This window comes from Paenibacillus sp. JDR-2, from assembly GCF_000023585.1.
Classification (GTDB): domain Bacteria; phylum Bacillota; class Bacilli; order Paenibacillales; family Paenibacillaceae; genus Pristimantibacillus.
Genome location: NC_012914.1, coordinates 1,831,543 through 2,062,228, shown reverse-complemented (window position 1 = coordinate 2,062,228; position 230,686 = coordinate 1,831,543). Strand labels below are relative to the sequence as shown.

General features: G+C 48.4%; 211 protein-coding genes, 1 tRNA gene and 2 pseudogenes (1 of these 214 cut by a window edge). 30 read left to right on the top strand and 184 right to left on the bottom strand.

All coding sequences use genetic code 11. The features are described 5' to 3' along the window. Together PJDR2_RS09005 and PJDR2_RS09000 are read right to left on the bottom strand one after the other, a co-directional pair. Positions 1–600: the beginning of an AraC family transcriptional regulator gene (locus tag PJDR2_RS09005; RefSeq protein WP_015843355.1), read on the bottom strand. It extends 1,668 nt beyond the left edge of the window; 600 of the gene's 2,268 nt are visible here — the first part of the coding sequence; its start codon is at positions 598–600; its stop codon lies off the left edge, out of view. A 236-nt stretch (positions 601–836) separates the two neighbouring features. Further along, on the bottom strand, positions 837–2,894 hold the full coding sequence (locus tag PJDR2_RS09000; protein WP_015843354.1) for a beta-galactosidase: 2,058 nt from the start codon (positions 2,892–2,894) through the stop codon (positions 837–839). A gap of 117 nt (positions 2,895–3,011) precedes the next feature. Between PJDR2_RS09000 and PJDR2_RS08995 the strand changes: the two genes are divergently transcribed. Together PJDR2_RS08995 and PJDR2_RS08990 are read left to right on the top strand one after the other, a co-directional pair. Next, the gene (locus PJDR2_RS08995; protein WP_015843353.1) at positions 3,012–3,839 is read left to right on the top strand and encodes a helix-turn-helix domain-containing protein; all 828 of its coding nucleotides are present in this window, start codon (positions 3,012–3,014) and stop codon (positions 3,837–3,839) included. Between the two features lie 18 nt (positions 3,840–3,857). Next, on the top strand, positions 3,858–4,727 hold the full coding sequence (locus tag PJDR2_RS08990; RefSeq protein WP_015843352.1) for a helix-turn-helix transcriptional regulator: 870 nt from the start codon (positions 3,858–3,860) through the stop codon (positions 4,725–4,727). A 46-nt stretch (positions 4,728–4,773) separates the two neighbouring features. Here PJDR2_RS08990 and PJDR2_RS08985 read toward each other — a convergent pair whose 3' ends face one another. The 5 genes from PJDR2_RS08985 to isdG form a co-directional block, all read right to left on the bottom strand. Continuing rightward, entirely contained in the window at positions 4,774–6,303 is a 1,530-nt protein-coding gene (locus PJDR2_RS08985) for a glycoside hydrolase family 31 protein (RefSeq protein ID WP_015843351.1), read from the bottom strand. Between the two features lie 111 nt (positions 6,304–6,414). Next, entirely contained in the window at positions 6,415–7,794 is a 1,380-nt protein-coding gene (locus PJDR2_RS08980; RefSeq protein ID WP_015843350.1) for a sensor histidine kinase, read from the bottom strand. Next, positions 7,791–8,468 (bottom strand): response regulator transcription factor, encoded by a 678-nt coding sequence (locus tag PJDR2_RS08975; protein WP_015843349.1) that lies wholly within the window; start codon positions 8,466–8,468, stop codon positions 7,791–7,793. Before PJDR2_RS08975 ends, PJDR2_RS08980 begins: the two co-directional genes overlap by 4 nt. A 46-nt stretch (positions 8,469–8,514) precedes the next feature. Further along, a complete protein-coding gene (gene isdC, locus PJDR2_RS32395; RefSeq protein WP_265525119.1) occupies positions 8,515–9,522 on the bottom strand; it encodes a heme uptake protein IsdC in 1,008 nt (335 codons plus the stop codon). Positions 9,523–9,765: 243 nt separating this feature from the next. Next, on the bottom strand, positions 9,766–10,044 hold the full coding sequence (isdG, locus tag PJDR2_RS08965; protein WP_015843347.1) for a heme oxygenase: 279 nt from the start codon (positions 10,042–10,044) through the stop codon (positions 9,766–9,768). A 412-nt stretch (positions 10,045–10,456) separates the two neighbouring features. On the opposite strand from isdG, the gene PJDR2_RS08960 reads away from it, so the two are divergent. Both PJDR2_RS08960 and PJDR2_RS31840 read left to right on the top strand, forming a co-directional pair. Continuing rightward, the gene (locus PJDR2_RS08960; protein WP_015843346.1) at positions 10,457–10,831 is read left to right on the top strand and encodes a hypothetical protein; all 375 of its coding nucleotides are present in this window, start codon (positions 10,457–10,459) and stop codon (positions 10,829–10,831) included. 105 nt (positions 10,832–10,936) lie between these two features. Continuing rightward, the gene (locus PJDR2_RS31840) at positions 10,937–14,386 is read left to right on the top strand and encodes an NEAT domain-containing protein (protein WP_015843345.1); all 3,450 of its coding nucleotides are present in this window, start codon (positions 10,937–10,939) and stop codon (positions 14,384–14,386) included. Positions 14,387–14,413: 27 nt separating this feature from the next. Here PJDR2_RS31840 and PJDR2_RS08950 read toward each other — a convergent pair whose 3' ends face one another. The 12 genes from PJDR2_RS08950 to PJDR2_RS08895 form a co-directional block, all read right to left on the bottom strand. After that, complete coding sequence (locus tag PJDR2_RS08950; RefSeq protein WP_015843344.1) at positions 14,414–14,908, bottom strand: VanZ family protein; 495 nt, start codon at positions 14,906–14,908, stop codon at positions 14,414–14,416. A 102-nt stretch (positions 14,909–15,010) separates the two neighbouring features. Continuing rightward, positions 15,011–16,093: a Gfo/Idh/MocA family protein gene (locus PJDR2_RS08945; protein ID WP_041613382.1), complete on the bottom strand. Its 1,083-nt coding sequence runs from the start codon at positions 16,091–16,093 to the stop codon at positions 15,011–15,013. Between the two features lie 130 nt (positions 16,094–16,223). Continuing rightward, on the bottom strand, positions 16,224–17,144 hold the full coding sequence (locus tag PJDR2_RS08940) for a LacI family DNA-binding transcriptional regulator (RefSeq protein WP_322597432.1): 921 nt from the start codon (positions 17,142–17,144) through the stop codon (positions 16,224–16,226). Positions 17,145–17,360: 216 nt separating this feature from the next. After that, positions 17,361–18,032 (bottom strand): MgtC/SapB family protein, encoded by a 672-nt coding sequence (locus PJDR2_RS08935; RefSeq protein ID WP_041613381.1) that lies wholly within the window; start codon positions 18,030–18,032, stop codon positions 17,361–17,363. Positions 18,033–18,067: 35 nt separating this feature from the next. Next, a complete protein-coding gene (locus PJDR2_RS08930) occupies positions 18,068–20,305 on the bottom strand; it encodes a glycoside hydrolase family 88/105 protein (RefSeq protein ID WP_015843341.1) in 2,238 nt (745 codons plus the stop codon). After that, positions 20,302–22,068: a hypothetical protein gene (locus PJDR2_RS08925; RefSeq protein WP_015843340.1), complete on the bottom strand. Its 1,767-nt coding sequence runs from the start codon at positions 22,066–22,068 to the stop codon at positions 20,302–20,304. The genes PJDR2_RS08930 and PJDR2_RS08925 overlap by 4 nt, the downstream gene beginning before the upstream one ends. Beyond that, positions 22,065–22,757 carry a hypothetical protein gene (locus PJDR2_RS08920; RefSeq protein ID WP_015843339.1) on the bottom strand — a complete coding sequence of 231 codons (693 nt, stop codon included), beginning with the start codon at positions 22,755–22,757 and terminating at the stop codon, positions 22,065–22,067. The genes PJDR2_RS08925 and PJDR2_RS08920 overlap by 4 nt, the downstream gene beginning before the upstream one ends. Before the next feature lie 3 nt (positions 22,758–22,760). Next, the gene (locus tag PJDR2_RS08915) at positions 22,761–23,711 is read right to left on the bottom strand and encodes a sugar phosphate isomerase/epimerase family protein (protein WP_015843338.1); all 951 of its coding nucleotides are present in this window, start codon (positions 23,709–23,711) and stop codon (positions 22,761–22,763) included. A 45-nt stretch (positions 23,712–23,756) separates the two neighbouring features. After that, positions 23,757–24,632, bottom strand: a complete 876-nt coding sequence (locus PJDR2_RS08910) for a carbohydrate ABC transporter permease (RefSeq protein ID WP_015843337.1) — start codon at positions 24,630–24,632, stop codon at positions 23,757–23,759. Positions 24,633–24,668: 36 nt separating this feature from the next. Next, positions 24,669–25,571 carry an ABC transporter permease gene (locus PJDR2_RS08905; protein WP_041614151.1) on the bottom strand — a complete coding sequence of 301 codons (903 nt, stop codon included), beginning with the start codon at positions 25,569–25,571 and terminating at the stop codon, positions 24,669–24,671. 93 nt (positions 25,572–25,664) lie between these two features. Next, positions 25,665–27,281: an extracellular solute-binding protein gene (locus PJDR2_RS08900; protein ID WP_015843335.1), complete on the bottom strand. Its 1,617-nt coding sequence runs from the start codon at positions 27,279–27,281 to the stop codon at positions 25,665–25,667. A gap of 348 nt (positions 27,282–27,629) precedes the next feature. Beyond that, positions 27,630–29,921, bottom strand: coding sequence for a helix-turn-helix domain-containing protein (locus PJDR2_RS08895; protein WP_015843334.1), 2,292 nt, complete (start codon positions 29,919–29,921; stop codon positions 27,630–27,632). A gap of 462 nt (positions 29,922–30,383) precedes the next feature. Between PJDR2_RS08895 and katG the strand changes: the two genes are divergently transcribed. Together katG and PJDR2_RS08885 are read left to right on the top strand one after the other, a co-directional pair. Next, positions 30,384–32,570: a catalase/peroxidase HPI gene (katG, locus tag PJDR2_RS08890; RefSeq protein WP_015843333.1), complete on the top strand. Its 2,187-nt coding sequence runs from the start codon at positions 30,384–30,386 to the stop codon at positions 32,568–32,570. Positions 32,571–32,790: 220 nt separating this feature from the next. Beyond that, a complete protein-coding gene (locus PJDR2_RS08885) occupies positions 32,791–34,248 on the top strand; it encodes a family 43 glycosylhydrolase (RefSeq protein ID WP_015843332.1) in 1,458 nt (485 codons plus the stop codon). A 50-nt stretch (positions 34,249–34,298) separates the two neighbouring features. Here the strand turns inward: PJDR2_RS08885 and PJDR2_RS08880 are convergent, their stop codons facing one another. Then, positions 34,299–35,258 carry a helix-turn-helix transcriptional regulator gene (locus PJDR2_RS08880; protein ID WP_015843331.1) on the bottom strand — a complete coding sequence of 320 codons (960 nt, stop codon included), beginning with the start codon at positions 35,256–35,258 and terminating at the stop codon, positions 34,299–34,301. Positions 35,259–35,395: 137 nt separating this feature from the next. On the opposite strand from PJDR2_RS08880, the gene PJDR2_RS08875 reads away from it, so the two are divergent. After that, a complete protein-coding gene (locus PJDR2_RS08875; protein ID WP_015843330.1) occupies positions 35,396–36,307 on the top strand; it encodes an SDR family oxidoreductase in 912 nt (303 codons plus the stop codon). Positions 36,308–36,410: 103 nt separating this feature from the next. Here the strand turns inward: PJDR2_RS08875 and PJDR2_RS08870 are convergent, their stop codons facing one another. The 13 genes from PJDR2_RS08870 to PJDR2_RS08815 form a co-directional block, all read right to left on the bottom strand. Next, entirely contained in the window at positions 36,411–37,754 is a 1,344-nt protein-coding gene (locus tag PJDR2_RS08870) for an LLM class flavin-dependent oxidoreductase (RefSeq protein WP_015843329.1), read from the bottom strand. Positions 37,755–37,794: 40 nt separating this feature from the next. Then, positions 37,795–38,814 (bottom strand): ABC transporter substrate-binding protein, encoded by a 1,020-nt coding sequence (locus PJDR2_RS08865; protein WP_015843328.1) that lies wholly within the window; start codon positions 38,812–38,814, stop codon positions 37,795–37,797. Between the two features lie 26 nt (positions 38,815–38,840). After that, on the bottom strand, positions 38,841–40,187 hold the full coding sequence (locus tag PJDR2_RS08860) for an LLM class flavin-dependent oxidoreductase (RefSeq protein WP_015843327.1): 1,347 nt from the start codon (positions 40,185–40,187) through the stop codon (positions 38,841–38,843). Between the two features lie 60 nt (positions 40,188–40,247). Further along, on the bottom strand, positions 40,248–41,066 hold the full coding sequence (locus PJDR2_RS08855) for an ABC transporter permease (RefSeq protein ID WP_015843326.1): 819 nt from the start codon (positions 41,064–41,066) through the stop codon (positions 40,248–40,250). Between the two features lie 26 nt (positions 41,067–41,092). Then, a complete protein-coding gene (locus PJDR2_RS08850) occupies positions 41,093–41,902 on the bottom strand; it encodes an ABC transporter ATP-binding protein (RefSeq protein WP_015843325.1) in 810 nt (269 codons plus the stop codon). Positions 41,903–42,206: 304 nt separating this feature from the next. Further along, on the bottom strand, positions 42,207–43,205 hold the full coding sequence (locus tag PJDR2_RS08845) for a type I glyceraldehyde-3-phosphate dehydrogenase (protein WP_015843324.1): 999 nt from the start codon (positions 43,203–43,205) through the stop codon (positions 42,207–42,209). A gap of 65 nt (positions 43,206–43,270) precedes the next feature. Further along, a complete protein-coding gene (locus tag PJDR2_RS08840) occupies positions 43,271–44,227 on the bottom strand; it encodes an alpha/beta hydrolase (RefSeq protein WP_015843323.1) in 957 nt (318 codons plus the stop codon). 264 nt (positions 44,228–44,491) lie between these two features. Then, positions 44,492–44,860, bottom strand: coding sequence for a DoxX family protein (locus tag PJDR2_RS08835; RefSeq protein ID WP_015843322.1), 369 nt, complete (start codon positions 44,858–44,860; stop codon positions 44,492–44,494). 189 nt (positions 44,861–45,049) lie between these two features. Continuing rightward, the gene (locus tag PJDR2_RS32390; protein WP_317979077.1) at positions 45,050–45,229 is read right to left on the bottom strand and encodes a YjfB family protein; all 180 of its coding nucleotides are present in this window, start codon (positions 45,227–45,229) and stop codon (positions 45,050–45,052) included. 57 nt (positions 45,230–45,286) lie between these two features. Then, positions 45,287–46,399: a GerAB/ArcD/ProY family transporter gene (locus PJDR2_RS08830; RefSeq protein ID WP_015843320.1), complete on the bottom strand. Its 1,113-nt coding sequence runs from the start codon at positions 46,397–46,399 to the stop codon at positions 45,287–45,289. A 7-nt stretch (positions 46,400–46,406) separates the two neighbouring features. Then, positions 46,407–47,498: a Ger(x)C family spore germination protein gene (locus PJDR2_RS08825; RefSeq protein ID WP_015843319.1), complete on the bottom strand. Its 1,092-nt coding sequence runs from the start codon at positions 47,496–47,498 to the stop codon at positions 46,407–46,409. A 14-nt stretch (positions 47,499–47,512) separates the two neighbouring features. After that, a complete protein-coding gene (locus tag PJDR2_RS08820; protein ID WP_015843318.1) occupies positions 47,513–49,006 on the bottom strand; it encodes a spore germination protein in 1,494 nt (497 codons plus the stop codon). Positions 49,007–49,163: 157 nt separating this feature from the next. Further along, positions 49,164–50,063 carry a LysR family transcriptional regulator gene (locus PJDR2_RS08815; protein ID WP_041613380.1) on the bottom strand — a complete coding sequence of 300 codons (900 nt, stop codon included), beginning with the start codon at positions 50,061–50,063 and terminating at the stop codon, positions 49,164–49,166. Between the two features lie 152 nt (positions 50,064–50,215). Between PJDR2_RS08815 and gdhA the strand changes: the two genes are divergently transcribed. After that, complete coding sequence (gdhA, locus tag PJDR2_RS08810) at positions 50,216–51,595, top strand: NADP-specific glutamate dehydrogenase (protein ID WP_015843316.1); 1,380 nt, start codon at positions 50,216–50,218, stop codon at positions 51,593–51,595. A gap of 84 nt (positions 51,596–51,679) precedes the next feature. Here gdhA and PJDR2_RS08805 read toward each other — a convergent pair whose 3' ends face one another. The 16 genes from PJDR2_RS08805 to PJDR2_RS08730 all read right to left on the bottom strand — a co-directional run bounded on the left by PJDR2_RS08805 (position 51,680) and on the right by PJDR2_RS08730 (position 67,437). Further along, entirely contained in the window at positions 51,680–53,209 is a 1,530-nt protein-coding gene (locus tag PJDR2_RS08805) for a sulfatase (protein WP_015843315.1), read from the bottom strand. Positions 53,210–53,351: 142 nt separating this feature from the next. After that, entirely contained in the window at positions 53,352–53,606 is a 255-nt protein-coding gene (locus tag PJDR2_RS08800; RefSeq protein WP_015843314.1) for a hypothetical protein, read from the bottom strand. A 174-nt stretch (positions 53,607–53,780) separates the two neighbouring features. Continuing rightward, positions 53,781–54,077: a hypothetical protein gene (locus PJDR2_RS08795; RefSeq protein ID WP_083778081.1), complete on the bottom strand. Its 297-nt coding sequence runs from the start codon at positions 54,075–54,077 to the stop codon at positions 53,781–53,783. 122 nt (positions 54,078–54,199) lie between these two features. After that, positions 54,200–54,979, bottom strand: coding sequence for a hypothetical protein (locus PJDR2_RS08790; protein WP_015843312.1), 780 nt, complete (start codon positions 54,977–54,979; stop codon positions 54,200–54,202). Between the two features lie 56 nt (positions 54,980–55,035). Beyond that, positions 55,036–55,518 (bottom strand): anti-sigma factor family protein, encoded by a 483-nt coding sequence (locus PJDR2_RS08785; protein ID WP_015843311.1) that lies wholly within the window; start codon positions 55,516–55,518, stop codon positions 55,036–55,038. 2 nt (positions 55,519–55,520) lie between these two features. Beyond that, the gene (locus PJDR2_RS08780; RefSeq protein ID WP_041613378.1) at positions 55,521–56,054 is read right to left on the bottom strand and encodes an RNA polymerase sigma factor; all 534 of its coding nucleotides are present in this window, start codon (positions 56,052–56,054) and stop codon (positions 55,521–55,523) included. A gap of 41 nt (positions 56,055–56,095) precedes the next feature. Further along, the gene (locus PJDR2_RS08775) at positions 56,096–57,346 is read right to left on the bottom strand and encodes a VTT domain-containing protein (RefSeq protein WP_265525175.1); all 1,251 of its coding nucleotides are present in this window, start codon (positions 57,344–57,346) and stop codon (positions 56,096–56,098) included. 84 nt (positions 57,347–57,430) lie between these two features. Beyond that, complete coding sequence (locus PJDR2_RS08770; RefSeq protein WP_015843309.1) at positions 57,431–60,547, bottom strand: efflux RND transporter permease subunit; 3,117 nt, start codon at positions 60,545–60,547, stop codon at positions 57,431–57,433. A 159-nt stretch (positions 60,548–60,706) separates the two neighbouring features. Beyond that, positions 60,707–61,204 (bottom strand): hypothetical protein, encoded by a 498-nt coding sequence (locus PJDR2_RS08765; protein ID WP_015843308.1) that lies wholly within the window; start codon positions 61,202–61,204, stop codon positions 60,707–60,709. Beyond that, positions 61,201–61,812: a DedA family protein gene (locus tag PJDR2_RS08760; protein WP_015843307.1), complete on the bottom strand. Its 612-nt coding sequence runs from the start codon at positions 61,810–61,812 to the stop codon at positions 61,201–61,203. Before PJDR2_RS08760 ends, PJDR2_RS08765 begins: the two co-directional genes overlap by 4 nt. 38 nt (positions 61,813–61,850) lie before the next feature. Further along, the gene (locus PJDR2_RS08755; RefSeq protein ID WP_015843306.1) at positions 61,851–62,687 is read right to left on the bottom strand and encodes an undecaprenyl-diphosphate phosphatase; all 837 of its coding nucleotides are present in this window, start codon (positions 62,685–62,687) and stop codon (positions 61,851–61,853) included. Positions 62,688–62,840: 153 nt separating this feature from the next. Further along, positions 62,841–63,530: a response regulator transcription factor gene (locus PJDR2_RS08750; protein ID WP_015843305.1), complete on the bottom strand. Its 690-nt coding sequence runs from the start codon at positions 63,528–63,530 to the stop codon at positions 62,841–62,843. After that, positions 63,527–65,002, bottom strand: coding sequence for a sensor histidine kinase (locus PJDR2_RS08745; protein ID WP_015843304.1), 1,476 nt, complete (start codon positions 65,000–65,002; stop codon positions 63,527–63,529). The genes PJDR2_RS08750 and PJDR2_RS08745 overlap by 4 nt, the downstream gene beginning before the upstream one ends. A 103-nt stretch (positions 65,003–65,105) precedes the next feature. Continuing rightward, positions 65,106–65,564, bottom strand: a complete 459-nt coding sequence (locus tag PJDR2_RS08740) for an HAD family hydrolase (protein ID WP_015843303.1) — start codon at positions 65,562–65,564, stop codon at positions 65,106–65,108. Positions 65,565–65,641: 77 nt separating this feature from the next. Further along, a complete protein-coding gene (locus tag PJDR2_RS08735; protein WP_015843302.1) occupies positions 65,642–66,592 on the bottom strand; it encodes a LacI family DNA-binding transcriptional regulator in 951 nt (316 codons plus the stop codon). A gap of 128 nt (positions 66,593–66,720) precedes the next feature. Next, positions 66,721–67,437 (bottom strand): 3-ketoacyl-ACP reductase, encoded by a 717-nt coding sequence (locus tag PJDR2_RS08730; RefSeq protein WP_015843301.1) that lies wholly within the window; start codon positions 67,435–67,437, stop codon positions 66,721–66,723. 407 nt (positions 67,438–67,844) lie between these two features. Between PJDR2_RS08730 and PJDR2_RS32385 the strand changes: the two genes are divergently transcribed. Further along, positions 67,845–68,243: a DUF3862 domain-containing protein gene (locus tag PJDR2_RS32385; RefSeq protein WP_015843300.1), complete on the top strand. Its 399-nt coding sequence runs from the start codon at positions 67,845–67,847 to the stop codon at positions 68,241–68,243. Positions 68,244–68,309: 66 nt separating this feature from the next. Here PJDR2_RS32385 and PJDR2_RS08720 read toward each other — a convergent pair whose 3' ends face one another. Then, positions 68,310–69,143 carry an oxidoreductase gene (locus tag PJDR2_RS08720; RefSeq protein WP_015843299.1) on the bottom strand — a complete coding sequence of 278 codons (834 nt, stop codon included), beginning with the start codon at positions 69,141–69,143 and terminating at the stop codon, positions 68,310–68,312. Positions 69,144–69,300: 157 nt separating this feature from the next. Here PJDR2_RS08720 and PJDR2_RS08715 point away from each other — a divergent pair, with 157 nt between their 5' ends. After that, positions 69,301–69,723 (top strand): MerR family transcriptional regulator, encoded by a 423-nt coding sequence (locus tag PJDR2_RS08715; protein ID WP_015843298.1) that lies wholly within the window; start codon positions 69,301–69,303, stop codon positions 69,721–69,723. Between the two features lie 33 nt (positions 69,724–69,756). Here the strand turns inward: PJDR2_RS08715 and PJDR2_RS08710 are convergent, their stop codons facing one another. The 13 genes from PJDR2_RS08710 to PJDR2_RS08650 all read right to left on the bottom strand — a co-directional run bounded on the left by PJDR2_RS08710 (position 69,757) and on the right by PJDR2_RS08650 (position 89,194). After that, positions 69,757–70,653 (bottom strand): family 43 glycosylhydrolase, encoded by an 897-nt coding sequence (locus PJDR2_RS08710; RefSeq protein WP_015843297.1) that lies wholly within the window; start codon positions 70,651–70,653, stop codon positions 69,757–69,759. Between the two features lie 11 nt (positions 70,654–70,664). Beyond that, positions 70,665–72,287 (bottom strand): extracellular solute-binding protein, encoded by a 1,623-nt coding sequence (locus PJDR2_RS08705; protein ID WP_015843296.1) that lies wholly within the window; start codon positions 72,285–72,287, stop codon positions 70,665–70,667. 32 nt (positions 72,288–72,319) lie between these two features. Further along, on the bottom strand, positions 72,320–73,195 hold the full coding sequence (locus tag PJDR2_RS08700) for a carbohydrate ABC transporter permease (RefSeq protein WP_015843295.1): 876 nt from the start codon (positions 73,193–73,195) through the stop codon (positions 72,320–72,322). 13 nt (positions 73,196–73,208) lie between these two features. Then, positions 73,209–74,114 (bottom strand): ABC transporter permease, encoded by a 906-nt coding sequence (locus PJDR2_RS08695; protein ID WP_015843294.1) that lies wholly within the window; start codon positions 74,112–74,114, stop codon positions 73,209–73,211. A 205-nt stretch (positions 74,115–74,319) separates the two neighbouring features. Then, positions 74,320–76,560 (bottom strand): helix-turn-helix domain-containing protein, encoded by a 2,241-nt coding sequence (locus PJDR2_RS08690; RefSeq protein ID WP_015843293.1) that lies wholly within the window; start codon positions 76,558–76,560, stop codon positions 74,320–74,322. 228 nt (positions 76,561–76,788) lie between these two features. After that, complete coding sequence (locus PJDR2_RS08685) at positions 76,789–78,012, bottom strand: MFS transporter (protein WP_015843292.1); 1,224 nt, start codon at positions 78,010–78,012, stop codon at positions 76,789–76,791. A 3-nt stretch (positions 78,013–78,015) separates the two neighbouring features. After that, on the bottom strand, positions 78,016–81,147 hold the full coding sequence (locus tag PJDR2_RS08680) for a glycoside hydrolase family 2 TIM barrel-domain containing protein (protein WP_015843291.1): 3,132 nt from the start codon (positions 81,145–81,147) through the stop codon (positions 78,016–78,018). 34 nt (positions 81,148–81,181) lie between these two features. Beyond that, the gene (locus tag PJDR2_RS08675; protein ID WP_015843290.1) at positions 81,182–81,991 is read right to left on the bottom strand and encodes a carbohydrate ABC transporter permease; all 810 of its coding nucleotides are present in this window, start codon (positions 81,989–81,991) and stop codon (positions 81,182–81,184) included. Next, positions 81,988–82,977, bottom strand: coding sequence for a carbohydrate ABC transporter permease (locus tag PJDR2_RS08670; RefSeq protein WP_015843289.1), 990 nt, complete (start codon positions 82,975–82,977; stop codon positions 81,988–81,990). The genes PJDR2_RS08675 and PJDR2_RS08670 overlap by 4 nt, the downstream gene beginning before the upstream one ends. A 29-nt stretch (positions 82,978–83,006) precedes the next feature. Beyond that, positions 83,007–84,287, bottom strand: a complete 1,281-nt coding sequence (locus PJDR2_RS08665; RefSeq protein ID WP_015843288.1) for an ABC transporter substrate-binding protein — start codon at positions 84,285–84,287, stop codon at positions 83,007–83,009. Positions 84,288–84,405: 118 nt separating this feature from the next. Further along, positions 84,406–85,623 carry a response regulator gene (locus PJDR2_RS08660; protein ID WP_015843287.1) on the bottom strand — a complete coding sequence of 406 codons (1,218 nt, stop codon included), beginning with the start codon at positions 85,621–85,623 and terminating at the stop codon, positions 84,406–84,408. Further along, positions 85,601–87,346 carry a sensor histidine kinase gene (locus PJDR2_RS08655; RefSeq protein ID WP_015843286.1) on the bottom strand — a complete coding sequence of 582 codons (1,746 nt, stop codon included), beginning with the start codon at positions 87,344–87,346 and terminating at the stop codon, positions 85,601–85,603. The genes PJDR2_RS08660 and PJDR2_RS08655 overlap by 23 nt, the downstream gene beginning before the upstream one ends. Positions 87,347–87,490: 144 nt before the next feature. Further along, entirely contained in the window at positions 87,491–89,194 is a 1,704-nt protein-coding gene (locus PJDR2_RS08650) for an amylo-alpha-1,6-glucosidase (protein ID WP_041614144.1), read from the bottom strand. Positions 89,195–89,414: 220 nt separating this feature from the next. Here PJDR2_RS08650 and PJDR2_RS08645 point away from each other — a divergent pair, with 220 nt between their 5' ends. Beyond that, positions 89,415–89,624 carry an H-type small acid-soluble spore protein gene (locus PJDR2_RS08645; protein ID WP_015843284.1) on the top strand — a complete coding sequence of 70 codons (210 nt, stop codon included), beginning with the start codon at positions 89,415–89,417 and terminating at the stop codon, positions 89,622–89,624. A gap of 66 nt (positions 89,625–89,690) precedes the next feature. Here the strand turns inward: PJDR2_RS08645 and PJDR2_RS08640 are convergent, their stop codons facing one another. The 6 genes from PJDR2_RS08640 to PJDR2_RS08615 form a co-directional block, all read right to left on the bottom strand. After that, entirely contained in the window at positions 89,691–92,291 is a 2,601-nt protein-coding gene (locus PJDR2_RS08640) for a LuxR C-terminal-related transcriptional regulator (protein ID WP_015843283.1), read from the bottom strand. Between the two features lie 224 nt (positions 92,292–92,515). Then, positions 92,516–94,894, bottom strand: coding sequence for a glycoside hydrolase family 31 protein (locus PJDR2_RS08635; RefSeq protein WP_041613376.1), 2,379 nt, complete (start codon positions 94,892–94,894; stop codon positions 92,516–92,518). Between the two features lie 5 nt (positions 94,895–94,899). Beyond that, complete coding sequence (locus tag PJDR2_RS08630) at positions 94,900–96,783, bottom strand: hypothetical protein (RefSeq protein ID WP_015843281.1); 1,884 nt, start codon at positions 96,781–96,783, stop codon at positions 94,900–94,902. A 28-nt stretch (positions 96,784–96,811) separates the two neighbouring features. Next, positions 96,812–98,458: a sugar ABC transporter periplasmic protein gene (locus PJDR2_RS08625; RefSeq protein WP_015843280.1), complete on the bottom strand. Its 1,647-nt coding sequence runs from the start codon at positions 98,456–98,458 to the stop codon at positions 96,812–96,814. A 93-nt stretch (positions 98,459–98,551) separates the two neighbouring features. Then, entirely contained in the window at positions 98,552–99,439 is an 888-nt protein-coding gene (locus PJDR2_RS08620) for a carbohydrate ABC transporter permease (protein ID WP_015843279.1), read from the bottom strand. Between the two features lie 10 nt (positions 99,440–99,449). Next, on the bottom strand, positions 99,450–100,331 hold the full coding sequence (locus PJDR2_RS08615) for an ABC transporter permease (RefSeq protein WP_265525118.1): 882 nt from the start codon (positions 100,329–100,331) through the stop codon (positions 99,450–99,452). Positions 100,332–100,637: 306 nt separating this feature from the next. Between PJDR2_RS08615 and PJDR2_RS08610 the strand changes: the two genes are divergently transcribed. Together PJDR2_RS08610 and PJDR2_RS08605 are read left to right on the top strand one after the other, a co-directional pair. Continuing rightward, positions 100,638–102,380, top strand: coding sequence for a sensor histidine kinase (locus PJDR2_RS08610; RefSeq protein ID WP_015843277.1), 1,743 nt, complete (start codon positions 100,638–100,640; stop codon positions 102,378–102,380). Next, on the top strand, positions 102,367–103,095 hold the full coding sequence (locus PJDR2_RS08605; protein ID WP_265525174.1) for a response regulator transcription factor: 729 nt from the start codon (positions 102,367–102,369) through the stop codon (positions 103,093–103,095). Before PJDR2_RS08610 ends, PJDR2_RS08605 begins: the two co-directional genes overlap by 14 nt. A gap of 323 nt (positions 103,096–103,418) precedes the next feature. Here the strand turns inward: PJDR2_RS08605 and PJDR2_RS08600 are convergent, their stop codons facing one another. The 5 genes from PJDR2_RS08600 to PJDR2_RS08580 all read right to left on the bottom strand — a co-directional run bounded on the left by PJDR2_RS08600 (position 103,419) and on the right by PJDR2_RS08580 (position 114,854). After that, on the bottom strand, positions 103,419–104,291 hold the full coding sequence (locus tag PJDR2_RS08600; protein WP_015843275.1) for a carbohydrate ABC transporter permease: 873 nt from the start codon (positions 104,289–104,291) through the stop codon (positions 103,419–103,421). Next, positions 104,288–105,067: a carbohydrate ABC transporter permease gene (locus PJDR2_RS08595; protein ID WP_265525117.1), complete on the bottom strand. Its 780-nt coding sequence runs from the start codon at positions 105,065–105,067 to the stop codon at positions 104,288–104,290. The genes PJDR2_RS08600 and PJDR2_RS08595 overlap by 4 nt, the downstream gene beginning before the upstream one ends. A gap of 216 nt (positions 105,068–105,283) precedes the next feature. Further along, a complete protein-coding gene (locus PJDR2_RS08590; protein WP_015843273.1) occupies positions 105,284–106,705 on the bottom strand; it encodes an ABC transporter substrate-binding protein in 1,422 nt (473 codons plus the stop codon). A 416-nt stretch (positions 106,706–107,121) separates the two neighbouring features. After that, positions 107,122–108,132 (bottom strand): S-layer homology domain-containing protein, encoded by a 1,011-nt coding sequence (locus PJDR2_RS08585; protein WP_015843272.1) that lies wholly within the window; start codon positions 108,130–108,132, stop codon positions 107,122–107,124. Positions 108,133–108,206: 74 nt separating this feature from the next. After that, positions 108,207–114,854, bottom strand: coding sequence for a DUF5695 domain-containing protein (locus tag PJDR2_RS08580; RefSeq protein ID WP_015843271.1), 6,648 nt, complete (start codon positions 114,852–114,854; stop codon positions 108,207–108,209). Positions 114,855–115,305: 451 nt separating this feature from the next. Between PJDR2_RS08580 and PJDR2_RS08575 the strand changes: the two genes are divergently transcribed. After that, complete coding sequence (locus PJDR2_RS08575) at positions 115,306–116,205, top strand: AraC family transcriptional regulator (protein ID WP_041613375.1); 900 nt, start codon at positions 115,306–115,308, stop codon at positions 116,203–116,205. A 59-nt stretch (positions 116,206–116,264) separates the two neighbouring features. Here PJDR2_RS08575 and PJDR2_RS08570 read toward each other — a convergent pair whose 3' ends face one another. The 3 genes from PJDR2_RS08570 to PJDR2_RS08560 form a co-directional block, all read right to left on the bottom strand. Further along, positions 116,265–118,694: a hypothetical protein gene (locus PJDR2_RS08570; protein ID WP_015843269.1), complete on the bottom strand. Its 2,430-nt coding sequence runs from the start codon at positions 118,692–118,694 to the stop codon at positions 116,265–116,267. 265 nt (positions 118,695–118,959) lie between these two features. Further along, entirely contained in the window at positions 118,960–120,006 is a 1,047-nt protein-coding gene (locus PJDR2_RS08565; RefSeq protein ID WP_015843268.1) for a LacI family DNA-binding transcriptional regulator, read from the bottom strand. A gap of 76 nt (positions 120,007–120,082) precedes the next feature. After that, positions 120,083–121,192: a DUF4432 family protein gene (locus PJDR2_RS08560; RefSeq protein WP_015843267.1), complete on the bottom strand. Its 1,110-nt coding sequence runs from the start codon at positions 121,190–121,192 to the stop codon at positions 120,083–120,085. 137 nt (positions 121,193–121,329) lie between these two features. On the opposite strand from PJDR2_RS08560, the gene PJDR2_RS33450 reads away from it, so the two are divergent. Continuing rightward, the gene (locus tag PJDR2_RS33450) at positions 121,330–121,464 is read left to right on the top strand and encodes a hypothetical protein (protein ID WP_265525116.1); all 135 of its coding nucleotides are present in this window, start codon (positions 121,330–121,332) and stop codon (positions 121,462–121,464) included. Next, positions 121,446–121,601 carry a hypothetical protein gene (locus tag PJDR2_RS33830; RefSeq protein WP_265525115.1) on the top strand — a complete coding sequence of 52 codons (156 nt, stop codon included), beginning with the start codon at positions 121,446–121,448 and terminating at the stop codon, positions 121,599–121,601. Before PJDR2_RS33450 ends, PJDR2_RS33830 begins: the two co-directional genes overlap by 19 nt. Before the next feature lie 57 nt (positions 121,602–121,658). Here PJDR2_RS33830 and PJDR2_RS08555 read toward each other — a convergent pair whose 3' ends face one another. After that, the gene (locus PJDR2_RS08555) at positions 121,659–122,888 is read right to left on the bottom strand and encodes a serine hydrolase domain-containing protein (RefSeq protein ID WP_041614140.1); all 1,230 of its coding nucleotides are present in this window, start codon (positions 122,886–122,888) and stop codon (positions 121,659–121,661) included. A 252-nt stretch (positions 122,889–123,140) separates the two neighbouring features. Beyond that, a complete protein-coding gene (locus PJDR2_RS08550; protein ID WP_015843265.1) occupies positions 123,141–123,623 on the bottom strand; it encodes a DUF2975 domain-containing protein in 483 nt (160 codons plus the stop codon). Positions 123,624–123,807: 184 nt separating this feature from the next. On the opposite strand from PJDR2_RS08550, the gene PJDR2_RS08545 reads away from it, so the two are divergent. Then, complete coding sequence (locus PJDR2_RS08545; protein WP_015843264.1) at positions 123,808–125,436, top strand: GMC family oxidoreductase; 1,629 nt, start codon at positions 123,808–123,810, stop codon at positions 125,434–125,436. A 135-nt stretch (positions 125,437–125,571) separates the two neighbouring features. Here the strand turns inward: PJDR2_RS08545 and PJDR2_RS31835 are convergent, their stop codons facing one another. The 3 genes from PJDR2_RS31835 to PJDR2_RS08530 all read right to left on the bottom strand — a co-directional run bounded on the left by PJDR2_RS31835 (position 125,572) and on the right by PJDR2_RS08530 (position 127,670). Then, on the bottom strand, positions 125,572–125,856 hold the full coding sequence (locus PJDR2_RS31835; RefSeq protein ID WP_015843263.1) for a hypothetical protein: 285 nt from the start codon (positions 125,854–125,856) through the stop codon (positions 125,572–125,574). A gap of 132 nt (positions 125,857–125,988) precedes the next feature. After that, positions 125,989–127,170: a Ger(x)C family spore germination protein gene (locus PJDR2_RS08535; RefSeq protein WP_265525114.1), complete on the bottom strand. Its 1,182-nt coding sequence runs from the start codon at positions 127,168–127,170 to the stop codon at positions 125,989–125,991. Positions 127,171–127,400: 230 nt separating this feature from the next. After that, positions 127,401–127,670 carry a hypothetical protein gene (locus PJDR2_RS08530; protein WP_015843261.1) on the bottom strand — a complete coding sequence of 90 codons (270 nt, stop codon included), beginning with the start codon at positions 127,668–127,670 and terminating at the stop codon, positions 127,401–127,403. 275 nt (positions 127,671–127,945) lie between these two features. On the opposite strand from PJDR2_RS08530, the gene PJDR2_RS33100 reads away from it, so the two are divergent. Both PJDR2_RS33100 and PJDR2_RS33825 read left to right on the top strand, forming a co-directional pair. Further along, positions 127,946–128,101, top strand: coding sequence for a hypothetical protein (locus PJDR2_RS33100; RefSeq protein ID WP_015843260.1), 156 nt, complete (start codon positions 127,946–127,948; stop codon positions 128,099–128,101). Between the two features lie 458 nt (positions 128,102–128,559). Beyond that, positions 128,560–128,700 carry a helix-turn-helix domain-containing protein gene (locus tag PJDR2_RS33825; protein ID WP_150106452.1) on the top strand — a complete coding sequence of 47 codons (141 nt, stop codon included), beginning with the start codon at positions 128,560–128,562 and terminating at the stop codon, positions 128,698–128,700. 103 nt (positions 128,701–128,803) lie between these two features. On the opposite strand, the gene PJDR2_RS32870 is transcribed toward PJDR2_RS33825, so the two are convergent. Both PJDR2_RS32870 and PJDR2_RS08520 read right to left on the bottom strand, forming a co-directional pair. Next, entirely contained in the window at positions 128,804–129,265 is a 462-nt protein-coding gene (locus PJDR2_RS32870; protein ID WP_015843259.1) for a hypothetical protein, read from the bottom strand. A 36-nt stretch (positions 129,266–129,301) separates the two neighbouring features. After that, positions 129,302–129,655, bottom strand: coding sequence for a hypothetical protein (locus PJDR2_RS08520; protein ID WP_015843258.1), 354 nt, complete (start codon positions 129,653–129,655; stop codon positions 129,302–129,304). 356 nt (positions 129,656–130,011) lie between these two features. Here PJDR2_RS08520 and PJDR2_RS08515 point away from each other — a divergent pair, with 356 nt between their 5' ends. Next, positions 130,012–130,410 carry a hypothetical protein gene (locus PJDR2_RS08515; RefSeq protein ID WP_015843257.1) on the top strand — a complete coding sequence of 133 codons (399 nt, stop codon included), beginning with the start codon at positions 130,012–130,014 and terminating at the stop codon, positions 130,408–130,410. A 78-nt stretch (positions 130,411–130,488) separates the two neighbouring features. On the opposite strand, the gene PJDR2_RS08510 is transcribed toward PJDR2_RS08515, so the two are convergent. Continuing rightward, a complete protein-coding gene (locus PJDR2_RS08510; protein ID WP_015843256.1) occupies positions 130,489–131,082 on the bottom strand; it encodes a TetR/AcrR family transcriptional regulator in 594 nt (197 codons plus the stop codon). Positions 131,083–131,274: 192 nt separating this feature from the next. Here PJDR2_RS08510 and PJDR2_RS08505 point away from each other — a divergent pair, with 192 nt between their 5' ends. Next, on the top strand, positions 131,275–132,519 hold the full coding sequence (locus PJDR2_RS08505) for an MFS transporter (RefSeq protein WP_015843255.1): 1,245 nt from the start codon (positions 131,275–131,277) through the stop codon (positions 132,517–132,519). Between the two features lie 245 nt (positions 132,520–132,764). On the opposite strand, the gene PJDR2_RS08500 is transcribed toward PJDR2_RS08505, so the two are convergent. The 5 genes from PJDR2_RS08500 to PJDR2_RS08480 form a co-directional block, all read right to left on the bottom strand. Further along, positions 132,765–133,217, bottom strand: coding sequence for a hypothetical protein (locus tag PJDR2_RS08500; protein WP_015843254.1), 453 nt, complete (start codon positions 133,215–133,217; stop codon positions 132,765–132,767). A gap of 47 nt (positions 133,218–133,264) precedes the next feature. Continuing rightward, complete coding sequence (locus PJDR2_RS08495) at positions 133,265–133,915, bottom strand: hypothetical protein (protein ID WP_015843253.1); 651 nt, start codon at positions 133,913–133,915, stop codon at positions 133,265–133,267. A 147-nt stretch (positions 133,916–134,062) separates the two neighbouring features. After that, positions 134,063–135,892 (bottom strand): ABC transporter ATP-binding protein, encoded by a 1,830-nt coding sequence (locus PJDR2_RS08490; protein ID WP_015843252.1) that lies wholly within the window; start codon positions 135,890–135,892, stop codon positions 134,063–134,065. Further along, positions 135,867–137,714, bottom strand: a complete 1,848-nt coding sequence (locus PJDR2_RS08485; protein ID WP_015843251.1) for an ABC transporter ATP-binding protein — start codon at positions 137,712–137,714, stop codon at positions 135,867–135,869. Before PJDR2_RS08485 ends, PJDR2_RS08490 begins: the two co-directional genes overlap by 26 nt. A 377-nt stretch (positions 137,715–138,091) precedes the next feature. Next, on the bottom strand, positions 138,092–138,598 hold the full coding sequence (locus tag PJDR2_RS08480; protein WP_015843250.1) for a MerR family transcriptional regulator: 507 nt from the start codon (positions 138,596–138,598) through the stop codon (positions 138,092–138,094). A gap of 173 nt (positions 138,599–138,771) precedes the next feature. Here PJDR2_RS08480 and PJDR2_RS08475 point away from each other — a divergent pair, with 173 nt between their 5' ends. Beyond that, on the top strand, positions 138,772–139,629 hold the full coding sequence (locus PJDR2_RS08475) for an SDR family NAD(P)-dependent oxidoreductase (protein ID WP_015843249.1): 858 nt from the start codon (positions 138,772–138,774) through the stop codon (positions 139,627–139,629). On the opposite strand, the gene PJDR2_RS33440 is transcribed toward PJDR2_RS08475, so the two are convergent. The 8 genes and pseudogenes from PJDR2_RS33440 to PJDR2_RS08435 form a co-directional block, all read right to left on the bottom strand. Then, entirely contained in the window at positions 139,626–140,096 is a 471-nt protein-coding gene (locus PJDR2_RS33440; protein WP_265525173.1) for a GNAT family N-acetyltransferase, read from the bottom strand. The genes PJDR2_RS08475 and PJDR2_RS33440 overlap by 4 nt on opposite strands. A gap of 66 nt (positions 140,097–140,162) precedes the next feature. Next, positions 140,163–141,167 (bottom strand): annotated as a pseudogene (locus tag PJDR2_RS08465) (phosphotransferase); the annotation flags it as partial. 284 nt (positions 141,168–141,451) lie between these two features. Further along, positions 141,452–142,084: an ABC transporter permease gene (locus PJDR2_RS08460; RefSeq protein WP_015843247.1), complete on the bottom strand. Its 633-nt coding sequence runs from the start codon at positions 142,082–142,084 to the stop codon at positions 141,452–141,454. A 14-nt stretch (positions 142,085–142,098) separates the two neighbouring features. Then, positions 142,099–142,998, bottom strand: a complete 900-nt coding sequence (locus PJDR2_RS08455) for a glycine betaine ABC transporter substrate-binding protein (protein WP_015843246.1) — start codon at positions 142,996–142,998, stop codon at positions 142,099–142,101. A 16-nt stretch (positions 142,999–143,014) separates the two neighbouring features. Then, entirely contained in the window at positions 143,015–143,689 is a 675-nt protein-coding gene (locus PJDR2_RS08450) for an ABC transporter permease (RefSeq protein ID WP_015843245.1), read from the bottom strand. Further along, entirely contained in the window at positions 143,686–144,909 is a 1,224-nt protein-coding gene (locus PJDR2_RS08445) for an ABC transporter ATP-binding protein (protein ID WP_015843244.1), read from the bottom strand. The genes PJDR2_RS08450 and PJDR2_RS08445 overlap by 4 nt, the downstream gene beginning before the upstream one ends. Before the next feature lie 252 nt (positions 144,910–145,161). After that, positions 145,162–146,061, bottom strand: a complete 900-nt coding sequence (locus tag PJDR2_RS08440) for a putative RNA methyltransferase (RefSeq protein WP_015843243.1) — start codon at positions 146,059–146,061, stop codon at positions 145,162–145,164. 329 nt (positions 146,062–146,390) lie between these two features. Then, positions 146,391–146,570 carry a hypothetical protein gene (locus PJDR2_RS08435; protein WP_015843242.1) on the bottom strand — a complete coding sequence of 60 codons (180 nt, stop codon included), beginning with the start codon at positions 146,568–146,570 and terminating at the stop codon, positions 146,391–146,393. A gap of 228 nt (positions 146,571–146,798) precedes the next feature. Here PJDR2_RS08435 and PJDR2_RS08430 point away from each other — a divergent pair, with 228 nt between their 5' ends. Further along, positions 146,799–147,866, top strand: coding sequence for a stalk domain-containing protein (locus tag PJDR2_RS08430; protein ID WP_015843241.1), 1,068 nt, complete (start codon positions 146,799–146,801; stop codon positions 147,864–147,866). Between the two features lie 224 nt (positions 147,867–148,090). Here the strand turns inward: PJDR2_RS08430 and PJDR2_RS08425 are convergent, their stop codons facing one another. The 7 genes and pseudogenes from PJDR2_RS08425 to PJDR2_RS08395 all read right to left on the bottom strand — a co-directional run bounded on the left by PJDR2_RS08425 (position 148,091) and on the right by PJDR2_RS08395 (position 153,498). Beyond that, positions 148,091–148,366 carry a recombinase family protein gene (locus PJDR2_RS08425; protein WP_015843240.1) on the bottom strand — a complete coding sequence of 92 codons (276 nt, stop codon included), beginning with the start codon at positions 148,364–148,366 and terminating at the stop codon, positions 148,091–148,093. 203 nt (positions 148,367–148,569) lie between these two features. After that, positions 148,570–149,559: an aldo/keto reductase gene (locus tag PJDR2_RS08420; RefSeq protein ID WP_015843239.1), complete on the bottom strand. Its 990-nt coding sequence runs from the start codon at positions 149,557–149,559 to the stop codon at positions 148,570–148,572. A gap of 104 nt (positions 149,560–149,663) precedes the next feature. After that, on the bottom strand, positions 149,664–150,482 hold the full coding sequence (locus tag PJDR2_RS08415; RefSeq protein ID WP_015843238.1) for an AraC family transcriptional regulator: 819 nt from the start codon (positions 150,480–150,482) through the stop codon (positions 149,664–149,666). Positions 150,483–150,709: 227 nt separating this feature from the next. Continuing rightward, positions 150,710–151,045, bottom strand: a pseudogene (locus tag PJDR2_RS08410) (OsmC family protein); the annotation flags it as partial. 29 nt (positions 151,046–151,074) lie between these two features. Then, the gene (locus tag PJDR2_RS08405) at positions 151,075–151,965 is read right to left on the bottom strand and encodes a MetQ/NlpA family ABC transporter substrate-binding protein (protein WP_015843237.1); all 891 of its coding nucleotides are present in this window, start codon (positions 151,963–151,965) and stop codon (positions 151,075–151,077) included. An 82-nt stretch (positions 151,966–152,047) separates the two neighbouring features. Continuing rightward, positions 152,048–152,716, bottom strand: coding sequence for a methionine ABC transporter permease (locus PJDR2_RS08400; protein WP_015843236.1), 669 nt, complete (start codon positions 152,714–152,716; stop codon positions 152,048–152,050). Beyond that, positions 152,713–153,498 (bottom strand): methionine ABC transporter ATP-binding protein, encoded by a 786-nt coding sequence (locus PJDR2_RS08395; RefSeq protein ID WP_015843235.1) that lies wholly within the window; start codon positions 153,496–153,498, stop codon positions 152,713–152,715. The genes PJDR2_RS08400 and PJDR2_RS08395 overlap by 4 nt, the downstream gene beginning before the upstream one ends. Before the next feature lie 233 nt (positions 153,499–153,731). Between PJDR2_RS08395 and PJDR2_RS08390 the strand changes: the two genes are divergently transcribed. After that, on the top strand, positions 153,732–155,063 hold the full coding sequence (locus PJDR2_RS08390; RefSeq protein WP_015843234.1) for an LLM class flavin-dependent oxidoreductase: 1,332 nt from the start codon (positions 153,732–153,734) through the stop codon (positions 155,061–155,063). A gap of 80 nt (positions 155,064–155,143) precedes the next feature. Here PJDR2_RS08390 and PJDR2_RS08385 read toward each other — a convergent pair whose 3' ends face one another. The 6 genes from PJDR2_RS08385 to PJDR2_RS08360 all read right to left on the bottom strand — a co-directional run bounded on the left by PJDR2_RS08385 (position 155,144) and on the right by PJDR2_RS08360 (position 164,818). Then, a complete protein-coding gene (locus PJDR2_RS08385) occupies positions 155,144–157,285 on the bottom strand; it encodes a family 16 glycoside hydrolase (protein ID WP_015843233.1) in 2,142 nt (713 codons plus the stop codon). A gap of 235 nt (positions 157,286–157,520) precedes the next feature. Next, a complete protein-coding gene (locus tag PJDR2_RS31830) occupies positions 157,521–159,713 on the bottom strand; it encodes a sialidase family protein (RefSeq protein ID WP_015843232.1) in 2,193 nt (730 codons plus the stop codon). Positions 159,714–159,731: 18 nt separating this feature from the next. Then, the gene (locus PJDR2_RS08375; protein WP_041614130.1) at positions 159,732–160,562 is read right to left on the bottom strand and encodes a carbohydrate ABC transporter permease; all 831 of its coding nucleotides are present in this window, start codon (positions 160,560–160,562) and stop codon (positions 159,732–159,734) included. Between the two features lie 31 nt (positions 160,563–160,593). Continuing rightward, positions 160,594–161,481: a carbohydrate ABC transporter permease gene (locus PJDR2_RS08370; RefSeq protein WP_015843230.1), complete on the bottom strand. Its 888-nt coding sequence runs from the start codon at positions 161,479–161,481 to the stop codon at positions 160,594–160,596. A gap of 81 nt (positions 161,482–161,562) precedes the next feature. Continuing rightward, positions 161,563–162,918: an ABC transporter substrate-binding protein gene (locus tag PJDR2_RS08365; protein ID WP_015843229.1), complete on the bottom strand. Its 1,356-nt coding sequence runs from the start codon at positions 162,916–162,918 to the stop codon at positions 161,563–161,565. A 196-nt stretch (positions 162,919–163,114) separates the two neighbouring features. After that, positions 163,115–164,818, bottom strand: a complete 1,704-nt coding sequence (locus tag PJDR2_RS08360) for a glycoside hydrolase family 2 protein (RefSeq protein WP_150106629.1) — start codon at positions 164,816–164,818, stop codon at positions 163,115–163,117. 276 nt (positions 164,819–165,094) lie between these two features. Here PJDR2_RS08360 and PJDR2_RS08355 point away from each other — a divergent pair, with 276 nt between their 5' ends. Continuing rightward, positions 165,095–166,213 (top strand): GntR family transcriptional regulator, encoded by a 1,119-nt coding sequence (locus tag PJDR2_RS08355; RefSeq protein WP_015843227.1) that lies wholly within the window; start codon positions 165,095–165,097, stop codon positions 166,211–166,213. Positions 166,214–166,277: 64 nt separating this feature from the next. On the opposite strand, the gene PJDR2_RS08350 is transcribed toward PJDR2_RS08355, so the two are convergent. The 6 genes from PJDR2_RS08350 to PJDR2_RS32860 all read right to left on the bottom strand — a co-directional run bounded on the left by PJDR2_RS08350 (position 166,278) and on the right by PJDR2_RS32860 (position 181,008). Further along, positions 166,278–167,462, bottom strand: coding sequence for a sialidase family protein (locus PJDR2_RS08350; RefSeq protein ID WP_015843226.1), 1,185 nt, complete (start codon positions 167,460–167,462; stop codon positions 166,278–166,280). 747 nt (positions 167,463–168,209) lie between these two features. Further along, a protein-coding gene (locus PJDR2_RS32375; protein WP_085982383.1) for an IS1182 family transposase occupies positions 168,210–169,561 on the bottom strand; the annotation gives its coding sequence in 2 pieces (ribosomal slippage) (positions 168,210–168,994 and positions 168,994–169,561; 1,353 coding nt in all). 202 nt (positions 169,562–169,763) lie between these two features. Further along, positions 169,764–176,312, bottom strand: a complete 6,549-nt coding sequence (locus tag PJDR2_RS31825) for an S-layer homology domain-containing protein (RefSeq protein WP_015843225.1) — start codon at positions 176,310–176,312, stop codon at positions 169,764–169,766. A gap of 73 nt (positions 176,313–176,385) precedes the next feature. Next, positions 176,386–177,573 carry a WG repeat-containing protein gene (locus PJDR2_RS08330; protein ID WP_015843224.1) on the bottom strand — a complete coding sequence of 396 codons (1,188 nt, stop codon included), beginning with the start codon at positions 177,571–177,573 and terminating at the stop codon, positions 176,386–176,388. 225 nt (positions 177,574–177,798) lie between these two features. Beyond that, positions 177,799–178,950, bottom strand: coding sequence for a HupE/UreJ family protein (locus PJDR2_RS08325; protein ID WP_041613370.1), 1,152 nt, complete (start codon positions 178,948–178,950; stop codon positions 177,799–177,801). A 375-nt stretch (positions 178,951–179,325) separates the two neighbouring features. Further along, on the bottom strand, positions 179,326–181,008 hold the full coding sequence (locus PJDR2_RS32860) for a recombinase family protein (RefSeq protein ID WP_015843222.1): 1,683 nt from the start codon (positions 181,006–181,008) through the stop codon (positions 179,326–179,328). Positions 181,009–181,126: 118 nt separating this feature from the next. On the opposite strand from PJDR2_RS32860, the gene PJDR2_RS08310 reads away from it, so the two are divergent. After that, positions 181,127–181,201: transfer RNA gene (locus tag PJDR2_RS08310), tRNA-Ala, on the top strand. A gap of 38 nt (positions 181,202–181,239) precedes the next feature. Here PJDR2_RS08310 and PJDR2_RS08305 read toward each other — a convergent pair. The 28 genes from PJDR2_RS08305 to PJDR2_RS08170 all read right to left on the bottom strand — a co-directional run bounded on the left by PJDR2_RS08305 (position 181,240) and on the right by PJDR2_RS08170 (position 199,610). Next, positions 181,240–181,476 carry a hypothetical protein gene (locus PJDR2_RS08305; protein WP_015843221.1) on the bottom strand — a complete coding sequence of 79 codons (237 nt, stop codon included), beginning with the start codon at positions 181,474–181,476 and terminating at the stop codon, positions 181,240–181,242. Positions 181,477–181,491: 15 nt separating this feature from the next. Next, a complete protein-coding gene (locus PJDR2_RS08300) occupies positions 181,492–182,040 on the bottom strand; it encodes a sigma factor-like helix-turn-helix DNA-binding protein (RefSeq protein WP_049790033.1) in 549 nt (182 codons plus the stop codon). Positions 182,041–182,060: 20 nt separating this feature from the next. After that, entirely contained in the window at positions 182,061–182,681 is a 621-nt protein-coding gene (locus PJDR2_RS32855) for a hypothetical protein (RefSeq protein WP_015843219.1), read from the bottom strand. Positions 182,682–182,825: 144 nt separating this feature from the next. Beyond that, complete coding sequence (locus PJDR2_RS08290) at positions 182,826–183,485, bottom strand: 2-methylcitrate dehydratase (protein WP_150106450.1); 660 nt, start codon at positions 183,483–183,485, stop codon at positions 182,826–182,828. Positions 183,486–183,566: 81 nt separating this feature from the next. Then, complete coding sequence (locus PJDR2_RS08285) at positions 183,567–183,995, bottom strand: hypothetical protein (protein WP_015843217.1); 429 nt, start codon at positions 183,993–183,995, stop codon at positions 183,567–183,569. Positions 183,996–184,098: 103 nt separating this feature from the next. Further along, on the bottom strand, positions 184,099–185,175 hold the full coding sequence (locus PJDR2_RS31820; RefSeq protein WP_015843216.1) for a DNA-methyltransferase: 1,077 nt from the start codon (positions 185,173–185,175) through the stop codon (positions 184,099–184,101). A 172-nt stretch (positions 185,176–185,347) separates the two neighbouring features. Beyond that, positions 185,348–187,024 (bottom strand): DNA cytosine methyltransferase, encoded by a 1,677-nt coding sequence (locus tag PJDR2_RS08275; protein ID WP_015843214.1) that lies wholly within the window; start codon positions 187,022–187,024, stop codon positions 185,348–185,350. A gap of 2 nt (positions 187,025–187,026) precedes the next feature. Further along, on the bottom strand, positions 187,027–187,524 hold the full coding sequence (locus PJDR2_RS08270; RefSeq protein WP_015843213.1) for a dUTP diphosphatase: 498 nt from the start codon (positions 187,522–187,524) through the stop codon (positions 187,027–187,029). Then, positions 187,521–188,093, bottom strand: coding sequence for an HNH endonuclease signature motif containing protein (locus tag PJDR2_RS08265; protein ID WP_015843212.1), 573 nt, complete (start codon positions 188,091–188,093; stop codon positions 187,521–187,523). Before PJDR2_RS08265 ends, PJDR2_RS08270 begins: the two co-directional genes overlap by 4 nt. Before the next feature lie 3 nt (positions 188,094–188,096). Then, positions 188,097–188,327 carry a hypothetical protein gene (locus tag PJDR2_RS08260; RefSeq protein ID WP_015843211.1) on the bottom strand — a complete coding sequence of 77 codons (231 nt, stop codon included), beginning with the start codon at positions 188,325–188,327 and terminating at the stop codon, positions 188,097–188,099. 204 nt (positions 188,328–188,531) lie between these two features. Further along, complete coding sequence (locus tag PJDR2_RS33095; protein WP_190276184.1) at positions 188,532–188,705, bottom strand: hypothetical protein; 174 nt, start codon at positions 188,703–188,705, stop codon at positions 188,532–188,534. Positions 188,706–188,783: 78 nt separating this feature from the next. Then, entirely contained in the window at positions 188,784–189,356 is a 573-nt protein-coding gene (locus tag PJDR2_RS08250) for a hypothetical protein (protein WP_015843210.1), read from the bottom strand. Continuing rightward, the gene (locus PJDR2_RS08245) at positions 189,356–189,667 is read right to left on the bottom strand and encodes a LexA family transcriptional repressor (RefSeq protein ID WP_015843209.1); all 312 of its coding nucleotides are present in this window, start codon (positions 189,665–189,667) and stop codon (positions 189,356–189,358) included. The genes PJDR2_RS08250 and PJDR2_RS08245 overlap by 1 nt, the downstream gene beginning before the upstream one ends. A 154-nt stretch (positions 189,668–189,821) precedes the next feature. Then, complete coding sequence (locus tag PJDR2_RS08240) at positions 189,822–190,073, bottom strand: hypothetical protein (RefSeq protein WP_015843208.1); 252 nt, start codon at positions 190,071–190,073, stop codon at positions 189,822–189,824. Between the two features lie 13 nt (positions 190,074–190,086). Continuing rightward, complete coding sequence (dnaB, locus tag PJDR2_RS08235) at positions 190,087–191,442, bottom strand: replicative DNA helicase (protein WP_015843207.1); 1,356 nt, start codon at positions 191,440–191,442, stop codon at positions 190,087–190,089. Continuing rightward, positions 191,423–191,761 carry a hypothetical protein gene (locus PJDR2_RS08230; protein ID WP_041613364.1) on the bottom strand — a complete coding sequence of 113 codons (339 nt, stop codon included), beginning with the start codon at positions 191,759–191,761 and terminating at the stop codon, positions 191,423–191,425. Before PJDR2_RS08230 ends, dnaB begins: the two co-directional genes overlap by 20 nt. Continuing rightward, entirely contained in the window at positions 191,730–192,614 is an 885-nt protein-coding gene (locus tag PJDR2_RS08225; RefSeq protein WP_015843206.1) for a replication protein, read from the bottom strand. The genes PJDR2_RS08230 and PJDR2_RS08225 overlap by 32 nt, the downstream gene beginning before the upstream one ends. A 16-nt stretch (positions 192,615–192,630) precedes the next feature. Further along, positions 192,631–193,206, bottom strand: a complete 576-nt coding sequence (locus PJDR2_RS08220) for a DUF1642 domain-containing protein (RefSeq protein ID WP_015843205.1) — start codon at positions 193,204–193,206, stop codon at positions 192,631–192,633. Continuing rightward, positions 193,207–193,962, bottom strand: a complete 756-nt coding sequence (locus PJDR2_RS08215) for an MBL fold metallo-hydrolase (protein ID WP_015843204.1) — start codon at positions 193,960–193,962, stop codon at positions 193,207–193,209. After that, a complete protein-coding gene (locus tag PJDR2_RS31815; RefSeq protein ID WP_015843203.1) occupies positions 193,950–194,489 on the bottom strand; it encodes an HNH endonuclease in 540 nt (179 codons plus the stop codon). Before PJDR2_RS31815 ends, PJDR2_RS08215 begins: the two co-directional genes overlap by 13 nt. A gap of 3 nt (positions 194,490–194,492) precedes the next feature. Beyond that, positions 194,493–195,392, bottom strand: coding sequence for a RecT family recombinase (locus tag PJDR2_RS08205; protein WP_015843202.1), 900 nt, complete (start codon positions 195,390–195,392; stop codon positions 194,493–194,495). Then, entirely contained in the window at positions 195,382–195,627 is a 246-nt protein-coding gene (locus PJDR2_RS08200) for a hypothetical protein (RefSeq protein WP_015843201.1), read from the bottom strand. The genes PJDR2_RS08205 and PJDR2_RS08200 overlap by 11 nt, the downstream gene beginning before the upstream one ends. Then, positions 195,624–197,168: a hypothetical protein gene (locus PJDR2_RS08195; RefSeq protein WP_015843200.1), complete on the bottom strand. Its 1,545-nt coding sequence runs from the start codon at positions 197,166–197,168 to the stop codon at positions 195,624–195,626. Before PJDR2_RS08195 ends, PJDR2_RS08200 begins: the two co-directional genes overlap by 4 nt. Continuing rightward, positions 197,168–197,773, bottom strand: a complete 606-nt coding sequence (locus tag PJDR2_RS08190; RefSeq protein ID WP_015843199.1) for a hypothetical protein — start codon at positions 197,771–197,773, stop codon at positions 197,168–197,170. Before PJDR2_RS08190 ends, PJDR2_RS08195 begins: the two co-directional genes overlap by 1 nt. Then, positions 197,773–198,036, bottom strand: a complete 264-nt coding sequence (locus PJDR2_RS08185; RefSeq protein ID WP_015843198.1) for a hypothetical protein — start codon at positions 198,034–198,036, stop codon at positions 197,773–197,775. The genes PJDR2_RS08190 and PJDR2_RS08185 overlap by 1 nt, the downstream gene beginning before the upstream one ends. Before the next feature lie 244 nt (positions 198,037–198,280). Further along, positions 198,281–198,724 carry a hypothetical protein gene (locus PJDR2_RS08180; RefSeq protein WP_015843197.1) on the bottom strand — a complete coding sequence of 148 codons (444 nt, stop codon included), beginning with the start codon at positions 198,722–198,724 and terminating at the stop codon, positions 198,281–198,283. 11 nt (positions 198,725–198,735) lie between these two features. Further along, positions 198,736–199,365: a Rha family transcriptional regulator gene (locus PJDR2_RS08175; RefSeq protein WP_015843196.1), complete on the bottom strand. Its 630-nt coding sequence runs from the start codon at positions 199,363–199,365 to the stop codon at positions 198,736–198,738. Positions 199,366–199,397: 32 nt separating this feature from the next. Then, entirely contained in the window at positions 199,398–199,610 is a 213-nt protein-coding gene (locus tag PJDR2_RS08170) for a helix-turn-helix transcriptional regulator (protein WP_015843195.1), read from the bottom strand. Between the two features lie 175 nt (positions 199,611–199,785). Here PJDR2_RS08170 and PJDR2_RS08165 point away from each other — a divergent pair, with 175 nt between their 5' ends. Then, the gene (locus tag PJDR2_RS08165; RefSeq protein ID WP_015843194.1) at positions 199,786–200,433 is read left to right on the top strand and encodes a LexA family protein; all 648 of its coding nucleotides are present in this window, start codon (positions 199,786–199,788) and stop codon (positions 200,431–200,433) included. 34 nt (positions 200,434–200,467) lie between these two features. On the opposite strand, the gene PJDR2_RS08160 is transcribed toward PJDR2_RS08165, so the two are convergent. Continuing rightward, on the bottom strand, positions 200,468–200,692 hold the full coding sequence (locus PJDR2_RS08160) for a hypothetical protein (protein WP_015843193.1): 225 nt from the start codon (positions 200,690–200,692) through the stop codon (positions 200,468–200,470). A 51-nt stretch (positions 200,693–200,743) separates the two neighbouring features. Here PJDR2_RS08160 and PJDR2_RS33820 point away from each other — a divergent pair, with 51 nt between their 5' ends. Then, positions 200,744–200,974 (top strand): helix-turn-helix domain-containing protein, encoded by a 231-nt coding sequence (locus tag PJDR2_RS33820; protein ID WP_015843192.1) that lies wholly within the window; start codon positions 200,744–200,746, stop codon positions 200,972–200,974. A 237-nt stretch (positions 200,975–201,211) separates the two neighbouring features. Here the strand turns inward: PJDR2_RS33820 and PJDR2_RS08150 are convergent, their stop codons facing one another. The 11 genes from PJDR2_RS08150 to PJDR2_RS08095 all read right to left on the bottom strand — a co-directional run bounded on the left by PJDR2_RS08150 (position 201,212) and on the right by PJDR2_RS08095 (position 208,788). Then, complete coding sequence (locus PJDR2_RS08150) at positions 201,212–201,601, bottom strand: hypothetical protein (RefSeq protein ID WP_015843191.1); 390 nt, start codon at positions 201,599–201,601, stop codon at positions 201,212–201,214. 278 nt (positions 201,602–201,879) lie between these two features. Then, positions 201,880–202,077 carry a hypothetical protein gene (locus PJDR2_RS08145; protein ID WP_015843190.1) on the bottom strand — a complete coding sequence of 66 codons (198 nt, stop codon included), beginning with the start codon at positions 202,075–202,077 and terminating at the stop codon, positions 201,880–201,882. Between the two features lie 16 nt (positions 202,078–202,093). Beyond that, positions 202,094–202,606 carry an accessory gene regulator ArgB-like protein gene (locus tag PJDR2_RS08140; RefSeq protein WP_015843189.1) on the bottom strand — a complete coding sequence of 171 codons (513 nt, stop codon included), beginning with the start codon at positions 202,604–202,606 and terminating at the stop codon, positions 202,094–202,096. Beyond that, complete coding sequence (locus tag PJDR2_RS08135) at positions 202,596–203,231, bottom strand: hypothetical protein (RefSeq protein WP_015843188.1); 636 nt, start codon at positions 203,229–203,231, stop codon at positions 202,596–202,598. The genes PJDR2_RS08140 and PJDR2_RS08135 overlap by 11 nt, the downstream gene beginning before the upstream one ends. Before the next feature lie 3 nt (positions 203,232–203,234). Next, positions 203,235–203,444, bottom strand: coding sequence for a helix-turn-helix domain-containing protein (locus PJDR2_RS08130; RefSeq protein ID WP_041613361.1), 210 nt, complete (start codon positions 203,442–203,444; stop codon positions 203,235–203,237). Positions 203,445–203,974: 530 nt separating this feature from the next. Further along, positions 203,975–206,317 carry a hypothetical protein gene (locus PJDR2_RS08120; protein WP_015843187.1) on the bottom strand — a complete coding sequence of 781 codons (2,343 nt, stop codon included), beginning with the start codon at positions 206,315–206,317 and terminating at the stop codon, positions 203,975–203,977. Beyond that, complete coding sequence (locus PJDR2_RS31810) at positions 206,314–207,009, bottom strand: M23 family metallopeptidase (protein WP_049790032.1); 696 nt, start codon at positions 207,007–207,009, stop codon at positions 206,314–206,316. Before PJDR2_RS31810 ends, PJDR2_RS08120 begins: the two co-directional genes overlap by 4 nt. A 1-nt stretch (position 207,010) precedes the next feature. After that, positions 207,011–207,457, bottom strand: coding sequence for a hypothetical protein (locus tag PJDR2_RS08110; RefSeq protein WP_015843186.1), 447 nt, complete (start codon positions 207,455–207,457; stop codon positions 207,011–207,013). A 100-nt stretch (positions 207,458–207,557) separates the two neighbouring features. Further along, positions 207,558–207,770: a hypothetical protein gene (locus PJDR2_RS08105; protein WP_015843185.1), complete on the bottom strand. Its 213-nt coding sequence runs from the start codon at positions 207,768–207,770 to the stop codon at positions 207,558–207,560. A gap of 12 nt (positions 207,771–207,782) precedes the next feature. Then, positions 207,783–207,998, bottom strand: coding sequence for a hypothetical protein (locus tag PJDR2_RS08100; RefSeq protein ID WP_015843184.1), 216 nt, complete (start codon positions 207,996–207,998; stop codon positions 207,783–207,785). Beyond that, on the bottom strand, positions 207,991–208,788 hold the full coding sequence (locus PJDR2_RS08095; protein WP_015843183.1) for a ParM/StbA family protein: 798 nt from the start codon (positions 208,786–208,788) through the stop codon (positions 207,991–207,993). Before PJDR2_RS08095 ends, PJDR2_RS08100 begins: the two co-directional genes overlap by 8 nt. Positions 208,789–209,084: 296 nt before the next feature. Here PJDR2_RS08095 and PJDR2_RS33435 point away from each other — a divergent pair, with 296 nt between their 5' ends. Further along, the gene (locus PJDR2_RS33435; RefSeq protein ID WP_265525113.1) at positions 209,085–209,216 is read left to right on the top strand and encodes a hypothetical protein; all 132 of its coding nucleotides are present in this window, start codon (positions 209,085–209,087) and stop codon (positions 209,214–209,216) included. A gap of 60 nt (positions 209,217–209,276) precedes the next feature. Beyond that, positions 209,277–209,828 carry a hypothetical protein gene (locus tag PJDR2_RS08085; RefSeq protein WP_015843181.1) on the top strand — a complete coding sequence of 184 codons (552 nt, stop codon included), beginning with the start codon at positions 209,277–209,279 and terminating at the stop codon, positions 209,826–209,828. Positions 209,829–209,869: 41 nt separating this feature from the next. Here the strand turns inward: PJDR2_RS08085 and PJDR2_RS08080 are convergent, their stop codons facing one another. The 27 genes from PJDR2_RS08080 to PJDR2_RS07955 all read right to left on the bottom strand — a co-directional run bounded on the left by PJDR2_RS08080 (position 209,870) and on the right by PJDR2_RS07955 (position 230,674). Next, a complete protein-coding gene (locus tag PJDR2_RS08080) occupies positions 209,870–210,679 on the bottom strand; it encodes a GH25 family lysozyme (RefSeq protein ID WP_015843180.1) in 810 nt (269 codons plus the stop codon). Next, positions 210,657–211,127 (bottom strand): phage holin family protein, encoded by a 471-nt coding sequence (locus tag PJDR2_RS08075; RefSeq protein WP_015843179.1) that lies wholly within the window; start codon positions 211,125–211,127, stop codon positions 210,657–210,659. Before PJDR2_RS08075 ends, PJDR2_RS08080 begins: the two co-directional genes overlap by 23 nt. 33 nt (positions 211,128–211,160) lie before the next feature. Beyond that, positions 211,161–211,307, bottom strand: a complete 147-nt coding sequence (locus PJDR2_RS32360) for an XkdX family protein (protein ID WP_015843178.1) — start codon at positions 211,305–211,307, stop codon at positions 211,161–211,163. Next, on the bottom strand, positions 211,308–211,667 hold the full coding sequence (locus PJDR2_RS08070; RefSeq protein ID WP_015843177.1) for a hypothetical protein: 360 nt from the start codon (positions 211,665–211,667) through the stop codon (positions 211,308–211,310). It abuts the gene before it with no gap. Continuing rightward, positions 211,668–214,541, bottom strand: a complete 2,874-nt coding sequence (locus PJDR2_RS08065) for a hypothetical protein (RefSeq protein ID WP_015843176.1) — start codon at positions 214,539–214,541, stop codon at positions 211,668–211,670. It abuts the gene before it with no gap. A gap of 1 nt (position 214,542) precedes the next feature. Beyond that, complete coding sequence (locus tag PJDR2_RS08060) at positions 214,543–214,839, bottom strand: hypothetical protein (RefSeq protein ID WP_015843175.1); 297 nt, start codon at positions 214,837–214,839, stop codon at positions 214,543–214,545. Positions 214,840–214,851: 12 nt separating this feature from the next. Beyond that, positions 214,852–215,073, bottom strand: a complete 222-nt coding sequence (locus tag PJDR2_RS08055; protein ID WP_015843174.1) for a hypothetical protein — start codon at positions 215,071–215,073, stop codon at positions 214,852–214,854. Continuing rightward, on the bottom strand, positions 215,070–215,399 hold the full coding sequence (locus tag PJDR2_RS08050; protein WP_015843173.1) for a hypothetical protein: 330 nt from the start codon (positions 215,397–215,399) through the stop codon (positions 215,070–215,072). The genes PJDR2_RS08055 and PJDR2_RS08050 overlap by 4 nt, the downstream gene beginning before the upstream one ends. A gap of 12 nt (positions 215,400–215,411) precedes the next feature. Next, positions 215,412–215,828 carry a hypothetical protein gene (locus tag PJDR2_RS08045; RefSeq protein WP_015843172.1) on the bottom strand — a complete coding sequence of 139 codons (417 nt, stop codon included), beginning with the start codon at positions 215,826–215,828 and terminating at the stop codon, positions 215,412–215,414. Beyond that, positions 215,828–217,402, bottom strand: a complete 1,575-nt coding sequence (locus tag PJDR2_RS08040) for a hypothetical protein (protein ID WP_015843171.1) — start codon at positions 217,400–217,402, stop codon at positions 215,828–215,830. The genes PJDR2_RS08045 and PJDR2_RS08040 overlap by 1 nt, the downstream gene beginning before the upstream one ends. Before the next feature lie 9 nt (positions 217,403–217,411). Further along, on the bottom strand, positions 217,412–217,774 hold the full coding sequence (locus PJDR2_RS08035; RefSeq protein WP_265525112.1) for a DUF6711 family protein: 363 nt from the start codon (positions 217,772–217,774) through the stop codon (positions 217,412–217,414). A 4-nt stretch (positions 217,775–217,778) separates the two neighbouring features. Further along, entirely contained in the window at positions 217,779–220,385 is a 2,607-nt protein-coding gene (locus PJDR2_RS32355; protein ID WP_015843169.1) for a phage tail protein, read from the bottom strand. Between the two features lie 50 nt (positions 220,386–220,435). Continuing rightward, complete coding sequence (locus PJDR2_RS08025) at positions 220,436–220,717, bottom strand: hypothetical protein (RefSeq protein ID WP_015843168.1); 282 nt, start codon at positions 220,715–220,717, stop codon at positions 220,436–220,438. Between the two features lie 53 nt (positions 220,718–220,770). Continuing rightward, the gene (locus PJDR2_RS08020) at positions 220,771–221,121 is read right to left on the bottom strand and encodes a hypothetical protein (RefSeq protein ID WP_015843167.1); all 351 of its coding nucleotides are present in this window, start codon (positions 221,119–221,121) and stop codon (positions 220,771–220,773) included. Positions 221,122–221,172: 51 nt separating this feature from the next. Beyond that, a complete protein-coding gene (locus tag PJDR2_RS08015) occupies positions 221,173–221,880 on the bottom strand; it encodes a phage tail tube protein (protein ID WP_015843166.1) in 708 nt (235 codons plus the stop codon). Between the two features lie 12 nt (positions 221,881–221,892). Continuing rightward, a complete protein-coding gene (gene gp17, locus PJDR2_RS08010; RefSeq protein ID WP_015843165.1) occupies positions 221,893–222,273 on the bottom strand; it encodes a tail completion protein gp17 in 381 nt (126 codons plus the stop codon). A gap of 7 nt (positions 222,274–222,280) precedes the next feature. Continuing rightward, positions 222,281–222,733 carry an HK97-gp10 family putative phage morphogenesis protein gene (locus PJDR2_RS08005; RefSeq protein WP_015843164.1) on the bottom strand — a complete coding sequence of 151 codons (453 nt, stop codon included), beginning with the start codon at positions 222,731–222,733 and terminating at the stop codon, positions 222,281–222,283. Positions 222,734–222,736: 3 nt separating this feature from the next. Beyond that, complete coding sequence (locus tag PJDR2_RS08000; RefSeq protein ID WP_015843163.1) at positions 222,737–223,048, bottom strand: phage head closure protein; 312 nt, start codon at positions 223,046–223,048, stop codon at positions 222,737–222,739. Continuing rightward, on the bottom strand, positions 223,045–223,326 hold the full coding sequence (locus PJDR2_RS07995; protein WP_041614102.1) for a hypothetical protein: 282 nt from the start codon (positions 223,324–223,326) through the stop codon (positions 223,045–223,047). The genes PJDR2_RS08000 and PJDR2_RS07995 overlap by 4 nt, the downstream gene beginning before the upstream one ends. A gap of 43 nt (positions 223,327–223,369) precedes the next feature. Next, a complete protein-coding gene (locus PJDR2_RS07990; protein WP_015843161.1) occupies positions 223,370–223,978 on the bottom strand; it encodes a hypothetical protein in 609 nt (202 codons plus the stop codon). A 57-nt stretch (positions 223,979–224,035) separates the two neighbouring features. Beyond that, complete coding sequence (locus PJDR2_RS07985; RefSeq protein WP_049790125.1) at positions 224,036–225,238, bottom strand: phage major capsid protein; 1,203 nt, start codon at positions 225,236–225,238, stop codon at positions 224,036–224,038. A gap of 44 nt (positions 225,239–225,282) precedes the next feature. Beyond that, entirely contained in the window at positions 225,283–225,918 is a 636-nt protein-coding gene (locus tag PJDR2_RS07980) for an HK97 family phage prohead protease (protein WP_015843159.1), read from the bottom strand. Further along, positions 225,887–227,116, bottom strand: coding sequence for a phage portal protein (locus PJDR2_RS07975; protein WP_265525170.1), 1,230 nt, complete (start codon positions 227,114–227,116; stop codon positions 225,887–225,889). Before PJDR2_RS07975 ends, PJDR2_RS07980 begins: the two co-directional genes overlap by 32 nt. 427 nt (positions 227,117–227,543) lie before the next feature. Beyond that, on the bottom strand, positions 227,544–229,256 hold the full coding sequence (locus PJDR2_RS07970; RefSeq protein ID WP_015843157.1) for a terminase large subunit: 1,713 nt from the start codon (positions 229,254–229,256) through the stop codon (positions 227,544–227,546). Next, a complete protein-coding gene (locus tag PJDR2_RS07965) occupies positions 229,253–229,663 on the bottom strand; it encodes a hypothetical protein (RefSeq protein WP_015843156.1) in 411 nt (136 codons plus the stop codon). The genes PJDR2_RS07970 and PJDR2_RS07965 overlap by 4 nt, the downstream gene beginning before the upstream one ends. Before the next feature lie 307 nt (positions 229,664–229,970). Then, a complete protein-coding gene (locus PJDR2_RS07960; protein ID WP_015843155.1) occupies positions 229,971–230,285 on the bottom strand; it encodes an HNH endonuclease in 315 nt (104 codons plus the stop codon). After that, entirely contained in the window at positions 230,282–230,674 is a 393-nt protein-coding gene (locus PJDR2_RS07955; RefSeq protein ID WP_015843154.1) for a hypothetical protein, read from the bottom strand. Before PJDR2_RS07955 ends, PJDR2_RS07960 begins: the two co-directional genes overlap by 4 nt. Between the last annotated feature and the right edge of the window lie 12 nt (positions 230,675–230,686).

Sequence of the window (230,686 nt, the reverse complement as noted above, 5' to 3'; positions counted from 1 at the left end):
GGCAATCTGGCTCTCCTTCAAATTCACGACAATCGTTCCCCGCGTAGTCGTTGACAGGCGGTTTAACGGCAAAACATAGGATACGACCTGCATGCCGGACTGCAATTGGCGGGGGTACCAGACGCCACCGATTCCTCTCCTGCCGGCAAGCGCCTTGTCCATCCAATCTACCGGTTCGTAACGGTCCAGCGTTGTAATTCCCCGGTCGGTAGAGACCACGTAATCCGCTTCATCAAGCAGGAAATAAGTAGAGTATACGCCATCCACGCGGTGGTTCAGACTCGCCAGCTCACTTAGTATTCTTAGCGCGCTGGACACATCGCTATAATCCGAATTAAGCGCCGAATACGTCCTGAAGCTGCGGATCCGGTCAAATATATTCGTGCCGGCCAGCTGGACCGCATCCTGCGCTAGATTGCTCAAGGCATTCTCGTTAAGCTCCCTGTTTGCAATAAGCCCTTCAAGCGAGGTGTTCGCAATTGCGCCTTCCGAGTAACCCACGATTTGCGTACCGCTGTACCAGGTCAGAATGGCAGTAGGAATAGCCATGACACAGATCAGAATCAGCATCAGCTGAAGCATCATGGGAAATCGTTTCATCCGCCCGTCCTCCTATCGTTTCTCATAATAGCCTTGGAGTCCCTCTAAGCTGGATTTTTTGTAAGCGCTTTAAATTTGTTATAAAAAAATACCGAACCAACTATCAATCTTGGATAATTATACACTATAAAGAACTGCTGGGTCTATTTCCCTATTTGGATTTTCACTATAAAAATAAGCCAGCCGTAGAAAATGCGGCTGACTTATTTTTGAACCGGAGCATTTACGCCGCAGTTCTATTCCCGATTAACCTTAATGATCTGCACGTCATAGCCTTTAAGCTCTGTTGTGCCGCCTTGAACGCTGGCGCCAGTAAGCAGATCAATCCCGGACTGCTCTCGGAGCGTAACCGTAACGGCATCCGCATTGTGATTAAGCACAAACAGATAATCCTGGCCGTCTTTGGAGCGGATCGTTGTCTCCACGCCTTCCGGCGTGCCGGAAACCAGCGGTTTGATGCCGCGGGAAGCGCATAGCTGAGGCAGCCAGTCCTGCAGGAAGGCTTCTTCCGGACTTGTCGCCAGGTACCAGGCTTCGCCTTCGCCAAACTTGTTAACCGTTAGAGCAGGCATGCCGCGGTAGAAATCATCCCCGTATACGGCCTTTACTTCGGCGCCTTCCGAGTGAATCAGATCGCAGAGCATGCCGCACTCGTATTCCGCCTGAGAGCCAAGCATGTTGTCCGACAGAACAATCCGGTTGCGCTGCGAAGGAAGCAGGGCATCAATCTCTTCCGCCCAGATGCCAAGCAATTTGCGCAGCTTGCCCGGGTAACCGCCGAGCGTTACCAGATCGGTCTCGTTTACGATACCGCTGAAGTAGGTTGTAATAACCGCGCCGCCGGCAGCCGTATAGGCTTCCAGCTTCTCCGCCACGCCATCCTTCACCATGTACATGACCGGCGCGATAACCAGGTCGTAGCCGCTGAGGTCCGCTTCTACGCTGACCACATCGGCCGCAATGCCGGCACGGTATAGCGCATCATAGAATTTATGAGCTTCATTCACGTATTTAAGAGCAATGGACGGACCGCTGGACATCTCAATCGCCCACCAGTTTTCCCAATCGAACAGGATCGCAACCTTTGCTTTCACTCTCGCATCCAGCAAAGTATCTCCCAGCTTCCCGAGCTCCGCGCCAAGCTCCGCGCATTCGCGGAATACGCGGGTATGCTCGTGGCCGACATGCTCGATAACCGCGCCGTGATATTTCTCGCATGCCCCGGTCGAACGGCGAAGCTGGAAGAACAGGATCGTATCCGCTCCGCGCGCAACGGCCTGGTAGCTCCATAAGCGCATAACGCCCGGACGCTTAAGCGAGTTGTACGGCTGCCAGTTCTGCTGGCTTGGCGTCTGCTCCATCAGCATAAACGGCTGGCCGTCCTTCAGGCCTCGCATCAGATCATGCATCATGCCGGTATAGCTGTGCGGCGTATCGAAGCGCGGGTAGTTATCCCAGGATACAACGTCCATGTGCTTCGCCCATTTATGATAATCCAGCTTTTTGAAAGCGCCCATCAGGTTGGTTGTAACCGGAATATCCGGCGTAACCTTCTTGACCGCTTCGTACTCCAGCTTATAGCACTCGAGCAGGCTGTCCGAATGGAAACGCATGTAATCGAGCGACAGACCTTGGAAGTTTGTCTCCGTCCGGCCGTTCGCGCCGTACCATTCCTCGCTGCGGCCGCTTGGCAGAACGATATCTTCAAAGTCGTAGAAAATATGGCCCCAGAATGCCGTATTCCAAGCTTTGTTCACTTCTTCAATCGTTCCGTAACGATCCTTAAGCCATACTCGGAAAGCCGCTTCGCAATTGTCGCAATAGCAGTTGCCCGCGCCGCCGTATTCATTGTTGATATGCCAGATGAGCAGAGCCGGGTGATCTTTGTACCGCTCGGCAAGCTTCTCGGCCATGCGCACCGAATACTTGCGGAAGGTTGGGCTGTTCGGACAGGAGTTATGGCGGCCGCCAAACTTGCGTTTGTTGCCGTTGAAATCGACTTGCAGCACATCCGGATATTTACGGGCCATCCACGCGGGATGCGCTGCCGTGCTTGTAGCCAGACAGACGCCAACGCCGTCCGCATGAAGCTTGTCCATCATCTCGTCGAGCCAGCCGAAATCGTAGGTATCCTCATCAGGCTGGTTTTTTGCCCAGGCAAATACGTTAAGCGTTGCCACATCGATTCCGGAAAGCTTGAACATCCGTAAATCCTCGTCCCAGACTTCCTTCTCCCATTGATCCGGATTATAGTCACCGCCGTACCAGATTTTCGGTTTTTTCGCATTTATCATCTTGTCACACCTCTTCGTATATGATAAAACTGCATTATCTTCTTCTATTGTAAGCCTTCACATTACTGTAACCTATATAAAATTAATGATTTTGCATATAAAAATATGGAGGTTCCAATGATGCGACGAGTCGTTCCCGCCTTCCCTTCGGAACCGCTGCCCTTGCAGCTCGAAACGATTGGCTTTAACCCTGATCAGGAGACCTTGGACAGACCGGAAGGCTATCCCTATTTCCATTGGCTCCAAACCTTGGAAGGTGAAGGCGAATTAACGGTTAGCGGTCAAACCTGGAAAATGAATGAGCGCTCCGGCGTCCTTCTTGCCCCGGGCACGCCACACCGTTACGAGGCCAGAAACGGCTGGTGGCAGACGGGTTATATTACGTTTCGCGGAGGTATGGCTGCCAGTATCGTGCAGTCTATCGGCTGGGGAAGCGCCGAGCGCTTCCAATGGGAGGCCGGCAATGACCGGATTAGCGATCAGCTGTTTAAAATGCTGACCTTTGCCGAATCCGGAAGCGATCCATCCGGCTGGCAGTCGTCGGCCGATTTGTACCAATTCCTGACGCTCCTTCGGACCAATGCCCGAACGGATAACCGCCCGTCCATGTCCAAACGGCTGGAGCGGATTCAGGGGCTGCTGGCCTGGCTGGAACAGCATTTTGCCAACCCTGAGATCGGATTGGCCGACATGGCCGCGCAGCTTGGCATCGGCGAGAGGCAGCTGAACGAAAGATTCCGCGAGCTGTTTGGCCAAACGGCCTATTCGTATCTCATTCAGCTGCGGATCCGGAAAGCGAAGGAATGGCTGCCTTCCCGGCCGGACTGGACCGTGCGCCGCATCGGCGAAGCGGTAGGCTTTCGCGACGCGAGCCATTTCGTCTCCACCTTCCGCCAAAGGGAAGGCATGACGCCGGAAACTTACCGGAAGTTGTATGGACGTTAATATTTAGGAGGGATCCGCATGAACGAACAGGCATCCTTTGCGTTTCGAAATGACGACCCGTCTATTCTGACGCTGGACTCTATCGGCTGGCAGAGCATTCAGAACCCCGATTACAGCTTTACGGGCGATGAACGGCCGGACTTTGGACATGTCATTTTTCAATATACCCTAAACGGTCTAGGCTATATCGAATACGAGCAGCAATGCATACCGCTGCCGAGGGGAACCGGATTTCTCGTCAAAGTTCCTAGTAAACACCGGTACTTTTATAAAAGCGAAGACGAACCCTGGGAGGTGCTTTGGCTCAATCTGAGCGGCGATGAAGCAAGCCGGATCTGGGATCTTGTTATCGCGCAGGAAGGACCGATTATCCGGCGGGATCCGAACTCCCCGATTATTCACGCATTCCGGAAGCTCCTCCGGTCGATTGCCGAAGAGAAGATAACGGATAAATATCAGCTGTCCGCAAAGGTCTATGAATGGATGATCGCTTTGGTGCAGACGAGCAGGGAAGTCAGCCGGGAGATTAGCACAAGCTCCAGCAGCCTTATTCAACGGGCGAAGGATTTTATGAAGCAGCACTATGCGCAGCCGTTAACCTTAGACCAGCTGGCCGAGCATTGCGGTGTCAACAAGTATCATTTATGCCGGTTGTTCCAGAAGTCGGATCAGACTTCGCCGCTCGCTTATTTGCGGGACCGGAGAATGGAGGCTGCCGTCGCTTTGCTTAGAACAACGGAGCTTCCCGTCCAGACGATAGGCGAAATGTGCGGCTTTGAAAATTCAAGCTACTTCGGCAAGGTATTTCGGGAGTATATGTCGATGACCCCCAAAGAATACCGGATGAAAAAGATCGAGTTTCCTTATGACGCCATCTATTACGAATGAAAAAAGGTACAAGCCGTGTTCAGAACACATGCTTGTACCTTTATGGTTATTGACGGCGGTACCAGGGCAGTCTGGACAGCGGCGCTTCGACCCGGGCTTCGCATGGTCCAATGACTTCGCTGCCGTCATCGCCTAGCCAGGTTCCCTCCGGAAATACGATTCCGCGCGACACCGCCCCTTTCTCCAAAACCGGAGCGACTAGAATATGATCCCCTAGCAAAAACTGATCGGTCACCTGTTCGAATCCTCCCTCCGGAAACACGTACGCCATATGCCGCATGATCGGCTCTCCGGTCTCGGCAGCCAGTCTGACCCATTTGGCAATCTCCGCTCCCAATCGGGTATGCAGCCCCGCTGCTTCGATGCAATACTTCAGATGAGTCTCGTCGAGCACCCTCCACGGGGCCGTGGAGAACTGCATCATCGGGAACAGCGCGGAGCACTGCGCATAACGCACAAACAATTCCCCATCCACCTTGAAGTCTGGCCGGATCAGATCCTCATATTGCCCGCCGCCAACCATGTCCGGACAGTTGAACGCATAACCGCTTAATCCTTGCGCAAGCCCGTTCGGAATTAAGGAAGCCAGACCGTCGCCGTCCCAGCTGTGATTCTTGTCGCTAAGACGCTGGACTAGCGGCTGGCCTGCCAGCTTCCAGCATGCGCGATATTCATTAAACGGATAGTGAAGGCCAAGACGTGCCCAAGATTCGCATTGTTCATTTGGCGTTGACGGCCGTGAGCCGACATCCGTCTTCTTATAATATTGAGGGTCTCCGGCATCCAGCTTAAACCCGTCTATCCCGTAAGCTTCCGTTAAATGATCCAATTGCTGCTTAAACCAGCTCACGGCGTCTTCATTGATGCCGTCCAGAATGGCGCTATAGCCGTTCCACCACTGACGGACAACCGGACTTCCGTCAGCCTCCCGAAGCAAATAGCGCTGCTTGTGCAAATAACGGAATACTTCTCCATCCGGACTAATGAACGGACATACCCACAGCAAGACGCGGAAGCCAAGCGAATGCAGCTTGCCGACCATCGCTTGGGGATCGGGAAACCGACCAGGGTGAAACGCAAGCGTACCGTAATCCTCATGCCAATTATCGTCAATCATCATAATTCCCGGCGGAAAACCGTTCGCAACAATGGCCTCCGCATAAGCAAGCACCTTGTCCTGTGTGGGATGATAGCTCATCTCCATCCAGGTGTTGTATTGGGGAACCTGAAAGAACAACAAATCCGGATAAGTGCCGGAAGGAGGGAAATAGGTCTTGGAAGCATGCTGAAACGCATCCCGCAAATGCTTGCCGCTTTCTTCGACTTTAATCGTCCCTTCTATTCCTTCAATAATAAGCTCGTTCCCTTCCAAGGAAAATCGAAAAGGCTCCTCCGACCAGACGGATCTCCCCTTGCTGGAAACAAGCAGGGTATTCGCTTGATTATAACCGGCATCGCCATATAGATCGCGCTGAAAAGCCATACGGCCAAAGGGCATCCGTATACCGTCGGCAACGGCACCGCCCCACCAAAATTCTTCTTTCAATAAAGGAATCTTGATTAATGCAGAGTACATTTCACAGCCTCCTGTACGTAAATCAATGTATTTCTATAACTACATTGATCTTACATCCAGCCGTACAGGACAACAATCTTAAACTATTGCAGCAAACTATAAGGATATTGACTATTCGGGTATACGCACCCTAAACGTCGTCCCCCGTTCAAACCGGCTGTCCGCTTCAATCGTCCCGCCATGGAGCTGGACAATTCTTTGCACTATGGACAAGCCTAGTCCGGTGCTGCCGGAACGGCGGTCTCTGGCACTGTCTCCGCGGTAGAAGCGGTCGTAGATATACGGAAGCTGATCTTCAGGAATACCGTCTCCCGTGTCGCGGACCGTCACTATGCAAGCTCCGTCCTCCTGCTCTGCCGATACATGGATGGAGCGGCCGCCCGGAATATGCTTCACGGCGTTGGACAACAGATTCGTCCACACCTGCATGAGCAAAACTTCGTCTCCGTAGATACGAAGCTTGCCGGGTACGGCAACCCTGATCGCAATTTCCTTCTCCGTCAGCTGCCATTCCAGAAGCTGAACCGCCTGCCGGAGCTGCGGCTTCAGGAGGAAAGGCTGCTTGCCCGGCGAATAACCGGAATGATCCAGCGTCGAGAGCAGCAGCAGCTGGCGGCTTAACGCCGCCAAATGCCGGGTCTCTTGTCCGATGATAGAGGCATAATGACGGATCCGCTCCGCATCGTTGATATCCTGGTGAACCAAAGAATCGGCATAACCTTGTATAGAGGCCAGCGGAGATTGAATCTCATGCGAGACGTTCGCCACGAATTCCTTTTTGGACCGGTCGGAACGCTCCAGCTCGTTGCTCATCGCCCTGAAATGTCTGGCGAGCTGCCCGATCTCATCCTTCCGCTTCACCGGGATTTGAATATTATATTGGCCTTGCGCCACCTTTTTTGTCGCTTCCGTCAGACGAATGATCGGCTGAACCAGATAACGCGCGCTTAACAGAAAATACGGGAAGCTGAGCAGCACGGTCAGAATAAACATAACGAGGAAAAACATCCGCAGTTCATCGAAATGCACACGGCTGTCATGCCGCAGAAATAAGGCGTACCGCTCGGCATCAGCCCGAACGGATACGCCTACGGTATTGCTCAATGCATTGTCGAAGTAACCGGTCTCAAACGCTTTATTCGGATATTCCGCCACGCCATGATAGTTGCCGCCGTTTAATACCCGCTTCTTATCGGCTTCCTTTAAATCCAGCTTCGAGAACGGCCTCCCGAAATATAGGCCGTTACCCGATGCATCATAGACGTAAATTTGATAACCAAGCCTAGCCGAGCTGTTCAAATAATCGCCCATTCCGCCCGGATGCAGACGGATATAGTCCCGGAGCTGTTCGGCCGTCCCCATTAATTTGGCATCGGCATGCGGCTTCTGGGCCCAATGATAATACGCCGTTGCCGCATAATAGCCTAGAAGGGAGCTGAGAGCAATCGAATAAACGATAACAATGAACACTCGGACATACAGCGATCTCATGCGGACGGGACCTCAAGCTTGTAGCCGATGCCTCTTATCGTATGAATAACAAACCCGCGTTCGGTTTCCGGGAACCGTTTGCGGAGCCTTTTAATATGTACGTCAATCGTTCTCTCGTCGCCATTGTAATCCGTTCCCCATATAATGCGGATCAGCTCGTCCCTGGAGAATACCCGCCCCGGATATTCGGCCAGCTGCGCAAGCAGCTCGAATTCCTTGAGCGGGAGCATTTGAACCTCTTCTCCGTCTACGATCTCGTAGTTTTTCCGGTCGATAATAAGCTGATTCAGCCGGATTTTATCGCTGGATGCAAGCGAGTATCGTCGGAACAACGCCTTCACCCGGTACAAAATTTCCGGCAGCTCGAACGGCTTCGTGACATAATCGTCGGTACCGCTCAGGTACCCCTGTTCTTTGTCGCTTAGTTGATCCCGGGCGGTTAGCAGAATAATCGGGATATCGTAGTTTTTTCTCGTAAATTCGCATAAAGTCAATCCGTCTACAATGGGCAGCATAACGTCCAATATGGCAAGATCTACAGGTTGCTTCTCTAGTACGGCAATCGCTTCCAGACCGTTCTGCGCTTCCAGAACGCGATAGCCTTCCCGGGTCAAATAATGACCAAGCAGCGTGCGGGTATTGGAATCATCGTCTGTTATGAGCAATTGTTTCATCGGTTTCTCTCCCGCCTCCCATGCCGGCGTCTATCCTTTTCTTCTATTAACGCGCTTTTCTTCTCCAGATCACCATAACGCCCGCACCTACGATAACGATGCCCGTGATCAGCCACCATACCCAGTTCCCGGAACCGCCGGCATCCTTCTGAACTTCACCCGCCGAGAGAGCCGGCGTATCCTCCTGCGCCGCCGCCGCAAGCTCCGTTCCGCCTGCTTCCCCGCTGCTTGCTTCAGATACCGGATCCGCCGTTCCCGTATTCGCAATTGCGTCCTCTTCGGAAGCCGCGGGCTGTTCCTCAACCGACGTCTCGGCTGAAGCTGCCGGGGACGGAGATGGCGTAGACGTTGTGCTTTCTACGGCTGCCTGCTCTTGACCGGTTCCCTTAGCAGGATCTTCCGTTGGTTTATTCCCGCCTTGGGCAGCCGGCTTGGTTGTCCCCGTAACCACGGTATGATCTTCAGGTAAAGCCGATGCGGAAGGTTTGCTTGACTGCACCGGCTTCTCCGTAGCTGCAGGCGTTGGTGTTGGCGTCATAGTCGGCTTTTCCGTCGGTTTAGCAGATGGAGCTGCCGAAGGCGCCGAATCCGCTTTTTTCACAAGCTTAAAGCTGCTTTCATCAAACGCAAATCGGATCGTATAGTCATGATCGTAGTCGATATCGGCTACCGTTACATGGATCTTTGATGCAATCGGCTTAGTAATATCCGCTGTAAATTCCACAAGCCGCGTGTCCGCTTTTTTATTCGAGCTGATCACCTTCGTATCCACGTATCCGCCGCCGCCCGGCACCTTGAACTGCGTGACCCAGAAGCTGTGATTAATGGTTACCCGGACCGTCGCTTTACCATCCTTGATGACGATAGACGCGGGCTTCTCCCAATAGTCGTTCGCCATGGAGACCGAATCGTTGTCCGCCTGCAAAATAAGATAATCTCCCGTATAAGTCCCGTCCTCCAACCCAGCTGCATGCGCGTTTCCCGTCCATGCAAGCATCCATATGCAAAACGCGGCAATCAAGCCGCTAAGCGCTTTGTTCATTTTCCGTTTCAAACCTGTTCCCGTCCCTTCCGCTCATATTCTCCCATTCTATGTTGATAATGATAATTATTATCACAAACAATCCTACCAATATTTTCTTTTTCCTGTCAACCTTTATTTCCATAAGCTGTATGCCGGATCGATGCATAACAAAAGGGCTTCAGGAGTCTTATACCGACTCTCCAAAGCCCCGTGATCCTAACTATGCGTTTTGAGCTTCTGCCTCCGGCAGCGGATGACGGACGATCTTCACTTCTAGAAGTTGATTTTGTTCGAAATGATATATTCCGGAATTTCCCGGTGCGAGTGGGATTCGCGGAAAGCCTCGCTTCCGGTCCAAGCCTGGAAGTTCTCTTTGCTCTCCCATTTGGTGCTGACCGTTACCTCATCGTATTCCTTCGTATTCTCGGTGAGCATCACTTCAAGACCAAGAAACCCCTTCATGCCTTCTACCTTGCCGATCCGGTCGAAGCGTTCGATAAGCTTCATTCCGTTCCCTTTCGTAATCTGCGATACGTTCGTTACGATAACCATAACGTTTCCCTCCCCCTTATTGTTCACGTGGATTTTACTTCCGCATTGTGAACAGAGCGTGAATTCCAGATTACATTTTCAAAAAACGGAAAACTCGAAAACTTGTAATCTAAAATTCATACTCCGTTCATAATCGGGGTTTAGAATTCGGGGCGTAGTCAAATCTTGGCAATGGAAATAGTGAAACGCTATATTTTTTTTGATTTGTCATTGAGAATGATAATCATTGTCCGAGTATAGCAGTCGACAGTTTCATGTACCATGCCTGCATAAGAAAGGAGCTGAGACCTGCAAATCCAAGGCTTTGAAAGGCATGAAGGAGCAATAATCCTACCAGCTTATCAACTAGATCAACGGAACCTGTTTCATTCCAAGCAATTAAAAAACCATTATAAGAGGAGTGTTTGTACAAATGGCACAAATGTTCAAAAGATCGTTGGTAATGACGTTAATGGCAGTAGTTCTGTTAATGGGAATGGCGGCTTCCGCCTTCGCTTCTTCGGAAAACTATCAATTCAACTATAACGGCAGCTATCATGCCCATTCGAGTTCTTACATTGCAGGTCCAGCCGACGTAGACGGCGGCAACGTTACGATTACGCTGACAGGCAACTACTTCCCGCAAGTTGACGTTGGCGGCGTAGCTTACTACGGCTCCTACAGCTCCGCTACGAACCTGACAACCTTCACATTCCCTGGAAACGCATCGTCAAACATTGATCTTACCCTGTACGTAGTGGCAGGACCGCATAGCACATCGTATAACCTCGAGCTTGAGTGGCTGTAATAACAGCCTAAGGATCGGGCAATAAGCTTGAGCAAAGAAGGAAGCGTTGATTGGCCAGATCAACGCTTCCTATTTGTCAAATTTAAGTATAAGGGAGTAATTCAAGTGACATTATCCATTAGAAGGTCATTGGCAATTGTAATGGCGTTCGCTTTATTTCTGGGCATCCTACATATCCCCCCTGCCTCCGCAGCCTCTTCCGAGCTTCGCAACGGTGAATACGATGTTCCCTTCCGCTATTTGAAAGACGGCTCAACCAGCACTTCGGCTGCCGATGGTTTTATGGTGAAAGACACAGGCAAGCTAATCATTACAAACGGCAAAGCGGTATTTGAACATCAAGTAACAAAGGATAACTATTCTACCTTCGAGTATTTCGGATCGCGTAAATCCGGTGCTGCCAAAGCTTTTATTGCGACAACCAATGGTACGGAAACCGCCACTGGCCTTGATGGTTATACACAGGCTGTCTCCAGAGACGCCGCTTCTCCCAACACTGACAATGTCGTTATTCGATTGGAAATCGAAGACGTTTATTCCGACCAGGATATTGTGATGCATATTAACGACAAACAGAATATTTTTGGCGCTGATTACTATAATCACTGGTATAACGCACAGTTGCAGCTCCAATTAGACGGGATTGACCTTTCTCCTCAACCAGGCGATGGCAATGGCGGGGATGACGTTATTACCGTTGACTCTTTCGGTAAACTCGTGAACACCGCAAACAGTTTGCTTGGAAGTGCCGTTGCAGGTCAAGCGGACGGTCAATATCCGGCAAGCTCGATCGAAGAATTGCAAGCAAAAATTCTTTCAGCAACAACCCTTAAAGACCAAGATGCAGACTATCTCGAAGCAGCTTATAAACTGCTTGATACGGCAATCAAGAAGTTCAAGAATTCTGTCGTTGTGGTCAACAGAGCTTCTCTCTCCAGATGGATTCTAGAAGCCAAAACTTGGCTGGCAACCGATCCTAAAGATTCCGGCTTTGCCGAAAGCGGTATCGCATCTTCTTTAGCATTCGGAGCCGCATACTCCCAAGGAGAATTCCCATCCGAATTCCCAACCTATGAAGCTGTTTCCTACGGCGTGCCTCTTGGCCTTACCGCCAAGGTGCGAAGAGAACTGGCAGCTGCCGAGACGCTGTTCCAGGATCCTGCTGCCACACAAGCTCAAGTCAATGCGATGGTATATGAACAGCTCGCGAAATATAACTGGGAAGATATAGCTGCCCAACAGTATACAAAGAAATCGGAAGTTGAGATTTACGTGCTGGACAATGTTGCGGTAGGAACCAACGTAGAGTCGCAATACGCTTCGGAAATCGGAGATACGGCCGTACTCTTGCAACAGGCAGGTACATACGGAACACTCGCCAATATCACGTTCATTGACAATCCGAATGATTCCATCGTTTTTACCGACAAAGTGATCGCACAGCCCTCCCTTAGCGCCAATACCGGGCTGTATTCCAAAGCCTATTCCGCTACGCCAGCCAAACCGGTAATTTTGAGCAGCAACGATACCGAGAAGGTCTATCAGGCTTACGTAAGAAGCAGCAATGCCAGTTTCCCTCAGACCGACATGCTATGGCAAGGTCTCGCGAAGTTCAAATACCCGGTGACGTTCGCCAACAATACCATTGTTGACATCCCCGGCGTCACGAGAGAAATCTTCATCAGCTTTAATGCCGCCCAGCACAAAGCGCTTTTAGCACTTATCAATGAGGCTCAAGAGCTGCACGACGGTGCTGATGCGGGCAATGATATTGGGCAATATCCGGAAGGCTTTAAAGAAACTTTGCAAGCAGCTATTATCTCCGCTACATCGACAGGGGGATATTTGGCTGCTCCAAGACCTAAGATTTTGTCAGCTGCAAAGGATCTTCAAACCGCAATCGATACATTCAAAGCCGGAGTAACGAGAAATGTAAATTTCTCGGCGGCCCATGCAACGGATGAAGCCTTCTCCAGCGTCGACAGCTACTTCAACAAGCCGGCAAAAGTGGCTTATGTCGATAGCGATACGGTCAAAGTAACCCTCACGATCAATAACAGCAGTTCCGTTCCGGAATTCAAGATTAAATCGGGGGACAGTTACGTAGACGCTTCGGTGATCAGCACAAGTCCGGTAGCCAATACGAGACTGGTATCATTCGAGACGGACAGCCTTGCGTCGCTCGTGGATGCCCAAGTCAAAATCGGAGACGCGACGAAGCAATCGATTCGACTGAATTTCAATAATGTAGATAATACGGCATTGCTGGCCCTTATCGGGGAAGCGCAGACCGCTTATGATAAGGCCGTCGTTGGAACCGGCTCCGGACAATATCCGGCGGCTGCGAAGACGGCTCTGCTGAATGCCTTGACAGCGGCGAACAAAGAGGCCGTTCGTATTCCCGCAGCAAGCGAAGATACGGCTGCCGCTGTTGTGGCCTTGCGGCAAGCTATGGATAAGTTCAAAGAATCGTCTATTACAAGCCCGACGGATCCCGGTACTCCGCCTGCCGGACAGGATCCTAAATATCCGGAGAACGGCAGTTATTATATGAACTTCCGGATTCTGAAGGACGGAACCGATGAGACCTCAATCATGAACACCTACGTCAATACGAGAGCATTAGTGAATGTAAGCTCAGGATCCAAATCCGTTTCCTTTACGCTCAAACAAAGCAAGCAGATCACCGCCGTGAAGCTAAGCGGAAGCAGCGGCTCCGTCTCTAACGAAAGTACAGCCAATAATACGCGCGTCGTGACTTTCCAGCTCTCGAGCTTGTCTTCGAAGGTTAACGGCTGGGTAGACGTCAATTGGCCTGAAATTAACTATGTTCACAATTATGACGTGCAATTCCAGTTTGACGAAAGCTCCGCGGTATTTGCGGGCGCCAATCCCTCCGTCCCCGGCGGCAGCGGAAACGTAGGCGCGCCTCCGGGAATGGGCATGGAAGATACCCCTGATTCGGAAGAGAAACCCGAAGAAGGTACGGAAACCGAGCAGCCGGCGCCGGATGTCAAATTCTCGGATATCAATACCCATTGGGCAAAAGCGAATATCGAAGCGGCTGTTAAGCTTGGTATCGTTAACGGCTTTACCGATGGCAGCTTCCGTCCGGACAACAAGGTCTCGCGAGGGGAGTTTGCGGTTATGATCAGCCGTGCTCTCCAGCTTGAAGGCGAAGATACGGAGACGGTCTTCCAAGACGGAAGCACCATTCCTAATTGGGCAAAATCCCATATCGCCCGCGCGGTAGCCGCCGGTCTTATGCAAGGCTTCGCGGATGATACGTTCCGGATTTCCGAACAGCTCTCCCGAGCGCAACTGGCGGTCATTATCGCAAGAGCCGCCAATCTGAAGCTGGATGACAACGGCTCCGCAAGCTTCAGCGATTCGAAGGATATTCCTGCCTGGGCGAGCAAAGAAGTCGCCGCGGCTGTAGATGCCGGACTGATTCAGGGCAAGGACAACCGCTTTGCTCCCAATGAGACGGCAACACGCGCCGAAGCGGTCACCATGATCATCCGGTTGCTCGATTTTTTTGAAAAGAAAGCTTAAATAACAAGCAAAAAGCCCTCGCGCAAGTTAAACTTGCGCAAGGGCTTTTTCTCTGCGTACGACAAACAGGATCCACCATCCCAGGAGTCCGCCAAAGCCATTAAGAATAAGATCATCGACGTCAAAGCTGCCCATCGAGAAAACAAGCTGCGAGCATTCCAGAGCTAGGCTTAAACCAAACGAAAGCGCGGCTGCTCCAAGAAAGGATATGGAGTCATGCTTCGTCCATAAGCCAACAAGAATTCCGCAAGGCAGGAATATCGCGATATTGCCAAACAGATTTACCTGTTCATGACGCTCCGACAGTCCGTGAAGATTTTGCGAGATCGATTTGAACGGGGTAAAATTAGCCCGCTCCAGACCGTACCGCATATATTCCGGATATTCTAACGTCCAGTGAAGCTTTTGCCATAGAAACGCTATATTAACCGAGCTGAACTTAAACAAGATCACCTTAAGCAAAATATAAAGATAGAATAAAAAAAGAACCGATAGGATGCTGCCTTTTGTGTATTTCATCATAAATGTCCCTGCCCTTCTGTTAAGCCAATTGCCGTTTGCGTTGACTTAATCAGAATAAGACCCATAGTTTAAAAATTAAGCAGGGCAAATCTAAAGTTTTTCTTAATTATTCTCCGACCAGCATTGGGTTTCCGTCATGACCGTTTCGCCCGTTTGCAGGGATTGCTTCATCATTAGCGCCAGATAATGATCCTGGCAGGCTTCCGCCAGGCTATAGAAATCTTCACCGCCGGCAGCATATACCCCCATCTTCTCCAGGCATGCTGCCACCGCAATTTCGTCGTCGGTCAATCGCGCCGGTGCGGTGTTGTTCTTATAGACAGCCTGTTCGCCTAAGTGAAGGCTCTTCAGATAATAGCCTTCCAAATTGCCGTCCAGTCCCGCCTGCTGGCGGGTCATCCGCAGATGGACCGGCGTCAAATGATCAAGCAAGTAGCGGACGTCAAAGTTGTTGATTTCGCCTCGTTCCCCTCTCACAAGCACGCGCGGCGAGCGGATCCAGGAGAAATACTGGTCTCCGGTAAAATCGTAAACGCCGTATTTTCCGCCAAAATCAAACGAAGCCATAACCTGCTCCGATTGCTGTAGTCGACTCTCCGCAGGCGGACCGGAACGGCCCGGACCTTCCATTATCGGCGAAGCGAATGCCGCGGCGCGTATGCTTGCGTTCTCAAAACCAATGCCGAGATAGCGTCGCATCAGACTGATGCCATGATAATCATGAGCGGCCGATACTTGCGCCTGCGTCACCTGGCCAAGCTTGCCGGAGCGGACGATAGCCAGCCTCCCGGCGTGATTAGGCTGAAACGCATATTGCTCGGCAACCTGAATCCGTCCCTTGCCGCCGACCTGCCGGTATAATGCGATAAGATCCTCCAGCTTCTCGGCGGGAGGCGTCTCGCATAACACCGCAACATCGCGGCTGGTCAACTCCAGCATTACGCCTGGAGCAACCTTACGCGGTACGCTGACGACAACAAACGCAAGAGAAACGGCATCCAGCATCGCTTGAATCGTGCGGAACGTCGGCACTCCCCATGCTTGCTCGAATGCTTTGCCTTTCTCCTCATCGCGCACAACTACGCCTGCAACATCAAATCGTTCGGGCAGCGCTTTTGCAATACGCAGAAAAAACTCGCTGCGCCAGCCTCCCCCTACAATGCCAAACCGTACAATGCTCATCATATCCTCCCGTTGCCCCGCAAATTTTACGAATACGCCTTTCTTAACCCAGTATACCAGCTTCAGACAAGCAGCAAAAAGCCCGCGGTCCGAAAGGCTTCCGGACTACGGGCGATTGAGACAAGCTGAACAATCAGCCTGAGTTCTTCTCGCGAAGATGATTATGGACGGAAGCATTATCCGGCACCGCTGCGGACTGCCGGATAGTCAGCGAAGGGGAAAGCACGATCCGTTCACTCTCTTCTCCCGGCTGACTGATCCGGCGGACAAGAAGCTGCACCGCTCTCTGCCCCATCTGTTCAATCGGCTGGGCAACCGTTGTCAGCGGCGGATCCGTGACGGAGGCAAGTACCGTATCGTCAAACCCGATAATCGAGCAATCCTGCGGAATCCGCAGTCCCAACTCCTTGGCCGCGCGGAGTGCGCCAATGGCCAGCAGATCGTTGCAGCAAAAAATCGCCGTCGGGCGGTCTTTCATCTGAAGCAGCTCCCATGCCCTGTCTTTGCCATCCTTGTGGCCGCAGCTGACGACAAACAACGGATCCAGCATCAGTCCCGCCGCTTCGGCGGTCTGCGTGAACCCCCGTACCCGCTCCCTGCTGCTGCTGATCGAGCCTTGCTCGGCCAGAACGGCAAGACGGGTATGGCCAAGCGAGATCAGATGACCGGCCGCGGCAGCCCCTCCCGCATAATCGTCCACAACAACCGTCGGAACCTCTACGGTAGGAAACTCCCTAGCCAGCAGGGCAACCGGAACTCTCCCCTGCAGCAGCGGGTTTAATACGGACAGCTCCTTCAAGCCTGTGCTGATAATAACGCCATCGACGTTTTTTTGCTGCAGCAGAGCGGCATAATGCTCAACCTTCTCGTCCTTGTTATCCGTGCTGCATATAAAGACGCTGTAGCCATGCCGCTGTCCTTCATCCTCAACCGCTCTTGCGATTTCAGCGAAAAAAGGGTTAGAGATGTCCGGCACAAGCAAACCTAATGCATACGTTTTTTTACCGGTAAGCGCGGATGCGATCATGCTTGGCTTATAACCCATGCGCAGCATGATTTGCCTGATCTCTTCCCGGCGCTCCTCGCTGATTTTGCCCTTTCCGTTAATGACAAGGGATACGGTAGCAATGGATACGCCGGCTTTTTAGCTACATCGTATATGTCGCTTTCATCTTTGACGATTCTCCAATCGCGCGAAACATGTTTAAGTCCATTATGCGCGTAAAGGAGAGCGCTTTCAACGTTTATCTGGAATATTTGGAAATTGCTTTTACGAGCTTAAATTTTCGACTTCAACCGACAGCACGTTTTTAAACCGGCGCATTTCCTCGTAGATCGAAGTCGTCGGATACAGCTCTCCGGATGACAGGACAAGCCGGATTTGCATCCGGCCATCCCCGATATCCTTAATCGTTGTATGCTTGATCTGATGATCCGACCGGATGCTTGCCAGCGTACCGTCCAGCTCGGCCGAGCGGTCGAAGGTCAAGCATACCGATACGTCGCGCTCCCGCAGCTTGGATGGGCCAAGCGACCGAACGGCAAGAGGTACGAGGTTAACGGCCAGAATGATAATGCCGGCAGCCGTGAAGGCCTCCTTGTAAAAGCCCGCGCCCGCCGCAATGCCGAGCGCCGAGGCGGACCACACCATCGCGGCCGTTGTCAGGCCGGAGATAACGTCGTTGTTCCGCCGCAGAATGACCCCGGCGCCAATAAAGCCAACTCCGCTTACGATTTGGGCGGCGAGACGCATCGGATCCATATTGGTCATGCCCGGGCGGGCAAGCGAGGAAGCCGCTTCGATGGATACCATCGTAATGAGGCAGCTGGCAACCGAAATGACCATGCTTGTCTTAATGCCAAGCGGCTTATGACGAAGCTGACGGTCTACCCCGATGAGCAGACCAAGGGCTAATGCCGCCCCAAGCTTAATTGCAAACAGCGGTAATCCCCTCCTTCCGAAGCCGCATGAACCCGTTAGTTGTTCCCTGCGCGGTTAAGCTTGCTTACTTCAACTCCGGCAAGCATCATAATGCCAATGCCATGATTGTCATTGACGACGGTACGCAGGTCGTACATATAGTAATCCGGCGAGAAGGAGTATCGCGAGCCGCTGCATACGCCGTGTACGCTGCCCGAACGGTCGATGGCCTTCTCGGTCAGACCTTTCCAGGCTTTTCTTGCTGCGGCTGCGTAATCATGGGCATCGTTATTGTTCAGCCAGCCGAAACGAATACCTCGGGAGAAGGCATAAGCGAACATCGCGGTACAAGAGGCTTCCTCATAGGCTTCCGCCTGGTTCAGAACTTGTCTCCAGAGGCCCGAGCCGCTCTGCAAGCCGGCAACTCCGGCACACATCGCCTTGAAGAAATCGAGCAATGCCTCGCGGTCCGAATGATCCTCCGGCAGACGTTCAAGCAGCTCGGAAAGCGAGAACAGCACCCATCCGTTCCCCCGTCCCCAAGGCACTCTGGTTGCCTGGCCGTATTTGAAATCATAGACATGCGACATAATCCGTTCTTCTTCTATAAAGAGGTAACGGCGGAACAGCAAAAATTGCCGGGCTGCCTCGTTCAGTACTTCCCGGTCCCCGGTAATGACGGCATAACGGGTCAGAAACGGCGCGCTCATGTACAGATCGTCCGCCCACATGGTTTTATCGAAATATTCCCCTTCGCTGAGCCGGAAGAAAGCTCCGTCTTCCCTCCGCTCCAGCCGTTTCAGCATAAAGTCGACGATGGAATCCGCAATGCGGCGGAATACATCGTCTCCTTCCTGAAGATAAGCTTCCAGCATCGCCGAGCCGAACGAGCCGCAATTATCCAGCATCTTCATCAGCACCAGCTGATGATTGACGCTCGGGAATCCGTATTCCCGCCGGTCCCACAAGGAATAATCGTACATGTCCGTACAGGTGCGGATATGCGACAAAGCGTAACGCGACCATTCCTCCCGGTTCAATTCCCGGGCCGTGCGCAGCAAACCGTACATCGTAACGCCAAGCGGATAGTCCCACCGCCCGTAATTGGTAGCCGTGCCAACCGTCCACTTGTTGCTCAGCATCGCGTTTTCATAATAAGGACGAAGCCGGGTCTTAGGCATATCCAGCTCCCAGTACGTGCTGCCCGCGGCTTGACCGTCTAAACGAACGGCAGGCAGCAGGGCAGACAGCCGGCCAACTTCCGAAGCATCCAGCTCCGCATTTGCCGCAATAGGCCCGGCATAAATCCACTCTCCGTCATAGCCATGAATGTGCACGGGCTGCTGAAGGGCCAGTGACTTGCCATCAGACGAAGCATTCAGTTCAAAGCCCCAGCCATGCTTGCTGCTTTCCGTACGGATCAACAGATGACCGCTGCCGGCTTCCGGCTTCAGACTTTCGCGGAATGCTCCCGCTTCGGCCAGGCTCAGCACCAGCTTGCCGTCCAGCCATACCGATGCCGGCCCAAATACCTTTCCTTCAAGCTCAAGCGATTCTGTACCCGACAGGAAAGGAAGCTTGGTCCAGCCGTAACCGGCCACTGTTGTCTCCGGAGTACCGAAGAGGCGCTCTAGGTTAGGCTGAGACATTTCATCCTCCTGCCATTTCGTTCGGGGAAGCCAGCGGATGCCGGTCTCCTCTTCCGGTAAACGTTCGTTAGGGAAGCCTAGTTCCCCGTACAAAGACTTCTTCACCGGCTCGGAGAATACCCATCCCGCATTTCCGTCCCGTCCGGCGAATGGAGCAAGCACGTTCAGAATCCGCACCTTCGCTTCATCCGCCCCAAACCGGCAGCCAAAGCCCGCAGGGGTCCGTCTTGCCTCGATCAGAATCCGGTTCCAGCCTTGCGCCAGCAGCATCGGAACAACGACGCGGGCATCCGGCTTCATCTCTTCCACGGCGGAAGTACGGAACAGCAGCTGGTCGTTCATGTATAGTCGAATGGGGCCAATCGGCTCGAGATTGCAATCAATGGAGCGTTCATTGTCGCTCCATACAAGCCCGTACACGTAAGCGTAATCGCCGGTTACCGCCTGCGGCCATCTGGAGCCAAGCTCCATGTCGTACAGACCTTCTTCATTTTGCAAAATACCTTGTTTCGAAAAGGGGCGATACGCAAACGGAATGGACGGATTCGCTCCGACATAGCGGCTCGCCAGCAGCTCCAAAATGCGGTGTTCATCATCGCCAAACGCAGATCTTGCACTATCCCTAGGCTCTATATATACGGTCATTGCCCGTTCCTCCCCCTGCCATTTGAAGGCGACAGCCGAATATCAAAGGTCCGGTCATACGGCGTCAGCACATTGACCACAAGCGTCTGGCAGTCAGCGGGATAGGCTGCTCCGCGAATCGACTTCATCCGATGCTCATGGGCGCCTCCGTCCAGCTCAATCCAATCTTCGCCAGCCTTGAACGATACGTTGCCTTCTTTCCAAAATTCGGTTCCGGTCTCGGCAGGCGCCCGATCTCCTCCGCTAAACTCTCCGTCTTTCCCGAAGATAAAGGAAATCTGGGTCAACAGCACATCCGGCTTGTCGCAGCTTACGCGAAGTCGCCAGCCATCGACGGTTTCAGTCAGCTCCACCTGCACCTGATGCTGCTGCAGGTGAGTGACCTCGCGCAGCTGATGCGGCAAAAGATACCAAGGGCTTACTTGCTCGGCGGCCGATCCAGGCAATCTGTCGGCGGCAATCGGTCCATAATAGCCCTTTGCCTCCGAACCTGTTAGCTTATAGCCGTTCTCGAGCTGCTCCAGCTCGTTCATCTTGATAAAGCCCGGCTCAAACGAGCTGCTTACTTGCACCCCAAGCAGTTGAGCTTTTCCGTGGCGCAGCGCAAAGAAGGAATTGGTCTCCGCCATTACCGTCACGCTGGTTTGCCCATCCCGCTGCCGGGCGACCGGTGCGCCAAATTCCGGATGAAGCCGGCTGTGATAGATTTTGCCGCCATGTCCGGCCGTCTCCATCCGGCCTAAATAATGCTTCCTGTCGAATTGCCCGTTAATGACAACCTTGTAGGACTCCGGCAGATGGCCTGCCTCAACCGAAGAATCGCGCAGCTCCGGATGCAGCAGGAGGCCCAGCAAAGCGTTATTAGGAATCGCGCCCGGATGGGTAGACGACTCCGCGCCCAGCTTGGCAAGCGCGGCGAACAACGGATCCTTGTCGTATTCGGCCATCAGACAGGATACGAACAAATAACCGGACATATCGTATTTATGGCCGAAGTCCTGCCGGCCGGAATAATCCGTTACGACTTCCCCGTCCGGATGAATCAGGTAGGCCATCATCCGCAAATTACGGCGAACCGGCTCCAGAAGCTCGGGATGGCCAAGCAGCTCGGCGGTATGGTACAGCATTACGTCGCTGACGCCGTTGTATATCCCGTTGCTTCGTTCCGTCCATTCGCCGTCCTCCGTACAATCGATCCCTTCCGCGAGCCAGGCTTCGGCGCGGGCAATCAAAGCCTCATTGCCGGTAATCGTGTACAGGAAGCCAAGAGCAGCCGTCAGCACCCAGCGGTGATTCGGGGTATGGCAGCCTCCGGTAAGCATTGCCGGAACCGATTGTTCCAAGAACCGCCTAATATTCCGGCATACGGATTCCAAAGCCGCCCAATCATGCATGTCGAGCAGCTCGTAAAGCTGGGCAAGCCCAACAACGGCAAACGCCGTGTCCGGCGGCGAATGCATATTCGTCCAGCCCGGGGAGATCGTGCCGTCGGCATGCTGCTGGCGGACAATAAAAGCCGCCGCCCGATCCAGGCTGGCCAGCAGCAACTCGTCATGATAGTATCGGGAATCCGAATTAACGAGCGCACAGCCCCAAACAGCCATTACGGCTAACGTGCCGGTATGGGTAGCAAACGGAATTCCGCTGTCCGGATCCGCTACCCCGCCATCAAAACGGCTTTGATTGTCGTTTATTTGATTATCCAAGCCTCGCGAAACCCAATCATCGTTAACGGCCACAAGCTTCTCGTACATCGTAATCATCCTTCCAAGGGCTCCTTCAAGCCGGCAAGTGTATGTCTGATCGTTGCCAATTCCGCTTCGATCCTATCCGGTATTTCCTCGTACAGCGATTTCCATGGAACAAACAGATTTTCCTGCTCCGCTAGCTCGTAAGGGACAAATTCGAAGGAAGGCGTAAAGCGGTGATAGATCTGCTGATAGGCGCGGACCAGCTCGCTCGTCTTGTCATCGTATTGTCCCTTTGCCTTAAACCATTCCGGCAAGGTCAAGCCATCCCAGCCGGCCTCTTGCTCCGTTACCGTTCTTGCGTTGGGCAGCAGTTCGAACAAGACGGGCAGCGGGGAGAAAGCATGCTTCCCCGGCTGGGAATAGACGCTTACCGTCTTTCCCGCGAGGTTCGAGCGGTCCGGCAGCAAGGCCTTTAAGTACTTGCCGTGAAAGCTGGCTTCGGCATCCGCTACTCCACCGTTCCAATCGACGTAAATCCACACATGCTCGAGCTCATACAAATGCTGAATGTCATAATCCCAATAAATAGCAAATTCAATCACGTAATCAATGCCGTCAGCGAGATGCTCGAACCTGCGCGGAAAGGAAGGGGAATTCTCTCCCCGATGAAGAACAGAAACCCCAACCCGTACCGGGTAAAAGGGTTCCTGTTTATCGAAATATAACCGCGGCGCGTATGCTGCCAATTGGCGGATATCCATGATCTAGCCTCCGAATGCCGCAAGCTTCCCGAGCAGCCGGTCATGGCTAAGCTCGATTTCTTCCGGCGTGCAAGCCGCCTTCAGCTCGTATACCTTGACGGGAGCGGCGGCGATAATCGGGAGGAAGCGGTCAAAATAATTCATGTCGCCGCTATGCACGTAAGGGCACCAATGATCCGACAAGCCCACCGTCTCGTGAATATGAATGCCTACGACATGATCCTTAATCGCTTCCATGTCGCGGGCGTTATCGTACAGCCCCATCCGTTCCATCATCATGCCATGGCCAAAATCGTACCATAACCCGACCCGGGCGCCCTTCAACCGGTCGAAGACCGTCTTTGCTTCTCTTAACGTCGGCATTTGATAGCAGCGCGAGCGCGTTTCGATGCCGATGGATACGTTTAAGCCTTTGGCCTCGATCCGGTCGCATGCTTCCTCGAGACTGTCGCCAATCCGGCTTAAATAATGGCCCGCTGCCGATTCCCGTCGTTCGATCATTTCGCTCCACAGCTTGCCGTAAGCCGGAGATTCGGGACCTTCCTCGTTGTAGATCTTTTTGAGCTCCTGATCGATGTTATAGTCGAACGGAACCTCTCCCGGATGGACCACAACCGCCTTCGCGCCATAACGGTTCGCATATTCGGCAGAGCGGAGCAGCAGCTCAATCGAACGCTGACGCTTCTCTTCGTCGCCAAAGCCAAGCAGGACCGAATCGGTTCCGTAATCGGGATCCGCCACATGCGGGAACGTATTATGCACGCTCGACACCCCGATTTCTCCCCGTTCAATCATCGGTTCTATCGTCGACAGCAGTTCATTTGTCACGTTATAGTTCAGCTCGACATAACGGAAGCCAAGCTCCCGGATCTCTTCGATCATGCCGCTGCCCGTTTGATGCCTTTTAATATTCCAGCAGGTTGAGAACGAATATTGTCCTTTGTCCTTCCCCATGTCTTTAATCCTCCAGATATATAGCGGCCGTTGCCGCCTCTTTGGTTAACCCTTAACCGCGCCAAGCATAACGCCGTTAACGAAATAGCGCTGCAGCCACGGATACACGATCAGGATCGGTACCGTTGCGAAAATAACGCTTGCCGCTTTCAGGCTTTCCGGCTGCAGCATTTGGCGTCCGCTTGCGCCCTCCGCTGCGATCAAATCGGTGACCATGTTGTTTTGAACGAGCTGGTACAGCTTTAATTGGAGCGGATACAACTCCGGGCTTGTAATGTACATCAGCGTATCGGTAAAGCCGTTCCAACGGCCTACCGCGTAGAACAAGCTTAGCGTAGCGATAACCGGCATCGACAGCGGCACGATAATGCTCATTAACGTACGGAAATACGAGCTGCCGTCGATCTCCGCCGATTCTTCAAGCGAATCGGGAATATTTTGAATGAATGTAATCAGAATAATCAGATAAAACGGGCTGATTAGTCCCGGCAGCACAAGCGCCCAAATCGAGTCGAGCAGGTGCAGATTGCGCACGAGCATGTATTCCGGAATAATGCCGCCGCTGAAAAACATCGTGATGATGATAATAAACATGACAACCTTGCGGCCTTTTAATTTGGTTTTGGCCAGCGGGTACGCTGCCGCAATCGACATCACCATGCACAACACGGTGAACAAAACCGTCAGCAAAATCGTAAAGCCGAGTGAACGGATCATCGACATGTCCGTAACTACCTGCTTGTAAGCACCCCAATTGATTTCCACCGGATAAATACTGACATCGCCTGACATAATAGCGCGCGACGAGCTTAAGGAAATCGCAATTATATGAATAAACGGAGCCAGACATATCAGCACGAATAGAAGTATCGCAAGAGTGTTAATCACGTCAAATGACCGGCTGGCGTTTCGATCTCTCATGTCTTACCGCTCCTTTCCCGTTTTCGATAGCATAGATTACAGAATACTTGTATCCGCCAATTTTTTGGAGGCATAGTTCGCGCCAAGCACGAAGACGAGTCCAACAAGAGCCTGGAATAAACCAACTACGGTAGCAATCGTATATTGTCCGGATTCAATGCCGATACGGTACACGAAGGTGCTGAGCACATCCGCATAATCCCGAACGGCGGTATTGCCGATAATGTAAGGACGTTCAAATCCGATCGCAATCATATGCCCCAGGTTGATAATCAGGAGAGTGACGATCGTGGGTTTCAGCGATGGAAGCGTAATGTTCCAGATCTTTCTCAGACGGCCCGCGCCGTCCACGTCTGCTGCTTCGAACAATTCCCTGTTAATACCCGTAAGAGCAGCCAGGTAAATAATCGTGCCCCATCCGGCACTTTGCCAGACGCCAACGGCCAAGTAAGTAACAAGCCAATCCTTCTTATCCGTCAGAAACGGAATGGCATCAAAACCAAGCGACGTAATAATGTTGTTGATCATGCCGGACTGCGTGCCAAATACCTGCAGCACGATACCGCCGATTATGACCCAGGAAATAAAATGCGGAATATACAAAATCGTTTGCGACAGCTTTTTGAACCAACCTATTTTCAGCTCATAGAGCATTATGGCCAGAAAGAGTGGAGCCGGGAACGATACAATGAGGTCCAAGAAATTAAGCATCAGCGTATTGCGCAAAACCTTGTAAAAGTCCGGCATCGCGAACACTTCCCTGAATCCGTCTAAGCCGATCCATTCGCTGCCGTTAATGCCCTGGAAGAAATTGAAGTCTTTAAACGCGATCAGAATACCGTACATCGGACCGTATTTGAAAATAACAAAGTAACTTACCGGTAGAATCAGTAGAGCATATAATTGCCAATATCTGCGTAAATACGAGAGTCCTTTCAATGCCATCCACCCCTGTCCGCTTACGATGTGCCGGGAGACGAGAGCCTTATGCACGCTCGTCGTCTCCAAGCTTTTATATTGTAGGATCTGCCTCTATTTCATTGCCTCGTAAGCTTTTGTGCGTTCATCCAAAATCGCTTGACCGCCGTTTGCCATATAATCCTTCATCACGGAATTATAAGTACTCTCGAATTGGTCCGGTTTCGCCATTGTTGTCTTTACAATGATTTCATTGAGCTTATCGCGTAAAGCCGTGCCGTATTTCGCCTGCGCTTCAATCGGATGGTCGAACAGAACAGGCTTGATGGTGTCGGATCTTGAGATGCTGAGCGCTTTGCGCGTCTCATCCTGGTAAACCTCAGGCATACCGTATACGTAAGCCTCTACGTTCTTGTCCGCATCGCCGAGTTGCTTCCCGTTCGAGATAATCGCCATATCTCCCCAGTTGTAAATGCGGTTTTTCACATCATCCGATGCATCTGTCTTTACAATGGGAACGCCGTTCTGAAGAGTATAATTCTCGCCTTCGACGCCATTCTGCATGTCAAACAGGTTGCCCTCCGAAGCCATCCAGTCCAGATACTTAACTGCTTCTACTGCATTCTTGCTGCTCTTAGGAATCATTAAATACATGCCGATTGGCGCATATTCCGGTTTCGGATGCTTGCCTTCCGAGTTGGTGTAGACATCAATTGCCGACAGCTTTGCATCAGGAATATTTTTCTGGAGCGTTGCGTACGTGCCGTCCGCATAGAAAGGATTCATGTCATCCTCGCTGTAGAAACCGATTAAACCTTTTGCCGCATCCTCTCCGAGCTTCTTCTTATCCTCGTCCAGACTGAAATCAGCGCTCATAAGACCTTCGTTGTAGAGCTTGTTCATGAACTGCAGGGCATCCTTGAAGCCTGGCAGCAGCACCGGATAATCATTAGAACCAAGCTGTTGCGTTAAGGTGTATCTTTGTTCCTCCGTCACTGGCTGGATAAAGGACCAGATCAATGGCTCGAATTGGGCCGGTGCAAGCGCCATGCCAAGCGGAATGACCTTGCCGCCGGTTTGACCCGGATCTTTTTCCTTAAACGCTTTCAAGGTGTTGTAAAGTTCATCTGTTGTTGTCGGAACCGGGAGATTCAGCTTGTCGAGCCAATCCTGGCGGATAAACGACGAGTATTTGCCAAGATGCGAGCGTTTGGCCGGGAACGCGAATTGCTTGCCGTTGTATTGGCCGTAAGCAAGCGTTTCATCGCCAAGGAATTTCTTCAGGTTAGGACCGTATTGATCAAGCAGTTCGCCCAGATCCGTCAGGCCGCCTTGCTGCGCGTAACGGTAGAACGTTCCCGAATCATACGTAAACACGATATCCGGAACGTCGCTGCCGCTAGCCATCAGAACGTTCAGCTTCTGAACCTCTTCCGAGCGTGGAATCGGTACGAATTGTACATTGATGTTGTTTGGAGTACCGAATTTGTCCTGCACAAACTTCGTCAAGTAGTTGTTCGTAATCGTAGAGCCTGCAGGAGAATTGCCGCGGTCGAATACTTCAACCTTAAGCGTGGAAGCTTTGCCGCTGGAAGCCTTGTCGCCTCCGGTTGATTCATTGGCTTTCTCGTTGCCGCCGTTACTGCTGCATGCGCTGAGCAGCATCGTGCCTACGAGCGTAGCCGTTAATAGAGTGCTGGCTGTCTTTCTACCTTTTCTGCTTTGCTTCATTCGAATCCAACCCCTCTTTCATCCCTTTTCGATTTGCTTCCTGCACCGGGCGTCATTTATTGAACACGCTTACATGCATCGCTTGCGGCCCGTGTTTGGGAAGTGCCCTCAGTATGGCACGGACTGCGGGAAAGTGACAATAAACCAGTTTCGGCGATGCAAACCATTCCGCCAATGCCTTGCCCTGTAAGGCTTTCGAAGCCTGGAATAAATCATTTTCCCGACATAAACCGTATCGCGAAAAGCCCGTAATAAAGCCGTTTCCCGCGATAAACTTTGCGTTAGAAAAAGAAAACAACGGCTGTTCCGGATAGCTCTCTTTATCCGGAACGCCGCTGTCTTTATTAATTAATCGTTAGCCTCATCATCCGCGACGGTCTCATCACGATTACCCTTTGCGCCGCTAAGAGTTGTGGAAGGACGCATCTTCAGCTTGCGGAACTCGCCTGGCGTTACACCGGTTAACCGTTTGAACACCCGTCCGAACGTTATAGAGTTAGCATAACCAACCTGAAGAGCAATATTTTGTACCGTCTCATCCGTTTCGGCGAGCAGACGCTCCGCCTGCTGCATCCGAAGCTGCACGAGAAAATCGACAAATTTCATATCGTACTCCAGCTTGAACAAATGGCTGGCGTATTTGCCGGATATTTCGAACTTGTCGCTTAAGTGCTTAAGGGACAAATCCGGATCGGCGAAATTCTCTTGGATATATGCTCTAATCTCGGTGATCATCGTCTTATAGCCTTTGGTCTGGCTCATCGCAACATACGTATCATAGACTTGTACCAAATAATCCGACAGCTGTTCTTTCATCTCGCCAAGCGATGCCGCCCCTCTTAAACCTGCCAGCACCTCCGAAATCCGTGCCTCGTCCAAGCATTCGTTCAACGTCTCCGACAGCTCCTTCAGCTCGCGGCTGAGCATCTGCAGGAAAAGCTGGACTAACGATAATATATCTTCGTCTTTCATCACATCGGTCTCGAAATGCTTGAACAGCTGCTCGAACGTATCCCGCCAGCTTTCATTGGTCAGCCGGAATTCCTGTACGCAATTGGTACACTGCTGCGTGTAATTGAACATGCCGCGCGGTTGATCCTGAGGGATATCCCCGCTGACCGTAATGGCATCGCGGCCAATCGCGAATTGATATTCCATGCCGTTTAACGCATCGCGATAGGAGCCGCCGATTCCGTTCCAGTCTTTCACGATGGAGCCAATGCCCACAGATAGGTTAAAACGCAAATGTCCCTCTACCCATTCCCTGGCCACTGCAGCCGTGTTGCGAAGCTGAGTCAGCACGTCCGAATCGGCAGCTCCGTCGCCGGATGCGAATACGAACGTAATCCGGTCGGATGCCGACCATTCTCCCCAGCCTTGCAGGCCTTCGTTATTCGCCAGCTCCTGCATCACATTGCCAAGCGCGAACTTTAATACATTCTGCTCATGAAGCGTATTATCCGCCTGGAATTCCTCGTACTTGTTCAGCCTGACGACCATAACCGCGAATCGTCCCTTATCCGGCAGAAGATTCAGCCTGCGAAGACGCTCCATCATCTGATCGCTGCGTTGACCGCTAATAAGCTCATTAAATAGCTGCCTGCGCTGAAGCACAACGCTTTCGCGCTGTTCCTTCTCGTGATCGCGGGATTGGACGATAAGGTTCTCGAGCGCGCGGTCAATCATTGTCAGATCATCGAGTTTAACCGCCGTGCCGTCGCTCCCCCGCAGGTGCAGCGCTTGAATCCGGTTCATCATTAATCTAATCGGCTTATAATTTCGCCGCGTTACCCAAATAATATAAACAATGGCAACCCCAAAGGTCAGGACAGCGATAATAACCCATACATAAGAAACAACCGATACCCAGCTCATCAAATGTCCGGTTTGAAGACCGCTCTCGAAGGTCCAGCCAAGCGGCTGCGAGGCAATCGTTGTCAGCACGTTGCCGCCGGAAGCCGAACCGTTATCTCCCGGATACACGGGCTGCTTGGCCGCATCTGTAATCCGCATGAACGATACTTGGTGGTTCGTCATGCTTCCGATCATCTGCTCGACATTGTAAAGATTGATGTTAATCACGAGGATACCGTCCTTGCCAAAAGGCAGCGGCGTCTCCTTGTACATCGAAATGACCTTTACCGGCTTCAAGCCGTCATATTCCTTGAATTCGCGGCTTGCCGACCAGCCCTTGTATTCGCGTGATCCCTCCGCCTTGCTCAGGAAATCCCTGTCCCCGAATTCGGACAAATCGGTCTCGCCGCTGGACGTCAGCACAACATCATCCGACTTCCTGTACAAATAAATCGATTCGACCAGATCGTTATCCTCAATCAGCGACCGCAAGCTATGAACCACATTATATTTAATCGTTGTGGATTCGGACGAACCGTTCAAATAAGCCGCATAGCTCTTGTTCGACTCGACTTCCCCCAGCACATTAAATTCCACTTCATGAATTGACCGTTCCACGCTGTCTACGACATATCCGGTCGTAATGCGGTCTGCCTTGGCCGTCTCGGACCGGGATATTTCATTAACCGCGATAAACGACAAGAAAATAATCATGGATACGGTCAGCACCAGGATCGGAAAATAGGAAACGAGCAGTCGTATATACCAGTTGTTCAGCTTGAGCATGTTTTTCCTCCTGCCGCGCCCGACTCTGCATGTAAGCGTTGTCACAATCATTAGCCTAAATGAGTAAAGCGGTTTACTTGCCTACATTGTAGCATGGCTCACCTCGATTCGAAACCGTTTCTACAGCAAAAGTTGTAGCAATTTCTAGATTTCATGCCGTTTGCGCAAAAAAAGGCCAACTCTTTATTATGGAAGACAGAAAATTAATTTCGTTTTCATAGTTCGTCTGCACCTCTCCCGCTCTCCTTCGCATTTCGATATTCTATTTTTCATGCAGCTTTCATATCCTCTATTTGTCCCTCTATTCCCGTTAATTCCATTAAATTATCAGATTTGCGTGAAGATTGGATGAATTTTTACAACTTGGATTGATTTCGGTTTGATAACGTTTTATAAAGAGGATAAGTGCAAATTTTTTTTCTATCATTTGCTACTTTAATAAAGCTAATAGGAGATGATTGGATGGACGCTACAGTTCCTAACGCAGGTAAATGCCCGGTGATGCATGGAAGCGCTACAAGCTTTAAATCTAGTGGTACTTCAAATAGAGATTGGTGGCCTAATCAGCTGAACCTTAACATTCTGCACCAGCATGACAGAAAATCGAATCCTATGGGCGAAGACTTTGATTATGCCGAAGAATTCAAGAAGCTTGACTACCAGGCTCTTAAACAGGATCTTCGCAATTTGATGACAGACAGCCAAGAATGGTGGCCGGCCGATTACGGACATTACGGCCCGTTCTTTATCCGCATGGCTTGGCACTCCGCGGGTACATACCGGACAGGCGACGGACGCGGCGGTGCCGGCAGCGGCACGCAGCGCTTTGCTCCGCTTAACAGCTGGCCGGACAACGGCAACTTGGATAAGGCACGCCGTCTGCTCTGGCCAATCAAGCAAAAGTACGGCAATAAAATTTCCTGGGCGGACCTGATGATTTTGACAGGCAATGTCGCAATTGAATCCATGGGAGGCAAAACGTTTGGATTTGGCGGCGGACGCGCGGACGTCTGGCACCCGGAAGAAGATATTTACTGGGGTAATGAAAAGGAATGGCTTGGCGACAATCGTTACACCGGCGATCGCGATCTGGAAAATCCGCTTGCCGCCGTGCAAATGGGACTCATCTACGTGAATCCCGAAGGTCCTAACGGAAATCCGGATCCTGCCGGAAGCGCCCGCGATATTCGCGAAACGTTTGCCCGCATGGGCATGAACGATGAAGAAACCGTCGCGCTTGTTGCCGGCGGACATACCTTTGGCAAGGCACACGGCGCAGGCGACGCTTCTCTTGTTGGTCCCGACCCTGAGGCAGCCCCTCTCGAAGCGCAAGGTCTTGGCTGGCTGAGCACGCATGGTTCCGGCAAAGGCCGCGACGCTATCACAAGCGGCGTTGAAGGCGCATGGACGCCAAATCCAACTGAGTGGGATAACGGCTTTTTCGATATGCTGTTCGGTTACGAATGGGAGCTGTCGAAGAGCCCTGCAGGCGCTCATATCTGGGTTGCGATTAACCCTGACGAGAATCATCTTGCGCCGGACGCAGAAGACGCCTCCGTCCGTGTTCGAACCATGATGACTACGGCCGATATGGCTTTGCGCATTGATCCCGAATACGAACAAATCTCCCGCCGTTTCCACCAGAATCCGGAAGAGTTCGCGGACGCTTTTGCCCGTGCTTGGTTCAAGCTGACTCACCGCGACATGGGACCTCGCGACAGATATCTCGGACCTGAAGTTCCGGCTGAAGAGCTCATCTGGCAGGATGTTGTTCCAGCGGTTGATTATACCTTGTCCGATGAAGAGATTGCCGAGCTGAAAACAAAAATTCTAGACTCCGGTCTGAACGTCAGCGAGCTGGTCACTACAGCATGGGCGTCAGCCAGCACCTTCCGTATTTCGGACATGCGCGGCGGTGCCAACGGAGCCCGTATCCGCCTTTCTCCGCAGCAGGATTGGGAAGTCAATCAGCCGCAGCAGCTTACAAAGGTTATTACGATCCTCGAAGGGATTCAAGAGGATTCCGATAAGAAGGTAAGCATCGCCGACCTGATCGTGCTTGGCGGCAGCGCAGCAGTCGAAAAAGCCGCGCAGGAGGCAGGCTTTAACATTACGGTTCCGTTCTCCCCTGGCCGCGGCGATGCCACGCAGGAGCAAACCGATGAAAAGAGCTTCGCGGTTCTCGAGCCGGTTGCCGATGGCTTCCGCAACTACCTGAAGAAGACGTACAGCGTATCCGCGGAAGAGCTTCTGGTAGACAAAGCTCAGCTGCTGAACCTGACTGCTCCGGAGATGACGGCCCTTGTAGGCGGCCTTCGCGTGTTGGGTACCAACCACGGCGGCACTCAGCATGGCGTATTTACCGATCGCGTCGGCACGCTTACCAACGACTTCTTCGTGAAGCTGCTGGACATGAACATTGCCTGGGAGCCAAGAGATGGCGGCGTGTATTACGGCCGCAACAAGGCGACTGGCCGGGTAGACCGTACCGCAACGCGAGTGGATCTCGTATTTGGCTCGAACTCCATCCTTCGCGCGATTGCCGAATTATATGCGCAAGACGACAACCAAGAGAAGTTTGTACGCGACTTTGCTGCCGCTTGGGCAAAAGTCATGAACGCGGATCGTTACGATCTTCGGGTGAACTAATTCTTTCTTATATAAATTAATCAGCCTGCCTGAGAATCTCGGGCAGGCTGTTTAATTTGCTTTTCGCTCTTTCATTACCCTTCAAGTGCCTCGAGTCTCTTCCTTTTTTTCACCGGCTAAAAAAATGTCCGTACGATCTATAATCATGTCCTGTTTCCCGCCTTCTGGAAATGATTAACTATACACGAATGCACATTCAAAGCGAAGGGCTGGTGTATTAATGAATTCGAAGTTTTTTGTAAGCGGTGTCAAAGGCTTGGTTTTATTCCTGCTGTTGCTGCTTGTTCTCCCCAGTGCCGCAAACGCAACTCCCTCTACGCAAAGCGGCAATTTTTACAACGTCATATTCCAGGACGGAGCAGACCCGTGGATCTACAAGCATACCGACGGCTTCTATTACTTCACGAAAACAACGGGCGGCGACGTGACGATCTGGAAATCCAGCTCGCTTACCGGCGTAGACGCCGGCACCAAAAGAGTGATCTCTACCGGCTGCTGCAATGTCTGGGCTCCCGAAATTCATTACATCAACGGCGCCTGGTATATCTATTACGCCAAGGATGACGGCAACAACGATAATCACCGAATGTACGTCTTGGAGAATACCTCCGCCGATCCGATGACGGGTACATGGGTGAACAAGGGTCAAATCACCGACTCCGCAAACCGTTGGGCGATCGACGGAACCGTGCTGCAGGTAAATAATAATCTGTATTTCATATGGTCCGGCTGGGAAGGCACAACAAATGTCTCGCAGAAGCTCTACATTGCCCATATGAGCAATCCGTGGACAATCGACTCGGCCCGGGTTGAAATTGCTCATCCGACTTACTCCTGGGAGACCAATACCTCCCCCTCCGTTAACGAAGGCCCTCAAGTCATCGTCCATAACGGCGTCATCAGTCTCGTCTACTCGGCCAGCGGAAGCTGGACAGACGGTTATTGCTTAGGGCTTGTTACGGCCAATGCGAGCAGCAACCTGCTGCAAGCGTCGTCCTGGACCAAACGGAACCAGCCGATCTTCCAATCCGGCAACGGCTTATACGGTCCCGGTCATCATTCTTTCACGAAATCGCCCGACGGTACGGAGGATTGGATCGTCTATCATACGGCCAAGTATTCCGGCGCGGGCTGGAATCGGGAGATCCGTGCACAGAAGTTTACCTGGAACGCGGACAATACGCCAAATCTCGGAGTTCCGGCAGCTCCAAATACTCCGATCGCCATTCCTTCCGGAGACACGGGCCGCGTCCGTTATGAAGGCGAAACAGGCGTATTCGGAGGGGCAGCTTACGCATCCTCGAGCCCTAACGGTTCGGGCGGAAGCAAAGCCGGCCATATCGACACGGCGAGCAGTTATGTGGAATTCGACGTCTATGCGGCGGCGGCGGGAGATTATGTAATGTCCGCGCGGACCGGCAATGGGACGACGGGATTGGATTGGTCCTATTTGGTTCTGACGGTTAACAACACAAGCTCCAGCAATTTATATATTACGAACAAAGGCTGGGAAAACTGGGGGGCTTCGGTCGCACGCCTTACGCTGAATGCAGGCTGGAACAAAATCCGCTTCTCCAAAGGGGACGGGTATGGCGAGCTTGATTGCTTCGACCTGTTCCCGGCTAATCCGGCTGTTGTCTCCGGGGCTGTAATAACGCCGCTCAAACGTGGCAGCTGATACGGAAATAAAATGCAACGAAAAAACGCAACCGCTCTGGTTGCGTTTTTTTATTCGTACATGGCAAGGACGGACTTTGCTTGCTGTACGATTTTTTCGGTTAAATAGTCCGGTTGCACCAGCATCATGGCCCCTCCAAAACCTAGCACATATTCTACGGCTTCCTGCTCCGTGTTGAAGCGAAGCGTTACGGGAACCTTCCCGTCTACGGCCGGTGCAGCCGTATCGACCTTCTCTACAAACCGGTCCGTGAAGGTGAGACGTCCGATAATCGATGGCTGCACGAGAACCTTCACCTCAAACGTAGGGAGCGATCCGGCAAAATCCAGCTTGCTTTGCTTCCAATATTCGGCGAGGTCGAATTCGGCGGGCCGGGAAAATAACTCCTCCGTAGCTTCCGCCTTCGTAATTCTCGAAACCCTGAAACTCCGTAAATTACCATCGTCATTCATGGCAACCAAATACCAAGAGCTGCCCTTGGCCACCAGCCCTAAGGGACTTACCGTTCTTTCCGAGCTGGTTCCATCGGCTTTCCGATAAGCCATGTTGAGCCTGGTATCCTCCCATAACGCTTTTTGAATCGTTAGCAAAGCATTATTCTTCTCCTCGGCAGGCTTCCACGTTCCGGTATCCATATAGACTTTCTCCATATAATGCAACGCTTCGCTCTTGGAGGAATCGGGCAAGGAAGCCAGCAGCTTTTGACGAATATCGAGTCCCTTTATTTCCACGCCTAGATCCTTCAGCATTTGTTCGGCGGGAAGAATAAACAAAGCCTTCGTATCCTCCAACTTCAGACCGCTTAAATAACTTCGGAAATGGTCCATCAGCCTCCATCCGCCCGTTTTCCCACGGTCGGCAACCACCGGTATGCCGGAAAGGCTAAGCGCATCCATGTCGCGAAGGATAGTCCGGTCCGACACCTCGAGTCTTTTTGCAAGCTCCCTCGTCGTCAATATTTCATTATTCTGGAGCAAAATCATAATACTAAGCAGACGGTCTGCCCTCATATCTATTCACCTTGGCTTATTTTATATATGACAAAAGATGTCGTCATTATAGTTTACAATGAGGAGAGAATCAACCCATAAGCTAATGCTTACGGAGCAAGAATCGTTTAACCATTCTTTTTTAGGAGGCAATCAAGATGAAACCTTTACATGGAAAAATCGCTCTGGTAGCAGGAGGAACGCGGGGAGCCGGGCGTGGCATTGCCATTGAGCTGGGAGCGGCAGGCGCAACGGTGTATGTCACGGGGCGCACGACTCGGGCGCAAGTATCCGAATACAACCGGCCGGAAACCATTGAGGAAACAGCGGAGCTAGTTACGAAAGCGGGCGGGAAAGGAATTGCCGTACAGGTGGATCATCTGATTCCCGAACAGGTGCAGGCATTGGCGAACCGCATTGAACAGGAGCATGGACGGCTTGATATTCTGGTCAATGATATATGGGGCGGCGAAAATCTCGTGGAATGGAATACTCCGGTATGGGAGCATTCGCTGGAGAAGGGGCTGCGCATGCTAAGGCTCGCTATTGATACCCATCTGATTACGAGCCATTTCGTTCTCCCTCTCCTCATTAAGAACAAGAGCGGGCTGATTGTCGAGATGACCGACGGAACGGCCGAGTACAATCAGGATCATTACAGATTATCGATGTATTACGATTTGGTCAAAAATTCTATCAATCGCATGGCTTGGGCGCTGGCTCAAGAAGTGACGCCCCACGCATGCACGGCTGTTTCCTTGACGCCCGGCTGGCTTCGTTCCGAACTCATGCTGGAGATTTTTAAGGTTACGGAGGAGAACTGGCGGGAAGGCGCTTCCGAGGATCCTCATTTCATTATTTCCGAATCCCCCCGCTATGTGGGACGTGCCGTCGCTGCTCTAGCAGGAGATCCGGAGGTAAACCGCTGGAATGGACAATCCCTGTCAAGCGGCCAGCTTGCGCAGGTGTACGGCTTCACGGATGTGGACGGTTCACAGCCTAACTGCATGCCTTATCTGGTTGAGGTTATTGAGGCGGGCAAACCAGCGGATACGACAGGTTATAGATAGCAGAAACGCTTAATGGCTTTCTTTTTGCCCGGGCGAATTGGGTTAAGGTCCCTAAGGGACCTTAACCTCAGACTGTAGCAACTTTCCTCGACAGTCTTAAACCTTAGCGGCTTACTGCCGCTTTACCCTTCTCTGCATTTGCCTCGGGAAGAGGCAGACCTAGGTTCCCGCGCAGGATGCTGCTCTCGTATTCGGTACGGAACAGTCCCCGCCGCTGCAGCTCGGGAACGACAAGCTCGATAACATCTTCGAATCCGCCCGGGAAATACGGCGACATTATATTGAAGCCGTCCGCTCCTTCATTCAGGAACCATTCCTCCAGCTGATCGGCAATTTGCGAAGGCGTTCCAACGATTTCGCGGTGTCCGCGAGCGCCTGCAATCCGTTCATAGACGGCGCGGATCGAAGTTAAATTCTCGCGCCTTGCAATATCCCGGATAATATTGTACCGGATGCGCGGATTGGTCTTATCTTCAATCACGCCGAATTCGGGCAGCGGTTCATCGACATCATAGCCGGACAAATCTGTATTAGTGAATGCGGACAGATAAGCCAGACCAACTTCCGGCAAAATGTAGCTGTTGAGCTCCTTCTGCTTCGCCAGCGCTTCCTCTTCGGTCTTGGCGACCGTAATGAAGACGCCCGGCATAATTTTCAGCTCATTCTCTTCCCGTCCATATTTGGCCAGCCGCCCTTTCACGTCCCGGTAAAAAGCTTGCGCCTCCTCCAGCGTCTGCCAAGCCGTAAATATAACCTCGGCTGTCTTGGCCGCCAGTTCCTTGCCGGACTCGGAAGAGCCTGCCTGCACGATAACCGGATTTCCATTCGGATTGGACGGATTATCTAGCGTACCCGTTGCTTTGAACCATTTTCCGTCATGGTCGACAGGATGCACTTTATCAACATCCAGAAAACGTCCTTGCTCCTTGTCGATAACAATCGCATCGGCTTCAATGGATTGCCACAGCTTTTGGACAAGCTCAACAAATTCCTCGGCCCGCTCATACCGGCTCGCATGCTCAAGATGCTTATCCTTGCCGAAGAGAAAGGATTCTTTGTCGTTAGCGGAGGTTACGACATTCCAGGCAGCGCGGCCGCCAGACAAGTGGTTGATCGAACCAAACTTGCGCGCGACATGGAAGGGCTCGTTATAAGTGGTCGTTAAGGTAGCTGCTAACCCGATTTTCTCCGTTACGGCTGCAAGCGCAGAGATCAGAATAACCGGATCCAGCTTAAGCGCGGAGCTGGAATGCTCATTCAGACTGGAGCCAAAGCCGTCCGCGAAAAAGATCATATCGAACTTGGCCCGTTCCGCCGTCTTGGCGATCTCCGTCAAATAGGCCAGATCAAAGGTGCGGTCTGCTCCGGAATCAGGATGTCTCCAGCTCGCCACGTGATGTCCGGGCAGCATGATAAAAGCCCCAAGTTTCATTTGTCTTACCGTCATCTTCACCACTCCATCTCTTCTTCATATAATGGGCTTTCCTTTATTTCTTCGCGTAGGAATTAAACTCGTTGGTGTACAAATCTTCCGCCTTAACCTGGCCTTTCTTCAAATCGCCGTTAGCTACGAGCCAATCAATCCAGACCTGATATTCGCCCGGCGTTATAACGCCTCCGGCCTGCGCAATTCCGGTGCTCTTCCAATACTTCAGATTTTCGGTTGGCTCGTTGGAGTCGCGCTTCTTGATAATGGCCTCGAACCGCTGAATGACTTCTTCCCGCGGAGTCGTGCGCGCCCATTCGATAGCCTTGGCTACTCCTTCAACAAACTGCCTCACCGTGTCCGGGTTCTTCTTGATATAATCCTCCCGGAAGAAATAATCGCCTGCCGTAAATTCAGTCTTGTAGACGTCCGTATCCTTAAAGAGCTCAACAATGCCCCCTTTGTCCAGGGCACGGTCTCTTGCGATACCGCTCATAAGCACCACGTCAATCTGTTTGCTGCGCAGAATTTGCTCGGCATTGGCGGACGGAATCGTCACAAGCGTCACTTGTTCGATTTCCTTTTCGGTCAAGCCGCCTTTCCTTAAATAATCCTTCGTAACAAATTCCAAATGGGCTCCCAGCGTATTGACGCCAATTTTTTTGCCGATAAAATCCTTTGGCGATTTAATCAGGCTGTCTGCCAGCACATAAGCACCTATATAGGTGTTCTTATCGCTGCCGTACGAGCCGATAACGGATTTGATCTTTACGTTTTGCGAGATGGATTTGATAATCGCTCCGTTAAAAGCAGAACCAAAATCGATCTGTTTGGTTGCCGTTAATTGAATGCTTTCCGGACCGCCTGTCGTGCTCCCGATCGATTCCAGCTCCAAGTCGCCGAGATACCCCAAATCTTTCGCCAGCTCCGGGAACGATACGCTTCCCGGAGCCGCATTGTACTGGAGCACCTTATCTTCTTCCCCCGACTTTGCCTTGCTCTCCGAGCAGCCTGCAAGCAGCGCGCTGACTAAGCCCATCGTTAACAAAAAGGCATGAACGTGAGTAAAACGTTTTTTCATATGACCCTCTCCCGACCTCTTCATATTTATTGATGCGATTGCTGCGGCTGCTTTCTATAGGGATTAATCGGAATGGATAAACCCAGATTCCCCCGCAGCGTATGGCTTTCGTATTCCGTGCGGAACAATCCTCGGCGCTGCAGCTCCGGAATAACTAGCTCAACAATGTCGTTTAAACCTTCGGGGAACGTAGGCGGCATTATATTAAAGCCGTCGGCCCCTTCATTGAGAAACCATTCTTCCAGCTGATCCGCGATCTGAGCGGGCGTACCTACAATTTCCCGGTGTCCCCGTGCTCCTGCGATAAACTCGTAAACCTCCCGAAGCGTGCTTAAGCCTTCCCGCTCCGCAAGAGCCCGAATGATATTCTTGCGGATCTGAGGGTTCGTCTTGTCCTCGCTCTCCCCGCTGGCCGGCAGCGGCGCATCCACATCGTAACCGCTCAAGTCGACGCCGATAAAATTCGATAAGTACTCCAGACCAACCTCTGGCGAAATATAGCTGTTTAAATCTTTGCGTTTCGCAATCGCTTCGGCTTCGGTGCGAGCAACCGTGATAAACACGCCCGGCATAATTTTCAGGTCATCCGGCCGGCGTCCGTATCTGGCAAGACGTCCCTTCACGTCCCGATAGAAAGACTGCGCTTCCTCCAGTGTCTGCCAGGCGGTAAATATAACCTCGGCCGTCTTCGCGGCTAGCTCTTTCCCCGCCTCCGAAGATCCCGCCTGCACGATAACGGGATAACCTTGCGGCGTCGACGGAGCATCGAGCAGACCCTGCACTTTAAACCATTCCCCTTGGTGATCAACGGGGTGCACCTTGTCAACGTCCAGGAACCGGCCATTCTCCTTGTCGATAACAAGCGCTTCCTCTTCGATGGAGAACCAGAGCTTCTTCGTCAGCTCGACGAACTCCTCCGCCCTCTCGTAGCGCCGCGCATGCTCGAGATGCTTTTCCTTGCCGAACAGCTGCGCTTCCTTCTCGTTGCCTGAGGTCACCACATTCCAGCCCGCACGCCCTCCGGATAAATGATCGATTGCCGCGAACTTGCGCGCCACCTGGAAAGGCTCGTTATAAGTGGTCGTCAGAGTTGCCGTCAGGCCGATATTCCGGGTGACTGCCGCAAGCGCCGCGATAATAATAAGCGGATCAAGCTTAACGGTTGAGGTAGCGAAATTGCCTAGACGCTTGAGACCAAGGATATCCGCGAAAAAGATCATATCGAATTTGCCCCGCTCCGCCGTCTGCGCCAGCCCTTTTAAGTACTCCAAATCCAAGGTCCGGCGAGGATCCGTCGACGGATAACGCCAGCTGGCCACATGATGGCCCGGCAGGTTAAAGAAAGCTCCAAGCTTCATTTGTTTTTGGGTCATATTCCCACTCCTAGTATTCCTATATTTTTAATGGACTTTAGTATAAAAAAATAACTCCGTTTATACTTGCTGCTTCCATTTGGACAATTTACGTTCCAGCACGCTTAGTCCCTGGTTAATCAGCAAGCCAAGCAAAGCGATGGTGAGGATACCCGCAAACATTTCGGGAATTTGAAAGTTATATTGGGAATACGTAATGAGATAGCCAAGTCCTTCCTTGGCGCCTACCATCTCGGCGGCGATAAGCACGAGAATCGCTCCGGTTCCCGCCATCCGGATTCCGGTAAAGATCGTTGGCACCGACGCCGGCAGAATAACTTTGATGAACAGCTTAAAGGACGAGAGATTCATGGACCGGGCTGATTTGATTAGCAGCGGATCGACGTTGCCGACAGCCGCGATCGTGTTCAGAAGGATCGGCCACGTGCAGGCGAACAATACAATGGCGATTTTGGAAGTCTCTCCGATTCCGAGGATGAGCATAAACACCGGGAGCAAAGCGAGCGCCGCCGTGTTGCGGAACAGCTCCATAACCGGATTAAGCAGTTCCCTGGCAAGAGGATACCAGCCAATCGCAAGCCCTAACGGGATGGCGATAACAAGGGCTAAAGCAAATCCGCTTAACGAACGAATCATACTCGCCGCGAAATGATGGAACAGCTCGCCGGACAATATCAAATTCCACAAGGCCTGAATGACATCGGAGAACGGAGGCAGGAAAGCGGGATCCGCGAATCCCGCAAGGGGAGCAAACTGCCAGACCAGAGCTAATAAAATCAGGACGATAGACTGCTTGAACAGCTTGCGGATATTAAGCGAGACGTTCAGTTTGATCCTTCTGCTTTGCAAGGGTCTAGGAACCGCTTTTACATTTTCCATTACGATACGCTCCTTTCGTTAATCCGTTAAATATACGCGCCCTGGTACTCCAGCTCATGCAATAAGCTCCATACCTCATGCCGCGCCTTTACAAACTCCGGATTGGAGCGGATATCCGCATCATCCAGCCGGTGCTTCAAGGGGATATCGACGATTTTCTTCACCGTACCCGGACCGGGAGTCAGAACAACAACGCGTTCTCCCAGGTATACCGCTTCGTCAATGCCATGCGTGATGAAAATAATCGTCTTTTTCGTTTTCTGCCAGATCCGAAGCAGCTCGCTTTGCAAGGTTTCCCTCGTCTGCGCATCAAGCGCCGCAAACGGTTCATCCATTAACAGAACATCCGGGTTAAAGGCAAGGCTTCTGGCAATCGCTACTCGCTGCTTCATGCCTCCTGACAATTCATGGGGATACCGGTTAGCGAAGGCGCTTAGTCCTACTAACGCTAGAAAATGCTCCGCTAATTCCCTCCGCTCATGCTTCGGTATGCCTTTTGCCTCCAGTCCGAACTCGATATTCCCTCTTGCCGTCTTCCAAGGAAATAAAGCATATTGCTGAAAAACAATCCCTCTGTCGAGGCCGGGACCGGTAATTTCCTTCCCGTCCATGTAAATACGTCCGCTAGATGGAAGCGACAGACCGCTAATGAGGTCAAGCAGGGTTGATTTTCCGCAGCCGCTTGGTCCTACCAAGGTAATAAACTCGCCTTCCTTGACGGTAAAGCTTAAATCCTTAACCGCCGTAAACTGCTGCGTCGCCCCTTTTTGTTTCGGATCGCGCACAATAAAGCTTTTTGCCACATTCTCGAATCGCAGCTTTTCTAATGCCGGCATCTCTCTCACCCTTTCTCTTTTACCCGGCAATAACAAAAAAAGCGCAGCCGACCACAACGTGAGTTGGTCTTCTGCGCTTCCAGTTGCCCGGTCAGCGGTTCGTTTGTTTGGATGGTTCATCCAATAGGTGCCAATTAATACCAAGTAAAACCATGAGATTAATATAGCATAAACTTTTTGGTTGTCAATATAGGCCATTTAGGCCAATTTTAAAGCCCCAAGCAAGCTGCCCGACCTCTTCAACCATGTTCCGAAATCGCAAAAACCCGCCTTCTCCTTAGAGAAAGCGGGTTCCTGTTCGCAATTAATGCCGGCCTAAAAATGCCGCTACTTCGGCGAGGCGTGATGCATAACCCCACTCGTTATCATACCAGGCAGCAACGGATAAAAGTCCGCCCTGTACATGGGTCAGCGGCAGATCGATAATCGAAGAATGGGAATCGCCTACGATACGCGAGGAAGCCCATTCCCCTTCCAGCACATCAAGGACTCCGTTAAGCGGACCATCCTGTGCGGCTTGACGGAACATATCGTTAATTTCCTGAGCGGTACACGGCTTTTCCGTTACCAGATTGAGCTCCGCAATACTTCCGGTACGCGTAGGAATCCGGTAAGCTTTCCCCGTAATTTGCAAATCCGGCCAAATAAACTTAAGCGCCTTTGCCGCACCCGAAGAGGATGGAATAATATTTTCCGCGGCTGCCCAAGAGTCCCTGCGGTCTCTCATCGGCTGATCGGTCAGCGACTGGGTATTCGTATAGGAATGCACCGTCGAGAATAAGCCGTATTGAATGCCGAAGTTTTCCCGGACCAGCTTAACAACGGGAGCGAGCGCGTTGGTCGTGCAGCTCGCCATGCTGATGATTTTGTGCTTCTCCGGATCAAAGCTGTCGAGATTAATGCCTTTCAGCAATACCGCATCGCAATCGTCGAGGGTTTTGCTTGGTCCGCTGACGAGAACGCGCTTCGCGCCGCGCTCCAGATGAAGCTCCGCAACCTGTCTCGTCACCGCCCGTCCCGTACAGTCAATGACAAGCCCAACGCCAAGCTCGCTCCAGTTCGGAATTTCCTGCGACGAGTTCAAATATAGAATGGAGCGGTCGCCGATTTTGATCGTTCCCTCTGTGCCGGCCACAGGCTCCGGCCAACGCTTGTAGTTCGTATCGACTTCAAATAGGGCAGCAAGCGTCGCTTCGTCTTTAATATCCGAGATGGATACCGGTACGAACAGCTGATCCTGCAAAGCTACGCGAAGAAGCTGTCTACCGATTCTTCCAAATCCAAAAATAGCAATATTGTTCATGTTCCGCTCCTGCCTGCGCATCGTTGGCGCAATCTAATTTTAACCGTTGCAAAATGTTTTAATGGCTATTCCTTCAGCCAAGCGTTCGCCAGCAGCATCGCTCCGCGGGCAGCAGACGTGTCTGCCAGAGCGTTAAGCATAACAAAATCGTGAATCGTTCCCTGGAAGCGCGCCTGCGTGACCCGCACGCCAGCCTCGCGAAGCTTATTCGCGTAAGCCTCGCCTTCATCGCGAAGAACGTCCGCTTCACCCGTAATGATTAGAGCCTGCGGCAAGCCTTTAAGCTGCTCGGTTGTCGCGCGCAGCGGAGAGGCGTAGATTTCCTCCCGTTCCTCGCGGTTTGTCGTATATTGATCCCAGAACCAGGCCATAGCGTCACGGCGAAGGAAATAACCTGTCGCGAATTCCTTGTAGGATTCGGTATCGTTCCCTGCATCCGTAACCGGATAGAAAAGCAGCTGTTTCTGAATCTGAGGTCCTTTTCGTTCTTTTGCCATAAGCGTTATGGCTGCCGTCATATTGCCGCCAACGCTGTCCCCGGCCACATAGAGTCTGCTCGTATCCAAGCCGTGCTCTTCGCCGTTCTCCGCCATCCATAGCAGAGTTGCATAAATTTCTTCGATAGCCACCCCGTATTTGGCCTCCGGCGACAAGCTGTAATTCGGGAAAACAACGGCGGCCTCCGCCCCAACCGCCAGCTCGCGGATAAGCCGGTCATGCGTATGGGCGTTGCCAAACACCCAGCCGGCACCATGGATATAGAGAATGGCCGGGAGCTTCTTTGTCGTATCGGGAGCGCGGAGAATGCGGATAGACACCTGCCCGCTTGGTCCGCCCTCAATCGTCAGGTCGGTGATGTCGACAGGCGGCTTCGCAATATCTCCGGCTTGAACGTTATCTACCGTTTCGCGGCCCTTTTCCGGGCCAAGGTCGAACAAATACGGCGGATTTGCCGTATCCTGCGCAAATTTCAAAGCCTCCGGCTCCAGCACGATTTTGTTGCTTGCGGTTTTTTCTGTCATCTCTACCTCTCCTCACATGATTGGATTGCATCCGATATGGACTTCCTATATTAATCACCGTTATGCCGGAAATTGAATCCGGCGATGTCCTCATATAGGGAAAGGAGTATCAATCCATAGTTTAGGATAAGATGTCGTCAGAATATAGTGATAATTTTACTATTTTATTGTTAGGGTGAGTCCTACGATTTGTAAAGTTTATATAAATAAAAACCGGTACGACTGAAAAATTCAGCGTACCGGTTTAATTTATTTTGCTGGAACTTAGCCAAACGGATGAGCCAGATCCTCTGCAAACAGAAGGATAACCGCGGCTGCTATGACGAGATTCAGGATAGCCGGGAACATTTTGCCGAATGTGTGCTTTACTCTCAGATGCGACAGAATCGCAAAAAACATCGTAATCCCAATCCAAACTCCCGCCCAGCCTGCCATGCCGGGATACCAGTAACCAATAATGAGTCCAACAGCCCCAATCAACTGAACAAGCCCTGTAACGACGCGGAACCACTGCGGAAGCTTGATTGAATCAAATAGCTCCACCTGATGCTTGGCGCCGGTAAGCTTCGTAATCGCGAAGAAAACCATTGAGAACAGCAGCCAGCTTTGAATGATAATCCCTAAAATATGCATGTTTAAAATCTCTCCCTTATTTGTGTTGGATCATCCAATTATTTAGACACCATTAGGTGTCATTTTATAAGTTCATAATATAACACCTTTTGGTGTCCTGTAAAGGGTTATTTTTAGTCAATCCGTGGAAAATGCAAAAAGGCCGCCTCCGCGTCTAATCGACGCTTAAGGCGGCCTTTCGTCTGCTTCTTACACTTTCAAATCGATATTGCCGCCCAGATGGGGCTGCACGCTTTGCGCCATCATTTGGATCAGCTGCTGCGACTGCTCCGTCGAATGGTCCTTCGCCATTTTGAGCACGCTGATTCCAACATCGTTCATAAGCTTGCTTTGGGACAAAGCAACGGACATAGCCGGAATATCCATCATTTCCCTCCTTTCGGATTAAGACTTCACCTATACTATCGGAACATGAGGCATCTGAAATTAGCCTGTCCGCCGAAGGCGACTTACCCGCCATTGCCGGATCAGAACGCCAAGAAATACGAATGGAATGTAGACGTATATAAAATATAGACCAACCTGGGAATAGATTTCCGACAGCTTTTCAACCGTTCTGTGGTCCCTAATGACTTCGCAGAGTATCGCAATCGCGATAAGGCTCAATGCCAGAAACAATCGCGGCCTTATGCGGAAAGCAAGCTTGGTTCCGCGGCATGCCGCCCATATGTAGACGGCTATGCCTGCTACAATTTTGATAAACCATAACGAGATCGCTATATATTCAAGCCGTTGAAGCAGCGGCACTTCAAAGATGCCGATCATATTTAATGTCGGCCAGATCGTATGGCGCAGTTGTTCTTCGGTGAAAAACATAAAGGCCATAACCAAAATGACCAAATATAACAGGCTGACCAAAAAGAGGATAAGATGCGCCCATTTTTGCGATTTCTCCGGGGTTTTAACAAACGGATAAAACAAAAGAAGGATTTCGAAGCCCAGAAAATTAAAGGCCATATCTTTGGAGGAGAGAAGAACTTCGGATACGGAATGGTTCCATAACGGCAGCAGGTTTAACGGATGCAAATACGGAAAAGCAAGCATAACCTGCGGGACTATCGACACGCACGAAATCATCGTCGCCCACACCGAAATGCCCGTTACGGTACGGATACCGCCGGAAACCGCGTAGTAAACAAGCAATAGAATAACGATGCTGACGTATAGAAACCTCATGCTCGGGAACAACCAGACTTGAATCAATTCAATATAAACTTTGAATTTCACGAATGCCCCAAATACAAAATACAACGCAATCGCCGCATTAAAGAGGCTGCCCAAAATTTTGCCGAACAGCTTGTTATTAATGGCGGCTATATCATGCGCCCCTTCCATTGTTGACAATAACTTATATATCATCCATATAAGAACATGAATGCTGATTCCCGCTAAAATAACCGAGATCCACGCATTATAACCGGCATGCTTAATAACGGTTCTTTGGTAAAAAAGGATGCCTATCCCGACCATGCTGACGTACAGAGGAAAGATGATTAAATAGGGAGATATCTTATATTTCTCGTCGATCTCATTGTTCAAAACCGCTCTAACCTCCTGCGCCCGTACGAATAATGCGAGCCGTTACGCTTACTGTCGCGGACAGCTCCTTGTAATGCTTCTGAAACTCTTGCGGGCTCCACTCCTTCGATCTGCTCCTGATTAAGTCCCCCAGGCCAAGCGGATCCACGTCATGGCTTTGCAATAAAGCGATAAACTTCCGAATCTCATTCCGGCAATAGGTCTCTATGCATTTTTCCAGCAAAGCAAGCTGATCCGCCGAAGTAAGGTCAATCCATTGAGGGACATCCTTTACTTGAGCATCAAGCTTCACCCGGATGTCAATGGAAGCCGGCGGGCCGGTCCGAACCACTTTATACGTTGTTTTCGAATGAATGCTGTTCATTAAGAAAAACTCGTCGCCGGTTTGATCCGTTCCCTTTACCGGAATCATTATGCTCCCGTTTGACGAGTCTTCCATCAGCAGCTTCATCAAAAAGGAATCCTTTATGCCAATTTTGGTTTTGAATTTATCCTCTTTAAACAAAGCAATGCCATCAAGCTTGATCTCATCCCGCTCCACGGTGAAATGAGGCAAAAAGAAATCTCTGCCGCTCCCGTAAAAATCAAAAAACGTCAAGTGAAGATTGATCCTCGGCAAATTGCCGTATCTTATATTCTGCTCGATCATATCGGACATGAAATAGGGGTCGTTCCGGTTTTCGGCTATGTTAAGCATCTTCAGAGCTTCCGTATCCGCAACGCCAAGATGAGCTCTCGAGGATATTTTAGGATCGCGGATCAGGCTTTCGATCGCTGTTTTTATGCCCTTGCGCGCAAAGCGTTCTCCGAATAACGCCATTCTTAACTGCCCGTATTCGATCGGAAAGTCAAGCTTCATGTTGAGCTTTGGCATGCTGTCATAGATGGATTTGGACTCCGTCACGTAAAATTCCAGCTTTGATTTTCCCTGTTCTTCGTAATTGGCGATTATGGCACTGCTGGTTACCCCGTTCTCGACGGCATCGTATCCTATGGTTTGAACAAATTTAATGCTATTGACTATGTTCGTATCGCCGCAAGCCGTAAGCAGCGAGCTAAGAATAAGCATCAGGAAAACCTTGCCTCTCAACACCGTCATTCCCGCCTTCTAAGTCATTCTCTATCGAGATTATTCTGTTTTTTCACCTTGCCCGGCTTGTACCTGACCGTTGACTCCGTTCTTAAGTAGCTTGGTCTTTTGTTGCTGAATTGATAAGACGGGCGTATAAAGCTGTCCTTCAAATCCCGGATCCTTAAAGGGTTAATCGGTACAATATACGGGACGCCAAGCGAGGTCAGACGGGTTAAGTGGACAAGCAGAAAACCAATCCCGATAAACATTCCCAGAGCTCCCCATATCGACGACGCAAGAATCATGGGAAAGCGCAAAAAGCGGATCGCGTTCGACATCTTATAGATCGGCGTGGCGAACGAAGCGAGCGCCGAGAAGGCTACGATAATAACCAGAATATTGCTCGTCAACCCGGCCAGAACCGTAGCTTGACCAATGACGATACCGCCTACGATACCTAAAGTCTGACCGATCTTGGTTGGCAGCCGGGCACCGGCCTCCCGAAGAAACTCGATTGTAATCTCGAGGAACAACACTTCCAGAAGAGGCGGAAACGGGACATTTCTCCTGGAGAATATGAGCGGTTCCAGCAAATCCCTTGGGATTACCTCGTAATGAAAAGTGGTGATCGCGATATACATGGAGGTTGCAAACAACGAAAAAATGACGCCAAAAATACGGATCAATCGGAAGAAAGACCCCAGGATCCAAGGCAGATAATAATCTTCCGGGGAATTAAAAAAATCGAATAATGTGGAAGGGCCTGTAATGAAATAAGGCGATCCGTCACTAATTACCGCCACTTGCCCCGTAATGAGCGCATAGACGACCCGATCTCTCCGTTCCGTGGACAGGAATAACGGAAAGGGAGTTAATGAATTGTCCGAAATAAACTGGTCCAGCTGGGAGGTATCGAAAATAACGTCATAGTCGATGGCTTCCAGCCTTTGTTCGATGGTTTGCACGTATTCCTTATTCGTTACCCCATCGATATAAACGATGGCGACTCTTGTTTTGGACGTTGTTCCAATCAGGATTTCTTTCACAACCAAGTTAGGAATGTTAACCTGAGACCGCAATAATCCGATATTCGTATCCAGACTCTCCACGAATCCTATCTTTGGTCCAACAACGCTGAATTCATTTTCGGTATCGTTGTTTTGGCGTACTCCTTCAACCGTTGGGATAGAGATGATCGCATATTTGCGGTCGTCCTGGGTAAACGAAGCTATAACGCAGCCTTTTAACAGCTTGGCTTGTACGTCTTCTACCCGGTCCGAGATTTCCACATCCTCAATCGGAATCCAGTTTTTGATATCCTCAAGGCGCTCAAGCTCCGAGTCCAGAGCCCGGTTTTGCAAAGGGTGAATGACATTCGCCTGAAGGGACTTCGCGTCAATCAATGTAATGAAATAGCAGATATTCAGCTGCTTACTGCCCGCGGAAACATGAATCGATTTATAATCGCTCGATTGGCTTATGATCTTGTTTAACTGGACAAAATCCCGACAATCAGTTATCAAATCATCAGTCATTCCCTATCCTCAAATCTCCATTTATGGTAATGGTATTTTTACCACAACAGCCCTCGTTCATTCTAAAATATTGATCCTAAAAAAAAGGAAAAACGCATAAAAAAACTCCTTGAATATCAAGGAGTTTTTTTATGCGTTTTTGTTATTTCGGCCGATGTTACAGCTTGTAGTCCGGCGTATAAAACTCGGTAAGAAAGCGGTAAAACAATTGCTCCGTCGGAAGCAGCTTGCGCTGGGTCGGACAGATGACCCCTATGCTCCGCGTAACCGTGGGATCTGCCAGCGGAATTTTCACCGTCGATTGCGGAATGTTTTCAACCAAGGTAACATCAGGCATAAGGGCAATCCCGAGGCCCGCCGATACCAGCCCTTTCAACGCATCAATGTCATCCCCTTCGAACGCGATATGGGGCGTGAAGCCTATTTCGCGGCAGGCATTTAGTACGATTCTACGGAAAATCGTCCCTTCCGGGAGCGTGACGAAGGACTCATCCTTCATCTCCGACAGCTGTATGCTGGACCGCTTGGCAAGCGGATGATGGATGGGCAGCAGCGCAACAATCCGTTCCGTAAATAAAAGCTTTTGCTGAATATGTTTATCCTCTTCCGGCAGCGGCGCGATCATGGCCAAATTAAACTCGCCGTTGACAACACCGTCAATCAAATCGCCGTAAAGGGCTTGTCTCATCTGAAACTTGGCTTCCGGATACTGTTTGCGAAAAGCATAAATCGCCTTTGGCAGGACATGCGCGGCCAAGCTGATCGGGAACGCGATACGAACGACCCCTTTTTCCGGATCCAAATATTCCTTTACTTCCCGCTCGGCCTCGTTCATCATGTGAAGCATTTGTTCCACGCGCTGAAGCAGAATCTTCCCTATCGGCGTCAGCTTAACTCTCCGTCCATTCCGAATAAATAAATCGACCCCTAATTCGCTTTCCAATTGAGCCAGCTGCCTGCTGACTGAGGATTGTGCAACATGCAGGACATTGGCGGCTTCAGTCACATGCTCTCTCTTTGCAACTTCCATAAAATATCGCATTTGTCTAACTTCCACTAAACTCACCCTATCCTTCATGCGCAAAACGCATCAACTTTATCCTATCTGAATATTGTTGCGATTAAATATTTGATATTAATATTAAACTACTAAATTAAAAAAGAGAAATGAATAAGTTTTCCTACAAACCTTGAGGGAGTGTTACCGAGATGAGTATCGTAAAAGAAGTTGAACAAGCCAACACAGAAGCTGCCCACAGCTATATTGATGATCTGTTTGAAACCGTGCAAAAACGCAATCCGGGTGAAGTTGAATTCCACCAGGCTGTGAAAGAAGTCTTCTTGTCCCTGATTCCCGTACTCGCGCAACAGCCGAAGTATATCGAGCATGCCGTCCTTGACCGCCTGGTTGAGCCGGACCGGATTATCTCTTTCCGCGTACCTTGGACGGATGACAAAGGCAAAGTACAAGTAAACCGCGGTTTCCGTGTTCAATTCAGCAATGCAATCGGCCCTTACAAAGGCGGCTTGCGCTTCCATCCATCCGTAAACGCCAGCATTATCAAGTTCCTCGGGTTTGAGCAAATCTTCAAAAACTCGTTGACCGGTCAAGCAATCGGCGGCGGTAAAGGCGGCTCCGACTTTGATCCTAAAGGTAAATCGGATCTGGAAATTATGCGTTTCTGCCAAAGCTTCATGATGGAGCTTAGCAAGCATATCGGTCCGGATACAGACGTACCGGCAGGCGATATCGGTGTTGGCGCAAGAGAAATCGGTTACATGTTCGGCCAATACAAAAAGCTGGTCGGCGCTTACGAAGCCGGCGTTCTGACAGGTAAAGGGATCGGTTACGGCGGCAGCCTTGGCCGTAAAGAAGCAACGGGCTACGGAGCCGTATACTTCGTTGAAGAAATGATGAAGAGCGTAGGCTTAGGCTTCAACGGAAGCACGGTAGTTGTTTCCGGCTCGGGCAACGTATCCATCTATGCCATCGAAAAAGCAATTCAACTGGGCGCGAAAGTTGTAGCCTGCAGCGATTCGAGCGGTTATATCTATCACGAGGCCGGCATTAACCTCGATACTCTTAAACGCCTGAAAGAAGTCGAAAACCGCAGATGCAAAGACTATGTTCTCGAGCATCCGGACGCGATCTACGTTGAAGGCTGCTCCGGCATCTGGTCGATTGCCTGCGATATCGCGCTTCCATGCGCAACGCAAAACGAAATCGACAAGGCTTCGGCTGAGCTGCTTGTGGGCAATGGCGTAAAAGCGGTCGGCGAAGGTGCCAACATGCCTTCCACGCTGGAAGCTATTGATGTCTTCCTGGACAACAAAGTGCTGTTCGCTCCTGCGAAAGCGGCAAATGCAGGCGGCGTATCCGTATCGGCTCTGGAAATGGCACAAAATAGCGCAAGATTGTCCTGGACGCTTGAGGAAGTAGATACCAAGCTCCAGCAAATCATGCACAACATTTATTCCGCGAGCATGAAAGCATCCGAAACATACGGCGTTCCAGGCAACCTCGTTATCGGCGCCAACATCGCCGGCTTTGTAAAAGTTGCCGACGCGATGATCGCTCAAGGCGTATAAAATCGTTTAAACGAAAACCACTTCTCCCAAAACGCGGAGAAGTGGTTTTTTGCTTTGCTCATGCCATATGAAATTCGTGTTTTGTCATTGGCTGACGCCGTATTTCTCACGCATCGATTGCATGGATATTTTTACGGTATTATTGATGGGCAGCCGGTCTTCCTTCTCCATCGACCATTGCAGCAGCTTGCGTTCCAGCTCGATACGGACGGAAGCAAACGCCGGGTCGGGAAAACGGTTATGCAGCTCATGCGGATCTGCCTTTAAATCATACAGTTCCCCTTCTCCGTTAGCATAGATGCAGAGCTTCCATTCCTTGGTCCGTATAGCCTTCCCCTTGCCTATCCACGCATCCGAATAAGCGCACCATACAAAATACCGCTCGTCAAGCGGATGCTCCGGACGAAGGGTAATATCGGACACCTTCACCGGATCGCCATGCTCTCCGCTCTCCATAACAACATATTCCCGCGGCGTAACGGATAAATCTCCTTCCAGGAAAGCCGCATGGCTTTTCCCCTGACAGCCCGGCGGAACAGGTATTCCTGCCAGTTCCAGCAACGTAGGCATAATATCGATCAGCTCCAGCAGGTTAGAGGTTCGTTTCGTGCCCTTGTAACCCGGAAGAGACATAATAAACGGAACATGCGTGAAGGAGTCGTAGAAGAAATTATGCTTCTGAATAATGCCGTGAGCCCCCATGGAGTCTCCATGATCGGAAGTAAAAATAATCACGGTGTTCTCCAATAGACTTAACGCATCCATCCGCTCAAATATTTTGGCCAACGTATCGTCAATAAAACGGATCATTCCGTAATGAATGGCACGGACCTGCCGGATCAACTGCTCGTCGGCTGTATCCATCGCATCCATAAGATGCGCAACCTTAACCCGCTCCGGCTTGCCCTCCAATGAATCGACGGGTGGCATCGGCACATCCTCCGGACGGATCATGCTGGCATAAGGCTCAGGCACTTGATAAGGGGTATGCGGATCGGGAAAGGATAGCCAAGTGAAAAATGGCTGATTTTCTTGCCGGAGATGGGCTAAATAATCCAGCATCGTTTCTCCGAGCAAATAGGTTCCGCATTTTTCAACCGGTGCCGGATTGGTCCCGTGTCCAAGCGGACTGCTCCAGCAATGCTCAACGGCCCACGCATGCGCAGCCTGTGCGCCGGGATCATCCCGATACCCGTCAACCATATGCCCGTGGTCGGCGAGACGAACGTAATCAAATACTTCGTGCAGCAGAGATGGATTCTCCGGCACACCGCCCGGGTAAATAGAGGACGGCCTTTCCGTAAAGGCATGATTTTTCCCGATGATCGCCGTTTGATAGCCATGATTCTTCAGTACTTGCGGCAGGGTTACTTCCGAGGGATTAATCAGCATATGGTTAGCGTGAAGATTTAACGTGGAGCAGTAGCGGCCGGTAAACATGGATGACCTTGAAGGCGCGCATGCCGGATAATTGCAGAAAGCTTGTTCAAATACAACTCCCCGCTCCGCCAACGCTTCGAGCGCCGGCGTATGTAAAGCAGTGTTTCCGTATAAGCTTAAAGTTTCCGCGGTTTGCTGATCGGTCTGGATCAATAAAATATTGGGTTTACTCACTCTTGTATTTCCTCCTCGCTGCAACATTTTCATGGAAACGTTTTCCTTGTCATTTAGGATAAACGCTATACTCCATGAAAACAACCTATATGCATTGGCGGCTACAGTAAGATGGGCTGGCGATCGGGATTTAAAGCTGCGGTTATGTTAAAGGTTGAGTTTTATTCTTAAGTCCATTTCCTTGCCATAACAAGGACATGCGGATGCTGGTGCGGCGGATCTTATCCTTTCGCGTTTCGTCGGAATCCGTAAAAAAGCAAGCATCGACGGCAATGCTGAGCAATGCCTCTTTCGCTGCTTGGGAAGCATATGGTTCTTGCTGGATAAGATAATGGCAAATCTGATAGCAATAGCTCTCATACCGCCGCAAGATACCGATTTTTACATGCCGGTCCATAGAGAAATGTTCTCCCTTCTCCTCCTGTGCAATCTAAGCATAGGATAAGAAAAACTATTTAATAAAACCTAAGGAAAAACCTTAAGTTTTTCTTAAGAAGATGCTGGAAGAAAAAAAGCTCCCCGCACAGGAACAGGTTGCCTCGCCTGGTTGCCCTTGAGGGGAGCTTCTTTGTTAATCGCTGCTTGATCCGCCGCCTCCCGAATCGGACCCCGAAGAGGAATCGTTTGAAGAGGAATGGCTGCTTCCATGATCATGATGGTGATGATGGCCGTGATGGTGATGGCGGTGGATATTATCATCCGAATGGTTGTTAATGCCGGGAGAATGCAAGTTCGGATCCACCGAGGAATGCCCCGATCTTCTATATCCCCCATTGGTTCGGTTCCCTCTTTGATTGGAGGATCCCATCACGTTCGATATAATCACGAAGGCAGCCGCTACAATAACGATGACGATCACAATGGACAAAATAATACCCCCCTCATGCAATATCCATATTTTACCTAAAGTTTGCTCGCAAGATCAATCTTTATTTTCGCAAAAAAAAATACGGCAGCCGGTCCTAGTGACCAGCTGCCGCTGTATTAGATTTAAGCTTTTCTTTTACGCATTCCCGCAATCCATAACGTGCAGATACCAAGCGAAAACATGGCGGCCACCAAAAAGATAAGCCATCCGATAATAGGTATATTGGAAAAGGCGGCTAACAAAGCTGCCCCAATCAACACCTTGAGCCAATCCGGCCGCGGCTCCGACCATTTGATCATATCGCCAATCCGATAGCTTATCACGGTTAAGCCCATAGCCACAGCGATTATAGCCGCAATCAGCACAAGGATCAACACCGGTATGCCAACAACCGTAACAAGCAGCAGCAGGCTGAGGGCTGCTATCGCTATGCCGCTAAGAAACCCTGCAGAGAGAAGGCGTCCCGACGGAACAGATTGGAACCGCTCCGTGAAGGAAGCCATCTTTTTCTTCCCCAGAAGCCTGATTAGAACCGGAATTAGTACAAGGAGCAAGCTTCCTGCAAGCTGCAACACCCATAGGCCGGCAACAATGCCGCTGCCAAGCAGCAGACTGTTCTGCGTGGCGTTGTCGAGGGATATGTCGTATAAATCGTCTCCTAATACTGCTCCCGGATCCTGATTCGCTTCCCCGCCGATTACCACGACAACGCCATCAATCGTGGCCGTGCTGCCGATATGCAGGCTGCCGTTGATGACAACGACTACCCCTTTCACGTGACCAAGCACTTCCGCATCTCCGCCAACTACATATACATCGTCAACCGTCTGCTCTCCGGGCACGGTTGTATTCTGATGCTCGAATATACTGCTTGCAGAAGCAACCCCCGGTACCAAGATCATAAGGAGTAAAAGGAATCCTATCACATAGATCGATTTTCGCAAGACATTCAGACCTTTCAGCTTACTGTTGTATGAAGCAGCCGCTTTAGCGAGTAGAAAGAAACCGCAAGGATAGATAAGGAAAGGAGGATCGTCATTCCCGACAAGACGGGTATGCTAAGAATAAAATGCGAACCCGCGTACATCAGGGTGATCATAAACTTGGATAATCCGTGCACTAGCTTAATGATGACCGTGCCTGCCAACGCATATAAGATAACGAATGGAATCAGTATGCAGAGGACAATAAGCAAACCCGCATATTTCTCCGCCGCTGATGTCCTTACCCGTAAAGAACGCATAACCTGCGATTCCAAACTCTCTGGTGCTTCAACCGAGCTGAAGGAAAGGACAAAATGATCCTTGAGCTGAAGGAAATCCTCCAAGAGCTCCTGGCAAGTCTCGCAGGTTTCTAAATGGGCTTCAACCTCCTGCCTCTCTGCCTGGCTTAATTCCCCGTCAAGGTAGGCTGAAAGCTGCTCTTTCATATGCCGTTCCACATTTAATCCTCCCTTCGTAATTCATTCCGTAAATTTATTCTCGCCGCAAATAGCCGCGATTTAACGGTTCCAAGCGGAACCTCCAATATTGCCGCAATCTCTTCATAAGAGTATCCCTGCACCTCATGCAGCAGAAGAACCTCCCGATGATCCGCGCTAATTCTGCCGAGCCCGTCCGCAAGGGATACTTTCTCCAAGGTATCCGGCATATGAGGATCGGTAATATCTTCATTGTGACCTTCCTTCAGCTCTTGTTCAAGAGCCTTTGCACGCTTTTTCAATCTGTCCTTGCACAGATTGGAAGTAATCCGGAGGATCCAGGACGAGAAGGCATAAGCGGTATCTAATGAGGACAAGGAATAAAAAGCCTTAATAAACGCCTCCTGCGCAGCATCCTCGGCATCCATCCGATCTCCCAGCATCCCGAGGGCGTGCCTGTAAACATGCCCTTTATATCGCTTCACAAGCGCTGCGTACGCCTCTTGATCACCGGATTTAGCTTGAAGAATGATAGATTTAAGTTCCTCGCTCGCCACTTGCACATTCAACTCCTACCGAAACAAACCTGACCGATAACTTAAGCTATACTTACTCTGCTTCGCCGCAGTTTCCGCCTCACTTCCAGCATTAGAACGTTAAGACTTGCCCAAACGCCGCCAAATACATAACCTGCGGCTACATCGCTTGGATATTGCAAGTTGAAATAGATGAGGCTGATCCCTAACAAGAAGCATAGAAGCGCCGCGGCTGCAATCAGGACTAAATGAATGATTTCCTGGCTGTATTGCCGCAAAATCAGAAAGACGCAGAACCCCAATACGGTAACCGCCGTAAAGGTATCCTCGCTTGGAAAGGTGTTCGTGATTGGAATACCGGAAGAAACGGGACCCGTCCGGTGAAAGACCATGCGAAGCCCTTCATTCAGAACGGCACCTCCAGCAATCGTCCAGCACATAAATACGATTTCCAGCAGCTTGTTGTTTCCCTTGAATCGAATAACGATCAGGGTAAGGGCAATCACCGGGGCATACAGATAAATGCTGCCTATCTGCAGGAAATCCTCCATCAGGTCATGCCAGCCTGAGCCGATGATCATCAGGGTCAAATAATAAGTCACTTCATCAAACTTCCCGAACTCCTGCGCGACATAATCTTGAATCATTCCGAACATAAGCGAGAGAGATAAGACGAACGCGGCAAAGGCAGCGAGCACCAAATATTTCGCTTTCCCCAATGAGCGTACATGGCGAACCCCTCCGCCAACTAGATCCAGCAGGAACGAGATGATACGGTATTTGTACTTTTTCAAGAGATTGTAGAGCAAAAACAGCAGACCCGAAGCAATCGCAAAGATAATCAAATAACGGTTCACCGTGGAGTGGTATGCTTCCCATTTAGGTCCTAACACTTTTCCGAGCGAGATAAATAAGCTGACCCAAAAGACAGCCCCGGAATAAGCGTAAATCGCATACCGCCGAAACGGCATTCGGGTTACTCCGCAGAAGTAACCCGTAATATGCCTGACGCCCGGTATGAAATAGGCGATAAACAACAGCTTATCGCCATATTTCTCAAACCAGACCGTTAAGCGCTCCATTTGCTCCTCACCCATATGGAACCGACGCCCGTATTTCGCAATAAACGGTTTGCCTAACCAATAACCGATCCAATAAGAAAGCGTTATTCCGGTTGTAACGCCGGCTGATGCGGTTAGAATGCTAAGAAGCCAGCTCAATTTCTTCTCAAATACGAGCATTCCCGCATAGCTCATCATAATCTCTCCAGGAAGAGGCAAGGCCAGCATTTCGAGGCATAATGCGAGAAAAATAATTCCGTAACCATACTGTTCAAGCCAAGCTGCGATATCGATGACGAATACCCCCTTGCTTCTTCCATTATTGTGAACCGGATATCAGCTATTCATCCTGATAATGGTTTCTGATTTTCGTGCAGTTCTGCCCAGCATCCATTCGTAAATAATCGGAATCATGAAGAAGCTGTTTAATGTGGAGGTAATCATGCCTCCAATAACCACAATACCAAGCACCTGAGAAATAACCGTATCCGCGCTATGCGAAAGCGCCAGAGGAATCAAGGTCAGGATCGTGGTGCCGGCTGTCATAAAGATCGGACGAACTCTGGACAAGCTGCCCTGAATAACCGCGTCGCGAAGCTCCATTCCTTCTTTTCGGTTCCGCTCGATCTTATCGATAAGCACGATACCGTTCGTAACAACAATCCCCGTGAGCATCAGCACGCCGATAAACGCCGCGAGATTCCACTGGCCATGAATCGCGTACAAAGAGATGACGATGCCGGACAAAGCAAGCGGAATGCTCAGCAATACGGCAAGCGGCGCCTTCCAGCCTTTGAATACCATGCTGGTAATAAGCAGTACCAGCAAGATGGAAACGGCAACCGCAATGACAATCTCGATAATCATCTGCGTGACCTGCTGGGTAATTCCGCCAAGCGAATAGCTTACTCCTTCCGGAAGCTGCAGATTCTTTAAGGTTTTATCCACGTCTTTGGATACCTTGCTCATATTGCCCGAAGTAATCTGAGCCTGAACGACAGATACCGGCTCGCCGTCCCGCTCCTGAATGGAAGATAAAGCATCGCTTTTTTGCATCGTTACAAAGGAATCGAGCCGGTAAGCTTTTCCGCCGTTGCCTTTAACGGTCTCTGCCGCCAAGGAGGCAAGTACCTGTTCCGGGGAATACACCGGTATGGACTGGTCGTTCGCTACTCCCTCTTTGACCGAATCGATATATACATCCACCGGAATCGTACCCGTTCCCGTTGAGGTCGAGATATCAAAGTCCTTTGCTTTGGAAGTATATCTGAGCAATAGCTTATTTACCTCATCCGGATCAATACCGTCAGCAAGCGCCTTATCTTTATCTATCGAGAGCTCGTATTTAGGATTACCGTTCGTCAGATCCGTCTGGCCGGTCACGCTAAGTCCCGGAATTTGAACCAGCTTCGCGCGTACTTGCGCGGCTGTTTTTTCTAACGTCAGCTGGTCCGCGCCGGTTAACATGATCTTGATCGTCGAGTCATCGCCGGCAATATTCTGATTGGTGACCGTGATCGCCCCTTGGCCAGACACCTTATTCAAATCCGACTGTAAAGAAGGAATAATTGCCTTAACGCTCTTCTTGTCTTTCAGTTGAATGGAAAGATTGGCTACGTTTGGCTGCTGGATAAATCCGCCGCCTTGATCAAATACATCGTCTGCCGTAGGCGTAAAGCTGGAGCCGAAAGCAGCGGTATAGGAAGCAATGCCGGCATTATGCTGAAGTTCATTTTCGACGACTTTGACTTCTTTATCGACTTCCGACAAAGGGGTTCCTTTCGGAAGCTCCACCTTGACGGCCACCTGCCCGCTTGCGGTGCTTGGAAGCAGGCTGAATGGAAGCTGCGATCCAAAGATTGCCGCTGCCGCAAATAGAATGAGCGAGATGCTTACTACGGTTTTTTTGCGTTTCAGTGCCGACAGAAGCAGCGGCTTCATAAGCGGCTCCAGCGTTACGGCTTCCGCCTTCGGTTTGCTCCAACCCATCATCGCAAAGGTTGGGATGACAATCATGGCAACAAGGAACGATACGGTTAGGGCAATAACTACCGACCAGGCAAAACCGGAATAGGAAGCCCCGATAATACCGCCTACCAAAGCTATAGGAACATATACGGCTATCGTTGTTGCGGTCGAAGCGAATATCGCCGGAAGCATCTCAACAACCGCAGCGGAAAGGACGCCAAGAACCGGCTTGCCTTTGCTCTCTTGGATTCTCCGGTACATATTATCCAAAATGACAATCGCATCATCCACAATCCGGCCCATCGCGACGATAAGTCCAGACACAGTCAAAATGTTCAGCGTAATGCCCATTGCTTTCAATACCGCCGTTGTTGCGAGCAGGGAGATTGGCAGCGTAACGGCAATCAACAAGGTAGAACGCACATTCCGGAAGAAGAATAAGACGCAAAGCATGGAGAACACACAGCCTAATAACCCTTCACGGACAAGTCCCAACAGAGAACTGTTCAGATCATGCGCGCGGTCGGTGAGCAATTCCATCTTGACGTCCCCGCTCTGAACAACCGGGATCTGATTCACGCGATGCTTGACCTGGTTCGCCACGTCAGTGATGGTTGCAGTTGGCGTTTTAATGACATTGAGCATGACATTAGCTTTCCCGTTCGTGCGGGAAACGGTTTTGACATCCGTCAGAGACGGATAGACCGCAGCAATTGCGGACAAAGGAACGCTGTTTCCGTCTTTATTTTTAATCATAAGCTTGCTTAACTGATCCTCCGTCAAATCCCAGCCCTCAACCTTGATCGGAAACGACGCTTTGATATTCGCGATATTGCCCTGCAGGCTCGGAACATCAGCCGTAATGGATTTATTGAAATCATCGAGAGTCAGTTTATTCGCCACAAGATCCTTCATGCGGAGCACGACGACATAACCTTTGTTCGCGCCCCCTACCGTCTGAACGTCGGAAACACCGGGAACGGATTTTAATTGGTTAACGATATCGGTCTGGGTAGATGACTGCAAAGTTAAATCATCGATTTTACTGCTGTTTGACGTAAGACTGTAACTCAAGATCGGAAAAGTACTGGACGTCAGCCTGGTTACAGCGGGTTTGTTTACGCCGTCGGGCAGCGCTGCATCGTTTAACGCTTGCTTGATGGCGTTCTCGGCTTTGCCCATGTCATAGTCCATTGGATAGTAAATATTCATAAGTACCCCGCCGTCATACGAGGTTGTCTCCAAATTCGTTATTCCGTTCGTCTTGCGGATCGCATCCTCAAGCGGCGCCGTAATGTCCCGCTTGATTTGATCCGCTTGATAAGAAGACGCGCGCAGGGACACCATTAAGGTCGTGTTATTGATGCCGGGAAGATAATCCCGCTGCATTTGCAACGCCGATACGGCCCCCCATGCCAAAATTAATACGACGCTAATTAAAATAATGGCTGATCTTTGCATAACAGCTTCTATAAGTCGCTTCATTATGAACTCTCCTCTCCTGTCTATATAGGGAAAGACTCAGGCATGGGCGGAATTGTTCATTCGTGAAAAAATAATTTCGCTTCCAAAATCCGGTTTGTTGCATTGGTTAATAAAAACGGCTGCCGTCATACGCGATGCCCGGCAGCCGTTGTGCATTTTTTATCGATTTCCGTTTCGTCTGAATATTCCCCCAGTCATTAACACCAGGACAATAAAAAGGATAAACCCATACTTCTTGAAGTGAATACGAATGTTTCCTGTACGAGTCGGACTGGGTTGACCTAGATCTGTCCGGGTTACCGTAAAGTCCATTTGATCTTCTTGGGACTCCGTTAAATGCCGGAACAAAATTTCCGCCCTATAATCACCGGTTCTCAATCTGGGAACATTCCGGATTTCAAGGCTCCGTTCCTTGTCAGGTCCAAGAATAACCCGTTCCAAAGTAACGGCATGGCCAACACGTTTATACCGGTATTCATCCTGACTGCTGTTATAAGCACGACTCACCTGTACGGAAAAATCGCCCGTTAAGGCTTCCTTGCTTTTATTCCATACTTTTAAATAAATAACAGGCTGACCGTCGGGCGTAAGAGCGTAATTATAATGCTCGATTACCATGTCCGAGACGGATGCATAAACGGGGGCCGGTTCAATCATAACCGAATCCGCTTCCTAAGGAATAACCAATACACCAGCCCTCCCGCGACTAGAAGCGCAATCGCATAGCTAACCGGATGCATGTATTTCTCCAGTAAATCGATATTGGCTCCACCTTTGTATCCGGCATAGGCCAAGGCTACATTCCACGGAATACAGCCTAAGAAGGTGAACAACAAGAACTTGGAGAACTTCATCTCGGCTATACCGGCCGGAAGCGAAATAAAAGTACGGATAAAAGGCAGATTTCTCGCAAAAAACACGCTGCTTGCTCCATATCGGGTGAACCACCGCTCGGCTTGAGTAAGATGGGAATTTCTAAAGAAAACATATTTACCGTACTTATTTAGAACTTTTCTTCCGCCAAGCGCTCCGACATAATAGGCTATTATTGAGCCCGCCACATTGCCAAGCACGCCCGCAATAACGACTGCCTGCCACGATATCGTACCGTTCGCCGCTGCCAAGCCCCCGCTAAGCAAAATAACTTCGCTTGGAATCGGTATACAGGCACTCTCCAGCACCATGCCGATAAATATCCCGTAAATGCCCACCGCATCAATAAGTTGAACCGCTATATTCGATATCCAATCGATAACACTATGCAATTTGCTGCAACCCCCTCCGGGAATATGAAATAGAGCGATTAGTTGCCCGTAACCAGCAGGTATACCAGAAAGACGGCCGCAAGCGCAAAGCGATAATAGGCAAAAGGCGCAAGCTTGAAGCGTTCAAGGAGCTTCAAGAACGTAATAACCGCAACTAGGGCCACCACAAAAGCGACCAGGAAGCCGGTAATAAAAAATACCGCATCCGACGCTGTTAAGGTGTTATAGCTTTTTAACAACTCGAATCCGCTGGCGGCTACCATCATCGGAATCGCAATCAGGAACGAGAAGTTCGTTGCCGCTCTATAGCCAACACCAGCCAATAATCCTCCCGCAATTGTCGCACCCGAGCGCGAGAAGCCTGGCCAAAGCGCCAGACATTGAAATAATCCGATATACACGGCCTGCTTATAGGTAATCTGATCCACCCCGTCGGATTGGACAGAAGACTTGCTGCTGCTCTCGCCGAACAGCATAAAGATCCCTCCGAAAACCAAGCCTACAAGCACGGTGTAAGCGGAGAATAAATACGAGGTAATAAACGAGTGCAGAACTAGCCCCAGCACCATCGCGGGCAAGCAGGCAAGAATAATATGGAGAAGATTAAGTCTGCCCGGAAGCTTATCTTGCTGGGCTCCAGCCATCTCCGGCGATAGTCCCTTTATTCCCAGAAGGTTGAATATTCTCCGCCAATAAATAACGGCAACCGCCAGAATAGCTCCAAGCTGTATAATAATCTCAAAGGTATCCGCCTTGTCACCGGTAAAGTTCAACAGCTTTCCCGATAAAATCAAATGACCTGTTGAAGACACCGGAAGAAATTCGGTTAATCCTTCTATGATGCCCTGAACAACAGCTGTAAGAATGTTTTGCATAACAGAATAACTGCTCCTCTCGTAAATCATGCCTTAATTAAACTTCTCCTAATGTAAGGCGAAGATCTCAACGAGCAGTGAATATTCGATTAAATTTTTATTAACTATTATGAAAAAAATAAAAAAAGCCTGATCCCCGGATCAGACTTTTCTTTACCCTCTGCAGCGATAGCCAGCCCCCCATACCGTTTCGATATAGACGGGGTTAGCAGAGTCCTTTTCAATTTTTTCGCGAATTTTCCTAATATGCACGGTAACCGTCTGCATATCTCCAAGCGCGTCAACTCCCCATATCCGTTCAAAGAGATGCTCTTTGCTAAACACTTTATTGGGATGACTCGCCAGGAAGTACAGCAGATCAAATTCTTTCGTTGTTAATACCGCTTCCTCGTCATTCACATAGACCTTGCGCGTATCCGGATCGATATACAGATCACGAATTTGAACGATGTTTTTGACGTCTTTTTTGCCAACCAGCCGCTCATACCTGGCCAGATGGGCCTTCACTCTTGCAACCAACTCGGCTGGCTTAAACGGTTTGGTAATGTAATCGTCCGCGCCAAGACCCAACCCCCGAATCACGTCAATATCGTCATGGAGAGAAGTGACGATAAGAATCGGAATGTCCTGCTTCTCCCTTATTTTCTTGCAAACCTCGAACCCGTTCATCTTGGGTATCATCAGGTCCAGAATGACCAGATCATAATGGCCGGACAAGCTCATTGCCAGACCCGCTTCTCCATCAGCGGCTACCTGCACTTCAAATCCGTTAATCTCCAGGTAATCCCGCTGAAGCTCCGCTATCGTTGTATCGTCTTCAATCAGCAAAACCGACTTGATCATTTCCCTCCTCCTTCCCTTGAATGAATGGGCAAATACAAGCTGATGGTTGTACCGGCTGTCCACTTGCTTGCTGCCGTTATTTCTCCGTTATGGCTCTCCATGATTTGCTTTGCAATGGCAAGCCCAAGGCCACTCCCGCCCGTCTTAACGCTCCGCGATTCGTCGGCGCGATAGAACCGTTCGAACATGTGTTCAAGATCTTTGTCCTTCATTCCGATCCCGTTATCCGAAATCTTCATGACTGCTTGATTCCCCTCTAGATATGCTTTTATCCGGATAACCGGCAAGGGTTTGTCCATATACCTGACGCTATTGGAGATAATATTATTCAGCACGCGTTTGAATTGGTCTCTGTCCATGCGTACGAAAGATCCGGCAGGCACATGGATATCGGGCTCGAACGCAATTGATTTTTTCTCAAGCTCGAATTGAAGCTCCTCCGACAAATCGTTTAGAAAAGGCAACAGTTCCACCGCTTCAAAGAGGAACGGCTGGCGGTTAAGATCAAGCTTGGAGTACAAAAAGAGTTCGTTGATCAGATGCTCTAGCTCCGCGGCCTTCGCATCGATCGTTTTCATGTACCTCGCGCTTTTCTCCGGCGTATCCGCCACACCTTCCATCACCCCGTCAATATAACCCCGGATGGCGGTAAGCGGCGTTCTCAGATCATGCGATATGCTTGCAATCAATTCCTTTCGGTTCTCCTCGTATTGAGCTTGGATCCGAATAGAATCCTGCATGCGCGAACGCATATCCTCAAAGGCCATGCCTAATTGACCAATCTCGTCTTTGCCTTCAACCTGAAGCTTGAAATCCAGATTTCCATTCTTCATCTCCCGCGCGGCTGTCCGCAAGGTCTGCAGGCGGCGGATAATGTTTTTGGACATATAAGTCGTCAGCAGGACATGAGTGATAATAAGAATCAACAAGGAACATACAAATAAGGTAGGGAAATACTTGCGGATGAAGTAGGTAAGCGGATCTTCCTTCGATATAATAAACAGGCTGACCGGTTCGTCCTTAAACATGACGTCAAACTGCAAAAATACATAATTCGTATTTCCTTCTTTTTTCTCTGTATAACCGTTTGAAGCATTCGGCTGCGCATATTCCGGCAAATCAGCTGCCAGCCGAGGACTTTGCGCCATAATCTCCGAGCGGTAGTAGACGTCATCGCCTCTTCTTACGATGATACCGGAATCGTTTTTTTCCAAATCAGCGGACATATCATTCAAATACGTAGAGTCCAGCAATAAATCGGGATGCCGGACCGATGTACGTTTGATTTCTTTTACCGCATGCTCGACAGCTTCGTGGCCAAACCTGTTTTCCGTCGTTTCATAAACGCCCTTTAGGTTCTTCACGTCCCCTTGATAGAAGATAACCAGGAGCAGACTGATAACCAGGATCGATATAAGCGGTATGACCAGCATTGCCGCATAAGATAATAGCAATTTAAAGCGTATGGACATGCAGGGTAAATCTCCTTAAGGGAACAAAATAGGGTGCGGCTTGCGTTAAGGGTTGTTTCTCTATTATTGGCATTGTGATTGGAAAGGTCAATCTCCCTTGCCATTAAGGACGATTCAGAAGAGTCAGTATATCTTTCGGATGTTCAAATTTATACTTTGCGGGAATAAGGTCAGGCTGCCTGCATCCCCATAACGCTAATCCAAAATCTACTCCGGCATCTCTGGCGCATTCGTAGTCGTAGACGGTGTCGCCGATATAAATGGTTGAGTCCGCCCGTGCGCCCGAGATCTCAAGAAAGGCAAGCAAAGGCTCCGGATGAGGCTTATGCCTCTTCGTATCATCCGCGCATAAGGCAAAGGGCAGGTCGCGAACGAGACCAAAGGGGACAAAGTCATCCAGATACTCCTGACTCGTCTTCGAGGTAACCACTCCTTTTAGAACCGGATACTCTCTAAGTTCAGCGAGCAGCTCCCCAATTCCGTCAAAAACATGAATCGTATGCCGGTGCTCTTCCGAATTGATCAAAGTGCCGTCAACGTCAAAAATAAGGGCCGTATACATAGCTATCTTCCTCCTACAGCTTTAGAATCAATCTCTTGTCTGTAGGCTAAAGTATGAAATCCTTTTCAGGTCAATAGCTAAATCGATTGCCTTACAACGATGCGATACGGAATCTCGATCTTATCCCTGGATTTTTCAACGATGAGATCAAAGGCTTGCTCTCCGACTTTCACCAATTGATGATCAACCGTAGATAGACCTAATCCAATTCCGACCGGCTGGTTTTCTTGGCCGATGATCGCCAAGTCTTCCGGCACCTCCAGCTGGATGCTCCTTGCATACTGGTATATTCCCGTTGCAACCTCATCGCCGTTCGCGTAAATAGCCGTTGGTCTCCGTTTAGCATGAAGCAGCTGCTTGGCTGCCCGTACCCCATCCTCCATGCTGTAGCAATCGCTGATATGGTAGGCAGGCGGAAGTTCGCCCAAAATATGCTCATACGCTTTGAAAGTCAGTCGGGTACTATTGCTCTCTTCACCTCTTGCCGTCGTAAAAGCGACACGGGAATGACCCTTGTCTTTTAATAATCGGAAGGCGTCTACGAAAGAGGCATACCGGTCCATGTAGGCGCAGCCAATCTCCGGATGATCCGTATATTCGCAAGCCACAATGGCCCCGTATTTGGAGTACGGGACAATGGCGTCCCATGCATTCGAGCGGGACGTAAGGATAATCCCGTCCAGCTGTTTATTTTTCAGCCTGTCCAGGGAACGTAGCTCTTTAGCCGGATCGTACTTGGTAGGCAGCACCATAACGGAATAATCGCGTTCCACCGAGCGGTTAAGCACGCCATGAAGCAGCTGATCAAAAGCCTGATTATTGTTGTAAGGCATGATGACACCGATGGTTCTTGTTTCTTGTCGGTTTAAATCAACGGCCAAGCGGTTTGGCGTGTAATCCAATTCGTCAATCACGCGCTGAACAGCCGCACGCTTCTCCTCCGACACATACGGATTATGATTTAACACCCTGGATACCGTTGATACCGATACGCCCGCGCGCTTTGCAATGTCATTAATATTTGCCATTGTCACCTCTCCGCCTACGAATGAGTTATAAATAATATCGAATATATAACACTATCCCGTATACAACAAGCAAAAGACTGACGATAAATCGGCAGTCTTTTGCTTGTTTCTTATTTCGTATTACGCCCTTATGGGTTGGTTGACCAAAGTCCCGCTTGCTTCAATACGACACGGCGGTGGAGCTTCAGCTGCGCGACAATCAAATCAGCCAAATCTTCAGGCTGCATAACCTTCTCAGGGTTGCCGTCGGTTAGCTTAAGCTCCACAGCCATATCCGTTGCAACCGTGCTTGGGGTCAAGGTGATTACCCGAATGTTATTCTTGCGAACCTCAAGCATTAAGGATTCGCTGAGACCGATAACGGCAGCCTTCGAAGCCGTATACGCGCTTGTGAGAGGCGCTCCTCTCTGACCGGCCGTGGACGCAATGTTTACGATATCGCCTGTATTGCGTTCAATCATTTCAGGCAATACCGCGCGTGTCGTGTAGTACACGCCTTTGACGTTAACATCAATAATGTTGGTCCACTCTTCCGGCGTCAGATCCATGAAACCGCCGAATTTGCCTACGCCAGCGTTGTTAATTAGAATATCGATGGCACCTAATTCGGAGCGAATGATCTCAACCGCTGCGGTAATCGAAGCCAGATCGGCCACGTCGGCTGATGCAAGGGCTACCTTCACGCCATACGGCTTAAGCTCTTCCGCTACTTTATGTAAGTTCTCAAGCGTTCGTCCAACAAGGCCGACATGAATGCCCTCTTGCGCGAACGCAATGGCTACCGCCCGTCCGATACCACGCCCTGCTCCTGTAATTAACGCTACTTTACCTGCTACGGATTGCATATCTGTTCTCTCTCCTTTAGTTTGTAGTCAAGTTAAGTTTGATACAATGTTCAAGAATAATCAACTCTATAATTGCTGCGATGCGTCGGCAACTGATTAAGCGCCTTGGTCTGATTAAAAACATTGTACAATTCTGATTCAGCGGGGCAAGGCAACGGCCGGGGGCAATTCCCGGCGCAAGGATAGAATGGAACAGCCCCACTGCCTCTAGTCCTAGTCAATAATAGCTAACGCCATGCGGCAAGCAGATCGTTTATGAAACTTAGGTACCGGGTATATCGAATGATTTGCCATGTCTAATGGAACCATTTCCTTCCATTAATCTTCTCTTTTGTTTCGTATCCTTGTAAAATTTCGGTAACCGGAGCTGCTCCGGCATTAGATCTTTGGGAAGCAGGAGGAACGAAATGAAAGGATTACGAATGCTGATTGTCGCAGGCTTGTTCGCCCTAACGGCTGCTTGCGGATCAAACGAAGAAGACTCGAAGGATGCTAACGCGGCGGAATCAACGCCGGCTGCCACCGCATCCGCTAACGTATCGCCGGAAGCGCCAAATACGTCCGGCGATAATGAAACCGTCATTACGAAAGAAAACTACGATAAAGTCAAAAACGGCATGTCCTACGAGGAAGTCGTGAAGATCATCGGCTCCGAAGGAGAGATCGTAACGGAGACCGGAGAAAAAGGCGACGATATGTACGGAATAGCCGTCCTTTATGAGAATAAAGGCAGCTCATTGTCTAACGCGACGTTTATTTTCCTTGGCGACAAGCTGCAGTCGAAGAGTCAGTACGGGCTGGAATAGTCAAGAAATGCAAAACCACGAGACCGGACAGGCTCGTGGTTTTTGCGTCTGTAAAGTGAGGTTGCCTTACTCCTGAAAATCCGCATTCACCGATACTTCTTTCCATTTCTCGAAGTTCTTCAGTGACTCGGTATATTTGTTTACGACTACGGAATAAGCTTCCGCTCCGAGAAGCAGCCTAAGCGGAGGCTCTTCCGCCTCCACGATGCCAATGATGGCTTTCGCGGCTTTTTTGGGATCCCCGGGCTCTTTCCCGCGGGTGTCCCCGTTTATAAACGGAGAGATAAGCTCCTCGTATTCTTTGATAGCGGATTTGGTTTTGGCAGCCGAGCGTCCGGACCAATCCGTACGGAAATTGCTTGGCTCGATCAGCGATACATGAATGTTAAACGGTAATACTTCCTTCGCGAGGCTTTCCGAGATCCCTTCAACCGCGTATTTCGTACCGTTATAGTAGCCGACTCCCGGAAAGGATGCCAATCCCCCAATGGAAGATATATTAATAATATGACCGGAGCGCTCGCTTCTCATATACGGCAAGACTGCATTTGTCATATGCATGAGACCCCAGAAATTAATCTCGAACATCTTCCGGGTTTCTTCTTCGGCAGCTTCCTCAATGGAGCTGAAATAACCAACGCCGGCATTATTGACCAGCACGTCAATCCTGCCAAACTTATCTATAGCAGCTTTTACCGTCATTTCAATCTGCTCCGGCTTTGTCACATCAAGCTCCATGGCCAGTACATTGTCCGTGTTTCCGTTAACCAGATCGGCGATGGCGTTTAGGTTCCTTGCGGTAACCACAACCTTATAGCCGGCTTTTATCGTTGCTGAAGCAAGCTCTCTGCCGAACCCGGTGGAACATCCCGTGATGATCCACACTTTATTATTAGTCATTGCTTTCTCTCCTTCTGGTTATATTCTGATGCAAAATGAATGCTAAGCCTTAGAGTCATGTCTAAGTCAAGCACCTTCAGTATTGGAATAGGATTTGACTTAGAGTACACTCTAAGCCGTATACTAGTTCATATTTTCATAAAAGGTGGCTTGTACGTTGAGATATACAATTGGTCAGGTTGCTGAAAAAATTGGCGTGTCCGCACATACCCTGCGCTTTTACGACAAGCAAGGCTTATTGCCCTTTGTAGATCGGAATGAGGCTGGAAACCGAGTTTTTAAAGAGAGTGATATGGAGTGGCTGGCCGTTATCGCCTGTCTGAAAAATAGCGGAATGGCCGTGAAGAAAATCAGAAAGTATATTGAGTTGGGTATGGAAGGCGATGCGACCTTAAAGGAGCGTCTGGAAGTCTTCGAAAACCACAAGAAGTTTGTTGCGGAGAAAATGGCCGAGCTCGAAGCGTATACGAAGAAAATAGACGATAAGATTTCGTATTATAGAACAGCGATTGAGCTTGGTTCGACAAAAATGCTTTCGCAGAATGACTGCGTGTGGACGGTTGAAGAGAAGGTCAAATAAAAAAAATGCCGCAGGATTGCGGCATTTTTTCAGCTATTTCTCCTCTATTACATACGGAAGGTCGTCTTTCCATCCGATCTCCGCCTTGGATAAATACCAGGTCTTGCCGTGGTCATTGTTCCCTTGATAGAACAGGTAGGTGCGGCCGTCGTCGTCCGCGAACAGGAACGGATGCCCCGATTCGCTGGAATTCCAGCTTCCCGGCTCCCCGCAAGGGAGTAAAGGCTCCGTGAATAGACGCTCCCAATGAACGCCGTCCCGGCTTACCGCGCACCCGATCTGCTGAGGTTCGTTATTGTAGGCACCAGCGTAGAACATATACAGCTGGCCGTTTCTTTTATGCATCCCCGCCGCTTCAATACACTTGCCTTCCCAATCAAGTTCAGGCTTTAGAATAGACTCGCTGCAAATCTGCGTCCAATCCGCTTGCCCGTATTCCGAATGGAGCGGTGCTGCGGCCACGCCTTGCATCTGGATTTCTCCCTTGGGATCGCGTGTCGCGAAATAGAGCAGCAAGCAGTCCTCATGCACGATAACGTCGGCATCGATGGCCCGGCCGTTATTCCACTCGCCGGTTGGCGCAAAAACCGGATTTGTTTCATTTTTGGCAAACGTTACCCCGTCCTCCGACACGGCATGGCAAATCGCATCTTTAGGGAAGTTGCCATACGTTTGATAGAACAAATGAACGCGGTCATGAAGCACAATCGCTCCCGGCGCGCAAATCCCCTTTGCTTCGCATTCCTGCTCGATCGGAACTTCTCCTACCTTCGTCCAATGCTCCAAATCGCTGCTTTCGGCAACTCCAATTCCCCAGCGGCCGTCAATAAACGGCCCTCTGGAATAGTACATCCAATACTTCCCTTTATACCGGACAACGGCAGGGTCTTTGGCATAAGGAACGCCGGCTGTCGTATCTGCGAATCTCAATCGTATCCCTCCTAATTCTGAATGAATTTCCACATGTCTTTCGCGAGGAAAGCCGTATCTTTGTTTTCATCGTACCATTTCAAATAGAACTCTTCGAGCTTCTCTCCTCCTGATTTTTGCCACAAGCTTTTCGCGTCGGCAAAGGCTTGGTCCACGCCATAGGAAGAACCGGATACGATGGCTTTATTATAGAAATCTACAATCTTGGATACATTCGTGTTTACGACCTTGAGATCCTCCGGGAGCGCGGGCATATGCTCGCTGTAAGTGATTGGCGCATACTTCACATCGGGACTTAAGTTCGCTTCGTTGTTTTCCTTGATCAGCTCGATGAAATCCTTCTGCAGCGGCTGGCCGGCATCCAACTGGCTCGCCGTGCTCGCGCAAGGCTCAAGCTCGATTTGCTGCAGCAGAAGCTGGAAGTCGTTATTCCACGACACTTCTTTGCTGAACTGCTGTATATCTTTCGGTACGTAGCAGCCGTTTGCATTTTTGGCCGAATCGGCCTCCGGCGTGCCGTAGCGCAGCATTTCCCCCGTTGTTTTCGATGCCATGAAATCAATATACTTCATTGCCGCTTCCGTATTCTTTGTTTTCGCGTTAATGACCGTCGTCATCTGTACCGGATTGTTCACGCCAACGGCGAAACGTCCGTACGTGGATGCCGGCAGCTTGATCGCTTTTACTTCGGCGTCCGGTACATTCTTCTTAAGCGGCTCGTAATAGGTGCTGAAATTTACGGGATCAATCGTGCGGCCCACGAAAATACCCGTCTTGCCGTTAATCCAATCCTGCAGCGCCTTCTGGCCGTTTTTATCCGACAGGAAATCTTTGTCTGCCAATCCCGCATCATATAGCTGCTTCTTGAACGTTACCGCAGCTTGCGCCCGATCCCAGTCGTGAACCAGCTTGCCGCCTTCCACTACCCATGACACATCCTGGAACATGGTAGAGATTGCTCCGCCGGTCTCGCCGCTTAGCGCGATGCCGTAAGTATCCTTCTGACCGTTGCCGTCCGGATCGTTCTCCGCAAACGCCTTAGCTACGTTAAACAGCTCCTCTACCGTCTGCGGCTCCTGCAAGCCAAGCTTCTTTAGCCAATCCTCGCGAATGAACAAAGCTTGAAAGCCTGCGAGCTTCTGTACCCGGCCGAATTCATACTGCTTGCCGTCGGATTTCGTGCTGGCCTTTTTAAGCTCCGGATATTTGGCCATCAATTCCTTGTAAGTCGTGCTGTACTTCTCAATCAGGTCGTCTACCGGAATAATCTGCTTCTGCTGGTAGAGCTGATCCCTGAAGTTGGCGTCGAATTCCTCAATCACATCCGGCGCGTTGCCGGAGGAGAACAAAATATTCAGCTTCTGTACGGACTCGCCGCGAGGAATAGGAACGTATTTCGCATTAACGGGTCCATTCTCGTTCAGCCATTTCGTCCAACGGTTGTTATCGATCGTCCCCATTCCTTGAGGAATATTGCCGCGATCGTAAATCGTAACCGACAGATTAGGTTTGGCGGCTGAGCCGCCTTTCCCTTCCTCCTTCGAACCGCTATTGCTCGAGCAAGCGACCAGCAGAACTCCGCACGCAAGCGGCAGCATAGCCGCTGCCAGCGTGTTTCTTTGCCAAATTTTCATAGACCTTATCCCCTTCTCTTCTCGTCTTTTCCTTATCCTTTAACGGCGCCAATCATAACGCCCTTCACGAAATGCTTTTGCAAAAACGGATAAACGATCATAATCGGAAGCACCATGACCATAATCGCGGCCGAATTGATTTCTTCCGGTGTCAGCAGAATCTGATCGGCGCTGTCCGAGCTGTTCATCTGGGCCAGCATCGTCTGGCTCTGAATCATCTGCTGAACGAGTACGGAAAGGTTGTACTTCGTTGTATCGTTCATGTACATCAACACGTTAAAGAAAGAATTCCAGTACCCAACGCCGTAGAAAAGCGCAAGCGTCGTAAGAACGGGCATCGAGAGCGGCAATACGATTTTCGCCAAGTAGAGCCAATCCCCGCAGCCGTCAATCCGGGCCGCATCGTCCAGTTCCGACGGGATATTTTCCATAAAGGACCGAAGCACAAGCAGATTAAACGTACTGATCAAGCCCGGCAGCCACAACGCCCCGTAAGTATTCAGCAGCCCAAAGCTCTTAATGGTCAGGAAGGTCGGAATAAGCCCTCCGCCGAAAAGCAGCGTGAATATGATTGCGAACGTATACAGTTTTCTGCCGAAAAAGTAGGTTCGCGTCAGCGGGTAGGCCGCCAGAATCGTAAAGATCATGCTGAGGACAACCCCGACGCCCGTAATCTGAACGCTATTCCAAAAGGAACGCAGGATCGGGGTTCCCGCAAACAACTGCTGGTACGAATGAAGCGAGAAGCCGATCGGAAAGACCGTTACCCACCCGGATGCCACGGCATGCGTATCGCTGATTGATAGCGAGACAATATGGATCAGCGGAAATAAGCAGAGGAGTCCCGCGACGACAAGTATCGCATAAAAGACGGATACCATTATTTTTTCGCTTGCTGATAGTTGCATGATGTACCCTCCCTTACCACAAGCCGCTGCCGAATTTGCGAGCGATCCGGTTGGTGATGACGACCAGAATCAAGCTAACGATGGATTCAAACAATCCGATCGCAGCCGTCAAACTAAATTGAGAGCCCATTAGGCCAATCTTATAAATGTAAGTCGAAATGACTTCCGAGATATTGGAAACCGTCGAGTTCTGAAGCATAAACACTTGATCGAAGCCAACTTCCATAACCCGGCCCATCGATAAAATAAACATTAATACCACCGTCGAGCTGATCCCCGGCAAAGTAACATGCCAAATCTGCTTCCACTTGTTCGCGCCATCCAGACTAGCCGCTTCGTATAAGCTGGCATCAATGCTGCCCAGCGCCGCCAGGTAGACAATTGCGCTAAACCCCGCTTCCTTCCAAATGCCCGAGCTGACGAATATCGCGAGCCAGGAGCCTTCGTGATACAGGAAAGCGAACGGCTGCCCGAATAGAGACTTCCACAGCTCGTTGACGACGCCGGATTGTTGAGAGAACACGGTAACGATAATCCCGGCGACGATAATCCACGAGAAGAAATGGGGCAGAAAAATAAGCGTCTGCACGATCCGTTTAAACCACATCGCCCTGACTTCATTTAACATAATGGCGAGCAGGATCGGAAACGGGAACCCGACAAATATGGACAGAAGACTGAGAAGAAGCGTGTTCCGAATAATTTGCATAGTGGCCGGCGTACTGAACAATACGCGAAAATTATCAAAGCCTACCCACGGGCTATGCCAAATGCCGTCGCCGAAATTGTAGTGCTTAAACGCCATGATGCTTCCGGCCATCGGCATGTATTTAAATGCGATAAAGAACACAATGACAGGCGCAAACATCACGTATAACGATAGATTGCGCTTCCATATCAAATTGCCGATCAGACTCACCTCCCTGTGTTAAACCGTAAAAGCGTCAGCGTCTCCTGCAGGTAAGACCTGAACAACTCTCACTATACGGGAAGGGGAGCATAGGCTTCAATTTCCCTTTTTCCGCGATAAACCTTTTGGTTACGATGCGCAAAAGCCGCCTTATTACCGTATAAGGCGGCTTTCTCCGTATCCGATTAACCTTTTTCTCCGATTAACCTTTTGGTCATGAGGACTGGTTCAGCTTGCGATATTCGCCGGGGGTGAGCCCTTCCCGTTTCTTAAACGCGCGTATAAAGGAAATGACCTGCAGGTACCCCGCTTGCTCCGCGATAGACTGCACGGAATCGGAGGTATCGACCAGCAGCCGTTTCGCTTCATCCAGCCGGATGCGGATTAAGTAATCGACGAATCGTTCACCCGTCTCCGTCTTAAATACGCGGCTTAGCATTCGGGTAGACAGCTCGAATCTCTCGCTCAAATATTGCAAGGAGAGATCCGGATTGCCGAAGTTCTCCTGAAGGAACGTCTTTACCTCTTCGATTAAATGATGATAATCCTGGGTTTGCTGCCATGCCCCAAGCGATTCGACCAATTCGGCAAGATAACGGGTTAATGCGCTTTGCATCTCGTCCACCAGGTCCAATTCGGCCAGGTCGGCCATCGCCTTCGATGATGAATGAGCCGGCTCCCGTCCTTCCGCGTCCTCGGGTATTTCCCGCAGCATTTTATCCAGCTCATTAAAAAGGCACTGCACCACGTCAAGCACTTTATCCCGCTGAAGCTGCTCGCTTCGCATCTCGGCAAACATCGCTTCAAGACCGGCCAGCCATGAAGGCTCCGCCGCGCGAATGGTTTTGGCCAAGGTCTTGGCCGCTTGCAGGTGACGATACAAATCACTGCCGGCATTTGGCTGCACTTCCCGTGCAAAATAAACATGATTGTAGCCGTGAAGCGTCCGGTATTCCCCGGCCCGGAGCGCGTCCTGGTAAGAGTGGCCGATATCCTCCGCATCATGAGCTTCGGAACCTACATAAACGGAAGTCGTAAATTGCAGGTTAGAAGAGACCCAAGTCTTCACGGCTTCCGCGATGTGATCAACGGATACTGGCGCCTTTTCCGTATCGGCATAGAGAATGGCGACCAGTTGATCGGCTTCCTTCCATTCCAGCCAAATCGGCACTTGCTGGCCTTGAGCGATTTCCTGCATCACGCCGCGAATAACGAATTTAAACAGCTGCTGGTCGCGAACGGAATAGGTATTGCGGAAATCCTGATAGTTATCAATCTCTACAATCATAACCAGCGCGGATGCAAAGGCCTCCGGCAGCTTAAGCTGCTCGGCCTCTTGTCTCCATTCATCGAGGCTCAAAGAGAATTGGCCGTCAAGCAGTTCATAGAACCAATACTTCTTGCGGATCGATAAGTCCTCCAAATACCGCTTCTCGTATTGATGCGAGTTCTCTACCAGATTGTCCAGCGCGGAGGCTATGAAGTGGAACTCGTCATGCGCCGTTTTTTTGCCTATGGCTAAGCTCCGCTTAAGGGTATAACGATCGATCCGAATCATAATTTCTTCAATTGGCTTATAGTTCCGATGAGTCATGTAAGTCAGAAACAACAATCCCAGCAGCATAAGTCCAAGCACCGGCAGCATCCATGCCTCCAGGAAGGAGGCCATAACGCTTGCCCGCTCCAGCGGCGGCACCTTTACTTCCAGCTTCCAGCCCGTATAAGCGGAGAGTACGCTGCTCTTTCCCCATTCATCCGGTTTTCCGGAATCGGGCTGCGAGGGTTCATCGAAGAAGGCATGACCGTCGGCGCCGGTCAAAGAAATGGAGTCCGCCGCGTTTGCTTTTATCGATTGCAGCATGCTTTGCACAGAGCCCACTTGTATATTAATAACGACGACACCGTTTGGAATCGCGGAAGTTATAGGGAACAGCTTCGCGAGCGACACGACCTGAGCCGGCCGCGCTTCGCCGATGAATTGATTGTAGCTGCGCTGCGAGGTCCATTTGCTCCCTAATCCTCCTTTAAATGCAGCCTCTACAAAGGAACGGTCCGCAAACTGATCGAGCTTGAATATGGCGTTGTCCGTAATAACTTCCTGGTTTGACGCTTTATAAAGATACACATCCCCGGCAAAAGGAAACAACGTCTTCAACTCATTCAGCCTTTGCGTAATCTGATACGCGATAAAAGGCTCCGTCGGCTCTTCCGTGTTATAGTAATTTTTAATCGTCTCGTCCGTTAACAGCTGCTGCACGATATAATTCTCAATCGTCAGAAACGATGAGTCCATTACGTTCATGACATGCGCCGCAAACACATCGTTCGTATTCTGAATCCGCTCCTTCGTTTCTTCGCTCCAGCGATAATAGAACGCCATGCAAAGCAGCAGGACGACAAAAACGAAAACCGGCATGTAAGACAGCAATAGACGGTAAAACCACTTTCTCTGCATCGTCTTCCCCCTGAGGATTAACATAAATAGGAACCAACTTAAATTCTTCCTGATCTATTATAAATCCTCCCGCGAGGTTCGTATAAAAAAAGATATAAATTCCGGGTTTACGTAAATAAGCTTCCTAAAAAATAAAAAATAGTTATTTTAATCTATTAGAATAAACGAAAAAGACAGTCCCTCAGATCTTTGCCTGAGTGACTGCCTTAAATTCCGTTCCGTTTTCATTTAATCCAAAAGCGGACGAATCCACCGCGTATAACATAACAACCCTGCGCCCAGTACTACCGCCGTTATGAGGAAGGGCATCTGATAGTCCGCTCCGGCCAAAATCAATCCCGCCAAATAAGCGGCAATAGAAGAGCCTACGCTGCGGAAGACGGAACGCATCCCGGCAAAGAGGTTTCTCTCTTTTTCTTTGAGCGCGGACATTAATTTGCTATCCACTAGATTGGAGAGCATGGTCACTCCGCCCCCACGAATGAGGAACAAGACCGTAAAGAGCCATACCGGCATGGACCAGAAAAGAGCGGCGAAAATAACCATATTTATAACGAAAACAGAAATAATAGCGTTATGCGGGCCAAACCTCTCCATGATATACGGAGTAAGCAAAGAACTTACGAAGAGAACAACTCCCGCTATAGCGAGCAGCAGAGAGACATTATCGTCCATCCAGTCCAGCCGGTATTTGACGATTACATTGAGGAATGATCCCGTTATCGCAAGCGCTCCTCCTAGCAAAGCCATAAAGACGGAGAACAGCCATAGCTTGGAGCTAGGAAGCTTCTTTTTCCAACCGGACACGATCTCACGGTTTCTACTCTCATCCAATCTAATCTCCTTAGGAGGAGTGGCACCACTCTCTGCCGGAAGGATCAAGCCGCGGACAATTCCATGAATGACAAATACCAGGCCGGCAAGAAGCAGCGCTGTCCGATAGCCTTCTCCGCTTGTTGCTCCGCTAGGCAGATAACCTGCGATTAAGGTTCCTGCTCCCGTGAAGGCTGTAAAAACCGCAAACATAAGGGAAAACGCGCGCATCTCGTCCCTGCGTGACGTGCAATAATGGAAGAGAAGTTGAACCTCTGTCGTCTCTACCAGCGTTAATCCAATCGAGACTAGAGCTTGAGCCAGGTAGAAGTAAGCAAGCTCGCCAGTGAATGCATATAGGACATTGCCTGCCGCAATAAACAGAATGCCGGTAACCAGCAGCTTTTTTCGGCCGTACCGATTGGCAAGCAAGGATACGGGGATAGCCAGTATCCCCATAATTAAGATGCCAACGGATACCAAAGCGCCAACTTGATCTTCTTTTAGTCCTTTGGACAATAAATGCAAATTGAGCACGAGCGAATACAGTCCGATTCCGATACCGTACAAAGACTCGGTCATCAGGAACCGGCGAACACCTGACGGCAGACGCAATAATCCCCGGAAATAGTCGGACATCTCCTACTCCTTTCCGAGAGTGGAGAGGCCGCGCCTCGCTTCCAATCTCATCTGATGACTGAGTCGCTCTGGAGCGGTATCCTCGGAAAGGTAAGGCTTTAATAATAATCGGAAACGGAATTCGTCAGGCGTAACCGTGCAATCCGGTGCCTGAGCCGGCCCGCAGCTATTGCTGCCAAGCCCGTTCTGCCGGTAATCCAGATTCAGCGTAATGAAGTCTCGGGGAGTTAGATCGCTAGCATGCCTTGCTGCTTCCAGATCGGCATCCGTATATCTTCGAGCGCTGAATTCAAGCGTTGGTTCACCAACGGCAAGCAGGCCGATTCCGCCGCCGTCTGTGACCGACACCCAGCGGACATCCGTGCGGTTTCCGTTCTCTTGCGGGTAAATATATGGGGTAAACAGTTCGTCTACGGACTTTCTGTATACACCGAAACGTCCCGCTTCCTTGCTGTCGGAATAATTCTCTCCCGGTCCGCGGCCATACCATTTGACGGCATCCATATCCGAAGGGAGCTCCATTTGGAGTCCAATCTTAGGTAGCATAGCAGGCGGCTCGCCTTCCGGAACCCCGTGAATATCAATCGTTATTAAACCGGAGCCTGTTACGGTATAGATGGTTTCACAACGGAAGCCCCAATCATGCACGGGCGGTGCTATGCGGGAGGTCCATCTAATCTGAACGGTCTCGGCATTCAATCTCTCCCAGATGCAAGCATCGATTCGCTCCGTCAGTTTATCAAGATGAGCCTTGCGCCAATCGGGCAGGACATACATATCGTTATCAATCGGCGCCCGCCAGAAGTTAAGGCGCGGCCCTTTCTTCAAAAGCTCTTTACCGTTCATCCGAAGCGAGCTGATGCCGGATTGACGGGAGTCAAAGGCCATTTGGAATAAATCGTTCTCCAGAATAATTTGCCGCCCTTCCTCTATGCAGGATAAGCTTCGAATAGGCAGATTTACAGCTGCCGCCGAGGTGTTTATCTCCACTGCTTCGAGCGCAAGCTGCTCCCAGGCGATCTCATGCCCCCGCTCTCCCCAAATGCAATCCGCTGCAAGCGAGAAACCGATGTTCAACCACCGCTCGGCATGAATCTCCAATCGGGTATGCTGTACATCCGTCCGAACAGGAACGATCAGCTCCGCGCTTTCTCCAGGTCCAATCGGAGGCAGCAACAGAACACCGCTTTGAACCGTACGTCCGTCTGCAATCACGCTCCAATCTGCAAGGAGGTGATCAAGCGAAATAAAATCATACCGGTTGGTGACGCGTATACGATGGTTGGATAAATATTCGACCCTTACAGGCTCGATAATCTTCTTGTATTCGATAAGTCCCGGTGAAGGCGTCCGGTCGGGACGAACAAGACCGTCAATAACGAAATTGCTGTTATTCGGTTCATCCCCGTAGTCTCCGCCATAGGCGTAATCGTCTTTTCCGTCAGCCGTCTTCCGGGAAATACCGTGGTCAATCCATTCCCATACGAAGCCGCCCTGCAATCTTCGGTAAGCATCAAAGGTATCGAAATACGGCTTAAGCCCCCCTGGACCATTGCCCATCGCATGAGCGAATTCACACAAAATATGCGGTTTGGTCTGATCAACCAGCTGTCCGAAGCCTTCCATTTTCTCAACGGAAGAATACATCGTGCTCACAACGTCGCATACTTCCGCTTCCCGGTCTTCTTCATAATGGATGAGCCGGGTTGGATCTGCCTGCTTGCACCATTCCGACATTGCCCTGAAATTGCAGCCAAAGCCGGACTCGTTGCCAAGCGACCAGAACAAGATGGATGGATGGTTCTTATCGCGCTCGACCATGCGGCGGATCCGGTCGACATACGCGTCCTGCCAGGCGGGATCATCGCTTAAACGCGAAATGTTGCCAAGCGGCTCGAATCCATGAGTCTCCAAATCCGTTTCTTCCATAACATATAACCCGTATTCATCGCAAACGTCATAGAACCGGGGATCATTCGGATAATGGGCCGTTCTGACCGCATTAATGTTATATTGCTTCATCATAATGACATCTTGAATCATCGTGGACAGCGTAACCGTACGTCCCGTATCCGGGTGATGGTCATGCCGGTTTACGCCTTTGAGCAGGATGGCTTTGCCATTCACCAGAAACTGTCCGTCCTTCACTTCAATCTTGCGGAAGCCTACCCGCTGGGCAACCGTCTCCACCACGTGGTTATGTTGATCAACAATGCTAATCGCCAAATGATACAGTTCCGGTGCTTCGGCGCTCCACAGCGCGGGTTTTGATACCGGAATCGCGAATTCGGTACAAGCTTGATTCCGGCTTGCCGGACCGATCGGATTAACCGCGGAAGCAACCGGCTTGCCTTCCTGATCCAGCAGTTTCAATCTGACTTCCCCTTGCAGGTCGTCTCCGTTCAATTCTACCTTTAGGGACAGGATAGCATCGCAATACTGTGCGTCCAGTTCGGTCACGATCCGGTAGTCCGCAATACGGATAGTGGATGGCTCGGAAACCAGATACACATCCCGGAAAATACCGCTCATATACCACATATCCTGATCTTCCAGGTAGGAACCGTCCGACCATTGATAAACACGGACGGCCATGCGGTTGATCCCGGCTTTTGCATAAGGCGTTAAATCAAACTCCGACGTTAAGCGGCTTCCTTGGCTGTACCCGACGAACTCACCGTTCACCCATACATGAAAGGCGCTGTCTACGCCGTCAAACTTAACCGCCAGCTTTCTTCCGTTCCAATACGGAGGAAGCTCAAACTCCCGCACGTAGCTGCCTGTCGGATTATCGTTAGGCACATGGGGAGGATCGACCGGAAACGGATAATACAGATCCGTATAATGCGGATGGCCGTATCCCTTCAGCTGCCAGTGACCCGGAACCTGAATCTCGTCCCAGCCGGAGATATCGTAGCTCTCTTCAAAAAATCCTTCCGGCGCCCATTCAGGTCCTTTCACGTAATTAAACTTCCAGTTGCCGTTTAAGGATTTGAACCAAGGGGAGCTCCCCCTGTCATAGCTCAAAGCGCCTTCTATATCAGAAAAAGGGATGAAATACGCCCGGCTTTTCGCCCGGTTGCGCTCCAGCACCGCCAGATTGTCCCAATCCCGTTCGATTGTCTTGTTTGTCATGATGCTTCTCCTCCCGAATCGCAAAGCTCTCTGTTTATTTAATCCCCGTATTGGCGATTCCGCCTACAATATAACGCTGCGCGAAGAAAAATACGGCAAGCGGCGGAATCGAGATCAGACAGGTAATCGCCATAATGGACTGCATATCGACGCCAAACATCCCCTTGAACTGCGACAAGCCAAGCGTAAGCGTGTATTTCGACTGATCATTAAGGAAAATCAGCGGTCCCAGGTAATCATTCCAGCAGTTCATCACTTGGAACACTCCGACCAGAATAAGCGGCGGCCCCATAAGCGGCACGATGATTCTCGCAAGAATGCCGAATTTGTTTGCTCCGTCGATCGTCGCTGCTTCATCTAATTCACGCGGAAGAGTCAGAATAAATTGTCTCAGCAGAAAGATGAAATACGCCGATCCGAACCACGATGGAACAATAAGCGGCTTAAGCGTATTGATCCAGCCCAGGTAGTTAAACTCCATGTATTGCGGAATCATCGTAACTTCCCAAGGAATCATCATCGTCGCCAGCACGACCAGAAACAGCAGATTGCGTCCCTTGAATTCGAATCTTGCGAATCCGTAAGCCACAAGCGTACAGGATACCAGCTGGCCGATCGTTGACAACAGCGTCACGATAACCGTATTTTTCAAAAATAAGTTGAAGGGCTGTATCGTCCAAGCATCCGAGAAGTTGCTGAATTTCCAAATGGAAGGAATCCATTTCGGCGGAAAGAGGTACAGCTCCGGCTGCGACTTGAGCGCCGTGGTCACCGCCCAGAACAGCGGTGCGGCGAACAGCAGCGAGCAGCAGATCAATAACGCATAGATGAATAGCTTTTTCATGCTGTTTTCCCCTTTCCGCCAGCTTTCGTTTTCTTCTGCGGCTTGCGCTTCATCTCGCCTTCATAGAACACCCACGCCTCGGAAGACTTGAATACCAGGAAGGTTAACGTAAGCACGATAAGGAACATAAACCATGCGTTAGCTGCGGAATAACCCATTTTGTAATATTTGAACGCATTCTCGTACATGTACATCGCATAGAAGTAAGTGGCTTTCATCGGCCCGCCGCCCGTCAAGAGTAAAGCCAGAGTCAGCTGCTGGAAGGCCGCGATAATGGACGTAATCAGGTTGAACAGAATGGTCGGGCTAAGCATTGGCACCGTTACGCTGAAGAACTGCCTGATTTTCCCCGCGCCGTCAAGCGAAGCTGATTCATAAAGATCCTTCGGAATTCCCTTAAGCCCCGCGAGAAAGACAAGCATCATGGAGCCTTGCCCCCATAGGCTGGCGACAACCATCGCAACCATGGACCATTTGGTATCGTTCAGCCAGTCCGGACCTTGCACGCCAATGATCGAGAGAAAATAATTCAAGATGCCGTAATCTCCGCTGTACACCCACGACCAGATCATCGCCAGGGCAACGCCGGAAATGACGGACGGCAGATAAAAGGCGGTTCGGAAAATAGCCGTGCCGCGCGTGTTCTGATTGAGCAGAATGGCAAGCCCTAGCGCAACGATAATATTGAAAGGAACAAAAAGGGCGGCAAACTTAAGCGTTACGCCAAGCGACTTCCAGAATAACGGATCATCCGTAAACATGGATTTGTAATTTCCAAGACCGATGAAATGCACCTGGCCTACGATCGGCCAATCAAAAAACGAAATAATAAGCGAGAACAATAACGGGCCTAGCGTGAAAACGAGGAATCCGAAGATCCACGGGAAGATGAAGAGGTAGGGCGCAGCCCCACCCCATCTGCGTTTTCTTCTAGGCGTGAAGCTGGCCGCGTTGTTCCCTGCTGTCTGCGAGTAGGTCTGAGCCATCTCCTAACCTTCTTTCCAAAGCTGTAATGTTATTTCAAATACCGCTCGCTGTCCTTCACGGCTTGATTAAGCGCATCCTGCGCTTTGCTGCCATGCACGACCGCTTCAACCGCGGCGGACAGCTGCCGGTTCACTTCATTCCACTTGTCGTTAAGAAGGAATGCGGGCGTATTATCCGAGCGCTCCAGCATCGTGTAGTAAGGCTTGTATAGAGGATCCTGATCCTTTTTCAGTTCGCTCACTACGCTTACCCGTACCGGCAAATCGGCTACGCGCATCTTAATGGCTTCGCTCGACACGTAATATTTGATAAATTCCCAAGCCAGCTCCTTCTGCTTGGAATCCTTGGCAATGGATAGGGCAGATTCGGCAACGACGCCTTTTACCGGCTTGCCCGGGAAGGCCGGCATCTCTACCGTGCCTACGTCAATGCCTGCCTGCTTGAAGGACTCCAGCGGCCAGATGCCGCTTTCCCACATGGCGATTTTGCCGCCTTTGAAAATATCCTCGCCGCTTTGCTGCCCTTTACCGCCCGTCAGTACAGCCGATCCGTTCTTCAGCATGTCGCCAAACAGTTGAATGGCACCGGCCGTTTCCTTGCTGTTCATATAGCCGTCGATTGTTTTGCCGTCCTCCGAAATATAAGAACCGCCGTTGCTCCATACAAAGCCTTGCAGATCATACGTATCATTCTCCGCGCGTACGCCAAAGCCGTATTGCTTCTTCGATTTATCCGTCAGCTTCTGGGCAGCGGACTGAAATTCATCCCATGTCCAGCCATCCTTCGGATAAGGGATGCCCGCATCGTCAAACATCTTTTTGTTGTAGTAGACCACGCGAGTCGTAAAGCCTGCCGGAATGCCATAGAGATTGTTATCTATAGTCGCATAGTTGAACAAACCGCTGTAGAAATCATCCTTATTCAGATCTTTGTCGCCGTCCGCGTAGCTGTTAAGAGGTTCAAGCGAACGGTGATACGTTGGAAAATCCCACATGTACATGACATCCGGCGGATTCGTAGCGCCAAAGCCCGCTGCTAGCTTCTGGTCAAAGCCATCCGCGTAGGCTTCTACCTGCACCTGCGTTCCGGGATGATCAGCTTCGAATTTCTTCGCGATATCCTGCTCGATTTTAAGCGCGTCGCCTGTATCCCATGTAGCGAAGCGAAGCTTCTTCACATCAGCTGAACCCTTGCCGCCCGCGGACTGCGCCGCGTTTCCGCCCGAGTTTTCATTATTGCCGCCGCATGCCGTTAGCGTGGCCATCGCCACTACTGTTGTCAGAAGAATCAAGGTTAGTTTGTTTTTCATTTCTGGCAGCTCCCCTTTTGAAAATGAGATATATAATAATTGAACCGCTTTCATCATAACGAAAATGAAAGCGGTTCAAAACCGATAAGTATTCGATTGTTTGCGTGTTTTTGTTCGATTACGAAGGCAGGTGATCTTCTGTTTGATGCCTATTGTCTTTTTGTTCGGAACGGTAGCGGCTTGGCGTTTCCCCCGTGCACCGCTTAAACCATTTACTGAAATATTTGCTGTCGCCAAGCCCCGTGCGCTCGGCAATTTCCTGCATCGTAAGATGGGTATCTCTTAATAATCCCGTAGCCAGCTTAAGCTTCCGCTTATATTGAAAAGCAACAAAGCTGTCCCCTACCGCTTTCTTGAACAGAATCGAGAAATGGCTTCGGCTGAGACCTACCTGCCTTGCCACGTCGCTAACGGACCATTCGGCGGACGGATTGTCATGTAGCAGCTTGACGGCGCGCCAAATGGCTTCCGGCCAATCCGATTTGGATACATTATACGCCTTTTCCAATTCAGCCTCTTTATGAAGCGACAGCAAAGCTTCAAGCCTTTCGTCCGTATCCGAGAGCGGTCCCCTTCTCACCCACTGCAGCTTTGCAATCTCGCTTTTTTGCTCCACCAGCAAGCTTTCCATAGCATTTACCTTTGATTTCGGCAGCATGCAATAACAGCGTTCTTCCCCGTAAGGGATAAGCATGCCGGTGCAAAGCTGCTGATCCTCGGCAGTGCCTTGCCTGAGCAGATCCGGCCAGGTGCATTCGCAGCCCAAGGTTTTAATCAAATAGATATAGACAGACTCCCCGTCAAATGACCAGTCCTCGCGGGAATGCTTCTCCATTTCGCCAACAAACTTATCATTGTGTCCGTTCAGCCAAGCATATAGCAGAGTGCTCAGTCGCTCTCCTTGATCGCTTTCCTTGTCTTTAACGGCAGTTGATTTCGAAACTGCCGCAAACTCTCTTTGAAACTTCACCAGCATTTCCTCCAGCTCTTCATCCTCGAAAGCCGTTTTAAGCAGATAGCCGGAGGCCCCAAGCTTCATGCCCTGCTGCGCGTATTCAAAATCCCGATGGCAGCTAAGCAGAATGATTTTAGTATCGGGAGCCGCTTCTTTCACCTTCCGCGACAATTCAATGCCGTCCATCTCGGGCATTACGATATCCGTGATGACGACTTGGGGCCGGTGTTCCAGAAAAGCTTCCCAAGCTTTACGCCCGTTTGGGGCATCCGAGACCACTTCCATTCCGTATTTCTCCCAAGGTACGGTTGAACGGAGTCCTTTACGGACAATACTCTCGTCGTCTGCAATCAATACTTTAATGGCTGTTTCCGTTTCCATGCGGATTCTCCTCCTTCTTGGGCCATTCGATGATGATGGTTGTCCCTTCCCCATGAATCGATTGCACGTTTAACCCGAACTGCGGTCCAAAATGCAGCTTGAACTTCTGATTCGCATTCTGCACGCCAAGCCCTCCCCTGCCCTTGCGCTTCTCCGTATTCGGCAAAAGCAATCGCTCCAGCTTCTCTGCGGGAATTCCCGCTCCGTTATCGGACAGAATAAGCCGCAAATGATTGCCTGATTCGCGAATGGTCAACCTAATCTCTCCTTGACCGTCCTCGAATCCGTGGAAAAAAATATTTTCGAATAACGGCTGCAGCGTCATGCGGGGAATCAGATAGCGCTTTAGCTGCTCGTCGCATTCCAGCTTGTACGTAAACACGGAGCCATAACGTATTTCCTGGACTTTGAGATAATGCTCAATAATCCTCAGCTCGCTGCCAAGCGGAATCATCTCCTGCGATATATGCAGATTTCCTTCCAGTACCTTTGTCAGATGGTACAGCATCTGGCGGATGTCCTCCGCTCCCTGAAGTCTTGCTTTCCATTGGATCGAGTTCAGCGTATTAAACAGCAGATGGGGATTAATCTGATAATGAAAAGCTTTAAGCTCCGCTTCCTTCTTAAGCCTTTCGCTTTGCTCAATCTCCCCGACTAACGTCTGTATGCCGCTCACCATATTGTTAAAGCTGATATCGAGAACACCCAGTTCGTCCTTCGCTTCAACCTGCGTTCTCGTATGGAGCTTGCCGAAGCTGACCTTCTGCATCGCGTCTTTGAGCCGGCGGATCCGTACGGTAAAGCGGGAGGAGAACAAATAGGCCAGTCCAAATGCCAAAAGGCAGGAAGCCGTCGCCACGATTATCGTATTCGACCTGATAATGCCGGAGGAACGATAGAACGACGCGGCAGGCAGCCTTGATTCTATGTTCCATCCGTTTACGGCAATGGTTTTGTTCCAGACAATATCGCTCGATTGCGATGTAAAAGCACCTGGCGTTTCGTAAATGACCCTTCCGCTCGAATTACGGATGCTTAGATGAGCCTTTGTATCGCTCTCGAACAGCTTGAACATATGAAGCAGCTCTTCGGCATTCTCTTCGATGAGAATTTTACTGCCTTTTAAAGCACCGTAAGGGTTATTAATCGAAACGGCCAAGCCCAGAACAGGCAGCCCCGCATCAACCGTATCTTTCATTCCGTGATTCTGAAGGTAGAACCCAAGCCAATATTTGCCTGATTGGGAATCCGGCATCGTATGCCATGCGGGAATGGCTTGCAGCTTGGATACGTCAAGATTATTTTCCCCATAATAATAGCCGGTACGAGTAATGATATAAATGCCGGTCGTCCGATCGGTTTTAAGCGCTTTCAAAAGCGCCTCCAAATCATTTTTATCCATAATATCGCTATAGGTAGAAGGCGGCTGATCTCCTAAGTCAGCCCACGCGGGATCAAGCAAATACGTATAAATAGTCTCCGTCGTTTGATTCATCCGGTTCAAATAGGAACTCGTCTGCTGCTCCAGCTGCGCTACAGCGTTCTCGCCGTATTTGCCGAACTGGGAATTGATAACCTTCGCCGATTGGTAGTAGGACATGGCGCCAAGCGAAAGCAGCGGAATAATCGTTACGACTAGAAAGCAGAAAAGAAATTTGGTGCGAATGCTTCGGTAAGAGCTTGGCTGAAGGCGAATGCGAAGCCGTTTCAGTAAATCGTTCATAGGGATGCCCTCCGTGCTGCTTCTTGCAAAAATCATCTGAATTGTAGCATGGACCTTTCTGACAGACAATGTCATATGTCCCCAAACGTCAAAAGCACTTCCTCACCGGTCCATTTAAGACAGTGAAGAAGTGCGGCAAATCCATTAATTTGTATATTCATTTCCCAAGATCAGAAATACGCTGGATGTCCAGGTGAATGCGCGATCCCGCAAGCCTTCCCCCGTAACCGCGTCGAAATTCTCAGCCATCCCGCTTCGGTCAAGCATCGCGCAGAATCGCTGCGAAACCGTTTCCGCAAGCTCGCGGTCTCCCGCCGCGGCAACTCCTTCAACCAAAAGCATGGTCGATGGCGCCCAGATTGGCCCGCGCCAATAGCCATCGGAATGATAGAAAGGGCTATTCAGATTTTCCGTAGCCCAGCCGTTACTCGTCAAAAATCTGTCTTCGTCTCTCAATCCTTGCAATAAAGCTGCCCGGATCTGTTCAGGCAGGCGGCTGCCCAATAGAATCGGTACGAACAGGAGCAGACTGTCTCCTTCCGATTTCTCGTGAGTGCCGGAGCAGCAGGACGTAAAACGGCCGTTCTCCCAGAAATGGGCAATCATCTTTTCTAGTGTGTCCTCCGCAAGCTTCCGCCATCCAACCGCCTCTTCCGCTTTTCCAAGCCGTTCCGCAAGGTCGGCCAGTACTTCCGATTGAATAATTAGAAAAGCCGCCAAATCCGGGCTCTCGACTGGAATGCCATTGTTAAACGCCGTACTGTTATCCCATCCGGAATCATTGCCGTGATTGTATTGCGGAATGCCGTCGCCATCATTATCGCGGTACCGGAACCACCAATTTGTCCATTTGGACAAAGGTCCGTAAACCTCATTCAGCTGCTCTTGCTGAATATAATCCGTGCGAGCCATCATCCAAGCAAGCGTCCATCCGTGAATAGGCGGTTTGTTGCAGTTCCATAACGCATACTTATCGTTGATGAAATCCGGGAGGAGCCCGCTCTCATCCTGGCGGTCAAAGAAGATCATGAACTGATCCCAAGCCAGCTTCGGATCATGGCGTACCAGCGCCATGGCATTAAAGCAGTGATCCCAGCTCCAAATATTCGTCATCCAGTTCTTCGACATATACATGGCGGGACGCGTCAGGCATCCTTCCGCCGGAACAAGGCAGGACCAAGTAATATAGGAAGCGAGAGCACGGCTTTCTTCCCAGCGTTCGGGCATCGATAAGCTGTTATTCAACCACTGATTAAACTCTTCCTTCACTTCATTTACGATATCGTCGAATGGCTTCCAAGCAGCCCGCGGCTCCAGTACGGTCCGGAATTCTTCAATAGCAAACTCGGAATGCCCCGTCTTAGGGTCAGGCAGGAAATCGGCGATAACGTAAGAGCTTTTGATTTTATCCCAAGGCACTTCCATCCGCAGCTCTCCAGCAAGCGCCGTAAGCCTGAACCTGCATTCATGGGTGAAGCTGTTTACTTCCCATCTGCCCGGCGATTCTTGAAACGCGTAATCATAGGCGGATGTACGAAAGGTTAAGCGGATTCCGCAGCCGCTTGTCCGAACGCGGAACGTCCGGCTGTCGGAAATACAGATCTCGACCGTTGAGCCGCGTTCCGATGTCAGTTTCACCCGTTCGGGTGAGGCTTCGGATTGGAATGGTACGTTGCTACCGCCTTCATCCAGCATGGCGACATGAAAAGCCTCGCCGAATTTATCATCGCCGCCGCGAACGGTGCGCAGATACAGACCTTGTTCTCTATCTTGGGCTCCGGGCAGAATCGAGACCGCCAAGAACGAGTCTCTTCGGCTGAATGGCACTATATTTAAGTCAAAGTTCATCATAATCTCCCTCTCAGCTTCGTATACGCTTTCATTTTATCGAAAGGAAGGTTCACGGGTAACCGACAGTTGTTTTTAGAGGGGAGGGTAATTGTTTCGCAGCGAGATTTATTTGAATGAAAAGAGGGAATTTGTTCGAGAAAAATCGTGTTTTTGTTCGATGCGGGCGCGTGGATAAACATCCGAGACTCTGTAAATACTTTGCAAGAGGTGATGGACTGTGGAAGCGTTTAGAGCAAAGGAGATCGCCGATTCACCGGATGCGATTACCGTATCTTATTTCGGCGTCCCCGTTTTTATCGAGCATGTAAACGTAGGGGCAGGCACGGCGAGAATTCATCCGACGGCTACGCCGGATGAAGAGCAAACGGTACCGGTCGAGGTGCTGGAGGAAGAATTCAACGACGAGTCTGATGTATCATTTGTGTGAACGAGGAATGGGATAAGGTTCTTGTCATCCGCTAGTGACAAGAACCTTATCCCATAAATTGGCCTTTTACAACAATCCCATTTCCTTTGCTCTCGAGATGGCCTGCACCCGATTTTTCACCTGCAGCTTCTCGTAAATATTATAAGCGTACTTCTTAACAGTACCCGTGGATAGAAAAAGCTGTCCGCCGATTTCTTCGTTCGAAAGACCCTCGCCGATTTTCCGCAATACTTCCCGTTCCCGCCCTGTCAATTTGACGGTGAGGTTATCCTTCATCCGGGCATACGAGGCAGTCCAACCACCCTCGGAAATCCTCTCTCGCAACAGATTCGCGTATGCAGCCATTTCTTCATCGAGCGAAGCTTCGCTTAACCACCGTTCGAATAGAGGGGTTAACGCCTGTCCCTCGTCCATAAAGATACGGATAAACCCTTCCGGACGCGCTAATTCACAGGCTTGCGCCAACGCTCCAACCGCGTCGCCATAGTCCCCGAGCTCCTTGTTGCAAATAGCCTGAAGCAGCAGCGCTTCAATTCGGCTTGCAATCCGGTCCGCCTGTTTCGCTTCCAGGCTAATTCGCGAGAGCCAGCCCAAAGCCTTGCGCAGCTCGCCCTGCGACATCAAGACGCGCGCCAAAGTGAAGTTCTCATATTCGCGGCTCACATCCGCGCGTTCTACGATTCGAATATGGCGGGCATTAATCCATGCGGCAGCTGCCTCCGTTTCCCCAGTGGCAAGCTGCAGTCTCGCCAGTCTTGCTTCAACGATCATCTGCCAGCGAGGAGAACGGCATTCCCTCATCTCTTCAATCGCACGCAGGATGACGTTCCTTGCCTGATCCATTTGTCCTTCCGCTTGCAAAATTTTGGACAGAAGGATGTATCCAGGTGCCAGAGCCGCGGGATTGCGCGGAAATGCCCCGCCGTACAGCGCCTTTTCGAGTGTCAGCCGCGACTCCTTAATCCGATTCAGTTCATACAGCAGATCCGCTAGCAAAATCACGCCTAAGCCTTCCAGGCTTCGGTGCAGCACTAGCGACAGCTTCTCATCGGCTGAAACGTTCGAAGACAAATAAGCGATTTTACGCAGTCTGCCGCCAAATCCGACTGGACCGCGGTACAGCAGAGCCTCTCCCATGTTCACGACATTGGCAATCGATCCATGCCGCACCAATAAATCCAGATTGCTTTTCAGCTGTCCGATGAACCCGTCAATATCTCCTTCATAATAGGAAAGAGAGTTGCCGTACATTCGAATGTGCACTTGCATTTCCTTTATCCGTTCGCGTTCAATCAGTTCGGGCTCCGTATCCAACAATGCCGTGACTTGATCCAAGTACCGCCGGGCATCAGCCGCCCGCCCTTTCGCGGCTTGTACGCTTTCCTGGAAAAAGAAAAGATTCGTAAAACGTACGATGCTTCTGAGCGGCATCTCGTTAAGCCATCGAAGCAGATCGGCCTCTTCCCCGCTTCCGATCATCTCAGGCAAATGCCGTTCCATGTACTGGCCGGCCGAATCGAAATCCTCCGCCGCTAGCGCATGTTTGATCGCTTCCCGATACAAGCCCCGTTCTCCGAACCATCGATGAGCATTCCGGTGAAGCTCGCTTCTTGTTGCCAGATCATAGGTTTCATTCAAGCGGTTCCGGAGCGCTTCCGCGAATAAATGATGATATTTATACCAGGTACGCGTATCATCCAGCGGACTGACGAACAAATTTGCTTTTTCTAAATAGGAAATCGCGGAAGCGGAGTGCGCCGAACCGGTCACCGCGTCGCATAACGATACGGAAAAGCGCTCCAGAATGCTCGTCCGCAGCAAAAAGCTCTGCACATTCTGCGGCTGACGATGGATAACCTCGTCAACCAAATAATCAAATACATACCGGTTGTGACCGTCGAAGGAACGAAGAAAACTTTCGTTGCCGCCTGTTCCCGCCAATGAATGAAAGGCTAGAATCAGCCCTACCGCCCAGCCTTCGGTTTTGGCGTCAAGCTCCGTCATTTCTTCAGGCGTAAGTCTTGTCTCCGACGTCTTGTTTTGAAGCTCCATCGCTTCATCCGCCGTGAAGCGCAGATGACGTCCATCCAGCTCCAGCACCTGCCTCCGCGCCCGCATCCGTGACAGCGGAAGCGGCGGAACCGTGCGGCTGACGATGACCAGATGAAGAGCCGCGGGCAGATGGTCAAGCAAATATGCAAGACCATTATGAATGGACGGATTGTCGATGAAATGATAATCGTCCACGATAAGTATCATCTCCCCGGTAATCCGGCCGATTAACTCATTCAGGAAAAAGGACATCGCCGACTCCGCGGACGTCTCGCCGAATGAGAGGAAGATGGGCATCGCCGCTTCGTAGAAGCCCGGAATCGTCCGGTCAATCGCCGCAGCCGCGCAGCTCCAAAACCGCACAAACGTATTATCGGCGGGTTCAAGCGACAGCCAGGCTGCTCGAGCCGCCCGCCTGCCGATCCAGTTGCTGACCAGCGTCGTTTTGCCAAATCCGGCTGGTGCCGCTACTAACGTCAGCCGGCAGGTGCCCGACCGGTCCAGCATATCCGAAAGCCTTGGCCGATCGACATAATTTGATGCCGCATTCGGAACAAGCAGTTTGGATAAGGCAATTGGCCCCCTCTCGGACCCGGGTATCGCATTTGTTTTCATTCTTTTATTTCCCTCCCCATAAAAACGCGGTGATTCGACATAAACTAACAAGAATTATACACTTTTTGGAACCCATCTACTTGAAAATAATAGAATAAAATTGATTTATTCTATTATGGAGCTATGAATACAACACTCTACTTCATAATAATGGTAAAAAAAAGAACCAATCCGTAAGGTTGGTTCTTTTTCCAGTCAAGGCACCTCTAAAAGCTGCATCAGCTCTATAGCGTTGATCCAAATATCTCGACTATTTTCCCGAAAATAGGGCCATCCAGCTGCCGGCCTTCCAGATTTCTAACCCTTTTCGAAAAGCTTGTTTCCGTGCTTAACATATGGAATAATTCCAGCTTAAGATTAAATTCGATTTGAGTCGTATTCAAGTAGTCGTATAAACGCTTTAATTTATCCTGTTCTTCAATATGAGGATGTTTCAGCGTTATTTGAACCTTATCCGTATTTGTTACATCCTTCAACTGCACGACAAGCTCATGATCGCTCCAGCTGCAAGGAGCCTCAACCGGCTCACCGTTTACCGTTACCGTTACCATTTGCTCTGGAACGTTTACAAAAATGATGCGATAATCGCGGCTTGCCGGCGAGACCGTTTGATCCCCTTCTGCGGGATGAATCGTAAAGACCGGGCGCTCATTCCAGGATAATTGATATCTTGTTGCCAACCAGCTTTCTTTACCGTATTCCTCTTCATTGTTATCTTCCCACATGGTGAATTCACCCGAGGCTCCGGCAAACACCCGCAATTCAAGCTGCGAAGGATTATGAATGGCGTTGGTAAAGGCTGATAAATCAGCAAGCGGTACGATACTGCCCATTTTGGCAAGAACCGGAATCTCGTTTATTCCCCGGTAGAAGGTTAAGCGGGTATTGCCCGAATAGATTTGCCCCGTAAAGAAATCAACCCACTCCCCTTCCGGCAGCCAGGCGTTAACCGCCGCAACCTGCGAACGTTTGTCTACCGGGTCTGTAATTGGCGCAACAATAAGCTGCGTTCCGAAATAGTATTGATTCCGGTATTGATAAGCGTCATCGCTCCAAGGGTTGTCGTAATACATAGGAGCAACAATAGGTTCGCCTTCTTCATGAGCGCGCTTGTTCATGGAATACAGATAAGGAATGAGTTGATGCCTTAAACGCAGGAATCGTTCCATCACTTGTTCGTATGGCGGAGCATAATTCCACGGTTCTTTACCGGAGAAAATATTATCCGAGCTATGCAGCCGGTTAATAGGCGAGAACACACCGAATTGAATCCAACGCGTCACCATCTCATCGTCCTTAATTCCAAGCATATGCCCGCCGATGTCATGACTCCACCAGCCGTAGCCGATGTTGCTTGCATTAGCCGTAAAATACGGCTGGAACCGCAAGGACTCCCAGGTCGCATGCGTGTCTCCGGAAAAGCCGATCGGGTAGCGGTGGCTTCCCGGTCCGGCGTATCTGGAGAAGGTTAACGGTCGTTTGCCATGCTTGGCATTGTCAAAGTAATGATAGTGATTCAGCATCCATAACGGATCCAATCCTTCAATCTTGGAATGGGAGCCTTGCTGCCAATCAATCCACCAGAAATCCACGCCGTTCTCCTCGTTCGGATGATGAAGAACTTTGAAATAAGCCTCCGCAAACTTCGGATCGGTAAAATCAAAAGGAATCATCGGATAACGCTCCGGATCTATGCCAAGCGCCGCTTTCATTTCATCGTACATTTCCTCGCTGGGACGAATGCCGTCGGCAGGATGCAAATTCAAAGTGACCTTCAAATTCTGTTCGCGAAGCCAGCTCATGAATGCTTTGGGATCCGGAAACAGCTCTTTATTCCACGTATAACCCGTCCAGCCGCTTCCGTATTTCGGATCGATCTTTGTTACATGCCAATCCATGTCGATTACGGATACAGAGAAAGGAATTTCCTTCCGCTTGAATTCGGTCATTAGCGTTTTGTAATCCTGTTCGCTATACGGATGATAGCGGCTCCACCAGTTCCCAAGCGCGAAGCGCGGCAGCAAGGGCATTGCACCAGTCAAGTAGTAGAAATCTTTCAAGGCCTGCCCGTAATCTCTCCCATAGCCAAAAAAGTAGAGGTCGGTTGCCTTTGTTGTTCTCGGCGATATCCAGCCGTCTTCGGTAATCTCCAAGGATTTACTGTCATCCAGAAGAGCATAGCCTTCCTTCGACAGGATACCCGGCTCGAGCGGCAGCGCACCGTTAACATCGTCTAATGTACGTGCGGTTCCCCGCAAATCCTTCGGCACTTCCCCGTAATGCCAGGTTTTCATGTAAACGCCTGAAATATCGTTGACATGAACGGAAAGTCCTTTGCCCGAGAATTCCTTTTTGTCGTACTTCAACAGCAATTCGCCGGTTTGAATCTCCAGATAATCCGCGGTTTCATAGACCTCGAATTCCGGTGCTTGAAAGTCCCGGTTAATCACGATTTGCGTAGGCAGATCTTCGAATTTGCCGCTATCGCTGTATTCCAAACGAATAAGCCGGCTTGTTAATACGGTAAACCGGTACTTTTCCCCAAGAATAATAGACTGAGCCGGCGAGATTGGATTCGTTGTCAGACGTTCTTTTGTTATCATGTTCATCACCTTGTTGGAATCCAGGTGCCTGTCATTCCCTTGTCCAAGGACACAACGGATCCGGTTTCAAGCACGCTTTCAACACTCTCGCACGTAAACTTCCATTTCGAGCAATCAGGATAAATCGCGGACAGATCAACCTCGAAGGTCCGGGCTGCCGATCCCAGATTCGTCAGACGGAAGGCATTTTCTTCGTATTCGTAGCTTAGCTGGAATCCATCCTGCTCCAGAACAACTTTACCGTTATTCATTAAGCGAGGAGAGATTTGCAGGTCAGCTTCAAACGTCTGGCGAATACCCAGATACTCATGGATCAGAACCCATGAATACACGCATGGGTATTCGTAATAATGCGCTGCGCCATGCCAATCTTTATCATCGATATAATAAACGTAATTCATGTCGTAACGCTCGCCCATGATGTAGCCTTCTTTGGCCGCCTGCTCCGCTACGCGCATCAGCTGTCCCAGCAGTACCTTGCCGTTTTTCTTCCATGTCCAGTACGCTGCATCCCAGCACCAATAACGGCCCGCCGCGCATAAATCATACGGTCCGCCGTCACCGATCTCGGCATCCGTATACTGGTCGATATGAGCCGCAAGGAACGTAGGGAAACGCTGGAACTGATCGATATGCTCGTCCACAAGCGCGGTAACGCTCTCTTCCTGTTCCTTCGAGGTGTATCCGAAGAGAACCGGAAGAGTATTAGCAAGCAGATGAATATGATCATGCGCAACGCCGCTCCGATCCACCCAATCCACGAAACGATTATTCGTCTCATCCCAGTAGCCCATAGGCAGAGGCTTCGACAATGTGCTTCCAAGAAGAGCCGCAACCTTCTTATAGTGTGCTTCCTTCTCGTCTCGTCCCAAGCGCTGCTCCAGCTCGGCCAGCAAGTTAAAGGAATGGGCGGCTAGCGCCGTGGCGAACGTCTCGCGTCCGTCCTTGATGACTTGATCCTCGTAATAAACGTCGGACCAGAGTCTGCCGTACCGGTCCATCTGATCTTCGATGCAGGAAGCGGCACCTTCCAAGGCTTCGATATGAAGGCGAAGCCAATCCATATCCTTCGTAGCCGCGGTATAAAGCCAAGCCGATTCCAACACTTCCACGTTACCCGTAATCAGGAACATAACCGCGTTGGTCGAGCCGTCGAGACTGCTGCGGCGAACGTGATATTCCCTGTCCCCGTTTGGCTGGATCGCGCAAGGATCGCGCCACAGTCCTTCGGGATCTTCCTTCATCAGCTTGATTTGCAGCTCAATCATCCGGCGGACAACGTCGTAATCCAGCTCGTTGCCCCAGCTCATGCGCCCTTTAATTTGGAATTCATGGTCCACGTCGGGATAGGTTCCGCTATATTTCGAGTGCAGCGTGCTGAGAACGTAACCTTCCGATATCGGATAGTTCAAAGCACGCGTACGTTCGATAACCGATGGCAGCATCGTCCCCCAGTAGAGAGAAGCAAGGGTATGCGCCAGCTTCTCGCCATGCTCGAACGCAAATTGAAACCGCTTGCCAAAGCTGTCGGCTTGAGGCCGGCTTTCATAAGCGATAAGCTCGCATGATTCCGCCTTCACCCGTAAGATGATCGACTCCTGGTCGTGAGTCAATTGGATTTCCCCGTCTGCCTTGATCAGCCAGGAATTGCTGGGGGAGTCCGGATCAAGCGGCAGCACCCATGCGTAATCCGTGCCCGCAATGGCTTTGTTTTCCGCATCCATCGGCAGGACGTACCACTCTTTATTTCGGTCCAGCACGAAAGAGGGGCCTTGCGCCAGTTCCAACTCGATTGGTCCTTCCTCTTGAGCCGTAAGCTTCCACGATCCTTCATTCATCTTCTCGCTTATTACGCTAATCCGCTTCAAGATACCGGTTTCTACTGTCATGTTTGTCTCCTTTATTCCTGACGGATTTTTATTTCCCCATGCGTTTCAAATTGTTCTGATACTGCTCCGTCCAATAAGCTTCGACTTTCGGCAGTCCCAGAGAATCTGCTTTTTCGATAAACTCTTTATAGACGCTTTCGCTCTCAGCTTCCGATTTCGCGAAAATCATTTTGACACCGTACTGCGCGTACAAATCGGTTACTCTCTTTAAAATAATGCCTTCCTTGCTGTTTGGCAACGGATCCAGATTTTCGAGCTCCGGCATGTATTTTACTTTGTCCGCGAACATCTTGTTGTACTGGATGAAGCTTGGATCCGTGTTATTCCATTCCGGATACAGCCACCAAGCCGTGTTTGTCGCGAACCAATATTCGCCTAGACCGTTTTTGGCGGAAACGCCCGACCAGTCTTTTTGTTTAACATCCCAATATTCCGGAAGATACAGCGGCTTGTCGTCCACGATGCTGTAATGAGGGCCGTTTACGACATCCCCGCTGAACTTGTCGCCCTCAACTCCCCATTTGGCTGCAATATGTCCTTGCTTCGAAGCCATGTAAGCCAGGAAACGGATCGTGCGTTCCGGATGCTTATTCGATTTGGGGATAGCAAAAGCGTTCCAGCCTCCGCCGGTTCTGATCTGAGTGTAAGTCGCAAATGGATCCATGACTTTATAGCTTGTCTTCGGATTGTCAGCCGGCGACTTTGTTCCTTCGCCAATTGCCCATGCGTAAGAAATGGTTTTGCCGCTATTAATCTTCTGCGTGAAGATGTCTTTCGTATCGATAAAGGTATCCTTCGTCAGCAGCTCTTTCGTATTAAGCTCGTTCATGAAGCTGTAAATTTGTTTAAAGCTGTCGCTGCGCAAACCGGATTTGATTTGATCGCCGTCAACGTAATAACGGTAATTCGAGAACATGCTGTTTGTGCCCATTTGATAATCCCGGTCGTTAGCAAGATCGCCTACATTGGCATAGAAGCCCATTTTGTCCGGGTGCTTGGCTTTAATTTTGTCTAGTGCCGCTACGAAAGCGTCCGGCGTGCTAATGTCGGGATTTCCGATTTCGTCCAAATAGTCCTGGCGGATCGACCATTCCGGCTGGTTCGTGCCAATGAGAGCATTGTATTTTTTCGCTTCTTGTTGATATTGCTCGCCCTCGATGAAATCAACGTACATATACGTGTGGCCGTCATCCGCCTTATAGTTCGTGAAGGCTTCTTTCGGTGCGTCCTGCAACAGCTCCGGAGCGTATTGGGCAGCTAATTCGTCAATCGAGTAGAGAAGCCCTTTCTGTTCCATAATGCTCCAGGATGGGCTGTTCTTATCGGCCATAATAATGTCCGGCAATTTCTCGCTGTTAATCATCAGGTTCAGCTTTTGATCATCGTCGGTAACCGGCTTGGATATTTTGATCGTTACGCCTGTTTCCTTCGTAATCTGCTTAGCGGCGGAATCCGTCCAGTTGTTGCCGAACCAGGAGAAGTTCAAATACGCGTCGAGCGTAATAGGAGACGTGTCGGTTTCCCAGCTTTTTTTCCCGTCTGCAGCAGCAGATGGCGCGGTTGTAGGTGCTGACTCGTTGTCAGTATTTTCTTTCGTGTTCGAGCAAGCACTAAAAACGGTGACGCACATTACGCAAGTAGCCAGCAGAAGAGCACGGCTTTTCCATTTTTTCATGAGACTTGCAACCTCCCTATAATATGAGTAATCGAATAAATGTCTTGAATGTGTCAATCTGGATGCGCATCACCTCTTTCAATCAGGAAACCATCAGGCTTTGATTGCCCCTACCAGCATTCCTTTTACGAAGAAGCGCTGTAAAAACGGATATAGAATCGTAATCGGCGCAATCGAGATAATCAATGTCGCATACCTCATCGACTCCAGCGTGACGCTTGAGCTGTTATTGCCAAGGTATCTTTGGATCTCTTGCTGCGCCTGCGACAACGACAATAACCGCATTAATATAACGGGCAGCGTCTGCAAGCTTTCTTTCGTAATAAAGAACGACGAGATGAAATAATCATTCCAATGAAAGACGGCTACGAATAACGACACGGTCGCAAATACGGGCGTTGACAGCGGAATAATGATTTTCCAATAGATTTTAAACTCGCTAGCCCCGTCAATAAGAGCAGACTCCACAAGCGCCTCCGGAATATTTCGGAAGAACGACATGAACAGCAGGCAATTAAAGAAGCCAAACAGATAAGGAACAATGTATACCCAAAACGTATCCAGCAAATGCAGCGAATTCAGTACAAGGTAAAGCGGAATTAAACCGCCGGAGAAATACATGGAGACAGCCCCCATGGATACATACATTTTACGCAGCTTGAGGTGCGGCCGCTGGAGCGCATAAGCAGCCATCGACGTGACGAATATGGTTGCCGCCGTTCCGACCACGGTTCGGATCAGCGTGTTTTTTAGACCCGTTAAGAGCAAGTCCTGTTTGAAGACCAACTGATAATTCTCGAGCGAGAATACGCGCGGCAGCCAATAAATCGGCGCTTTCGCGGCATCCGCTCCATCGTTAAAGGATTGAATAAGCACAAAGTATAGCGGATAAAACGTTGCAGCAAGTACAATCAGCGAAATGGCCCATACCAGGGTATCTACTATGATATCTTCCTTGCTTTTTCGGAACGAGTTACTCATGAGATGCCTCCTAGAAGATATTGCTGCCATTTATTCTCTTGGCTATCCAATTCGCCGCAATCAGCAAGGTTAACGACAGAGTAGAAATGATAAGATCGGCAGCGGCGGCAAAGGAATACCGCATTTGAATAAGTCCATTATCCAGCGTGTAATAGCCTAACGTGTACGATCGGTCATTGTTAAACATGTTGCCAAGCAAATAGCTTTGATCGAAATTAGAGCCGCCGTAGAACAGATTGCCGATATTCAAAATCAGCATAACCATAATCGTGCTCCGAATCGCGGGCAGGTTGATATGCCAGATGCAGCGAAGCCTTCCCGCGCCATCGATTCTTGCCGCTTCGTACACCTCCGAGTTGACGCCGGTAATCGCCGCGAGGAAAACAATCGCTCCCCATCCGGTTTCCTTCCACAAGTCGAGTGCCGAACCAAGTCCCCAGAACCATTTGGCTTCCGCCATAAATTCGATAGGCTCTTTCGTCACATGCAGCGACATCAAGATATGGTTCACCATGCCTTGCGGATCGAGGAAAATAAGACAAAGCGTGGCTACAATTACGTAAGACAGGAAATGGGGCAGCGTACTGATCGTCTGAGCCAGCTTCTTGTAAGAGTTGGAACGAATCTCGTTCATAATAAGAGCGAACAGGATTGGCGCAACAAACGTAAAGACAAGCTTTATAATGCTCATTCCGACCGTATTCTTCATCGCCAGCCAGAACCGGTCATCTCCGAAAATCTCTTTGAAATTATCAAAGCCGATCCACTGTCCGCCAAAAATGCCGCCCGCCATGTCCGTTTCCTTAAAGGCAATCGACATGCCCAGCATCGGCAAAAAATTAAAAATAAGCATCGCGAGAACAGCCGGCAGCACCATTAGTTGTAAGATCACCTGCGGCCTCGAAAGCCTATCGCCCAAGCTTTTCAGCAAGCTCGGCCTTGGGGCGGTCGTTAGCAAAGGTTTAGACATTCGTATCACTCCATCATGTTGTGTATGTGGATCAAGCGAGCAAGATCCTTAACATGGTTTAATAGTACCAACATAAATATTCAATTTCAGTTTCGAATCTTTAGGTTTTAGTGTACGATTTTTATCCCCTTTTCATAGTTGAGGTATCTGCCCGTCCCGCTGATATATACTATGGAAGGTAAGCTTCGCAACCGATTACCGTTAGAACCTGATTCAGAGGAGCACACTATGAAGAGCACAAAAAACAACTTGCTGCGCAAAATGAGCTTTAAATCCAAATTGTTTTTGACTTATCTATTACTCATTCTTATCCCTACTGTAGGAAGCAGCATTTGGATCTACCAAAACCTGATCCAGGACTTGGTGAAAGAACGAAATCACGTAAACAATCAGCAGCTGTTATACGCCGAAACGGATATTAACAATAAGATCGACGAGGCCGAAAAAATCGGCTATATGGTTTCGGTGAACACAACGCTGAACGACGTGCTCAGCCAACCGTACTACGATACGGTCACTTGGATCAGCATTATTAATCAAACCGTTAAGCCGATGGCCTCCTGGATTGAAGCGACTACCTACAATATTGGGAAGTTCAGAATTCTTGTCGAGGATGACGAAGTGCCGGAAAGCGATTTTTTCAATCATTCCTCCTCTTTCATAAAGGAAAGCTGGTATCAGGACATGAAGGCCGGCACGCAGCAAGGAAAGGCATACTGGCGGCATGATACCGCCGGGCAATACTATCTTTACTATGCGCTGAGCAGCAGCAGTTATAGCAATAACGGCGCCTACTTGGAGCTTATGGTCCGGGGATCGTATCTATTTGAAAGCTTGCAGGCAAAGGAAACTTTGAATTCGGGCATTATGGTGATTCAAGATAATAAGGGGCAATTACTTTACAACGATACGGAGACAACGATGCCGCAGCTTGACCACACCGACTATTCCGTCCTGACCAAGCCGATTCGTTTGCCGGACGCCAATCTTGTCAGCATGACGCCCAATAGCGTCATGATGATGCATTGGACCAAATCCCGAAATGTCTTTCTGGTCATCCTTGCGGTATCCGTCACGATTCTAGCGGCTTCGGCCTATCTGATGGCTGTTTTCCTCATGCGCAGAATCAAGCAGATTCTTGCCGGCATTCGCAAGATTCAAAAAGGCGATTTCGATATTGAGATTCCCGTTCACGGTGAAGATGAAATCGATATGGTCGGCCATAACATCAATGTTATGGCTTATAAAATAAACGAGTTAATCGAACGCGTATACAAAACCGAAATCGCGCAGCGCGAAGCGGAGCTCTACGCCCTTCAGGCGCAAATCAACCCGCACTTCCTGTTTAACGCTCTGGAAACGATGCGCATGATGGCCGAATTCAACGATCAAGAAGAGTTATCCGAGGCCATAACCGCTCTCGGAAGCATTATGAGATACAGCATTTCGCATAGCGAGAAGAAACAGACCTTTGTCTGGAAAGAATTAGAGCATTTGAATGACTATCTAAAAGTCCAGAATTTGATGCATAATGGCCGTATACAATTACTCACCGATTTTTCGGATCGAATCAATCGCCTTCCCATCCCTTCGTTTATCTTCCAACCGATTGTGGAGAATGCAATAAAACACGGTTTTCGCAATCAGAAAGGAAATCTCATTCTTTCGATATCCATTACGGAATACGATGGCGCTTATTTGTGCCGGATCGCGGATAACGGAACGGGGATGGACAAGGAGCGGCTTGCGTTCATTCAACGAATGCTTAAAGAAGACGTAGACGAGGTCGGGACGCTGAGGCCGTCGGAGGGCGGCGGCGTTGGGCTTTTGAATATACAGCAGAGGATTCGGTTCAACTACGGCAAGGATTACGGGCTTGAGATCGAAAGCGGATTGTCAGGTACGGTTGTTTCCATCCGTTTTCCCGATATTATAGGAGGAGTTCCACGTGTTCAGCATGTTAATCATTGAGGACGATGACATCATTAGACGAGGCATCGTAAAAATCGTATCCAAAATGGATTTGCCGATTTCTTCGATTGAAGAAGCGTCAAACGGACAAGAAGCGCTTGAGAAAATCCGGCAGCTGGTACCGGAGCTTATTATTACGGATATCATGATGCCATTTCTGGACGGACTTAAGCTGTTAAAACAAATACGAGAATGGGAGCTCCCCTCCCGAACGATTATCATAAGCGGCTTCGACGAGTTCAGCTACGCACAGGAAGCAATCGCCTACGGCGTGAGCGCTTATTTATTGAAACCCGTTAAGAAGGATAAATTATATCAGGTGCTAAATAAAATGATTCATGAGCTGACCAAAGAGAACACGAATCGCAAGCCTTTATTAGACGGCTCTCAATACGGACATGACGTTGGCTTCGTCACGCGTTATCTGGAAGAGCATTATGCGGAAGATATCGACTTGAACAAGGCGGCTAGTCTCGTCTTCATGAATTCAACCTATTTCAGCAGCCTGTTCAAAAAAATGACCGGCGTCAGCTTCATTCATTACCTCCAAAAAATTCGCGTGGAGGAATCCAAGAAGCTACTCCTTAACCATCAGCTGAAGATTTACGAAGTCGCCGAAAAGGTCGGATTCTCCGACGAGAAATATTTTTTCCGCGTCTTCAAGAACACGACGGGGCTTACGCCAAACGAATTTCGCTTATTAAAAGCAAAATAAAAATGACATGCCTGATGCTGACAACCTTACCGGCCTGCTCGGGCTCCTCGCAACGGTCAGAGCATCAGACCTTGTAAATAAAGAGCACCACGTAAGCAGATTGCAACTATTTCTTTAAAACCTTTATTATTCTAACTCCCCCCCATATAATTTCCCTCCATTTGATTGCTTGTTTACTTTTTACTATTAATTAAATATATGAACAAGGACTATTCTACCTATTTAATCGAATCCTGGTTTCAAGCTATCCCCGTTACTTTAACAAAAAAACAGCAGCCGGTCATATATAGACCGGCCACTGCTTTAACGTAAGCTATGAACAACTAATTTTTCAATCCGGTTAGCGTGATTCCCTCCACGAAATACCGTTGGCCAATTAAGTAGAAGATGACGCCCGGAGCAAAAGACAAGCATGTGGCGGCCATGGTAAGCGACCAGTCACTCTTTAATTGGCCTCTAAAGTTGGTTAGTCCAAGCGCAATCGTATATTTATCGCTCGAGTTGATGTAAATCATCTGTTGAAGCAAATCGTTCCATAACCCTATGAAGATAAACAACGCGACGACAATCATAGCTGGTCGGATAGCCGGCATAATGATGCTGAACAAAATGCGGAAGTACCCGGCACCGTCGATCGTTGCCGCTTGATCGAGTTCTCTTGGAATGGACATGATAAATTGACGGATCAAAAAGATATTAAACGCGCCGCCGCCGCAGAAATAAGGCAGTATCAACGGCCAGTAGCTGTCATTAAGTCCCAGGCCGCGCGTCCAACCGATGTACAGCGGAATAAGCGTTACCATGGCTGGCAGAAGCATGGAGCCGACGCATAGTGCCCAGATCAAACTTTTGCCCCGGAATCTTAACCTTGCAAAAGCGTATCCGCATAAGGTAGCCGTAAAGGTTCCTGCCAGACAGGAGGGAACGATAATCACCATCGTGTTCCACAGGTATTTCCAGAACTTGAATATTTCCAGCGTCTTCTCGTAGTTGGAAAACAACCAATTTTGCGGTATGAGGGAAGGAGGATATTTATAGATCTCGGCATTCGTCATAAGAGACGTACGGAAAATCCACCAGATCGGAAAGAGGGCTAGAACGGTAAAAACGATAATAACGACAAAAGTTAAAATGTTCATCAACAGGTCCCTGCGTTTTTTGCTTCTCAGTCTGCCCCCGTATGCTGCTACACTCATTTGTCGTCCCCTCCTTCATTATAAATCCATTTGTTAGACGTCTTAAACAATACGATAGTAAAGGCCGCTAGAATGGCGAAAATGATGAACGTCGTTGCGCAGGCATAACCTAATTTGTAATTCACAAAGGCCTGATCATACATGAGATAAGTCATGAATCGGGAAGAGTTGCCTGGCCCGCCATTCGTTAAAGACAGCGCAGGCGTAACGACTTGAAGGTTGGCTATCAAGCTCATTAGCAGGTTGTAGAAGATGATTGGGGTCATGCATGGTAACGTAATATGACGGAAGCGTTGCCAGCCGTTTGCGCCATCCATTTCAGCCGCTTCATGGTAAACAACGGGAACATTCTGAAGTCCGGCCAAAAAGATAACGATCAAGTTGCCAGCCAGCCACACCGAAATTAACGAAAGCGAAGGAACGACATAGGTGGAATCGGCGATAAAGAGAATTTTTTTAAGCCCAAGCTCGGAGAGAAGATAGTTGAAGAATCCAAAATTCCCCTCATAGAGCCACGACCATCCTACGTAGATCGCTGCGGCAGGCAAAACATAAGGCACATAGAATACCGCTCTGAAAAACCCTCTTGCGGGAATTTTACGATTCAGCAGCAACGCAACAAATAGGGAGTAGATCATACTGCCGATTACCGATAAAACCGCAAAATAAATCGTCGCTATAATGGAGTCTTTAATATAAGGGTCCGTGGTGAATAGCTTGACATAATTATCAAAACCGATGAATTCGGGGTTTTTCAAGCCAGTCCAATTCGTCAAACTGATGCCCAACACTCCTAGGAGAGGCAAATACGTTAGAAAAATTAATCCTAGAAAGGCTGGAATCAAACATATATAAGCTACGCGTGCCTCGCCTGAATAAATACGGGAACGGCGCTTTTGCGGTTTATTAATGGCTTCCATTTCTCGCTCCCCCTCATGTTAAAAGGATGACCGCCGCTTGCGTATTCGTGGCGGTCATCCTTCCTATCTTTATTATTGATTGCCTGTATGAGCGGCCTTCAATGCATCGAGATTTTTGGAGATGGCGTCCTTAGCAGTCGTTTTACCCGTCCATACATCCCCTAGAACGGATCCTAGCAAGGTATTGAATTCCGTTGTATTATTCGTATAGAACCACGAAGCAGGTCTTGCTGCGGAAGATTGCGCATAATCGACTACGGCAGACTTGTATTCGTCGTATGCCGGGAAGTTTGGATTTTCGACCCATTTGTGAGTCAGCGTTTCATCCGTATACCATTTCTCCAGCGTTGGCATCCAAATACCCGATGAGATGAGTGCCCAGTTATTTTCTTCGGAGTTGTACCATTTCAACCATTCCATTGCTTCTTCCGGATGCTTGGATTGAGAGAATACGACATTGGCGCCGCCTGTATTAAGGGTAACTTTATCCTTCATGTAAGGCAGAACGGCTACGCCATAGTTAAGGCCGGCTTCCTTCGCCGTATTCAAGCTGGTTCCCACATTCCATGCACCGTTCGTTGCCATAGCGACCGTGCCTGCGATAATGGTGCGTTGAATGCCGTCATCCGTCTGTCCGACGGACAAAGGAGCAACATGATCCTTCAAGTACAAATCGGCAACTTTTTGGATAGCATCGATGCTGGCGTCTTCTCCAACCCTAACTTCCGAACCGTCGTTGGAATAAAAACCTCCGCCATTGCTCAGTGCCCAGGTTTCCAACTGCCATGGGAGATTTTCCACGGATGCCCCGTACTGAACGATACTTTGCGGATTGAAGCCATCCTCGCCGGGATGTTTTCCTTTTTTATCATTCGTCAGTTTCTTGGCCGTTTCCACGAATTCGTCCCATGTCCATGCTTTATCAAGCACGGAAGGAGGATAAGGAACATTCGCTTTGTCGAACATGTCTTTATTGTAATAGAGTAGGAGAATTTCGTTTGCGGCAGCATAAGCTACGGTTTTGCCTTGATATTTGTAAGCCAGGCTATCGAGCGGCTTGCTGTCGCTTCCCTCATACATGGAGCTTACATCATTGAGCATGCCTTGAGAGGACCATTGGATAACTCCATCCTCTTTTAACATGCCTGTATCGGGCAGCTGATCTGCCGTTGCAAGCGTATTCAATTTAGTCATGTAGCTTTCCCATGGAATCGCTTGCACTTCCACCGTAATTCTGTCTTGGGAGGCATTAAATTTATCCGCCACCGATTGAGTGGTATTTCCTTCTTCGGCACTTCCCCACATCGAGTAGATAATTTTAACCTTTTCAGTCTTGGAAGATGACGTTGCAGGTGCTTTGGTAGCATCTGTGCCCGGTGATGCCGTGTTTGTGCTTGTGTTTGTCTCGTTGTTCCCGTTATTCCCGCAACCAACGACACTCATTGCCAATGCAGCCGAGACAAGACCTACTCCAAGTTTCCTTCCTGTTTTCATGACCCCGATCTCCCTTCGATATTTGCATTAATTTATATGTCTAACCGTTTGACTCATCCGCTCCGGACTTCCAAGCTTTCGAGTTAAACGTTTAACATCGAGCCCATTAATATTGTGTCATTTTTAACCTTAGAATGAAACCGATTATTTCAACCTGTTCTTTTAATATTTCAACCATTGAAAGGGCGTAAAGCGTAATTATTGCGATTTTACACAGCCTCTTGGTCAAAATATGGTTGGCCCAAAGTTAAACGTTTAGCAAATTGCCGGTCTCGCTAGGAAGACGTGAATCTATTAAGGATATTTTATTCCAATTTTTATACTTATTTCAACCTTTTGCATAAAATCTAGCAAAATCAAAACCCGGAAGACGCGCATGTTTATAGTGTTTATCTTCCGGGCCCATATTCGTTATTTTACGCTTTGAGCATTCTAAGAATAACCGTAACGGCTTCCGCGCGGGTAGCAGGTGCGTTTGGAGCAAATTGATTATGCGTATTCCCTTTCATAATGCCAAGCTCCACTGCTGCCTTCACAGACGGTATAGCCCATGCCGGTATCTGATCCAGATCAGCGAACTGTAATTTAGTAGCGGAGCTTGTTTCTTTAGCAAGCGCACGTACGATAATTGCCGACATTTCCGAGCGAGTAATCAACTTGTTCGCGCCAAACGTATTATCCGTGTACCCGGTAATCAGCTTAGCTTCAACCGCTGTTTGCACATACGCTCTCGCCCAGACAGGAATCTCTTTATTATCTTTAAAGGTCAGACCTTTACCGTCACTGGTCTTCTTCTGCAAAGCCCGAACGATCATCGTCGCAAATTCTGCCCTTGTTACTTCGAGATTCGGCTTGAAGGTTCCATCCGAATAACCGGTCACGAAGCCTAGACTTGCAGCCTCATAGATTGAAGCCTCTGCCCAGTGTCCCTTTACATCTTTGAATGTTAACAAATTAGGATTATCGATGACCGTTGCCGTTACTTTAGGCTCAAACGCAGCCATGTCCAGCTTAGAATCAACAAGCTTCATGGTATTAAGCTTAACAGAGGTTGTCCCGGATCCGATACGTTTAAAGGTTATCGCGGACAGCTCCACGTCCCCTTTCTCGCCACCGGTCTCTCCCATCTTCGTATGGGCAATCCGGATCGTATTCGCGCCAAGGATCGGGTCTACCGAAAAGCCTTTAATCGAGGTTTCCACCTTACTAAAGGAAAGTATTTTCTCATCGTACGACAACTCGAAATCATAAGCGTACATATCCGTAAGCCCGTGGCCCATAATAGACAGCTTAACATCCTTACCCGAATAACTAAGCTTTAAGTCGAACGTGGCGTTTGCTTCTTTAGCCATAACAGTCCCCTGCGCCACCCCAATAAAAAGGATGACGGTCGACAATAGCATCATTAGCAGCTTGCGTTTCAACATGCGAATCATCCCTTCATTAACGATGGGGAAGGCGCCGCAGCACCTTCCCTCCTTATTCCGCTTTCACCGTTTGATTATTGCTGTAACCAATTGCCTACAATCATGCGTGCTACCGCCGCTAACTCGAGAATCGTAATCTCGTGATTATCGAACAAATCTGCCTTTTCTACGATATTCCAGCCAGGTTGATCTTTCTTAACGCCGTAATATTTAGCAATGATAGAAAGATCCTGAATCGTTACGGATGTCTCTCCAGGCACAAGCGTCACAATACTGGAAGCGAATACGGATACCGCATTATTCAATGCTGCTGCCGCTGCATCCATCATCGATTGCGATGCTCCGCCGTTACTCTTCACATTGTTCGCTGCTACGATGGCAGCTTGAAGGGTCGTAATTGCGGTTGCCGGATATTGACCGATTTTGTTGCCCGCAGTTGCTTTCGCCAGCTTAGCTTGAGCGGCAGCAATCGCTTGATTTAAGGCTGCCAAATCAACGGAAGGCGTAGTTGTCGGATTGACGCTAGCTCTGAATGTGCTCACTGCTGTCGTTAATGTCGACACCGCTAGGTCCACATCGGCTTGCGTTACCTTAGTACCGTCACGTACGATAACGGCGGCTTCTACCGCAGCTTGAAGAATAGCCTTCGTGCCCGTTGGATATTGGCCCGGCGCCGATCCTTCTACGGCTGAGCTCAATGCTTGCTCAGCATCGGTAATGGCCGTATTTAATGCCGCTTTATCGATATGGATAATCGAACCGCTGAACACGGTTACCGCATCATTCAATGCAGCGAATGCATTAGCAACGTCCGTTTGCGTTGCCGTTCCGTTCTGCACCACCGCTGAGGCGCTATCGATTGCAGCTTGCAGGATTGCTTTGGAGCCGATTGGATATTGACCCTCTTGATTACCTTCTGTTGCCGCAGCAAGAAGCTCCTCGGCCGCTGTAATGGAAGCAATCAATGTCGTCTTATCCGCCTGCACAACCTGTATGTCCACCGCAGCCAGCGATGTGTCGAGCAAAGTATAATGGCTCTCATCGCCGACCATTTCCTGCTTGGTTACGGCAACAGTTGTCGTTCCGGCCGTTGCATCCGCCTTGGCATTGCCGTGAAGAACAAACAATTCGCCGTCACCTGTCAAGAATGTTCCCGTGATTCCCATAATGATCAGAATTTCTCCCGTTTCCGGTTTCACCGCCGTCTCAAGAACTTGCAGTCCATCCCGCGAAGGAGTAATGGAATCCGGAGCCAAGACGTTAACGCCATCATTCAGTGAAGTAGCAAACTCAAGCATAGCCGGATCGTACTTTAACTCCACGCTTAGCATATTGAAGTCATGAGTCAATCCCGTAACGCCAACCGGAAGCTGAATCGGTTGACCCAAGAACACTGGTGATGAAGGACAGCTAATGCTGGCCGCCGGATCCCGTTTATCTCCTTCCGGAATCGCAACTTCCTTATCCGGGCTGGCATTTAGCGAACCGGTTTTCGCATACCGGACAAAATACGTTCCCGCGCTGAGGCCTGTAACCTCCGTTCCCGTAATTGCCGTGTATTGCTCCGAGCCTTCCTTCCTATATTCCATTGCCGTTGTCACGCCAATGAGCTTTCCGTCATTCCCGTTGAACACGGTCGGCTTAACCCCTGTTGGCGTTGTTGGGGCCGGCTGATTCTGACTGGTCGCCGCCTGAAGTACTTCCCACTCCCATAAGCCAACACCATTGCCATTCCGAGCTTTCTTTGTCATCGTTACGCGCAGGGATTTAACCTCCAGAGCCGGGTCAAAGGCAAATAGATTGGAGGAGCCCACCGGAGTAGTAAGAGCTGTGATGCCTGTGGTAATCGTCCCGGCCGTTACCCATTCATTCGTTGTGCTGTTCACCGGAATGTACGAATACGTGTATTTTGTAGGTGCCTCTATGCCGCCATTATCCGTCCAAAGCATCAGATTCGAGCTTTGAATGGTTGCGCCCTGCGGCCAATCGTATTGCACCCATTCCTCCGAGCTTGTATTGCCCCACGAACCCCAATGCGGGTTGCTTGCAGCCGTTTTTAATCCGTCGTTAACCGCAGGAAGACTCTCCCAAGAAGAAGTGAAGCTGGCCGAGAGACTAGCTGCGAACGCCATATTCTTATCGCGCGGACTCAAGAGCCGCAGATCTGCCAGCAGCTTTGCAATCGCCTGAGCAACGTCCTCTTCCGTGGCTTCCTTGTTGCTCATCACGGCGGAAGCGTTCGCTTTCGCATCAGCAATCGGTGCAAGACCTTGATCGATAAAGTTCGCAGCCTTTAATGAATTGGCAAAGTTAATAACCTGTGTCAACTGCGACTTGTCTGTCCCTCCCGTATATCCATTCACCTTCCACTCCAGAATACCAATCCCTACGGTGAGAGGTTTCATGTCCAAACGGGCGCCTGTAATATAGGCAGGCTCAAAGGTCGTCGTATTGTATTTATTCAATGCATTCCCAAGTCCCGTTACTCCTCTTGGCGTATACCAATTACCATCCGCATCGCGGAGCTGAAGCTTCATATCCGTTGGTTGGAAATTGCCGGACCCGTCCCGGAAGACGTATACATCCATTGAAGAGGCAAGGAACGGCTCATCCCATTGATACATGACCCATGCCGGATCCCCTTCTTTCCCCCAGTTGTGCCATGCACTGTTAGCAGCGCCTTTGGAAGCTGAGAAATCCGATGAGCTTTTTGGTTCGTTACCGTTATTCATAGCCTCGGGATATCCGTCGCCGCCGGAATAACTGGCTGAAGGCTTCGCGATCAGCGCGTTGTTCTGAGGTTGCGATTTCACAACGTATACCGTGGCGCGAACCTTCAATTCGCTGCCTACGAAATTACCCTCGACAGCGAATTCGCCTGCCTTCGCATAGCTGGCCGGATCAACCTCATTCCACTTGATCGCACTTTGCTTATATCCGTCATCAAACAGAACATCCATCTGTCCAGGCAGTGTCGGAGCGGCGTTTATTAACGTCACAACGCTGATTGCCTTGTACGAGCCATCGGCGTCTTTCGCAATATTAACCGTGACATCCTTGCTGGAGGTCTTGCCTTCATCAGCCGCCGTAAAGGTAAACACATAAGTGCCTGCCTTGCTTATGCGGGCGTATGCGTTTGCTTTATCCCCGCCAACAAAAGTAACATCAGCTGCGCCATCCGGCTTTTGCTTAACCGTCCATCCATATGTCCATACAGGATCAGTGACCGCGCTGTACACCGGATCCGGTGTCGCTTTGCCGGATAACACGAGAATACTGCTGTTCGAAGCATCCTGGACTGCCGTCACTTCGCCAATGACCGGAGGTTGTTTTTCCGGCGGTGCGGAAAGCGAGAAGGTCAGTTCGTTAGAACCGCTCATTTGCCCGTCATTTGCGGTGAGTCTAACCGTATAGGAGCCTTCTTTGGTACCGTTTGCCCGCGTGGTTGTCGACTTCGAATTGGTAAGGGTCAGCTTGCCGCCTTCCGGAGTGCTGACAACTTCCCATTGATAGGTCAACGTGCCATTTGGCGCTCCGTCATCGGTCACCATTCCGTTCATCACAAACGGAATCATCGCTTGCGGGTCTTTCGTTGCGAGCTCCGCAGTAACCTGCGGGGCTTCATTTTCACCCGTATCTGCCTTTTCAATAGTCAATTCGGCCGTTTGCGCACCGCTCATTTGGAACATAGCCGTGCCTTTATTGTTCAGTGCATAGAACTGTCCGGCATCTTTCCCATCCAGCTTCATTGTATAATAGCCGTTCTCTAATCCTGCTCCATCGAAATCAATCTTCGAAGCGTGCTCGCTTTTAGCAAGATTCGAGAGCTGCAATGAAAACGCCTTGCCGTCTTTTTGAATCTGCGCGCTTTCAATTCTATCGCTTTCCGAGACTAGGTATATTTTTTCGTCGATGAGGTTGATACGCTTTCCGAAACCGTCCTTTGGCGTGATGAGGTAAGTGCCGTCTTCGTCAGTGACGGAAGCTCCATATCCGAAAAGCCCAAAGATCGGATCGGTGACGATATCGGAACTGATACGCAATAGCGAGCCATAGAGTCCTTCCTCGGATTCGCCGGAAAAGTCCTGCCAGCCGTTGTTCATAACGCGGGTTCCGCCATCGTTTACGTTTTTGGTACCCGTTCCACCCTTTTGGGCGTTATATCTCCAAGAAATACCGCCTACTGACTGTGCCGAAATCTGCCCCATATTGACGGCATTGAAGTTTGAAATTTTCGCCGCATAGTTGCGCTGTTGCGCGATAGCAGCCTGCTCTCCTGATCTGCCGTCATTCTCATAACGGAGCCAGTCATCCATGATGGATCCCGCCAAGGAAGCGGTATATTGGAAATTCCACCAGCCTTCGCCAGCGCGGAATACCGGTACGGAATAATAGTACCAGGTAGGCTGAATGCCCCGCATCGCACGAGTCTTCAAGTCCGCCATTCCCATGCTTTTCAGGGCTGCATCCGCACGCGCGTCTTCAGGATAGTAGGTTCTCAGTGCTTTGGCTGCGGAATAAGCCCCTTCTTCGCCGGTATTGTCGTATTCAAATTCCGATCCGTAAGGATAAGCGGCGTTTGTCACGTTCCGGCCTTTGGTTTGGGCGAACTTCTTCTTCAGATTCTCGTATTCCGTCAGCATTCCTTCTTCTTTAAGCGCCTCAATCATATCCGGGATCTGCTGCTCGCCATAGAATCCGGTTGCTCCGCTGGAGACGCGGTTATAGTAGATGCCGTAGGCCTTCTCCAGATAATATTGCGGCGTTTCGCGATAGTCTAACAAATTAGGATAGGCCTTTTGAATCCGGTACATATTGAAATAGCCGGTGGACTCCATCATTTCGGAAAACGTCCGTACATAAGGCTTCTCCGAATTCGTATAGGCACCCGAGTCTTTGAGATAGTTCGCAACGGTAAAACTATTCTGCGTATCTTTCATATATTTTTCCCACATGAAATCGATCAGGTAATTTTCAATGGACTTAATCTCATTAGGATCCGGATCGAGATAATTCTTCATGGTCATGAAGTTAATGTTATCGTGGCTCCAGTCGTCTCCCCAATGACTGGTCGTCGTGTCAAGGCCCGTTGTCAGATACCAGTCGCGGTAGATGCCGTAGGTCGGACTATTCGGATCCTTATCCTGCGTTTTGTCTACCATAAACTCAGAGTGGGCTTGCGATGTTTGATCAAGCTCAGCAAGAATATTGAATTCAAACTGGGTGAACTTATCCAGCTGCTCCGCACCGGACTTCAGCTTATAATTCACGCGAACGCTGTTATTGCCGATATTGCCGAACTTAAGCGAATAGATATGATGCTGTTCACCGTTAATAATCTTGGTTTCCACATACTGTACGGATTCGCTGTATCCCGGATTTCCGTCAGGCAGTCCGCGTCCGGCGCGGGTATTGTTAACCATGGCGCTTCTGGTCTGACCTGCCTTGATAGTCGGGATATGCGCGGCATCAAACGGATCATTCTCGTCAACAGACTGAATGTCTATGGACTGTACGTCGATGAGGCTGTCGTCGTAATGAAGATCCAGCTTAACTGGCATATTGATCGCAGCCTGGAAGCCGGGTAGAGCAACCGCGTCAATCATACCTGATTTGTACAAGGTGGAGCGAAGGTTAGCCTCGCGGTCTTCCATGGAGGTAGAAGCATTATTTGGACTTTGAGCATTTGCTTGCGGACTGTTGTCGCCGGCGCGTACCGCCGAAAACTTAAACTTGTATGTTTTTTGCTCATCCGGTCCCAGAACCAAGCTGGTGGCGTCGGTAAAATATCCGCGGCCTGTTTTCTGAATATCTTTGGAATGGATATATAGAACATTCAACCCCGGAAACCAGCCTCCGCTGTCTCCGACCCAGTTCGAGTAAAGACTTCCGTTACGCAGTTCACCTGTGTCGCCCAGCCAATAATCCACGTATTCAATGCGTGCGCCGCTATCCGGCACTGGGGCGAACATCATGAAATTCCCTTCGCCGCTCGTGCGGATGGCATAGGAATACCCGCTGTCGGCGCCGGCAAAATTATGTACGGTCACACGGTTGTCATAGGTATCCGATACCGATTGATATTTATTATTCCAAGGCATCGGCAAGCCGATATCGCCGAATTCAATGTATTTGCCGCTTTTGTTTTTGACCGTGATTTCCCATAGCATCGAACCATCGTCGGTATCCATATCAAACACGGATTTCACGTCAAAGCCCTTCATCGCGCGAGCGGTTGTCGAATCGATATTCTGTCCGATGAAGTTAACTTCCACTTTCTTGCCGTCCGTTGAAGCCTCTTTCGTAAAATAGGGGTTAGCGGGATTGATGTTCGTATACTTTGTTGAACCGCCTGCCGCCAGCGTTTTATTCGTGTCGACTTCTACAAAGCCCGTTCTGTCGCTAGGGAATTGCTTACTGTCGCCGGTACGGTAAGAGAAAAGCATTTCGCCCATCCATTGGTGCTGGACGTCATTTTGCGGCGACGTATTGTTGGGCAGTACAAAATTGATAGGCTTGCCGCTTTTGTTTGTCGGGTTATTTTGAATATATAATTCCTCAATCTGCCCTAAATCGCCGACCTTGGCAGAAAGGCTAGCATTGGAGATACTGTTCGTTGCTGCGGCTGCCGAAGGCACCGCGTTAATCCCCAAGGGCAGCACTTCGAAAAACAACGTAAATGCGGTAGCGAGTGACATCAACTTTTTAGTCGTCGTCTTCATCTTAACCTCCTGTTTACATTTCGTAGTCTATATCCTGGTGACTGCGGAACTATTAAACGTTTAGATTTTTAGTTTTATGGCAATGACTTTCCGTAATTCATCCCATAATTCCTACTCCTTCCTCCGTTTTTATCAACGGAAAGCGCTTACTTAATTGTATCACCGCTGATTTGTATTGAAAAACCAATATTCCAACCTATATTTATGGAATTTCAACATTCCTATTCGCGATTTGAAACGTATGGAAAAGCGTGATGTTTTAATACAAAAGTTTCTGATTTGCTTGCTATTCCCAAAATTTCACTATTTAAGAGCCCGTTTAAGTAAAACGTTTAAATTTCTCTTTAATCTTATGATATTTCACTATACAATTATCTTGAAATTCGTACCGGAAATTACTTATTATATAAATGAAAGCGTCGTCATTATTGATCAAAGTGAGGGATATCCCATGTCCGAGTTCATACTGCACTTTGTAACTCCGCCTATTCCTTATTTTATAGACAGCGGAAAGCATTCTTTCTTGCCAGGCGAACGGCATGTAAGTCGTTATTCTATTAATGTTTTCGATATTATTATCGTTACCAAGGGAAAGCTGTTCATTGGTGAAAATAATAAGGAGTGGATCATCCATAAAGATGAAGCAATAATATTAAGACCCGATGCGTATCACTTCGGCACGGCTTCCTGTGATGAGGAAACGGAAATTACCTGGATTCATTTTCAGACGTTTGGTGCCTGGGACGAAATGAAAAGCATAGATGAATGCCTTGAGAACCAAATGACGTTATTCGAAAAACATAAACAACGAGCCTATCTCCATCATTGCGAATTGAGCTCGATTTTTATTCCAAAAAAATTAAAGCTGTCTAGTAAATCCATGAATGATCTCACGGAATTTTATTCCTTGGATAATGATCCGCGCTCGCTTCGCAATTGGCGGAAGCAAACGGCTTTCCAGACGTTTATGCAAAATATTAATCATGATTCCGGATTAGCCACAAATTCAACGGCCATCCATCTTGCCGAAAAAATTGAATTGTTTATACGTCAGAATTATACCTCCAAGATCACAAACCCCGTATTAAAGGCCCAATTCAATTATCATCCTAACTATCTAGCCAAATGCATGTTGAAGGTCTATGGTTTAACCCCCATCGATTATTTGCTGCACTATCGAATAGAACAAGCAAAAAAGCTGCTCATTCAAACGGATTGGTCCATTGCTCGCATTGCAGATGAAGTTGGTTTCAACAATCCTGCCTATTTCTCTTCCGTCTTCACCAATAAACAAGGAGCTTCACCGGCAAACTTTCGTAAAAAAGAATGCCGGAAGCCTGAGATCATTTAAAAATAAAAAACGGAAGCTGGCTTTCAAAAACACCAGTTTCCGTTTTTTTGTTTTTAGAATTAAATTTTAATTTCCGTACTTTGGAATTGACCATCTATAAATAATATACTCTTAACGATTTCTCCCGCATTTGAATCAAACATGAGTCCTTTTTCCAACATCACATACCGGGTTGGATATGCGGCATAGCTAGTAATCTTCCAGCCTTTCTCTGCCGGCTCAATAATACCGTTCACGCATCTTATTTCCCCATCGCCATCTGTATAGAGGTACGTTGTCGAACCAAAACCAAGCATATAAGCAACAAGCTCTTCCCCCATATCCCAGTCGTCACCTTCTATGTTAGAGAAAAGGCTGCTGAATAAGGGATCACTCGACTTTTTGAAAATCGATTGTCCAAAACGGTTTCTGGACAGCTCGGGCATATTTAAATTAGGAGCTGCAATACTGTACGTTGAAGCTGCCTCACCGGGTTTTAGTTTACGGGTTGTCGAATACACATTCCAATCATAACAGTTAAACACCGCCATTGTAGCCCGATAGCCGGCTTCCAACAGCCTCGTGTCTCCAAGTGTTTCATAAGAGGATCGGGCAGCACCTGCTACTAATCCTCCCCATAACGAATGCGTCATAAAAGATAAAGCTTCCCACCAACGATCCGGAGCATTCGCTCTATAGTCGTTACTAAATCCAATATTCGCAATGATCAGGGGAGCATACAAATCCGCTTCATCCGTTAAGTTAGCCAGGCATAACGCTTCACACGTAGGTCCAAACCCTGCATTATCATAGAAATGCTCCGTCACAGCTCCTTGATATCCTTGCGAACCTTGCTTTAGTCCTTCCACAAATTGCAACCATAACCTGTGCAGTTTATCATGCCAATAAGTTAACTCCCTTTTTTTCAGATCCTCCAGCAAGTCGGCAATATAAAGAATAAATACGCCAACAAGCTGGGATTCCTCTTTTTCGCGTTTAGTACGATGGCAATCCGGGTCCAGCCTCATGCACATAACTTGAGCGGCCCAAGTTAAATACGTTTCCGGATTGGCATAAGCCAATAACGACTGATCGAATCGGGATAACAAATAATACACGTGACCAATATAATCGAAATCATAAATACGGTAGAAGGAACCGTAAAGGGGTCTGGGATTCATAAAATCTCCATCCTCAAACCAATGCTGCTTTAAATCCAGGAAAGCAGAGGTTTCCACATTATGGACCTCTTTCGGTACTGGGGGAGATAAAAGATTTTTCATGAGAATAAACGATAATTTACCAAGGGATTCCCCCTGGTTTGATAATGGCTTAAAGGCATAAGGACGTGTTGATTCCTGGTTAGCATTAAAGCTATTGCTGCATAACCAAGCCGCTCTTCTTTCCAGCAGGTTATGAATGGGTTCAAGCACATTCCCAACCAATACATCGCATTTACCGTTACCCAGCGTGGCTTCCAACTTAATCTCTCCTGCTGACTTCATTGGAACGACAACACGTAAACGTTTAGATTTTTCGTTAGAAACAAATTTAAATTCATTCGTAATATCGGTTTTCTTCGTGGTACCTGTTTCGTCCACCGCGCTTACGATTTTCGCCGAGAGTAATGTTTCCTCCTCCGGAAGACTCAATTCGGCAAAGAACTTTCCGTCTGTCGTCGTAACATGCGAATAAGTCCAATGCGGATGCCCATACTTTTGCGCCTTCGCGTAAAAATCCTCTTGATCTTTAAATGGCGTAAATACAAATGACCAAGTTCTTTCTTCCAAAGGCTTAAGAGTAATCGAAGTGTAGTCACCGCCATAGATCCAATCATTCTCTGCAGACTGGCCCATCGAGCTTCCATCCTCAACAAACGACAACCGGTGATAGAGCATTCCATCCAATGATGGCGATACCTGTTCTAAAAACCGATTTACATAGCTGCAATACGTCCCGAAAGCCGTAACGCGATCGCCCGTGCTGTAGATCGCAAGATGCGGAGCCTCATTGCTTCTGCGCATTGCTGCAAACTTGGAGAAATCCCCTCCCAAATGAGGAAATACGGCGCAAGAATGCTTCATGTTTCTCAAGACATCACGATCCCGGAACATGATATAAGCAAGTGAAAACCAACTATGAAATCCATTTACTTTTATAGAATAATTGCTTGCATTCGAACAACGAATGTTCCATTGCAATTCACCATTATTATTGAGCAGATACTCATACTCCACTTTAAATTTTTCATGCAAAAAAGAAACAACAGCAGCTTTATCATCCGTAACATGCATATACGGTTGTAAGTTAACGCTTTCAATACATTCATCGTCAACGGTAGCGCTCCACTGTCCGAAGCGTTTATCCTGACCGGAATAGCCTGTATCCTTTACATATTGTGCATCTATTACCCAGTTCATCTTATCTGGATCATCTGTCAGGAATAAGGACTCCACCGTACCTTGCGGAGATAAGTACACTTCAAAAGTATCATTACGAAGCAGCTTCAAGTTCTCACTCCTAATGTCATAATCTAAACGTTTAAATAATAAATCAATATTATCATAGCAAGATAAGTCCCAGCAAGTAATTTATATCCCTTAGCAAATACGTTGATAAATAAGTGCTTCCAACATCTTTTCCCTACAGAGATTGATGCTATTTGCAGAAAATTTCTTAACTAATCCGTTCTTAAATTCCGGTTAATCGATTTACCTTTATTGCAACAAAAAAGAGACCGCTTAATTAGAATGCTACAGTCTCTTACCGGAATGATTATTTAAGAGGTAACCTCGGCCCGGCAACGGATTCCCGCTCGATTAATTTACATAATGGAGTTTCCTCCGTTTTTTCGTTTGTTCCGCTAATCCTATTACTGAGAGCCTTCATTGCCAATATGCCCATATCATGCAACGGCAAATCCATTGTCGTAATTCCGGGACTCAAATAAGCGCTGAACTCCCGGTTATCGAATCCTACAATGGAGAGATCCCTTGGAACAACGATCCCTTGTTCGGCTGCGGCCCGCAATGCGCCCGCAGCCATCAAATCATTCATAATAAGAATGGCCGTAGGCGGGTCCTGCAGCTTCAATAGTTCAGCTGCCAGATGATAACCTGAATCTATACCCCAGTCGCCAACTTTAATAAACTGTGGATCAAATGGCAGCTGGAATTCGGTCAATGCTTTATAATAACCGTTAAATCGCAGCCTGGAAGGTATCGAATCCATCAAGCCGCTTATAATCGCAATGCGCGAATGTCCCTTGCTAACCAGATATTTAATCGCATCATAGGAAGCCTGCTCATCATTATATTGGATGGAACATTCATCTTGCGCGTAACAATAGGTATATACAATCGGCTTATTGTAAGTATTAATCAAACCCGTTAAGTCGCGGGGATGTACGCCAATATAAATGATTCCTTCTACTTGTTTGGATAAGAGGTTTGATACGGCATCCTGCGCATGCCTTTGATAATGATCGGTGTTCGCATAATCATAACCTACTCTTTTTTGCAGGCGGAGATTGATCAACAGAATATGCATATCATTCTTCTCGGCGTATTCGTTAATTCCGTCGATAATCTCGGGCACGTTAAAGACGGTTACGTCCTCCGCAATAACCCCAATGGTATTCGTTCTTTTGCTCTTTAGGCTTTTTGCAATATCATTGGGTCTGTAATTCAGCTCTTCGATTACTTTTAAGACTCTCTCTTTCGTCTTGGGCCTTACATTGCGGGTGCCATTCAATACATAGGAAACCGTTGCCGTGGATACATTCGCACGCAATGCAATATCTTTAATCCCGATTTTTTCCATGAACTTCACCCTTTTTTAAACGTTTCACATTATTCTATTGTTATATCATTAACGCAACTAACATTCAAGCTACTCACTATAAAGGAACTGCCGATAAAATCATGTTCTCCAAACTTTGAATTTCCTTCTTAGAATCAGATAGACCGATTAAGCAGCTAGACGATACCGCTTCTCCCTCCCGCAAGTATAATGCTTCGCCGTCCGTTATTTTCTGAGACATCCGATTCGGCCGTGATCTGCAAGGTTCTAAGGCAAACATAAAGCTGCTGTCATTCTGCTTAGCTATAAGCGATCTCGGAAAATCGAACAGCGGTCGAATGACATACCCTGCGTAAGTATTTTGCGTGTTTACAATCATTTCGCCCGTCAAACCTCTGCTTACGTTCATTTTACTCAAATAGGGGGCAGCTTTATCGAATTGATATAAACCATCTACCGGTCTAGGGACGTATTGATAACATCTCATAGGGTAGGCTTCCTTGCTTGAAGGAATATGAAACGGATCTTCCTCGAGCGGAGCAGAATCCCTTATTAATAGTTCATGTTGACTGACCGGGAGAACATATCGACCTCCCTGATGCAGAAAAGAGCCCGACAATTGGATATGATAGCCGTCATCTAGAACCTGTTTAGAACTGCTTTTATTTATTACCGTTTCTTCTCGTAAAATTAACGAACTTCCCCACTCCGTACTCATTTGAATTAATTTTTCGAATAACAACTCTCCGTTTCGGTCAATGACCGGGACTTTTCCTGCTATCCTTACGGATTGCTCATCCCAAAAAACCTGAATGCTTTCCGGTTCAGCAATCGAGTACGATCCCGAACCATGCAAAGTGAAGCCTTCACCAGGCGTTCCGAATAATTCCGGACCGATTGAAGCTACAGCGCCGTAGAAGCCTTTCATCCAGCCTGTTCCGTTAGATTCATAAAGATCCACATTGGACGGATGCAATAGATAATCCTCGCTTCTCTCCCAACTCATCTTCTGTTCCCCTAAATAAAGCTCTCCAATGTCTAATCCTCTTTCAGGGAGTACTGTGAAATGCATGCTGCCATTCGATATTTCAATGACCGTAAGCAATGACTCATTATTATCTTTAATAAGTCTTGTACGAATATAACCACTTCTAGGTAAATTAACGACCTTGCTATCTTCTTCTGCTAGCAGCCATTTATTCATCATCGTTCTCCCCTCCATTTATTACATTTCGCAGCTCCTAAAAATAGGGTTGAATTTTAATTAGATTTAGCGTTTAATAAAAGCTAAGCCAATTGTTAAACGTTTAGATTTATTATATGATGACAGGGCAGGTGAAATCAATGGCAGAAAAGGCAAAAATGATTGTTGATAAAGACTTTATTATCGGTGATGTTGATGACCGCCTTTACGGCTCTTCCGCAGCTTTGGTACATACAATCTTGTCGAACATATTGTCTTGGAACATGATGACCTGAAAGCCGCCAATACAGCCTCAGAACCGGACAAAGTAAAAACACATTCAAAAGGCAAGTCGAGTATGGGGGATAATGGGACTCTTGAAACGAAGCTAGCAAAAGCATCCTGGAATGTCATTCGTTTAACTGCTCAATAGCTAAATAAGAACAAGAAACAGCCGTAGCAGGCTGCTTCTTGTTCTTATTATTTTAAGTCAGTCTATTATTGCCTGGTAGACCGTGGTCCAGAAGTCGTGGATAAGCCTCGCTGAATCCGGGGTGGACATTCCAACTTGGGTGAGCAGGATACCGGTAAGCTGTTTATCCGGGTCGGCGTAGGTTGAAGTACCGCTGCCGCCATCCCAACCGAACTGGCCGATAGACGCGTAGTCACCGCGGTAGGTGCGTACCGCCATCCCCAAGCCCCAACCGCCATGCTGCCCTTGGCCGAATGAAATATGCACGTTGTTGGCGGCCATGGCGTTCCTCGCAGCCTGTTGCTCTGGCGTGAGCCGGTTGGTAGTCATCAGCTCAACGGCTGGCCTGGACAAAATCCGTTCACCCTCGTGCATCCCATGATTTAGCAGCATCTTGAAATAGGCATGGTAGTCATCGACGGTGGAGACTAGACCGCCGCCGCCGCCCTGGAATGCCGGAGGCTGACTATGGCGCCCCCCTTTGGCCTCATCCCACACGATGAATTCTCCTGTCTGCGGATCGGGGGCGTAAAGGGGAGGCAGCCGGTCTATCTTATCGGCGAGCAAGTGAAACCCAGTGTCCTTCATGCCAAGGGGCTCGAAAAGGCGTTCACGCAGGAATGCCTCAAACGATTGTCCCGTCACTCTAGCGACGAGTACGCCAAGCAAATCATTGCTGATATGGTACTGCCAGCGCTCTCCGGGTTGGTGCATCAGCGGAAGCGTGCCAAGGCGGCGCATCCACTCATCCGGCTCAGGCATCGGCACCGGCAGATCGGGAGTCAACCCCTGCTCGAAGATCGCGCCCATGATCGGGGTGCCCAGCGCTGTCATATCCATGCCGAGCCCGAACGTGGAGGTTAACAGGTCCCGTAAAGTGATCGGCCGCCTTGCCGGTACGGTGTCGTCCAGCGGGCCATCGATTCTCTTCAACACACGCCGGTCTGCGAGTTCCGGCAGCCATGTTTCTACCAGTTCATCCAACCGCAGCCTGCACTCGTCGATCAAGATCATCGCCGCCGCGATCGCAACCGGCTTGGACGTCGAAGCCATTCGGAAGATCGTATCTCGCCTCATAGGCGTACCACCGTCATGACGCATCGTCCCGATCGTTTCTACGTGCGTCTCTCCGCCCCGGCTTACCAGGGCAACCAGCCCGGGGATCTTCCCTGAATCCACATGCTGATTCAGCACGTCGCGTAATCTGTGCAGTCCTTTTTCGGAAAACCCATTGTTGTTTTGTCCCATCATCAGATTCCCTCGCTTTGCTTTTTAGAATTGTGCTTCCTTTTGGCAAAAACAATGAAGGCGTCGTTTGCGTAATTAGCGATCCTAGTAAACAGTAACATGAATTACCAAATATTAGAATGTGAATAAAGATTCAACCAGTAGACATGATATGTCGATAATTCGCAATAAAGTTATATAACAAAAACAAGGAGCAACTGCCGTAGCAATCTGCTCCTTGTTCATTCAAATCAGAAACGCCATATATTCATCTTAAATCGTTAAATCATTTTCTGATTTTATTTGAATAGCTTCTTGTAAAAGTCTTTGGAGAACGGCAGCAAAAACAGCGATCACCATGGAGGCGAAAATAATGGCCGTTCCCATTGGCATGAAACTTGGAGGGTCAACTTTCTCCGCCATGAGGTGGTAGAGTGGCATGCCTAGCAGGTACACGGCACTGATTGTGACGGCACAGTATTTTATATACTTTAAAGCCTTAACGGATAATTCCGAGAACGCTTGATTCTTATCGATATAGCTCAAAAGTTTAAAAGCTTGATACAGGGCAAAGTAAAAAGGTATCGCTGCCGCATACATATCCATTAAAACGAGAGACTTCATATAAGCAATATCCGGATAAGATTCTCCAGCAAAATTCCCGATCTTGGGCACCAGAAATATGCAAAAAGCAAGAATCGGGATTCCGATAAGAATAACGGCCATCTTCAAAAAAAGTGTTGTTCCCCGTTTCATAAAGAGCACCTCGCTAATTTAATCACAAAATGACCTTAACACAAAATTTATTGTTTTACAATAAATTAGAATTGTTTTTCATTATATTGCGATTGTTAATGAAAGGGCAAATTACTTTTTCGACACATGAGACAACTCAACTTAATATCCTACATTAGCCCCTTAATTTAAAAGGAGAGTTTTGATGGGAAGCAACTTCATCTATGATTACATTATTGTGGGCACGGGACCCGCTGGAGCGGTTATCGCCAAAACCTTATCCGATGATAAAAGAACATCCGTCCTTGTTCTGGAAGCAGGCGGAAACAATGATAAAGATAAACCGATTAGCGATTCAACGATGGCTTCCGAATTGGAAGAACAGTTCTTTCCTCAGTATTTCTGGCAAGGAGAAGGTGTTCCGCAAGCGGGTCTGGACGATCGAACGTTTGAATGGACGACAGGACGTCTCATGGGAGGCGGTTCATCGATAAACGGGGAACAATACGTGCGCCCAACAAGCAAGGTATTTAAAGAATGGGAAAGGCTGCTCGGGCCTCTATGGTCTCCTCATCGAGCGGTTCAACGATTTAAAAGACTTGAAAAGTACAATGGGAAAACAAACAACACCTTGGCACGCGGTTATCATGGGCGCATTGACATTCGTCAGGCTCCAGTAAATCCGACGTCCATGGCAAAAAAAGTAGTTACCGCAATTGAGCGAGCTACCGGCTTCGCTGAAATTCTCGATTATAATGATCCGAAAACCCCAATTGGCCCCTTTACTCGATGGCAATTATATCAGAAGCCGAATGGCAGAAGAGAAAGCTCTTCCACCGCATTTTTGTCCTCCGATATCTTAGCGCTGAATGGCCGGGGAGTAAATGGTCGTCAATTAAGATTACTTTCCGATTCGACTGCTTTACGGGTGATTTTTTCCAATAAGCGAGCTAGCGGAGTGGAATTCCTAAAAAGCGGTAAGCGGATAATCGCACGCGCAAGGAAAAAGGTCATTATTGCAGCAGGTATTAACAGCGCCCAGCTCTTAATGTTATCCGGGATTGGATCTTCAAAAGCACTAAAAGAAGCTGGTATTCGCTGCGTCTTTCATAATCCACACGTAGGTAAAAGCTTAAGAAACCACACGCTGAACTTCGCGGTATTCCAATCGAATCCACACGACAGACCTTTACCTTCGAATGATCCTAATGCCCTTTATACCGGCGGCGCTTTCCTGCCTGCCCCTTTGGATATAGACAGCAAGCGCCGGCGAGCGGTTCAGATTCTGGGTATTGGTTCCGAAGACGATACGTTAACGTTAGGTTTGATTTATCTGCATCCGAAAAGTCGCGGTTCCATTAAAATCCAAAACAAAGACCCGCTTAAAATTGTGCTCGCAGATGAAGGTTTTCTCGATAATCCGAGTGATATGGAAGCCATAAAAAACATTTATAGGATCTATGTAAAGGATATAGCTGCCGAGCTAAACGCCATAGATCCAACTTACCGCCTCATTTCACCAACGCTTGAAACGATAGATGATGATATCGAACTCGAGCAATTTATTAGAGAAAATTTTGACCACAATCATCACCAACAAAGCTCGCTTCGTATGGCTCCTTTAAGAAATGGAGGGGTCGTTGACCGGAGGGGGCATGTTCATGGAGTGAAAGATTTAATTGTTGCAGATGCTTCAATTATCCCATTTACGGTGGATGGGAATACCTCGGCGGCGGCCTATCTAATCGGATATACGATCGCTGAACAAATTAAAGGGATAATTAGAAGGAAAAAGCGGAAGATTCGTGATAGATTCGAAAATAGCGAAGAATAATGACTAGTTTATTAAAGGTTGTTCTGAATATCAGAACAACCTTTCGCTTGCTTGAAGGCATCAAGCCGCTGCTGAGCACTCGGCCGATTCATACGCGAAGCGTCCATTCTTACGGGTCTTTTTATTAATTTAGATCTATTTTTTCGAACGTTTCTTGGAAGATGCTTTAACTTGTTTCCCGCGTTTCACGCTCGAAACCATAACATTTTTCTCCGTATGCGTGTAATAATGCTGATAGACAGGACAACAATGATGTTGCTTCACCGTTTCAATATTTTGAACGACATTCACAAGCTGTGGATGGTAGTAGTTCTCGTATAGGGTGATTGGAGGATCATAAATCGTCTGCGTTGGACAATCGGGACAAAAGTTAGCTTCATTCATACTACCTACATTACCCATGTAATAGTTACGGTTCACTTTAATTATCCCCTTCCAGTTCCGGATTACAGCTTATTGTATTCACTGAGGAGCAATACGACCTGTACACTTGACCCGGAAGGCGATAGCCTCCAACAAATTAGCAGCTCATTACGACTGAAGGCCCTCAAACTAATGATCTTTTCTGCCTAGGTTCTCACTGCTCATGCCCAGTCGGAACAAGTTCGCTTCTCCCGATACTTCAAATTTTAATTTCGGGAATGTTTCGTTCCAATCTTTTCGATATTTTTTTATCCATTTTTGCGGGTAAGCGCGATACGCTTGTAATCCAAATCCAATGGCATCGCTATTATTTTGCTGCATCTCTTTTATAGCAAGATTAATATTATCGACAAGATGCTGTGAAACGCTTTGCTCGATTTGATTCCGAATGCCCGAATAATCATAATTTCTTTCCTGATTATCATCTTCACTGATACTCACCTTGACCTTGGAGTGAATACGATAGGACAATTCATCATTTATAATAATCGGCTCAATGCTTATTTTCGCATGACTAATCGTTACTGTTAAATAACTCCCATCTAAATTAATGGTTTCATCGTAATCACGAACGGATTGATTTAGAAGCCGGAAACCTATAGCCGCGTTCCCTTCTAATTTTCCAGTCATTCTCCCATTATGAAAAAGGACAAATCCTTCGCTTCGGATATCTTCAGATTCATGGCCCTTTATGTCTGTTTTCACCTTCTGTAAATACGGGAGAAAGACATCCTCTCCTACAGTAATTAATTTACAGACGGCTTCCTTTAAATTGATGCGTGCAGTTGCTTCTGATTGTAACTGCTCCCTGATCGATTCTGCAGAGAAACGCTCAAGACGTGTATCCGCGCTAAGCAAATCAAGAGCTTTCCCTTCGGAAATTGCTATAAATGTGGATAATCTCTTTTCTGGTGTACGGGTAATCGCATCTATAACGGTTTCAATTCCTTCCGATCTAGCCAGTTCCTCACCAATGATTATTACACGTCGATGTCCAAAGAACAGATGTCGCGGGAGGCGAAACTGAAGTTTAGAAACTGCTTCGCTAACTGTTTTACCTTTCTCTGTCTTAACGGTGAAAGGTTTCTGTCCACCGGATCCGCCCCCGCCACTCGAGTTCCCCATATTGCCCGTTAGCGGAATAAGCACACTGATACGAATATTATCTCCTTCTTTATCAGCTCCACCTGCTAACACAAACGCAACGTCATTAATCTCACGGCGATCCCAGCAGCCGGTTAGCACTGCCAGACATATACTAACAGACAACACAAGGCTTAAAGTGCATATCTTCATAACGGTATTGGACAATCCTCCTTGCTAGCATTCAAACATAGCGTAAATTGGAGAACCCTTTTACATATTAGAACAATTTTCACATGGATATAATTCCCTAAACGATCTAAATTATAACAACCGCCGCTTTTGCGTGAATTGCTTACATTTACAAAACAAAAAGCCGCAGTTTATGCGACTTTACTTGTTTCCCATTAGATTAACTAATTGCTTTCCACCAATGCGGAAGAAATAAAGAAATAGCTCTAAAGATTCTCTTCCAGCCAACCGGAAACATTGGAGTTAATATTGATCCAAGCTGCTTCTCCGGAAAGTTTTGCAATATACAACTTATCGTGATTATCTATAGCCATATTGAGATTGTCTCTTATTTTTTTAGACGAAGTAGATGTCTTAACAACCCAAACCGATTCAAGCACGCGCGCCCAATAGGGATACGCCTTTATCCGTTTATACAAATCAGAGTAATCCATTTGTGGCGCTACAAGATCATACGAGACTAGGTAAGTATTCATTTTCTACTCCTTCTTACTACAAGATGTGACAAAATATGAGTCTTTACAACCATCATTTTATAATATTAGAGAGTATTTTTCTAGGACTTTAGTCTTATTTATAAGAAAATATTCAAAGTCAAACGGCTGCGCCTCGGGACATTCAATCTTCCGGGACATTCGCAGCGGAGAGGCAAATGGAATTAGACGAATGCTCCTAAGGCAAATACCCAAGCATCATGTCTCCCCACACATATGATAAAGTATACTTCAGACGTAAGGAGGTGTTGTGAATTATGTCAGGATTTGGCCATGGCAATCAAGTTGGCGGAATTCTTGTACTGTTCATCTTGCTGGTGATTATCGTCTGCGGATGTGGCTTTGTTGGCGGCTGGGGCGGCGGTTGCGGTCCACAAGTTGGCGGTGTAGGCACAGGTAAAGGGTACTACTAATCGTTACAAGCTGCTTGCCTCCATGACAGCTGACTAACGATATTTCTCAAAATACAAAAACAAAAGACCTCCATCGCGGAGGTCTTTTAAGCTTGCTTTAAAAAGGCCGCCAGTCAAGGCTGCCGGCGGCCGTGATTCTTAACTTTGTACATAAGTACAACAAGAAATAAATAAGAACGCATGTTCTATAAACGACAACGATCAGATACTGCACGATTGATCAAATCCGAAATGGACAAAAGTATGATCAACGGAATCAACTTATTTTTGATTGTCCCGTTTCAGTCGAAGGGGACGATACTTTTGGGGAGTTTCTATTATCTAGATATACAGAGAGTGATGCCAAGCCCCTTGTAACATCCTGATCAGTTTCAAGATTTGCTCTCTAATGGACACCTGGCGAAGGGTTTTTCCTCCCTTACCTATAAACTATTAGAAAGGAGGTGATATGAGAATGGATGAACAACGTGAGGGTAGCCATGGAAAATGAACTTTTTGATCTTGTTCAACGGGCACAAAATGGTGATCAAAATGCACTGTATGAAGTTATTACTATGTTTACGCCCGCTATTCGAAGTGCAAGAAGCAGTGGGAGTTGAATCTGCTTCTATATCCATTTCATGAGATAAACGATACATCTATGCAGAAAAAAACAAACAGACCTCTTTAAAAAGAGGTCTGTTCTGAAGCAACTTATGAAGTCTATGGTTCCTCATACTTGGTCCAAGTTTTGTAACCATCAATATTTTCTTCGGAAGTGTTAGAGGCATCAAATGTTTTGAAATAACTTGCGGAATATTTTATAGGAGGTTCTGATTGACTGTAAATAAGAAGATTAATATTGTATATCTCGCTGTTCCAATTTACGGTTTTTGCAATTTCGTTTATATTTTCAATAGTAGTTGAGAATTGCTTAACTTTAGCCAATATTGCATTTACCGATTCTTCGGTAGGAGTATCTTTCATCTTAATGTTTATTGTTAAATCGGGTCTGGTGAATGTGTATTTGATGTTTCTGATTGCTGGCAATTCTTTTTTTAGCTCTTTCGATAAGGAAACCGTTGATGATGTGCTGACTGAATGAGTAACACTACAACCTAAGGTTAATAGCATGATTAGAATAGCAATCATTCCAATTCGTGAATAATTCATTAATTTATTCATTAAACTCCACTTCCTTATAAAACAGTAGTGATTGAATTATTCGCGATGAGCAAATCTAGGTCCCAGCTTTAAAGCTTTAAAATATTTATCATCTACTTTTATTGCAATTACCTGATTGGGGTCTGTTCCTTTTATTTCAAATAAAACACTTCCTGTTGGTATGCTTATGGTATTTGAGTCTCCATTTTTTTTCGGCATTGGGGTTGCTTGTCTTTTAATCTTTCCCATCTCCTTGCCGATTTCTTCGATGGAAACCTCCTCAATCGAATATCCATACACGATATTATTCCAGGCAACGGCACTTGGATAAGATGAGTTTGACTCTTTATTTTGGACACTACAACCTGCCGAGAGGAAAGACAATAACAAAACTAACAATATCATCCTCATACGTTCCCTCCTTCATCGGAATTATTTGGAAAACGCATCCTTTAAAAAGACGCAAAAGTATATTGTTTTGTTGCAGTAAACTGCCTGTTACTTAAGCAGCAAACCGGCAGCAGTTCTCTGAGCTCCGATCGCAAGTGGATATACAGCCGTTTCACTAAGGTGTTCTCACCTTCCCCTAATTCGTGTATACTAATATCCAAATTCGACCAAATTTATGAGTTAATTTAAAGATGACGTTGAGCCTTCTTGATAGCGCTATTTTGCAAGGTACGCAAATACAGAAATGGATTTACTGTAGGGATTTCTGCCGGAAGGGATGTTGGAGAAGTGGTAACGGAGAGGTGGTGTGAGCAGCTATGCAGCTGAAACCGAACAAAAGCATTGTGACCTTCATAATAATCTGCGCACTGCAGCTATCGTTGTCAGTGGTTCAGTTATTCACTAAGGACCATCAACTGGTGCCGGCTTTTATTGGCTTTACGTATTTCCTCTCGAGCCTAGTGTTTCTGGGGATCCTCGTCGTGTTGCTAATCGACCTGCTGACGAAAGCGCGGCGAACGATTCAGGGCCGTATCATCAACAAGGAAGGCAGCATTATTAACGTGCTACGGGATGACGGGAAGCTGAAACGTTTCAGAATAAACGTGCCTGAGGTGCTGGAGGCGCTCCGAGCTGACCATAGAGTCGAGATCGTGAGCACGAATCTGGCCAATATCCCAAGTCGGATCACAGTAATTGAGAAAACAAGTACATAATCAACCAACTGATCCAGCAATCGCAAAGAAAGCGCAAGAGTCGTGATGATGCGACTCTTGCGCTTTCTATCGTTCATGTTACACTTCTCTGGCAGCTAGCTGCAATATCGCTGCAGCAACCGCATTGTCGATAAATAATCGATCCGGTCGTGACTTCAACATTACAGTAATTCCAATCAAGGAGACCACTAAGCTTTGAGCTAGAGCCTTGGCAACTATGTCTTTACTAAGTTCTCCAGTTTGAATCCCCCTCTCAATCGCTTCCTGAAACAAGACAGCCAGATACATTTGATGTTCTCTTGTAATAATCGCAAATTTCTCATTCTTGGGTGCAAGTTCTACCATCGTATTTATGCAGAAGCACCCCGGACTGACTTTCCCTTGGTATGCTTCATCAACCAAATCTGTAAAATACGATTTGAAAGCATCTTTGACAGAAGATTTATTATTAAGCTTCGTCCTAACGTTTGAGGCATGCCATTGCGTGTACTTGCGTAAAGCTTGTTCAAACAGTTGTTCTTTATCGCCAAAAGCTAAATAAAGGCTAGGTCGCTGAATAGCCATTGCCGAAGTCAGATCGTTTAATGATGCTGCCTCATAACCTTTTTCCCAAAACACACGCATCGCGGCAAGAAGGACTTCCTCCCTATCAAACTCCCGAAGTCGAACCATGGCTTTTCCCCCTATATTATACTGATCGGTATGGTATAAATCATATTACTCCGCAATTGAGTTGTCAAATATGCTCTAAGTTTCTCTTGACTTCACGAATATCAAACGATATTTTTATTCCATACACTTTTTGTACCGATAAGTATATTATACTGATAAGTACAATAAACCATGATGCGGAGCGTGAGGAGTATGGAAAAAGTTAAAACCGATGAAAAACATGCTGTTGATGCAATAAAACAACAATCGTATTCCATTAGGCAGCCTGCAGCGATATCACGCGGTTTAGCGTTATTGATTGCGATGGCATGCGGGATGGCTGTTGCAAATGTGTATTATGCACACCCCTTGCTTGATACCATTGCAAACGAATTTGATATTGAGCTTTCTTCCGTGGGGATCGTTATTACGGTCACACAAGGGTTTTATGCTTTAGGCCTCTTGTTGCTTGTCCCTCTTGGAGATTTGATGAACAGACGATGGCTGATCCCAGGGCAAATGTTCCTGTCCGTAATCGCTTTAGTCACCATCGCTCTTGCTCCGGGAATAGGTGTATTGTTCTCAGGCTTGGCGGTTATGGGATTGCTGGCCGTTGTCACGCAAACACTCGTCGCGTATGCCGCGACCTTAGCAGCTCCTTCTGATCGAGGGCGGATTATTGGGCTTGTAACCAGCGGCATCGTAATCGGCATTTTGCTTGCCAGATTTACAGCAGGGGTATTAACCGATCTTGCGGGATGGCGTTCAGTCTATCTTTTCTCCGCAGTATGCTTGCTTGTCCTGTCATTGACGCTTCTTCGGTTTTTACCGCATGAACAACGCAAAGTTTCGCTGACCTATATCCAGCTGCTTCAATCGGTATTTGTATTGTATAGAGAGGAGCGTATACTGCGTGTTCGCTCCTTGTTCGGATTTCTAATTTTTACAGCCTTCAGTGTTTTTTGGACCTCGCTAGTTTTGCCGCTCAGCACGCCTCCGCTATCTCTCTCGCATTCAGTGATAGGTGCTTTTGGTCTCGTTGGGGTTGCCGGTGCACTGGGTGCAGTTAGAGCCGGGCTCTTGGCTGACCGTGGCCTGGGACAACAAACAACAGGAATAGCAATCGTTCTATTAATGGTCTCATGGCTGCCGATCAGTTATACGAAACAATCGCTTGTCGCTCTTATTGCTGGTATAATCCTTCTTGACCTTGCAGTACAAGCCATACACGTTACGAACCAGAGCATAATTATGAGAATCCGTCCTGAAGCTCGAAGCAGGCTTACCGCAGCGTATATGATTTTCTATTCCATGGGAAGCGCCTTTGGTTCAATTGCTTCTACAAATCTATACGCCTATGCCGGTTGGACGGCGGTATGTTGGTTTGGAGCAGGCGTAAGTACAATTACATTGTTGCTGTGGGTATTCACTAATCGTCCGTTTGAACTAGATAGTTAAATTAACGAATCTACTCGCATGTAAGAAACGTACAGCAAATATGCGAATATACGATAAAGAGCATCTATCGCCACATATAAGGAGATAGATGCTCTCGTCTGCTTAAATTGTTCGATAAGAAAGTCAAGAAACCAGGTGTGAAAATAAGGAGCTCCTTTACTCGCCAGCATTAACGAAAAGAAAGAATAATTTAGTTCGAAATATTCGGTTCATACCCTCTCCCGATCTAGTTTTAAAAAAATGAATTAATCTTCCTCGTTAGTCGTATACCTACACTTTTTATAATATTGGAGCAATAGAGCAACACCATTAACTCCTACTATCAAAAACGGAAATAATAGTAAAATTGCAATAATAATTAACCCTGAAACAGGATTAGGATCATCAGCTGGATTTTTTGCAGGAAAAAGTGCAGCAAAGAAATACACATACAGGCAGTAATATGGGAACCACATAATGGATGCAAAAAAGTTTGTTATCCTTAATGGTAAAAAGTGAAGAACTAAGGGAACAAAAATAACAAATATTATAATTAGGCTTACATAACAAGCAATTGAGGTAACCTTATTTATATCGTCTATTTCAATCCCCGTTATTCGATTTATTCTATATACGTTGACTAATAGCTCACTGATAATAAATGGTAATAATGCGAAGATAGCGCTAAGTGCATTTAATCTGATCAAATACCGCATCATCCACGTCTCCTAATCAACCCTCTTCGAAATTAAGCGGGGGGACTGTACTATTTAAGAATTAATTCCGGAGCATATTTTTCAGGATAATTTAGCATCGATGCGACATCGCCATTAAAATACAAGTTTCCATATAGGGGGCTGTTATTATCTACAGTTAGCCTACACCACGTTATCGGTTTTTGACCTACGGATATTCCGTCTTTCATGGGATCATCGCTAACCTTGATTCCAAGATTTTTATAGATCTCTTCCACTGCAGCTTTCCACGTTTTATTATTTTCCAGTAAGTCGTCTTGCCAGGTTACATCGGATTTCTCATTTTTACCGTTATATTTATAAATTCCTGTTCCACGCTCTTTCGCTATCGCTTCTTCAACGAATGCAACATCCTCCGGTTTAAAGTGTGCTGTAATTCCATTTAGGATGTGATAAGAGAAGGTAAAGCTAACCTCAGCAGAGCGGTTATATAGTTTTATTGGATTATTTAAATTAATTTGATCATTATGAGCAAGCCCTGTATTTATTTTTGTAATATCCTTTTCAGAAGTTTTTAAAGCATTCATTACCTCTTCCTCATTCATCCCCCATTTTAAATTCTTGATAGGCGCAGGCGTACCATATTTTGATGACTGACTACAACCGGTAACAAGAAAAACAAGCATCCAAATTAGCATTAAACAAAGACTATATTTACGCATATTACCTCCTATAAGGTGATTTGTTCTAAACTTGATCTCCCTATAAATGACGCACTCAATCCATATTTCGTTCCATACATACATAAATAAAAAGCCGCAGTTTATGCGACTTTCTTTGTATAGCTGTACTTTCCGTCCGACACTGACTTATGCCCCAACGTAATACTGAGCTTGCGCATTCCAGAGTTCAGCGTATTTCCCGTCCCGGTCGGCTACAAGCTCGTCATGGGAGCCGCGTTGAATAATCCGACCCTCGTGAAACACGGCGATGTCATGACAGAATCGGCAAGACGAGAGCCGGTGTGAGACGAAGATTGCCGTTTTACCGCCGATTAATTCATTAAAGCGGGAATAAATCTCGAACTCTGCGATCGGGTCCAGTGCCGCCGTAGGTTCGTCTAATATCACGAACGGCGCATTCTTGTACAATGCCCTTGCCAGAGCCACCTTCTGCGCTTCGCCTCCCGAAATTTCCACGCCGTCGTCAGAGAAATCCTTATGCAGGTAGGTATGAAGCCCTTTCGGCATGTTCCTGACCTTTTCGCCAAGCCCCGCCATGATAAGCGACTCCTCCGCCAATGCTGCGTCATAACTTTCGGATGCGGCAACGTTATGGCCAAGCGAGAACGAATATAGTTTAAAATCTTGAAACACAACGCTGAATACGCCCATATATGCCGAATAGTCGTACTCCCTGATGTCGATGCCGTTTAACGTGACAACGCCCTCCGTAGGTTCATAAAGCCGGCATAGCAGCTTAATCATAGTTGTCTTGCCGCTGCCATTTAACCCCACGACGGCAAGCCGTTCGCCAATATTAAATTTCATGCTAAGGTTCTTGATGGCGTAATTGTCGGACCCGGGATACTTGAACGAGACGTCACAAAACTCAAATTCTAGTCCTTCTTGCGGGATTTGTCTGCTTTTAGCGCTATTTTGCATGTTGTCCGGCAGGTCAAGATACTCGAACACGAGGCTGAGATAAGGGTTGTTTGTTATAAAATTGCCCAAAACAGAGACCAGCTTGGCCAGCGCGCCTACAGCGCCCGTAACCGCACCGATGTACTGCACGACGCTGCCTAAAGGATACATGCCATAAAGCGCCCGCAGACCGATAAAGAGATATACGCAGCCGCCAAGTACGGCATTCATTGCCGCTGCCAATGCGTTGTTTTTTCCGATCAAGTTAAAAATACGGTACCAGTATTCCGCTCCAACCGATTTATTGTAATGGTCCTCTATCGCCGGCGCCTGTTTATAGAGACGTATGTCCTTGGCGGCATTTTTTGCCTGCATATATTCGTTAAAAAAACTCACATAAGTGTTTGCTTTCGGGTTATCCTCAAACACTTTCTTCTGGATTTTCTCCTCCCTCTTCTTCAGCAAATAAGTAAAGGGAATCATTGTCAGGATGAGAAGAATCAGCAAAACGGTAGCATACGGAGAAGTTATAAACGTCTGCTCGTAGGAAGAAGCGGATGTGAACATCCCGATAAACAGGATGACAGATAGTATCAGCTCAAAAAGAGGCTGTAATAGTTCCGGCAGACTGTAGTGCAGACGCAGAATGCCAAGTCCGTTTCCGTTAGACTTCGCTTCAATATCCGCTAACCTCTCATTAATCATCGTGTCTTCCACTTGATCGTAGTTCAGCTGCATATAGCGATTGCCCAGAAAAAAGTAGAAACGCGCCCACAACGTACTGTTTAAGGTCGTGATCCGTCGGTTAACTGCGGCGTTGATAGCCGAACAGGCAAACGCAAGCCCTACTGTAAGTGCGGCATACAGCGTAATGCGCCCGGTGTCACGCTCGCCGGCCAGCTCGTTTATAATCTGGGCAGACAGGAAGAGCACCATTAAGGGCTGAACCGCTTTGATAAAGGATGAGGCGATAGTAAGCGGAATGTAGGTTGGCGTTAAGCGATTTACGATGCCGTATCCGCGGTACAGGTTACGCCAGATGGAGCGCTCCTTCATGATCGGTCACCTCCCCATCCTTATAGTAGTGAGACTGCACGTTAAACATCTCGGCATATTTTCCGCCATGCCTCATGAGCTCGTCGTGCGTGCCGTACTCGGCGATGCCGCCGCCATCAATTAATAGAATCCTGTCGCAGAAACGCGTGCTTGCCAGCCTATGGGAGATGTAAATCGATGTCCGCCCCGCAGTCAGTTCGGCATATCGCTGGTAAATCTCGCTTTCAGCGATCGGGTCGAGAGCAGCCGTAGGTTCATCCAAGATGATAACCGGCGCGTCTTTGTACAGCGCGCGCGCCAGCGCCAGCTTTTGCTTCTCGCCGCCAGAGAGTTCGATAGCGTCGGTATGCACCCGACGGACAAGAAGCGTGGATTCTCCACTCTCAAGTCCTCTTACTTTATCCATAAGGCCGGACATGATGAGGCATTCCTCTACCTTCTCATAGTCTGTCTGATCGGGGGGCTGCTGCGAGATATTGCCGGCAATATCGCAGCAGAAGAGATGAATATCCTGAAATACCGTTGAAAAAAGCGAAAAATATTCGTCTCTGTTATATCGCGTAATGTCGACGCCGCCGAGCGTAATCTCCCCGCATGTTGGCTTATAAAGTCCGCATAAAAGCTTAATAAGCGTCGTCTTTCCCGCTCCGTTCGCCCCGACAATGGCGATGCGCTCTCCCGGCTTGATCTCAAAATCGATGCTTGAAAGGGTGGGTTCTTTTGCTTCCGGATAGGTATATCCAACGTTTCTTAATGTAATTGCGGGAGGAAGAAGATCGCCGGACGGCAGCGCATGGCCGGCGCCAGTATTTGAAAGATCGGGCACGTCCAGATAATCTCGTATATCAGACAGCTCACTTAAGGAACGGATCAGCTCGCTTGAGCTGGTTAATATCCCCGACAACCAGCCCGCAAACGCGCCAATGGCGGCAAATACGAGCACGAAGTTGCCCAATGTCATCTCGCCGTTTAACAGCAAGTAAATAAGAAACGCGTAAGAGGCACCGTCACGAATCAGACTAAGCACCGCATCCGATAACTGGGCCCTCATATCGCCTGTCGCTACCTTTTGCTCTTTTTCGGTTGAGGTACCGAGTACGTTTTGAAAAATACCGCGGATTACGCTGCTAAGGTCATATAGACGTACGTCTTTGCCGCCGGACGGCTCTTTCGATACCTTCTGAAGATACCAGAGTTTTCCTTGAAGCTTTGACCGCTCTTCCCGCGTGTCCCTCTCAACTTTTCGGGCGCGAGAGAGCGCAAGCCAATTGATCCCGGCCGAAATGGCTAGAAAGAGAATAATAAGGGGATGTACCGATACGATAACCGTTCCATATACAAGAAAACCCGCTACGTTCATTAGAAACTGTGATAGGTTTCTTGGTATGTTAGAGGCTGGAGAGTGATTGCTCTGCATGGCACGCCACGCTTTTTCGCCCCGTTTTGCGTATCCGGGGCTTTCCAGCACCTCATAGTCCATATTTAGATGCTTATGCATGATCGTTTGGAGGTGCTTCAATATGCTGATTGTACCTACAGATTCATTAGTGATGAGATCGGCGTAGCTTTTAGCGCTGTTTAGCGCGGCCAGGAGAAGCGCCACGATGCCCACCGATAGTATAAACTCGCTTGGCGTGACTCCGGCAGTAATGTTGTCGATGACAATCTTAGGCATATAGATGCTTACAAATGGCACACCGACGCCAACAAGCACCGAAACGGCACAGCAAATCAACGTAAGCGGCCTCGCCCGCCAATGCAACTGCATGGAGTACATGATGTTTGACCACGCGGAGTACGCAGTTTTTTTCTCTGTTGACACTCTAAAACCTCCTTAAAAGAATTGTTGCCTTATGAGCACCTTATGGGCGCATTGTGACAATTCTTACTTCGTAAGCATCACCTTATGAAATAGGGATGAAGAGTACTGTCGGAATGAGCTTAAGCAGACATCAACCTATCAAGCAGTAGTTGAGATTGGAGATTGTCACCAATTCTGAATAATTCGTGATGGAGTAAAATTCTCCTGCCGTACTTCAACTTGCTGTTTCTGCTTGCAAACATATATCAAATGCAGTTCCTAATTATGGGAAGACTTTCGTTATAACTAATTTATTTTTCGTTCAACAAAAAAAGCAGCCAACGCCGGCTGCTGTCATGTTGTATTAAACTATAGTTCCACGTTAGCGTATTCCCTTTTTATCTAACGGAAGCCGGTGATTTGTCCGTTTTGGCCGATACGGTAAAATAGCTCATCTCGACGGGTGAGACGGGCTTTAGTTTCGGTTCCCCCATTATTTTCTCTGAAGCGTCGTCCTGGTTTTCATCCGAACAGTCCCGGCGGTATCTACCTTCTTCCAGTTTCATGTCGATAAAATCGACGATCTGTTGCAGCGAGGTGATTTGGCTGACGATATTTTCCCGGTGGTCCCTTAATTTCTTCACCAATTCAGGATATTCCGCGGGATCGGCATCGACGGAGACTGTCAAAAACGGCCGCATTTCCTCGAGTGGCATCCCTGTTTTTTTCAGGCAGTATATCAGCAGAATCGTATTGATATCCTCCTGCCGGTACACGCGATGCCCATTATCCTTCCGGTCCGCCCGGGGAAGCAACGCGATCTTCTCGTAATAACGGAGCGTATCCTCGGAAATTCCAGTTTTATCGGCGGTTTGCTTTATCGTAAAAGTTTGCTCTGACTTCATCCCGTTCCCTCCCGGAGATTATTTTGTACATTATACATCTTGGAGCTGAATCCAAGTCAAGTCTTCAATCCTTGGAACAAAAACTTTATTGCCGCGCTTGACTTGGAGCCGACTCGAACTTATAGAATGTGAGCTATCAAGGGAAATATCCCGATATCAGGAGGAGACATGCAATGAACACGAACAAACGCGAAAATATCGTACTGGTTACGGGTGCAAGTGCCGGGATCGGGTTGGAATTAACTCGGAAATTGCTATCGGAGGACTGGCAGGTGGTTGCTTTGAACCGTTCCGACTTTCCGGCGGATGATACGGGAATCCAAAAAGCCATCATGGAAGGATGGCTTCGTGTTTATAAAACGGCAGATCTCACTGATTATGCCAGCTTGAGAAGGACTTTGGAAGAGATCAAAGGTAAAGAGCAGCGGATCGATATTTTGTTTAACAACGCCGGCGGGTCCTTTCCTGAACTAAGCCATTCGAAACAAGGCCGCGAGAAGCATTATGAGCTATTGACGGTCGTTCCGTATATCATTCTTATGGAATTGAAGGAACTTATAAAAAACGGCAGCTTAAAGACGGTGATTAACACCTCATCTTCAGCACTAAACTATGTGAAGGAATTTAATATCGAAATCCTGGAACACCCTAAAACCTTCCGTAAACTGCTTGGACCTTATGCTACTTCAAAGCTAGCGCTTTCGCTGTGGACTCAAGCTATAGCACCGCAGCTTGCCAAGGAAGGCATAAAGATTCGCAGCGTTGACCCGGGCAGCAATAATACGCTAAGAAAAGGGAAAAAATCTGGACTGCCCTTAGTGATTAAATGGCTAATGAAGCTGTTTTTCTCTCCGCCTACCCACGGCGCGAACCAGTTGTATGAGGGGGCTCTTGGAGAACACCGCAATAAGACCGGCGTGTTTTTGCTGAAAGGTCAGACTGCGGAATTAAAATTCAATGATCACTCCCGGAACGTTTTGGAAAGAATTCATGAGATTTACGAACACGAATTTCTTGTTAGGCGCTCCTAAGGTAGAGGTTTATGCATAAAGGTCACAATTTCAGATTCCACTCCGGAATTCCCTTCAGCATCCATATACCCCCAGCTAATTGTAAAGTCGCCATGGCCCCAATCGGCGTAACCGAGCTTTTCATATAGTCGTTTCGCATCCGGATTGTCGCTGCTGCCGACTTCCATGCCAATATGGGTACAACCTTGTACTTTTGCCAACCGCTCTGCTTCGCGTATGATTGCTGTAGCGATTCCTTTGCGTCGGTATTTATCAATGGTCAATCCACCTTCAAGAAAGGCGCTGTTAGTCACATCGATTCGAGAGGATACTGCTTCATCCTGAGGTCCGTTCCATCGAACGAGGAAACCGCCGACTGGAGTACCAAGATGCCACGCAATCAGATATACGCCTTCACCATTGCATTGAACCTCGTACCTTCTATGTTGGGGGCGAGAAAAGTCCCAAGGCGAGAAGGTATTATGCACGAGATCGATTTGCAATGCTTCAGCAGGTTTTACTACAAATTCGAATGGTATTTCTGGATTAAACAACGGGTTGGTTTTGATTTCGTAGATTTTTTGGAGAGTATGGACACACTTCATCTTCTCGTCATCAGCCTCTGCGTGGAGATACTGCTCCACAAGCCTGTATCCGAATGCGAGAAGGATTATTTCGCAGACACAATGATCGGTGATACGGGATACATCCACATATTCCGAAAAGCCTTTGTAATACGCGGGGACGCATCGCTGGTAGTGTTCAACCATGTGATCAATATCCGCTTCATCCGCAATCAGGCTTGCGAGATCCTCGCCCGGGTATCCCCATCCGCTGGTATCCCAATCGATAAGCGTGATATTCCCGTCCGTATAAATCAGGTTCGTTACCCAGAAATCCCGGTGACATAGCACGAGGGGCAATTTTTCGATGCGGGCGAATATCTCGTCTGCTTGCTCGTCGATGCCGATGAGCATTTCCCGCACGTGGTGTGGGAATTCGCATTGCTCCGAGCGTATATAGTCGTAGACGACCGGCCATGACCGATAATGCATATACGTATTTTTCATGAAATCCGCACGACTCAGGTTGGTCAGGCTTTGCAGCACGGCGGGCTGCTCCGTATACAGCTTGCCTTGAAAGCGTCCTAACTCCAGCGCAGCCTGTTCATACATGTCACTGGTCAAGTCTAAACCGGTTACTCCATCGATATATTCCAGCCACAATTGGGTCTGGGTTTCTTCGTCGTTAATTTCGGCGTGATAACATGACGGCCAGCGTAAGGCTTCCGAGAACGTCACTACCAAGTCAGACGTATAGAGATCATATTCCCGACGCCATGAACCCGGATCGCCGTAACGCTCCCATTTATTCTGGATTTTCAATACTATACGGTACGGTAATTTTTCGCTATCGGTAGTTTCGGCGATACCCGTTAACAAGTGCACATTTCCCACAGTTCCGCCTTGGAGCGGAATAGCTTGGCAGTCGGCGGAGATGATATTCGTGTTGAACCGTTGGCTTAAAACATAAATCAGTGTTTCGAGTTCTATATTCATTTTTCCCTCCATTTTCTTCGATTGCTTGCTAAAACACTAGCCCAGAAGATTATATCAAATTTATTTCCAAATTTCGGGAAGAGTTTCGGTTTAACTATTCTGCCCCTCAAATTACTTCATTGACGAATATTATCTACCCTTTCCTTTACTTTAACAAAAAACCGGCAGCGTACGGATTGCCAAGCGACAGCAGAACATTCATCGTCAACCGAAGACCACATAAACAAAGGCCACCGATGGTCATCATCGGTGGCCTTTGCCTTTGTTTCGTTATAGATTAAATTCTACCTTCCAGAAACCTTCGCCCTATTTTGCAGACGTTCTAAAGCGAAGTCAGCAAGCAACGCCAGAATCGCGGCAGGAATAGCTCCCGCGTAAAGACGAGCGGAGTTATTCATATTGATACCCGAATATATTTCTCGCCCCAAACCGTCCCCTCCTACAAGCGGGGCAATGGTCGCCACACCAATTGCAATAACAGCTGCGATCCGTATTCCCGTCAGCATAAACGGCAGGGCGAGCGGCAGTTGAACATGAACCATAATCTGCAGGCGGCTCATGCCGACGCCTTTGCCAGCTTCCATGATTGACTTATCCACTTGAGTGAGCCCGACAAACGTATTCCGAATGACCGGCAGCAGTGAATATAAGAATAAACCAACAACGACTGTTGTCGTCCCTAGGCCAAAGACAACCATCAAGAGCACCAAGAGAGCCAAGCTCGGGAATACTTGAACGATATTCGCCGCCGTTAGAATAATCCTTGCGCTTGCCCGATTTCGCGATGCCAATATACCTAGGGGTATACCAACCGCGAGCGCAAGCAGCAAGCCGATCAGTACCATCATAATATGCTGTCCGGTGAAAACAAGCAGATCAGCCCAATTTTCTCTCACATAACGGAAAAACATTTCCATCTCGACTCACTCCATTATTTCAGCAGTCCAATCTGTTTCAAATACTCCTCCGCTACCTTTTTCTCATTCCGTTTATTCACATCAACCTCGTAGTTTAGATCAATAATCGTCTTGGCATCCAGCTTGCCGATTAGCAGATGAATAATCTCTTGAAGCTCCGGATGCGCCTCTAATACTTCTTTGCGAATAACAGGGGAAGCATCGTAAGGCGGGAAGAAATGCTTATCGTCCTCAAGCGTAACTAATTCATACTCCTTCAAGCGTGCATCTGTGGAGTAGGCAACTACGATGTCCATTTTATTCGTTGCAATTGCACTGTAGACAAGCGCAACCTCCATGGGATACACCTTACCGAAGGTTATGCCGTACACCTTCTGGAAATCCGCATAACCGTCCCCGGCACGCTCAAGCCATGATGTGTCGACACCAAGTCTCATTGACGTTGCCTTGTTTTTCACATCCGATATTTTATGAAGCTGCTCCTGCTCCGCCAAATCCTTGCGAACCGTAAACGCATACGTATTCTCGAAGCCATAAGAATCGAACCATTTGAGCCCATAATGCTTATCGAAGCCCTCTTGCGCCTGCTTCAGAATACTGGCGCGATCATTCGTACGCTCAATTGGGAAGTAATTATCCAGAATAATTCCCGAATAGAGCGACGCCATCTGAATGTCATCCTTCGTTAACGCATCCAGAACAACCGTGCTAGTCGCCAGATCCGGCATCACCTTCACCTTCATATCTGTCCGATCTTCAATGAGAAGCTTGTACATATTAGCAATGATCTTTGGTTCAGAGAAGGTCTGAGTTCCAATGATTATCGTATTTCCTTTTCCGCAGCCTGATAGCAAGGAGCAGAAAGCGATGATCACAACGACGAGCAGTCCGAATCTAACACGTATATGTCTCATTCCCATCCCCCTGCTGTTATACCGTATTGGATGCCGGAGCGCTTCTTGTCTTCGCCGTCACCCATTTCTCTGCGAGTCCCAGCACATAATCTGCTGCAAGCGCCAGAAGAACGGCCAGAATGGCACCGGTCACTATCAGTTCTTTCCGATTAACACCTAGACCGGAGAAGATAAGCTGGCCTAGTCCACCTGCTCCAATTAATGTCGCGAGTGTTGCCCAGCTGATAATGTAGACTGTCGTTACGCGCAGTCCAGACATAATGAATGGGAAAGACAACGGAAGCTGGATGCGGAGCAATCTCTGCAAGCGGCTGTACCCCATCCCGCGAGCCGCTTCCATTACATTGGGATCAACGGCCTTGAAGCCGGAGTATGTGTTGCGCATGATCGGCATAATCGAATAGAGAAACAACGCAAAGATAGCTGGCGTACGCCCGATTCCAAGCAGCGGAATCAATATGGCAAGCAGCGCCAGGCTTGGAATCGTCTGCAGCACATTAGCAACGGTGAATACGATACTGTTCAGCCAGCCGATTCTGCTTCCCGCAAGCCATATGCCCACCGGAATGGCGACAATTGCTCCAAGAATAATGGATACGGCAGAGATATAAATATGATCGCGAAGAGCAATCAGAATATCTTCCTGTCTGCTCGTCAAGAAAGATCCATACTCAGACAGCCACTCCATCATGAGCGCTCTCCCCCTTCTTCCTCAGCTTCTGCCGGCTCAAGCGGAGCCTCCTCCTTCAGCTTCTCTGCTTCCGCAGTAAGCTCCTCCAGACTCATATCATCAGGATTATAGATCTCTGCCATATGCCGTACGACACTTCCCCGCGTAACCAGTCCGACCAGATGCCCATCCCGAACTACGGGTACGTACGGCAAGCCGTGCTCATTCATCAGCGTCAAAGCAAGCGCAACCGATGAACCGGATTCCACAACATGAACGAATGGCTTCATGATGTCGGCCAGACGGCTATCTTCATGTCTATACCCCTTTAGAACGTTGAAAATGGAGACGTAACCGAGCAGCTCTCTTTTTTTACCGACTATGATCAAGGAATCGACCCGATGCCTCTCCATGAATTGAATAGCGGCCGCCATCCCTCGTTCAGGAGAAGCCGTAACCGGGTTGACCGACATGACGTCATCGACACTAAGACCGGGATCAAGCGTATCGTTTGTCAGATGCTTCTTGCCGATAAAGCTTGTCACAAATTCATTGGCCGGATGGCGCAAAATATGCTCAGGCGATCCGGTCTGCACAACCTCCCCGGCTCTCATGAGGACGATCGTATCCGCGATTTTGATCGCTTCGTCCATGTCATGCGTTACGAATACAATGGTCTTCTTCAGCTCCTGCTGAAGGCGAACCAACTCATCCTGCAGCTGTTCCCTGCTAATAGGATCAAGTGCGCTAAAGGGCTCATCCAGGAGAATCACATCAGGTTCAGCTGCAAGGGCTCGAATAACGCCAATCCGCTGCTGCTGTCCACCGCTCAGCTCAGAAGGATATCGATGCCTGTAGACGTCGGGATCTAAATTAACCATGCTGAGAAGCTCATCGACCTTGCCCGCAGTAACCTCTTTATCCCACTTCAGCAGCCTAGGCACTACCGCTACGTTCTTCGCAATATTCATATGCGGGAATAACCCCACATTCTGAATGACATAGCCGATGCTTCTTCGCAGCTCAACGGGATCAATTTTCGATATGTCCTTGTCGCGAATATATATTTTACCGCTCGATGGGTTGTTCAACCGGTTAATATGCTTCATAAGAGTGGATTTGCCGCAGCCGCTGGGACCAATCAACACCGTTAATTCGCCTTCTCTAATTTCCAAATTAATCGTTTTTAATGCTTCAAAGCCGTCATCGTATGTTTTTTTGACGTTCTCGAATCGGATCATCTTTTGTTCAACCTCCGAATTTTCTTAACGTTAGACTCTCCGATTCACGCGCAAATAATTCCAGAAATAGTACATCATGCATAAAAATGAAAATCGATTCGAAGTCGAATACTACTCGGAAGGGTTAACAATGTAACCCTTGGACTAATTTCCATTCACCGTGCCCTTTACTACAACAAAAATGGCAACTGATCATTGGATCAGTTGCCATTTTGTTGTTCTTAACTAACGTTCTTTCGTTAGCTTAACGATTTAATCATGTGGTTTATTTTTCGCTGATCCGATGAGAACTTTAAAGTCCATAGTGATTTGTTTCAGATTCAACTGAAGAATTTTTTCTATTCGCTCTTCAGATGTCCCCCATGATAATGGGGTCATACCCAGCAACGGTTCGATTAATTGTTCACTCAAGTTCACTTGATATCGGACGCTTTCAACATCAATTAAATTGAATTGTTTATTGAAGTGGTTGATTGTAAGTGAATTTGAATAAGTCTGCTTATCAGACCCCAAGTAAAGGATTTCTCTTAATTCTTTTAAATAGTCCTGATCAGGAACGACTTTAATCACCAAACCATGATCACTTAATAATCTCTGAAATTCTGAATAATTGGCTGGTGAAAGGATGTTCAAAATGAATTTGAACTTTTGACTTGAAAAGGGGCAGTTTGCAATATCCGCGACACACCAGATAGAATTTGAATTTCCTGCTGCTGCAAAACTAATTCCCTCTTTTGAAATATCAATTCCTATAGCCAATAGATCCAAAGGTTTTATTCGATTTATTTCGGTTTGTATGTTATTTAAGTGTGACCCCTCTCCACAACCTGCATCTAAAATCCTTACCGGTTCATGGCTTGAATGGTGATTCATTATAATCCGACTTACCGTGCCATATAAGGGATTAAATAAACCATCTTTGCTGATTAATCTTCTGTACTCGAAAATTTTTTTATCATACTTCGTACTAATACCTCGGGATAATAAGTTCACATATCCTTGCTTTGCTATATCAAAACAGTGTTGATTGCTGCATACTAAACTTTGTAAATGGATGACTTTCATTGGTTTTTTACACATTGGACATCTAAATATATCTTGATGCTTTTCAAATACCGCAGCATTAATTAACTTTTTGCTTTTTTGGAACACAAAGAAGCACCCTCTCATTCATAATAGGTGAATGAAAAAAGGTACAGTCAAATAAACCCTAGCCATTTTGTCAAAATTGCCGGGTTATGTGATCTGCACCTTACATTACCTATAACGAATGAATTGAATGATCATTGTCAAACTCTCCTTCATGAAATACATTTAGAACCCTTTTAGTCTAACATGTTTCGCTTGTATGAATAAGACTTGCTCTAAACTGCCCTTTACTTTAACAAAAGCAATCCAGAAAAAATGTACATTATGCGTTAGCCTTAATGAATAAATAAAACGGTCGGCAAGCCCCTTAGGACTACCGACCGTTTATTTAATTACTTTGGTATAGCAGCTACTATTAAATCCTGTTCAGTCTCAGAAATTGATCGGCTATAATTCATTTCCTCTTCGCCGGCTGCTCTAATTTGCTGCACAACCAGGAACTTTAATTGCTCTATAGCTCGTTCTTTACCAATTAATCGTACGACATCAAGTTTCATTGAAGATTGAAACATATGTCTCCTCCACTAAATCATCATTATAGATCTATTATAAAGAACGTGTGATCCCAAATTCAAGACATAGGTGACCAGACTTATTATAAAAAGGGACGAGTTAGCAATAGACGTATATGCATAAAGAAGTGTTATATACATTTAATACCAAACTATAGTAGAATGAGTAAAAACATTTTACTATATTTACAGTTTTTTGAAGTTGAAAAAGAGGAGGTAGGCTTTATAATGCACCTGAAAATTATGCCGCAGCAATGGAAGAAATACGGAATTTCTAGTTTGGTGGCAGTTATTTTTAACGTGTCCCTGTTAATGGGAGGGCTGTCTGCTTATCCGTTGGTGACAAGTGCTGCCAACGCTCAATCTGCAGGAATAGAGATTGAGCTGAAGCAGGGCAGCGATACCGCTTTAGTGAATGGCAAAGAAATAAAGGTTCAAGAAATGTATGAAACAAAAGGCGTCACAATGATACCGGTTAGAGTGCTAATGAACGCGTTCGAGCTGACAATTCAATTTTTCAATAGTGCCCATGAAAAGTCTTTCACATTGAATAGCAAATCGTATCGGGATTACAGTGCTTTAGTAAAACTTGGCGCGCTGGAAGCGCAAGTGGGCGGAAAAGTTGTAAAACTACCTCAGCCGGCGGTAGAGAAGCAAGGCTCATTCATGGTTCCGTTGCGGGTTTTTGCCGAATCACTTGAAGCCGCAGTAAAGTTTGACAGCAAGAATAAGACGATTCGTATTACGAGAGCGGCTGATATTCTGGTCGATGGCAAGCATCGTATAGGCAGCAGTAAGGATAGCTGGTCGATCGCGGCACCGCTTTATAACCCAGGCGAACCAACTCCCGCAAGTTGGTTTGGATTCGAGACCCATCCGGGAGCCTGGAACTGGAGTGGATCGTTAAATGCGAATCCAAACACTAGTTTCAATGTTACGATATGGACGGATGACGGCGGGAAGCCATTGACGGATGACGAAGCGTTGGAGCAACTGAAGAAGCAAATCCATACGTCCTGGTTTACGGTTCAGAAGCGTACGTTGAAGACGAACGACGGCAGTTTCATCGGTTTTGTGGCCGGCCATAATGAACCGTTCTCCGTTACGTACTCTCAATTCTGGATCCTCCGCTTGCCTGAGAAGACATACTATATCGAGATCTTTATTGGTAATGGTTCAGTCGAAAAGCATAAATGGGTAGCGGATCAGCTGCTCCCGACTTTCCGCGCATCTTTCGATGATAAGGACGCCAACAGTAAGGATGTTACTTTGCTCAAGCAACAAGCAACGAATTAAAGAACACCTTCCAGTAAGTCCGCCTGATGCGGTCCGAAATCGGTATTAGGGTAGGCCAGCGACAGCGACACGACTCACCCCGATATCATCCAGCACCCACTGCACGGCTTCTTCTTTTGAGGCTGATTTTTGCATGATTTGAACCAATAATCCTCCATCAGTTGCGATTGGTTGGGAGTCGAGCTAAAGTACAGCGATAGCTTATTGTGAAAGTCTCCTTCAAACTAACTAAACATCGATATTAATTTTACTCCATTTTTATTTAGCATCTTCTTAAATTCATCAAGCGTTTTTATCTCATTAGAAATTCTTGACACCTTAGTTACAATTACTGCATCTAATTTTGGTAGCGTATCATAAATGTCGTTGTAATTGTCCTCAAAAATCTGATACCAATAGGCTATATTAATGTTTTCAGATTGAGAAAAAGAACTAATACTAAGTCTCTGTTCTTCAGTGCTTTCAAAGCTAGAATCTCTTATTATAGCCATAGCTTTCATATTGATAATACTCCTTTTCAAATCTATGTATGTTACTATTATCGGCAATATTTGACGAAACTCCCAATAAAAAAAGCAGCCTATTAATTAGCGCTGCTTAGGTGTCTTTATAGCTGTCGTTCTTCGTTAACGTAACAGTCTGCGAAGACGTTTATACCATATTTACAGATTCAATTATTAAATAAAGGATCATACCGATTCACTTATTTTAAAATGTTCTCGATCCGATCCAACTCTTCTTGAGAAAATGATGCATTCGCGAGTGCGCCGACGGCATCTTCAATCTGTTCCACTTTGCTGGCGCCAATTAACGCAGAAGTGACCCGGCCGCCGCGTAGAACCCAAGCTAATGCCATCTGGGACAGTTTCTGCCCTCTTTCCAAGGCTAATTTGTTCAATTCTTTGACTTTCGCAAGACGCGTCTCGTTGATATCCTCGGGACGTAAGAATACGCTTGGTCCCGCTGCACGGGAGTCAGAAGTAATGCCATTCAAATACCGGTCAGTAAGAATTCCTTTCTCAAGCGGCGAGAATACGATCGATCCGATTCCCTCCTCCTCGAGAACTTCCTGCAGGCCATCCTCTATCCATCTTGACATCATGGAGTAATTCGGCTGATGGATCACACAGGGAGTGCCCAATTGCTTCAAGATGCGAGACGCTTCTCGAGTTTGTTCCGGTCTATAGTTGGAGATACCCACATACAGCGCCTTACCTTGACGGACGATCATATCCAGCGCAGCCATCGTTTCCTCTAGAGGTGTATCCGGGTCAGGACGGTGGTGATAGAAAATATCAACGTAATCAACCCCCATCCGCTTCAAACTTTGATCCAGACTGGATACGAGGCTTTTCTTGGAACCCCATTCCCCGTAAGGTCCAGGCCACATGTAATATCCCGCTTTCGTCGAGATAATCAACTCGTCCCGGTAAGGACTCAAATCATCCTTCAACATACGCCCGAATGACTCTTCTGCCGATCCCGGTGGCGGCCCGTAATTGTTCGCCAGGTCAAAATGCGTGATGCCCAGATCAAATGCCCTTCTAACCATCGCCCTGCCATTCTCATACTTATCAATTCCGCCAAAATTGTGCCAAAGTCCGAGCGAGATCGCAGAGAGCTTCAATCCGCTCTTTCCGCAGCGGTTATATGTCATCGATTCGTATCTTTCTTGTCTTGCCGTATAAAGCATACTTACAACCTCCTCTTAACGTATAGGCTCATTATAGTACGTCTGAATGGGACAGCCTATGTCCGCATGGAAGGTAAATATGGCATAATGTCTGAATTACCCTGCTATTTATACAACTTTGGAGGTACTCCTTTTAGCTTTTTGAACATTTTGGAGAACAGCAGTGCATCCTGATAGCCTACCGAACGGGCAACCTCGCCTATCGAATATTCCCCTTTCCGCAGCAGCTCCCCCGCCCGATCCATCCGGTAATTAAGCAAGTATTGCTGAGGGGGCAGTCCCATTGCCTCCTTAAAGAGGTAGGACAAGTACTTGCGATCCAATCCGAGAGAAGCTGCCATCTGCTGAACCGTAATCGGTTCACTGAAATGACTATGGATGAAATCCAAGCTGCGATGGATGTACGTATCTTGCTTGCGAGGCTGTACACCGGCATCTGCCGACGAGGGTAGCGAATCAATCAACACGGTAAGAAACTCAATCAGGAGCGAAGTCAAACGCAAGTCATGATTTTTCGGATGGTCCGCCGATTCCAAAAGTAGTTCGTACAAATTTGGCATGAACTGCTTATCCATAGGAAACACCGACTCTTCCGATGTCAGCTTGGTTCGCTCCAGAACCTCTCCCACCTGTTCGCCGCGAAAGCCAATCCAAGAATAACTCCATGGATCGAAAGCATCAGCCTGATAGGAAATGACTTTACCGGGGTAAGCCAGAAAAGCCTGGCCGGACGTCAACTTAAACGTAGAACTGCCAATCTGCACAGTTCCAGTTCCCCGGTGTACAAAATGCACCTTATAATGGTCGCGTATGCCAGGACCAAATGCATGGTTGGGAGAACAGTCTTCTTTCCCCCAATATGATAAATAAAAATCCGGGTTATCTCGGGATGAACGATACGAATTATAATGAAAAGCCTTCAAAGAGTTGTCTCCTTCCCTTACTGCAGATGTCCAGCAGAGAGTCTATATCGGACATTATACATTATTCAGAGCCGCCGATTCTTCCAAGCTCGAGCAACTGCCGGGTTCATACCCTAATATGGGCTCCACCAAACAATAAAAAACCTACTTCGTATAAAGTAGGTTAAATTTATTGTTTTGGTGGAGCCAAGGAACCCGGCTTTTCTTGGCTCTTCTTTTGTGAGCTGCTACTGTTCCGAGCCTAGACGACTGACAACCAATTGTCCTTCAATTTGCTGAGGGCTGCGAAGCAGGTTGAAGATCGGGCAAACCTGTTCGATCGCTTGATGGAGCGCCTGCAATGTTTCCTCTGACTCTTCGGATCCTATCATTAATTTGTAGTTAATGTTATGTGGGTAAATCGGGATATGCTCGTAGCCCGGACGACCGGCTAGCGGGTGCATCTCCCCGGTTACTTCAACTTCAAGCGAGTGAAGGGAGACTTGCCTTTCGGCAGCTTGGATTAATGCGATGTGCGTCAAGCAGCTTCCGAGCACCCCAAGCTGAAGCTCAGGAGAAGAGGGGCCAAGATTATAGCCCGCGAACTATTAACTTAGAATGCAGGAACAACGGCTACTCCGTATTTCTCTTCAATAAACTTCTTCACTTCCGGTGTTGTTAACGCAGCGTTTAACTTCTTAATCTCATCCCGGTTCTCGTCACCGCTTCTTACAACGATGACATTCGCATACGGTGAATTTGCGTCTTCCCTGAACAGTGCGCTTTGCGGATCGATCTTGGCCTCCAGAACCAAATTTGTATTAATGATCGCTCCGTCCAGATCCGGCAGAGATCTTGGCAATGTTGCGGAATCAGCTTCTATGAATTTGAGTTTTTTCGGATTGTCGATGATATCCTTCGGAGTTGCTTCGTAAGTCGTCAGCCCGTCTTTGAGCTTAATCAGACCCTGCTGCTGCAGGAGAACGAGAGCACGATATTCATTGGATGGATTGTTCGGAATGCCGATTTTGGCTCCTTCTTTGATTTCGTCCTTGGATTTGAGCTTGCTTGAGTAGAACCCGATCGGCTCCACATGCACTTTCGTCGTTACGACGAAGTCGTAGCCCTTCTCGTCCTTGACAGAATTCAGATAAGGAACGTGTTGGAAGTAGTTGGCATCGATCTGCTTCTCCTGCAACGCCGGATTCAACTGCCCTTCATCGTCGAGCACCTCAATCTCCAGATTGATGCCTTCCTCTTTAAGCTTAGGCTTGATGAACTCCAAAATTTCGGCATGAGGCACGGCTGCCGCTCCGACTTTTAACGTGACTTCTTTAACCGGCTCGGAGGGGGACGAAGACGGGCTGTTGCTTGGATTTTGATTAGCGGAGGCTTGCGGAGAACTATTGCCGGAGGATCCGTTGTTATTCGAACCGCAAGCAGCGGCGATCAGGCTCACAACAAACAGGAAAGCAACAAGGACAACCATTCTTTTCTTGGACATTTTCTCTCCTACCTTCTATTTTTAAATTTGTGATAGTAATGAAACCTCGACTCGCTCTTCCCCAGAAAAAAGCAAACCTGGATTATTCGAGCCTATAGCGCCTATTATGAATGGACTTTGCAATCCCATCGCCGGTCCACTGAATCGCTTGAATCAGAAGTATGATGACCAAGACGGTGGCGAACATGATATCCTCCCGGAATCGTTGGTAGCCGAAGCGAATCGCTAGACTTCCTAGTCCGCCAGCTCCGATAGCTCCGGCAACCGCCGTTAATTCGGTGATTCCGATGACGGCAATCGTTACTCCTCGCACAAGCGCAGGCAGCGCTTCGGGAATGAGAACCCGGAAGATGATCGTAACGGGCGAAGCACCGACTGCGATCGCCGCTTCAATCTTCCCCGCGCCCACTTCCTTCAACGAATTTTCCACAATTCGTCCCAGGAACGGGGCAGCACCGATCGATAACGCAACGATAGCCGCGGTTGGACCAAGCGACGTTCCTACGATCAAGCGCGCTAAGGGAAGTAACAGCACGATCAGGATAATAAACGGTATCGAACGAATGCCATTGATGAGGAAGCTTATCACCTTATTGACATGCACGGACTGTAGGACATGTCCCTTGTCGGTTACAACAAGCAGAATACCCAGAGCCAACCCTAATAGAAGAGCGAATAAGGAGGACCAGGCCACCATATAGAGAGTCTCTCGAAGAGCTTTCCAAAGGAGTTCGAATAAATCGTTTTTCAAATTCCCTCCCCCAATCCTTCAATCATGCCTCTTCTATTACGATACTGCTCCAGAACGCCTACGAATTTCCGTGCGGTATCGCTCTCCGGATTCAGGAACAATTTGGCGACCGGACCGGTTTCCACGATTCTCCCATCCTCGATGACGGCCATGCTATCGCATATATGCTGGAGGACCTCCAATTCGTGAGTTATAAGCACGATCGTCAGCTTCAACTGGCGGTTGATGTCCTTTAGCAGTTCCAGAATGGAATAGGTCGTCTCCGGATCGAGAGCCGAAGTCGCTTCATCGCTTAGAAGTACATCCGGCTCATTCGCGAGCGCGCGGGCAATGCCAACCCTCTGCTTCTGCCCCCCGCTAAGTTGTGCCGGGTATGTCCCTTCCTTGTCGGACAGCTTAACCAAGTCAAGAATCTCCCGGACACGCTGCCGAATTCGTTCCCTCGGAAGACCTGCGACCACAAGCGGAAACGCAACATTCTGATACACGGTTTTGCCGTCCAGCAGATTAAAATGTTGAAAAATCATGCCGATCTTCTGCCTTGCCTTGCGAAGTCTACGTCCTTTCAATTGCGTGATGTCGTCGTTTCCGATCCAGATACGCCCCGAATCCGGTTCCTCCAGTCGGTTCATGCACCGTATCAGCGTGGATTTGCCGGCTCCGCTAACCCCGATAACACCGAAGATTTCCCCTGTGGCTATCTGTAAATCGATGCGGTCCAGTGCTGAGACACTTCCTTTTGTCGTCAGATAGGTTTTGCTCAGTTGCTCCACGAGAATCAAATCGTCACCTCCTCATACAAATAAAAAAAAACTAAGCCCTTCCCCATTCAGCGAAGGGGAAGTACTTAGTTTCCAGACATCTGGTCAACTTCAAGATCATTTATTAAATTCATATTATTCCGATGTGCTTTTATTAATTTAATCCTTTTTTCATAAGGTGTCAATATCTTCCCAAAAAGGAAACTTATAATTATACTATTCACATATAAATACTTATATTTGGGAGGCTTATCATGAGTACTGCAACACGCCAAATGAAACTATCGGCTTATCTGGTCGGCACCGGAATGCATGTCGCCTCATGGAGACTACCTCAGGCACTCGCCGGCGCCAGCATTGACATCGACTACTACAAGAAGCTTGTAAGAACAGCCGAAAAAGGGAAATTCGATATCGCATTTCTTGCAGACAGTCTAGCGATCAATGAAGTTTCTCATCCCAACATTCTAAACCGTTACGAACCGCTCACCCTTATCGCCGCGTTGGCGGGCAGCTCGGAGCAAATCGGCATTGTCGCCACAGCATCTACCTCCTACATCGAGCCGTTCAACCTCGCTCGTCTGTTGATGTCCGTTGATCATATTAGCAAGGGCCGGGCTGGCTGGAACATCGTCACGACCCGCGATTTATCTGGCAACACTGCGAGAAATTTCGGTGCCGAGGATCATCTTGAGCATGGATACCGCTATCGAAGGGCGAGTGAGTTCCTGGAAGTGGTGCTGGGTCTGTGGGACAGCTGGGAGGACAATGCTTTTATTCACGACAAGGAGAGCGGAGTGTTCTTTGATCGGAACAAGCTTCATCGGCTCCAGCACAAGGGAGAATTCTTCTCGGTAGAGGGTCCTCTGAATATCGGGCGTTCCCCCCAAGGACGACCCGTACTCGTTCAGGCCGGCGTCTCCGATTCCGGGCAAGAGCTCTCTTCCCGGATAGGTGAAGTTATCTTCTCGATTAAGTACGATTTCGATGATGCAAAGGCATACTATGATACCTTCAAGAACAAAGTGGCTGCCGCCGGACGGAATCCGGACCAAGTTCATATTCTGCAAGGCATCTCTCCTATTATCGGCTCTACGGAAGAAGAAGCGAGAGAGAAGAGAAGCCGGCTCGAGTCCCTCATTCCCGAAGAGACCGGCATCGGTTTTCTATCCGATTATTTCCAAGGCTTCGTCGATTTCACCGGCTTTGCGCTAGACGACCGGGCCAAGAATGCCGGACTGGATCGCCTCCCGATGACCAAAACCGACTACTTGAAACATCAGCCGATTATCTCCCGGATAAATCCGACACTTCGTGAGGTTTACTCCCTGCTCACCGGTTCGTTCAGCAATGACCATCTGGTTGGTACCCCGGAGAAGATTGCCGACACTTTAGAGTACTGGTTCCGAAACCGCGCTGCTGACGGCTTTATGCTGATGGCGCCTTCGTTACCTGACGGATTGGAGGATTTCGTCGAGCAAGTCGTCCCCATTTTGCAGAAGCGAGGCTTGTTCCGGTTGGATTACACCGGCTCTACCTTGAGGGAGCATCTTGACCTGCCGTTTCCGGCAAACCGTTATACTTGATCTCGCACTACCGAGGAAGCGAAGGCGATCTATTCCTTTTATTAATTGGAATGATCGCCACTTTATTTTTATTCGTTGCTTTAATACACCATAAGACTCTCAAAGCTTACATTGTTGCTGAAACCTCCGCGCAGACCAATCGCACCGTTCTTGAAAGCAGAATCGTTCGCATCAATCTTCAGCGTATTGTTCACATATACCTGCATCCGGTTGCCCGTAATAACAATCTTCAGGTTATACCAGGTGTTAGCGGCGATCGTAACCGAAGCGCTGCCTAGCTGCGTGAAGGAGTTGTTAAAGCGTCCCAGCCATACATTACCCCCCGTATCAATCCCTGCGCCATAGCCTTTAAAGGAATCCGCGCCGCTGCCCGGATTTTGTACATTCCAGATCAGCCCGACTTGCCCGCTATCATTAATTCGGACATCCGCTTGCAAAGTGTAAGACTCGCCGTTAACGAGTGGACTAAGAACAGTCTTAGGAGCAGTGCCGGAGTTTACATTGTAAGTTCCACCGGAGAAGCTCCAGGTACCATCGTAATTTGTCCAGCCCGGATTTGTTGTGCTGCTGAAATCATTCCAGTACAGGAGTGGCGTGACAACGACATTATCGAAGGTCGAGCTGTTGCCGAAGCCGCCGCGCAGGCCGATTGTTCCTTTCACGTAGGAGGTATCGGTCACATCCAGCTTTAACGCGCCATCAAGGAAAACTTGAATGCGTCCGTTAACTTTTACAACCTTCAGGTGATAGGAAGTTCTCGTTGCAATCGTAGCGGATGCACTGCCGAGGGAGGTAAAATTATTGTTGAATTTTCCAATCCAGACGGAGCCGCCGGAATCAATACCTGCTGCATAGCCGGTAAAGCTGTCTGCACCCGTACTTGGCGAAGAGGCGCTGAATATCAAGCTCGCCTGCCCTGCGTTATTCAGCTTCACATCCGCTTCAACAATATGATTGACTAATGAAACATAGGGATCCACCATCGCCTTATCCCCGTTAGTTGCTGTAACGGAATAAGCACCACTCGCTACTGACCAAGTTCCACCGTATTTGCTCCAGCCGTTATCGTTGCCATCGTTGAAGTCATCGGAGAACGTGCTCTTCACACTCATATAGCCAAGCTGCACGCTGTGACCGCCTCCGGGCCGTGCTGCGGAATTCATAACGGCAATTTCGTTAGGTCCCGTCTGATACACACTCGCCCACAAGCTGCTGGTCCATGGGAAAGTATCATTCTTATACCAGCTAGTTCCGTAATCATTACTGAAAGAGAGAGCGTTGCTGTTGGAGACGATTGCCAACCTGCCGTCACTCATCGATAGAACATACGGTGCGCCAAGCTGATCCGGGACCAGACTTCCTACTCCACTTGACCAAGTGTAACCGTCGTTTGAGATTTTGCTATGAATATTGCAAGAATCTGTCCCGCACACCTCAAAGGTTAAAATATACTTCCCGTTTGCCATCTTGGTCCATACCGGCATCCCAGGTCGCGCTCCCGAGTTGGTAGGATCCCATGCTGCGAAAATCTCATTTCCCCAAGTTGCGCCGCCATCGGTAGAGATTTTCTCCGAGATAATCTGGCTGTACGAAGGCGATTCCGTCACATGCTTCTCATTGGCGTAAAATACGGCGAGCCGACCGTCCGCAAGAAATCCCATATGCGGTTCGTAAACACCTTTGTCCGGACTGCCGAGACTTCCAGCTGTTCCGTTATTTTCATCAATCGTACTGAGCTTAGACCAGCTTGCTCCAAGATTTGTGCTTTTATAGACCGGTAACCGGTAAGATTCCTGCCAGCGTACGGAACGGGCAGCCATTAATATATCGCCGTTTGGCAGCTGCACCATTTGCCCGTTATCGAGATCTCTTCCCGGATCAGAGATGGTTGCGATATCCGTCCAGGTGACACCGTTGTTCGTACTTTTGGACACGCGAAGCTTGGTGCCGCCATTCGCGTCGTTTGTATACCCGTTGTTGTCATATATCGTATAAATCGCCAGCCAATCTCCATTGGACAATTTAAGCATTCGTCCATATTCAGAACCGAAAGCGCCCGGATGTATGCCTCTTGCATCGGTTCCAGCATCTGTGAAGGTAGATAAATTATTGATCGTAACCGTACTTGTAGAGGCTGCAGGCCCTCCTGCCGCGGACGCTAAACCCGAGAACAGCACCAGCACCATAATCAAAGACAGCATCGTTAATACAAGCTTCCTCATTATGAAATCCTCCTTTTGCTACCCCGCTTTAAGCTGAGTAGACTGTTAATGTTCGTACAAGCCAATTTAGTCTCTAACCCGCTTTACGCCCTGCTCACCTCCCGATAAACCGCTTTCAAAAGTTATTATATGGGCATGACTGAAGTGGATATAGACTAAGCTTAGGCTAAATGAAAGGCTGATTACCGAAAAAAAAAGAGCATGCAGCCTAACCGGTCTGCAAGCTCTAGTCCTATTATTCCAATTGTCCGATGCACATCTGAATGTTATGTCCACCGCTCTCACGCGCCTCCGAATTAAGCAGAAGGAAGCGATTGTCCTCAAGCGCATATAAGCTTGGCCATAGATGACCTGTGAACGGCTTAGGCTCAATGGTATACCAGGATTGGCCATCATCCTTGCTCACAGAGATGACACCCGAATTTGAGGTCACCAGCCAAGTGCCATCCTGCAGCTGCTCGAAGTACGGACCTCCATTCTGTTCAGGAACCAGCGTACCATTGCCCGCTTCCCAATGAATGCCGTCATTTGAGATTTTGTAAGTAATTGCTGCAGATACGCATTGATACATAACAAGATGAACAACCTCAAGAACCACGATATAGCGGCCGTCCTGCAATCTTGCCCATACCGGCATTCCCGGGCGGAGATGAGGGCTGGCCGGATCCCAAGCTACCCAAATCTCTTCTCCCCATGTTTTACCTTCATCTTCGGATATCTTCTGCGAGATGATCTGGCTGTAATAAGGCGCCTCAATGACATGCTTTTCATTAGCGTACATCACGGAAAGACGACCATCTGCCAGACGGTAGAAATGAGGCTCATAGACGCCCTTGTCCGGATTGCCAAGGCTGCCCGGCGAACCGTTCATCTCGTCAATCGTCGATAAGAACGCCCAGCTTCGGCCTGCATCCGTGCTTTTGTATACATGTAATTGATACGATTCATGCCACCTTACAGAGCGGCAGCTCAACAGCAAATCGCCATTATCGAGTTGAATCAGCTGACCATTATCCAAGTCTCTCGCCGGATGACCGAGCACAGCAATCTTGTCCCACGACTGCCCTTTATCTTGGCTAATCGCAAACTCCAGCTTATTGCCACCGCTCGCATCAAACGTATACCCGTTATTGTCATAGATCGTATAGACGGTGAGCCATGATCCATCCTGCAGGAAAACCATACGGCCATATTGCGAGCCGAACTTGCCTGGATGACCATAACGCGCGTCTACCCCAAGATCTTCAAAGACCGGAATATCATGAATAAGGACAGGCTTCTCCCAAGTTGCTGCAATCGTTCCTCGAGCTTTCATAGAGTCATCTCCATTTCTATTACTGTCGTTCCGTTTGCCGGTCAGACTACGGAATAATTGAATCTCTTCATGCCTGTAAGGGGTTCCGTCCGGCTTATAAAGGTCATGCTGCCAAGCGCTGAAGTCCAGATCCATATGCATAATCCAGTCCCAAGGCTCATGAGTTTGCGTCTTCCCGTTTACCAGACCCCAATGGAAGCAGGCAATGCCTTCCTTCTGATAGAGCGGCAGATGCTCCTTCACTTCATTACGGAAGGGACGATGCAGCCATTCCGTCATAAACAGAGGGCGCTCGTATGCTTTGAATGCTCCTATTAGCTGCTCGGAGCGCTCAACCGGGCCATAATAATGGATCGATACAACGTCGGATAATTGTACAGCCCGCTCCTCGATTAAAGTAAGCTCCCCTGGACGACAACGCTCGAAATAGTCATGGTAAAAATCCCATGGCGCTGCCGTGAGCGGCTGAACGGGCTCCATCTCGCGCGCCCAGGCAAATGCCGCTTCCATGGCCTCCAGACTCTTGTTTACATTGCCGTAACCACCCGAGCCGGAGTTACCTGGTTCATTCCAAATATCCCAGGCAAGAATTCGCGTATCCCTCCGGTATTTGCCGACCATTTCTTTCACAAACCGCTCCATATCCGGCCAATTCTCTCGATTGTCCGCCATATGATAGCTTGGATTGACGGAGTGCTCCATCTTTTTCGGCGGATGTCCGCCATGATGGCCCGGAACCGGCTCAAGCTGCTTGCCGAAACGCGGCTTTCGCCCCGTGGCAAATTCAACCGGACCTCGTCCGCAGTCATCGAAAAAGATCGGCATCAGCTTAATGCCATAAGCTTCAATTAAATCGAGAAAAGCGTCAAAACGCGACATAAAGCCGTCATGCTCATGTTTCCATACCTCATAAGGAAGCAGCATACGTATGCTGTTAATCCCTGTGTAAGCGGCAAGCGCCAATTCTTTTCCGATAACGGCTCGGACCTTATCATGGTTGTACGCCTGCCAAATCTCAGTGATACCGATGCAGCTGCCAGGGACATAATTACAGCCGACGATCCAGCCTTGTTCAAGGTACCAGTTCCATGCTTTTTTCTTAGACCAGATCAAGTTAATCCCTCCGAAACATTACTTGATTCCCGTCATCGCAATACCGCTGACGAAGAATCGTTGTGCGAATAAATAAGCGACAAGCGTTGGAATAGAGGCTAGCAGCAGCCCCGTCAGCACAAAGCTGTAATCGGTCCCGTACTTGCCGGCGAACAAAGCGATTGCCGCCTGAATCGGCCTGAACTGCTCGGAGTTCGTCATCAGCAGCGGATACAGCAGGTCATTCCAGTTACCCATGAAGATAAACACGCCAAGCGTAACAAAAGCCGGTTTACAGAGCGGCAGCATGATCTGGAAGAAGATCCTAAATTCGCTTGCTCCGTCGATTCTTCCGGATTCCTCCAGGTCCTTCGGAAGCGTAAGGAAAAATTGCCTCATCATAAAGATGCCGAAAGCATCTGCCGCCCTTGGAATAATAAGCCCCTGATACGTATCAATCATCCCCAGCTTATAGATAATCAGGAACAGGGGAGTCATTGTAACCTGGAATGGAATCATCATCGTACAAAGAATAAGAATAAACAGCACGTTTCTCCCCTTGAACGGCAGCCTGGCGAATGCATATCCAGCAAGCGAATTCAAAAATAGGGCGATGGCCACAACGGAGCAAGAGAAGACCAGAGAATTAAGGAAATACCGGGCAAACGGTACCTCCGACCAAATCTTTGTATACGTGCTGAAATCATAATGTGCCGGCAGAAGACGCTGCGGCGATCCGAGCACTTCTCCCATAGATTTGACCGATGTACTCGCCATCCAAATAAACGGGAATAGCGTAGCGACCGCAAGGGCAAGCAGGAGCAAGATGATGATCCAACGGCCCAGGTCGATGCTTTTTCGGCGATTCATTGTGGAATCCACTTCTTCACTACCTCCCTCGTCAGAAGTTTTGTTCGGACTTCCGTCCCATCCGCAAATTAATCATCGTAATAATCAGAATAAGGATGAAGAGCAGAATGGCACTTGCGATCCCAGGCCCAATTTCGTTAGTCACGAACGCTTTATCGTAAATGTACTGCACAATAGTTTCCGTTTTGAACATTGGCCCACCCTTAGTCGTTACATATACCTGGTCAAACACCTGAAACGAACCGATGATGGAGGTAATGACAACAAAAGCTATGGAAGTTGCTATGGACGGAAGCGTAATTCGGAAAAACATAGCCGTTCTGCCTGCCCCGTCAATCTCAGCCGCCTCGTACAAGCTTTCTGGTACGCCCTGCAGAGCAGCAAGCAGGATGATCATTGTAAATCCAAAGCTCTTGTAGACACTGATTAAAATAATAGCCGGCATAGCCCAAGTCGTATCATTAAACACATCAACAACAGGCAGACCAACCTGGCGCATTAGCGCCGGGACGATGCCGATATTAAAGTCGAACATCATCGCAATTGCCATAGCAACAATCGTCATCGAGCACACAACAGGAAGGAAGTAGACCGTACGGAATACGATATTCAGACGGGACCTCTTATTAATCGCAACGGCAACGAGAATGCTCAGTACGATCTGCAACGGAACATTGCCGACAACGAAGTAGATCGTATTTTTCAGGCTGTTCCAGAAACGGTCATCCTCAAGCACCGCATGGTAATTGTCAAAACCGATGAATTTAAAATTCTGAAGCATGATATCAAAGCTGAACAAGCTCGAAATCAGTGAAAACAAGAGCGGAACAATGACAAATATCGCCATAACCACCAGGCTGGGCAAAACAAACAAATAACCGACAGCGGACTTATTCCAAGCAAGTGCCTTCCATTTCATAGGCGTCTCCTTTCCTCAAACAAAGGGATGGGGAAGCCCGGGCTTAAGCCCGGAACTTCCCTTCTATCCCTTCCGGTTTGATTATCGTTCCGTAGCCAAAATCTTATCAAGATCAATGGATGCTTGATCCAGCGTACTTTGAACATCGGCTTTCTTAATCAGGATTTGATCGAAGTACTTTTGGAACACTTCCGTCAGGATTTTGCTGGAATTCGAAATACCGACCAGCCATGGTTGACCGATGTCAGCCGATTTCATAAAGATGTCCAGATCCGGATTGGCTGCAAGAAGGTCCGGATCACCAGCAAGGTCGGTACGTACCGGCGGGAAGCCGATCTTCGTAGACCATTCCTTCTGCGTATCCTTCTCAAACCACCATTGAGCGAATTTATAAACGGCGTTCTTCACCTTCTCATCCTTCGCGCCTTTGCTCGTCAGGTGCATGGACAAGCCCGAGCCGAAGGTCACTTGCTTCGCGGGGCCAGCGGGCATAAGAGCAATGCCGTAGTCGACTTTAGCCGCTTTGAACTGAGGAGACATCCATGGGCCATCGTACATCATGCCAAGCTTGCCGGAAGCAAACATCTTGAGGTTATCGCTGTTAGGAGCGGGGGAGACCTTTTTATTGATGGCCAGATCTGCCCAATATTTCACAGCCTCTACAGCCTCAGGCTTGTTGATCAGCGACGTTTTGTTCGTATAATCGATTACGTCGCCGCCGTTCGCCCACATCATCTGAGCAAGGTATACCCAGCCGGAGGAGATGGTCATACCGTATTGGCCTTTTTTCGGATCAGTCATTTTGACAGCCCAGTCCGCCATTTCATCCCAAGTGGTTGGCGGCTTCTCTGGGTCAAGTCCTGCAGCCTTCACCATATTCTTGTTGTAGTAAAGCGCGTGAGCGAAGTAGTTCATCGGGAAGCCTATGAAGTGATCTTTATAATGAAGCAGTTGGTCGTAGCCTTTTGGTAACAGGGAGGTATCAATCATGTTGTTATCATAAAAGTCGTCTACGGGAGCAAGTACGCCAAGATCCGCATATTTGGCGATATTCTCAGGACCAAATGCGATAAAGTCAGGTCCTTGACCGGAGGCGGTTGCCGTCGTCAGCTTCTGATAAAGGACGTCCCAGCTCATAATCTCCATCTTGACTTCAACTTCATCCTGCGACTCGTTGAACTTCTTAACCAGCGATTCCAGCACCGGGCGGTCCGAACCGGAGAACCCGTTCCAGTACGTAATAGTAACCTTACCCTCAGGTTTTGCATCCGGCTTCGCTGTTTCCTCAGCATTTGCTGGTGAAGCCGATTCTGTATTCCCTGCCGGTGCATTGCTACTGCTGCTAGAATTGTTGCCATTCCCGTTGCCGCATGCTGAAGCGATCAGCAGTGTGGCGCACATGGTTACCAACCAACTGCCCCGTTTCCATCTCTTCATAGAATTAACCCTCCTGCTTCTTTTTTGTAATCGCTTACTTACAACTTAAGTATAAGATTCGGGATAACCTCATTCTATAATAAGCTTAGTATGAAACTTTCTTTTCGCCTTTGATAATCAGTCGGTTGAGCCGCACTTGGGTCTATAAAAAACAGGAATAATTAGTATAGCTTAGTACATATACTGATCTCTTAATTTATTGGCCAAGTACGATCGAACGGATCGTCTCGAGCGGCAGCTTGGGCTTCCGATCATAGGTTAATAGGCCGTTGATTTCCTGCTCGACATCCGTAATTTGCGTATAGCAGAAGCCCTGTACAAGAGGTGAACGCTGTAGCGCGCTGAAGACCGCCCTAAGCCTCTTCTCCAAGTCCTCCTCGCTGTCAGCTCCGGAGTAACCCCAGCCTTCCCATTCCCCCCGCTGAAAGGAGATACCGCCAAACTCGGTGACAAGAACCGGCTCTCCTGCGTAAGCATACCCGCCAACATGCATCTCTCTCTTCTGAGGAGCATCCGTTGCTCCCTCAACGGTGGAGTAACGATCAAGCAGAACGCCTTCACGCCACTCGTAATCGTGAACGGTATACAGATCGGATTTGACATGCTCCCAGCCATCATTGGATATAACAGGCCGGCTTGCATCCAATGACTTGGTCAGATGATAGATCGTCATAGCGTGATGCTGCTGCTGCTCATCAATGAGAATATTAGGAACGCCCCAGCTCTCATTAATCGGTACCCATACTACGATACATGGATGGTTATAATCGCGACGGATCGCTTCCTGCCATTCCTGCGTCATTCGTTCTACATATTGCTCGGAGTAGGCGTAAGCATTAGCCATCTCCCCCCATACAAGCAAGCCTAGCTTATCGCATAAATGGAGGAACAACGGATCCTCTATCTTCTGATGCTTGCGCGTCCCATTGAAGCCCATCGCTTTAGTCAGCTCCACATCCCTCTTCAAAGCCTCGAAGCTAGGGGCGGTCATAATTCCCTCGGGGAAATAGCCTTGATCTAGCACAAGTCTCATATAGTAAGGCCTGTTGTTCAGACATAGCTTGCCGTTCTCAACCGATATTTTACGCATACCGAAATAGCTGGTGACCTGATCGACGGGTTCCCCGTCCACCTTTATCGTAAACTCGACATCATATAGATTAGGACGCTCGGGAGACCACCAGCGGCCAAGTCCATGGTCATTATAATCATGCAGGGCAATCGTTCTGGTTAAGATCGAATGCGTAAGCTGATGCTCTTCTTCTGCAGCCAGTTCTTCGCCAAACGTAATTCTAGTATTAAGCGTTACCTTGCCGGCTGCTTCGTTCAGACCCTCTGCAAAATATTGAATTCGAATCTCATTCCGGTCGATATCCGGATCAAATTTCACCCGCTGCAAAGAAACGGACGGCAAAGCCTCGAGCCACACCGACTGCCAGATGCCTGTTGTTCTTGTATAGAAAATAATCTCGCTCTTTTCCTTCCAATACTGCTTTCCTCGCGGCAAAGTCACATCCCGGCTGTAATCCTCAGCCCGGACCACAATTTCGTTTTCTCCTTCGCGCAACGCAAGTCCAATATCGGCCGAGAACGGAGTATGTCCACCTTCATGCTTGGCTACCAGCACGCCATTAACCCACACGGAGGCGCTATAATCAACCGCTCCGAAATGAAGCATCAGCCTGCGGTCTTTCCAGCTCTCCGACAGCTCGAAGGCTCTGCGGTACCAGACGATATCATGGAATGCCGTTTCTCCAATTCCGCTAAGCTCGCTTTGATAACAGAAAGGCACATTAATTTTTCTCGAGAAGGAATGACTTTTGTACCACCCTTCTTTCATGCCGACGTTCTTATCGTCGTACTCGAAGTCCCATTCCCCATTTAGACTTAACCAATCCATACGTTTGAACTGCGGTCTGGGATATTCCGTTCTAATCGCTTCATTTTTCAATTTAATTACCTCCGCTCCTAATTGCTCTTGTGCGCAGCGTAAATGCTGAATGCGCTTTCTATAAGCGATATTAGCATACAGAGTTTAGGGCGGATTATTATATACTAAACTTAGTATATTTTCGGAAATTACTGAAAATTTAAGCTTTGACAATGCCGTTCATTCACCCATATGATAATATTAACAATTTTTAGGTTAGTATATTTTTTATAGGAGATGGCTCATATGAGCAATAAGAAATCATCATTGGCAAATGATAAATCTACCCCTTTGTACAAGCAGATCGCTATCCATTTGAGAGAACAGATCATGTCCGGCAAGCTTCGGCCTGGCGATCGCGTTCCTTCTGAGAAAGAAATCGCAAGCTATTTCAATGTCAGCCAGATTACCTCCAAGCAGGCTTTATCTCTCATGAGTGACGAGAATCTCGTCGTTCGAATTAAAGGGAAAGGGACCTTTGTCGCCGGGAGAAATGGCACAGATATTTTGCAGTCGATCCATTCCGGCTTTAATGGCATCGTCGGAATTATTTTCCCATCGATTACAATGCCCATTGAAAGTATGCTGTTCTTCAAGGTGCAATCGGGCCTTCATGAGAGAGGCTATCAGACGCTCATTCGGGTAACCGAAGATATTATGGATAAAGAAGTCGAAGCGATTCGGATGTTCCAGCTGTTTGGCGTGCGCGGATTTATTGTCTTCCCGGTCATGGAGGAGAATTACAACGAGGAGATACTGAAGCTTTCACTTAATAGATTTCCTCATGTGCTTGTCGACCGCTATCTGCCCAGCATTACGAACAGCAGCGTTAATTCCGACAATATCTATGGCACGATGGATGTTGTCGACTACCTGCTGGGCGAGGGGCATCAGCACATCGCGCTTATTACCCAAGCGGATTCCAACACGAATACCCGGGAACGCGAGACTGGCTTCGAGAACGTATTCCTGGAACGGGCATTGCCGATCGATAAGAAATATTGGCTCTACCTCAAACGGAATACAAAGCATGATGATGAAGGGCTAAAGGAGAAAATAAAGGTGTTCTTCCAGACGTATCCGGAGATTACCGCTGCTATTACGATTGATACCGTTCTCGCCCGGCTTGTGTATGCTTCGGTCTATGAGATTGGCAAGCAGATTCCGGATAATCTTACTCTCGTCTCCTTCGACGATCCCAAGCTGCCTTTCGTCCCTTACATTGAGCAGAACATTCCGGCCATAGCGGACAAGGCTGTCGAGATGATCATTCAACAGATGGAGGGCACCTACACGCCGCGGCGCGAGACAATCCCCGTAACTTTCATTCGGGATGTCCGGTATCCTACGCCGGAAGGACTGTAACTGAAAGGATGCAAAAAGCCGTTCACCCTCCATTAGGAAAGCGAATGGCTTTTTTTGTGCTCTATTACTGTGAACCAGCAGGTTGCTTCATGATCTTCCCGAACTTAATCTCAACCCGATGACCACCCTGTTCACGCGGAGTAGAGTTAACGGAAGCAATTTCATTTGCTCCAGTCTGATAAAGACTTGGCCATAGGTACTGCGGGAATGTGCCGCTCCACGGTGCAACCGGATTCAGCTCCCAGCTTGCCCCCTTATCCAGGCTAGTGGAAACCTCATTCGAATTGGATGTCAGAATGAGGCTGCCATCCTTCAAGGCGGTGACATACGGTCCACCGGATTGAACCGGCACCTGAGTCCCGATCCCAGGCTCCCAGGTCTTGCCGTCCTCCGAGTTCTTCACAAATATATTGCAATTATTAGTGCCGCAAACCTCAAAAGTGACTATATACTGACCATTCTTCAGCATGCTGGTAATCGGCATGCCCGGTCTTGCCGCAGCATCATCTGGCATCCATGCGACGAATATTTCCTCGCCCCAGGTTTTCCCGTTATCCTTCGAGATTTTCTCAGAGATAGTCTGGCTATACGTAGGCGTCTCCGTTACATGCCTCTCATTGGCATAAAATACAGCTAAATCGCCATTATCTAGCATTTGGAAGTATGGCTCATAGACCCCTTTATCAGGATCTCCCAGGCTTCCTCGCGTACCTTCATTAGCATCAATCACACTGACCTGCTTCCAGGTGCGTCCCTTATCCGTACTCTTAAATACGGGCAACCGGTAAGACTCCTGCCATCTGACGGACCGGCTGGAGAGCAGCAAATCGCCGTTCTTAAGCTTCACAATTTGCCCATTATCCATATCTCTTCCCGGATCGCTAATGGTAGATATAGCTTTCCAGCTTCTCCCTTTATCCTTGCTTATAGCGACTTCCAGAGATGTCCCTCCCTTATCATCCTCGATATACCCTTGATTGCGGTATACCGTGTAGACGATCATCCACTCTTTATCGGATAACTTAGTCATTCTGGCATACTCAGAACCGAAGGTGCCTGGAGAGACGTTACGGGCATCCACGGAAGCGCTCTCAAATAAGGGATCGTCATTGACAACAACCGTGTTCTCTTCCCATTCAATCATAAAACGTGTTGGCGGTTGATCATCATTGGCTGCACTGCAGGCACTCAGCATGGTCATAGATACAAACAGAAATAATATAACCAGCTTTAATAAAGTTTGCTTCACAACAATTAGCCCCCTATAGTTGGATTATCCATACCTGCGTTTTATTGTAAACACTATACTATAGGGGTTATATACTAAGCTTATATGTTATTGGTGCGGACTAATGCCTCGCTTTCTCACCCGTTGCAATAGCTTTAAATTCAGACACTAAAAGAATATATTATCTACCCGGTAAATAAGATTTTGAGTGGAGCCAAGGAGGATCCGACTGCGCTCTGCTTGTCTTCTCATCATGGGATGTCTGAATCTTTATTGAAATGGCTGACGAGGGCCGACTGCGGTCACGGCAGCATTACCAATAAGCCCGCTAGTATCGATTCCGGTAGCCATGTAAAATACAGTGTCCCCGTCACCTTGAATACGCACCGGGGAAATCGCCCGCGCCATGACTCAGCTTTGTCTAGGTTGGCAGTGGTTGCGATAACAGCGATGGTTGTGCTCCTGCTCTGGGTCGAGATGGGCATTGTAAGAATTGCCCTAGCTTGGTTCACGAACTTACCATCAGGCTCGAACGCCCCAGCTATGATATGATCATATGAAGTTCGAATGACCCAACCGGCAGTCAAAACTTTTGAAACGAATAATATTGTTGAGCCATAACCTTATCTGATACGAATAAGCAAAGAAGCCACAGTTTTGTGGCTTCTTTGCTTCAGATTGTAGAGAAACCCCACGTTTTCTTAAAACGTGGGGTTTCTCTTTTTGTTTTCTGTGAGTAGAACGAAGCGACGCAAGAGGCTACCCCTCTTACGCCCTCCTTTCCAGGTGGAGGGCGATCTTTTTCATGTTCTGCACCGCAGCGGTCATCAACGCTTGTTCCATCACGTTGCTTAACCCCCGCAAACGGCAATAGCGAAACCCGTGGAGCTGTTTGGCATCCGCGAAGCTTCGCTCTATGGTTTCTTTTCGTTTACGGTAAAGCTTTTTGCCCGACTTGCTTAGTCGGTTCATCCTCACGTTTTCTTTACTGTCCTCCCAAATATGTCGGGTAACCATTTTCTGTTTGTTAGCGGAACGCGTGCATTGCTGCAGTATTGGGCATGCTGCGCATTGCTTTGGATCAGACGCGTAGTGTCGGTAGCCATGCCGATCTGTCGTCCGGTAAGTCAGTTCTTGTTGCTGCGGACACACATACAGATTCCGTTCTGCATCATAAGCAAACTTCCATTTTGGTTGTAAGCCTTGCGTTGGATGAAATCGGCGATGGGCAATCACGCCAAAGATTTTACGATCTTCTAATCCTTTGCAAATCGGTGTTGTTAAATAGCCAGAGTCTAATGCAACAGCTTCTACTTTAAATCCAAAACGCTGACGTTGGCGGTCCAGACGAAAAAGATAAGGAACAGAATCATGGACGTTACCGGCGGTGACGAAGACATCGGTAACAAGGTTGTACTTCATATCAACTGTACGGTGATCCAAGTAAAAGAAACCTTCTGGCTTGCCTTCTCGGTACATATAACCGCTGTCAGGATCAGTCGTACTAACTTTTACCTCTTTGTCTTCATTCACCTCCTTCCGTGGTTTTAGCGCTTTTTTCCTTGCTCTTTACGTTCTGCTTCAACAGCTGCATTGAGCTCATTCACATAATCTCGTGTGTTTTGCTGTACTTGTTCTCTTGTGTATTTATGTTTATTGGCATTAGCTTTTACATGGGTAGAGTCAGAAATAAGCACACGTCCGCCAATCATCCGATGTGAGATCGCTTGCAGCACGATTTCATCGAAAATATCTTGGAAAACAGAAGTATCTTTGAATCGTGTTCTACGATTCCAGCTAATCGTTGTGTGATCTGGAACACGGTCTGACAGACCGAGTCCAAGAAACCAACGGTAAGCGAGGTTGGTTTGAACTTCGCGTTCCAGTTGGCGCTCCGAACGAATGCCATAGAAGTAACCGAGAAAAATCATTTTGAAAAGTACAAGTGGATCAATGGCTGGACGACCATTATCTTGGCAGTAGAGGTGACGTACTTTCTCATCAATGAAAGAAAAATCAATGTACTTATCGATCTTGCGAAGCATATGGTCAGCAGGCACCAAGTCTTCAATGGAAACCAGCTCGTAGTTTTGTTGTTTGTCTCGATTAGAACGCAACATAACGACACCATCCGTTTCTATTAGATACTAATATTATACTATATTAACGCGGTGTCGTATTGAATTATTTGAACATAAAGAAGGCTGTCGAGACTTTCTCGACAGCCTGAAGCAAAGAAGCCACAGTTTTGTGGCTTCTTTGCTTTTCATATCGGTTATAACTGGCTGCATCTCCTGTCTCACAGCCTGTTAATGGATTTTACTATCCCAACAAATTATATAGCACCTGAGCCATCTCCGCCCTGTTGGTTGTGCTCGTCGGATTGAGCTTTCCGTTGCTGCCGCCGACAGTGCCAGTCTTAACTAGCATTGTCATTGCATTCTTCGCCCATGAGTCTACCTTTCCGGCGTCAGTGAAGTCGGAGAGAGACTTGCCGCTGTCGCCTTGAGGGAGCTGGTTGATGTTATGCAGAGCGTTGTACAACAGAGTGAACATTTCCTGGCGAGTGATCTCCTTACCTGGTGCGAACAAGCCGTTTCCTATACCTGCGGATATTCCGAGGCGTTTTGCCGCCGCCAGATAGCCGGTGTAATAGGTATTGCCCGCATCTTTGAAGTTATCTGTCGGGTTTGTATCCGCGGCGATACCGTAAGCTTTCAACAACATAACGATGAATTCACCGCGCGTCAGCTTGGCTTCAGGGCTGAAATTGCCGTTGCCAGTGCCTCCTGTTATACCTCTTGCCGCGATGAAGCCCACGGCTTTGTTATACCAAGCATTCGGCGCCACGTCATTGAAGCTCACCTTGTTATAAGCCACCGCGTAATGACTGAAATGGGTGGTATTAAAAGTGACAGTGCCCGTGGCCGGTTCATAGTGCCCGTTAGGGATATTAACAACATTGCCGTTGCCATCGATGTACCACACGACGATGCTCTCTGGATTAGCAAGCTCCGCCGCTGTCGGGGTATAAGGAATGGATACCGTAACTGGTGCGCTAGGGTTGTTCCAGGCAATCTGTTTACCGTCAACAGTAAGTGTGAGCTCTACCATCGGCCTGTCGCCTATCGAAGCTTTTACATTACCCGGCAGACCGGATTTATCCGCCTGACCAATGGAGATTCCTGCCTTGCTTCCATTTATGCCAGTAATGCCAGTCAGCATATTGGAAGGAACGGTCACGCTGCCTTTGTCGGTATTGAAAGCTATGCTTCCTTGCAGATCGGACTTATTCAGGTTTTGAACAGGAATGTTCAAAATATAGGAATTGACATCCGAAACGGATGGTACTGTGATAACGGTCGTTTTCCCAACAGACATAAGGCTGTTAATTGAGCTTACGTCTACGGTTGCGCTGTGGCTGTTCTTATCGACCTTGACCTGCAGATTGGAACTCGATCCGTTACCAGTGTCAACCTTCGCATCATAGTCAGGTGCAGTACTTCCTACCGGACCTGTTGGAACAGTTGAATTTGATACGATTGTGACATTAAAAGTCGTTGTTTTGCCGCCTAAAGTAACAGTAATGGTTTTAGTACCCGTAGTTGTGCTATCAAATCCGCTGATATTGGACGCTGTAATTGTAACAGGATTACTTGTTGTGTCACTGTATGTTCCCGTAACAACCAATCCTGTTAGATCCAAGCTTTCTCCAACCTGATATTGCGTTTTTGCAGGCGGAGTTGTTACTGCTATGCCAGTTAACGAGACATTCATGATTTCGGCACGGTCTCTGACCCTGATTCTCGGATGCATATCCGCATCGCTGACTACCTCGCCGATAGAAGCCAAGCCGGCTACGGAAACGGTTGCTCCCTCTGTAATGAATGAAAGTGACGTTCCTTTTGTGATGTATCCGTTAATGAATACGATCGCCGGTCCAGACCCATCATTAATTGTAAATTGGTTAATTGTTCCGTCATTGTCTTTGTAAATATCTGACACGACGCCTTTTGTTCTTAACAAAAGTCCCGTATTATCGGAAGACATTGAAGCAGCTGTGGTGAGCGTAGTTGGCGCAAGTTTATGAATACTTGGATCCAAAATAGTGAAGCTGCTTACCGTAAGTTCCACTTCGCCTTGATAATGCGCGATTGTACCGCTAAACCTTGCTTTCTGACCTTCTTGAATACCTGAGGCAACCGGGAATAGATTGATGCCGCCCGTTGCATCCTGCGCATAAATCGTATCGAAGAAGCCTTTGTTTGTATCAGGATTTGCGCTTTGGGTATTTACCTCACTCGTTGTTGTTGCTTCAATAATAACATCCGTTCCATCCGGCAGATTCTTAGCGTCGGCAATGCTTGTGACCATCTGCGGATTAACCGTTTTATAAAGATTATCCATTAGATTGTAGTTAGCATACGGCAAAGTCCCTGCGTTTTCTTGCGTAACCTGAATTTCGAAGTTACTCATGAATGATCCGCCGGCAACAACCACAAGAGAAGTTTTACCGTTCGAATGCGTAATCACTTCAGATGCCGCGAGCAGCTTCTCCTCCGGATTTGATGCAACCTTGCTGTTTGGATTTGCATACTTCGGTATATACAGCTTGTCTGAGCTTACTCCCTTATCCGTGGGATTCGTTCCCACCGTGACGAATGGGAATGCCGTCTTAGTCCCTCCATAGCCAAAGTTGTCATTGTCGGTTTCAGCCGAATAAGTGGTCGGGAAGCCATATACGAGCGGGCTTACCGTTGAAGGCAGTGTTGAGGTTCTCTCACCCGTCACTGGGTCTACAGCATAAATGGTTGAACCTGAGTATTGGCTGTAGGTCTGTCCATCAACAACGCCTTGCATCAACGGATTATTCAAATTGAACTCCGTTGGATACAGTCGATACGCTTGTCCACCGTTCTTATCATCGTCCATAACCTCATCGTCGCCTTCGCGCAGCGTGGAACCGATGGCTGCCAGGACGTCATTTTGAAGTTCGGACATATGTTTCTTAGGTGAAGCCGAATCCGCGTTTGAGATTTCCGCGTAGTCTGCGATATTCCCGAAGACTAGCGTATTCCCGTTTTCCGAAAATGCTTTTAACGCCGCCGTTTCCTCAACTGAATAATTCGTCGGATTCAGCCATGCGCTAACGCTTTTTCTGGATGGTGCATTCAAGATAATCATTTTATATTTAGGATTGCTGGTTGCCGCGATAAAATCTGCCGAAGTATTGAGCTGTACAACTCTCACTCCGTTTGATCCAGCGAGCGTCATCATATTGTTCATTGAATTCGGATAGCTTCCTCCGCTGACGTACTCATTGCCGTGCGAAGCGTCTAGTCCCACATACGAGACGGTGTCTATATCGCTAACCTTCATCGTACTGGTTGCCGTATACGTCTTATCTACTCCGTTCACCGTGATTACGGCGCTAATCGTGACTGTCTTGGTACCGGCAGTCGTTGGTGTATAACTGAATACGTGATTAGCGTTGCCGGAAGATGCGATGTTTGTATTTGGTGTGTACGTTTTGCTCGCTCCGGAATCTCCGTCTACCTCATAAGAAATAGATTTAAGCGTAACAGAAGTGCTTTCATTGTTGAAGAAATTAGTCGTTAAATTCAATGCCTCTGTTGTAACTGGCATGGTCGAGCTGTTGCTTACCGAGGTAATGCCGACCTTCGGCGCAGAACCAAGCCAGATCGGCGCGGTGACGGCGATGAAGCCTTTATTGTCCGTAACGATTGCGAAGTAGTACCCTGGAGTCGGCGCGTTCATCGAATAGGTGTAATTCACGTTATTCGTTCCAACAGGGTAGTTCTTCTGATCTACGATAGCTCCTCCGGTGCTTATCAGTTGGATGGATGCGATATCGCTGGTCGCTACGTCAGGATTTTTATTGCTTGCGGTTATCGTAATATCCGCGGTTGCAGGGGCAGTGTCCAATATTGCGCCCATGCTATAGGTGTCCTTCCCGTCGGTCAGATGATAGGTAACGTCCAGATCCCTGTTCTCCGTCGACCATACGGAACGGTCGCGCAACGCCTGATAAATGCCGCTTAATGTAAAGTCGTTCGTGTAAACGACCGTGGCAATGGTATTCGATGTTCCCCAGCCTTTTTTATGATTGTCGCCGTTGTTCGTCGGAGCAACGTGCCATCCTTTATCCAAAGCCAAAATAAACTGGTCTACCGACCTAAAGTATCCCCCCGAGCCAACAGCGCCTTCGCCGTTACCCGCTTCAACAAGAGTTACTTTATCGTCAATCTCATCCTCGTAATATCCAAAATTCGAGAAGTTACCGAAGGTATTGCCGGGATGATTAAGCTGCGAAATCGAGCCTGGAGTACTCTCAAGCATTTTATAATAGGTTTGAAGGCCGCCATCGTTGGTCTTATTATTTAAAGTCGCGTTGTTACGGCTGACAAAACCTGTTGTGTTGAACGTATTCATGTGGCCGGGACCGCCGGACCATGTCATCTCAAAGCCATAGTCAGTCACGAACGTAGGAGTGGCTGCATCCTCCGCTGCTTTCTTGCCGGCAAGCCAAGCGGCATTGCTTGAGTTGTAGTCATTAATGTTATGATCCTTAGTGACGTCATAAGTTGCAGAATCATAAGAATTGGAGTGGTCCGTTACGATAAAGAAGTCAAAATTACCTTCATCTCTTGCGTAAGCATACGCTTCAGGCAAGGTGCCTTGACCGTCCGAGTTAATCGTATGCGCGTGAAGGGAACCATAATAGTTCTTTTCCCCGCCTGCGGCTTTCTTGGCCGTATAGGTGAAGGTTGTCGAATCACTGTCCAAATAGTTGGCACGCGTTGCCTTGGCAACGATTCTTACAGGGAAATAAGTAGCATCCATGGCAATAGGAGCCGTATAAGTTTGATCGGCTGTGCCAACCAGCGTACCGTCTGTGGACGTATAAGAATTTTTATAAATCGAATACTGAATCGCTGAATCCGCCGTAGCTGATGTTAATGCGATGGGAGTTGCAGCTGAAATGGCAGAGCTGCCTGGGTTTGCTACTACGTTAGCGACCTTGCTTTGCGTATATACAAAAGTCTGAGCCGCTGTTGTATAAGTGCCGTCCGAAGCTGTTGCCGTGATCGTTGCGGTTCCGCTAAGGAAGGCATCCACTGTAACTTCGACCGAGTTGCCCGTACTCGTTACGGCATTTCCTCCGTTTACGCTGTACGTTATTGTCGCGCCTGTTGTTGGAGTGGAAAGCGTCACCTTGGAATTAAGCGGCACTGCCGTTCCGGAAGGTACGCTGGCAGCCATAAACTCAACGGTCGGTGCTGTTGTAGCGACAAGTTCGGCAGTATTGCCGGAATAGAGATGTACTCCGTTATATCCGGTCGCCGTGTTGTAGCTCGCAATGGCCTGCGTAATGTTTACATAACTTCCGCTAGTGCCTACCGTAATTCCCTTGCTGCGCAATGTAATCGGTATGCCTGCCTGGCTTACTGTGTGATTAAAGAAACTTCCGGTAGTACCCGCGACATTGTCGAGTTTAACCGTGTCGAATGCGACCAGCATTCCCTCATAAGTTCTGTCAGCGAGTTGGCTGAACATGATTTTGATCGGAGTGGGAAGCGTCGGATTGCTGTTACGCACAACGACATTCGTTGCCACATCATCCGGTACAATCTCCATCAAACCGTTATACGGCGATGTTTTCCCATAAACATAGATTTCTTTGCCTACATAAGAAGAGAAGTTTGCGCCGGATTTATAAATAACGATACCGCTGCCGGCATTCATTCCGTCCTGAATGTAAAGGGTCGTATTCCCGTTCAGGTAAGTACCGATGCCTTTAACCCATACATAGTCCCCTGCAGAAAGCTTTTTGGCATCCGCGTTTGGCGTGATGGTCTGCTGATTAAACGATAAAGTAAGAACATCTGTCGGCAGAAGAGTTGGGGACTTCGCTACAACCTTAACGACAAACGGGTTGGTTCCTGTAAAACCGCCTTCTGAAATAGCCGTAAAAGGCGCTGTGTATAATTTTGTAGAGCCGCCAACGGTTGTCGCTGGAGTCGTACCGTCTGTTGTGTAAAAGATTTGTGCATTTGCATCCGTATTGGATAAAGAGATAGGCGTAACATCCAAGATGGCACCAGTTGTATTAGGTGTTGCCATTACCGTTGGTGTAGTAAGTTCCGGAATTTTGGCACCGTAGATTTGAATGCCGTTAATATTGCTGGTTCCGCCCGAACCTACTGTGCCGCCTGCTTCAGAGACTTCCGATTTCTGAATAACTCTGATATATAAAGCACTTTGATTGGCGGCCTCTGCCGGCAAAGCCATTCCAAATTGCTCAAGAGACGTGCTCTCGATTTTAACGGTATAACCTGTGTCAAGCGAATTGCCGAATACGGTCCAGTCCGTACCGTTCGTACTCCACTCTGTATTAAAATCGCGTGGACCGGTACCGGAAGAACGAGCGCTAAAATTAAAAATCAGATCCTTAAATCCCTCGGTTGAGGTCTTCATATACCAATATCCTTTGTCGGCCTGTCCATTAAAACCTGAGGTTGAGATAGAGGCTGACGAATAAGTAAGGCCTGAAGTAACTTGCACATTATTTTTAAATAATTGCAAGGTTGGATTGGAAGCATCCAGCGTCTTGTAATAACCGCTGGTTGCTCCAAAGTTTCCATTAGCGGCAGTTACTTCCCCAGTACTTCCGTAGTTCCAGGTTGCAATTTCTGCTTTTCCTTCCATGCTTTGAGGCGGATTTTCAACTGATTTGTTGCCGTTGATTGCTGCGGATACGGTTGCCGTTGGCAATGCTGGCATAATACTGCTCACTACTAATAAGCATGCCATGCTAATCCTTAACAATGCTTTGTTTAATCCTTTCATGTCCTCTCTCCTTGTTGAATCATTTATTGTTAAATATTCGCACTTTCGTGCTCCTATTTTCACAAACCATAAGCTAGTTTCTTGGATCCCATATATAATTTCCGGTTGTATCGATATAGCCGATCCTTCCATCCGAGAAGCTTACTTTTGCAATTCCGTTCCTGAATGGCCCGGCATTATTATGTCTAAGAATATTGTCATTTTCTTTCTGAACAACCTTAGGAATACTAAGATTCCCGTCCTTATTCATATACCCGCCAGCCCCATCATTTATGGAAACCAAGCCTTCTGAGAACAAGGTCTCATCAAAGCTATCATCTAAATCGGGACCAAGTTTATAGGCTCCGGACTTATCTATATACCCTATTGAATATTGATTGATGCTGCCGCCAACGCATACCTTAGCAAGTCCTTCCGAAAAACCGTATGCTATAGTAAATTTAGGTTCTATCACCATGTTGCCTTTTGTATCAATGTATCCGTATAGAGCGGCGGACGTCTCCGAATTCTTCACGGCTACGGCTGCTAAGCCCTCCGAAAAGCTGTTGCCGTTGACATACTTACTCGCATCAATGATGACTTTCCCCGTCTTGTCTATGTACTGATAATGCTTGTCTTTCATTACGAGAGCTAAGCCATCCGAGAAGCTATACGCCTGTTCATATTGATAAGGGATGATCATTTTACCGCGGGAATTAATATAGCCATACATTTCGGTAGGTTCATCTTGGACTAGAATCAATCCGTCGCTTTGCGTTGGCATATTATTTCCAATAAGCAGCATAGAAACGATATTCATATCTTCGGGCAAAGTGCTTACAACCTTGCCTTTTGTATTCAGAACAAAATATTCTAGACTATAGGTGTCCTCATCCAGTTTTATTGCACCGGCTACCCCGTCGCTAAACGTACTAATCGCCGAATACTCCGGTTTGACAATCATCTTCCCGGCAGAATCAATGACACCGACCTTTACATTATTTTGTTCTTCTCCATCTTCACTGCTCTTCGATTCGTCCTTCACCTGGACGACGGCGACGCCTTCATGAAAGTCCTCCGCCAATGTATAAATAGGTTCTATCGCTATCTTTCCTGCTTTATTGATATAGCCCCATTTCCCATCAACTTGTACGGGGTATAAAATCGTTTCTTCACTGTTTTTCTTGGTTTCAGCCTGAATAACGACGAAGATCGCCGCTACAATAAATACAATTGCGAATGACACCCAAACGACTGGTTGTTTTATTTGTCTATTTGTCATCAATTAAATCCCCCTTCGAACAATACAAATGTATTTTAGTAGTCAATTGTTATTTAGAGCACAAATTTTAGTGTATAATTTGTAAAGACGATCTAAAATTATGTATTTAATTAAATACAACCCGTTTTAGTTGCTTAGAAGTTCGTGTTCTGCTCTCTTGATGAACTTGGCTAAACGAAAAAAAGCACGCCTCAAATGGCGTGCTTTTTTTCGATATAAAATTGATTAAACATAATAAACGACACGCTCGACAAGCCACAGTCCACCTAGCATCAGAGCTGCCGCGGAGCAGGTAACTGCCACGTATCCCGCGTGTTTCCAGCGATAAAGAAGAGCTAGCACAGGCAGCGCCAATGCAACGATGATCACCTGAACGGATTCAATACCGGCATTAAAACTAATCAGATCCACTGCCAGTTCGCTCTTTGGAATGTTCATTTCCATCAAGATGTCCGCAAAGCCCATCCCATGAATCAACCCAAAAATGAAAGTCAATACCCACCGATAGTTCACTTTCTTGCGAATCAAATTGTCCAAAGCGACGTAACAAATGCTTAGTGCAATAGCCGGCTCTACAATACTGGAGGGGACATGAATCACCCCTGTAACAGTCAGGGCCAATGTAATGCAATGCGCAATCGTGAACGCTGTTATTGTTCCCGCATATTGCTTGAACGTTTGCCTTGCGATTAGCAGGGAGAATAAGAACAAAAGGTGGTCAAATCCCGATAAAATATGATTCATCCCCAGCACAAAAAAAGAAAACCAGCCGCTCGTTGAGCTTGATGTAGCTGATTCCTCAGGCTGTTGCTGCTCAGGTTCAGCATCGCCCTGCTTTAATGAGGCAAAATCATTGTCCGTCATTTGCAGCGACCAGGTCTGGTTGCTGCCCGAGAGTACCGCCGTGCTTCGCTCGGTTCCGTAATAAATCGACAGCAAGTTAATATAATTGCCCAATGTGTCCTTCATATTCAATTGATCAGTCAACTGGATCAACTGGTTTGCCGTTACCGCCGGGAAATAAGCTTTCAGAATCACCTTTTTGCCGTGCAAACTCAGACTCTCATTTTGAGGCCACGCCGTGCTTTCCCCGTTATATTTCAAAACAAGGTCGCTCTTCAGAATCGCCAGCAGTTGCTCATCGACATCAGCGAATTCCTTCGGATCAAGTTCTCCGTCATCATTGTTATCGCCCCCGACAAGCTCTATGACCGATTTGACATCCAGGGAATAAGTAAGCTCCGTATTGGATTCGTATAGTTCCAATACGGTATAAATCGCGCTGTAGGCATGAGCATCCGCTCGATGCTGACCTGACAGTAGCGCTAGCAGCGCCATGAAAATCGAAAGAAAGAAACGCCCTCGCCAGACCGTCATGTATGTCATCCTTTTCCTGCAGTAATAGTAACGCCAATCCAATCTATCATACAATTGTTAAATCCAGGTCAAGTACAAGCTATTAAAGTGTTAAGTTCAGTAGACTAACGAATCAAAAAGCACGCCATTTGAGGCGTGCTTAAATTTGTGGAGCTACCGTCTCGCTTGGCTCGTCTTCTGATCATGTGATGCCTGAATTCCTTATTCTAAGACTGACGAAGCTTCTCGAGGCCTTTTCACTTCATTGCGTCCGCGCGGGCGAACTTATAGGGGTTCTTCTTCCCCTTGGCATTCCACCAAATAAAAAAACGCAACCCATAAAGGTTGCGTTGAAGTTCTTATTTGGTGGAGCCAAGGGGGATCGAACCCCTGACCTCATCGCTGCCAGCGATGCGCTCTACCGCGTGATTCAGTTTCACTACCAAAAGAGATAAAGTGTGAAAGATGAAGCTTCACATTGATTTCGATATCATCCCTTTTAACAATCACGCCTTCTATAATGGCTGCCAACATCATCTTTTGCTTTTCGATCGGCGAGCTCTTGAAGACTTCCTTCCAAACTGGGATATGCTTACGTAGTATTTCCATCTCCTGCACTTCGACTTGCTTTTCAGCAATCTTAGCTGTCGCTTTCTGATATGCAATCTCCAGTTCATGCAATTCGGCATCAGCCTTCTCAATCAGGGAGTTTAGCAACTCAGGTTTGAAAGAGCTTTGTCCCATAATTGATTTTGTTACCTCGCCAGTTAGCACCTCAACCTCTTTACGTTTCTTCTCTAGCTCGGAAGCAATCTTCTTCTGCTCCTTTTTATCACCGGCCACATTTTGCTTTTGGAATGAATTAATGTGAGCTGTGAAATCTACTTGCTTCAATTGGTCCAGGTATATATCGATCTCATCAAGCACAGCAGATTCTATTCTGTTTTGAGAGTACAATGTTTGTCCGTCACAAGACTTACCCATAGCCTTCCCGCTGCACCGGTATTTAGGGTAGTTCTGGATTACCTCATTACCGTCAGCTAGCTTATACTTTTTCCGATTGTATGTCGTTGTTAATGGAGCTCCGCAATACCCGCAGTTAATCAACCCGACAAGCAATAATGGACTCTTGCTAATATTGATGTGGTACCCGCGTTCTTCCCCGCTTTTCTTCTTTGGCGACTTCGAGCTTCTCATCAGCTGAACTCTATCCCACTTGTCTTCCTGAATGATAACTAATTCTTGAACTTGTTCCTTTGCCAAGATCCATTCATTAGGGTCCTGCATTGCAAAAACACCCATCTTACTTCTTCGTTTACCGATCGCAGGATAACCTTTGTAAATCGGATTTCTTAAAATGTAGTTAATAACCCCAGAGGTCCATTGACCTCCAGTTGGAGAAGGAACATCGCGTACTTCGTTCATATGTTTGGCTATTCGATTACTTCCCATATATTCAGCCAAACTATACAGCTCGTCTACAATCGCTGCAGTCTCAGGCTCAATTGCACGTTTCAGCAGCTCTTTTCTTTTTTTGTTATAAACACCGGATGGAATAAGTTGATAACCGTATGGAGCTGTACCGCCACTAAACAGGCCATCTTCGCCCATTTGGTTGTGGTTTTCAGTTACCCGCATGGATGTCTTCTTGCTCTCGCCACTCGACTGCCAAAAGCGAAGGTAATTGATAAGATCATCCGTATGGTCTTCAAACTTCTGTTGCCCTTCCGATACCGACCACATTTCGATACCCTGCTGCACAAACCATTTCAGTACGAAAGGCGTCTCATCATCACGGCGCCCCAGCCGGTCGAACATGAACACGAGAAGAACATCGAATTCGCCCTTCTCGGCAGCTGCCTTGGCACGCTGAATCTCATCTCTTTTTTTTGCAGACACCTTAAATCCGGATACTCCGCCCTCGATGTATTCCTTCACAAATACCCAGCCCGGCTGCCGTTCAATAAACTCCATGCAGGATCGTCTTTGTGTTGGAATATCATCGCCAAGCAATTGCCCTTTTGTTGAAACCCTATATAAACAAGCGACCCGTTTAGTCGGCGCTCCCATCAATGCCATTGACTTACCCTCCAATTAAGCTAGTTTAACTACCATAAATAATAACAGAACAAAAATTAAAAAAGTAATCTTGTCTTTATATTCCTGACGATATATAATAAAAACATTCTTGTTAATTGGGGCGTTAGTTCAGTGGGAGAACGCTTCGCTGGCAGCGAAGAGGTCAGGGGTTCGACCCCCCTACGCTCCACCAATATAAACAATAAAGTCCTTCATACGAAGGACTTTTCTTTATTTCTGCGACTTTATATATTCTTCAGACAAGACTGTCGTAACATAATTCATGATTTCAGTATGCTCTGCTTCTGTGATGTTCGAGAAATTAACCGTTACCCACATCTTCGCCTTCTCATTAAACCTCTTAAGCGAGACGATCTCGCCGTTAGCGTTAGTAATGCTCTTGTATTGAACTCCATTTATGATGACAATATCATTCCCCATACCGGCAACCACCTCAGTTTTATACATATTCCTCCTCCCGCCTTAAAACAACGTGCGCTGCCAGTCCTTAGACACTTTTTCATGTGCTCGTTTTATATAGGATGCAACTGCACTCTTTGATAACTTCATCACTTCAGCGATATAAGCATGAGTCAATCCGTGGCCGTGGGACATCACGTAACATTCGCGTTCCTGATCGCTCAGTAGATCCAGCGCTTCGCGCAATAGTTCCTTTTCATCTTCCGTTAATGAGCTGCCGCTGCGGCTGTTTATCGGATTTGCATAACTCTGAAGTGTTAATGGATCGACCAGCTTCGTATTAGCGTAAATCCCCCTACGCTCAATTCCCCGCTTACTCCCCGGCCGCTTCCCGGTCTGCATCCAGCCAATGGCGAAGTTCACATCTGAGATCGCGCCGCGGATAATGTTCTCATCCGGATGACTGCCGTTTTCTCCAGTCTTCACCAGCGCTGCACGCAGCCTCTTATGTGTCGCCCGGTATGCACGCTCCAGGTCTTTGAACTCCTTCATAAACCCGCGCTCATCCAGCTCAGGGATTGGTTCAGGCTTTTTCTTTTTAGCATCACCCATTTCATTCACCCGCCTTAAAGTTATCCTTGTTTCGCTTGCTCCGCTTTGTTCAGTTCGTCGCAATGCAGCTGGCATTCTTCCAGCGTTTTAAATAAGCCTGCCTTATCTGAGCTGCTAACGCTGCCGTCTTTCCGGTCAAGGTATATTTCATACTTTGTGCATTCTCCACGTGCCCATATCTGCACATTGATTTGCGTGATTTTATCTTGTTGCGGCTTGTATTCGTAAATCTGCCGCGCATACCAGTTGCTTGCACAATCTGGGCAATCCTGATTGAATTTCCGATCACCCAAAGTCATAACAACTTTTCTAGCGTTCTCACACGTTCCGCATTTGACTTCGCCTATTTTAGTGGACTTCGCGTAATAAACCGTGTCTCCAATGGTAAACCCGCCGAGCAATTCCCGATGAACCGTCTTTGTGTGCTCCTTCAGGATCTTCGCCTGATCGATTTCGTGATAACGGATTTTTAAAAGGGCTTGAGATAATTCGCGGTTCAGTTTCGCTCGGTCTTCTCTGAGCCAATTCAGGTCCGCGAGCTTCGCGCCCAATTCCTTTTTCACTTCAGCATCAACTATCTTACGTAATGAAATCGCCAGTTCATCTTGTTCAGGCGGGTAAGATTCATCTTCAAATTTCATTGTCCATTCCTCCTATTGAAGCCCCGATCCGGATGAACCGGGGCCGATCGTTTAAAGTTTGCTACACAACCAGAACGCTGCTACCCAGAAACCAATGCATCCGACCAGGCAACCGATTAAGCCCCAGTTCCAGTGCCGCATGCTTTAGTCCTCGAGGTCGTCGCTGTCTTCTCTCGACTCGCTCACTTCTTGAGGTTCTTGATCGCTAGCTTCTTCCTCCTGGGATTCCTCTTTCGCGTCCGAAGACTGCTGTTCTTCCGGTTTGTTCAACGACTTTTCAATCACCTCGTCGACTGCCTTCGTCTGCCCTTCCCGCCATTCATGCCACTTGGCTGCCAGAGGAGCAACGCGTCGGCTATATTCTTCAAGTAACTCAGCCAGTCTGCCGCTCGATAAGTCAAGGTCCGAAGCGATCCGGAGATAGCTTTCGCCATTCGTGTATCGATCCATGATCTTATTGAAGTCGTATTCGAGGTCAGAATAGCTTGGAGCCAGTCCGCTGAGTATGAATTCGTTCACGACACTGCGCGACAGCTCTGCCTCTTCCTCGACGATCTGGTGTTTGACTGGCGGAACTCCATCCAATTGCATTTCAGCTTGCTGACCAGCTTCTTTAATCTCGCTAACAACGCCTTTGTCATCGACCTTGTAGGTAACAACCGGTTCATTCGTAGCAGCGTTGCGTTGGATCCGGTAACTGATAACTTGAGCATCGAGGCCGAGGTTTACGTCAGTGTCGATCATTTCAGCGATAGCATCGAGCTCGCCGGCACTCATACGAACGGATGATTCAAAAACGAACACTTTCTTGCCACCTTTACGAAGATCTACTTTCAGGAGTTTAGCTTTGATATTTGCAAACATGAGATTTGCCCCTCTCGGATTTTAGTTTTGGTTTAACTTGATCAAGAAAAGATTTAACGCGAGTTTGCTGATGCCAAGCTTTTCGGCCAACTGCCTACGCGGAAGATGATTGTTGCTCTTCAGATAAGTGATTTGCTCATCTGAAAGGCTTATCTCTAGCGCCTCTTGAATCAGTGGATCATTCTCATCAGGTTTCTTCATGCCTGGCGCAGGATCGGATGTAACAACCGAATCGAGATCGAACCCCTCTGCTATATAAAATTGATAATGCCTCTTGTTACCGGTCCGTCTAAGGATGTCGCGGTCCACCAAGGTTTTAGCTAAGTCCGAAAATGCACTTACCCGTTTTCCAGTGAACCCAGTTAATTCGAGCATGAGTCTGAATTTGATGCCCGGATTTGCTTGAACCACCTTAACGAGCTCCCATTGCTTTGTAGTGAGTTTTACCATTTCGCCCCTCCTTCCCGCACATATGTTCGGTTCATAAACAGCAGTTTGCCGTCAGCTCGCCAGTTTGACGGCCGCTGCATGTTGTTATTAGGTAATTCATTATTCAGAAGCATAACTTCGGCTGCAGCGTTGCCGTCCGCCGTTCTGCAATCTCGACATACTGCTCACCGAGCTCGATGATAGTGCATTCACGGTTATTCTCCAGCGCAACCTTTAACGTTGTTCCGGATCCTCCGAACGGATCAAGCACTTTCCCGTCAACCGGCGCCCCGGCCAGAATACATGGTTCGATTAGTTTCTCGGGGAACGTGGCGAAATGTGCTTCAGTGAATTGAGCAGTGGCCACTGTCCAAACCGACCGTTTATTCCTCGTTCCGTAATATTCAACATCTTCACGATCAGTCCGATGTTGCTTTACTTGTCCTGGTACTTTGCCTTCATTCACATTCCGAGCAAAGCTATAAGCCTTGCCAACTGCCTTCATACCTTTTTTGCTTCCGCCATTAGCTCTGTCTGACCCTTGCTGGTTCTCAACATCCTGCGAAAGCCTTGCTATGCTTGAATCGTTCATCTGCTCTTTGATTGCCTCAGCGTCATAGTAATAGCGATCTGACTTGCTAAGCAGAAACATGTATTCGTGAGCCTTTGTCGGACGATCCTTTACACTCTCAGGCATGCAGTTTGGTTTGTTCCAGATATTATCCATCCGCAGATACCATCCATCTGCCTGTAGAGCGAAAGCCACTCGCCAAGGGATTCCTATTAGATCCTTAGGTTTTAGACCAATTGGAATAGATTTGGCAATAGCCTTCATTCCACCTAAATTCCGCTCACCTATCGTGGGATCTCCCATTCCTGACAAACCGGACTTAGCGTAACTATCACCATAATTCATCCAAAGCGTCCCTTCTGGCCGCAGCAGACGCCACACTTCCCTGAATACCAGGACGCTGTGAGCGACGAACATTTCCGGCGTTGGTTCCAGACCGAGGCATCCGTTCCAAGCCGGAACCGTAACTTGCGGCAGCCCGGCCATTGGCGTATAGGTGACCTCAGGCCAGTCGCTACCTGGTATCCCGTAATCCCGCAACCCCCAATAGGGCGGTGATGTTACGCAAGTATGAAACTGCTCAGGCTCCATGCTGGCCATTACGGTACGGCAATCTCCGTGCAGAATCATCGTTTTATCACCTCATGTCCTTCCGTATTCATTCTGATACGTAGTCTTCGCCCGAACAATCCGGCAGATCGCATGTCTCGCAAAACTTACGGAAGAAACAGTTAGCACATTGTTCGATCGATTCATATGGCTTAAATTCATCTTCCATTGCATACACCACCAATTCATTTCGTTACACCAACTGCAGCTCGAGCTGATGTTCTCCGCCATACGGTACATCCTTGCAAAGCTCCGGCAGGTTCGCCCTTACCAGATGCTCCGCGAACGGCGGCGGTACCGAGTTTCCGCAGCGGGCTACCTGTGCAGATTTCGGATACTGCTTGCCGTCTGCATCCTTGGAAATGATGTATTCCTCCGGGAACCCCTGTGCCGCGAACAACTCGTGAGGCTCCAGCATCCGCATGCCGATATCTACGATCGCGTAATCCTGGCCGTGTACTGTCACGAGTCCGAAACGATCTTTTGTCGGTATAGTGTGCAGCGGCTCGCTGATTTCCTGTCCTTCGCCGGTGCCGTAGTATTTCATCAAGAAGGCGCGAACCTCGCCAAAGTGTAGCCCGCCGGCAGTAATGGTTTGTACCGGGTCTGTTATCGGCTGTCCGATGTTCGTTCCCTTCATCTTGATCAGATGACTTGTTACGAGCGAAGTCTTTCCTCCACCGCCGGCGGTTACAGTGCCAACTGGATCATCCGCCGAGCTGCCAACCGATTCTCCAAAGTGACGAGCAAGGTGAGCAGCAACTAGGCCGTATCGGTTCGATGTATCGAGGGTCAGAATCGGACGATCAAGCTCTTGCCCGCGGGCATCGTGACTGGCCGTTTCGCTGTGATACTGAGCAAGGAATGCAGCTACCATTTTGGGCTGGATTAGAAGGTGCTCTGCCTTTGTTGTTACCGTCGTTAGCGGAGTATCCATCTCGTATGACAGTCGATCTCCGCCGAATCCGGTCTGCCCGATCCGAGCTATATACGGAGTGACGATGCCCCATCCGTTCTTTGCCGTCACCGTTTGCAAAGGTTCGCTAATTTGTTGCCCTCTAAACATTTCGCCTTGATGATTAACCTTGATGACAAATGGGTTTGGGTTGTTAAGTACGAACTTATGAATTCCCCGCGCGATCCGGCGCATGGTGTTCTCAGCCAGCGGCTTCTTCCGTTCGAAGATGCTCATGCACTCAAGCGACCAATCAATAATTTCCCCGGCCGTCCGCCACGGTTTTAGCAGCCCCTTTTTTACCTCAATGCTGTTCGGGTCCCCGTGGGTTGGCTTCGGCCAGACAATCGGCTTGCCGTCACACCGGGCAACTAGAAAGAATCGCTTTCGAATTGTCGGCGCTCCGTAATCGCATGCCCGGAGCTCCCGATAATCAACTTCATATCCTTGCCGTTTCAGGGCATTTATGAATGCCTTGAATGTCTTGCCCTTCTTATCCGGATCTGGCATGCCGTCCTTAAGCAGCGGCCCCCACGTTTTGAATTCCTCAACGTTCTCCAGCATGATAACCCGCGGCCGGACCGTTGCCGCCCAACGAACTGCTACCCACGCTAGACCACGGATACCTTTCTCCTTTGGCTTTCCGCCTTTCGCCTTACTGAAGTGCTTGCAATCCGGTGAGAGCCAGCACAGTGCCACTTGTTGCCCCCGGGCTACCTGTCGCGGATCGACATCCCATACCGACTCGCAATAATGCTCTGTGTCCGGATGGTTTGCCTTGTGCATCGCTATGGCTGCTGGATCATGATTAATCGCTACATCGACGCTTCGCCCGATCGCCAGTTCAATTCCTGTGCTTGCCCCACCGCCGCCGGCGAAGTTATCGACTATCAGTTCTCGAAGGAGCTGCTTCATGATCAGTACCCGTTCGCCTGGCGATCATGATTGGTTTTGTTTTTGGCCATGTATGCGTCAACGATTTGTTCCCAAGTAAAGTCGAGGCGCAATGTTCCGAGAGCTGAAAAGTCGTACCATGCTTCATAAAACTTACCCGAGTCGAATTCCATCAACCCTACTGCTGTAATGATGTCGATGAATACAGATGCCGTTTCACCTTCAAGAGTTATTACAGTATCCTGCAACTCCTCAAATGGGATGCCTTCTTGCAGTGCATACGACAGGAAGAAATGGACGCAATCTACATATTCCACAAGCATTTTTTCCCGCCTCGGCGCCCGATCAGTGCTCCAATGCTTAAATCCGCGCCATTCGTTTGCCAGCTCGCCAAGTTCCACCTGTAGTGCCAGCACCGTATCCGGCAGCAGATCCTGACCCTCCAAGCCTTTCTCCTTGATGATCCGAGCGTCTAGTGCCTTCTGCATTTCATACAACTGCTCCAAAGTGATTTCACTCATACTTTTCCTCCACCTCGACGTTTATTTTTAAGTTGATTGATTTTAAGTCCTATATCAGCCAAGATAATACCTGTTCTTGTCAGATCGACATCATTTTTAATAAGTCCTTTTGTATTCATCATGACGAGCTGTCCTCTCGTAACAAGTAATAAATTATCTGGAGTAAAGTTACGGTTGTCGCCATCTCCGAATATAACCACATGACCATCTGGCACTTGTTTCTGATGATGTTCTTCCCAAACAAGAACATGTTTCGGCTTCCAGTACTTCGGATCTGCAATTTTCACTTCTACATACCCGTGGCCGTTAACTTTTTCAGTTCCAACCGGATGCGAGTTATGCGGCATATGACCATTCTTGTATTGGATCCCCGTCGGTTTACGTTCAACACCAAATCTACCAGTCAAACCACTGTTTAATCTGTTGTTTTTCTTGAATGTTTTTATTTTAATAACATCCATATCCAATCCGAAGAATTCGTTAAAGCTGGCTGTTAACTCCGTATTGCTTTTACCCTCGTAATTGGATCGGATATATTCTTTCTGTTCCGGAGTGAATCGCAATACCACGACTTAGCCCTCCAGCATTTTAGGGACTGCAAAATCCGCGCTCATACTATTTTCCACAAGCTTTCTTGCTTCTAAGACAAGTGAACCATTTGAAATAATCTGCGATGCAATGCCTGAGACTGCCTTGGCCCGGGATATTTCCTCGACCAGTTTCTCGCCTGTTAGCTCCTCGTCAGACAAGCGCTCCAACTGCGCGAATAGATGATTGTTCAGATCGCCTAATGTGTTTTTCATTGAAAGTTCCTCCTCATGTTTATTAATGGGTTCATGACTTCTTCCTCCAAACGAACGGCTGCTTCCTTTTTGGCGCCGGAGCTGATGAGACCCGCTGCTGTTCTTCTTCTGTCCACTGCCGGCTGCTCACAGGTCCGTTGGCTGGCGTTTTATCTCGCTTCTCACGTGGCAATGGTTTGTGCTTCTGACGGGGAGAATGATCCTTCATCGTGGCAGCACCGCCTTGATCTTCTGATTCAGTCTTGCATGCCGAATGCGAGCCCTTCTTTTCAACTCGGCTTGAGCAGCGATCCGGTGTTCAAGGGGAGCGCCGGTATCAATGATTGCGATATTCACGAGTTGCTCTCTAGTTGCTGAACGCCAATTGAGTTGCTTCATAGCCATATCCACCACCTTTTCACGCACATATGTTCGGTTATATATCAGCATGAGGCCCTTCACCGAGCGTGTGCGCGGTTATTTTGCTTTATCGAGTATTCCTTGAATGACTTCAACTTGGAACGGCAGCGTGTCAACCAGCGGCTTATATTCGCGAAGAAGATAAAGGTTCCATGCTGCCCGGGCGATGATGTAAGCATCAACTACGTTATCGCTCTTATGCCGGTATCCGAACAACTCCTGCACCGCTTTTCCCACGGCCTCTTTCTTTTCCTTATCCTTCAGCCGGACCTTGCTGCCTGCCTCACCTTTCCAGCCGGTAACGCCCACATACTTCTTCGTCTGAAGAGGATTGATCTCGTGGTATACCAAGCCTTTACGGTGAATGATTGAGCGCAATCCTCCGTGGACCATTCCGGTTGTTATGCCCTTCTGTGTGCCTGCTGCCGCTTGCTCAATTACTGTCTCATCGCCGGGCTCAATGATCTGGTACAACTGGTTCTCGAGGTCCACGAGCTGCGCGATCGTAATGCCGCCCTTCTCCGCTTTTCCGGCGCCCTTCAGCTCAACTTCAAGGACCACGTCGCCTCTTTCGTTTAGAGCGACGACACCCGTCTTTGTCGCTGGGTCGATTCCAACAAATCGGACCATCAGTCGCCCACCGCCTCTCGCAATTCTCTGAAGACCGCCACAAGCATTTGGTCATGCCGCTTCATTGTCGCTACGTCCGGCCTCTGTACTTCTGCCGCCCGGAGCGCCCGCGGCGACTTGCCTTCGCGAACCAGATAGCCTTTCTGCTGCAGGCGTGCCATTATTGCATGAATCGTTGAGGAGGATTTTAAACCGAGTCCCGTTCCTACCTCTCGAATTGTTGGAGCATATCCATTCTTAGCTTGATACTCTTGGATGAACTCCAGCGCATCTTTTTGACGCTTGCTTAGAGCCTTGATCTCTTTCCCCATATTCCCTCCTGGTCATTCTAGCCGGCAGCGTGAATATCTCCCCGAGCACTCGCCCCTTATCGTCAAGTACAATCTCCCATGGAGTGTCCTGAAAATAAGGATCCGGATTCGACGTCATAGGCTGCGACTTTTGGATTGGCTTTCGTTTCCCCATTTACTTCACCTTCGTTTGGTGAGGATCGTCTTGAAGCTGCCTGAGCTTTCCAAGCAGTGATTCCACCCACTCTTTATCGCCGACGATTAATGCAGCGTCTATCAGCGTGAGCAGATCCATGCATGAGTTGATGTATGTTTCGTTTTGGTGCTCGCAGATCCGAATTTCGTCAAGCTCTTCGTCGGTCAGTGGTATGGATGAGTTGCGTTTCTTGGTAAGTTCAGCGAGTCGAATGTGAAAAGACTTTTTCATACCATTCAGCCTCCTATGCTCGTTCCAAATTCAACAGCTTACCATATTTCTTCAACATTGCGAGTTCTACCGTGCCGACCGGACCATTCCGCTGCTTTGCAAGAATAATCTCAATGATGTTCTTCTTCTCGGATTCCTTATCGTAGTAATCATCCCTGTACAAGAATCCAACGATATCAGCGTCTTGCTCTATAGATCCGGATTCCCGGAGGTCCGACATCATCGGACGTTTATCTTTACGTTCCTCAACCTTCCGGCTCAACTGGGATAATGCGATGACTGGTACTTCCAGCTCCCGGGCGATCTCTTTAAGCGTTCGGGAGATATCCGAGACCTCTTGCTGCCGATTGTCTCCGCCGCGGCCTTGAATGAGTTGCAAATAATCGATCAGGATAAGTCCAAGCCCTTTTTCCTTTTTAAGCTTTCGGCATTTCGCCCTGATCTCTCGAACAGTAATGCCCGGGGTGTCATCGATAAAGATATTTGCTTTTGCTAATTCAGCAACCGCGAAACTCATCTTCTCCCAATCGTCGCCTTCGAAGTAACCTGTCTTCAGCTTCTCGCCTTCGATGTTGCCTTCAGAAGAGATCATCCTCTGAACCAATTGCTTCGCACTCATCTCAAGACTGAAAATTGCAACGGTCTCTTTCAGGCGGACGCCGATGTTCTGGGCAATGTTGAGAGCAAAAGCCGTTTTACCGACTGACGGCCGGGCAGCGATGATAATCAGGTCGGACTTTTGAAAGCCAGCTGTCATCTTATCCAGGTCCTCAAACCCTGACGACAGTCCGGTGATACCCCGGTTGTTCTCGCGGTTTGCGTAATTTTTCTCCGCATCCTCCCAGACTTCCATCAGGGCGGACTTCATCGTTACGAACTCTCTTGCCGGAGTTGCTTCATCGGTGAGCTTCGTTCCAATCGCTTCGGCCATTGCCGTGAACCCTTTTAAGTCAGTCGCCTCAGCAGCTTGCTTCAGAAGGTCCAGAGAGCCGTATATGGCTTCTCGACGCAGGTACATATCTTTGACTCGCTTGATGTAATACTCCGTGTTAGCGGCCGTTGGGACGGCTGAGACTAAACGAGAGAGGTACGACACACCGCCGATTTGACTTAATTCATCAGAGTCCTGCAGGTACGCTGTCAATGTCCTGATGTCTACCGGCGTACCATCGTCATACAGCTTCATCATGCCTCGATAAATCCTAGCATGGCTTTGGTCGTGCCACTCACCGACTCCCAGACGCTCCTTCGCTTGCTCAAGTGCATCCGGGTTTAAGATGATCGCTCCAATTACAGCCTGCTCTGCTTCTATATCCCGGGGCTCCTCGATGCCCAGGATGCCTAGGACATCATTCTTCTGTTGCATCATTGCGGCTGCCTCCAATCTTCTTCCGAACACTCTCCCAATATCCCTCAGGCGGAGGTTTGTTGCTGGATGACCAGCCTTGCAACAGGATCATTTGCTCTTCAGCCTGCTGCTTCGATATAGCTGGAAGATCGGGTCCTTGCTTTTTCACGATGTCTGCAATGTCCGGAAAGAAATTGCTTGTATCGATGTGCCGGTTCAAGTTGGCCAGCGCAGTATCTCCGTCCACATTTGCCAGACGTTCCACCCAGAGATTGAATACCTGTGGATTGCGGTTGAAGTCCGGGGACTTATTCGGGTAGGCCGCGGTTGCCTTCGCCAAGAGCAGGATAACTTGTTCCCTGTTCAGGTCCGCCACCTCCTAATTGGTTTTTAAGAAAATCTAGGTTGGAATCGAATTTATTATTGCTGGCTGCTATCCCTTCTGGATCTACGGTTGGATAATCTTCATAACGCTTTTGGTTCAGATAAGTGGAAGCATGAAGGATAAAGTTCGGTTTGGTCTGAATGAGCTTATGGGTCTCTGTAAAATTCACTGTATTAGCGATAACAAGATCAGGGTCGAAGTTAGGATCTTTACAGTGCTTATTCCAGGTTATTAGAGCTTGTTGTCTGGACACTCTTCTTGGATAAACAGACCAGAAGTTTTCGAACATACTCTCCTTTTCTTTAATACTTTTCTTTAAGATCTTTATTTCTTTATATGGGGATCGAATCTGATCACTCAAAACCCCGCTTTGAGGTATCAGATCTGATACTTCTGAGGGATCATTTCTGATACCCCGAGATTCATCTTGAGGGATCATTTCTGATACCCCGAACAGGTCGTATTCTTCCATTTGATAATCACCACTTTTCGGGATGTCCCATTGCTCGTAATCTTTATTGAAAGAAACTTTCCGGGCTTCCGTACTCGTCGCTTGCTTCGTTACCTTCAGGACCTTACTCTTGATGAGTGCGGTAACCTCTCGCTTGATGCTAGCCTCCGATATCCCGGTCGTCATCTGGAGGAAGGAGTTTGAAAAATCGTGGTCCTTCCGGTTGTATCCGTAGGTCAGGCGCCAAACCTTCATGATGATGCGAAGCTGCGTGGCATTGAATTTCCGGAAGCAAATCTCATCGAGTATTTCATGCGCTATCGGCGTATAGCCATTTTCCTTCTGCGGCTTTGCCATAACAGCTCACCAACGTTCATTTCGCGATTTCTTGAAAGTAGTCGTTCAGCCGTTCGTCGATATCTCTGACCAATGTTGACTTCGGAAGTGTTCGGTCCCAGGTCGTTACAAGACGCTCTATATCGACCCGCAGGCGTTCCTTGTGATCGACTGGTTCTTCTACGGTGTAGCCGAATTGAATTGCATTGACGAGGTCTAGTGTATGGAACTTATTCGCGTGATCTCTCAAAGTGCATAATTCTGGCGTTTTCGAACCGTAAGGATATGTTGGTGACTGAACCGCGTAATAGGCTAACTGTTCCGGTGTATATCTATCCTTGCAATGCTCCAACGCTTCCGCTACCTCTTTCGGGAGCACAACGGGCGCTCTCAATGCGTTCACTAGATTCTGAAGCTCCTGCTTCTCCATATGCAGCTGCGCCACATTCTCCGTCAAGCGATCCGCAGCAGATACTGCTCTTTCTTCATCTTCCTTTGCAATCTTCAGTTCAAGATCAAGAGCTTTAATATGTTCTAGTAACCATCTGACTTCTACATAACGACCAGCGAATAGTGTGATATTTTTAAGCTTTTCAGATGTCAACTTGCTCATTTATTGCACCTCCAAATGATAATGTTCGCCTGCTTTGAATCCCTGCGCCCGGAGCGCCCGTTTAACCGTTCCTTCTGCGATTGCCGGCATGTTGTTGTTGCTCGACATATGTGTAAGCAGGATCTGTTCACCGCGTCCTTTAATCAGTTTTGCTAGCGCCTCGGCTGCCGCATCATTTGATAGATGCCCGGTGTCAGCAAGTATTCGGCTTTTCGTTGCAGCCGGGTATTCGCCGTTGACGACCATGTCGATATCATGATTACACTCGAACACATAGATATCGCTGTTAGCCATGTAGTGCAGCATCTCGTCGGTCACGCAGCCCGTATCCATCATCACGCTGACCTTGCAGTCCTTTCCTTGCACCACGAAGCCAAGAGGCTCGTATGCGTCGTGTGAGACGTTAAAGGCTGTCACGAACATGTGCTTCTCCAGGTCGAAAGCGTCGAAGCAGAGTGACTTTCCATGGTACATGATCCGACCGCTGTCCAGCCGTTCGAGGGCTTTCAGCGTGCCTTCGCTGGCGTAGACCGGGATCTTGTATTTGTCGGCGAATGCAAGGCCACGAGCGTGATCCTGATGTTCGTGGGTCACGTATATCGAGTGAATCTTCGTTGGATCAATCCCGGCCGCCAAGATGATCTTTTCGACCTTAGTCTTCGGCAGCCCGACATCTACCAGGATTGTGATGCGGCCGTTGCTGATGGATAAACAATTCCCGTCAGACCCAGTAGCGTGAACTTTTACTTCGAACATGGAACCTCCTCGTTGCAATAAGGCATTCGTTCTCGTCGTGCTAAGAAGGCTACCCGAGCAGCTTCCTCCGCGCTTTCATATCTGCCTAAATTGTGTAGCTTGTTGTCAATTCTTATATATGCCTTGAACTTGCCGCTTTCCTTTTCAAAGCTCACTCCGCGATAACCGCTAGTGTTATGACTTGGAACTCCTTTTCGATTCTGCAAATTTTGGGCATTTGTCACTACCCTTAAATTGACTCTTCGGTTATCCAATGTGTCGTGGTTTATATGATCAACAAACATTCTGGCAGGATTGTTCAACAACTGTCTGTGGAGTGAAGGCGTGTGTCCCCTTCCTGCACGTTTATAAAAATGCCCATGTGCGTATAATTGTCCGTTTCTCCTGTTTTTCCATGGATGCCAACTAACTGGAAGTTCTAATAACTGATCAAGGTCAGCGGTATCAATTAACGTTTCATATCGTTGGCCCTTGTAGTTTAAGAAAATAGCTGTAATATCGCCACGAAGCTCGTAATCATTATTCATGGCTTACTCCAGATCGTCGCCTGCAGCGTCCATCTCTTCGATTTTGAGCAGCAACGCTTTGTGAATGCCTTTCAGTTCGGCCAGCGTATGTGCATCGCCTTTTGCTTTGTATTCAGTCGCCAAGATTCGTTGCTGATCTTCTTTGTTATCAACTCCAAGCTTCCGGAAAGCCCGCACGATGTCTGCCTTGACGATAGCTATCTCGTTTGCTTGCGCAGCTGGCGGAGCTTCGATTGCTGGAGCTGGTTCGGCTGTCGCGTTGACTTCAGATGTAATGTCGCGGCGTTCGTAAGGCGAAGGAGATGCTGCTGTTTCCGGTCCAACCGATTCATCCTCAGCAACTTCAATGCCGTACTGGCGCTTAAACGCGCGCTTGATTGCATGCTTCACGATCATATCGTCGAAGTAATCCTTCCACATCTGACCGTTACGGCCTTTAAGCAGGTGGTCGACTTGATCATTCGTAATAATGACGGCGATGTTCGGAGCATCTGTCCGGTAAGCCACACAGTAAGCACCGATTGTTTTGCCACGTTGCAAAGATGTAATCTTGTGAACCGGTACGCCGGATACAACGTCAATCTCGAATTCGTCATGCTCTTTAACCTCAGAAGCAATGAATCCGCCGTACTGTGGGTGCCGCTTTGCCAAGGAGACGATACCTTCGACGGCAATCTGAATACTCATTACCGGGCCGTCCTTGCCGTTGTAGACAATGCAGTAGATTTGGTTTAGGAAAGGGTTGAGTCCGCTGCGCGCGCAAGTTTGAACGAAGAGAGCGAACTGCTCGTTAGTCGTGCCCTTGGCGATTGTCGCCTTTAGTGTTTCAAGCTCAGTTTGGTTGAAGTTGCCGACGAGCGCCTGCGTATCGATTGCTTGAACTGCTTTGTTGTTATTTGTCATATGGGAATAATGCCTCCTCTTGTTTTGGTAGTTCTAAAAGCTTTACATCAATCAGTCTGTTTAAAGCAGATACAATGTTCATCACGTCCGTAACATGCAGATCAAAGTTCTGTGTATCTTCATGGAAAGGGAATGCCATTGTGATGCAGTTGCTACCCTCGACACGTCGGAAGACGATACAATCACCATCAGGCTGTACTTGCCGCCATGTCGGGATTTTTATAACTTCGATCATTGAATCACCCCATCTACTTCAATTTGCAATGTTTGCTCGGGTACCGCCCGGCCGGTGATGACCTGGTCGTATGCTGTGATTGGTCCGGTATACTCTCCAACGTTATCGATGAAGACCGGTGCAATGATTCCAGATTGCTTGTGCAGCACCTCTGCCAGTTCCAGCCCCGCGGCGATCTTTTCTCCGGTCGAGAGGAAAGCGTAATCCTTGCCGTCCATCTGGATGCTGAAATCTGGCTCATATGCATCGTTTGATTTCACGTATTTGAACAGCCGGACCGACAACCGTGTGAAGTTGGATTGAATCTCGGCAGCCTGCAACTCCGCTTCCTTGGCCTTGTAGGCCTTGATCGCATCAAGGATCAGCGTTGATTCCCGGAGGCTGATAAGCGTTGTGGCTTCGGTTTCTTCGGACTGTTGCAACTCCACTTCAAATCGCGCTCTATCTTTGTGTGCTCTAATTTTTTCAGTGATAAGGTCACGTTGATCTTCAAGAGCACGCACATTTGCCTGTCGTTCAGTAACATCAACCCATTTCGCAGCTGCTAGTGCAGCTTTCGCTTCATCACGGATTGATTGCAAATTGCTGTGTTTAGATCTGTAGGCCGCGATACGCTTTTCTTTGTCAGCTATTACAGCTTTAATTGCATCTTCTTGAAGTGGCTGCGCACAAGTTCGGCAAGTATCATTTATAGCTTCATCTTTCAGTGCAGGCCATGCAGCTTTTGAAGAGTCCACTTCGTGTTGTGTGTAGAAGAGCGCCGATTCCAATTCGCGGTAACTAGTATTTGTTTGCCATGCCGCCGCAACAATAGCGTCTTCCTTGGCAATCTCTACTCTTAATGCCTCGGCCTGAGTTTCCAATTCGGTCAATTCACCTTCTACAGCTGGCATTCTTTCGAGCATCTCGCGTAGTTTCTTGGTAGCCCCGCCAGCCTCGGTGTGCGCCTTCTCCAGCCGCGTCTTATCTTGCTTGTGCTTGCTTTCCAGGTCGGAAAGTGAGTTCTTTTTCAGCAACGGCTCGAGCTTGTCGGCGTAGAGTTTCTCGATTTCCTTCAAAACTGCTTTAGTCAGTGGAGCCGTCGCGCCCTTCATTAATAACTCGCGCTGCTCAGTCCATTTCAGGCCGAAGAAGTAAGCCGGGAAGTACAGGGACATGAATTCGTCTTGCGTAATAAGTGCTACCACCGCTGCGGAGAAATCGGTCGCTGATTTCGGAATGTCATTTACATAGAAGTTGTTTTTCTTCTTCTCGTCGATCTCCCGGGCGAACTTATACTCCGTGCCGTCGATTGAGAGAAGGATTGAAGCATAGACCCGATCGTATTTGTAATTGCTCGGCCGCGGACTATATTTATCCTTGGTGTAGTCGTTGCCGTACAGGTCCTTACCGAACAGGATCCAGATCGGAGCGCCGCCGATTGATGATTTGCCCTCGCCGTTCTTGCCGGAGAGATTAGTTACATTGCCAAAGGTTATGGTTCGGTCTTTGATGCCGGCGTAATTGATAAGCTGCTCTTGGATTAAGCGAATGACTGGCATCAGTTAGAACCTCCATTCAGTTCAATCTCAGCGGCTTTCTCCTGCAAGCTTTTAAGCATCTGAGGAATGTTAAGCCGGTTAATCATGTCGGCAGATAATTGCGCCTTCAGGTTTGATTCCAAGGTTTTTATGATGGTTTGTTCCGCATCCTGGCGGGACTTCTTAATGAGATCGGATACTTTACCAACAAGCTCTTTTTCAAGGAACTTGTTCACGAAATACTCGTGAACTGAATACTTTGCATCCCTTGAATAATCCGGTTTGTGGCCCTTTTCATCCAACACCTTTTCTCGCAAGAATCGTTCATACCGCTTGCCTACATACTCGCTAATAGTCATCATTTCAACCGATGAACCCCACTCACTTGATTTGTGTGGGATTTGTACAGTTTCAATCCTTTCTTTCATGATTCCAGCAAGAAAATCATCGCTTACCTTTTCAGCAACCTCAGCCAGCTTTGCATTAAGCATTTCAGTTGTTGCTTTCTCAACCTTCGCCAGGAATCGCCCTTGAAGGTTTTGAATTACTGCATCTTTAATCGTGGAGTCAAGATCACCTTCTTCAGAGATCCAATCTAAGTCGAGTTCAATTTTTACCTTTGCCATTAGCGAACATCCTCCTTATTAATCTCTTCTGCCGGACCGTCGACCGCGATTGTCATCCATTCAACCTGACAAGGCAGATTTTCTATTCCGAAGATCGTCTGCCCATCTTCGTCGAGAAATTCAAACTTAGGAATGTTTGGAGTGCTTTTATCAACGATCTCGATTATGACGCCGCCGCCAACCTCTTCACCAACAGCGAATGTCTGCTCCATCTCGCCTTTATAAACCGTTACCGATTGGATAACCCGCTCTCTTTCAACCACCTGAATTCCTCCTAAAAACCATGATTTCGGGCTTAAAAACCCGATTTTGGCAAAAAAATAATAGGACCTGCTGAAATCAGCTATATCGGTCACAAAACTCATGTTTGGCGCACTTATCGACTAAAATCCCATGAATCGCTATTGCTCCCCGTTTATTGCCAAATCCAGTGACCCCTATAACCTTCCATCCATTTACTTGTTGGCACGGATTCCCCTCCCTCTCATAAGTGCGCAAAATCCATACTTAGTGCTTTTCGATAGCCACGCGATGATCCTCGAAAGGCTTGTGTCTGACCATGTCGTGTTGAAGATCAGAAATCTCTTTTTCTAACCAACATTCCGCGGCATCGTGCACCTCACCACTGAACCTGAAATCGTACAGGTTTTTTAAATGCCGGGCAGATTCAAGTTTGGCAAACCGTATATCCTCGACGTCCACAGACTCCATGCTGAGGGCAACGAGCTCTGCGTATTCATCCAAGCTGACTCCTTGCTTATGTAGATCGTGCTGTTCGTAGAGGTCAGCCAGCTTGTTACGGCGTACCCGCATTGCGTTGAGCTGCAGCTTATGGAATCGGTACATGTTACGGGCATGCTTTGCTCTGGCCGGATCACGATCTGCTTTCGCGCGCTCTTCGAGCTGGAGGAAATGTAGGCATTTGTTCATTACTCGTTGGAAGCCGGTCATCGAATCGCCTCCTATGCAGACCAGGCGTCAATGTATTTCAGAACGGCCGGCATATCCTTGCTCAAGATGTCGCGGTAACTCGGTACACCCCAGCGGTCTTTGATCTCTCGATACAACTCCCGGAACAATTCGCTTCGTTCAGCGGTTTCAGATGTAAAGTCGTAGACCCGGCTCGATACTGCCTTTTGAATGCGGCGCTGTTCGCCTTGTGTGAGTGTGATTCGCGTCTCGACTTTTTTATCCACTTCCTCAATACGCTGCTCGATTACCTGTGTGCGCTTATCGATCATAAGGATCGCTTGCAGCTCCGGGCTAAGTCCGGCCAGTGGATTGTTGAGCGTTTCTTTCATCCGGTTGAACTCACCTATGTACATTTCTTTGAAGCGAGCTGCTTCTTTGCCGGTGTAGCCCATGACCAGGAAGGAAAAGCCGTCTTGTGTGATGAGGTATTTGGTGTACGGCCTACCACGTTCGTTTGTATAATCTGACGGCTCAAAATTGAGCTGTGAAAATTCTTGGCTGCATTCAAGGTTTGCAATGTCGCGCAATACGTTTTTATGCTCCTTGCCGAACACTTCAGCTATTTTCAAACTGTCTGTAACAGGACGTCCATTTCCCATGAAGACCAAAGATTGATTCATTTGTCATCATTCCTCCTTTGTTTAGCGGAGTATCACATCGTGTCTTTTTCGAGACACCCCGCCTCAAAAAAATTTTCGTAAGGCACATTAAATAACTGACTTAGCTTCGCAACTTCATCGGCATAGAAACGAACATGTCCGTTTTCTTTTCTCGAGTAAGTTGTAATCGAAATACCTAACGTCTCTGCTACTTCTTGCGCTTTCTTGTTTGCGTTAACTCGTGCTGCCTTAACCGAAATCTTCATCCGTTCACCGCCTCTCTGCCGAACGTTTATTCGTGTATCGTTTAGGACACACTCAGAATAGCACCACAATTTTCCTTCGTCAACCCATAAAAGACACGAAAATTTATTTTTCTTGATGTACGTGTCTTATCTGAGGTATACTGTTTTCAAGCCATTAATGAAGGGGATTTTAAAAATGACTGATGCATTGGGTTCAAAAAAATTTTACGCCGCAACCGGCGCGAACATAAAAAAGTATCGTGATTTGAGAAATTACAGCCTTCAGGTATTGGCTGAAAAAGTTGGGCTCACAAAAAAGACAATTCAGCGATACGAACAAGGTGAACATAGAATCGATACTGAACGACTTAAAGCTCTGGCTGCAGCTCTAGATGTTACAGTCCTCCAACTAACAGAGGGAGCTTATGAAAAGCTGGGTATCGAAGTTGATGAATCCGAAAACGTTACTTTGCCGGTCGTAGGTAAAATTTCTTGTGGTAATGGACAAATCGCATATGAATATATCGAAGGATACGAATCGACTCCTCGCTCATGGATCAATGGCGGAGAGTACTTCTACTTGAGAGCTAAAGGTGACAGTATGCAAGGAGCTCGCATTTTTGACGGCGACCTGCTGCTGATTCGCAAACAAGAAGAGGTTGAAGACGGAGAAATAGCTGCAGTATTAATCGGAGAAGAAGCTGTCCTGAAGCGCGTTTATCGTCAAGGAACGACACTTGTCCTTCAGTCGGAGAACGCAAATTACCCACCGATCATTTGCACGGCAGGGGAGAATAACATATATGTGATTGGAAAATTAAAGAAAGTTGTAATCACTTTTTAATACTAAACAGCCCAGGGGCGAACCCGGGCTGTTTTTATTTTTGTTTAATAATGGCAGTGACCTTACCGATAACTAGTATATCTCCGGGCGTCATTTCCTCGGCCTTCTTAAAGACCATCACAGAGATATCTTCTTCACTTGCAACAGCGACAATGTCACCATTACAATATGATTGTGTTAAGATAATTTTTACAGAATCACCCTTTTGAATGATGTTTGACAAACTGTTTGTTTTTGCTTTGTAGATGAATTCGCTCATAAGAATGGCCCCCAGATATATGGAATGATGCTGCATTAGAAAGGAGAAAAGATGAAGGCACTCGAGCGGGGAGAGTGCCGATTACGTGAACATAGAATGCGGGCTGGACTAAGTCAGGAAGATTTATCGTATGAGCTTGTCAGAAAATTTGGCTTGGAGATATCAGCCAATATGATTAGCCATTACGAGAATAATCGAAAGCCCATGAGCATTTATGTTCTAAGAGCATGTGCAGTAATTCTCCATAAAAAAATGGATGATTTCTACACTTGGTCAACGTAACGGATTGCGAATTTTCGCTCTCCCCCGCTCGGCCCCTTAGCTATAGGTAATGGTTAGAAGACAATAATTGTATCTGTTTATTATTATTAGGTAATTTTAATGGACAGTAAACAAAAACTGAGTGCACTGAATTTTTTATAGCGATGCGACAAAGAACGACAACATTTTCTTTTTAAGTATGCTAATATTCACAAATCAAAAACCCCTACCAGCCGAAGGTAGGGGTTTTACCTAAATCTATAGGTTGTTGACGATATGAGCATTGGGGCTATGCACCCCGATTAGTTCGATAACTTTTTTATACTTGTCCCACGACATTGAACATCCGCCGTTAACCTTGTCCTTAATATCATACTCGAAGTATGCTTTTTTGAACACCGGATCCAACACCTTAATGTTGTTCAAATTAACTGCGTTGTTCCGATCCACGATCATAAAGTTTGTATAGCCGGAATTCCGGATGAGGTCGACCCAGTACAAAAAATCGCCTGCAGCAAAGTATGTCTTGTTGCCTATGTGGAATATTACACGCTTAAGTTTACGATTGTACTCCAGATAGTCTACATCGCTAATCTTTGTTGGAATCAACCCCGTTGTTCCTGCTATATCTCCCGTTAATGTGACCATGGTTAAATCAATCCCCCTACTTTAAAAGTTCTTCAGGAGCGTCCTCACTGTATACCAGCAGCCAGCTTTGTGGAGATACTGTCGTTGCCAGAACTGCTACCATCATGAGGCCCGAAGCTGCGATCATTGATACTGCGTGTTTGATAGACGTGAATTTTTTCATGTTTGTTTCACCGTTTCCTCTCAAATGTGTGTTTTTATATCTCTTCTCTCTATACAGGGGTTGGGGCACTGCGGTAGTTGCTACATCGTCACCACCACCTTCTCGATTTTTATATTCATTTAGTCTCTAAAAATCTTTCTAGGTTCAAAACTGCTTTTTTCACTTTAACAATGGATTGGCGAACCTCTGTTTCATAATTTTCTTTATCTGATGGACCGCAGTTAGTTTCTAAAGCAAACTCAATTGCTTGCATATAATCAGCTAACTTCCAAAATGATTTTGGTTCCATCAAGTCATCAAAACGATTGCTCATAACAAAACCCACCTATTCATTTTTTAATCAACGTTAGTGCTTGAGTGAAGAAGGCAACCACCATCACGGGCGATTGGATCAGGAAGTTGCTCGCTACGATCAACAGCGCGATAAGCCGGAGCTTCGAGTAGGATTGCTTTTGAACCCAGGTGCTTTTCTCCAGCCGACTTGGTGCAAAGAGCAGAACCAACAGGCAGCTTGCTATGTTAAGGATAAGCGTCCATTGGTTATCCAACGTGATGTAGGAAAGGATTGTCGCTCCCCCGGCGCTTACCAAGATGCAGGCTTCTGTCGACTTCAGGTGTACTCCGCCGGATACGTGCCGCAGCAGGGCGAAACATACCAGGATGATTGCGACCTCAGCGGTCCGGCCGGTGAATAGCGAGATCAGCAACGCGCCCGATACGGCAAACACTGGGTTGAGTATCATCATCAAGGAATAGCGCAGGACCTCCACGCTGGCCGGATGTTCTGGGGCTGCGCTTTTTATCCCTACTGCCATCTTGTTTGCTAATGCTTTAACTATCACTTTCTTCTTGCTCCTTTCTCATTGCGTAGTAAAGGAAGATCATCATTGAGATTATGAAAAAGGTAAGCAGTATGTACAAGTTCCCAATGTAGACCACAACACCCATTGCCAGACAGAATAAAATGCATGTTATAAAGACCAGCTTGCTTTCCCATTTGAACCGGTATTTCTCGAAGTCATTCGCAAATCCAATTCCGAATTTGTAAAGCGTGTGGGCGATCAAGACGCCGATTACTCCAGTTAATAGCTGTATGATGTAACCCTTGTACGCAACCGTCTGGACTTGTTCGACCGATAAGTATCCACCGGATGAATAGGCAATTAATAGTTGGACTAAACCGAAAGCTACATACCCGATCCCGGCTGATACCACAGATCCTAGCAAGGGCATTCGAACAATATACTTCATAAACAGGACTGAGAATAGTAAGTTGATGACTGGTACAACGAATGGGAAATGTGTGTCTTCCCTCATGTAAAAGCTCTGTAGATTCATAAGCACTATCAAGATTAAAACCGGCAGGATGTAGTCAGTTAACTTAAACCTAAAGATATACAACATAAATGCATAAACTGCTAAGCCTTCAATTGTCGAGAAGAGCATGAACCAGACAAAATCAAGCATCCTCTAATCCCCCTCAGCATTACCTCCAGGCTCTCTGCCTGTAAGGCGAACCATTCCTTCTCTAGTTACGATCCAAACTTTTGCTGATTTTCTTGCTTCCCATTCTTCAAACCTTCCTCTATTACACCATTGCGTCACTGTGTTTTCTGAAAGTCTCCATAACTCCGCTGCTTCTCTGGAAGAATAAGTTGTGAAAATCTTATTATCTTTCATGCTTAACCAGCTCCCTCCTTGCTTGCTTTTGAGGGCAAACTGTATTGTTTGCAATACAAATATAACACCTCCACTGTATTGTTTGCAATACACTTTCTCATTTTTTTTAGGTATTTTTTCACATTCACTCCATTCGACAATATTCGTCTTATATCCTTTGTTCCCATGTTATGTAATATAAAAACGAAAAAATCTCCTGGTTTTTTATCAACCAGGAGATTTCTCTTTATGGAAACGTACTGCCATCTCATATATAACCAACCTACCCAATTCACCAGGTTCAAATAATTTCTTATGTTCCTCGAGGTATTTCATGGTATCGACATATAAAATATTATCTAACGCTAATTCTTTAGACTCAAACCAATCATTATTACCTTTGAAATACTTACAGAGTTCATCATCCGTTAATTTCGATACGCTTCCATTTCTTCCTCAGTGCAATAAGGTTCATCCAAACCTGATATCATTTCTAACCTCCATTAATAATATCTTAGTTAAGCTATTTCGACACATATTTCGATACACCTTCAACACACCGGTCTAGGAAGTTTGGTAATAAACCGTGCATATCCATCTTTATTCTTGATCAGGTTCAGGCTATGGTATCGCGGCAGCTTAAGAAGATCCTCTTCCTGGTAAGGATAAAGCTCACTCTTGAGCTCGTCGTAATTCTTCTTGTCACAGCCGGCTATCAGCATATATGATGCATTGGCCGACCGCAGCTCGTCGCGGATGTGCCGGATCTGGTTAAGGTAGTGCGCTGAGATGATTGGCTTCAGTCCGAACTTGGCATATTGGCTGAGCTTGCTTCGCATGAACTGCTCTGTGTGCTCGACTTGATATAGCTCATCAACGACTAGATTAACCTTCACCATTTTGCTCCGGTCGCCGCCGAGACGCTTACTCCTCATTTGCAGCGCCAGCCATATCTTAGTGCTCCAGTAAGTCGTGTAGACGTCACGCTCCTGGTCTGTGCTGAACATATCCGACGGCATCCGGATACAGATCAGCTGGTTCTTCTGCATTTCATTAACCAGGTCGACGTTTCCGGCCGTTCCTTTATCAAGCATCCTCTCCATATAGGCATTCTGCTCCAATTGGTTAAGCCGATCGATGATACCAACGACATTTGTGTCCTTCGTTCCAACGATTTTTCCACTCTTATCAAGTTCATTTAGTTCACCGAGCCAGCGAATGTACTTGAGTAGGTTATCGCTTTGAACTTTTGGAACGAGTCGTATAAGGCGCTCACGGACCTCGTGGTCTTGTAGGCAATCAAATACTTCCCTAACGCTGCCGCCGCTGCTAAAGGCGACCAACGAAGCGCTGACGAGGTAGCGTTGCATCTTTGCTGATAGCTTCTTCTCCTCAGCATTGATCGAATTGACCAGCGTCATCAACTGAGTGGTTTGCTTCTTCGCATTGTCGTAAGCTTCGAATGGATCCGCGCTGATTCCTACCTCGTTATAACCGATTCCCTGCATCTTACGGACGGCGCCGCATTCTATGACCAACACCTTATCCTGTGGAATTACAGCATCTACTTCTCGACTCAATTCGCATTGGCCAACGAAATCGAAGATGATAACACACTCGCCGGCGTTAATCGCATCGCGGCTTAGGTTTCCGATCAGCGTTGACTTACCCGCGCGAGTCGGACCAATAAGAACTGTCGTAAGGTTCTGGAATTCTCGGTCGCTCGATAGGTATGCAGCCTGCTCATGACCGCGATAAGTGTTGGTCCCGATGCACATGACGCCTTGCTTTAGATCGTCCGGGACCTGCGTTTCCTGCGTCTCTACGCGATCAATGAAGTTATATCGCTCGAGCACATCGCGGCCGGCCAGAGCAATGAAGTTCTGCGCCTCCTGATCTCCAACCTTGTTCTTGGACGCTCCCGGCAGGTAGCGGTCCGTAAAGTGGAATTGTCGCCGGTATGGCTTATACAGCAGCCGGTTGTCGTCCGAAACAGTATCGAATGACTGTGCCAGGCTGCGCGCCGCGTTACGCTCCCGGAGTTTATCATCGCTCTCCGCCATTACAACGATCTGCGTATCAATAACTGTGCTAGTCGCCTTCTTAGATGTGCTCTCGCTGATCCGGCGCGCGCCGTTCAAACGATCAAGCAGCGCATCCATATAATCCCCACCGGCCGAAGATGACCCTTTCCCTCCGAGCGATTCTGCAATTTCTTTAAAGACCGCATTCCCTGCCGCGATCAGATATCGGAACAGGAACCATCCACCCATCTTATCCCGGTCCACCGGCAACCGGCGATTAACCTTGTCGATCGTAGCCTTGTAAAGGTGCCGCCAGCTAAGTTGAGCAGTCGGGATGAAATTATATAGCACAGCCAGCTTATCACCTTCCTCCAGCAGCTCCACGGCGTTCAGATTGCTGACCAGTAGATCATTGTTCCGGCGATCGGTGGCAGTACTGAGTGCATCCTCCTTCTCATACACCAATTCATACCGAGTCGCGGCCGGACTGAATCCCGGGAGCTCCGGAACCTCCTCGATCGTTACCTGCCCCCACACGTCCGACAACTTCTCTCGCAAGAACGCCAAGTGCTGTCGCGGCACGATGAAATAGAATTCAACCTTCCGCTGCTCCATGTAAATATAATAGGCCACCTTAGCCGGCATCGTGTATCGGTACCGGGTGCCGAGTACGAATTCCCGGCCCAATGCTTTAATCAGTTTGTGCTCTTCAATCTTGACGTTAGCCAGCACGGACCTATACAGGGCGGCAATTGCCCGGGCTACTTTATGAGTGCCTTGATTCCGGACAGAGTTATTCGGCTTAATGCGGAGATAGACGTATTCAGGCTTTGTTACCTGCAGGTATTTCGTAATTGCAATGCTCTTCACTTTGCCACACCGCCCAACAAGTATCGTATTAATGCCACTGATGTAAAAGTTAGACCAGCCCATCTGTATCCGTTCTTGAGACCCACTGTGCCAAGGATAATAAGCACAGCACATCCAATCAGTCCAATTCCATAGCTCAATTCATAGAGGGCCATAGAAGCCGCCTGCAGCCAATCCAGAACGTGTGCCGCCATACTATGAGCCAATTGATCCTTCACAGCGTCACCAATGCCTCTGCCGTGTGTAAAGTGGTCTGTAATCATCAGCGCCGGACCTTTAATTCCGAGGAATGACGGACCCGCAATCTCTCCGGAGTAATGCTGTAGAGCATTGACCAGAGAAGTCGGGTCCGCGGGCTTGCCGTCATGCAGCAGTGAAAAGTGGAGATGCGGTCCGGTGCTGTGCCCGGTGTTCCCGCTGAGCCCTAGCAGATCTCCTGCGTCAACGTGTTCGCCAGGACGAACGGATACTTTGTCGAGGTGTCCGTAAATATGAACGTCGCCATCCGCCGTCCGGACGTGAACGCCATTGCCAATCAAGTTGTTATGAACGACTTTCTCGATTGTGCCGTCAGCAATGCTGTGGAGCTCAGTGCCCCGCGGCATTGCCAGATCAATACCACTGTGGACCCGGCCGCCGCGGATCTCCTCCAGCACTCCATACTCTGATGAAATACGGAATTTCATTGGCATATCAGGTCACTTCCTCAAACAGGACTTCTACTTGGTTAAAGGCCCAAGGAAGACCCAGTAAGATTACGTACACCAGCAGATACGCTAACCCCGATTTACGAGCTTGCACGAAATCACCTTGAACCGTGGAGCTGATCGTGTCGAATGCACCTTTGATTAGAACGACCCATTTCCCTATTCCAATGAGTTTGTGGTAAAGCTTACCTGCGTTTGCATCGATACTGGCATCAGCAGCGAACGCCGTCACATCTAAACCGATCAGTAGCACCAGTGTCATGGCGCCAATCCGGTATATCACCTTATGGCGATCGATGTGTTCGACTATGATCCGCGCGCCGGCTTTCACCTTCTCAAGGAACCGCTCGATATGGTTAATTTGATTGCAGCTATAGTTATGTGGCAGCGGTACGATTTCGCACATCCCGGCCTCAGTCAAACAAAATTTCATGATCTCCCTCCTGTACTTGCATCATTTACGATTGGATGTCATAGGCTGAGGGTAAACCGCCCGCAGCGCCTTGCCCGTACTGCGCCCATGGCGGTTTTTGCTATTTAAACGCCTTAAAAGCATTGATGAGACGATCCGTCCCGAAATCAAAGCCCATGCCGGCAAGGGCGTCAATAACCCCATGCAAACAAACGACAGCGATACAGCCGAGGATAATATAAGCTGTTGTCTTGAGAACTTCGAAGTAGTGCTGTTCCAATCTTTCGAGCTCTTCAATCTTCTCGATCTCCCTTCCGTTAATTTTGATTGTCACGATAATTCCTCCTCATATGAATGAACTTGCATTGAATTCATCGTCTCCGACAGCTGCAGCAGGATGGTAAGAACTAGCCACCGCCGATCCGCCTTCCATATCCCTCTGAATAAGCCTCTTGAGATAACCCGACCTATTCGGCCGGCTGCACACCCATTCATGCATCTTCGCCTGGTCCGGGTCCAGCATATTAAAGCAAACCGGCACCTTATTGATTTTCTTAGCCATACACCTTCCTCGCGATCATATGGAATGCCCGAACATTGGCCGTAACCGGATCCGGAATAACCCCAACATTCGGGAAGTACGGTCTCAGCAGTTCCAACATCACTAGAGCACCGCCGCCGCACAGATTGACCTTCTCCTCTGGCTGCCACTTTGCCGCCCTCGCTGCTCGAGCAATTTGATGAGCCAGCGCCGCTACACCGCCTCTCGTCGTCTCCACTCCTGTGCTTAGCGTAAAGCTCCCCAAATCATTGAACTGCCTATCGATTAAGGTCCCGAAGTTCACGGTCCCGCTGCCGATATCAATAACCCGGATAGTCCCGCCGACCGGAATCAACAGGCCGGCAGATACACCTTCCGCCGCGACCTCGCAACGTTGAATCAAAATAATGCGGCGCTGCCCGTTAACCGTGATGTCATGCCTGCGGTTTAGGAGCATTCCTTTGATTGCATTCTTTTCGTCAGGCGTGTGCGTCTTGATCGGCTGGCCGACAATGATCTTTGGCGCCGGGTCCGGGCAGTATTGGTGTAATGCAAGCAATACACGCAAGGCCGCCTCCGGATGTGCTTTCGTGTCTCCTTTTAAGCTATCCGCGCAATCACTCTCCCGCTGCGCCAGTGTGCCGGCAAAGCCTTTCTCGCCGTTGTACTCCCACTCGAAATCGAATTGCCCTTTGCTTTCGATGTTCCGCGGACGCCAGTCGTAGCTAATTGTTGACGGGAACTGCCGGACCTGATCGCCGTCATAGACCTTTATTGTCGAACCGCCACCGTCGATTGTTAGAATGCTCATGCCATCAATCGCCTCCTCTAAGCTGTCGCCACCGGTGTTACCATTACCAAGCTGTTGAAGCCTGTCGGTTAATCACTGGTTATGTCACTAGCCTATGGGGGAAGCTTGTTCATGTTTCCTAACTCTCTCGGACCTGCTTGTATTTTTTTCAGTAGATTTGTCCACACTTTAAAAGAGTTAGGAATATGGAACGAGGGTGGATAAGTATGTATGGATTAGGTAAGGCGAGAAGTCCTTTCGGGGAGTTTGTTGATAAAAAAAAGATACCTCATGGGGAGCTGGTGCGTATAAGCGGAGTGAGCAAAGACACAGTGACCAAGGCATGCAGCAAGAACGAGCCGCTGCGGGATATTTCGAAGAACGCACTTGTCGCAGCGATCCGGAAGATGACCGGTGAAGATGTTTCGTTGAGAGATTTTGGGTGGTAGGTCAGAAGGGTTTGTATTATAGTGGGTATTAATTCCAAAAACTTGTGAGGGGTGCCAGATTTGAAGAAATTATCCGTACTGGCTTTATCATTAATTACAGCAGCCATTCTCGGGGGATGCGGCGGCAACAATAACGAGCCGGCTAAAGAAGCGAAAGCCACAGTGGCGGCAGAGTCTCCTTCTATGGAGGCAGCCACAGCAACACCAGAAGTAACGCAGGAGCCTTCATCGCCACAAGAAGCTAAGAAGCTTTCGGCAGACGAGCAACTTGCTCTGGACTACGTTAACATTTATCTGAATGGTACGGATAGGGAAGCAGCGAAGAAATTCGTTAGTGAGAAGATCCGGCCGGATACACAATCTATCTTTGCACTAGGCCAAGATGCGACACCTTCGGAAGAAAATATGTTTAAGAATCCAGTGGTCGTTGCTTCGGAGGACTATGAGACTTCGGGGCTGAAAGGAAAGGTCGTTCTTGTGCAGAGTAAGGACGATACCAGCAAAGAGCTAATTGTATTGAACATGGAAGGCAAGCTCGGCTTTGTCTATGCACAGAGCGATGATGCCGAAACGCAAGCTAATTTCGATGACATGCGCAAGCTGTTTAAATAACGCAAAAAAGCCCACCAGCCGCATTGGCCAGTGGGCTTTCCTTATTTCTTCGTCAGATCGACTCGTTTTGCTTCCTCATTCCACTTCACGTCAGCCCCGAGCGCATTCGCAACCGAACGGACCGGGACATAGGTGATGCCCGCCTTGCTGTCGTACAGGCCGTCTACGAGTTTCACGCCATCGACATAGACAGCAACTTCTTCCATGCTATACTCCTTCTTAACGGGTGCCGGAGGTTTCGTATACTTGTCGTAGAAAACTTTCTCCATTGCGTTGATATCGACGTTACCAGTGATGCCCTTTACAGCCCCTGTGGACGTGTATTGGAAGACCGACCACTTATCCCATGTGCTGTTAGCCATCGGCGTCGTAGCCCCGTAATGCGCGATCCAGAGCGGCCAAGGCGCAAGTTGCTTGCCAAGGTAAGTCTTCGCGAAGTTAGCCCCGGTGTAGACCATAGCCGGATGGCCTGTGATCCGTTCTACCTCCTGCAGCCAGGCCACGCACCAAGCAGATAGCTTTCCACCGCCTACCGTCTCAGCCTTACCCTCCACGTCCAGCACATGTGGGAAGTCCGCTTTATAACCCTTAACTGTGCTGGCGAACTTAGCAGCCTCGACAAGGGCGTCGTTATTCTCCGGATGTGCGTAGTGGTAATAGCCGACTGCAAGGCCGACTGCGGCAGCTCCCTTGGCGTTAACATCGAACTTGTCGTCAAGGACCGTCCTGCCCTCAGTCGCCTTGATGAAAACGCCCTGCACACCGTCCGACTTAACGGAAGTCCAATTAATCGCGCCTTGATGGTGCGAGACGTCGATCACCTTAACATTACTTGCCGACTTCGCTTGCATCCTTTTCACCTTCCCCTTTCAGTTGTACGAGGCGGTCTTTGATGGCCTGTGGTACCAGGATGTTGAGCTTACCCAAGTTCTCTACGATCGACAAGCCTTCGCGCCCCAAGTAGAAGTAAAATGCAATCGTCCGGAGCACCGGTTCCTCGTATCCAAAGAGAACATCGAACTTAACAGTCAGGGCAATTACTCCGAGAACAACAATCTTACGGACGCCGCCCCAAAGCATTGCATCGCTGTCGACCCTTCTATCTTTAATAGCAGCGAGAAGCCCAGTTACATAATCAAAAGCCATGGCATATAGCAAAGCCTGCAAAGCAACATCCCACCCTCCTAAAGCTGCAGTAATAGTCGTCACGATGACCGCGAAGGTACCGCCGAGCAATGATTCCTTCGGGCCGGACCCCACGGCTGCTGTCGAGATGTTGAGCATTAGTTGTTTAATCATCAGCTTGCTTCCTCCTTATAAGAAAAGCCCCGCTTAAGCAGCAGGGCTCTCGTATACCTCGCCTGTAATGGTTTGGAATTGTTCGGACGTGATCTTCCCAGCCTCAACGAACACGCGAACCTGCGCGGCGGAGTAGAACCCTCGATCATAATAATTCTTGATTAGCGGATACCAGTTCATTTACAGCACTCCCTTCAGGACAAGATTAAGGATAAGATCGGCCTGCGCCTGTTCGGCAGCCTGCAACCGGAACTGCGTATCTGCCAGTTCGAGTGCTAGCATCGCATTGATTTTCTCTAACGTCGGTAACGGAGCAGGTGGCTCAACAGGAGTAACGTCAGCCGTCACTCTGTCATCTGTGATAGTGATCGTGACTGCGCCGCCGTTGCTGTGTGACTCCCATATTTGCTTAGACAATTCCTCGTCTTCTACGATGCAGCTTCCGGAGGTTTCCGGCAATTCATCAACAAAGGCGACCCCATTAGGAATCGCCGCAAGTAACGAACCATTACCTTTGTCATACTCAATTAGCAGTTTCATCTACACGTCCACCCCGCTGAGCGTATTTGGATTAGATGGCACTAAGTCTCCACAAACCTGAACATTTCGGAAATATGGGTATGGTGTGCTGTTGATGTACAACTGGAGGATCATATTCGGCGGCAAGAACGGTGTTTCAATAACCACCTGACTGTATGTCGTCGAAGATGAGTCGAAAGCTAATTCGTTTTGCGAAGTACTTAACACACTCCAACCAAAACGGCCATTCACCCTCCCTGTGTTACCAGCAACTGTTGAGCGGACTTCCATTTTGATTCTGTATTTCCCGCCATACTTCAGGTTAATTACTTTCCATTGAGACGTGCCGCCCCCGCGTTCAACTGGTAACGACAAGAGGATGTTGTCGCTCGGCGTAACGAATGAATCCAACGTATCTACGTAATTCTTGTTAGTAGCATGTCCACTTGCTGTTGGGGTTCCGGTAACGAGCAACCCGTTAGCGTCATACATTGCAATCTTGTTTGCTGCGGGTACCGCTGTAGACCCGTGAACGCTGGTCGTCTTCGCTGCATGGCCGTCATAGTCAATCCGCAGGTTGTCCGCCTTTGCTTCAATGTAATCGAGCCCGAAGTCTTGAATGCCGTCACGCGTCTTGATGTCCGCAATGTCCTGCGTGTTCTGCGCTACTGTGCCGCCGAGCGTTGTCTGGTACTCGACCTTGGCGTCTGTGGCATTGGCGGTGTAAAGGTATTTTTCGAGCAGGATGTAGGTGACGAAGTAGTCGGCGTTCGGATCGAAATTAGCTTGAGTACATTCCGCTCTATCCAACCCATAAGAGGTGCCGCCAGTCTTAATTGTCCAACTAGGGTCTATGTTACGGTCTTTGTAGATCGCGATTATTTTGGCTGAACGGTTTTTCAATTTGCCAGTGGACAGGTCCCCGTAATTGGTATCCGCGTTATTGATATGGTACAAGTTCGGATTTGCACCAACCGAAAGCTTAGGCGTCACCTTCTCCCGCACGATCACGCCTTCAAGCAACTCCAACTGGTTCCCGCCCGGAGCCAGCGCGATAGAACCCACGTCACCGGAGATTACCTCCTCGACGGATGTTGCCAGCACGTAATCCAACGTGTATGGCGTGAATCCGGCAGCGAGTGTTGACGGAACCGTCGTGACCGCGCCAGTGTTACTAGTCGCGTTCCAGAGCGTCCATGTCTTCGTGCCGGTGCCGTCGTATGGCGTACCGAACGTGCCGTTGTTCATTTTGTAGCCGTAGAAAAAAGCTTTCCATTCGGCAACGCTTGGCGTATACGCATCGGCGAATCCTGTGTCACTATTCGAAATACGGAAATACGGGACTTTGTCCGATGTTGCGATATAAAAACTGTTAATCTCTGCCGTCGATGTGCCATACTTCATAGGCTGACCATCAGGACGTGTTAAATAGGCTTGAGCGTAAGAAAGCGCTCCGCCGATGGCGTTAGTTAGAGCAGCCATTCTAACCTCTTTAAACCCTGTTGAAGATAGTCCGGAATTTGACCACGTTTGCGAACCATCCAACAGAACGCCTGTAATCCACCGCTTAAGCTTGACCAACTGGCCGTCACGGACATAAACCGAGTCCCGAATGCTTCCGTCAAGATTAGATGCGAGAATCGTCGGCACGTTGAAGTAATCGGCGTTGTATGGCTGGAACGCCACCACCACGGAGCCCAATTCTAGTTGCAGATCGGTAAAAGTAAACGTATTAATCAGGTTTCCATTATCTAAACCGATTTTTAAGTAAGCTGTATTGGCTGGAGTTGTAAAAGTTACAGGGGATGCCGTCGCTTGCGCGTATGCCACCCGGGAACCTAGATTCGTCGTTTGGTCAGATGCGTAAGCGTCCACATACCTCCAGCCGTTCCCACCCATTTTGAACGTGTATGTCTGCCCGGCTACGGAAGGAATCATTATGGTACTCACTTTGTACCCCGTAGAGGTAGCGTTCAACGTAAGCGAATAAGGGCTGTCTACTGCTGCAAGAGAATGTAATGTCCAAGCCGGATCTGTAAACGGTGGAACAAGGTTCTTACCAACCTTCCGCACCGCAGCGCCTTGCAGGTGTTTCACGCTTTCTATATAAGGTAACTTCTCAGCTAATTTATCGCCTGTCCAATCGACATCAACGTTAGCTTTTGTAAAGTCAGCAGTTGATACTTCGATAAATCGAGCATTATCAAATACTGCTGAACCTGTCCCGCCAGTATTTTCGGTATTTTTAAGGTAAATAGAAACTACTTGATCAGCAGCAGGTTGGATTTTCAAAGCAATGGTTCTATTCGTAGTTGTGCTATCCTGAACACTTAACAACGGAGTAGGTGAGTAGACTTGCGCAAACCCTCTGCCAGTCCCGGTAACAGTGACGTCAACGAGGAAGATATAGTATTTACCTGCATAAAGCGTAAAGGCATTTGATCTTGCAACGACCCTTTCGGTGCTCGTGTCGCCCGCAAGAGCGGTTATAGTTTGAGTGCCGTTTGCCGCCACATATTGTCCGAATGCGCCTTTTGACCACCCACTTGCAACCGTTCCGTCGCCACCGTCAAATGCGCCGACCTTACCTAACAAATTCACCAGCGTCCGCCCGTACACCGTCACATTCCCCGGGCTCGGCCCCGTAGTGCTCGCGATGTTAAGCCCGCGTTTCAGCACGAACGGAAGCGTCCCGGCAGCAGTCAGCATATCGTGCGCGTCCGCGATACCTTGCTCGATCTTATTCAGGTTAAAAGCACTCAGTGGCGTGCCTGCTTGAGTGACCGTGCCGGGGCTCGCTGACAAATCGACGCTGTTTGTTGTTTCATTGCTTTTCGTGTAACGATTGGCGAATTGTACAATTCTGTCCAGCCACGTCGTCTTTGTATATGCCATGCTATACCGCCTTCCTTACATAAAATTCAACTTGCTCATAAGCTTTGAAGACCGTGCTGTCCGGTAACGTGATGATGATATCAGCGCGGTAAAGGTGATCGCCCTTGGTCAATTCCTCCGGGCCAAGCCAGACGCTAACAACAGCAGCCGCGGCGTCCTCGATGTCACATGCCTTGGTAAAGGTGTCGCCCTTAAGTTCAACCGTTGCCCCCGTCAAGTTGATTGGATTGCCGTTCTGATCATTTATGGTGAAGCGGAATTCCATGTCCGCGCCTTGTACGATATAAGTTCCCGTCATGATTTCCGCCCCTTAGATATAAGCGTCAACGCCGCAGGTCGCCGCATATAACGGCTGGCTGTCTCCGGCATTGCGGTATGTGTGAAGCCAATAGGTGACCGTTGCCTTGATTATCAGCCCCGCAACATTGACGCTCTCGATTGTCTCGGGTACCGCGGCTCGTACGGTCTTGCTGACCAGCGTTGGAACAGCGAGAGTCTGGTTATGCTGCGTGATGCAGGTTATCCGCCTCATGTCCGCTGCACCTCGATGGTAACGGCTACGGTCAGGCTCTGCGATGCTGTCTTGTTGATGATCGCGTCCGAGCTGACCAGCCCGGCAGCACCTAGCAGTCCAATAGAGCGGATAGCTCCGTTACCTTCAGTTTCGGAGAAGACGGTGGTCTTCGTCAGCGTGGTTGCCGTAACGACCGCAGCAGCATCTTTCCGCGCCATTTCTCCGATCAGGCTGGCAGCTCCCACCGCAGGTTGCGCTCCGGACGCTACCGCAATGCTCCCGAGGTTTGCCGAAAGATGCGATAGGATGGAGCTGATTGTGCTGTCATGCACCTGTCCTGGCATAAAAGCCGCCTCCTAACTATTTGGATATAGTACGAATGTTTCACCGCATATCGCGGCCCCGCAGTACCGGAAGCTCTGGTAGACTAGCACGCCGAAGTCCATCAGCAGCTTGACGTTCGTCTCCAGCCGGTTGGCATCCTCCCAATTGAACCGGACGCCCGGGCCCCATGCTTTAGTGCCGGGATATCCCGCAGGCGTGATGAATGCCGCCCGGATTGCCTCCAGGTTCTGCTCAATGCGCTTGATGCTCGAGAGGAAGTCGACGTAAGACTGCGTCCGGTTTGTTACAGTGGTCAGCGACGGCATGGTGTACTGAATCGAATTAAGGTAAGCTGCGACTTCCTTGATGTTGTTCTCGATCCGGTTGAAGTCTTCTGCATTAATGGAGTTAGTCGAGAGCCAGTCTATTTTGGGAGTAATCCATGCCATTAGCTGACCGCCCCCTTAGCCTCTGTCTGCGCTGTGAGGTAGCCTTGGTATGTGATGCTCGTCTTCGTGATGCGTGCCTGTAGATCAGCGCCGTAGGAGTTTTCAATTGCGATAAAGTCACCGAGTTCATGGGCCGGATTGCCGCGCCAGTTGATGCTCGACTTTGCTCGGAACTGCGTTTGAGCGAGAATCCAATCAGCCACCGCCGTAGCCCCGGCAGCCGTGTTAATGAGGGTGTTCTGATCAAGCTTAAGCGTATCTCCGCTATCCACTCCCGCGGCGCTCACAGAGCTCACAGCAGACGTGTCGAGGTCCGTCCAGTATGAGACATCCACTTGCTTAACGATGCTCTCCTGCACGAACTCAGGCTCGTCATAGGCGTTATCGAAGTCAACGCGATCAGCAAGGGTAAAGTCGATCAAACGCTTCAGTGTGATGGTTCCGCCCCGGGTGATGAATACGTTACAGCGGCCGGCAATGGCAACCATCTGCAACACGCTTTTGCAGTCCGTTTTCTTCGCCATTGAGTTAGTCGATACACCATTGAGCGATGAGTCCAAACTGTAATTCGTAATGCCGCATGTAGCGAATAGCTGAGAGGCCAAAGCAAAGAGCGTTTTGTCGCTCGGCGTAAGCTGCTCATACTCGTAATTCGCCATAAGGTCGAGGGTAGTCCGGGCTGTGAAAGAGGCCGTCAGCGCCCCTGCATCGCTGGTCCAGTCAACGAGAAAGTACCGGCCTACCGGAACATATTCGATAAGTCCGCCTTCGACCGTCACGCCGAGCTCCGCATCGATCTGTTGCCGCTGCTGCAAGTACTTATAAAAGCCGGTCGGGTTCAGGATGTTGAAGGCGCGGTCGCTATTGTCTACGGTGAACCGAAATTCCGGCGAAGGGAGCTGCCCGCTGGTCATGTCCATCTCCTCAATCAAATCGAAGGAGACAAGGGAATCGTCGGTGTACACTTCGACAATTCCGAAATCAATCTCCAGCACCCGGACCCGCCTGTTGCCGACATTCCACTTGGTTATGGTCACGATGATCTTTTTGTAATCCAGCAGCTCGCCATGTAGCGGAACAAGTGGAGCGGTATTGCCGACCTTATCTACGCTTGAAATTAAGACACCGGAGGCGTTATAAGCGCTTATGTTGAAATCGACTGCATATTCGTTATTGAACGGGTCGAAGGTGATCGATGTCCCCGCGCTCCGATGCGTTGAATTGAAGTTAATCTCGATGGTCTGAGGTGTCGTGAACACTCCATCAGCCCCGCAGAGCGACGTGCCAACATAGCCGACCTCGCCGTTATTGGCCGGAGTCGTATCGTCAGGAAAAGAAAAAGAACCGTCCAACCGGAAGCGGTCCTTTTCGAGTGTTGCTAGGTTCCATGTAGCATCGCGCTTGTTGTCGATTAGCTGCGAGGTATTGCTGATCAATGTAAGCCCGCCATTCGCTACTATGCTGCTGACGTCGCCTGCTGCTGTAATGTCTACGATGTTGAAAGTTACCTTGCCGGTGACGCGTCTGGTAGGCGCGTAGATCGCTTCTTGAAAGCCTGCTGTTACTGGATACATAGCGCCCACCTATCTTTCGATCAAATTAAATTTCACGTCCTTGTATCGGATAATGCCGTTAATGTAGTCCATGGCCGGAGCTGATCGGTCGCCCGCATAGAAGGAAGCCGTCCGGAACAACCCGTTCTGCGGATTTAGATATTTCACATCAAAGAAGTTTCCGGAGACGGCTTGCAGCAGCTTAGCCAAATCCGCAGCACTTAGGTAAACCCATTGCAGATCGATTTTATCCTTAGTGGCTATGAGTTCTTTAATCATGGTCCCGCGGGCATTCCGGTTCGATTTCACCAGGTCCTGTTTAGTAACGGTGTACCCGCCCGGAGAAGGAGTCGGCATTACAACTCCATTTATGGTTAATAGAGGTTGGCTCAATACCTCACCCCCCTGTTGCTGTAATCATGGAGCCGCCGATCCTGCTGGTTTCTTTTTGCATGTAAGGCTGGATAACCCTCGCAACCTCTACCCCGCCGATCTGGATGATCGTGTCTCCGCCGCCGCGGTTGTTGCCTTGGCCCATTTGCATAGCCGTCATGACAGCAGTTCCGAGTGCGCTGGCAATCTTGTCCGTAAACGATGTGTTCTCGAGAGGGACGATCATTTCCGCACCGGCCTCACCAGCAATGTAGTTGCCCATATTCGTTTTACCGTCCACAATACCACCGCGAGCCAGCTTCTGAATTGGTTTAATATTAATGCCAAACGACTTGCCGCCATACTTAGGAACCCACTCAGGGATGTCGATATGAATGGAGTTTAACGCCTCGATAACCGCATTGATTCCGTCAATGATCATATTGAGCGGGAATTTGACAATGCCCCACAAAGACTCGAAGACTCCTTTAAATATCTGGCGTACTCCATCCCATGCTTTACTCCAATCGCCAGTAAATGTACCTGTGATGAAAGTCATGAGGCCGATGAAGATATCTTTAGCGCCGTTGATGATGGTCCCGATGGATCTGAATGTGTTGTCGAATACACTCAAAAAGACATTTCCGATATATGAAGCGAGTGGCTTCAGCACAGTGTTCCAAACAGTGGTCAGAACATCGCCGAATACGTTGAATGCGGGCGCTGCATTATTAACAATGAAATCGCGCAGAGGCTGCATTACCTTTTGCCATAGGAAGGTAAGTACGGCGGACACCGCTTCTACAGCGGGACCGAACATTTCTCCCAAGGCTTTACCAAATGGCACGAGCACGTTCGTCCAAAGGGATTTAGCAGCCTTCGATACGACATCGAATGCAATTGCCAACACGTCTGCAAGGATGCTAGCCATCGGGCTCAGTACGCCTTGCCACAACGCTGTCATGAACTCCCCGAATGGTACGAGGACATTCTTCCAAAGCCACTCGGCGGCATTCTGCACGGCTTGCCACGCTTTAGGCAGCACATCCATGAGCCACGCACCGAAAGGTTTCAGGACGTTATTCCAAAGGACCTGCATCGCTTCGGAGAACTTGTTCCAGTATTCAACACCCTTTGTCGCCAACCATTCGCCCATTGGAACGAGCGCCTTCTCCCATAACCATTGAGCAGCCTCGCCGATTGCCTTCAGGATCCCGTCAACAAAGCCTTTGAATTTATCATTAGTCCGGTAGAAGTAAACGAACGCCGCGACGGCAGCTGCGATAGCAATGGCAATTAATCCAATAGGCGAGACAAGGAGGGCGAACGCTGACCCGATGCTGGACATAGCGCTTGTTACCCCCTTCACGATGGCTCCCCATTTGCTGATAAGGAATGCCGCCGCGAGGGCTGCGCCGATGCCGGACAGTGCCGCGATAATGATGTCTTTGTGCTCCTTGATGAAGTCAGACATGCTGCCGATAGCAGCCTTGACCTTGTCGGCCATGGCCTTGATCTTCTCGGATACTGCGACAGTAGATTCTGCAAACCCGCCCATATCGAGCGGTGGAATCGTCGTTGCATCAATCCCGCCGCCTGCACCTGCCCCTTTGTCGTCCCCAGCTCCGGAGTCCGAATTGTCATCGAGGTTGTGGGTCTCGTCAAAACTTGCGAGATTGCTCGCAGCTTTCTTAGCGGCTTTTCCAGCTGCTTTATAGGCGTCGCCAAGATCCCCGACAGCAGCAGTCTGTGCCCCGGTTGCTTTCGTCTGAGTCTGTGTTTGCTTAGCTGCGCTCTTGCCGAATAATGCTTGTGAGAACTGTGCCACTATGTTCATGACGTAGAGAAGTCCCTGCGCCAGCTTTGTCAGGATCGGAAGAACAACATTCAATATAGGCAAGAACACTTGCCCGAGCGCCGTCTTCACATCCTTCATGGTTTCGGTGAACATCAGGAGTTTAGTACTTGTATTGTCTGCCACCGTGTCGCCGTATTTCCTTGATGCCTGTTCCAGGATTGAGAAGTATAAGATCTGCTGTTGTGTTTGGAAGCTCAACTGCGACCATGACTTATCGCCAGCAAACCGCTTGAATGCCGCTGTAGATGTCAGCATGGATTGGTTGATGTTAATGCCCAGGTCCTCAATTGCGTCCGTCTCGCCCAACAGGCCGGAACGAATGCGCTCTGTTACGTCTTGCATACTGCGCCCCGTTGCTGATGCGACGACGCCGGCAGCTTTCAGCAGGTCTTGCGTTTTCTTCATCACATCATCCGTACCGCTTGCGAAGCTGCTGATTAGGTTGCCGAATGTCGCGCCGTATTGAATCGCGCTCGTCCGTCCTAATCCGAATGCCCTTGCTCCGCTCTTGGCCCAATCGTCAAAAGCCTTTGCGCTGGTCCCCATCTGCCGGTTAATCTGCTGGACTGCCGCCTCATAGGTCATGGCTTGCTTGGCTGCATCCTTAAATACAGCACCGATGCCAACAGCAGCCAATGTCGCGGTGATTGTCTTCATTGCTCCGGAGACCTTGTTTTTGAAATCGGATATGTTCTGCTGAGCCTTTTTCATTTCGTTCCGCATGCCAGAGAAGTCCGCCCCGGCCCGGATCATTAGGTTTTTTACTACTGCCAAAGTGTCTACCTCCTTTCATAGACAAATAAAAAAGGCGCTCGATTGAGCACCTAGTAAGTCGTGCCGCCGAGAGCCTCGTTTAGACGTTTCACCTCCGCCAGCATATCTGCAGCGGTCTGTTTCTTCGGTTTCTCTTCTTTTCCGGATCCAAACACCTTGTCAGCGCTTGGGAATTTCTTAACGCGGTTGTAATACGCACCCAGGTAGGCCGCTTCGACTAAACGTTGATCATTTTTCTTTTCCCCGATGCTCCACTCCTCAATCATCATGTTGAGCTCATGAGGAGTCATCTCGTCGTATTCATGCACTTTCAAGCCGATCCGGAATGCCATCCGCAGCGACTTTTGCCAATCGAATGGGGAATCATCAGGTGGTTCGTCGCCATCTACTTCCCCGCCGGCTGCTCGTTTCCCTCAGTTGCGAAATCGCCGAACGCATTGGAAAACGCTTTTTGCATTGCTTCGATGATGTCTGAGAACCTAGCAGCCTCATCTAACAGGTCTTCCATTTGATCGAGCTTCAGGTCCTCGTCATTCTTTTGGGCGTCGGATAGCAGGCCGCAGTAAAGGAATTTCTCGACTTCTTCCAGGTCGAAGCTGTTGGCTTCCAAGTCCTCAATGCTCTTCCCTGTGATTGCGGAAAGACGCTTCAAAGCCTTATGACCGTAACGCAGCTCGCGCGGACGGTCCAAATGGATAATGACAACATCGTTATTGTTCTGGTTTTCGTTTGGCATGAATGTTCCTCCTTAAAATATAAAAGCCGGAGCAGAAGCCCCGGCAGTTAATTAGGCTGTCTTAGCGACTGTTACCTCGTATACCTTCGTTGTCTTGCCGGACTCTGTAGCCAAGATCGTCAGCTTCTTACCAACGTTCAAAGTAACAGGGATTGCAGCGGACGCAGATCCGCTTGTGAGAGCCTGCGATAAGACTCCGTCAATGTACAAAGCGAGCGTGTGATTAGCTGCTGTAGCAGTCAGTGTGACACTTGTAGCAGTCACGCCGCTGAAGGTGTACAGATAGTTGCCGTTCGAGAATGTCGGCGTCAGAGCGCCACCTGCGCCTGTCAAGGACAATGCTGTTAAGCCCCCAGAAGGTGTAAGTCCGAGTGCCGGGGCGCCGGAGACTTTGATTGTCGCCTCGAAGCTGACGACGTCCTCCAGTTCTGCGCTAGTAGAAATGCCGGTCGCGATTCCGTTGAGCGTCCACGAGGCTCCGAGGGCAGGCGGGAAGAGTATGGTATACGAATCCAATGATCCTTGGTTAAATGCTTGGTAGACAGCCATTTGACCAATGTCACTCGTATTGAAAAAGCCGGATATACTAACCTCTCCACCATCTTTTAATCCTTGCAGAAATTCCCGCCAGCCGTTGCTGTCGAGCGTTGTTACATCGATCGTGTCCGCAGATAATTCTGGACCGCTGATCGAAGTCAGTTCGGCCACGTAGTTTGCCCCAATTTGAATTTTGGTTCCTGATGCTTTGCTTTTAGGCACTTGGTTTCCCCCTTAAAAGTAAACTTGAAAATCAATTAGGCAGCGGTGGAGTTTGGGAGCCGATTCGTAAAGTTCAACCGGCTTCTGATAAGTTAACTCTTGAATGTAAGGTCCCTCGCTGCCGATCTGCCGCAGTTCAAAAGATTTGAGTATCGTTATAACCGCTCTGGTCAGTTCTTTCATGCTGCTGTATGTTGCACCAATGATGTTTAACTCAACATCGACGCTTTGCCCGCCGATGAAGCCGTCAAGCCCCTTCGTCGGTTCTCCTTCGCTCGAGATGTAGACCACGTACGGCGCTTTAGGAGCGTTAGAGGCATCGAGTGGGTATATCTTGCCTACCAGCTCAGGAACAGCGCTCAATTCGGCTGTCAGAGCCTCCTCGAATGTCATGCAATCCTCACCCTCTCATAACCTTCATGACTTCTTTGCCGGCAACCTCGACTACCTTGGCTTCAATCGCTTTGACGTTGTTTGTCATGGCATTTCGTAAATAGCGGTAGCCGGGAATGTAGCGGCCGTCTTCAGTCATGAACCCGTACTCCTGGGAAGCCGGATAGTAATAGCGGGTGCCGTCTTTGGCGTACTTCACGAATAAATCATTCTTGGCCGGATCCATCATGATGTCATACACCTTCTTGCCGATCTTCGTCCGGCGCTCTGCCTTGAGCACAATGCCTCGTTTCAATTCGCCCGTATCTTCCGGCGCGTTCTTCCGGGCTGCTTTCAATGGGATTGTCGCACCCGCCCGAGCTGCCCTGGTAACAACCGTCTGCGGAACACGTTCCAATTTGTTCATCATCTTGATGAGATTGTCCATGCCATCAATCTTGAAGCCCTTGTCCTTAGCCATCGTCTACGCCTCCATTGGAAAGCGAGAGCAGATTAGCTCCAGTTTCTCGCCAGTCCTCGAAAAGGTCCGAATGATGTGGTACACGGTTCCCTCAAAACACAATTGAGGCTGGGCGGCATATTCCTCCGCCCTCACCTCGAATACAATCTCCGGCTTCATGCCGGACGCTGCGGCTTGATAAAACTCCGACTGCCGGACTGACTTCTTATTAGCAAGTATTGGCCCAGATTTTATCGGGTAGCCCTCAACAACCTCGCCGTACCCATTGCGCCCTTCTGTTGGCTGTATGAGTTCGACAGCATCCCTCCACATCATGACGGCGCCGCCTCGTTCGTATATTCCTGTGAAAGCGTCAGGTGAGCTTTCAGGGATTCATATGAGGATTGGAGCCGTTCTGCATCAGGGTTGTCGAAGCCAAAGTTAGCCTTGCAGTAGACCGTGACTGCTCGTTTAATCAGCGGATCAGTTAGATCTTCTGTTTTGGCCAGGGAAGCTCCAGCTAGGCGAAGGTCGTTCTTGGCCGCCTCAATAAGATCGTTAACCTCGCCATCAAATAACGTATTGCTCCTGCTGATTCGCAGCGCGGCTTTCATATCGTCCAGTATCGCCACGATTAGCCTCCTCAATGGGACGCATCTATACTGTCAATTCGACATTTACTTGCGTCCCGTTTAATGCGCTACTGAGCGTAAATGTATTGTTTTCCATAGCGACCGCATCTAGCGTAATAGTCGGTGCTGTTGCCTCACGCGCTCCATTCCTATATGCAGCAATTACCGAGTTACGATCCAGGCGATAAGGCAACCCCAGCTTAGTGCCAAAACCTATTGAAGTGGTTGCGCCTGTACCATCATGTGCCGGGATTGTAATTTTAGAAATGGTTTTAAAAGCTTTGTTCCCTGTTACAATTCCGGCTGTATCTACAGTGAAGGCCGGCAATGTTTCTGTAATTTTCTCATCAGCAAAGTTGGTCCCCTCAACCACAACCTGGATAGCCTTAATGTCCGTGGCAGTTCCACCAGCTGTTGCTGTTATATTGCGGGGCCATGCTGGTTGATTAATGCCTGTTGTAATGGTCTTTGTGGAAGCTGTACTCGCGGTTGCCGCAACTGCTCCAGCAGGGGCGGCGGCTGATGCAGCAACCGATGAAACTTCAATGTCAGCAATATGTTTTTCTCTAACAGAAAATCCATTTTGCAAATCCGTTTTAAGCTTGTTTGTACGCGGCCTCTTTGATTTCTTCATTTTCACACCTCCAAAAAAATAAGGAGACTATAATAAGTCTCCTTTGGTCTTCACCTTCTAACCTTTCTTGACGCGCAAGAAGCCGTTTTTCGATACAACGTTGCCGCCGGCAAAGACGGAGCCGCGGTGAGCAATCATGCCTTGTTTAAACTTGAAGTCAGTGGAACGCTGAACGTCAAGATCAGAGAAGATTGTCAGCATATAATTGCTCAGTGGACCATACGCCATTGAATACTGGCCAGTAGACGTTGTTGCATCAGAAACAGCTTTACAAGCACTGTTAATGATGAATGGAACGCCATCGATAGTGCCAGTGTTTCCGTTCGGTACAACATCGTATATTTTTTCGCCATCATCGCCACGGAGAGTTGCAAATGATTTAAGGTCCTTTTTATTCAGAATCAAGACCGCAGCATCTTCAACCTCTTCGTCACCACCATAGGAATATACGATATTATCCAGGGTATCTTCGTCGATGGATACGATCGCTAAGTCTGTGGCCGAATCAATGGCAGTAGCCGCCGCCGAGAAGATACCTGTAAGATGATCTGTAGTGCCGTCACCAACAAGGATTTCACGGGTGATTTTTTTGCGTGCAGCAATACTGATACCCTTCATAACTTCGCTGTCGTAATCGGCCGCTGGCAATTTTTGAATCTCCTCAGAATCCTCGGCGTAAGCAGTAATCTTGGATTTGGACATTTGAGCATATCCAAAGATCGGTTCTGCCGAAGCGTAATCAGCTCCTTCAGCAGTGTAATCGCCCGTACCGTAACCTTTTACATAAGATTGTTTGAAACTTTCACCACCAAGCAACGGCTTAACGGTAACGCGGTCAACCAGACTGGAGACCTCATTGAAAGTTGGGCGAATGTCCGATGCCTGATATCCAGGTAAAATAACCCCGGCAGAGCCAACGGTTACTGAGCGATTTTCTTTAAGCGCGTTACCGCGAGCCGTAGAGGCTTTACGAGCTTCTTTAGCTGGATCCGCAACATCACCAGGAGTAAAAGTAGCCGTTTGACGAACTTCAGTATCTCCCGTATTGATTGCAGCAGCCATAGCTGCGCGTTTTTCGCGCTGACGAATCTCTTTTTCTTCGTCCTGAAGAGCGCGGAGTTCAGTTTGAAGCTCATCCAGATTTACATCGTCGGTACCTTCCAACAGGCTGCGGATCTCTTGCTTGCGGACATCGATTTCTTTGAAGCGTTTTTCTGCATCAACCTCAGCGCCAAACAATTGAAGATCAAGATCAAGCATAAATTTCTTTTTCATATTGAATAATCATCCTTTCGAAATTGGGTTTATAAGTAAGTTTGAAGCAGCAATTTCTTTCTCCGTTCAGCAGCTACCGCCACTTGCTCTTCCTTCTCAATAACCATTTCGAAGGCGGAACGGGCCGAAATTGAAGTTGTATCATAAGCGGGAATATCCACCGCGGAAACATCGTAAACTTTCTTGATTCGAAGAACGGTACGAGTCCGCGTTTCATTGTCATAAGAGGCTTCCTTAACCGTATAGGCGTAGCTCATACGATCGATGTAGCCGCCTTTAATTTCCTCATATAACTTGCGGCCTTCCTCCGTCCCATCCAGACGCGCCCGAATGAATAACCCCTTGTTATCAACCTTCAACTCGAGCGTCTTATTACGCGTCCGCGCCATAACTTTGCCGCCGTGGTTGTAATTAAAGATCACGTCGCTCATATCCGCATCAGCAAGAGCTGTAGGCGCCACTTTTTCCTTATATTGCATGTCGCCATACTCATAAAGGACAGTCGTTTCATTGAACCGGCAAGCATAGCCTTCAACGTACAGAGCTTGTTCTTCATCACCCTCTGTTTCCGTCAATGCGGATGCGCGAATTTCGAATTGGAATTCCCGGAACTCCCGATCTTTCCATCGCGCATTAGGATTCGTCTCCGTCGTCGTCTTCGTCATTTTCTTCTTCACCCCCTTTCGGTGGAGTCTTCTTCACTGGTGCAGCGTTAACCGTTGCTGTATCAAGCCGGCGAATTGGCTCGTCGCCACCTTCAACTGGAGCCATGTTCATGACTTCACGCCATTCATTAGGAGTCATGGCGCCGCGGTCGACCATCTGCATCAGGTCCAACTTCGTTTTCACGCTGGCGTACTGCAGCCGGTTAGCTTCAAAAACAATTTCATTACCGTGGTTTTGTTCGTTGTCGCTGAATACTTTGGTTGTGACCTCAAGGCTGGTCTGAATGGCAAAAGTCGGTTCAATGACCGATTCATAGAACGCATTCCATTCATCCTCGTTATAACTTGAATTGACGATCTTCTCATTTACGCCAAAGTACTTGTAGACCTTCTGTTCAATTAATCCCATTTGTTTGGCGTCGATCATTTTAGGGTCAGCATTTAAAGGAGTGAATTCTGCTTTGACATCCGTTGCCGCGATCCCGCCGCCGTTTTCGGGATTAAAGTAATCACGTATAAAATCATCCGTTTGCTTCTTCCGGTCGGATGGATTCAAATTCTGTGTAAATTTCAATATCCCGCGAACGAATGCGGATGATTTTATTGCATTGATAATCCCCTGATTTGTTGCCTGTATCAGTTCCAAAGTGGGTAGTAGCGGTACCTCGTTACCGCTACCGAAATCCGGGTCCGCATTAAAAAACCGACGTAAATGAATCACGTCGGAATAAGGAACTATATAGGTATGGCCTTCCTTCATCTGGAAACGAATGAAATATTCATTTTCAGTTTCAAGCATTTCCGCTCTGATGCAATCAACCGGATAAAACCCTCGTATTCGGTATCGTTCTAATGGTCCGGCGCGATCAATGATGATAAATGCATTTGATCGTAACAGCAGTTGCGTGAAAACCTTGTACCAGAAGCTATAGGCATTCTGTTTGGGGTTTGGCCTAACGCTTAGCAGCCGCTCGATATTACCGCCCATGTTCTGGACTTTTCCATTTACTCGCCGTACGTGCTTAGCTTTGATCTTTGCCGCATTTCTCGCAATTGTATCGATCGTTGAACGTACTACGTCACTTTCATACGTGTTATCACCAAAAGGCGTGAACACTGGGTTATAACCGCCCAAGAAGCGTATTTTCAATGCACTTCTGACAGCGCCAGCAAATCGACTAAATGTCTTCTGGAACATTCCCAATCATTCTCACCCCCTTCCCAGTCGGAACGCATGTTCCGACTATCCAAAAATATGTAATTTTTGTTAAGCTAGTAGAGTTCCTTAGTGCGAGAAGATTATTCCGATATCCTTTTGTTCCAAACACGTATCCTTATCTCGTCAGAAAAGTGCCCTGCTGGTTCAGCAATGGGCGTTTACTGAATGTGGATTGCAGGTGATTCGCCTGTAAACACTTTTTACCGTTACTACTTTGAAAAAAGTAGGTGGATACGGGATATCTCTCAATCGAAAGGAGCGTGGACGAATTGAATATCAAGATTAATAATTTTGAATTCAGCATCGCGCCGCGGACTATTGTGATAATCCTTGTGTTTATCTCAGCAGCCTGCGGTATAGATGTAACCCTTCCGTAAGGAGGGGTTTTCTCCTTTTATAAGCTAGTTTAGATCAGTCCCATATACTCTTCTCGATGGCGCTCGAGAGCTACATAAGCATCCAATAAAGCTGCTGTGCCATCGATTCGGCGCCGCTGGTTCTTGCCTTTGTGTGGTTGGATGGTCTGGTTTTTCAAATCAAGATCAACATGCGTATTTGATAAACACCACTTATCAATCGGGTTATTGTTGTAGTTAACCTTTTTAGCGCCAAGATCAGCTCCCAACAGTTTCATCGGTCCGGATAGAGTCGCCTTCCCCTGAGCCACCGCTTCCATTGCGCTTGGCCCAAAAAATGATGCCATTTCCTCAACCCAATAAACCGCTGAATACCGGTCATATCCAATCCACGGAATGTAAATGCCGTATTCATTTTGGATCTCGACAAACCATTCCGTAACGTATTTATGATGGACCCTATTACCAGGCGTTGTTCGAAGCAATCCGCGCTCGTGCCAGAGGTCGTATCGTATTCCATCTTCCTGGACCCGTTTCTCAAGCAAATCTTCCGGCAGCCAGTACATCTGGAGGACGTATATGGTCGGATCATCGCGCCTCATTGCGATCACCTTGGCTGCAGTCAAGTCAGTCGTTTCAGAAAGGTCAGTACCTCCGACTCCGTAAGTCAGACCAAGTTCGCGGATATCAAAAGTAGCCTCGTTGTTAAGTTCTTCAAAAGTAAGCCATGCCTCCGTTGATGTCTCCCGAACGTTGAAGTCTTTTGTCAGTAAATTCTTTACCAGCATAGGATTCTTCTTGGCCTTGTTGACCTTCGTCTGCAGTTGGTCGATACGTTTGATGGTTCCAAGCCCCGGGTTTGCTTTTTGCCAGCACTCCGGATCCGTCCATTCACTCCGGTTATCGAGCTCGTAGATGATCGGTAAAAAGTGTTCGTACGGGTCTGCCTCTCCTTCTTCCAGCACATCATTTAAGCTATTGAGCTTTTGTTCAGCTTCCTCATACTTGAGATCGAAGACCGCTTCCCTAATCGTACCGGCTGTAGTGATCATCATAATAAGAGGCTGATCGCGGGAGCTGGTACCGTCTACGATTACGTCATAAAGGTTGCGGTCTTTCCAAGCATGAATCTCATCCATCAGGGCGCCGTGTACGTTGAGGCCGTCCAGCGTCTCGCTGTCGCTTCCGAGCGGTTTAAAGGAACTGTCGTTGGTCTTTCCCACAAGCTCCGATACAAGCGGCTTTATACGCTTCCTGAGCGATGGTGACTTGTTGACCATTCGCTTTGCTTCAAGCCATACGAGTTTTGCTTGGTCCTTCTTGGTCGCGCAAGCATATACCTCTGCGCCAGGCTCGCCGTCAGCGATCTGCAGATAAAGGCCAATGCCGGAAGCAATTGTTGATTTCCCGTTTTTCCGGGCAACGACTAATAGCACCTCGCGGTATTTGCGGGTGCCGTCAATTTTATGGATGAACCCGAATGTTGCCGCAATAAAAGCCTGCTGCCAGAGTTCCAACTCTATCGACTTGCCGCCCCACTTACCTTTCGAGTGCTTGCAGTAGTTCTCAATGAACTCTATGGCGTGGTTGGCATGTCGTGGGCTGTATTCGTACTCCGACTTTTGATCATAAACATCCGCAGCCAGCTTGCGGTAAATTCGTCGGACTTTATCGCTAACCGTCACTTTGCCGCTCTCAATCTGAGCCCAATAATCGAGAACCGGGTTGTAACTTAATGGGTAAAGCTTGAGTGCAGCGCTCATCGGCTATTCACGAATCCATCGAATCCGTCATCTTTGTCCTTATCTGCTGCTGTCATATCAGGATCGGGCTTCGGCAGCATGTCCGTGAGCTGCTTAATGATGCTTTGATAGTTCTTGTTGAGCGTGTTATATAGCTGTGCTACGGGTCGAACACGCTCATAAGGAGCAGCTTGAGCCGACTGGCTGAACATCTCAACAGAACCTTTGTCACCAAGGTCATCTTCATAATCCTCCAAAGTCACCCGCATGAAAGCAGCTCTCCGAATTAGGCCGTCAGCGATCGCCATTTGATCTTTCGGCAAAATCTCATAAATCTTTCGAAGTCTCTTTTCCTCAAGCGTAATCTTCCTTTTCTTCTCCGATTTCTTCTTATTTGCCGCTTTCTGTTCGGCGGTCAACCTAGCCATATTCATCACCTCATTTCATGGGGGAGGGGGGTCATGCGCGCGCCCTGTGTGTTATTTGAAGGGGGCACATCGGTCTTAGCCGCGTCCTACCTCGATTTTCGAAGGGGGGGCCTGATCCGAAAATTTTCGACAATTCGACAAATGTCGACAAACCGCGAAAGTCAACAACTATTTTTCTTTTTTTCGAAAGTTTTTTCGGAATAATCCGAACTCTCCAATCCAAAGAAACATTCATCAAAAATGATAACGTCAGGACGAAGCCCGTCCGGGGTTTCCAGTTGTTCCTGCTTGAGCGGTTGGCATGATATCATTTTCGTTCAAACCCTCTTCCTATTGAGATCAGATTCCCTTCATCATCAAACGCAAGCCCCTCCATTACTGCTGCATTGTCATTGCCATGATGCTCCTTGTTGTGACAGTCCTGACAAAGGTACTCAAGATTCGCATGATTAAGCGATACATTCGGATCGTCAATATTCAGAGGTGTAAGGTAGCATTTATGGTGAACGATCTTACCAGGACTACCGCAGCGTTCGCATAATCCGAATACATTGGCGATATAAGAATCCCGGCATAACTTCCATGCTTTGCTGTTGTAGAACTTACGGGCCCACGGTTTCATTTTGAACTTGTCTGCAAATCGATATCAGGGATAATTGATTCTGGACGAAACACAATACGATAATGAAATGGATCTACATCGATTGCATCAGTTTGTTCCACAAGGTAGCTAACATTGTCGCTTAATCCTAGATAGTGCTTTTTATATGTGTTTTCTCCAACCTTGCAAGTTACACTCAGTCTTTTTGGATCGTCGTTGTTTCCGAGCGAACATAGTCCTTCAATGGTGAGCAAGTATTTATCAGTGATACCGTTGAAAAACACAACCCTTCTTTGCACCTCAAATGAATCAGCAGACTTTGAAATGTTTTTTGACACAGTATCGGCCTCAGTACATGCAGACATAAGAATCACCATACTTGCAAGAACGATTACTAATTTCTTTTTCATATCCATCTCCCT

Coding starts and splice junctions, on each gene's coding strand:
- PJDR2_RS08475 (WP_015843249.1), top strand. CDS start 138,772: ATGAACACGAACAAACGCGAAAATATCGTACTGGTTACGGGTGCAAGT.
- PJDR2_RS08095 (WP_015843183.1), bottom strand. CDS start 208,788: ATGAGCATTCTAACAATCGACGGTGGCGGTTCGACAATAAAGGTCTAT.
- PJDR2_RS08005 (WP_015843164.1), bottom strand. CDS start 222,733: ATGGCTAAGGACAAGGGCTTCAAGATTGATGGCATGGACAATCTCATC.
- PJDR2_RS32390 (WP_317979077.1), bottom strand. CDS start 45,229: ATGATGGATATTCCGGCTATGTCCGTTGCTTTGTCCCAAAGCAAGCTT.
- PJDR2_RS08275 (WP_015843214.1), bottom strand. CDS start 187,024: ATGAAGCAGCTCCTTCGAGAACTGATAGTCGATAACTTCGCCGGCGGC.
- PJDR2_RS07980 (WP_015843159.1), bottom strand. CDS start 225,918: ATGACGAAGACGACGACGGAGACGAATCCTAATGCGCGATGGAAAGAT.
- PJDR2_RS08505 (WP_015843255.1), top strand. CDS start 131,275: ATGGAAAAAGTTAAAACCGATGAAAAACATGCTGTTGATGCAATAAAA.
- PJDR2_RS08630 (WP_015843281.1), bottom strand. CDS start 96,783: ATGACAGTAGAAACCGGTATCTTGAAGCGGATTAGCGTAATAAGCGAG.
- PJDR2_RS33825 (WP_150106452.1), top strand. CDS start 128,560: ATGAACAACGTGAGGGTAGCCATGGAAAATGAACTTTTTGATCTTGTT.
- PJDR2_RS08065 (WP_015843176.1), bottom strand. CDS start 214,541: ATGGCATATACAAAGACGACGTGGCTGGACAGAATTGTACAATTCGCC.
- PJDR2_RS08170 (WP_015843195.1), bottom strand. CDS start 199,610: ATGAAGATTTCGGTTAAGGCAGCACGAGTTAACGCAAACAAGAAAGCG.
- PJDR2_RS08220 (WP_015843205.1), bottom strand. CDS start 193,206: ATGAGCAAGTTGACATCTGAAAAGCTTAAAAATATCACACTATTCGCT.
- PJDR2_RS08900 (WP_015843335.1), bottom strand. CDS start 27,281: ATGAAGCAAAGCAGAAAAGGTAGAAAGACAGCCAGCACTCTATTAACG.
- PJDR2_RS08960 (WP_015843346.1), top strand. CDS start 10,457: ATGGCACAAATGTTCAAAAGATCGTTGGTAATGACGTTAATGGCAGTA.
- PJDR2_RS33095 (WP_190276184.1), bottom strand. CDS start 188,705: ATGAAGCAACTCAATTGGCGTTCAGCAACTAGAGAGCAACTCGTGAAT.
- PJDR2_RS08700 (WP_015843295.1), bottom strand. CDS start 73,195: ATGCAACTATCAGCAAGCGAAAAAATAATGGTATCCGTCTTTTATGCG.
- PJDR2_RS08740 (WP_015843303.1), bottom strand. CDS start 65,564: ATGTATACGGCCCTTATTTTTGACGTTGACGGCACTTTGATCAATTCG.
- PJDR2_RS07985 (WP_049790125.1), bottom strand. CDS start 225,238: ATGCTTGATCTTGATCTTCAATTGTTTGGCGCTGAGGTTGATGCAGAA.
- PJDR2_RS08985 (WP_015843351.1), bottom strand. CDS start 6,303: ATGTACTCTGCATTAATCAAGATTCCTTTATTGAAAGAAGAATTTTGG.
- PJDR2_RS08130 (WP_041613361.1), bottom strand. CDS start 203,444: ATGAAAGATAATAAGATTTTCACAACTTATTCTTCCAGAGAAGCAGCG.
- PJDR2_RS08680 (WP_015843291.1), bottom strand. CDS start 81,147: ATGACAAACAAGACAATCGAACGGGATTGGGACAATCTGGCGGTGCTG.
- PJDR2_RS07960 (WP_015843155.1), bottom strand. CDS start 230,285: ATGAAACCGTGGGCCCGTAAGTTCTACAACAGCAAAGCATGGAAGTTA.
- PJDR2_RS08765 (WP_015843308.1), bottom strand. CDS start 61,204: ATGATTGAACCGGCCCCCGTTTATGCATCCGTCTCGGACATGGTAATC.
- PJDR2_RS08165 (WP_015843194.1), top strand. CDS start 199,786: ATGACTGATGCATTGGGTTCAAAAAAATTTTACGCCGCAACCGGCGCG.
- PJDR2_RS08530 (WP_015843261.1), bottom strand. CDS start 127,670: ATGAATACTTACCTAGTCTCGTATGATCTTGTAGCGCCACAAATGGAT.
- PJDR2_RS08705 (WP_015843296.1), bottom strand. CDS start 72,287: ATGAAAATTTGGCAAAGAAACACGCTGGCAGCGGCTATGCTGCCGCTT.
- PJDR2_RS08195 (WP_015843200.1), bottom strand. CDS start 197,168: ATGCCAGTCATTCGCTTAATCCAAGAGCAGCTTATCAATTACGCCGGC.
- PJDR2_RS08555 (WP_041614140.1), bottom strand. CDS start 122,888: ATGGGACAAAACAACAATGGGTTTTCCGAAAAAGGACTGCACAGATTA.
- PJDR2_RS33820 (WP_015843192.1), top strand. CDS start 200,744: ATGAAGGCACTCGAGCGGGGAGAGTGCCGATTACGTGAACATAGAATG.
- PJDR2_RS08245 (WP_015843209.1), bottom strand. CDS start 189,667: ATGGGGAAAGAGATCAAGGCTCTAAGCAAGCGTCAAAAAGATGCGCTG.
- PJDR2_RS08040 (WP_015843171.1), bottom strand. CDS start 217,402: ATGTATCCAGTAACAGCAGGCTTTCAAGAAGCGATCTACGCGCCTACC.
- PJDR2_RS08390 (WP_015843234.1), top strand. CDS start 153,732: ATGAGTACTGCAACACGCCAAATGAAACTATCGGCTTATCTGGTCGGC.
- PJDR2_RS08870 (WP_015843329.1), bottom strand. CDS start 37,754: ATGACGGTAAGACAAATGAAACTTGGGGCTTTTATCATGCTGCCCGGA.
- PJDR2_RS07995 (WP_041614102.1), bottom strand. CDS start 223,326: ATGAAAGCCGCGCTGCGAATCAGCAGGAGCAATACGTTATTTGATGGC.
- PJDR2_RS08145 (WP_015843190.1), bottom strand. CDS start 202,077: ATGAGCAATCGTTTTGATGACTTGATGGAACCAAAATCATTTTGGAAG.
- PJDR2_RS08050 (WP_015843173.1), bottom strand. CDS start 215,399: ATGCCAGGACAGGTGCATGACAGCACAATCAGCTCCATCCTATCGCAT.
- PJDR2_RS08225 (WP_015843206.1), bottom strand. CDS start 192,614: ATGGCAAAGCCGCAGAAGGAAAATGGCTATACGCCGATAGCGCATGAA.
- PJDR2_RS08060 (WP_015843175.1), bottom strand. CDS start 214,839: ATGACGGGAACTTATATCGTACAAGGCGCGGACATGGAATTCCGCTTC.
- PJDR2_RS08045 (WP_015843172.1), bottom strand. CDS start 215,828: ATGGCATGGATTACTCCCAAAATAGACTGGCTCTCGACTAACTCCATT.
- PJDR2_RS08360 (WP_150106629.1), bottom strand. CDS start 164,818: ATGGATTGGTTAAGTCTAAATGGGGAATGGGACTTCGAGTACGACGAT.
- gdhA (WP_015843316.1), top strand. CDS start 50,216: ATGAGTATCGTAAAAGAAGTTGAACAAGCCAACACAGAAGCTGCCCAC.
- PJDR2_RS08880 (WP_015843331.1), bottom strand. CDS start 35,258: ATGAGGGCAGACCGTCTGCTTAGTATTATGATTTTGCTCCAGAATAAT.
- PJDR2_RS08660 (WP_015843287.1), bottom strand. CDS start 85,623: ATGGAAACGGAAACAGCCATTAAAGTATTGATTGCAGACGACGAGAGT.
- PJDR2_RS08560 (WP_015843267.1), bottom strand. CDS start 121,192: ATGATGAATAAATGGCTGCTAGCAGAAGAAGATAGCAAGGTCGTTAAT.
- PJDR2_RS08750 (WP_015843305.1), bottom strand. CDS start 63,530: ATGATCAAGTCGGTTTTGCTGATTGAAGACGATACAACGATAGCGGAG.
- PJDR2_RS08925 (WP_015843340.1), bottom strand. CDS start 22,068: ATGATTACGATGTACGAGAAGCTTGTGGCCGTTAACGATGATTGGGTT.
- PJDR2_RS08330 (WP_015843224.1), bottom strand. CDS start 177,573: ATGACAAATAGACAAATAAAACAACCAGTCGTTTGGGTGTCATTCGCA.
- PJDR2_RS08550 (WP_015843265.1), bottom strand. CDS start 123,623: ATGAAACGGGGAACAACACTTTTTTTGAAGATGGCCGTTATTCTTATC.
- PJDR2_RS08480 (WP_015843250.1), bottom strand. CDS start 138,598: ATGAAGTCAGAGCAAACTTTTACGATAAAGCAAACCGCCGATAAAACT.
- PJDR2_RS08675 (WP_015843290.1), bottom strand. CDS start 81,991: ATGAAAAAGCTATTCATCTATGCGTTATTGATCTGCTGCTCGCTGCTG.
- PJDR2_RS08720 (WP_015843299.1), bottom strand. CDS start 69,143: ATGACTAATAATAAAGTGTGGATCATCACGGGATGTTCCACCGGGTTC.
- PJDR2_RS08840 (WP_015843323.1), bottom strand. CDS start 44,227: ATGACAGAAAAAACCGCAAGCAACAAAATCGTGCTGGAGCCGGAGGCT.
- PJDR2_RS32360 (WP_015843178.1), bottom strand. CDS start 211,307: ATGAACTGGTATCCGCTAATCAAGAATTATTATGATCGAGGGTTCTAC.
- PJDR2_RS08790 (WP_015843312.1), bottom strand. CDS start 54,979: ATGATCTTGGTACCGGGGGTTGCTTCTGCAAGCAGTATATTCGAGCAT.
- katG (WP_015843333.1), top strand. CDS start 30,384: ATGGACGCTACAGTTCCTAACGCAGGTAAATGCCCGGTGATGCATGGA.
- PJDR2_RS08205 (WP_015843202.1), bottom strand. CDS start 195,392: ATGACAAATAACAACAAAGCAGTTCAAGCAATCGATACGCAGGCGCTC.
- PJDR2_RS08500 (WP_015843254.1), bottom strand. CDS start 133,217: ATGATGCGGTATTTGATCAGATTAAATGCACTTAGCGCTATCTTCGCA.
- PJDR2_RS08620 (WP_015843279.1), bottom strand. CDS start 99,439: ATGAGTAACTCGTTCCGAAAAAGCAAGGAAGATATCATAGTAGATACC.
- PJDR2_RS08670 (WP_015843289.1), bottom strand. CDS start 82,977: ATGGCTCAGACCTACTCGCAGACAGCAGGGAACAACGCGGCCAGCTTC.
- PJDR2_RS32855 (WP_015843219.1), bottom strand. CDS start 182,681: ATGAAATTTGAAGATGAATCTTACCCGCCTGAACAAGATGAACTGGCG.
- PJDR2_RS33100 (WP_015843260.1), top strand. CDS start 127,946: ATGTCAGGATTTGGCCATGGCAATCAAGTTGGCGGAATTCTTGTACTG.
- PJDR2_RS08250 (WP_015843210.1), bottom strand. CDS start 189,356: ATGGTCCGATTTGTTGGAATCGACCCAGCGACAAAGACGGGTGTCGTC.
- PJDR2_RS08430 (WP_015843241.1), top strand. CDS start 146,799: ATGCACCTGAAAATTATGCCGCAGCAATGGAAGAAATACGGAATTTCT.
- PJDR2_RS08300 (WP_049790033.1), bottom strand. CDS start 182,040: ATGGGTGATGCTAAAAAGAAAAAGCCTGAACCAATCCCTGAGCTGGAT.
- PJDR2_RS08945 (WP_041613382.1), bottom strand. CDS start 16,093: ATGATGAGCATTGTACGGTTTGGCATTGTAGGGGGAGGCTGGCGCAGC.
- PJDR2_RS08190 (WP_015843199.1), bottom strand. CDS start 197,773: ATGGCAAAGGTAAAAATTGAACTCGACTTAGATTGGATCTCTGAAGAA.
- PJDR2_RS08585 (WP_015843272.1), bottom strand. CDS start 108,132: ATGTTGAAACGCAAGCTGCTAATGATGCTATTGTCGACCGTCATCCTT.
- PJDR2_RS08455 (WP_015843246.1), bottom strand. CDS start 142,998: ATGAGACATATACGTGTTAGATTCGGACTGCTCGTCGTTGTGATCATC.
- PJDR2_RS31810 (WP_049790032.1), bottom strand. CDS start 207,009: ATGCCAATGAAATTCCGTATTTCATCAGAGTATGGAGTGCTGGAGGAG.
- PJDR2_RS08420 (WP_015843239.1), bottom strand. CDS start 149,559: ATGCTTTATACGGCAAGACAAGAAAGATACGAATCGATGACATATAAC.
- PJDR2_RS07955 (WP_015843154.1), bottom strand. CDS start 230,674: ATGAAAAAGAAATTAGTAATCGTTCTTGCAAGTATGGTGATTCTTATG.
- PJDR2_RS08920 (WP_015843339.1), bottom strand. CDS start 22,757: ATGGATATCCGCCAATTGGCAGCATACGCGCCGCGGTTATATTTCGAT.
- PJDR2_RS08605 (WP_265525174.1), top strand. CDS start 102,367: ATGTTAATCATTGAGGACGATGACATCATTAGACGAGGCATCGTAAAA.
- PJDR2_RS08175 (WP_015843196.1), bottom strand. CDS start 199,365: ATGAATCAATCTTTGGTCTTCATGGGAAATGGACGTCCTGTTACAGAC.
- PJDR2_RS08950 (WP_015843344.1), bottom strand. CDS start 14,908: ATGATGAAATACACAAAAGGCAGCATCCTATCGGTTCTTTTTTTATTC.
- PJDR2_RS08075 (WP_015843179.1), bottom strand. CDS start 211,127: ATGATTAAACAACTAATGCTCAACATCTCGACAGCAGCCGTGGGGTCC.
- PJDR2_RS31815 (WP_015843203.1), bottom strand. CDS start 194,489: ATGAATAATGATTACGAGCTTCGTGGCGATATTACAGCTATTTTCTTA.
- PJDR2_RS08855 (WP_015843326.1), bottom strand. CDS start 41,066: ATGGAAAATGTAAAAGCGGTTCCTAGACCCTTGCAAAGCAGAAGGATC.
- PJDR2_RS08860 (WP_015843327.1), bottom strand. CDS start 40,187: ATGACCCAAAAACAAATGAAGCTTGGAGCTTTCTTTAACCTGCCGGGC.
- PJDR2_RS08055 (WP_015843174.1), bottom strand. CDS start 215,073: ATGAGGCGGATAACCTGCATCACGCAGCATAACCAGACTCTCGCTGTT.
- PJDR2_RS08445 (WP_015843244.1), bottom strand. CDS start 144,909: ATGATCCGATTCGAGAACGTCAAAAAAACATACGATGACGGCTTTGAA.
- PJDR2_RS08990 (WP_015843352.1), top strand. CDS start 3,858: ATGAACGAACAGGCATCCTTTGCGTTTCGAAATGACGACCCGTCTATT.
- PJDR2_RS08180 (WP_015843197.1), bottom strand. CDS start 198,724: ATGACCGGCTTCCAACGAGTAATGAACAAATGCCTACATTTCCTCCAG.
- PJDR2_RS08730 (WP_015843301.1), bottom strand. CDS start 67,437: ATGCAATCCGTAGCAGGTAAAGTAGCGTTAATTACAGGAGCAGGGCGT.
- PJDR2_RS08510 (WP_015843256.1), bottom strand. CDS start 131,082: ATGGTTCGACTTCGGGAGTTTGATAGGGAGGAAGTCCTTCTTGCCGCG.
- PJDR2_RS08850 (WP_015843325.1), bottom strand. CDS start 41,902: ATGCCGGCATTAGAAAAGCTGCGATTCGAGAATGTGGCAAAAAGCTTT.
- PJDR2_RS32870 (WP_015843259.1), bottom strand. CDS start 129,265: ATGAATAAATTAATGAATTATTCACGAATTGGAATGATTGCTATTCTA.
- PJDR2_RS08435 (WP_015843242.1), bottom strand. CDS start 146,570: ATGTTTCAATCTTCAATGAAACTTGATGTCGTACGATTAATTGGTAAA.
- PJDR2_RS08865 (WP_015843328.1), bottom strand. CDS start 38,814: ATGAAAAAACGTTTTACTCACGTTCATGCCTTTTTGTTAACGATGGGC.
- PJDR2_RS08450 (WP_015843245.1), bottom strand. CDS start 143,689: ATGATGGAGTGGCTGTCTGAGTATGGATCTTTCTTGACGAGCAGACAG.
- PJDR2_RS08370 (WP_015843230.1), bottom strand. CDS start 161,481: ATGAAATGGAAGGCACTTGCTTGGAATAAGTCCGCTGTCGGTTATTTG.
- PJDR2_RS08980 (WP_015843350.1), bottom strand. CDS start 7,794: ATGAGATCGCTGTATGTCCGAGTGTTCATTGTTATCGTTTATTCGATT.
- PJDR2_RS08405 (WP_015843237.1), bottom strand. CDS start 151,965: ATGTCCAAGAAAAGAATGGTTGTCCTTGTTGCTTTCCTGTTTGTTGTG.
- PJDR2_RS07975 (WP_265525170.1), bottom strand. CDS start 227,116: ATGTTCCAGAAGACATTTAGTCGATTTGCTGGCGCTGTCAGAAGTGCA.
- PJDR2_RS08910 (WP_015843337.1), bottom strand. CDS start 24,632: ATGAGAGATCGAAACGCCAGCCGGTCATTTGACGTGATTAACACTCTT.
- PJDR2_RS08590 (WP_015843273.1), bottom strand. CDS start 106,705: ATGAAAACAGGAAGGAAACTTGGAGTAGGTCTTGTCTCGGCTGCATTG.
- PJDR2_RS07970 (WP_015843157.1), bottom strand. CDS start 229,256: ATGAGCGCTGCACTCAAGCTTTACCCATTAAGTTACAACCCGGTTCTC.
- PJDR2_RS08110 (WP_015843186.1), bottom strand. CDS start 207,457: ATGAAATTTTGTTTGACTGAGGCCGGGATGTGCGAAATCGTACCGCTG.
- PJDR2_RS08000 (WP_015843163.1), bottom strand. CDS start 223,048: ATGATGTGGAGGGATGCTGTCGAACTCATACAGCCAACAGAAGGGCGC.
- isdG (WP_015843347.1), bottom strand. CDS start 10,044: ATGGTTATCGTAACGAACGTATCGCAGATTACGAAAGGGAACGGAATG.
- PJDR2_RS08025 (WP_015843168.1), bottom strand. CDS start 220,717: ATGGCATTCCGGATCGGCTTGAAAGTGCATGAATACGACGAGATGACT.
- PJDR2_RS08150 (WP_015843191.1), bottom strand. CDS start 201,601: ATGGTCACATTAACGGGAGATATAGCAGGAACAACGGGGTTGATTCCA.
- PJDR2_RS08575 (WP_041613375.1), top strand. CDS start 115,306: ATGTCCGAGTTCATACTGCACTTTGTAACTCCGCCTATTCCTTATTTT.
- PJDR2_RS08655 (WP_015843286.1), bottom strand. CDS start 87,346: ATGAACGATTTACTGAAACGGCTTCGCATTCGCCTTCAGCCAAGCTCT.
- PJDR2_RS08800 (WP_015843314.1), bottom strand. CDS start 53,606: ATGGACCGGCATGTAAAAATCGGTATCTTGCGGCGGTATGAGAGCTAT.
- PJDR2_RS08515 (WP_015843257.1), top strand. CDS start 130,012: ATGCAGCTGAAACCGAACAAAAGCATTGTGACCTTCATAATAATCTGC.
- PJDR2_RS08460 (WP_015843247.1), bottom strand. CDS start 142,084: ATGGAAATGTTTTTCCGTTATGTGAGAGAAAATTGGGCTGATCTGCTT.
- PJDR2_RS08640 (WP_015843283.1), bottom strand. CDS start 92,291: ATGAAAACAAATGCGATACCCGGGTCCGAGAGGGGGCCAATTGCCTTA.
- PJDR2_RS08625 (WP_015843280.1), bottom strand. CDS start 98,458: ATGAAAAAATGGAAAAGCCGTGCTCTTCTGCTGGCTACTTGCGTAATG.
- PJDR2_RS08565 (WP_015843268.1), bottom strand. CDS start 120,006: ATGGAAAAAATCGGGATTAAAGATATTGCATTGCGTGCGAATGTATCC.
- PJDR2_RS08635 (WP_041613376.1), bottom strand. CDS start 94,894: ATGATAACAAAAGAACGTCTGACAACGAATCCAATCTCGCCGGCTCAG.
- PJDR2_RS08385 (WP_015843233.1), bottom strand. CDS start 157,285: ATGAGGAAGCTTGTATTAACGATGCTGTCTTTGATTATGGTGCTGGTG.
- PJDR2_RS08650 (WP_041614144.1), bottom strand. CDS start 89,194: ATGAACTTTGACTTAAATATAGTGCCATTCAGCCGAAGAGACTCGTTC.
- PJDR2_RS08975 (WP_015843349.1), bottom strand. CDS start 8,468: ATGAAACAATTGCTCATAACAGACGATGATTCCAATACCCGCACGCTG.
- PJDR2_RS08270 (WP_015843213.1), bottom strand. CDS start 187,524: ATGAGTGAAATCACTTTGGAGCAGTTGTATGAAATGCAGAAGGCACTA.
- PJDR2_RS08135 (WP_015843188.1), bottom strand. CDS start 203,231: ATGCTTGATTTTGTCTGGTTCATGCTCTTCTCGACAATTGAAGGCTTA.
- PJDR2_RS08260 (WP_015843211.1), bottom strand. CDS start 188,327: ATGAAAAACACATTAGGCGATCTGAACAATCATCTATTCGCGCAGTTG.
- PJDR2_RS08885 (WP_015843332.1), top strand. CDS start 32,791: ATGAATTCGAAGTTTTTTGTAAGCGGTGTCAAAGGCTTGGTTTTATTC.
- PJDR2_RS08305 (WP_015843221.1), bottom strand. CDS start 181,476: ATGTATAAAACTGAGGTGGTTGCCGGTATGGGGAATGATATTGTCATC.
- PJDR2_RS08325 (WP_041613370.1), bottom strand. CDS start 178,950: ATGACGGTCTGGCGAGGGCGTTTCTTTCTTTCGATTTTCATGGCGCTG.
- PJDR2_RS08940 (WP_322597432.1), bottom strand. CDS start 17,144: ATGCTGCGCATGGGTTATAAGCCAAGCATGATCGCATCCGCGCTTACC.
- PJDR2_RS09000 (WP_015843354.1), bottom strand. CDS start 2,894: ATGATAAATGCGAAAAAACCGAAAATCTGGTACGGCGGTGACTATAAT.
- PJDR2_RS08580 (WP_015843271.1), bottom strand. CDS start 114,854: ATGAAGACGACGACTAAAAAGTTGATGTCACTCGCTACCGCATTTACG.
- PJDR2_RS08745 (WP_015843304.1), bottom strand. CDS start 65,002: ATGTCCATACGCTTTAAATTGCTATTATCTTATGCGGCAATGCTGGTC.
- PJDR2_RS08835 (WP_015843322.1), bottom strand. CDS start 44,860: ATGCATATTTTAGGGATTATCATTCAAAGCTGGCTGCTGTTCTCAATG.
- PJDR2_RS08020 (WP_015843167.1), bottom strand. CDS start 221,121: ATGCCAAACGAAAACCAGAACAATAACGATGTTGTCATTATCCATTTG.
- dnaB (WP_015843207.1), bottom strand. CDS start 191,442: ATGATGCAACAGAAGAATGATGTCCTAGGCATCCTGGGCATCGAGGAG.
- PJDR2_RS08685 (WP_015843292.1), bottom strand. CDS start 78,012: ATGTCCGACTATTTCCGGGGATTATTGCGTCTGCCGTCAGGTGTTCGC.
- PJDR2_RS07965 (WP_015843156.1), bottom strand. CDS start 229,663: ATGGCTAGGTTGACCGCCGAACAGAAAGCGGCAAATAAGAAGAAATCG.
- PJDR2_RS31825 (WP_015843225.1), bottom strand. CDS start 176,312: ATGAAAGGATTAAACAAAGCATTGTTAAGGATTAGCATGGCATGCTTA.
- PJDR2_RS08285 (WP_015843217.1), bottom strand. CDS start 183,995: ATGGTAAAACTCACTACAAAGCAATGGGAGCTCGTTAAGGTGGTTCAA.
- PJDR2_RS08365 (WP_015843229.1), bottom strand. CDS start 162,918: ATGAAGAGATGGAAACGGGGCAGTTGGTTGGTAACCATGTGCGCCACA.
- PJDR2_RS08495 (WP_015843253.1), bottom strand. CDS start 133,915: ATGCGTAAATATAGTCTTTGTTTAATGCTAATTTGGATGCTTGTTTTT.
- PJDR2_RS08160 (WP_015843193.1), bottom strand. CDS start 200,692: ATGAGCGAATTCATCTACAAAGCAAAAACAAACAGTTTGTCAAACATC.
- PJDR2_RS33450 (WP_265525116.1), top strand. CDS start 121,330: ATGGCAGAAAAGGCAAAAATGATTGTTGATAAAGACTTTATTATCGGT.
- PJDR2_RS08490 (WP_015843252.1), bottom strand. CDS start 135,892: ATGAAGGAGCGCTCCATCTGGCGTAACCTGTACCGCGGATACGGCATC.
- PJDR2_RS08825 (WP_015843319.1), bottom strand. CDS start 47,498: ATGACGGTGTTGAGAGGCAAGGTTTTCCTGATGCTTATTCTTAGCTCG.
- PJDR2_RS08520 (WP_015843258.1), bottom strand. CDS start 129,655: ATGAGGATGATATTGTTAGTTTTGTTATTGTCTTTCCTCTCGGCAGGT.
- PJDR2_RS08895 (WP_015843334.1), bottom strand. CDS start 29,921: ATGCTCAAGCTGAACAACTGGTATATACGACTGCTCGTTTCCTATTTT.
- PJDR2_RS08600 (WP_015843275.1), bottom strand. CDS start 104,291: ATGAGTGTAGCAGCATACGGGGGCAGACTGAGAAGCAAAAAACGCAGG.
- PJDR2_RS08240 (WP_015843208.1), bottom strand. CDS start 190,073: ATGAAAAAGTCTTTTCACATTCGACTCGCTGAACTTACCAAGAAACGC.
- PJDR2_RS08200 (WP_015843201.1), bottom strand. CDS start 195,627: ATGATCGAAGTTATAAAAATCCCGACATGGCGGCAAGTACAGCCTGAT.
- PJDR2_RS08215 (WP_015843204.1), bottom strand. CDS start 193,962: ATGTTCGAAGTAAAAGTTCACGCTACTGGGTCTGACGGGAATTGTTTA.
- PJDR2_RS08995 (WP_015843353.1), top strand. CDS start 3,012: ATGATGCGACGAGTCGTTCCCGCCTTCCCTTCGGAACCGCTGCCCTTG.
- PJDR2_RS32860 (WP_015843222.1), bottom strand. CDS start 181,008: ATGGCATTGATGGGAGCGCCGACTAAACGGGTCGCTTGTTTATATAGG.
- PJDR2_RS08375 (WP_041614130.1), bottom strand. CDS start 160,562: ATGAATCGCCGAAAAAGCATCGACCTGGGCCGTTGGATCATCATCTTG.
- PJDR2_RS08100 (WP_015843184.1), bottom strand. CDS start 207,998: ATGGCTAAGAAAATCAATAAGGTGCCGGTTTGCTTTAATATGCTGGAC.
- PJDR2_RS08355 (WP_015843227.1), top strand. CDS start 165,095: ATGAGCAATAAGAAATCATCATTGGCAAATGATAAATCTACCCCTTTG.
- PJDR2_RS31820 (WP_015843216.1), bottom strand. CDS start 185,175: ATGATTCTGCACGGAGATTGCCGTACCGTAATGGCCAGCATGGAGCCT.
- PJDR2_RS08665 (WP_015843288.1), bottom strand. CDS start 84,287: ATGAAAAACAAACTAACCTTGATTCTTCTGACAACAGTAGTGGCGATG.
- PJDR2_RS08930 (WP_015843341.1), bottom strand. CDS start 20,305: ATGACCGTATATATAGAGCCTAGGGATAGTGCAAGATCTGCGTTTGGC.
- PJDR2_RS08820 (WP_015843318.1), bottom strand. CDS start 49,006: ATGACTGATGATTTGATAACTGATTGTCGGGATTTTGTCCAGTTAAAC.
- PJDR2_RS08735 (WP_015843302.1), bottom strand. CDS start 66,592: ATGGCAAATATTAATGACATTGCAAAGCGCGCGGGCGTATCGGTATCA.
- PJDR2_RS08755 (WP_015843306.1), bottom strand. CDS start 62,687: ATGCAAAACATTCTTACAGCTGTTGTTCAGGGCATCATAGAAGGATTA.
- PJDR2_RS08875 (WP_015843330.1), top strand. CDS start 35,396: ATGAAACCTTTACATGGAAAAATCGCTCTGGTAGCAGGAGGAACGCGG.
- PJDR2_RS08425 (WP_015843240.1), bottom strand. CDS start 148,366: ATGAAAGCTATGGCTATAATAAGAGATTCTAGCTTTGAAAGCACTGAA.
- gp17 (WP_015843165.1), bottom strand. CDS start 222,273: ATGACATTCGAGGAGGCTCTGACAGCCGAATTGAGCGCTGTTCCTGAG.
- PJDR2_RS08545 (WP_015843264.1), top strand. CDS start 123,808: ATGGGAAGCAACTTCATCTATGATTACATTATTGTGGGCACGGGACCC.
- PJDR2_RS08080 (WP_015843180.1), bottom strand. CDS start 210,679: ATGCAAGCGAAGTCGGCAAGTAATGTTAAGGTGATCGACGTCTCGCAC.
- PJDR2_RS08845 (WP_015843324.1), bottom strand. CDS start 43,205: ATGAACAATATTGCTATTTTTGGATTTGGAAGAATCGGTAGACAGCTT.
- PJDR2_RS08770 (WP_015843309.1), bottom strand. CDS start 60,547: ATGAAGCGACTTATAGAAGCTGTTATGCAAAGATCAGCCATTATTTTA.
- PJDR2_RS08690 (WP_015843293.1), bottom strand. CDS start 76,560: ATGCAGAGAAAGTGGTTTTACCGTCTATTGCTGTCTTACATGCCGGTT.
- PJDR2_RS07990 (WP_015843161.1), bottom strand. CDS start 223,978: ATGAAGAAATCAAAGAGGCCGCGTACAAACAAGCTTAAAACGGATTTG.
- PJDR2_RS08610 (WP_015843277.1), top strand. CDS start 100,638: ATGAAGAGCACAAAAAACAACTTGCTGCGCAAAATGAGCTTTAAATCC.
- PJDR2_RS08915 (WP_015843338.1), bottom strand. CDS start 23,711: ATGGGGAAGGACAAAGGACAATATTCGTTCTCAACCTGCTGGAATATT.
- PJDR2_RS32385 (WP_015843300.1), top strand. CDS start 67,845: ATGAAAGGATTACGAATGCTGATTGTCGCAGGCTTGTTCGCCCTAACG.
- PJDR2_RS08070 (WP_015843177.1), bottom strand. CDS start 211,667: ATGAAACTGCTAATTGAGTATGACAAAGGTAATGGTTCGTTACTTGCG.